The organism is Mycolicibacterium chlorophenolicum (genome assembly GCF_001044235.1).
GTDB lineage: Bacteria > Actinomycetota > Actinomycetes > Mycobacteriales > Mycobacteriaceae > Mycobacterium > Mycobacterium chlorophenolicum.
The window spans coordinates 1-225147 of record NZ_JYNL01000030.1; the positions used below are offsets into that span (position 1 = coordinate 1).

Below are 225147 nucleotides of genomic sequence, written 5' to 3' on the forward strand. Positions count from 1 at the left end.
GGCGGTTTCATCGTCGTGGATTTCGGCGTACGCAACCCGTGAGTGATCGTCGATCACGGTGTGCACGAAAGCGTGCCCGATCAGCTCATGGTGGTACTTATTGCGGGCCTTGCCGGGGGTGAGGCGTCGATTCGCCCCGCCTTGTGCCCGGCCGACGAAGCGCCACCCGCCGCCGGCGGGGATGTTGCCCAGTTTCTTGACATCGACGTGGATCATTGCACCGGGCTGGCCATACTCGTAGCGGCGGATCGGCTCTCCGGTACGAATGTCGATGTGTGACAAACGGTTCAGTCGGCAACGCACAAGCACCGCGTGCACGGTGGAGGCGGGCATCGACAGTCGGGAGGCGATCGCCAGCGGTGAGAGCANCGATGTGTGACAAACGGTTCAGTCGGCAACGCACAAGCACCGCGTGCACGGTGGAGGCGGGCATCGACAGTCGGGAGGCGATCGCCAGCGGTGAGAGCCGATGCCTCCACCGCAGCTCCACGATTTTGCGGACCAGCGGCAACGGTGTGCGATGCGGGCAGCGGTGGGGCCGGCTGGACCGATCCGCCATGCCCGCCGGACCCATCTCCACATACCGGGTTGCCCAACGTTTGGCCGTCGGCCAGGACACGTGGAAATGCTCAGCANGGGCCGGCTGGACCGATCCGCCATGCCCGCCGGACCCATCTCCACATACCGGGTTGCCCAACGTTTGGCCGTCGGCCAGGACACGTGGAAATGCTCAGCAGCCCGAACGATCGGCCAGCCCTCTTCCACGATCAGACGCGCAAGCAACAATCGTCCGCGGGCAGTCAAAACAGCATTAGCGTGGACCACGAAGGTCTCCTGTTCGTTGAAGTGAAGTGGTAGCAGCTCCACTCCACGACAGGGGACCTTCTCCCATCAACGACCGCTACAGCGCGTCGTCACACTTTCTCGACCAACCTCTCTGGGCAGTACAGCTAGTGACGTTCTGCTAGATCGGAAGAGCGTCGTNAGTGAAGTGGTAGCAGCTCCACTCCACGACAGGGGACCTTCTCCCATCAACGACCGCTACAGCGCGTCGTCACACTTTCTCGACCAACCTCTCTGGGCAGTACAGCTAGTAGCGTGCGGGCTCGTGGACATCGACGGGCCGACCATCATGGCGGTGCACGCGCACCCCGACACCTCCGGCATCTGGGACGGCGTGGCCGCGCAGCTCGACGGCTCCGCCCGCGTCGAGCGCTGCAGCGCGGACGGATTGGCGGCCGCGCTGACCGGGCGCGCGCCGGTGCACGTCGTCGCGGCGGGCCCTGCGGCTGCTGCGGTGTGGGAGTACGTGATGCGCCCCGACGCCGCCGATCACGTCGCCTCGGTGACGGTGTCGGTGCCCGCCCGGCGGCGCGGACTGCCCGGCCGTCGGCACCGCGCCGCGCTGCTTCCGGACCGGGTCGCGGTGCCGGTGCAGCTGATCGTCGGCACCGGCAAGGTCGACGACGACCTCGCCGCACGGGTGCCCCGGCTGTGGCGGCGCGTGGTCACCACCGGCAGGCCCACGCCGGCCACCCACCCGCAGGTGTACGCCCGCTCGGTGCGTCAACTCGTCGAGCATCTCGAGGGCGCGCCCGCGGCGCGGGAACTGCGGCGCGCCGAGGTCGGACGGTCGCGGGGGAGGTTCGGCGACACCCTCGTGTCGGTCACCGGGGCGGGGAGCGGCATCGGGCGCGAGACTGCCCTGGCGTTCGCGAAGGAAGGCGCGGAGTTGATCATCAGCGATGTCGACGCCGACGGTCTGGCCGAGACGGCCCGCCGGCTCGCCGAGGACGGTGCGATCGCGCACAGCTACCTCGTCGACGTGGCCGACACCGCGGCGGTGGAGGCGTTCGCCGAGGAGGTGTGCACGGCGCACGGTGTGCCCGATGTGGTGGTCAACAATGCCGGCGTCGGGCACGCCGGCTTCTTTCTCGACACCCCGGCCGAGGAGTTCGACCGCGTGTTCGACATCAACTTCGGCGGCGTGGTCAACGGGTGCCGTGCGTTCGGACGGCGGCTGGTCGAGCGGGGTACCGGCGGTCACATCGTCAACGTCGCGTCGATGGCGTCGTACACGCCGGTGAATCTGATGAACGCGTACTGCACCTCCAAGGCAGCGGTGTTCATGTTCTCGGATTGTCTACGCGCAGAACTGGATTCGGCCGGTATCGGGTTGACCACGATCTGTCCTGGCGTGATCGGCACCAACATCGTGAACACCACCCGGTTTTCGCTGCCCGACACGAAGGGCAGAGATGTGGAGACGCTGCGGGCGCGCGCCAAGCGTGGCTTCGCGGTCCGCCGTTACGGACCGGAGAAGGTGGCCCGCGCGATCGTCGCCGCGGTGACGAAGAACAAGGCGGTCCGCCCGGTGACCCCGGAGGCCTACCTCGTGTACGGGATCGCGCACGCCGCGCCGCAGGCCATGCGCAGTGCTGCGCGCGGCGGAAACATCGTGTGAGCCGGCTGCACGGTTGAGCCTCAGCCGTTGGCCGCGATGTCCTCCAGGACCGCGAACATCGTCCGCGTCGGCACACCGGTGCCGCCCTTGGGCGTGTAACCCCACGGCCCGCCGGAGTTGTACGCCGGCGCCGCCACGTCGATGTGCACCCACGCCACCCCGTCGGCCACGAACTCCCGCAGATACGTCCCGGCGACCAACATGCCCGCGAACCGCGAACCGCTGACGTTGGCCAGATCGGCCACCGTCGACTTCAGGTCGTCCTTGAGCTCCTCGGGCAGCGGCATCGCCCAACCGTTCTCGCCGACGGACTGCGAGATGTCGGCGACCCGGTCGCGGAACTCGTCGCTGCCCATCACCCCCGGCGTGCGCGAGCCGAGCGCGACGATCTGCGCGCCGGTCAGCGTCGACGTCTCGATCAGATACTGCGGCTTGTCCTCGCAGGCGCGCACGATCGCGTCGGCCAGGATCAACCGGCCCTCGGCGTCGGTGTTGAGCACCTCCACGGTGGTGCCGCCGTACTGGGTCAGCACGTCGCCGGGACGCTGCGCGGTGCCCGACGGCATGTTCTCGGCCATCGGCACCGTCGCGATCACGTCGATCGGCAGCTTCTGGCGCGCCGCGAGCACCACCGTGGCGATCACCGCGGCGGCGCCCCCCATGTCGGAGGTCATGTGATGCATGTTGGCAGCCGGCTTGATCGAGATGCCGCCGGTGTCGAACGTGATGCCCTTGCCCACCAGCGCGACCGTGGTCGGCTTGCGACCCTTGCCACCGCGGTGAACGAGCCGCACCAGACGGGGCGGACGCGACGAGCCCTTACCGACGCCGACTATGCCGCCGTAGCCGTCCTTGGTCAGTACCTTGTCGTCGAGCACCTCCACCTCGAGGCCCGCGGCGTCACCCAAAGCCTTTGCGCGCTTGGCGAATTCGGCCGGGAACAGATGGCTGGGCGGGGTGTTGACGAAGTCCCGGGCGGTCGCCACCGCCGTCGCGATCGCCTCCGCGCGGGCGGCCGCGTCCTTGGTGGCCGACTTCGTGTCCGGGGTGAGCGCGGTGATCCGGCGCAGCCCCGCGTCCTTGGGCGCGGTCTTGGTGCTGCGGAACTCGGAGAACCGGTAGGAGCCGAGGATCAGGCCTTCGATCGCGGCCTCCAGGTCCAGGGCCGAGAGTGTGGTGAGCACCGACTCCACGCCCGACAGGGAGCGCGCCGCCGCCCCGGCCGCGCGCCGGATCGTCTCGGCCGGCCACTCGTCGCGGCTCTTGCCGAGCCCGACGGCCAGCACGCTGCCCACCGGCAGCGACGGCACGACCAGCCGGGTCAGCTGCTCGCTGCCCCCCTTGGCGCCGAGCGCCTTCAGCGCGGCCTCGATCTCGCGCACCGCTGCATCGGGCAGGAAGGAGCCGGCAACCACGGTGGCCGTCGGATCGTCGTCGCCCACGCTGACGACCGGCACGATCAGCACCGACGAGGCGACGGAGCGCTTGGGCAGTGCGGCGGCGACGCTGACAGTGGGGGACTGATAGCCAGGTGGGGTGCTCACGGGGATTCACCCTAGCCACTGCCTACTAGTGTGGTTGGGCGTGAGTGACAACCCGTTGACCGGCCCGCTCGAGGATCGGCACCGCGAGCTCGGAGCGACCTTCGCCGAATTCGGTGGCTGGCTGATGCCGGTGTCCTACGCCGGCACCGTCGCCGAGCACACCGCCACCCGCACCACCGTCGGCCTGTTCGACGTCAGCCACCTGGGCAAGGCGCTGGTCACGGGCCCGGGTGCCGCCGAGTACGTCAACTCCGCGTTCACCAACGACCTGGGCCGCATCGGCCCCGGCAAAGCCCAGTACACGCTGTGCTGCACCGACGACGGCGGCGTCATCGACGACCTGATCGCCTACTACGTCTCCGACGACGAGATCTTCCTGGTGCCCAACGCGGCCAACACCGCCGACGTCGTCGCGGCCCTGAAGGAGCGGGCGCCCGCCGGGCTGACGATCACCGACGAGCACCGGTCCCGCGCGGTCCTCGCCGTGCAGGGGCCCAAGTCCGCCGAGGTGGTCGGCGGGCTGGGGCTGCCGACCGACATGGACTACATGGGCTACGCCGACGCCGATTTCCGCGGCGTGGACGTCCGGGTGTGCCGGACCGGCTACACCGGCGAACACGGCTACGAGTTGCTGCCGACCTGGGATCAGGCCGCGGTGGTGTTCGACGCGCTGGTCGAGGGCGTGCGCGGCGCGGGCGGCGAACTGGCCGGGCTCGGCGCCCGCGACACGCTGCGCACCGAGATGGGTTATCCGCTGCACGGCCACGAACTGTCCCGGGACATCTCGCCGCTGCAGGCCCGCTGCGGGTGGGCGGTCGGCTGGAAGAAAGACGCGTTCTGGGGTCGCGACGCCCTGCTCGCCGAGAAGGAGGCCGGCCCGCGGCGCACCCTGCGGGGTCTGCGCGCCGTCGGCCGCGGCGTGCTGCGCGGCGAGCTGACCGTGCTCGACGGCACCACCCCGATCGGGGTCACCACGTCCGGAACGTTCTCGCCCACACTGAAAGTCGGGATCGCGCTGGCGCTGATCGACACCGCCGCCGACATCGCCGACGGCGCCCGTGTGAGTGTCGACGTGCGCGGCCGCGCCGTCGAATGCGAGGTCGTCAAACCGCCGTTCGTGGACACCCGCACGCGGTAAATCGCTCGCCAGGCGGTTATACAATCGCCTGCATGACTGAAGGCCTCTCGTTCACCGTCGATCGCTCCGCGAGCCCGGCGAGCGACGAGGTACGTGCCGAGATCCTCGGAAACCCCGGCTTCGGCAAGTTCTTCACCGACCACATGGTGTCGATCGACTACACCACCGGGGAGGGCTGGCACGACGCACGCGTGCTGCCCTACGGGCCCATCGAACTCGACCCCTCGGCGATCGTTCTGCACTACGCGCAGGAGGTGTTCGAGGGGCTCAAGGCCTACCGGTGGGGCGACGGGTCCATCGTGTCGTTCCGGCCGGAGGCCAATGCCGCGAGGCTGCAGTCCTCGGCGCGTCGGCTGGCGATCCCCGAGTTGCCGCAGGACGTGTTCCTCGAGTCGCTGCGCCAGCTGATCGCCGTCGACGGGCAGTGGGTTCCGCCGGCGGGCGGCGAGGAATCGCTGTACCTGCGGCCGTTCATCATCGCGACCGAACCGGGTCTGGGGGTGCGGCCCGCCAACCACTACCGGTACCTCGTGATCGGCTCCCCGGCCGGGGCGTACTTCCCGCGCGGCATCAAGCCCGTCAGTGTGTGGCTGTCCCACGAGTACGTGCGCGCCTCACCGGGTGGGACGGGCGCCGCCAAGTTCGGCGGCAACTACGCGGCCTCGCTGTTGGCCCAGGCCGAAGCCGCCGACCACGGATGCGATCAGGTGGTCTGGCTCGACGCGATCGAACGCCGCTACGTCGAGGAGATGGGCGGCATGAACCTGTTCTTCGTCTTCGGCAGCGGCGGCACCGCGCGACTGGTCACCCCGGAGCTCTCGGGTTCGCTGCTGCCGGGCATCACGCGAGATTCGTTGCTGCAGTTGGCCACTGACGCCGGCTTCGCGGTCGAGGAGCGCAAGATCGACGTCGACGAGTGGCAGAAGAAGGCCGCCGCGGGGGAGATCACCGAGGTGTTCGCCTGCGGCACCGCCGCCGTCATCACACCGGTCTCCCACGTCAAGCACACCGACGGCGAATTCACCATCGCCGACGGCGAGCCCGGCGAGATCACGATGGCGCTGCGCGACACGTTGACCGGCATCCAGCGGGGCACCTTCGCCGACACCCACGGGTGGATGGCCCGGCTCGACTAGCCGATCGCCAGCCCGAGCGCGGCGACCGTCGTCGTCACCTCGACCGCGGCGCCGAGCACATCACCGGTGACACCGCCGAACCGGCGCACGCAGTGCGCCACCAGGAGGACCGCGGCGGCCACCGCGACCAGCACCGCGACGGCGCCCTGCCACGCGCGGGCGCAGACGGGGACGGCCGCGACCGCGAGGGCGGCCACCCACGCCCCCACCACCCAGGCGGGCTGGGTGCCCGCCACCCGGCCGCCCAGCGTGCTGCCCGTCGCCGCGGGAACGCCCCGCCGGCACGCGGCTACGGCGGCCACCCGGCCCGCGGTCACGGCGACGATCACCGCGGCCCAGCCGGCATGCGCGAACGCCAGCGCCTGCATCAGGATCGTGGCGGCGACCGCGGCCACGCCGAACGGGCCCGCGGTGCCTTCGCGCATCACGGCCAGCGCCCGCTCGGGTGGTCCGTAACAGCCCAGCCCGTCNGACGCGTGCCACGCAGCTGCGTGAGTGGGCGGCGGGGCATCTGCGCCTCGGCGGGATGACGAGCTTTCCGCGGGGCAGTTGGCGACCGCGCAGAAGGCCACCCGGCCACGGGAAGCGCGGTCATGACGCCGCGACCGATGCCCGCGCTGCGCGATGCCGGCACCGGGAGCACCGTCGCGAAAGCCAGAGCGCCTGCCACTGAACCGAACACGATCAGCCCTCGCTGATCCCGGCCTCTTCGAACGTGGCCATCGTGGCCAGGGTCGCCACCGCGGCGCGCAGCACCGGGAGGGCGACCAGCGCGCCCGAGCCCTCACCGAGACGCATGCCCAGCTCGACGATCGGCTCCAGCCCGAGCTCCCGCAGCGCCAGCGAGTGGGCGGGCTCGGTGGAGCGGTGCCCCGCCTGCCACCACTGCCGCGCGCCGGGCGCCAGCCGTTCGGCGGCCAGTGCCGCGGCCGTCACCACCACGCCGTCGAGCAGCACCGGGGTGCGTCGCACCGCGGCCTGCGCGCAGAACCCCGTCATCGCCGCCAGGTCGGCGCCGCCGCAGATCCGCAGCAGCGCAACGGGATCCGCGGAGAGTCGGCGGGTGCGGTAGAGCGCGTCACGGATCGCGGCGGTCTTGCGTGCCCAGCCGGCGTCGTCGACCCCGGTGCCCCGGCCGACCACCGCGACCGGCTCGGTGTTCGTCAGCGCGGCCACCAGGGTGGTCGCGGGGGTGGTGTTGCCGATCCCCATGTCGCCGGCGATCAGCAGATCGGCTCCGGCGTCGACCTCCTCGTCAGCGATCGCACGGCCCGCCTCGATCGCGGCCACGACCTCGTCGGGTGTCAGCGCGTCCTCGACGGCGATGTTGCCGCTCGACCGGCGGATCTTGTGCGCGCCCACCGTCGGCGTCAGCGGTTCGTCGGTGTCGACCGCGATGTCGGCGATCCGCACCGTCGCATCGGCGATGCCGGCGAGCACGTTGACCGCCGCGCCGCCCGCGGCGAAGTTCGCCATCATCGCGGCCGTCACCTCGGGCGGATAGGCGGACACGCCCGCCGTGGCAACGCCGTGGTCGCCGGCGAACACCACCACCCGGGCACGCTCGAATTGCCGTGGTGGACAAGAGCCCTGGCATGAGGCCACCCACACCGACAGCTCTTCGAGGCGACCCAGCGCACCGGCGGGCTTGGTCAGCCGCGCCTGACGGTCGCGCGCCGCGGCGGCGGCGTCGGGATCGGGCGGGGCGATATCGGGGAAGTAGGACACCTATGACACCCAGGTCACCGCGGCCATCAAGCCACGGTGGCGCCGCGCTCGACCGCGGGACGCGGCGCACGCATCCGGCGCAGCTGCGAGGCCCGGCTGGCCGCGTAGAAGCCGAGCTTCCAGCCCGATTCGGTGTTGCCCGGGAACTTCTCGTCGACCAACCGGTTCACCCGGCGGCCCAGGAAGAAGCCGTCGACGACCATGATCAGGACGAGCACGAGCATCGCGGGGGACAGCAGCTGCTGCACCTGCACCGACGGCACCGCCAGCATCACCAGGATCAGGCCCAGCGCCGACGGCATGAACAGCCCCAGCACGTTGCGCCGGGAGTCGACCACGTCGCGCACGTACTTGCGCACCGGGCCCTTGTCGCGGGGCAACAGGTAGGCGTCGTCGCCGGCCATCATCCGCTCGCGCCGCTGCGCCATGTCGGACCGGCGTTCGGCCTTCTCGGCCTTGCGCTCCTCGCGGGACAACTTCGGGCCGCGCAGCTCCTTGCGCCGGCGCCGCGCCTCCGCGCTGGTCATGGGGGCGGGCGCGACCGGTCCGCGGCGACGGCTCGCCTCGCTGCGCTTGGGTGTCGGCTTGCCCTTGGGCGCGGTGGCCGCCCGGGCGGCGGAGGCGGGACCGGAGGTCGCGGCGCGGTCGTCGGCGGACGCCGAACCCGCCGGATCGTCCCCGGAGTCGTCGTTCTTGCGGCCCAGCAGCTTCACGCCTGCCAGGTTACTTCGCGTGGATCGCCGGGGAGGCGGCGAGGGCGCGTCGCGGCGACATGCAGCGGGTGAGACCACGTCCTAGTCTGCCGAGATGACCCGGACCGTTCTGATCGCGCCGGATTCGTTCGGCGACAGCCTGACCGCGGTGCAGGCCGCGCAGTGCATCGCGACGGGCTGGCACGCCGCCCGCGCCGAGGACCGGCTGATCCTGGCTCCCCAGTCCGACGGCGGCCCGGGATTCGCCGACGTGCTGGCGGGCCGGCTCGGCGAGGTGCGCACCGAGCGGGTCAGCGGACCGCTCGACGTCGAGGTCGATGCCCGTTGGGTGTTCGACCCGGAATCGCCGGCGACCGCCTACCTCGAGTGCGCGCAGGCGTGCGGACTGGCGCTGCTCGGCGGTCCGCCGACGGTCCGCACCGCGCTCGACGCGCACACCCGCGGCGTCGGCCAGCTCATCGACGCCGCCCTGGCCGCGGGGGCGCGCCGCATCGTCGTCGGCCTCGGCGGCAGCGGCAGCACCGACGGGGGTCGCGGGATGATCGACGCCCTGGGCGGGCTCGACGCGGCCCGGGAGCGACTCGCCGGGATCGAGCTCATCGCCGCCAGCGACGTCGAACACCCGCTGCTCGGGCCGCGCGGCGCCGCGGCGGTGTTCGGGCCGCAGAAGGGCGCCGACCCGGCGACCGTCGCCGCCCTGGAGGACCGGCTGACCGAATGGGCGCAGCATCTCGATGCCGCCGCGGGACGCCCGATCCGTGACGACCCGGGCGCCGGGGCGGCCGGCGGACTCGGTGCGGCGCTGCTGGCGCTGGGCGCCCGCCGGGAATCCGGCGCGGCGATCATCGCCGAACACACCGGCCTGGACGCCGACCTGGACGCCGCCGACCTGGTCATCACCGGTGAGGGCCGGTTCGACGACCAGTCCCTGCACGGCAAGGTGGTCAGCGCCCTGGCTGCGGGAGCCCGGCGGCGCGGCGTCCCGGTCCTCGTCCTCGCCGGCCAGGTGACACTGCCCGACGCCGAGCTGAAGGCCGCAGGCATCGCCGCTGCCCACTCGGTCGCCGACCACGCCGGATCGGTGCAGCGGGCGATCGACGACGCGGCCGACCAGCTCACCGGGCTCGCCAGCGCGGTGGCGGCAACCTGGGCGTAGATGGGGAATAGCGCCCCGACAAGGTACCGTTGAACACGTGGGGTCACGGCGCTCGGGGCCTCCACCCACGAACATCCACACAGGAGATTTCATGACTGTTCAGGACGAGTCGGCAGTGCAGGCAGGACAGGCCACCGACACCCAACACGGCGTGATCCTGACGGACGCTGCGGCCGCCAAGGCGAAGGCACTGCTGGACCAGGAGGGTCGCGACGACCTGGCGCTGCGGATCGCCGTGCAGCCGGGCGGTTGCGCGGGGCTGCGGTACAACCTGTTCTTCGACGACCGCACCCTCGACGGCGACCTGACGGTGCAGTTCGGCGGCGTCAACCTGACGGTGGACCGGATGAGCGCCCCCTACGTGCAGGGCGCCAGCATCGACTTCGTCGACACGATCGAGAAGCAGGGTTTCACCATCGACAACCCCAACGCCACCGGCTCGTGCGCCTGCGGCGACTCGTTCAACTGAGCTAGTACTGCCCGGCCGTGCGCGGCAGGTAGGAACACACCAGCACCTCGTTGTCGACCGACAACAACTGGGCCACGGCCTGCTCGTCGGCTTCCGGCTGGCTGCGTGACGATCGGCTCTCCGGTGTCACCCGCATCGTGAAGAGCACCTGCGCCTGCGTCGGCGAGGCCAGCACCATCTTGTCGATCGACGTCACCTGCGCGCTGCTGTACTGCTTGCGGAAGGCGTCACTGGACAGGCTCGCCAGCGCGAGGTCCGAGCGCCGCTCCTTCACCGCATCGAACAGCCCGCACAGCGTGTGCCGGGCAACGGTCTCGGCGTCGCCGTTGGACAGCGCGTCGACGTAGTTCTGGATCGCGGTGCGCGCCGACGCCTCGGTGAGTGCGCCGCTCTGAGAGGTCTGGTTGCTGCCGCGGGTCAGCACGATCGCGGTGATCACGCCCGCGACGACGAGCACGGCGAGCGCGGCCACCGCAGCGACGACCCAGCGGCGGCGCCGGCGCGGCGGATAGGGGACCGGCGGTGGCAGCGTGCCCGGATAAGCAGCGCCGAATCCGGCCTCGGGATAGGGCTGCGGGGCGCCAGGCTGCTGGCCGAAACCGTCCGGGTACATCGGGGGTCCTGCTGGTCCAGCGCCGTAAGGGGGCGGGTAGGGACCAGTCATACATGAGCTCCCGGGCAGGTCGGTGGATGGTGTGTGCCTCTACAGTGGCCCGTACGGGCACTCATAGGCAGGTTAGCGCACGGGCGCACGCTGCTCCGGTGAGCGAAGACGCCGCCGTTAAGGTATGGGTGAATTCATGAAGGGTGGAACTGCGTGACCATTGCTGTGACCGGATCGATCGCGACCGATCATCTGATGCGTTTCCCGGGCCGATTCTCCGAGCAGCTGCTCGCCGACCACCTGCAGAAGGTGTCGCTGAGCTTCCTCGTCGACGATCTGGTGATGCACCGGGGCGGCGTCGCGGGCAACATGGCCTACGCGATGGGCGTGCTGGGTGGCCGTCCGACGCTGGTCGGTGCGGTGGGCAGCGATTTCGACGACTACCGCGAGTGGCTCACCGCGGCCGGGGTGAACTGCGACGCGGTGCTGGTGTCGGATTCGGCCTACACGGCGCGCTTCGTCTGCACCACCGACGAGGACATGGCCCAGATCGCGTCGTTCTATCCCGGTGCGATGTCGGAGGCCCGCAACATCAAGCTGGCCGACGTCGTCGACCGCACGGGCGCACCGGATCTGGTGATCATCGGCGCCAACGACCCCGAGGCGATGTTCCTCTACACCGAGGAGTGCCGCTCGCTGGGGCTGGCGTTCGCCGCCGACCCGAGCCAGCAGCTGGCCCGGTTGTCCGGCGACGAGATCCGCCGGCTGATCGACGGCGCCACCTATCTGTTCACCAACGACTACGAGTGGGATCTGCTGCTGCAGAAGTCCGGCTGGTCGGAGGCCGAGGTGATGGGCCAGATCCAGTTGCGCGTCACCACTCTCGGCGAGAAGGGCGTGGACCTGGTCGGCCGGGACGGGACCTTCGTCCACGTCGACGTGGTTCCCGAGACCCGCAAGGAAGACCCGACCGGTATCGGCGATGCGTTCCGCGCCGGGTTCCTCACCGGCCGCGATGCGGGCCTGCCGCTGGAGCGGGCGGCGCAGCTGGCGTCCCTGGTGGCCACGCTGGTGCTGGAAGCGCCCGGCCCGCAGGAGTGGGCGTGGGACCGCGACAGCGCCGTGACGCGGCTCTCCGACGCCTACGGCGACGAGGCCGGCCGGGAGATCGCCGCGGCGCTGGCCTAGAGCTGGACCGGGTAGGTCGGCTCGCTGATCTGCGGCACGACGCTGTGTTCCACGAAGATCGCGTGCCACAGCATGAAGATCAGCACCGTCCACAGCCGGCGGCTGTGATCGCTTGTGCCCGTGCGGTGTTCGTCGAGCATGGCGCGCACCGCGGGCACGTCGACCAGCTCGCCGGCACCCGACGAGGCGATCATCTCGTACGCCCAGTCCTGCAGTTCGCCGGCCCGCAGCCAGTGCCGGATCGGCACGGGGAAGCCCAGTTTGGGCCGGTGCAGCACGTGCGGCGGGATGATCGGCTCGAGCGCCCGGCGCAGCGCGTACTTCGTCGTCGCCCGGGTGATCTTCTGGTCGTAGGGCAGCCGGGAGGCCACCGCGAACACCTCGGGATCGAGGAACGGCACCCGCAGTTCCAGCGAGTTCGCCATCGTCATCTTGTCGGCCTTGACCAGGATGTCGCCGCGCAACCAGGTGAACAGGTCGATGTGCTGCATCCGGGCCACCGGATCCCAGCCCGCCGATTGCGCGTACACCGGTGCGGTGACGTCGGTGTGCGTCCAGTCGGACCGGAACCCGGGCAGCACGGCGCGCAACTGCGCGTCGGAGAAGCTGCGCGCGTTGCCGTAGTAGCGCTTTTCGAGGCTCAGCGATCCGCGGTGCAGCAGGCTCTTGCCGCGCATCCCCTCGGGCAGCGGCTGGGCCATCCGGCCCACCGACTTGCGCAGCCCGCGCGGCAGATAGTCGAACGGCTTGAGCGACAACGGCTCCCGATAGATCGTGTAGCCGCCGAACAGCTCGTCGGCGCCTTCGCCGGACAGCACCACCTTGACGTGCTTGCGGGCCTCGCGGGCGATGAAGTACAGCGGCACCAGCGCCGGGTCGGCCACCGGCTCGTCGAGGTACCAGACGATCTCGGGCAGCGCCGCCACGAACTCGGCCTGGCTGACCACCTTCGTGACGTGCCGGGCGCCGATGGCCTCGGCCGAGGCGACCGCGACGTCGACCTCCGAGAACCCTTCGCGCTCGAAGCCGGTGGTGAACGTGATGAGCCGGGGGTTGTGGCGCATCGCCAGCGCCGCGATCGCCGTCGAGTCGATGCCACCGGACAGGAACGCACCCACGGTGACGTCGGCGCGCATGTGCTTGGCCACCGAGTCCTCGAGCACCGCGGTGATCTCGTCATAGCGGGCCTGCTCGCCGCCGGCGGTGAAGGGCTTGGCGGCGAACCGCGGCGTGAAGTACCGCGTCACCTCCGGCGTGCCGCCGGGCCGCACCCGGGCGTAGCTGCCGGACTCGAGCCGGCGGATGCCCCTCTGCAGCGTCTCAGGCTCCGGCACATATTGCAGCACCGTGTAGTGCTGCACCGCGCGCGCGTCGATCGTCAGGTCGATGCCGAGCTCCGCTGACAGGTCGAGCAGACACTTCTTCTCGCTGCCGACGACGGTGCCGCCGGGACCGGTGGCGAGGTAGAGCGGCTTGATGCCGAACGGGTCGCGCGCGCAGAACAGTTCCTGCTCGACGGTGTCCCACAGCGCGAAGGCGAACATGCCGCGCAGCCGGGTCAGGGCCTCGGTGCCCCAGTGGTGGTAGGCCGCGATGATGGCCTCGCCGTCACCGTCGGTGTTGAACACCGCGCCGTGCTCGGCGCGCAACGCCTCGCGCAGTTCCAGGTAGTTGTAGATCTCGCCGTTGAACACCAGCACGTAGCGGTCGGGCGACTCGGCCGGCCCCCAGCGCAGCGGCTGGTGGCTGTGGGCGATGTCGATGATCGAGAGCCGGTTGAACCCGAGCACCACACGATCGTCGTTCCAGGTCCCGGGCTCGTCGGGACCGCGGTGACGCATCAGGTGGCTGGCGCCGGAGACCGCCTCGACGAGGCTGGGAGAGACCTCATGGGCAGGGTCGGTCACCATCGCCAGCAGTCCGCACACCGCGCCAGTATGCCGAATCGGCGGCGCGGGTTCCGACCGGCCCGCGGGGCGCGATGGTGACATCTCCCCGGTCGCTTCGCTCCTGCCCAACCGGGTGGTCTACGCTGCGTAGTATTCAGTGCAGCCGTCTGACCGTCCGGCGGTCGATCGACTTGGTAGGAGGCGCCAACGTGCCCGCTCGCGGCCTGAAGTTGGTGGCGTTGTCCCTGCTCCTGGGTGGGACAACGGTCCTGCTCAGTGGGTGCAGCTGGTCTGAGGTGCTCGGCCTCGGCTGGCCCAAGGGCATCACCCCGGAAGCCCATCTCAACCGGGAACTGTGGATCGGTTCGGTGATCGCCGCGCTCGTCGTCGGTGCCATCGTCTACGTCCTGCTGTTCTGGACCGTGGCGTTCCACCGCAAGAAGAAGGGCGATCAGGATCTGCCCCGCCAGTTCGGCTACAACATGCCGCTGGAACTCGCCCTGACGGTGACGCCGTTCCTCATCATCTCGGTGCTCTTCTACTTCACCGTCGTCGTGCAGGAGAAGATGCTGCACAAGGAGCCCAACCCCGACGTCGTGATCGACGTCACCGCGTTCCAGTGGAACTGGAAGTTCGGCTACCAGAAGATCAACTTCGCCGACGGCACCTTCACCTACGACGGCGCCGACGACGCCCGCAAGCAGGCGATGACGTCCAAGCCCGAGGGCACCTACGAGAACGGCGAGGAGCGCGTCGGCGCGATCCGCGGCCTGAACCCCGAGGACCGCACCTACCTCAACTTCGACAAGGTCGAGACGCTGGGCTCGTCCACCGAGATCCCGGTCCTGGTGGTGCCGTCCGGCAAGCGCATCGAATTCCAGATCGCCTCCGCGGACGTGATCCACGGGTTCTGGGTGCCGGAGTTCCTGTTCAAGCGGGACGTGCTGCCGGATCCGAAGGCGAACAACTCCGACAACATCTTCCAGGTCAGCGAGATCAACCAGACCGGCGCGTTCGTCGGGCGCTGCACCGAGATGTGCGGCACCTATCACTCGATGATGAACTTCGAGCTGCGGGTCGTGGAGCCCAACGACTTCAAGGCCTACATGGACCAGCGGATCGCCGGCAAGACCAACGCCGAGGCGCTGCAGGCGATCAACCAGTCACCGGTGGCCACCACCACCAGGCCGTTCGACACGCGGCGCGGTGAGCAGGCCGGCGTTCCCCAGGCGAGCAGGTAGGACAGCACATGCATATCGAAGCCCGGTTGTTCGAGTTCCTGACGGCGTTCTTCGCGCTGGCATCGGTGGTCTACGCCGTGCTGACGGCGCTGTTCGCCACCGGCGGCGTGGAATGGGCCGGCACCACCGCGCTGGTGCTGACGACCGGCCTGACGCTGATCACCGGCACGTTCTTCCGCTTCGTGGCGCGTCGCCTCGACACCCGCCCCGAGGACTACGAGGACGCCGAGATCGCCGACGGCGCCGGCGAGCTGGGCTTCTACAGCCCGCACAGCTGGTGGCCGGTGATGATCGCGCTGTCGGCGTCGGTCACCGCGGTCGGCATGGCGCTGTGGCTGCCGTGGCTGATCGTCGCGGGCGTGTGCTTCGTGCTGACCACGGTGTCCGGGCTGGTCTTCGAGTACCACACCGGGCCCGAGAAGCACTGAGGCCCCACGACTTCGACGCAGGGGTCGGGTGCAAGGTCACAATCCGGACATGAGTTGGTGCGCCACCGGCGCACGACCGCTCGCCACAGACCCCGCGTTGGGTAGTGTTGCCGACGCGCCGTGAGCCGCCGAAGGTGGCCGTCGGCGCCGGAGAAGCCGGCGAGAAGGATAGACGCACATGAGCGGGCCGAAAGGCGAGGACCCGGGGGACCGGCCCTCCCCGGATGAACGGACGCAGGAAGTCCCCGGCGTCGGCGACAGCGCCAATGACCCGGGCACCGGCGCGACCGACTTCTACTCCCGGGCCTACTCCGCACCGGAGTCCGAGCAGTTCGTCAGCGCGCCGTATGTCGCCGGCGGCGACTCCTCCCTGTACGACTACGACAACTACGATGCCCCCGCAGAACCGGTCGAGGCGCAGGAGCCGCCGCGCTGGCCGTGGGTCGTCGGCGTGGTGGCGATCGTCGCGGCCGTGGCGCTCGTGGTGTCCGTGTCGGTGCTGGTGACCCGCACCGAGACCGACACGCTCGCGACGCCGGAGACCACCACCAGCGCGCCGCCGCCGGTGCAGGACGAGATCACCACCACGACGCCGCCCCCTCCGCCGCCGCCGCCTCCGCCCACGACCGAGGAGCCCCCGCCTCCGCCGCCGGAGACGGTGACGGTGACCGAGCCGCCGCCTCCGCCGCCGGCCACCGAGGAGCCCCCGCCGCCCCCGCCGCCGACCACCAGTGAAGCGCCGCCTCCGCCGCCGACCACGACGCGGGCGGCCCCGCGCCAGGTCACCTACTCGGTCACCGGCACCAAGGCGCCCGGCGACATCATCACGGTGACCTACATCGACGCGTCGGGGCGCAGCCGCACCCAGCGCAACGTCTACATCCCGTGGTCGCTGACGGTCACCCCGATCTCGCAGTCCGAGGTCGGCTCGGTGCAGGCCTCCAGCCTGTTCCTGGTCAGCCGGCTGAACTGCTCGATCACCACCAGCGACGGCACGGTGCTGTCCTCCAACACCAACAACACCGCCCAGACCAGCTGCTAGGCCGAGACCCACCACTGATGACGACTCCTGCCGCGCAATACACCCCCGACCGCACCGATCGCATCCTGCTCGGCAGCTGCGCGGCCGTCTGGCTCGCCGCCCTCGGGGCGGGCGTGGCCGCGACGGTGGCCCTGGTCGACCTCGCTCACGGGCGCACCGACGGCGGTGGGGAGTCCGGCACCCCGTGGTTCCTGTACGTCGTCATCGGGGTGTCGGCCGCCATCATCATCGCGGCGGTGCCGCTGCTGCTGCGGGCACGCCGTGATGCGCGGCGGGACGCCGAGCCGGTCTCCCGGGCCCCTGAGCGCACTGCAGAGCCGTCCGCACCCGCCCGGGGGACCGAGGCGCCCACCGAGAAGATCCGGGCGGTCACGCCCGCTGCGACGGCGCTGCGCGCGCCCGCGCCGACGTCGTCACCGGAGGTCGACCGGCTGTGGCTGCGCGGCGCCGCGTCGCTGGGCTGCGCGATGGGCGTCGCCACGCTGCTGATCGGCGTCGCGACCTACCTGATGGCCGCCGAGAACGACGTCGCGTCCTGGGTGTGTTACGGGGCGGCCGGCGTCGTCACGCTCGGCATGATCGCGATCCCCGTGTACTTCCTGCGCGAACTGCGCACCCACACCGAGGCCTGATCCTCCCCGCAAAAAATCCGCCCCGGCCGGAGCCGGGGCGGATCTTCTCAGGTGGTGTGGCGGTCAGTGATGACCGTTTCCGGACGAGCCGTTGCCGTTGCCGTGCCCGTTGGACGACCCGTTGGAGTGGCCGTTCGACGAGCCGTTCGTGCTCAGGCGTTCGCGCAGCGCGGTGATCGCCCTGCGTTCGGACGCATGGGCCGCCTCGGTGAGCGCCTCGTGCTCGGAGACGGGGTCGGCACTGAGGAAGCTGCCCGTACCGGGAGCGCCCGCCGAGCCCAGCTTGTTCATCCGCTTGGGCAGTGCTGCGCCCTGGTACTCCAGCGGGATGGCGTGGCCGTGCTCGTCGACCGGACCCAACGGCTGGTGCAGCTCGATGTAGGCACCGTGCGGCAGCCGCTTGATGATGCCGGTCTCGATGCCGTGCTCGAGCACCTCGCGGTCACTGCGCTGCAGGGACACCGCCCAGCGGTAGGCCAGGTAGTAGACGATCGCGGGCAGCACCACCATGCCGATGCGGCCGATCCACGTCGTCGCGTTCAGCGAGATGTGGAACTTCAGCGCGATGATGTCGTTCATGCACGCGAAGGTCAGCACGATGTACAGCGCGATCGCCGCCGCGCCGATCGCGGTGCGCGTCGGTGCGTCACGCGGACGCTGCAGCAGGTTGTGGTGGGCGTCGTCGCCGGAGAACTTCTTCTCCAGGAACGGGTAGGCGATCAGCAGCATGAACACCAGGCCCATACCGACCGCCACCCACACGCCCTGCGGAATGGTGTGACCGAAGGGGTAGAACTCCCACGCCGGCCACAGACGGATCAGGCCGTCGGTCCACATCATGTAGAAGTCGGGCTGGCTGCCCGCCGACACCTGTGAGGGCTTGTACGGCCCCAGCACCCAGATCGGGTTGATCTGCAGCAGACCACCCATCAGACCCAGGATGCCGACGGTCACGGCGAAGAACGCGCCGGACTTGACGGCGAACACCGGCATGACGCGCACGCCGACGACGTTGGTCTCGGTGCGGCCTGGGCCGGGGAACTGGGTGTGCTTCTGGAACCAGACCAGCGCCAGGTGGACACCGATGAGCGCCAGGATGATCCCGGGGATCAGCAGGATGTGCAGCGCGTACAGGCGGGGGATCAGGATCTCGCCGGGGAAGTCGCCGCCGAACAGCGCCCAGTGCATCCAGGTGCCGACGATCGGGATGCCCATCGTGATGCCCGACAGCGCCGCGCGGATACCAGTGCCGGAGAGCAGGTCGTCGGGCAGCGAGTAGCCGAAGAAGCCCTCGAACATCGCGAGGATCAGCAGCAGCGAGCCGATCACCCAGTTGGCCTCGCGGGGACGGCGGAACGCGCCGGTGAAGAAGATGCGCGCCAGGTGCACCATGATCGACGCGGCGAACAGCAGCGCCGCCCAGTGGTGGACCTGCCGGACGAACAGGCCGCCGCGGATCTCGAAACTGATGTCCAGCGCGGTCTCGTATGCCCGCGACATGCCCACACCGCGCAGCGGCTGATAGACGCCGTCGTACACGACGTGGGACATCGACGGGTCGAAGAACAGGGTCAGCCACACCCCGGTGAGCAGCAGCACGATGAAGCTGTACATCGCGATCTCACCGAGCAGGAACGACCAGTGGGTCGGGAACACCTTGTTCAGCTGGCGGCGGACCGCAGCCGAGGGGTGGTACCGCGAGTCGATCGCGTCGCCCTGTTTGGCGGCGATCTCGGCCATATCGAGTCGTGGGCTCATGACGTGCGCTCCCAGAATGCCGGTCCGACGGGTTCGATGTAATCCCCGTTAGCTACAAGGTAGCCGTCTTTGTCGATCGTGATCGGAAGCTGCGCAAGGGCGCGGGCCGCCGGTCCGAAAATGGGTCGTGCGAAGTGCAGCGCGTCGAACTGCGACTGGTGGCACGGGCACAGGATGCGGTAGGTCTGCTGCTCGTACAGCGACGAGGGGCAGCCCAGGTGCGAGCAGACCTTCGTGTAGGCGAACAGCTCGCCGAAGTTGAAGCTCTCCTGGCCCTTGCGCTTGACCACGCGGGACATGTCGCCCGGCCGGATGCGGATCAGCATGACCGGGTTGCGCACCCCCATGGCGATTTCGGTGAGCTTGTGTTCGGACTCCACGGTGGTGCCGTCGCCATCGGACTCGCGCCACGGGAACACCGTCTCCATGCCGCCCGCGTCGAGGTCCTCGGGGCGCATCTTGACGAAGGGCGACTCACCGGGGCGACCGGTGGCCCGCGCCAGGTAGATCGTCTCGCCGGTGAACCGCGGCGTCCAGCCCGACGTCCACAGCACGGCCTTCATGCCCTCGGCGGTCGGCACGACCGGCTTCCACGGGTTCTTGATCAGACCACCCATGAAGGCGACCAGCGTGCCCAGGCCGAACGCGCCGAACCCGATGCCCAGCGACAGCCCGATCAGCTTGCGGCGCTTGAGCGTCGAGCCCTCCAGCGCGTCGCCGAGGTTGGCCGCGACGGTCCGGCGGTGCAGCTCGGGGGAGGCGCCGTCGTGGCGCTCCTGGATCGAGATCTCCTCGGGGATGAACTTCTTCTGGAACAGCACCGCGCCGATGCCGATGGCGAGCACCGACAGGCCGAACGTCAGACCGTAGAGCGGGGTCGCCAGCGAGTACAGGAACTCACCCTCGGACCCGAAAGGCTTGTACTCCCACGGCCAGAACAGGAAGACCAGCAGCAGCGCCAGGCCCGAGACACCGGCCAGCAGAAGCCAATACGCGACGGTCCGCTCGGCGCGCTTCTCGGCCTTGGTGCCGGGGATGGGCCAGCGCGGCTCCTTGTAGACGATCTCGACACCGTCGAGCTTGCCGCCGAGTTCGAGCAGTTCCTGCTGCGACATCTCGGCGAGTTGGGAGTCGGTCGGCTGGCCGGGATCACCCTTCTGTCCCGGCGAGTCCGTGCCCTTCACGGTGCCCTCCTCATGACCCCGTTCGGTACCGGTGGCGTCGCTCATGCCCGTGCTCCGATCCAGAGGGCGGCCGCGATGATGGCCACCATGCCGACGATCCACGCGACCATGCCCTCAGAGGTGGGGCCGAAGCCGCCCAGCCCGAGACCGCCGGGCGACGGGGTCTCCGCTGCCTCGCGGACGTAGGCGACGATGTCGCGCTTCTCGTCGGGCGAGAGCTGACGGTCGCCGAACTTCGGCATGTTCTGCGGGCCGGTCAGCATCGCGGTGTAGACCTGCGCGGGCACCTTGGCCGCGTCGCCCAGGTCGGGGGCGTACTTGCCCGACGACAGTGCGCCGCCCTTGCCGGTGAAGTTGTGGCACGACGCGCAGTTCAGCCGGAACAGGTCACCGCCGCGGGCGACGTCGTTGCCGATCAGCGACTGCGAGGCGATCTGGCCGTTCTCGTCGCGGGGGACGACCGGTCCGCCGCCATTGGCCTGGATGTAGGCGCCGAGCGCGTCGATCTGGGACTCGTCGAACGCCGGGTCCTTGCGCTGGGCCTGCGCCTCGCCGCGCATCGCCGGCATCCGGCCCGTTGCCACCTGGAAGTACACCGCGGCCTCGCCGACACCGATCAGGCTCGGACCGCGCTGCTCGACACCCTGCAGGTTCAGACCGTGGCAGGACACGCACGAGGTCTCGTAGAGCTGTTGGCCCGTGCGCAGCATCGCCGACGCCGATTCGTCGGCGACCGCCACCTGCGGCGTCGGTGTGAAGGTGGCCGCCAGGCCACCGGCCACTGCCAGTCCGATCAGCAGCAACAGTGCCGCCGAGACGCGCCGGCGCAGCCGACGCCGGGACTTGCTTGTCATCGAACCCCTTCTCATCTGCGGGTTGTGAGACTTCGGTGTCGTCATCGGACGAAGTAGATGACGGCGAACAGGGCGATCCAGACGATGTCGACGAAGTGCCAGTAGTACGACACGACGATCGCCGCGGTGGCCTGGGCGGGGGTGAACTTGCTCATCCGGGTGCGCATCAGCAGCAGGATGAACGCGATCAGGCCGCCGATGACGTGCAGGCCGTGGAAGCCGGTGGCGAGGTAGAAGACGGTGCCGTACGCGCTGCCCGGGATCGTGGTGCCCTCGTGGACCAGGTGGTAGTACTCGTAGCCCTGACCGGCGACGAAGAACGCACCCATCGCGAACGTCAGCAGGTACCACCGGCGCAGACCGAACACGTCGCCGCGCTCGGCGGCGAAGACACCCATCTGGCAGGTGAACGACGAGCCGATCAGCACCAGTGTCACCGGCACCGCGAGGGCCAGGTTCAGCTTGGTCGGTTCCGGCGGCCAATCGCCTCCGGCCTGAGCGCGGGCCGTGAAGTACATCGCGAACAGTCCAGCAAAGAACATCAACTCACTGGAAAGCCACACGATCGTGCCGACACTGACCATGTTCGGACGGTTCAGCGAATGCACTCGCGACGTGATGGCGGTTCCCGAGGTCCCTACAGCGCTCGTCACAACAGCAAGTATGACGCTTTGTAGTTGTCGAACTCCACCCGGGTCGAGCAATTCGTCATAATCGCGTCGTGACTTCCGCTCCCGCACAGCACGAGCCGTCCGCGGCCGCCACGACGTGGCCGATGATCCTCGGCAGGCTGACCACCAACCAGTCGCTGCTGCCCGGGCAGGCGGGCTGGGCGATGGACCAGATCATGACGGGTGAAGCGACCCCCGCCCAGATCGCCGGATTCGGCGTGTCGATGAAGATGAAGCGCCCCACGTCGGCCGAGGTCGCCGAGCTCGCCGACATCATGCTCAAGCACGCCCGGCGAGTGCCGACCGACACGATCGGCACCGACACCGTGGATGTGGTGGGCACCGGCGGCGACGGTGCGAACACCGTGAATCTGTCCACGATGGCGTCGATCGTGGTGGCCGCCGCCGGGGTGAAGGTGGTCAAGCACGGCAACCGCGCGGCGTCGTCGCTGTCGGGCGGGGCCGACACCCTCGAGGCACTCGGAGTTCGCATCGACCTCGGGCCCGAGGAGGTGGCGCGCTGCGTGGCCGAGGTGGGCATCGGCTTCGCGTTCGCCCCGCAGTTCCACCCGTCGTATCGGCACGCCGGGGCGGCGCGCCGCGAGATCGGGGTGCCGACGGTGTTCAACCTGCTCGGTCCGCTGACCAATCCGGCGGGTCCGCGGGCGGGGCTGATCGGGTGCGCGTGGGCCGAACTGGCCGAGGTGATGGCCGAGGTGTTCGCCACCCGCGGGTCCAGCGTGCTGGTGGTGCACGGCGACGACGGCCTCGACGAGCTGACCACGACGACGACGAGCACGATCTGGCGGGTGCAAGCCGGCACCGTGGAGCGGCTGCGGTTCGATCCGGCCGCGTTCGGCTTCGCGCGGGCCCACATCTCCGAACTCGTCGGCGGGGACGCGGAGACCAACGCGGCCGAGGCCCGGTCGGTGCTCGGCGGCGCGCAGGGGCCGGTTCGCGACGCGGTGGTGCTCAACGCCGCGGGCGCGCTCGTCGCCCACGCCGGCCTATCCAGCGACGCCAAGTGGGTCCCGGCCTGGGAGTCCGGGCTCGCGCGCGCCAAGGAGGCGATCGACTCCGGGGCGGCCGAAGAGCTGCTCGCGCGTTGGGCGCGGCTCACCCAGGAGTTCTGACCCGTCGAACTGTTCGGCCAGCTGCTCGGCCGCCACCCGCGCCGAGCGGGCCGATGCCGCCCAGCCCGCCCACCGACCCGCCGCGCCGATCGGTGAGCAGTAGCCGGTGTCGGTCCGCACGATCCGCACCCCCGGGTGGGTCAGCCACCGCGCGATCAGCGCGATCTCCTCGACCAGTGCGCCGCCGTGCGGCCCGTCGGTGGGCAGCACGGTCTGCGCGGCCGCGCACAGCGCGTCGACGACCGGCATCGGCGGTACCCCACGGGGCGCCGCCCCGGCGGCGGCGAGTTGTCCGTGGCGGATCACCGCGAGGTGCCAGCCGCGCGCGCCGTCGGGGCGGGCGGCGATCAGTTCGCCGATGCCCGACAGGGCCCGGAGCCGCTGGCCGCGCCAGAGCACGTCGATGGTCGCTGCCGCGCGGTCGCGCATCCGCGCCGCGGTCTCGTAGCGGTGGCGTTCGGCGAGGTCGTCGATGTGGGCGAGCATCGCGGTCAGTGCCTGCCCGCTCCGGCCGTCGATGAGCGCCTGAGCGTCACGCACGGCGGCGGCGTAGTCGTCCGGATCCGCGCCCCGCACCGCCGGGCAGGGGGACACCTCGAGTTCCGGGCAGGCGGGCCCGTGCACGGCCGACCGGGGCAGCCGCCGGGTGCAGGTGCGCACCCCGGTGAACCGGGCGATCAGGTCGGCGGCGTCGGCGGCGTCGGCGCGGGCGCGGAACGGTCCGATCGCGGTGCCGGTGCGCGGTGCCCGCACCACGGTGAACCGGGGGAACGCCTCGTCGGTGAGCGTCACCCACCACCAGCGGTGCGGGAACTTCGAGCGGCGGTTGTACGGCGGCGCGTGGGCGGCCAGCAGCCGCAGCTCCCGCACCCCGGCCTCGAGGTCGTGGGCGCACTCGACGTGGTCGACCGCGGTGGCCAGTGAGGCCATCTCCTTCATCCGCGTGCGGGGATCGGCGCCGTTGAAGTACTGGCCGACGCGGCGCCGCAGGTCCACCGCGGTGCCGACGTAGAGCACCTCGGCCGACGGGCCGCGGAACAGGTACACGCCGGGGGCGCGAGGCAGCGACCGGGCCAGGTGGCGGTTGCGGCGCTGGGCCGGGCTCACGTCGGGCAGGTAGGACCGCAGCTCGGTGTAGGTCTGCACGCCCTGGTTGCCGACCCGCTCGATCAGCCCGTGCAGCACGTCCACCGTGGCCCGGGCATCGGCGAGGGCGCGGTGGTTGGGCGTGGTGGCCGCGCCGAACAGCTGCGCCAGCGCGGACAGCCGCACGCTGGGCGCCTCGTCACGGGTCAGCACGCGGCGCGCCAGCCGCACGGTGCACAGCACGGGCGGCTTGGGCCACGGAATGTGGTTGCGTTCGGCCGCTGCGCGCAGGAAACCGATGTCGAAACCGGCGTTGTGCGCGACGAGCACTGCGCCACGGGCGAATTCGAGGAACGCCGGCAGCACCGCGTCGATGCGGGGCGCGTCGTACACCATCGCCGTCGTGATGCCGGTGAGCGCGACGATCTGCGGCGGGATGGCGCGGCCCGGGTCGACGAGCGTCGCGAACTCGCCGAGCACCTCGCCGGCCCGCACCTTCACCGCGCCGATCTCGGTGATCTCGTCGTGCCGGTCGCCGCTGGAGCGTCCGCCCGTCGTCTCGAGATCGACGACGACGAAGGTGGTTTCGCGCAGCGTCAGGTCGGCGCCGGGGTCAACGTCGGCGAAGCTGAGCTGACCCATGCGCCGACCGTAGGCGGCGGCGCCGACAAGTCCGGGGAGAAACGCGGCCGCCCGGACTTGTCGGTCCGTGTCGATACCGTGCGCTCGACTGCGATGAGAGGCGGGTGCGATGGCACACGAACAACCACCGGGCGAGGGCCCCGGTCCGGTCGACACGGAGACCGTGACGATCGACTGCGACGACTGCGCGGTGCGGGGACCCGGCTGTCAGGACTGCGTCGTCAGCGTTCTGCTCGGCGTGCCCGAAACTTTGCTGGTCGATGAGCGTCGCGCCCTGGAAGTCCTGGCCGAAGTGGGCCTGGCGCCGCGATTGCGGTTGGTTCCGATCCACCGGCACGGCAGCTCGGGGGTTGCCTGAAGACACGCGGCGTCACCCGTGTCCCACGCACCACAGGAGCAACTGTTAAATTTGCGTCTCCTGTTGGACAAGGCCGATGCCGTTTCGTAACCTGTCTGAGACCTAAGAGAGTTCGAGACGGCTTGTTACGGCAGTTGAAGGACGCATAAACCTTGACGCTCGACCGCGCGCACCGGAGTTCCAGCCGTTCCCGGCGACCCGTCATCAGTGCACTGGCCTTCTTGGTCATGCTCGGCGCCGTCTTCGCCGGACCGGGTCATGCCGATCCGGCCGACGATGCGCTGACCAAGCTGAACGAGCTGTCCCGTCAGGCAGAACAGACGACGGAGGCGATGCATTCCGCGCAGCTCGACCTCAACAAGAAGCTGGAGATCCAGCAGGCCGCGGAGGTCAAGCACACCAACGACGTCGCGGCCGTCGATGCGGCCAAGGCGCAGCTGGCCGACTTCCAGCGCAAAGTCGACACCCTCGCCGCCGCCCAGTACATGGGGGGCCGGCCCTCGGGCTTCCAGGCGATGCTCACCGCGTCCTCGCCGCAGGGCCTGATCGACCAGCTCTCGATCCAGCGGACGATGGCCCACGAGATGTCGGCGCAGATGAGCCGTTTCCTCGAGGTCGGCAAGCAGACCCAGGCCGCCGAGCAGGCCTCGGCCGCGTCGGCGTCGGAGGCCAAGACCGCCGCCGAGCAGGCCGCCGCGGTGCGCGCCGATCTGCAGTCCAAGCAGAGCCAGCTGCAGGTGCAGATCGCGATCGTGAAGTCCCGCTACGACGCGTTGACCCCGCCGCAGCGCGAGGCGCTCGCCGCGATGCCGCCCGCCCCGCCGGCGCCCGTCGCCGCGCCCGCCCCGCCGCCGCCCGGCCAGGATCCGGCCGTGCTGGCCGCCCCGCCCGCACCTCCTGCGCCCGGCGCGATCCCGCCCGGTGACATCGCCCCGCCCGGGTCCCCGGAAGCCACCACCGTCATCCAGGCTGCACTGAGCCGGATCGGATCCCCGTACTCGTGGGGCGCCGCGGGCCCCGGCGCCTTCGACTGCTCGGGTCTGGTGATGTGGTCCTTCCAACAGGCCGGCATCTCGCTGCCGCACTCCAGCCAGGCGCTCGCCGCCGGTGGCCAGCCGGTCTCGCGCGACCAGATGCAGCCCGGCGACCTCGTCACCTACTACTCCGACGCCTCGCACGTGGGCATCTACATCGGTGACGGAATGATGGTGCATGCGTCCACCTACGGCACGCCCGTGCGAGTCGCCCCTGTGGACAATGCGCCCATCTACAACATTCGCCGGTACTGACCGGGCCCGGACCCGGCGCCGCCTCGGTGCCGTGCTGGGCACCGAACTGGTCTGCGCTGCTCTGCTGATCAGTGGTCCGCTGCCGGGAACCCCGGTCGGGCCTGCGGTCGCGGCACCGTCACCCACCACCGGCACGGCTGCACCGAGCGGCGCGCCGCTGCGTACGGTGACCACCCCCGGCGGCCGGACCGCGAAGCTGATCGATCTCGGCGGCGGCGCCGGCGCACTGCTCGACCGGCTGACCGCCGAACTCCCCGGGGCCGAGTCGGCCGTCAGCGGCTTCTGGGGGCCGCAGTGGCCGCGGGAGATCCCGATCGTGGTGGCAGGTTCGGCGGAGCAGTTCGCCGTGCTGGCCGGTGCGGGCGCCGACACCGCCGCGACCACCACCTCCGAGCGCATCACGTTCTCGCCGGAAGCAGCCGCGATGAATCCCGCCGATCTGCGAATCGTGTTGCGCCACGAGCTTTTTCATTACGCCGCGCGCGCCGGCACCGCGGCCGACGCCCCGGTCTGGCTGACCGAGGGCGTCGCCGACTTCGTCGGCCGCCCCGCCCCGGGCGCGCCGGTCGCGGAGCCGGAGCGCCTGCCCACCGACGCCGAGCTGGCCACCCCCGGCCCGCAGCGCTCGGCCGCATACGACCGGGCATGGGAGTTCGCGACGTTCGTCGCGCAGACCCGCGGCGTCGACCGGCTGCGCGCGCTGTACGTCGCCGCGTGCGGGCCCGGACATCCCGATGCCGCCACCGCGGTGCGCGACGTGCTCGGAATCGACCTGCCCGCATGAGCCGTGTCCTGCTGGTCACCAACGACTACCCGCCGCGCCGCGGCGGCATCCAGTCCTACCTGGAGGCACTCGTCGACCACCTCCTCGGATCCGCCGATTCGGGGGTCGACGCGCTGACGGTGTACGCCCCGACCTGGAAGGGCGCCGAGGACTACGACGCCGTGGCGGCCACGTCCGGCTACGACGTGGTCCGGCATCCGACGACGCTGATGCTGCCCGAGCCCGCGGTCGCGATGCGGATGCGGCGGCTGATCCGCGAGCGCGACATCGACACCGTCTGGTTCGGCGCCGCCGCGCCGCTCGCGTTGATGGCGCCGCTGGCGCGGGCGGCCGGGGCGCGCCGCGTCATCGCGAGCACCCACGGTCACGAGGTGGGCTGGTCGATGGTGCCGCTGGCACGAACGGCGTTGCGCCGCATCGGCAATGACACCGACGTCGTGACCTACATCAGTTCCTACACCCGGCGCCGGTTCGCGTCGGCGTTCGGTGCCCGCGCGGCCCTCGAACACGTTCCGCCGGGCGTCGACGTCGAGCGCTTCACGCCCAACGAGGTGGCGCGCGCCGAGCTGCGCGCCCGCTACCGGCTCGGTGAGCGGCCGGTGGTGGTCTGCGTGTCGCGACTGGTGCCGCGCAAAGGCCAGGACATGCTGATCCGCGCGCTGCCCGCGATCCGCGAGCGGGTGCCCGGGACGGCGCTGGTGATCGTCGGCGGGGGCCCCTACCGCACCTCACTGCAGCGGCTGGCCTACACCTTCGGGGTGTCCGAGCACGTGCTGTTCACCGGCGGTGTGCCCGGCGAGGAACTGCCCGACCACCACGCGATGGCCGACGTGTTCGCGATGCCGTGCCGCACCCGCGGCGCCGGTCTGGACGTCGAGGGCCTCGGCATCGTCTACCTGGAGGCCTCGGCGTCCGGCGTGCCCGTGGTGGCCGGCCGCTCCGGAGGCGCGCCGGAGACCGTCCTCGACGGAGAGACCGGCCTCGTCGTCGACGGCTGGGACGTCGGGGCGGTCGCCGCGGCGGTCGGCGATCTGCTCGCCGACCCGCAGCGTGCGGCGGCGATGGGCGCCGCCGGCCGGCAGTGGGCCGTCGACCACTGGCAGTGGAGCATGCAGGCCCAACGGCTGGCCCGGCTGCTCTAGCGGTCAGTCCTTCTCGTAAAGGGCTTCGATCTCGGCGGCGAACTTGTCGGCGACCACCTTGCGCTTGACCTTCAGCGTCGGTGTCAGCTCACCGGTCAGCACGGTGAAATCGCACGGCAGGATGCGGAACTTGCGGATCGCCTCGGCCTTCGAGACCGCCTGATTGGCGTTCTTGACCGCCAGGTCGATCTCGGCGAGAAGATCCGGATCCTCCGCGAGGTCGCCCACCGAGGCGCCCGCGGCCTTGCCGTGGTGCTGTTTCCACACCTCGAACGACTCGGGGTCGATCGCGATCAGCGCCGCGATGAACGGTTTGGCGTCGCCGACCGCCATCGCCTGGCTGATCAGCGGGTGCGCCCGCAGCTGGTCCTCGAGCACGGCGGGGGCGACGTTCTTACCGCCCGCGGTCACGATGATCTCCTTCTTGCGGCCGACGATCGACAGGAAGCCGTCCGCGTCGACGCTGCCGAGGTCACCGGTGTGGAACCAGCCGTCGACGATCGCCTCCGCGGTGGCGGTCTCGTTGTGCCAGTAGCCGTTGAACACCACCCCGCCGCGCACCAGCAGCTCTCCGTCGGACGCGATCGCCATGTTGTTGCCCGGGAGCAGCTTCCCGACGGTGCCCACCTTGAGCTCGCCGATCCGGTTGGCCGTGATCGCCGCGCTGGTCTCGGTCAGGCCGTAGCCCTCGTAGATGGTCAGGCCGATGCCGCGGTAGAAGTGGCCGAGGCGCGCGCCCAGCGGGGCGCCGCCCGAGATCGACGCCCGGCAGTTGCCGCCGGTGGCGGCCCGCAGCTTCGTGTAGACCAGCCGGTCGAACACCGCGTGCGTGACGCGCTGCAGCAGGCTGGGGCCGCCGCTGTCCTGGGCCTTGCTCCAGTCGATCGCCGCCTGGGCGGCCATCGCGAAGATCTTGCCCTTGCCGCTGTCCTGGGCGTTGAGTTCGGCGGTGTTGTAGACCTTTTCGAACACGCGGGGCACCGACACGATGACCGTCGGCTTGAACAGCCCGAACATCGGCACCAGGTTCTTGATGTCGCTGGTGTAGCCAATCGTCACCCCGTTGGCGAACGCCGTCATCGACAGCGCCCGCGCCAGCACGTGGGCCAGCGGCAGGAACACCAGCAGCCGCTCACCCTTGCGCAGCAGGCTGGGGAAGCAGTGGGTGGCCCCGCGGGTCTCGTGGAGCAGGTTGGAGTGGGTGAGCTGGCAGCCCTTGGGCCGGCCGGTGGTGCCGGAGGTGTAGATCAGCGTGGCGGGATCGCCGGACCGGATACCGGCCAGCCGCCGGTCCACCTCGGCCGGGTCGGTCGAAGCGCCGGCCTCGGTCAGCGCGTCTAGCGCCGACGGCGCCGCAGACTCGATGACCGCCACCTTGCGCAGCGCCGGCAGTTCGTCCTGCAGCTCCTTGACCATCAGTGCGTGCGCCTCGATCTCGACGAACGCGAGCACCGCCCCGGAGTCCTCCAGCACCCAGCGCACCTGCTCGGGGGAGGACGTCTCGTAGATCGGCACGGTGACCGCGCCGATGGACAGGATCGCGTAGTCCAAGATCACCCACTCGTAGCGGGTCGCCGACAGCAGCGCCACCCGGTCGCCGGGCTGCACGCCCTCGGCGATCAGACCCCGGGCGGCCGACCGGATCTGCTCGGCGGCCTGCCGGCAGGTCACGTCGACCCAGACGCCGTCGACCAGCCGCTGGAAGATCACGTGGTCGGGGTTCTCCCGCTCGTGGGAGTAGACGACGGAGGCGACGTTGTCCTGATCCCCGACGGTGAAGGTTGCCGGAACGGTGTACTCACGCACGATGATGGCCCTCTCGCTGTACCGGCCGCATTGGCCCTGTACAGCGTAGTCGCCCCGGCTCGGCGCACGTCGGAGCATGTGTGAAGCTAGTCAGTCATGTACAGCATCCAGATCGCCGACGAGACGTTCGTCGCGGCGGACCCCGCAGCGGTGGGCGCCGCGGTCGCCGATCCCGCCAGTTGGGCGCGCTGGTGGCCGGATCTGCGGCTGACCGTGGTCGAGGACCGCAAGGAGCTCGGCCAGCGCTGGACGGTGACGGGCGCGCTGACGGGCACCATGGAGATCTGGCTGGAGAAGGTGCTCGACGGGGTGGTACTGCACTATTTCGTGCACGCCGAGCCGTCCGGAGCGGCCGCGTGGCAGCTGGCGAAGATGAACCTGGCCGCGATGAATCACCGCCGCCGCGTCGCCGGCAAGGACATGGCCTTCGAGATCAAGCAGAAGCTCGAGGCGGGCCGTCCGGTCGGCGTGTCGCGGTTGGCCTAGACGATCCCGGCCATACCCGTCGACGGGAGGGTAGATTCGCCGCCATCGGCGGGGCACTCGAGGGTCGGGGACGGCACAAAGTCGGCACCGAGATGGCACGTAAAGGACTGGGGAAGGCTTCAGTGGCGGACAAGACGGCACAGACCATATACATCGACGCCGACCCTGCGACGGTGATGGACGTCATCGCCGACATCGGCTCCTACCCGGATTGGGTCAAGGAGTACAAGGAGGCCGAGGTCCTCGAGGCCGACGACCAGGGTTACCCGAAGGTGGCGCGGCTCGTACTCGACGCCGCGGTGCTCAAGGACGCCATGGTGCTGGCCTACCAGTGGCCCACCGACCACGAGTCGGTGACCTGGTCGCTGGTGTCCAGCACGCTGCTCAAGTCACTTGACGGCGCATATCGGTTGGCGCCCAAGGGATCCGGCACCGATGTGACCTACGAGCTGTCGGTGGATCTGTTGATCCCGATGATCGGGCTGCTCAAACGCAAGGCCGAGCGGCGACTGACGGACACGGCGTTGAAGGATCTCAAGAAACGAGTCGAGGCTGACTGAGCGCGCAGCCGCCGCCGACGCGTCCGGGGTGACCCGGATCAGTCTGTTCGTCGGCAAGGGCGGCGTGGGGAAGTCGACGCTGGCGACCGCGACGGCCGTGCGCGCAGCGCGTAGCGGGCTGCGTGTGTTGATCGTGTCCACCGATCAGGCGCACTCGACCGGCGATGTGCTCGGCGTGACGATCACGCCGACGGGGGAGCGCGCGCCGACCCGCGTGCTGGCCGACCTCGACACCGCCGACGCCGGCGGCGGCGTCCTCGACGCGCTGGCCCTGGACACCCTGGCTCTACTGGCCGCGCACTGGCGCGACACCGCCGGCCTGCTCGCCGACAGGTTTCCCGAATCGGACATGAGTGATCTTGCGCCCGAAGAACTCTCGGCGTTTCCCGGGGTGCAGGAGGTGCTCGGTCTGCACGAGGTCGCCGAGCTCGCCGGCTCGGGGCGCTGGGATCTGCTCGTCGTCGACTGCGCGTCGACCGCCGACGCGATGCGCATGCTCACCCTGCCCGCCACGTTCGGGCTGTACCTGGAGCGGGCCTGGCCGCGCCATCGGCGGCTGTCCACGTTCGACGATCCGAAGTCTGCGGCGGTGGTCACCCTCCTCGAGCGGATCGGCGCGGGCACCGAACGGCTCGGCACGCTGCTGACCGACGGGACGCGCGTCGCCGCGCACCTGGTGATGACGCCGGAGCGGGTGGTCGCCGCCGAAGCCGTCCGCACCCTGGGGTCGCTGGCCCTGATGGGCGTGCGCGTCGCGGAGTTGATCGTGAATCAGGTCCTGGTGCAGGACGATTCGTTCGAGTACCGCAACCTGCCCGAGCACCCGGCGTTCGACTGGTACGCCGAGCGGATCGGCGAACAGCGATCGGTGCTCGACGAGCTGGACCGGGTGATCGGCGACGTGGCGCTGGTCATGGTGCCGCATCTGGCCGGTGAGCCGATCGGCCCCAAGGCGCTCGGGGAGTTGCTCGACAGCGCCCGTCGACGCGACGGCTCGCCACCGCCGGGTCCGCTGCGGCCGGTGGTGGACCGCGAATCGGGCACCGGGCTGGAAGCGGTGTACCGGCTGCGGGTGGATCTGCCTCAGGTGGATTCCACGGCGCTGTCGTTGGGTAGGGTCGACGATGACCTGATCATCGGCGTCGGCGGTATGCGGCGCCGGGTGCGTCTGGCGTCGGTGCTGAGGAGATGCACCGTCGTGGACGCTCAACTCCGCGGCACCGCGCTGACGGTGCGTTTCCGACCGAATCCGGAGGTGTGGCCGGCATGAGTGGCTCCCACCCTGATCCCGGCCCGGAATTGCGCGCCCTGGCGCAGACCCTGCTGGACCGCCTCGAGCCTGCGATCAGGTTCGCGGCCGCGCGGGCGCAGAGCGCGGCCGACAACCCGGGTAAGTGCCAGCAGGTGTGGTGCCCGGTGTGCGCGCTCGCGGCGATGGTCTCCGGCGAACAGCACCCGCTGCTGTCCGTGGTGGCTGAGCACAGCGTGGCGCTGCTGGCCGTGGTCAAGGCAATCGTCAACGATGTCGACGGCGGCGGGAGCGCGACACCGCCGCCGGAGCCCGGCGGTCCGCCTCCCGAGGGCCCGCCGCCGCCCGGGCGCTACCAGCACATTCCCGTGACGGTCGAGGAGTAGGGCTGCGCTGTGGTCGTTCCCACAATGCGTGGGTAAGGTTGGCGCAGAGCATCGCGGTGGGATGAACCGGAGGGTCCATGTGGTATTGGCTGTTCAAGTTCGTCTTCATGGGACCCTTGCTGACCCTGTTGGGCCGGCCGAAAGTCGAAGGCTTGGAGAACGTTCCGGCTTCCGGTGCGGTGATCCTGGCCAGTAACCACCTGGCCGTCGCGGACAGTTTCTACCTGCCGCTGGTCGTGAGCAGGCGCATCACGTTCCTGGCCAAAGCCGAGTACTTCACCGGCACCGGCCTCAAGGGCTGGTTCACCCGGTGGTTCTACACGGTCGCCGGGCAGGTCCCCATCGACCGCACCGACGCCGACAGCGCCCAGAGCGCACTGACCACCGCCCAGCGCATCCTCGGTCAGGGCAAGCTGCTGGGCATGTACCCCGAGGGCACCCGCTCGCCCGACGGCCGTCTGTACAAGGGCAAGACCGGTCTGGCCCGCCTCGCCCTCGAGACCCAGGTGCCGGTCATTCCCGTCGCGATGATCGGAACCGACGTCGTGAACCCGCCCGGCAGCAAGATGTGGAAGTTCGGCCGGGTGACGGTCAAGTTCGGCGCGCCGATGGACTTCAGCCGGTTCGAAGGCCTCGCCGGGAACCGCTTCATCGAGCGCGCGGTCATCGACGAGGTGATGTACGAGCTGATGAGCCTGTCGGGCCAGGAGTATGTCGACCTCTACGCGGCCGACATCAAAGAGGGAAAAGGTGAGGCGGCCGTGAAGCCGCCGACCCGGCTCCCCGAGGCTGCGGCCGGCTAGCCCTCGCGCTTCGAACCGGCATCGGGACGAATCCGACTGCTGCACGCGTCGAGTGAGAAGCAGCGGTTGTGAACTCGCCTCGATCGCAGCCGGGAATGCGCTTCCGCGGCTGATTCAGGGCTGGGCCGCCTAGGCCTGGACGGCGTCGACGGCCGGGACGGCCGGGGACACCCGGCGCCGTGGCGTGCCGGCGCTGACCGTTCCGGCGACAACGATCGCCGCCAGCGCCCACCACAGATACGACGCCCCCGCGAGCTGCCGCCACAGCGAGGCCGTCGTCTCGCGGTGCTCGGGCAGCAGCGTGATCGGCGTCCACACCATGAGCGGCAATCCGACCGCGAACACCGCGGCCAGGCCGGCATGCCGCAACCGCACCGCCAGCACGGCCGTCGTCACCATGGCCGGCAGCGTCCACACCCAGTGGTGCGACCACGACACGGGCGACACGACCAGGCCGAACATCGCCACACAGACCAGCGCCAGCACCGGCTGGTCGGCGCGCAGCGCCCGGCGCACCGCCCACACCGTCAGGGCCAGCACCGCGAAGCACGCCACCGTCCACAGCACGAACCGCACGTCGTCGCCCAGGCCCAGCCGGGCCAGCGCCCCGGCGATGTTCTGATTGGTGTTCAGCGTGGCGGTGCCGATGCGGTCGGTGTTGCGCACCGTCTCGGTCCAGTACTCCCACGAGTCACGCCACGCGAACGCGAAGCCCACCAGCGTGGCCACCGCCGCCGAGGCCACCGTCACCAGCAGTGCGCGGGTGTCGCGACGCAGCAGGAAGTACAGCAGGAACACCGCGGGGGTCAGCTTGAGCGCGATCGCCAGGCCCAGCAGCATGCCCCGCGGCCACGGGGTCCGCCGCGGCACGCAGTCGGCGATCACCAGCGTCATCAGCACGACGTTGATCTGGCCGAAGTCGAAGTTCGCGCGGATCGGCTCGAGATAGACCACCGCCGGTGCCACGATCGCCGCGGCCAGCCAGGCCCGACGGACCCAGGCCGGCTCGCCGGTGACGTGCGTGGTCGGCCAGACGTCGAGCCGGGTCAGCAGGATCGTCGTCGACACGACCAGCAGCACGAGCGTGGTCGCCGTGATGGCCACGCTCGCCGCTTCCAGCGACAGCAGCGCGAACGGTGAGAACACGACCGCCGCCAGCGGGGGATAGGTGAATGGCAGGTCCAGTCCGCCGCGCGTGTGGAACATCGCGCCGTCGGCGTAGAGCGGACGGCCGTCGAGCCACGCCCGCCCGCCCATCCGGTAGACGTCGATGTCGATGCGGTAGGGAACGTGCCCCAGCAACCGCCACGCCACCGTGGCCAGCGCCGCCACCGTCAGCAGCTGGAACAGCCGCCAGGCGAGCGCTGGCCACCATCCGGCCCTGCCGGGCGACCGCAACGTCCTCATGTCGCCGACCAGACTATCGGGGCGCACCGGCGCGCCTGCGCGTAACCACGCCTCGACACGCGCAGGTCGGCGCGAGTTTTGACGTAAGTTCTCCTGGTGCACCCGACCCTGGACTTCGACCTGGGGTTGCCCGACGGCATCCCGTACTCCCGGCTACCGCTGGTGTGTTGCCTGGTCGCGTTCATCCTGACGTTCTCCGTCACTCGCACGATCGTCCGTTACATCCGCAGCCACGCCGACAGCGACGCGCCCCGCAAGTGGTGGCAGCCCCGCAACATCTCCGCGGGCGGGGGACTGCACATCCACCACGTCGTGATCGGCGTGATCTTGGTCATGGTCTCCGGGGTGACGATGGTGACGCTGGCGGTCGACGGAGGGGTACCCGAGTTCACGGCCGCGTCCATCGTGTTCGGCATCGGGGCGGCGCTGGTTCTCGACGAGTTCGCACTGATCCTGCACCTGTCCGACGTGTACTGGTCCGAGGACGGCCGGGCTTCGGTGGACGCGGTGTTCGTCGCCGTCGCGGTGGCGGGGCTGCTGATCCTGGGGTTCAATCCGCTGTCGTTCTTCGACGTCAGCATCTGGCGCAGCGACCAATCGCTGGCCGCGCGGGCCACCGTGGTGGGCTTCGCGGTCCTGACGCTGGCGCTGGCGGTCGTCGTGCTGCTCAAGGGAAAGGTCTGGACCGGGTTGGTCGGCATGTTCATCACCCCGCTGCTGTTCGTGGGCGCCATCCGGTTGTCCCGCCCCCATGCGCCCTGGGCGCGGTGGCGGTACACGAACCGGCCCCGCAAGATGCATCGGGCGCTGGAACGGGAACGCTGGCTGCGCCGGCCGGTGGTGCAGGCCAAGCTGTGGCTGCAGGACGCCATCTCCGGGATGCCGAAATTCCCCGACGACGCGCTGGTCGACCAGGAACTCGACCGCGAGATCCACGCCGCGCCGGCGCCCCAGCCGCGCGATGAGGCCAGCCAGGAAGTCGCCTAGCTTGCGGTACTTCTACGACACCGAGTTCATCGACAACGGGCGCACCATCGAGCTGATCTCCATCGGCGTGGCCGCCGAGGACGGTCGGGAGTACTACGCGATCTCCACCGAGTTCGACCCGGAGCGGGCGGGCCGGTGGGTGCGCAAGAACGTGCTGCCCAAACTGCCCTCACCGGCGTCGAAGCTGTGGCGTTCGCGCCGGCAGATCCGCTCGGAGCTGGAGGATTTCTTCGGCGTCGACGGCGACGAGCCGATCGAGCTGTGGGCCTGGGTGGGCGCCTATGACCACGTGGTGCTGTGCCAGCTGTGGGGTCCGATGACCGATCTGCCGCCCGCGATGCCGCGGTTCACCCGTGAGTTGCGCCAGTTCTGGGAGGACCACGGGTGTCCGCGGATGCCCCCGCGGCCGCGGGACGCGCACGACGCGCTCGTCGACGCCAAGCACAACCTGGTGCGCTACCAGCTCATCACCGGCGAAAAGTGGTTTTGACCCGCCGTTACCATGGGTGGGTGAACTGGACCGTCGACGTACCCATCGACCAGCTGCCTGCGCTCCCGCCGCTGCCGGAGGATCTGCGTGCGCGCCTCGACGCGGCACTGGCCAAACCGGCGCTGCAGCAGCCGAGCTGGGATGCCGGGCAGGCGGCCGCGATGCGCACCGTGCTCGAGAGCGTGCCGCCGGTCACCGTGCCCTCGGAGATCGAGAAGCTGAAGGTGCAGCTGGCCGACGTGGCGCTGGGCAAGGCGTTTCTGCTGCAGGGCGGTGACTGTGCGGAGACGTTCGTCGACAACACCGAGCCGCACATCCGGGCCAACATCCGCACGCTGCTGCAGATGGCGGTGGTGCTGACCTACGGCGCCAGCATGCCGGTGGTCAAGGTGGCCCGCATCGCCGGCCAGTACGCCAAGCCGCGCTCCTCGGACACCGATGCGCTGGGTCTCAAGTCCTACCGCGGCGACATGGTCAACGGGTTCGCCCCTGATGCCGCGGTCCGCCAGCACGATCCGTCGCGCCTGGTGCGCGCCTACGCCAACGCGAGCGCCGCGATGAACCTGGTGCGCGCGCTGACCTCTTCGGGGATGGCGTCGCTGCACCATGTGCACGAGTGGAACCGCGAGTTCGTCCGGACCTCGCCCGCGGGCGCGCGCTACGAGGCGCTGGCCGGCGAGATCGACCGCGGGATGCGGTTCATGAGCGCCTGCCGGGTGGACGACCGCAACCTCGACACCGCCGAGATCTACGCCAGCCACGAGGCGCTGGTGCTGGATTACGAGCGCGCGATGCTGCGGATGGACACCGAGTCGCCCACCGGCCCCAAGCTGTACGACCTGTCCGCCCACTACGTGTGGATCGGCGAGCGGACCCGTCAGCTCGACGGTGCGCACGTCGCATTCGCCGAGGTGATCGCGAACCCCATCGGCATCAAGATCGGCCCGACGACGTCGCCCGAGCTGGCGGTGGAGTACGTGGAGCGGCTCGACCCGAACAACGAACCGGGCCGGCTCACGCTGGTCAGCCGGATGGGCAACCACAAGGTGCGCGATGCGCTGCCGCCGATCATCGAGAAGGTGCAGGCGTCGGGGCACCAGGTGATCTGGCAGTGCGACCCGATGCACGGCAACACCCACGAGTCGTCGACCGGGTACAAGACCCGCCACTTCGACCGGATCGTCGACGAGGTGCAGGGTTTCTTCGAAGTGCACCATGCGCTGGGCACCCACCCGGGCGGCATCCACGTGGAGATCACCGGGGAGAACGTCACCGAGTGTCTCGGTGGGGCGCAGGATATCTCGGACACCGATCTGGCCGGCCGGTACGAGACGGCGTGCGACCCGCGGCTGAACACCCAGCAGTCGCTCGAGTTGGCGTTCCTTGTCGCGGAGATGCTGCGCGACTAGAGGCGGGACCGACCTACAGCAGGTTGGGCAGGTTGGTGCCGAGCGCCCAGGCGCCGGCACCGGCGAGTGCCGCCAGCGTGAGCACGGCGACGACCCAGAAGAACAGCACCCGTTTGGCGCGCTGCCGGGCCCAGTAGAACTCGCCCAGCTCGATTCCGGCGAATTGCCCTGTGAGGGGGCGATATTCGTCGTCGTCCTCGGCGGCGGGCCGGGGTGGGAGCTCATCGCGGGTGAACGCCCGGGTGTGCCGGGGGCCGTCCACGCCGGCCGTCGGTGCCGAGGACGTGTCGACGAGCGACAGCGACTGGTGCATCGCCGAGTTGCGGGGTGCCGGCACCCTGAACCTGGGCAGGCCCAGTTCGGTCGCGATCACCTCGAGTTCGTCGGCCATCTCCGCGGCGTCGGCGAATCGCTCGGCGGGGTCGCGCGCGGTCGCGTAGGCCACCAGCTCGTCGAATTGCCTTGGCACGCCGGTGATTCGGGTGCTCGGCGGCGGAACGTCGTGATCCATCCGCTGGTAGGCCACCGCCAGCGGGCTGTCCCCGGCGAACGGTGTGTTCCCGGTGAGCAATTCGTAGACGAGCACGCCGACGGCGTACACGTCGCCGCGGGCATCGGTGTCGCCGGTGGCCACCTGCTCGGGGGCGAGGTACGCGGCGGTGCCCAGGATGACGTCGGTCGAGGTGATCTTGGCGTCGGCCAGGGCGCGCACCAGGCCGAAGTCGGCGATCTTGACGTCGCCGTCATCGCTGATCAGCACGTTCTCCGGTTTGATGTCGCGATGCACCAGCCCGGCGCGGTGCGCGGCGGCCAGGCCCGACAGCACGGGCCGCAGCACGGCGGCCACCGCGTGCGGGGGCATCGGTCCCCGTTCGCGCAGCAGCTCGCGCAGCGTGCCGCCCTCGACGAGTTCCATCACCAGATAGGGCGGTTGGCCGCCGGGTGCGCCTGCGCCCTGGTCGTAGACCGCGACCAGGCCGGGATCCTTCAGCCGCGCCACGGCGCGGGCCTCGCGCTGGAAGCGGGTCAGGAAGTGTTCGTCGGAGGCGTAGCGCGCGTCCATGATCTTCACGGCGACGGGACGGTCCAGGCGCAGATCCACTCCGCGGTACACCCCGGACATACCGCCGGTGGCGATCAGCGCGTCGACGCGGTAGCGACCGTCCAGCACGGCGCCGGCCAGCGCGCCCGTCGGCTGGTAGGTCTCCATCGGACTCATGGTACGAGCCACGCGGCCCAGGACTCGTCAAGCGGGCGTCGAAAGCGCCGCCGTGGACTTAGACTTGACGCGATGAGCAGCATCCCGACTGCCGATGACGTATTGGATCCCGACGAGGCCGTCCACGACCTGCCCACGGTCGCGAGACTGTTGCGCATACCGGTGAGCAAGGTGCACCAGCACCTCCGCGAAGGCCATCTGGTCGCGGTGCGCCGCGGGCGCGAGGTGGTGGTGCCGAGGATCTTCTTCGACGACACCGGCCACGTGGTCAAGAGCCTGTCCGGCCTCCTGGTGGTCCTGCGTGACGGCGGCTATCACGAAACCGAGATCATGCGTTGGTTGTTCACCCCCGACCCGTCGCTGACCATCAGTCGTGACGGTTCCACGGAGCGACAGGTCAACGCCCGCCCGGTGGACGCGTTGCACTCGCATCAGGCTCGAGAGGTGGTTCGCCGGGCGCAGGCGATGGCGTACTGAGCGCCGCGGGCGTGCGGCGCAGCCAGTACCAGGCGCCGGCGGCGCAGGCGGTGGCGAGCAGCACGTGGAACCACGAGTACATGCCGTGCGCCCCGTCGGGTCGCCAGATCACCGAGATCCAGGTGGAGAACGCGGCGATCAGTGCGATGGCCCGCGGTGACTGCGCCAGTGCCGACATCACCGCCAGCGGCCAGGTGTAGTACCAGGGCAGCGCGGCCGGCACGAACAGCACCACGATCACCATCAGCGTGGCGATGCCCATCAGCGCCTCGCGGTCGGTGTGCCGGAATCGCCACCACAGCAGCGGCGCCGAGACCGCGATGATCCCGATGCCGATGATCCGCAGGATGTCCAGCACCGCATAGAAGTTCACCGGGATCACCAGGCCGATCACCGCGTTCACCAGGTTCGCGGTCGCGGTCGGCACGGTCAGCCAGTTGATGATCTTCACCGATCCGGCCAGCGCGGTCAGCCACCCGAGCCCGACCCCGGCGGCCAGGGACAGCACCGCGAACACGGCGGCGAACACCACCGCGCACGCCGCGGTCGCGACCAGGAACGCCTTGGGCGCCGAGAAGCCCCGCCGGTCCCGCAGTCCGCGGGCCCACACCCAGACCATGAACGGAAGTGCCAGTCCCGCGGTGGCTTTCACCGCGACGGCGACGGCGATCAGGGTCACACCGGCGACGCATCGGCCGCGGAAGCACAGCGCGATGCCCGCCATCATCAGGCCGACCATGAGCATCTCGTTGTGGACGCCGCCCATCAGTTGGATGATCACCAGCGGGTTGAGCACGCAGATCCACAGTGCCGCGGCACTGTTCGCGCCGACGTGGCGGGCGATCCGGGGGACCGCCCAGATCAGCAGCGCGAGCCCGGGCAGCATGCACAGCCGCAGCAGCATGGTCCCGGCGACGACGTCGTTGCCGACGAGCATCGTGACGAACTTGGCGACCAGGATGAACGCGGGCCCGTACGGCGCGGTCGTCGTCGTCCAGATCGGACTGACGTTGTCGAGCAACGAATTCGGGTTCTCGATCGGGCCGACCAGATAGGGGTCGAAGCCGTCGCGCAGCAGCGCGCCCTGCGCCAGGTAGGAGTAGGTGTCGCGGCTGAACACCGGCACGCTGAGCAGCAGCGGGGTCAGCCAGAAGCCGGTGGTCGCCACCATCGTGTACTGGGTGGCGGTGCGGTCGATCACGTGCCGTCCCAGCCACAGCCAGGCCGAGAGCATCAGCACGACCCCGAGCCACAGCAGCACCGAGGACAGCACCAGGCCGTGCCCGAACCGCAACCAGGACAGGTGCATCGACTCCAGCAGCGGGTCATGCAGCCGGGTGCTGCCCGCGCCGAGGCCGCCGGCGGTGACGAGCAGCGCACCGAGTGCGCCGACCCAGGCCGGGCGGGCCTGCGGGGACAGCGCGAACTCGCGGAACCGCTGCAGCGGTGGCGCGGGGTGCCGGGACGGCGCGGGTGTCGTCATCGGCCTAGGCGGATCTGTTCGCGGCCAATCTGGCGAGCTCGATCAGACCCGCCCTGGCCTTCTCGTCGATCGGCGCGGAGTCCAGGATCCCGATCGCCGTGCGGGTCAGCGTGTCGATGCGGGTCTCCACCGCGGCCAGCGCCCCGACCGACTCGATCAGCCCGCGCAGTTCGGTGACCGCGGCGTCGGACAGGTCGGTGCCGATGGAGGTGCGCAGCAGCTTCGCTCCGACCGGGTCGCGCTGCTCGGCCAGTTCGACCGCCTCGGCCAGCAGCACGGTGCGCTTGCCCGAGCGCAGGTCGTCGCCGGACGGTTTGCCGGTGACCGCCGGGTCGCCGAACACGCCGAGCACGTCGTCGCGCAGCTGGAAGGCCACCCCGAGGCTGGTGCCCAGCTCGTGGAACGCCTCCTGGATGTCGGGGCGGTCGGCGGCCGCTGCGGCGCCGAGCTGTAGGGGGCGCGAGATGGTATAGGACGCGGTCTTGTAGATGTTGACCGTCAGGGCGGAGGCGACGGATTCGGCGCCGCTCGCCTCGTTGACGATGTCGAGGTACTGGCCGCCGAGCACCTCGGTGCGGATCGCCGACCAGACCCGCTGGACCCGCCGGTGCGCGTCGGCGTCGATCGGGGCGGTGGCGACGATGTCGTCGGCCCAGACCAGCGACAGGTCGCCCAGCAGGATCGCCGCGGACAGGCCGAACTGTTCGGGGGAGCCGTGCCAGTGGTTCTCGCGATGCCGTTCGGTGAAGATGCGGTGCACCGTGGGCAGGCCGCGGCGCGTGGCCGATGCGTCGATGACGTCGTCGTGCACCAGCGCGCAGGCGTGCAGCATCTCCAGCGCCGAGAACAACCGCAGCACGGCGGCGTCGGGTTCGGTGCCCGCGACGGCGCGCCAGCCCCAGTAGGCGAAGGCGGGCCGTAGCCGCTTGCCGCCGCGCAGCACGAATTCTTCGAGCGCCTCGGTGAGCACCGCGTAGTCCGCGCCGATGTAGGCGGCGTCGCGCCGCCGGTCGAGCAGGTACTCGCGAAGCTGTTCGGTGACGGCCGCGGCCAGCTCGACGGCTGACGGTGCCCCTGTGGCATTAGCGTCCACGCTCAGCGGGCGCCCCTTTCTTCCGTTCGTCCGGTGCTCAGCGTAGAGCCTGCGACAGCGCGATGGCCGCCGCAGCGCCTACTGCGGCTGATCCTGCGGCTGGCCGGGTCGCGGAGAGCGGTCCCGGTTGTTGTACGCGAGCGCGCCGATGATGCCGGCGACGACGAACGACGCCACGCCCAGCCAGATCGCTGCGCCGGTGAACGACCGGGCGGAGGGATCGGTGTAGCGGGCCTGGGCGTTCATGGTGCTGACCACTCCGGGACGCAGTTTCCATTCGACGACCTCCGAGGACACCTGGTCGCCGTTCGTGGAGGTCACCTCGCCGGGGAACGACACCGACAGTGACACGTCGGCCTCCGGATCGCTCAGCGAGGTCAGGTCGGCGCGGCCCTCGAGGATCACCAGGTCCCCGGCGCGGCGCAGGGAGAGGTCCACTCCCGCGGCGTCGCGGTTCATCCCGGCCAGCTGGGGCAGCTCGGCGAAGGTCAGATCCGAGAAGACGGCCTGGGAGCCGACGTAGTCGTCGCGGTTGTAGTCCGACACGGCGACCTTCTGCGCGAACGGCAGGTTGTTGAGCAGCTGCGGACCCTTGTCGCCGGCGTCGCGGGGTTTGGCCGCGGCCACGATCTGGCCGGACACCCGGTCGTCGGGGGAGACCGTCAGCGAGGCGCGCACCCGGACGCATCCGATCAGCGACGGCGCCAGCACCAGCAGCAGCAACACCATCGCGAGGAGACGCCTGGAGGTCCGGTGACGGTTCGGCACCAGGTCATCGTGCCAGACGGCGCCCGTGACGACGGTGCGGAGAGGCTCTACAGCGGCAGGGACCGGCCGAGGATGGCGAATGCCCGGGGATCTCCGGCGAAGTGGTAGCCACGGATCACGTCGGTGAAGCCGAGCCTGCGGTAGAGCCGCCAGGCCCGGTTGCCCTCGCCGGTGATCTCGGGGGTGGACAGCAGCACGTGGGCTTCGCCACGGTCGCCGAGCAAACGCCGGATCAGCGCCTCACCGAGGCCACGGCCCTGGGCCGACGGCACGATGTGCAGTTCGGTCAGCTCGAAATAGCTGCTCATCAGCGTGGCGATGCGCTCGGTGTCGGCGCCGCTGCGGCGCAGGCCGGCGACCACCTGTTGCTGCCACCACTGATCGGGCGCCCCGCAGTAGCCGTAGGCGATACCCAGCATCGGCGCGGCGGCGAGGTCGGCCTCCGGGCTCGCCCCGTCGCCGGTCTGGACGGCGGCGACCGCCTTCCAGCCGTGCCTGCGGGTGTGCTCGAGCCACATCGAGGCGCGCTGCTCCTCGGTGCCGCGCGGGTAGCGCATGGCGTCGACGTAGATCGACAGCGCATCGCCGAGGCGGCGCTGCATGTCGACGGGCGACAGCTCGATCAGATGCGTCGCCAACTGTTGTCCCTCCCGGCGGTGATTCGGTGACCGCCATCATTATCTCCGTCGATCCGGATGATCCACGGTGCGGCCGGATCGGCGGACAGGGCTTCGTCATAGAATCAGGCAGCGAACAAGGTGGTACGGCTCAGATTCTGCTCGTATCATTGCGGTTAAGTGCCCGTAGACGCGGGCACGCCTGACGTTGAACGACTGCGACGCCCCCACGGCAAGAGGGAGGGACGAATGCCACTCTCCGATCATGAGCAGCGCATGCTCGACCAGATCGAGAGCGCGCTCTATGCCGAGGACCCGAAATTCGCGTCGAGCGTTCGAGGCGGAACTCTGCGGGCGCCCTCGACCAGGCGCCGCCTGCAGGGTGCGGCGTTGTTCGTGCTGGGGCTGGCGATGCTGGTGTCGGGCGTTGCTTTCAAGGCCACGATGATCGGCAGCTTCCCGATCCTGTCGGTGTTCGGCTTCATCATCATGTTCGGTGGCGTCGTGTTCGCCATCACCGGGCCGCGCGTCGGTGTGCCGGGTGAGCGCCTGCCCCACGACGCCGGGCCCAACCGGCAGAAGCGTGGCAAGGGTGGGGGCGGTTCCTTCACCAGCCGGATGGAGGATCGTTTCCGCCGGCGCTTCGACGAGTAACGCGTCCACCGCGTGAGGGGCAGTCCGTGAGGACTGCCCCTTCTTTTTTGCCCCACCGTCCCCCACGGGCCGCCCCAGCGGCCTCTTCTTGTAGTTGAGCTGCGCGTTCGTTCTGCTCCGCCCGATGTCCTGAGGGGCGGTGCAGGCCGCCTGGAATCCGTCGACCTCGCGAAAGTGGGGAGGGCTGCGAAATGCTGACCGCGGTTCGGCGCAAAGTGGGGCATTGTGGGGTAAAGTGGCGGACAACGGAGCGACCGGGGTTCCGTACAGGGCAAGGTCTAGCGAGGTGGCGAGATGTTCTTCGGCACCTACACGCCCAAGCTCGACGACAAGGGGCGACTGACGTTGCCCGCCAAGTTCCGCGACGCACTGGCAGGAGGGTTGATGGTCACCAAGAGCCAAGATCACAGCCTGGCTGTCTATCCGCGGGCGGAGTTCGAGGCGATGGTCGCCGAGATCTCCGGCCGCGCGAAGCGGGGCAATCCGCAGGCCCGCGCCTATCTGCGCAACCTGGCCGCCAGCACCGACGAGCAGTATCCGGACGCCCAGGGCCGGATCACGCTGTCGGCCGAACACCGTCGCTACGCGAACCTGACCAAGGAGTGCGTGGTGACCGGCTCGATCGACTTCCTCGAGATCTGGGACGCCCAGGCATGGCAGGACTACCAGGAGCTTCACGAAGAGAACTTCTCCGCGGCCAGCGATGAAGCACTCGGCGACATTATTTGACCTGGCCCCGCAGGCCCGTGCGGCGCGGCCTCTGCCCGAACCGGCCCTGACGTACTTCCCCGACGTCAGGTCCGTGCTCTCGGACAGGGACCTCGCCGCAGGGGCCGCCCCGATCCCTCACGGTGCTGCGATGGTGGATGAGCCCCATGTTCCGGTCCTGCTGGACCGGTGCGTCGAACTGCTCGCTCCGGCGCTGACCCGCCGCGACGCCGATGGTGGGGGCGCGACCCTGGTCGACGCCACCCTGGGTGCCGGGGGACATGCGGAGCGCTTCCTCACCCAGTTCCCCGGTCTGCACGTCATCGGCCTGGACCGGGATCCCGACGCCCTGACGATCGCCGGCGACCGGCTCGCGCCGTTCGGTGACCGTTTCACCGCGGTGCGCACCCGCTACGACGGATTCGATCTCACCGACGTCGATGCCTTCCTGTTCGACCTGGGCGTCTCCTCGATGCAGTTGGACCGTCCCGAACGCGGCTTCTCCTACGCCACCGACGCCCCGCTGGACATGCGCATGGACAGCGACGCCGAGCTGACCGCCGCCGACATCCTCAACACCTACGAGGAGAAGCAGATCGCGCGGGTGCTGCGCGAGTACGGCGAGGAGCGCTTCGCCGGCCGCATCGCCGCGCACATCGTCCGGCGCCGGGCGACCACCCCGTTCACCACCACCGGCGAACTCGTCGAGCTGCTCTACCAGGCGATCCCGGCGCCGGCCCGGCGCACCGGAGGCCACCCGGCCAAGCGGACCTTCCAGGCGCTGCGCATCGCGGTCAACGCCGAACTCGACGCGTTGCGGCTGGCGATCCCGAAGGCGCTGCGGGCCCTGCGTCCCGGTGGCCGCATCGCCGTGATGGCCTACCAGTCGCTGGAGGACCGCATCGTCAAAACGGAGTTCGCGGCGGCCACCGCGTCACGCTCACCCGCCGGTCTTCCCGTCGAGTTGCCCGGTTATGAACCTGAATTCGTCGCACTGACCCGCGGAGCCGAGCGCGCGAGTGCCGAAGAGATCGACCGCAATCCCAGAAGCGCTCCGGTCCGGTTGCGCGCGTTGGAGAAAGTTGGGGGACAGTAGCGATGAAGACGCAGAAGGCACAGAAGGCGGCCAAGCCCGCGCGCGGCGCCGCGACGGCGTCGGGACGTTCCCGCAGGAAGGCCACCGACCAGAAGGTGCGGGCCCGCAGGCCGGTGCGCGACCCCAAGCGCGCGCCCGTCGACGCGCCGCCGCGGGGGCGTACCTCCACCCGCGACGCGCGGCCGGGGCGGCGCACCACGCCCAACCCGCGGCTGACCGACACCCCGGCGCGGCCCAAGAGTGCCAGCCAGGCCAAGGCCCGCGCGAAGGCGCGGAAGGCCAAGGCGCCCAAGGTCGTTCGTCCCCCGCTGCGGGAGCGCCTGCTGACCCGGCTGGCGTCCATCGAGCTGAATCCGCGCCGGCTCGTCGCCCGCGTTCCGTTCGTCGTGCTGGTGATCGGCTGCCTCGGGCTCGGGTTGGGGGTCACGCTGTGGCTGTCCACCGACGCCGCGGAGCGTTCCTATCAGCTCGGTCACGCGCGGCAGGTCAACCAGGCGCTGATGCAGCAGAAGGAGGCGCTGGAGCGTGACGTGCTGCAGGCGCAGGCGGCGCCGGCGCTCGCCGAGGCGGCCCGCAACCTGGGCATGATCCCGTCGCGCGACACCGCCCACCTGGTGCAGGACGCGTCGGGCAACTGGGTGGTGGTCGGTACCCCCAAGCCCGCCGAGGGCGTGCCGCCGCCGCCGCTGAACGCCCCGCTGCCGGAACCGGCGCCACCCGCTCCGCCCGCGCCGCGCGTCGTGACGCCGTCGGAGGTCCCCGTCCGGTTACCGTCACAGACTGTGCCCCTGAACGCGACCGGTCCGGTCCCGACGGCCCCCGGCCTCGAGGTGCCGCACGCGGTGTCGGGTCAACTGCCCACGCCGGGCCCGGCGCCCGCCCTGCCTCCGGTGGCCGCGCCGCTCGCCGCCCCCGCACCGCTCGCCGCGCCCGCACCGCTCGATGCGGGCCTGCCCCACCTGGTGCCGGGAGACCCGGCCGTGCCCGGCGCCCCGTCGGGTACCGAGCAGGTCGTCCCTGCGGCACCGGTGCCGGGTCCGCCCGCATGAGTCGCGAGGCCGGGCGTCGGGACCGCACCGCGCGCGCGGCCGGTGCCGAACGCTCGGCGCGGTCGCGTCGGGTGCGCCAGGCGGCTCCGCGCAGCGGGCTGCGCAGCGCGTCGTTCGTGTTCCGGCACCGCGCGGGCAACGCGGTGATCTTCCTGCTGATCGTCGTGGCGGCCGCGCAGCTGTTCACGCTGCAGGTGCCGCGTGCCGAGGGGCTGCGCGCCGAGGCCGCCGGCCAGCTCAAGGTCACCGACGTCGACGCGGCGGTGCGCGGATCCATCGTCGACCGCAACAGCGACAAGCTGGCCTTCACCATCGAGGCGCGGGCGCTGACCTTCCAGCCCGTCAAGGTACGCAAGCAGCTGCAGGAGGCATTCGACAAGGCCAAGGCCGAAGCCATGGCCGACGCCGAGAATGCCGAGGCCGCACCGGATCCCGACAAGCGGCTGCGGGAGATCGCCGACGGCGTGGCCTCGCGGCTGGGCAACAAACCCGACAGCGCCACCGTCCTCAAGAAGCTGCGCAGCAACGAGACGTTCGTCTACCTCGCCCGCGCGGTCGATCCCGCGATCGCCGACGCGATCACCACCGCCTACCCGGAGGTCGGCGCGGAGCGCCAGGATCTGCGGCAGTATCCCGGCGGCGCACTGGCGGCCAATGTCGTCGGCGGCATCGACTGGGACGGCCACGGTCTGCTCGGCCTCGAGGATTCGATGGACTCGGTGCTGGCCGGCACCGACGGATCGGTGACCTACGACCGCGGCTCCGACGGCGTCGTGATCCCGGGCAGCTACCGCAACCGTCACGACGCGGTGAACGGTTCGACTGTGATGCTCACCCTCGACGACGACATCCAGTTCTACGTCCAGCAGCAGGTCCAGCTGGCCAGGGACGCCTCCGGGGCCAAGAACGTCTCGGCCGTGGTGCTCGACGCCAAAACCGGTGAGGTGCTGGCGATGTCGAACGACAACACCTTCAACCCCGCCCAGGACATCAGCAAGCAGTCCGTCCGCGAGCTGGGCAACTTGTCGGTCTCTTCGCCGTTCGAGCCGGGTTCGGTGAACAAGATCGTCACCGCCGCCTCGGTCATCGAGTACAACCTGTCGAATCCCGATGAGGTGCTTCAGGTTCCGGGGTCCATCGACATGGGCGGGGTGAACGTCCGCGATGCGTGGAGCCACGGCGTGATGCCGTACACCACCACGGGCGTGTTCGGGAAGTCGTCGAACGTCGGCACCCTGATGCTCGCCCAGCGGGTCGGCCCGCAGCACTACGCCGAGATGCTGCGCAAGTTCGGACTGGGGCAGCGCACCGGTGTCGGACTGCCCGGCGAGAGCGCCGGCCTGGTCCCGCCGATCGACCAGTGGTCCGGCAGCACCTTCTCCAATCTCCCCATCGGACAGGGCCTTTCGATGACCCTGCTGCAGATGGCCGGCATGTACCAGGCCATCGCCAACGACGGGGTGCGGATGCCGCCGCGCATTCTCAAGGCGACGATCGCCCCGGACGGCACCCGCACCGACGAACCGCGGCCCGAGGGCGTTCGGGTGGTGTCCCCGCAGACGGCGCGCACCGTGCGCGACATGTTCCGTTCGGTGGTGCAGCGTGACCCGATGGGCTACCAGCAGGGCACCGGTCCCGCGGCGGCGGTCGAGGGCTACCAGATCGCCGGCAAGACCGGCACCGCACAGCAGATCAACCCGGCCTGCGGGTGCTACTTCGACGACGTCTACTGGATCACCTTCGCGGGGATGGCGCCCGCGGACGACCCGCGCTACGTGGTCGGCATCATGATGGACAACCCGCAGCGCAACGCCGACGGCTCGGCAGGCCACTCGGCCGCGCCGCTGTTCCACAACATCGCCTCGTGGCTGCTGCAGCGCGAGAACGTGCCGCTGTCGAAGGATCCCGGTGCGCCGCTGACCCTTCAGGCGGGTTGACGCACGCGGGGGGCGCCAGCGGGCTGGGTACTGTGGCATGGCCATGAATCTGCGCCCCAGCCATCCCGTCGGTGTTCCGCTCGGTGACGTGGCCCGCCTCATCTCCGCCCTGCGCGCGGACGGAGCCACGCCGCCCGACGTCGCCCTGACCGGCGTGACCCTGCGCGGGCAGGACGCCCGGCCGGGCGACCTGTTCGCGGCCCTGCCCGGTGCGCGGGCGCACGGCGCCCGCTACGCCGCCGACGCAGTGGCGCGCGGCGCGATCGCGGTGTTGACCGATCAGGACGGGTTGACCGAGCTCGGCGCGGGACTCGGCGTGCCGGTGCTGCTGCACGCCGCGCCGCGGACCGTGTTGGGCGCGGCGGCCGCCGCGGTGTACGGGCATCCGTCCGAGCATCTGCGCGTCATCGGCGTGACCGGCACCTCCGGCAAGACCACCACCACCTATCTGGTGGAGGCCGGCCTGCGGGCGGCGGGGCGGGTGGCCGGTCTGATCGGCACCGTCGGGGTGCGCATCGACGGCCGCGACGAGGCCGGCGGTCTCACCACGCCCGAAGCCCCCGACCTCCAGGCGTTGCTCGCCGTGATGCTCGAGCGTGGCGTCGACACCGTGGTGATGGAGGTGTCCAGCCACGCGCTGACCCTCGGGCGCGTCGAAGGGACCGCGTTCGCCGTCGGCGGGTTCACCAATCTGTCCCGGGACCACCTGGATTTCCACCCCACCATGGACGACTACTTCGACGCGAAGGCCCGGCTGTTCGACCCCGCCTCGCCGACACGCGCCGCCGCGTCGGTGATCTGCGTCGACGACGAGTGGGGCCGCGCCATGGCGCGGCGCGCCGACACCGCGGTCACCGTCGCGGTCGGCGGCACCGCCGACTGGACGGCAGAGCAGATCCGCCCGGTCGGCGACGGCGTGCAGGACTTCGTGGCGGTCGATCCGGCCGGCGTGCACCACGGTGTGGAGATCGGGCTGCCGGGCCGCTACAACATCGCCAACTGTCTGCTCGCGCTGGCGCTGCTGGACGCCGTGGGGGTGTCGCCCGAGCAGGCGGTGCCGGGGCTGCGCGCGGCGACGGTGCCCGGGCGGCTCGAGAAGATCGACCGTGGCCAGCCGTTCCTGGCCGTCGTCGACTACGCGCACAAGCCAGGAGCGCTGCGTGCGGTGCTGGAGACGCTGCGTGGCCAGTGCGGCGGACGGCTCGCCGTGGTGTTCGGCGCCGGCGGCAACCGGGACGCGGGCAAACGCGAACCGATGGGGCAGGTGGCCGCCGAGGTGGCCGACCTGGTGGTGGTCACCGACGACAACCCCCGCGACGAGGACCCCGCGGCCATCCGGGCCGCCGTCCTGGCGGGCGCGGCGGGCGGGGCAGCCGAGGTCGTCGAGATCGGGGACCGGCGGGCCGCGATCGACCACGCGGTGACGTGGGCCCGGCCCGGGGACACCGTGCTGATCGCCGGCAAGGGCCACGAGACCGGCCAGACCAGCCGGGGGACCACCCGGCCGTTCGACGACCGCGCCGAGCTCGCCGCGGCCCTGGACGCCCTGACCGCGGGAAAGGCGAGCCGATGATCGCGCTGTCACTGGCCCGGATCGCCGACATCGTCGGCGGCCGCCTCACCGACGTCACCGCCGAGGAGGCGGCCGAGATCCGGGTGACGGGCACGGTCGAGTTCGACTCGCGCGCGGTGGGTCCGGGATGTCTGTTCCTGGCGCTGCCGGGTGCCCGTGCCGACGGGCACGACTTCGCCGCCGCGGCCGTAGGCGCCGGAGCGGTCGCGGTGCTGGCCGCGCGCCCGGTCGGCGTGCCCGCGATCGTGGTGGATCCGGTGGCCGCCGAGGACGGCGCGGCCGGCGTCCTCGAGCACGACACCGACGGCTCGGGTGCGGCGGTGCTCGCCGCGCTGGCCCGGCTGGCCGCCGCGGTGGCCGCCGAGTTGGTGGCCGGCGGGCTGAGGATCGTCGGCATCACCGGGTCGTCGGGCAAGACCTCGACCAAGGACCTGATCGCGGCGGTGCTCGCACCGCTGGGCGAGGTGATCGCCCCGCCCGGCTCGTTCAACAACGAGCTCGGCCATCCGTGGACGGTGCTGCGCGCCACCGCTGACACCGACTTCCTGGTCCTGGAGATGTCGGCCCGCCACCCGGGCAACATCGCCGCGCTGGCGCGCATCGCGCCGCCGTCGATCGCGGTCGTGCTCAACGTCGGCACCGCCCACCTCGGCGAATTCGGCTCCCGGGAAGCCATTGCCGCCACGAAATCGGAACTGCCGCAAGCAGTTCCGGCATCAGGAGTGGTGGTTCTCAACGCGGACGACCCGGTGGTGGCGGCGATGGCCGACGTGACCGCCGGCCGCGTTGTGCGGGTCGGCCGGTCGCCGGAGGCCGACGTGTGGGCCGGCGACGTCACGCTGGATCCGCTGGCGCGCGCCCACTTCACCCTGCACGCCGCCCACGACGAGACGCCGGTGTCGCTCGCCGTGCACGGCGACCACCAGGTGTCCAACGCGCTGTGTGCGGCCGCGGTGGCGCTGGAGTGCGGCGCCTCGCTCGAGCAGGTCGCGGCGGCGCTGGCGACCGCGGGCCCGGTGTCGCGCCAGCGGATGGCCGTCACCACTCGCGGCGACGGGGTGACGATCATCAACGACGCCTACAACGCCAATCCGGACTCGATGAGCGCCGGGCTCAAGGCGCTGGCGTGGATGGGACGCGAGGGCCGCACCTGGGCGGTGCTCGGCGAGATGGCCGAGCTCGGCGACGACGCGATATCCGAACACGACCGCATCGGCAGGCTGGCGGTGCGCTTAGATGTCTCGAGACTCATCGTCGTCGGAACCGGGAGGCCTATGAGCGCCATGCTGCACGGGGCGGTCATGGAGGGCTCCTGGGGCTCCGAGGCCACTCCGGTGCCCGACGCCGACGCGGCCCTGGCCCTGCTGCGCGCCGAGCTGCAGCCCGGCGACGTGGTGCTGGTCAAGGCCTCCAACTCCGCCGGGCTGGGTGCGCTGGCCGACGCCCTGCTCACCGAGGACGCCCGATGAGGCAGATCCTCATCGCCGTCGGGATCGCGCTGGCGGTGTCGATCCTGCTCACCCCGGTGCTGATCCGGCTGTTCACCCGCCAGGGCTTCGGTCACGAGATCCGCGAGGACGGCCCGCCCAGCCACGCCAAGAAGCGCGGCACGCCCTCGATGGGCGGGGTGGCGATCGTCGCGGGCATCTGGGCCAGCTACTTCGGCACCCATCTGGTGGGCGTGCTGATCGACGGCAAGGGCCCGTCGGCGTCGGGCCTGCTGGTGCTGGGTCTGGCGACGTCGCTGGGCGTGGTGGGTTTCGTTGACGACCTGATCAAGCTGCGCCGCGCCCGCAACCTGGGGCTGAACAAGACCGCGAAGACCGTCGGCATCCTGGTCGCCGCGGTGCTGTTCGGCGTGCTGGCGCTGCAGTTCCGCAATGCGGACGGCCTCACCCCGGGCAGCCCCGAGCTGTCCTACGTGCGCGAGATCGCCACGGTCACGTTGGCGCCCGCCATCTTCGTGCTGTTCTGCGTGGTCATCGTCAGCGCCTGGTCGAACGCGGTGAACTTCACCGACGGCCTCGACGGCCTGGCCGCCGGGGCGATGGCGATGGTGTGCGCGGCCTACGTGCTGATCACGTTCTGGCAGTTCCGCAACGCGTGCGCCACCAGCCCGGGGCTGGGCTGCTACAACGTGCGCGACCCGCTCGACCTGGCGATCATCGCCGCCGCGACCGCCGGGGCGTGCATCGGCTTCCTGTGGTGGAACGCCGCACCGGCCAAGATCTTCATGGGTGACACCGGCTCGCTCGCGTTGGGCGGCATCATCGCCGGCCTGTCGGTGACCAGCCGCACCGAGATGCTCGCCGTCGTCCTGGGCGCGCTGTTCGTCGCCGAGGTCACCTCGGTCGTCGTCCAGATCCTGGCGTTCCGTACCACCGGCCGCCGCGTGTTCCGGATGGCGCCGTTCCATCACCACTTCGAGCTTGTCGGCTGGGCCGAGACGACGGTGATCATCCGGTTCTGGCTGTTGACCGCGATCGCGTGCGGGCTGGGCGTGGCCCTGTTCTACAGCGAGTGGCTGACCACCGTCGGGGCCTGAGATGGACGAGCCCCTGCGGTCCGGCGCCGCGGTCCTGGTCGTCGGGGCGGGCATCACCGGCCGGGCGGTGCTGGCCGCGCTGACGCCGCTGGGGGTGCGCGCCACCCTCACCGACGACAGCCCGTCTGCGCTGACGGCGTTCGCCCAGCAGGGGGTCGCCGTGATCGATCCGGCCGGAGCGGTCGCGACGATCGCCGACGTCGACCTCGTGGTGGTCAGCCCCGGCATTCCCCCCACCGCGCCGATCCCGGTCGCCGCCGCGGCCGCGGGCGTGCCGGTGTGGGGTGACGTCGAGCTCGCGTGGCGGCTGGACCGGGCCGGTCACCACGGCCCGCCGAAAACCTGGCTCGTGGTGACGGGCACCAACGGTAAGACCACCACGACGTCGATGCTGTTCGCGATGCTGTGCGCCGCGGGCCGGCGTGCGGCGCTGTGCGGCAACATCGGCGAGCCGGTGCTGACCGTGCTCGATCGGCCGGTGGACGTGCTGGCCGTCGAGCTGTCGAGCTTCCAGCTGCACTGGGCGCCGTCGGTGCGCCCCGACGCGGGCGCGGTGCTCAACGTGGCCGAGGACCACCTGGACTGGCACGGGTCGCTGCAGGCCTACGCACACGACAAGGCGCGTGCGCTGACGGGCCGGGTGGCCGTCGGCGGTCTGGACGACGCGATCGCCACCCGGTTGCTGGGCGAGTCCGACGCGCCGACCAAGGCCGGCTTCCGGCTGGGGGAGCCCGGTCCGGGTGAGCTCGGCGTCGTCGACGGCCGGTTGGTCGACAATGCGTTCGCGCCGGCGCAGGTGCTCGCCGACACGGCGGTGATCCCGGTGGCCGGTCCGGTCGGGGTGCTCGATGCGCTCGGCGCGGCGGCGCTGGCGCGGGCGGTCGACGTCCCGGCAGGGGCGATCGCCGAGGCGCTGTCGACGTTCGCGGTGGGCCGGCACCGCGCCGAGGTCGTCGCTGTCGCCGACGGCGTGCGCTACGTCGACGACTCGAAGGCGACCAACCCGCACGCCGCGCAGGCGTCGATCAGCGCCTACCCGCGGGTGGTCTGGGTGGCCGGCGGTCTGCTCAAGGGTGCCTCGGTGGACGAGATGGTCGCCGCGGTGGCGAATCGCCTGGTCGGCGCCGTGGTGATCGGTCGGGACCGGGTCGTCGTGGGGGAGGCGTTATCACGACACGCACCGGATGTCCCCGTCGTCGAGGTGGTGACGGGGGAGGATTCTGGGGTGGTTGAGAATGCTGAGACACCTGTGACTGGTGGGACTCGAGTGGTCGACACCGGCGGCAGGCCGCTGGCCGAGGCGGTCATGGCGACCGTGGTCGACGCCGCCCGTGGCCTCGCCCGGCCGGGCGACACGGTGCTCCTGGCACCTGCGGGGGCATCCTTCGACCAGTTCAGCGGCTACGGACAGCGGGGTGACGCGTTCGCCGCGGCCGTGCGCGCAGCGATCGGCTAGCGGGCCGCCGTGAGCACGATCCTCACCCGTCTGCGCCACCGGCGCGCCAACCCCGCCGCCGACGACGCCGGGACCTCACTGACGTCGTCGACCGCGTCGCACAACGCCTCCGGCACCGGTCCGCCTGCCCCACGCACCCGGGTCGGGGCGTGGCTGGACCGGCCGATGACGTCGTTCCACCTGATCATCGCCATCACCGCGCTGCTGCTCACGATGGGCCTGACCATGGTGCTGTCGGCGTCCGGCGTCTACTCCTACGACATGGACGGCTCGCCGTGGGCGGTCTTCGGCAAGCAGCTGCTGTGGACGGCCATCGGCCTGTTCGCGTTCTACGTGGCGCTGCGCATCCCGGTCGCGATCATGCGCCGGTTCGCGTTCTCGGGCTTCGCGTTCACCGTCGTGTTGCTGGTCCTGGTGCTGGTCCCGGGCATCGGCAAGGTGTCCAACGGCTCGCGCGGCTGGTTCGTCATCGCCGGGTTCTCGATGCAGCCCTCGGAGCTCGCCAAGATCGCGCTGGCGATCTGGGGGGCGCACCTGCTCGCCGCGCGGCGCATGGAGCAGGCCTCCCTGCGCGAGATGCTCGTCCCGCTGGTGCCCGCCGCGGTCATCGCGCTGGCGCTCATCGTCGCGCAGCCCGACCTCGGGCAGACGCTGTCGATGGGCGTGATCCTGCTGGGCCTGCTCTGGTACGCCGGCCTGCCACTGCGCGTGTTCCTGACGTCGTTGAGCGCGGTCGCGGTCTCCGGTGCCGTGCTGGCCATGACCGCCGGCTACCGCTCGGCGCGTGTGCAGTCGTGGCTCGACCCCGGCGCCGACGCGCAGGGCTCCGGCTACCAGGCTCGGCAGGCGCGGTTCGCGCTCGCCAACGGCGGGGTGTTCGGCGACGGACTGGGCCAGGGCACCGCGAAGTGGAACTACCTGCCCAACGCCCACAACGACTTCATCTTCGCGATCATCGGCGAGGAACTGGGGTTCATCGGCGCCGCCGGGCTGCTGTGCCTGTTCGGCCTGTTCGCCTACACCGGCATGCGGATCGCCCGGCGCTCGGCCGATCCGTTCCTGCGGTTGCTCACCGCCACGGCCACGCTGTGGATCCTCTCGCAGGTGTTCATCAACGTCGGCTATGTCGTCGGCCTGCTCCCGGTCACCGGGCTGCAGCTGCCGCTGATCTCGGCCGGCGGAACGTCGACCGCCACCACCCTGCTGATGATCGGGATCATGGCCAACGCGGCCCGGCACGAGCCGCAGGCGGTGGCCGCGCTGCGCGCCGGCCGCGACGACCGCGTGAACCGGCTGCTGCGGTTGCCGTTGCCCGCGCCCTACGTCCCCACCCGCACCGAGGCGCTGCGGGAGCGGTTGCGGTCCCGCAGCACGCGCGCGCCGAAACCTGCCGCCAAACCCACCGTCAAACCCGCCACGAAGTCCGCCGCCAAGAAGCCGGCGGCTGCCCAGCGGGCCCGGTCGGCGGACCGCCCGGTGCGCTCGGGTCGGGCGTCGGTCGGTTATGGTGCTGGCCGTCGTAGTCAGGGCCGGCCGGCCCGCGCACTGGAAGGTGAGCGTTACGGGTGACGGGGATCTCGGTCCCGCCGGGGCGAGGCGCAGGGGACGGCCGGAGGCTCTCGGTGGTTCTCGCCGGCGGAGGCACGGCGGGCCACGTCGAACCCGCGATGGCCGTCGCTGACGCGCTGCGCGCGCTCGACGCGGGCGTCCGGATCACCGCGCTGGGCACCGCCCGCGGCCTGGAGACCCGGCTGGTCCCCGAGCGCGGTTACGACCTCGAGCTGATCACCCCGGTGCCCCTGCCCCGCAAGCTGTCCGCCGACCTCGCCCGCCTGCCCCTGCGGCTGCGCCGGGCCGTCCGGCAGACCCGGGCGGTCCTCGACGACGTGCAGGCCGACGTCGTCATCGGCTTCGGCGGCTACGTCGCGGTGCCCGCCTACCTCGCAGCGCGCAGCGTGCGCCGCGGCAAGCGGGTGCCCGTCGTGGTCCACGAGGCGAATGCCAGCGCCGGCTGGGCGAACCGGGTCGGGGCCCGCTCGGCGGCCCGGGTGCTCTCGGCGGTGCCCGATCCCGGTCTGGGACCCGTCGAGGTGGTCGGGGTACCGGTGCGCGAGAGCATCACGTCGCTGGACCGGCCGGCGTTGCGCGCCGAGGCGCGCGCGTTCTTCGGCTTCGCCGACGATGCCCGGGTGCTCCTGGTCTTCGGTGGCTCGCAGGGTGCGCAATCGCTCAACCGCGCGGTCTCGGCGGCCGCCGAAGAGCTTGCCCGGCAAGGGGTTTCGGTGCTGCACGCGCACGGTCCGAAGAACACGCTGGACCTTCGCGCCTCGGCACCCGGTGATCCGCCCTACGTCGCGGTGCCGTACCTGGACCGCATGGACCTGGCCTACGCCGCGGCCGACCTCGCGATCTGCCGCTCCGGCGCGATGACCGTGGCCGAGGTCAGTGCCGTCGGCCTGCCCGCGGTGTACGTGCCGCTGCCGATCGGCAACGGCGAGCAGCGCCTCAACGCCCTGCCGGTCGTCGAGGCCGGTGGCGGCCTGATCGTCGACGACCGCGACCTGACCCCCGAGTTCGTCTCCGGCACGGTCGCCGGTCTGCTCACCGATCAGGCCCGGCTGACCGCGATGACGGCGGCGGCGACGCTGGCGGGGCATCCCGATGCCGCCCAGCGGGTCGCGCAGGCCGCGCTCGACGTGGCGGCGGCAGCGCGCAGCGGGCGGATCCGCCGGTGAGTGGGCAGACGCTGCCCGCGGAGCTGCAGCGGGTGCACATGGTGGGCATCGGCGGCGCCGGCATGTCGGGCATCGCGCGCATCCTGCTCGACCGCGGCGGCCAGGTGTCCGGGTCGGACGCCAAGGAGTCGCGCGCGGTGCTGGCGTTGCAGGCCCGCGGCGCGCAGGTCCGGATCGGGCACGACGCGTCCGCGCTGGACATCCTGCCCGGCGGCCCCACGGCGGTGGTCACCACGCACGCCGCGATCCCGAAGACCAACCCCGAACTGGTCGAGGCCCGCAGGCGCGGCATCCCGGTGATCCTGCGGCCCGCCGTGCTCGCCCAGCTGATGGTCGGGCAGACCACGTTGATGGTCACCGGGACGGCCGGGAAGACGACGACGACATCGATGCTCATCGTGGCGCTGCAGCACAGCGGTTTCGATCCGTCGTTCGCGGTCGGCGGTGATCTCGGTGAGCCCGGCACCAACGCCCATCACGGCAGCGGTGCCTACTTCGTCGCCGAGGCCGACGAGAGCGACGGATCACTGGTGCAGTACCGGCCCGACGTCGCGGTCGTGACCAACATCGAGGCCGACCACCTCGACTTCTTCGGCACCGAGCAGGCCTACGTCGCCGTGTTCGACGCCTTCATGGAGCGTCTGGCGCCCGGCGGGTCGGTCGTGGTGTGCGTCGACGATCCGGGTGCGGCCGCGTTCGCCGATCGCACTGCGGCACTGGGGATCCGGGTGCTCCGCTACGGCAGCGGGGCTCAGCCCGGGCTGGCCGCCGCGCTGTTGGACTGGCAGCAGAAGGGGACGACGGCCGTGGCGACGGTGCAGTTGGCGGGGGAGGCCTCGCCGCGCACCATGCGGCTGGCGGTGCCCGGGCGGCACATGGCGCTCAACGCGCTGGCCGCGCTGCTGGCGGCGATGCAGGTCGGCGCCTCACCGGACGACGTGCTCGACGCGCTGGCCGACTTCGAGGGGGTGCGGCGCCGGTTCGAGCTGGTGGGCACCGCGGCGGGGGTGCGGGTCTTCGACGACTACGCCCACCATCCGACCAAGGTCACCGCGGCGTTGACCACAGTGACGGCGCTCGCCCGGGAATCGGGTGGCCGTGCGATCGTCGTGTTCCAGCCCCACTTGTATTCGCGCACACAGGCTTTCGCAGCGGAGTTCGGCACGGCGCTCAGCCTCGCCGACGAGGTCTTCGTGCTCGACGTGTACGCCGCGCGCGAGCAACCGCTGGCCGGGGTCAGTGGCGCCACCATCGCCGAGGCGGTGACGGCGCCGGTGAGCTACGTTCCGGATTTCTCGGCGGTGGCGGCGACCGTGGCGGCCGCCGCTCGGGCGGGCGACGTGGTGGTGACCATGGGCGCCGGTGATGTGACGTTGCTGGGCAAGGAGATCCTGACCGAGCTGCGGCGCACCGCCGATCGGCGGTCCGGGGGAGCGCAGGCGCCATGACGGGGCCCACCGACGGCGAATCCGCCGCGCCCACCGAGGACGACGCCGCCGCCGCGCAGACCGAGCCCGCCGGGGACGCAGCCGACACCGCCGACACCGAGGGCCCGCGCCGGCGGGCCCGCCGCGAACGCGAGGAGCGCCGGGCGGCGCAGGCGCGGGCCGTCGCGATCGAGGAGGCGCGCCGTGAAGCCAAGCGGAAGACCCTCGGCCGTCCGCTGCCGGAGACCGCGTCACTGGGGCGTGGTGCGGTCCGCGGGCTGAAGGCGCTGTTGTGGACCGCGGTGATCGCGGTGCTGGTCGTCGGCATCGGGCTGCTGCTGTACTTCACGCCGATCATGTCGGCCCGCAACATCGTCGTCACGGGGCTGGGCGCGGTCACCCAGGACGAGGTGGAGTCGGTGGCCGCCGTGCCCCCGGGCACTCCGCTGCTGCAGGTCAACACCGACGCGGTGGCCGAGAAGGTCGCCGGCATCCGGCGCGTGGCCAGTGCCCGGGTGCAGCGCGAGTACCCCTCGACGCTGCGGATCACCGTCGTCGAACGGGTCCCCGTCGTGGTCCGCGACTATCCGGACGGGGTGCACGTCTTCGACAAGGACGGTGTGGACTTCGCGACAGGTCCTCCGCCGCCGGGCATCCCGTATCTGGACACCGAGAATCCGGGGCCGGACGATCCGGCCACCAAGGCCGCGCTGGAGGTCATGACGTCGCTGCGTCCGGAGGTGGCCGGTCAGGTGGGCCGGGTGTCGGCGCCGTCGGTCGCCGCGATCACGCTGACGCTGATCGACGGGCGCACCGTGGTGTGGGGCACCACCGATCGCACGGAGGAGAAGGCGCTCAAGCTCGGGGCGCTGCTGACCCAGCCCGGCAAGGTCTACGACGTGTCGAGTCCGGATCTGCCGACGGTCAAGTAGCTATCAGACCGCGGTGCACCAGCGGCCGTCCTGGCGCCGCAGCGTGGCCCGGGTGATCTGGGTCTGGGGCGGATTGGACCCGCTCTCGGTGGTCACGGTGATGTCGGCGGTGGCCGTGTCCCCGGTGACGACGACGTGGTCGATGCCGTCGAGTCGCACCACCGTCGAGCCGGCCAGCGCCTGCCGCAGGTCGGCGATGGGCCCGGAGATCTGATCGGCCAGGTTCGTCGCGGAGGCGTCGTTGCGCAGGGTCGCGCCGATGTCGGTGCCGAAGGTGGGCAGCCACGTGGGCGCTGCGGGTGTACACGACAGTTGGGCCGCCGTGGCGAGGTCGAGCTCGGCGCTTGCCTGGGCCTGCCGGGTGAGCACGTCGCGGATCTGGTCCTCGTCGCTGGGCACCGGGTCGGGGGTGGGGGGCTGGGCGTGCGCCACGGGTGCGGCGAGCAGGAGCGATCCGGCGGTGACGAGTGCGCCGACGATGCGGTTGGCCATGGTTCCCCCGGAGGTGGTGCCGACCTCGATGACGCTAGGCCGGATCGGTGGCCGGTGGCGCCGATTCGCCGCAGAAAAGGTCCTGCAGAACCCCGGGCAACTCGGTCAACATTTGTCGTGTCGTTTCGGCGCGCCTGCCGGGCATCGGCGCGCGGTCACCCTACCGTTCTGGTTGCGCGGAACAACTTGACATAACTCTAAGCCTCTAGTTGAGATTGAGGGTTTGGGCCAGTGGTTATCCGTGACACGACAGGCAACTCAGGGCAGGAAGGGCGATGCGATGACCCCCCCGCATAACTACCTCGCAGTGATCAAGGTGGTCGGCATCGGCGGCGGCGGCGTCAACGCCGTCAACCGGATGATCGAGCAGGGTCTCAAGGGCGTCGAGTTCATTGCGATCAACACCGACGCACAGGCGCTGTTGATGAGCGATGCCGACGTCAAACTGGACGTCGGGCGCGACTCGACACGTGGACTCGGCGCGGGCGCGGACCCCGAGGTCGGCCGCAAGGCCGCCGAAGACGCCAAGGACGACATCGAGGAGCTGCTGCGCGGCGCCGACATGGTGTTCGTCACCGCGGGCGAGGGCGGCGGCACCGGCACCGGCGGCGCGCCGGTGGTGGCCTCGATCGCCCGCAAGCTGGGCGCGCTGACCGTGGGCGTGGTGACGCGGCCGTTCTCCTTCGAGGGCAAGCGGCGCAGCAACCAGGCCGAGAACGGCATCCAGGCGCTGCGCGAGAGCTGCGACACGCTCATCGTCATCCCCAACGACCGGCTGCTGCAGATGGGCGACGCGGCGGTGTCGCTGATGGACGCGTTCCGCAGCGCCGACGAGGTGCTGCTCAACGGTGTGCAGGGCATCACCGACCTGATCACCACCCCCGGCCTGATCAACGTCGACTTCGCCGACGTCAAGGGCGTGATGAGTTCCGCGGGCACCGCGCTGATGGGCATCGGCTCGGCCCGCGGCGACGGCCGCGCGCTCAAGGCCGCCGAGATCGCGATCAACTCGCCGCTGCTGGAGGCGTCGATGGAGGGCGCCCAGGGCGTGCTGCTGTCGGTCGCCGGCGGCAGCGATCTGGGTCTGTTCGAGATCAACGAGGCCGCCTCGCTGGTCCAGGACGCCGCGCATCCCGACGCGAACATCATCTTCGGCACCGTGATCGACGACTCGCTGGGCGACGAGGTCCGGGTCACCGTGATCGCGGCCGGCTTCGACGCCGCCGGTCCGGGACGCAAGCCGGTCACCGGGGAGACCGCGGCCGCGGCCGCGGCGCAGCCGATCGCGCCGGGCAAGGCGGGCCGGGTGGGCTCGCTGTTCGAGTCCGCCGATCCGGCGAGCGTGCCGGCCGCGCACACCAATGGCGCGACCGTGCGCATCGGGGGCGGTGACGACGGCATCTCCGATGACGACGTCGACGTGCCGCCCTTCATGCGCCACTGACACGACGTACGGTCGCACCTGATGTTCCGTGTGCGCCGCGTGACCACCACCCGGGCGGGTGGGATGTCCCGACCGCCGTTCGCGACGTTCAACCTCGGTGACCACGTCGGCGACGACCCGGCCGCGGTGGCCGCCAACCGGCGCCGTCTGGCCACCGCCACCGGGCTGGGCGCCGGCGGCATCGTCTGGATGAACCAGACCCACAGCACCCGCGTCGAACTCGTCGACCATGGCGGCCAGACCGTCGACGCCACCGACGGGGTGGTGACCACCACGCCGTCGCTCGGGCTGGCCGTGGTGACGGCCGACTGCGTACCGGTGCTGATGGCCGATGCCCGCCACGGGGTCATCGCCGCCGTGCATGCGGGCCGGGTGGGCGCCGCGGGCGGCATCGTCGCCCGCGCGGTGCAGGTCATGGTCGACGCCGGCGCGCGCGCCGAGGACATCTCGGTGCTGCTGGGTCCGGCGGTCAGCGGGCGCAACTACGAGGTGCCCGCCGAGATGGCCGACGAGGTCGAGCGCGCGCTCCCGGGCAGCCGGACCACGACGGCCCGGGGCACGCCGGGGCTGGATCTGCGCGCGGGGATCGCCGCGCAGCTGCGCACCCTCGGTATCACCGCGATCGACGTCGATCCGCGCTGCACGGTCGATGACCCGGCGTTGTTCAGCCACCGCCGGGACGCGCCGACCGGCCGGCTCGCGTCGGTGATCTGGCTGGAGCCGGCATCGTGACGGCCCCGCGTGAGGACGAGTTGCGCGACGCGCTCGAGCAGATCCGCGCCCGCCTGGCCCGGGCGGCCGAGGCGGCGGGACGTGACGTCGAGACGATCGAGCTGCTGCCGGTCACCAAGTTCTTTCCCGCCTCCGACGTCGCCGCCCTCTACCGGCTGGGCTGCCGGTCGTTCGGCGAATCCCGGGACCAGGAGGCGACGCGCAAGATCGAGGAACTGCGCGACATCACCGACTGCCCGGGCATCCGCTGGCACATGATCGGGCGCATCCAGCGCAACAAGGCGCGCTCGATCGGCGAATGGGCTGATACCGCGCACTCCGTCGACAACGCGAAGGTCGTCGGCGCGCTGGACCGGTCGGCCTCCGACGCGCTGGAGCGTGGTGCGCGCCCCGATCCGCTCCGGGTGTTCCTGCAGGTGAGCCTCGACGGCGACGAGAGCCGCGGCGGCGTCGACGTGACCGCGACGGGGCGCATCGACGACCTGTGCGCCGCGATCGACGACGCTGCCGGGCTGAGCTTCGTCGGCCTGATGGCCATCCCGCCGCTGGGCGCCGACCCCGACGCGGCGTTCGCCCGGTTGGCCGAGGAGCACCACCGGGTGCAGGAGCGGTATCCGCAGCGGCTGGACCTGTCGGCGGGCATGTCGGGCGACCTCGAAGCCGCGGTGCGACACGGATCCACATGTGTGCGTGTCGGTACCGCGCTCTTGGGCGCACGACCGCTAACGTCACCTCCAGAAGTCACACGAGTCACACCTTCATCACAGACAACAGAGTCTTCCGACTCACCGGAAACCGGTCACAGGTCATCACCGCACGAGGGGTCCTCACGATGAGCACACTGCACAAGGTCAAGGCCTACTTCGGTATGGCCCCGATGGACGATTACGAGGACGACTACTACGAGGACGACGAGCGCGGTTCGGCCCGCGGTTACCGTCGCCCCCGCGAGGACCGGTTCGAGGAGGACGGGTACACCCGCGGTTACGACGACCTGCCCGAGGCCCGCCGCCGCGACTACGACGAGCCGGCCGCCTACCGGGGCGGCATGGGCGGCGGCTTCGACGACGGACGGTTCGAGGCCCGGATGCGCTCGCCGCGTGAATTCGACCGCACCCCACCGCGTTTCGGTGCGATGCGGGGTTCGACGCGCGGGGCGCTGGCGATGGATCCGCGCGGTATGGCCGAGCTGTTCGAAGCCGGCAGCCCGCTGGCGAAGATCACCACGCTGCGGCCCAAGGACTACAGCGAGGCCCGCACCATCGGTGAGCGGTTCCGCGACGGCACGCCCGTCATCATGGATCTGGTCTCGATGGACAACGCCGATGCCAAGCGGCTCGTCGACTTCGCGGCCGGGCTGGCGTTCGCGTTGCGCGGCTCATTCGACAAGGTCGCGACTAAGGTCTTCCTGCTCTCGCCCGCCGATGTCGACGTCACCGCCGAGCAGCGGCGCCGGATCGCCGAGGCCGGTTTCTACGCCTACCAGTAGCAGCGCCCGGTAACGCCAGCGGAGTCGCAGGTCCCCCGGCACGGGTAGGCTGGCGGCGCCGACCGACATCGCGGCCGGCATCCCCGTCACATCGCCTGAGTGAGGTCACCTTCCGTTGGGGCTGTTCTTCGAAATCCTCGGTTTCGCGCTGTTCGTGTTCTGGCTCCTGCTGATCGCCCGGGTCGTGGTCGAGTTCATCCGGTCGTTCAGCCGGGACTGGCATCCGCGGGGCGCGACCGTGGTGGTGCTCGAGGTCATCATGACGTTGACGGACCCGCCCGTGAAACTGTTGCGGCGCATCATCCCGCAACTGACGATCGGCGCCGTGCGGTTCGATCTGTCGATCATGGTGCTGCTGCTCGTCGCCTTCATCGGCATGCAGTTGGCCTTCGGCGCCGCGACCTGAGGCAGGGCCGCGAACTGCGCTTTTCCCCGGTCTGACCGGTGCGGAAGGGTTGGCGGTCGGCGGTGCCGTCCGGCGGGCGAATGTTGAGTTTCGATCTTATTTATCGCCCTCGACTGCAACCGTAGGGTCTGGTGTGACAGGATGGACGCCAGTTACCTTCAAGCCAGGCTTTACACTGTGAGATCGTTCGCCGATCCAGACTCAAGGGGGCAGACAATGCCGCTCACTCCCGCCGACGTGCACAACGTTGCGTTCAGCAAGCCACCCATCGGCAAACGCGGCTACAACGAGGACGAGGTCGACGCCTTCCTCGACCTCGTCGAGAACGAGCTGACCCGTCTGATCGAGGAGAACACCGATCTCCGCCAGCGTGTCGCGGAGCTGGATTCCGAACTCGCCTCGGCGCGCTCCGGTGGCGGAGCCGCCCAGCCGACGCAGACCCTGCCCGCCTACGAGCCCGAGCCCGAGCCGACCCCGGCTCCGACGCCGGCTCCGCAGCCCGTGTACGAGGCGCCCGCCGCGCAGCAGGCCGCGCCCGCCCCCGAGGACCAGCACCTGCGCGCCGCCAAGGTGCTCAGCCTGGCTCAGGACACCGCCGACCGCCTGACCAACGGCGCGAAGGCCGAGTCCGAGAAGATGCTCGCCGACGCGCGGGCCCAGGCCGACGCCATGGTCAGCGAAGCTCGGCAGACCGCCGAGACCACGGTCACCGAAGCCCGCCAGCGGGCCGACGCCATGCTCGCCGACGCGCAGAGCCGGTCGGAGGCGCAGCTGCGGCAGGCCCAGGAGAAGGCCGACGCCCTGCAGGCCGACGCCGAGCGCAAGCACTCCGAGATCATGGGCACGATCAACCAGCAGCGGACCGTTCTCGAAGGCCGGCTCGAGCAGCTGCGCACGTTCGAGCGCGAATACCGCACCCGCCTGAAGACCTACCTGGAGTCTCAGCTGGAAGAACTGGGTCAGCGCGGTTCCGCCGCGCCCGTCGACTCCGGCGCCAACAACGACGGCGGGTTCAACCAGTTCAACCGGGGCAACAACTAGTCTCGTGATCCCATGCTGATCGTCGCGCTCGTCCTTGCCGTCATCGGCCTCGCCGCGTTGGTGATGGCCGTGGTCACGAGCAATGAGTTGATCGCCTGGGTGTGCATCGCCGCGAGCGTGATCGGGGTCGTGCTGCTGATCGTCGACGCGCTGCGCGACCGGTCCAAGAGCGACGCCGGCGAGGCCGCCGAGGAGGACGCCGTCCCCGACGAGACCGACGACGTCGAGGACTACCCGGACGAAGCCCCGGTGGCCGCCGACTACGACGACGAGGCCCCGGTGGCTGCCGAGCGCACCGACGAGGATCCGCCCCGGAGCTGAAAAGCTCTGTGCCTCATCCTGATTCGTCGCTGACGGTCGGACTGTCGAGAATGCCGCGTACCTCGTCGTCATCGACCTGGTGGAAGTCGTCGTAGACCTGCCCGACCGCGTGGAAGTCGGCGGGGGTGGTCGCACACACCACGTCGTCGGCCTCGGCGCGCAGCGTCCGGCACACCTTGGCCGGACCGACCGGCACCGCGACGACGACGCGCGCGGCGCCCGCCTGACGCACCGAATGCACCGCGGCGACCATGCTCGCGCCGGTCGCGATGCCGTCGTCGACGAGGACCACGGTGCGTCCGGTGAGCTCCAGTGGAACCCGGCCGGCCCGGTAGGCCCGTTCGCGGCGGTGCAACTCGACCGTCTCGCGCTCCAGCACCTCGCGCACCTGATCGTCGCTCAGATCCAGGCCGCGCAGCAGATCGTCGTTGAGCACCACGCCGCCGCCGGTGGCGACCGCCCCCATCGCCAGTTCGGGCCACTGCGGCACGCCGAGCTTACGGACCAGACACACATCCAGTGGCGCGTGCAGGAACGCCGCCACCTCGCGCGCGACCGGCAGCCCGCCGCGGGCCAGCCCGAGCACCAGCACCTCGGCGCGGTCGCGGTAGTCCGTCAGCTCACGCGCCAGGACACGGCCGGCGTCGCGACGGTCGCGGAACGTTCGCGCGGTTCTGGTCATGGCGGTGGTGTCCCGATGATGTCCTGGGGGGTGTCCGCAGTATCACTCTCCGGCACCGTCAGCCGCAGCCGAGTAGGCCAATCCGGGGAGTCCGCGGCGACGAATGACTGTTCGACCGACGAGAGCACGGAGGACCATGGGCATCGACTACGACAGTGTCATCGACCACCCGCTGCGTGAGGTGTGGGACTGGCACACCCGCCCGGGCGCCATGCGCCGTCTGGTCCCGCCGTTCCAGCCGATGACGGTGCTCGCCGAAGCCGAATCCCTCGCCGACGGCGTGGCGGTGCTCGGCCTGCCGGGCGGGCTGCGCTGGGTGGCGCGCCACGTCCCCTCCGAATACGTGGACGGTCACCGGTTCGTCGACGAGCTGTCCTCGCAGGGGCCGACGTCGTGGCCGCCGCGCATCGTCGGCGGCTGGCGGCACACCCACACGTTCACCGAGCAGGGCACCGGCACCCTCATCAACGACCGCGTCGAGGCCGTGGTGCCCGGTGCGTTGCTGCGTCCCATGTTCGCCTACCGACACCGCCAACTGATCGACGACCTCGCCGCGCACCGCCGCGCCGCCGAGGCCGGGGCGGGCCCACTGGTCATCGCGATGACAGGTGCGTCGGGGCTGGTCGGCTCCGCGCTGAGCGCGTTCCTCACCACCGGCGGCCACCGGGTGATCCGGCTGGTGCGCCACGATCCCACCCACGAGGACGAGCGGCGCTGGGATCCGCAGGCCCCCGCCGCGGACCTGCTGGCCGGGGTCGACGCCGTCGTGCATCTGGCGGGCGAGTCCATCGCCGGTCGGTTCACCGACAGCCACCGAAAAGCCATCCGCGACAGCCGAATCGAGCCGACCAGGCTGCTGGCCACCGCCGCGGCGAACACACCCGACGGGCCGAAGACCTTCGTCAGTGCCTCGGCGATCGGGTACTACGGGTTCGACCGGGGCGACGTCCAGCTCACCGAGGACGGTTCGCGCGGCGAGGGTTTCCTCGCCGACGTGGTCACCGACTGGGAAGCCGCCACCACGCCGGCATCGGATGCGGGTCTGCGGGTCGTGTTGGTGCGCACCGGGATCGTGCAGGCCGCCGCGGGGGGCACCTTGCGCCTGCTGCGGCCGCTGTTCGCCGCCGGATTGGGCGGCCGCGTCGGCGACGGACGGCAGTGGCTGTCCTGGATCGCGCTGGACGATCTGCTCGACATCTACCACCGGGCCCTCTACGACGACCGGCTCAGCGGACCGGTCAACGCCGTCGGACCGGAACCGGTGCGCAACGCCGAGTACACCAAAGAGCTTGCGCGCGTGCTGCATCGGCCCGCGTTGCTGCCGGTGCCGTCACTGGGGCCGCGGGTGCTGCTCGGGGAACAGGGCGCACGCGAACTCGCCGAAGCCAGCCAGCGGGTGGTGCCGGCCAAACTGCTCGCCGTCGGGCACCCGTTCCGCTCTGAGGACGTGGCCGACGCCCTGGCCCATCAGCTCGGCAAGGAATGACCGGCCACGTGGGTGAGGAACCCGGCGACCAGTGCCCGGATCCGGGTGCCGACGTCGTCGGCGAGTTCCGTTGTCCGCGTGAGTAACTGGTCATGATCCAGGCCGGCGGCCGCGACATCGCCGTCGCGGTCGTCGGCCAGCCAGCCCTTGAGCAGATCGGTGTCGATCTCGGGATGGAACTGCAGCCCCATCGCGCGGCCGAGCACGAACGCCTGCGACGAGTTCGGTGTCCTGGCCAGTTCGGTGGCGCCCGGCGGGAGCGTCCAGCGGTCGAAATGCCACTGGAACCAGGGCCCGGCCGGCACGATGTCGGGCCGCTCGCTGACCACGTCGTACCAGCCGATCTCGGGCCGCGGCGAGCGGGCGACGCTGCCGCCGAACGTCTGCGCGAGCAACTGGCCGCCGAAGCACACGCCCAGCAGCGCGACCCCGGCGTCGGCGGCGTCGCGCAGCAGCGCCATCTCGCTGCCCACCCAGGTGTCGCGCAGCGCGGGGTCGTACACCGGCCAGCGGGCGCCCAGGGGGACGATGACGTCGTAGCCGGCGGGGTCGGGAAACGTCACGTCGACGGCGGGGGAGTCCACCCGGGCGGGCGGTACCACCTCGAAGGCGTCGACCTCGAAGCCGTGATCGGTGAAGGCCTCACCGAGCAGTGCCTCGGTGGCCATGTGTTCGTTGCGCAGGAAGAGGACCGTGGGTGCCACGGCCGCCATTATCTCCTGCGGTCAGCCGCGGCGCGTTCCGGTGTCCCGGTCGCCAGACGGAACACCGGCCAGCCGATCTCGGTGCGCCACTCGGCCGCGTCCGGGGTGTCGCGGGGACCCACCAGATACGTTTCGTGGATCGGGCCGTCGACGGCCAGCGCGTGCGTGACCACCCAGGTGCCGAGGCGGCCGTAGGTGACGTCGATGTCGTCGTGACGGCCGGCGTGCACCGTGACCGCCAGGTCCACCCCCGGCAGATCGAGGACCTCGACCCGGCCGGTCGCCCGCGGTCTGCGCACCGGGCGGAAGACGGTGAACATGCCCGCACCGTGGGTGAACAGTTCGTTGTCATAGCGGCCGCCCGGAGCGCCGGTGCGCTCGTCGGCGGGGAACGCGGCGTCCAGCTCGGCCATGGCGGCGTCGTACCAGGACAGCGAATCATCCTGCTTGACAACACCTTTGACCGCCGCGACAGTGCGTGTCGGCACCGATCGGAGTTCGACCGCGAGGTCGGCCGGATCGGGATGGAGCAGGCGCTGCAGGGAGACCACGGCGGCGCGGGTCCGGTCGAGCTCGGCCTCCAGCCGGCGCAGGTGACCGGAGATGACCTCCTCGCGCCGGCGCGGGTCGTCGGCCGACAGGACGGTCTCGACCTCGGCCAGCGGCACGTCGAGCTGGCGCAGCCGGTGGATCACCTGCGCGGTCGGGATCTGCTCGGCGGTGTAGTAGCGGTAGCCGGTGAAGTCGTCGGTCCAGGCGGGTTCCAGCAGTCCGGACTCGTGGTAGCGGCGCAGTGTGCGCACGCTCAGATGCGTCACCGTGGCGAACTCGCCGATCGTCAGTCCCGGGCGCACGGCTGTCCACGATAGCGACCCGCGGGAGGTCCGGTATCCCGGAGGAGTCAGTAGCCGGACTCGAAGGCGACCGGCAGGGTCGCGGGCCCGCTGATCCCGGTGATGCTCTTCCAGACCGTCGGGCCGTCGCGGCGCATCGACGGCATCCGCCGAGCCATCGTCGTCAGCGCCTCGGCCAGTTCGATGCGCGCGAGGTGGGCGCCGAGGCAGTAGTGCACACCGCCGCCGAAGGTCAGCATCGGAGCCGCTCCGGTACGGGTGATGTCGAAGCGGTCCGGCTCGGGGTAGACGGCCGGATCGCGGTTGGCGGCCGCGGTATTGGCGATCAGCATCGTGCCGGCCGGCACCACGTGGCCCGCCAGCTCGACGTCCACCTGCGCGATGCGGAAGGTCGAGAAGATGACCGGCGAGAACCGCATGACCTCCTCGACGGCCTGCGGACCCAGCTCGGGGCGCTCGCCGAGCAACGCCCACTGATCGGGGTGGTCGCAGAACACCTCGATGGCGGCGGCCAGCTGGTTGCGCGTCGTGTCGGTGCCCGCCATCAGCAGCGTCGCGGCCAGCGTCAGCAGCTCGTCGTGGCGCAGCCGGTCCCCGTCGTCCTCGGCCCGCATCATGTCCGACAGCAGATCGTCGGTCAGGTGGTCGCGCCGCTGCGCCACCATGGCGTCGAGATAGGCCTCCAGTGCGCGCCAGGCGCGCACGATGTCGGGCTCGTCCTCGGCGAGGTTCCAGTCGAAGAGCTTGAAGATGTCGTCGGCCCACGCGGACAGCCGATCCCAGTCGGCCCGCCGGGTGCCCAGCAGTTCGCAGATGACGGGGACCGGGTACTTGCGGGCGATCTCGGCCACCACATCGCAGCGGCCGACCGCGCAGACGGTGTAGACGAGCTCGGCGACGATGTCGGCGCAGGTGTTGCGCAGGCGTCCGGCGGCCCGCGGGGTGAAGGCCTTCGACACCAGCTTGCGCTGCCGGTGGTGGTCGGGGCCGTCGAGGCTGAGCAGACCGCTGAGCACGATGTCCCACAGCTCGCCGGACGTGATGCCCTGCGCCTCGAGGGTGACGCCCTTGGGCATGGCGAACCGGTCGTCGCGCAGCACGGTACGGACCAGGTCGTAGGTCAGCACCTCGGGTCCGTGCGGTCCGAGGGCGACAGGCCCCTGTCGCCGCGCCTCGCCGATGAGGCGGTGCGCCTCGGCAGGGCCCTCGGCCTGCTCGTAGGCGATCGTCGGGAGCTCGATGTCGAGTGCGTTGGTCATGCTGCATTCCCCGCCGTCGGTGGTGGTTCGACGCACTCCACCGTCGACCACAGGGCGGGGCCGCACATCAGTGGTGCGGTACTGCATTCGGTCGGGCGCCGCTACTGCCGCTACTGAACCATCCGGTACCGGCGTTCGGGGCGGCCCACCCCGTACTGCAGCCGCAGTTCGACAGTGCCGGCGCTCAGATAGTGCTCGAGGTAACGCCGCGCACTGACCCGCGAGATGCCGACCCGATCGGCGCATTCCGCGGCCGACACCTCGCCGGCCTCGCGCACCGCGGCCAGTACCAGCTCGCCGGTCTCCGCGCCCAGGCCTTTGGGTAGCACCTTCGGCGCCGCTGCCGTCGGGCTGCCGAACAGGGAGTCGATCAGCGACTGGTCCACCCCGGCTGCGGATTCCAGCGCATCGGCCCGCGCCGCGAACGCGGCCAGCTTGCCCTGCAACTGCTCGAACTCGAACGGCTTGATCAGGTAGTCGGCCGCACCGCCGTCGAGTGCGCCGCTGACGGTGTCGAGTTCGCGGGCCGCGGTGATCATGATGACCCCGACGCCGTCACCCTCGGACCTCAGGCGCTGCAGCACCTCCAGACCGGTCATGTCCGGCAGGTACACGTCGAGCAGGATCAGGTCGGGCCGCAGCTCCTGCGCCGCCCGCAGCGCGTCGGCGCCGGTGCGCGCCACCCCCACGGTGCGGAACCCGTCCACCCGGTCGACGAAGCGGCGGTGGATCTCGGCGACCATGAAGTCGTCGTCGACGACGAGCACATCACGCATGGGTTCTCGCCCCCTGCAGTCGCACCGTGAAATGCGCTCCGCCGCCCGGCATGTCGGCGACGTCCACGCTCCCACCGTGCTGCGCGGTCACCAGGCGCACCAGCGCCAGACCGATGCCCCGGCCGCCGGGCACATCGGGTTTCGACGTGACGCCGCGCGCGAAGATCGCCTCGCGCAGATTCTCCGGCACGCCGGGCCCGGAGTCGCGCACCTCGATCCGCAGGCCGTCGCCGTCGTCGATCGCCACCTCGACGCGCCGGCGGGCAGACCCGACCGACACGTCCACCGCGTTGTCGATGAGATTGCCCAGCAGGGTGATGACGTCGGTGGCCAACGCCGGGTCGAGCGGGGCGAGATGCGACTCGGGCGCCAACTCCAGCGCCACCCCGCTCTCGGCGGCCAGCGAGGTCTTGGCGATCAGCAGCGCTGCCACCGCGGGGTCGGAAATTCGTTGTGTCACTGCGTCGCTGATCTCGGCGCGGCGGCGCGTCAACGTACCCACCAGATCGCGCACCGCATCGTATTCACCCAGCTGGACCAGCCCGGAGATGGTGTGCAACTGGTTGGCGAACTCGTGCGTCTGCGCGCGCAGCGTGTCGGTCACGCTTTTGTGCGATGACAACTGGCCCTGCAGAGCCGCCAATTCGGTGCTGTCACGCATCGTGGTCACCGTACCGATCCGCTCCCCGCCGCTGGTGGCCGCGCGCCGGCTCAGCGCCAGTACCCGCGTGGTCGTCGCGATCACGGTATCGGTGTCGGATCGGCCGGTCTCGCCGGGCAGCAGCAGCTCCACCACCGACGGGTCGATGCCCACCGTGTCCACCCGTCTGCCGACCGCGTCGGCGCCCACCCCGAGCAACTCCTGGGCGCTGTCGTTGAGCACGGTGATCTCACCGTCGTTGTTCACCGCGATGACGCCCTCACGAATGCTGTGCAGCAACGCTTCCCGATGATCGGCCAGGCTGGCGATCTCGGCCACCTCCAGTCCGCGGGTGTGGCGCTTGATCCGGCGCGACAGCAGATAGGACGCGATCAGCCCGAGGGCGGCGCCGAGCCCCAGATAGAACAGCAGCCGCTCGCCGGCTCCGGACAGCAGCGCCCACACCGACGGGTAACCCTCGCTGACCGACGCGACGGCCAGCACGTCGCCGTCGGTGGACAGGATCGGCACCTGGCCGACCAGGCTGTGGGTGCCGTCGATCTCGGCGTCACCGAACCAGGCCCGGCCCTCGTCGGCCCGGCTCGGCCCCAGGTCGACGTGCGCGCCGAGGCGGGACGGGTCCGACGACACCCGCACCGTGCCGTCCGGGGCGAGGATCTCGGCCAGGCTCGCACCCGAGAGCGCGACCGCGCGGTCGACCTCCGGGGCCAGGGTGCGGCCGACGAACGGATCGGCAGGCACCTGTTCGATCCGGTCCCGCACGATCGGGGTGGACGCCGTGTTCTCCGCGACGGCGATCATCCGCGCACCTCGCGCCTCGCGAAACTCGCTGGTGGACTGTGCCACCGACACGGCGGCGACCGCGACGAGCACCACCGCGACGACCATCAGCTGGAACGCCAGGAACTGCGCGGCCAGGCTGCGGAGCAGCGGGATGTTCTTAATGACCAATACTTCCTTTGCGTACTTATGGGTGACCTGAGTCACTGCCGGGGTCCAGTATTGCTGAGCATCACAAGTGATTGGGGACGACATGTTCACATCCGGCAGCCGTAGACCGAGTATCGGTCTGGTCATCGCCGTGGTCGCCGCGCTGCTGCTCTCGGCGTGCGGCGTCACCCGCGGCGAGGACACCGGATTGCACCGTCTGCGCATGATGGTGCCCAACAGCCCGGGCGGAGGCTACGACCTCACGGCGCGCACCGCGGTCAAGATCATGGAAGACGACAAGATCACCGGCCGTGTCGAGGTCTTCAACGTCATCGGCGCCGGCGGCACGGTCGCCATGGCTCGCCTGATGAACGAGAAGGGCAACGGCGACCTGATGATGATGATGGGCCTGGGCGTGGTGGGCGCGACGTTCACCAACGGCTCGAAGGCCCGCGCCTCCGACGCCACGGCGCTGGCCAAGATGGTGGAGGAGCAGGAAGGCATCCTGGTGCCGGCCGATTCGCCGTTCAAGACGGTCGCGGACTTCGTCGCCGCCTGGAAGGCGAACCCGGCCAAGGTCACCCTCGGCGGCGGCTCGAGCCCGGGCGGACCCGACCACCTGTTCCCGATGGAGACCGCCAAGGCGGTCGGCGTCGATCCGACGAAGGTCAACTTCGTGTCCTACGACGGCGGCGGCGACCTGCTGACCGCGCTGCTGGGCAACAAGATCGCCGCGGGCACCTCCGGGCTCGGCGAATACGTCGACCAGATCGAGTCGGGTCAGGTGCGGGTGCTCGCCGTCTCGGGCGACAAGCGTGTCGAAGGGGTCGACGCCCCGACGCTGAAGGAGGCCGGCATCGACCTGACCTTCACCAACTGGCGCGGAGTGCTTGCGCCGCCGGGAATTTCGGAGGAGGACCGGGCCGCGATGGTCAAGGTGCTCGAGGAACTGCACGCCACCGATGCGTGGAAGGAGGCGCTGGTGAAGAACGGCTGGAGTGACGCCTTCATGACCGGTCAACCGTTCGAGGAGTTCCTCGAGGAACAGGACAAGCGCGTGGAGACGACGCTGACGGATCTGGGGCTGGTATGAGCGACACACAGGAGACCCGGGAGCCGCGCGCCGCGGTCCGTCCGGACTACGCGCAGTACGTCGTCTGCGCGGTGATGGTCATCGTCGGCGCGTTCCTGATCTACGACGGCGTGTCGATGCCCGGTGGCTACGCCGAGGTCGATCCGGTGGGCCCGCGACTGTTTCCGATCGCGATCGGCGTCGGGCTGCTGGTGATGGCCGCCGTGCTGGCGATCGCGATCCCGCGCGGTCTGCGCGGTGAGGCGGACGCGGGGGAGGACATCGACCCCGACATGCCCAGCGACTGGCGCACCGTCGGCCTGCTGGTCGGGTTGTTCGTACTGCTGATCGTGCTCGTCCAGCCGCTCGGCTGGGCCATCGCCGGCGCGCTGTTCTTCGCCGGCTGCGCCACGGTGCTGGGCAGCCGGCACTACGTCCGCAACATCGCCATCGGCGCCGTACTCGCGCTCGGGTCGTTCTACGCGTTCTACTCCGGGCTCGGGATCCCCTTGCCCGCAGGCATTCTGGATGGGATTCTGTAAATGGAGAACTTCGACTGGTTGATGCAGGGGTTCGCCGAGGCCGCCACCCCGATGAACCTGCTGTACGCCGTGATCGGTGTGCTGCTGGGCACCGCGGTCGGCGTCCTGCCGGGCATCGGGCCCGCGATGACGGTGGCGCTGCTGCTGCCGATCACCTACAACGTCAGCCCTAGTGCGGCGTTCATCATGTTCGCCGGCATCTTCTACGGCGGCATGTACGGCGGTTCCACCACGTCGATCCTGCTGAACACGCCGGGTGAATCCTCGTCGGTGATCACCGCGATCGAGGGCAACAAGATGGCCAAGGCCGGCCGCGCCGCCCAGGCGCTCGCCACGGCGGCCATCGGATCCTTCGTCGCCGGGGCGATCGGCACCGCGCTGCTGGCCGCCTTCGCGCCGGCGATCTCGCGGTTCGCGGTGACGCTCGGCGCCCCGTCGTACCTCGCGATCATGTTGTTCGCACTCGTCGCCGTCACCGCGGTGCTCGGCTCGTCGAAAATGCGCGGCCTCATCTCGCTGCTGCTGGGCCTGGCGATCGGCATCGTCGGTATCGACTCGCTGACCGGGCAGCCGCGCGCCACATTCGGCATCCCGCTGCTCAGCGACGGCATCGACATCGTGGTGATCGCGGTCGCGGTGTTCGCCGTCGGCGAGGCGCTGTGGGTGGCCGCCCATCTGCGCCGCCGCCCGGCCGACGTGATCCCCGTGGGCCGGCCGTGGATGAGCAAGCAGGACTTCAAGCGGTCGTGGAAGCCGTGGCTGCGCGGCACCGCGTTCGGATTCCCGTTCGGCGCGTTGCCCGCCGGCGGTGCCGAGCTGCCGACGTTCCTCAGCTACATCACCGAGAAGAAGCTGTCCAAGCATCCCGAGGAGTTCGGCAAGGGCGCCATCGAAGGCGTCGCCGGCCCCGAGGCCGCCAACAACGCTTCTGCGGCAGGCACATTGGTGCCCATGCTGTCGCTGGGCCTGCCGACCAACGCCACCGCCGCGGTGATCCTGACGGCGTTCGTGTCCTACGGCATCCAGCCCGGGCCCACGCTGTTCGAGAAGGAACCGCTGCTGATCTGGACGCTGATCGCGAGCCTGTTCATCGGCAACTTCCTGCTGCTGGTGCTGAACCTGCCGCTGGCGCCGCTGTGGGCCAAGCTGCTGCGCACGCCGCGGCCCTACCTGTACGCCGGCATCCTGTTCTTCGCCACGCTCGGTGCGTTCGCGGTGAACCTGCAACCGCTGGACCTGGTGCTGCTGCTGGTGTTCGGCCTGATGGGTCTGATGATGCGGCGCTTCGGATTACCGGTGCTGCCGTTGATCATCGGGGTGATCCTCGGACCGCGCATCGAACGGCAGCTCCGGCAGAGCCTGCAGCTCGGCGGGGGTGACTGGGGCAGCCTGTTCACCGAGCCCGTCGCGATCGTCACCTACGTGCTGATGGCGCTGCTGCTGCTGGCACCGCTGGTGCTGCGACTGATGCACCGCAGCGAGGAGACGCTGCTGGTGGTCGAGGACGACAAGGACCAGAGGGAGAAGGCGGCGCACTCATGATCGTTGTCGGATACACGGCGGATCGGTTCGGCCACGCCGCCCTCGAGCACGGCATCGNGGCTGTTCTCTCGACCTACCGCCTGCAGATGCGCGGCACCGATCTGTTCGTCATCAACGCGACATCGGGCGAGGCGTACGTCGACTCCCGATTCGCCGGGCAGGACGAGGTGCACGACGTCGAGGCCCGCCTCGCCGAATGCGGGGTCGCCTACGAGCTGGCCCAGCCGGTGGGGGTCGACGCCGTCGACGAACTGCTGACCGCGATGAACCGAGACGAGGCACAGCTGCTGGTGGTCGGCATCCGGCACCGCAGCCCGGTCGGCAAGCTGCTGCTCGGCAGCGTCGCGCAGAAGCTGATCCTCGAGTGCCCGAAGCCGGTGCTGGCGGTCAAGCCGCCGGAGCAGTGACGGTCAGAACGTGACGCGGACGGCGCCGTCGACCACCTCGACCGGATAGCTGCGTACCGAGAGGTCGGCGCCGGATGTCTCACTGCCGGTGGACATGTCGAAGGTGTGGCCGTGCAGCGGGCACACCACCACGCAGTCGTCGGTCAGTCCGTCGGCGAGCGGACCGCCGCGGTGCGGGCAGATCGCGTCGATCGCACGCAGCGACCCGTCGCGCAGCCGGAAGACCGCGACCTGGGTGCCGTCCACGGCGAACGTCCGGCCCTCGCCGATCGGGATCTCCTCGACCCGGCCCACGTCGATGCTCACCCCGACGCTCACCGCACCGGCACCTGGGGCAGCGGCAGCAGCGGCAACGAGGACCGGAACTGGCCCGGGGTCCGGGGTTCCGCGCCGTCGCGCCACGGATCCCGGTACGCATCCACCGATTTCTGCATCCGGGCGTCCAGACCGGCGAGGAAGGCGTCGTCGGCGTCGTCGATCAGCACCGACCGCAGGTGCTCGATCCCGACCCGCGGCACCCACTTGTAGGTCCGCTCCAGCCAATTCGCGCTCTCGCGGTAGTACTGCAGGAAGCGGCCGGTCAGCGTGATCACCTCGTCGGCGGAGTCCACGGTGGCCAGCAGATCGCCCTTGCGAATGTGTGCGCCCGCGGCGCCGCCGACGTAGATCTCCCAGCGACCGCCGTCCACCGCCACCACACCGAGGTCCTTGCAGAGCGCCTCGGCGCAGTTGCGCGGACATCCGGTGACGGCCAGCTTCATCTTCGCCGGGCTGGCCAACCCCTGGTAGCGCTCCTCGATCGCGATGCCCAGTGCGGTCGAGTCGCCCACGCCGTAGCGGCAGAAGTCGCTGCCCACACAGGTTTTCACCGTCCGGAAACTCTTGCCGTACGCGTAGCCCGACGGCATGTCGAGATCCGCCCACACGGCCGGCAGATCCTCCTTGCGCACACCGAGCAGGTCGATCCGCTGCCCGCCGGTCAGCTTGATCATCGGGATCGCGTACTTCTCGGCCACGTCGGCGATCGCGCGCAGCTGGGCAGCATCGGTGACGCCGCCCTTCATCTGCGGCACCACCGAGAACGTGCCGTCACGCTGAATGTTGGCGTGCACCCGGTCGTTGATGAAGCGGGCGTCGCGCTCGTCGACGAACTCGTCGGCCCACATCATCTCCAGCAGCGACGCCAACGCCATCTTCGACCCGGCGTCCTCTCTGCCGTCGGGTGCCAGCGCGGCGAACACCGAGGACACCGAATGCAATTCGAGTTCCCGGATGTGGTGCATCAGCGTCGGCTTGTCGTACGGGATGCCGGGCACATACCAGGACGCCGACGGATCCTCGGTGACCGCGCCGCCGGCCGCCCATTCGACCACCTGGCACACCAGCTCCTTGCAGGAGCCACAGCCCTTGCCCGCCTTGGTTTTCGCCATCACGCCGGCCACCGACGTCTCGCCGTCTCGCACGCAGGACACCAGTGCGCCCTTGGACACGCCGTTGCAGTTGCACACCTGCGCGTCGTCGGCCAGTTCGGCGACGCCGACGCCGACCTCGGGGGTGCCGATGTCGAACATCAGCGCCACCCGTTCATCGGGCAGCGGCAGGCCGCTGTCGAACGCCTGGGTCAGGAACGACACCTTCGAGACGTCGCCGACGAGGGTGGCGCCCACGAGCTTGCCGTCGCGGATCACCACGGTCTTGTAGACGCCGTGCTTGGGCTCGCTGTACTGCACGAACTCGTCGTCGGGATGTTCGGGTGCCTTGACGCCCATCGATGCGACGTCGACACCGGCCACCTTCAGCTTCGTCGCGACCCGCGAACCGTGGTAGGACGACGTCACATCCGCGCCGGTGAGGTGGTCGGCCAGCACCTTGGCCTGCTCCCACAGCGGCGCCACCAGTCCGTAGACCTGGCCGCGGTGCTGGGCGCACTCGCCGACGACGTAGACGTCGTCTTCGTCCACCGAGCGCATGTGGTCGTCGGTGACGATGGCACGCTCGACGGTCAGACCGGCCCGCTGAGCCAGACCGACATTGGGGCGGATACCGGCGGCGATCACCAGCATGTCGCAGTCCAGCTCGGAGCCGTCGGAGAACCGGATCCGGCTCAGGCGGCCGTCGGTGACGACCACCTCGGTGGTGCGTGTGTCGGTGTGCACGCCGATCCCCAACGACTCCACGGATTTCCGCAGGATCGATCCCGCCGGGTCGTCGAGTTGCGCGTTCATCAGCGTGGGTCCGGCGTGGACGACGTCGACCGTCAGCCCCCGGTTCTGCAGGCCGCGGGCGGCCTCCAGCCCCAGCAGTCCGCCGCCGATGACGACGGCCTTGCTGCGGGTGCCCGCCTCGGCGATCATCGCCGCGGTGTCGTCGAGGGTGCGGAAACCGAACACGCCGTCGGCCAGCGTCTTGTCGTCGGCCCACAGCCCCGTCATCGGCGGGAAGAAAGACCGGCTGCCGGTGGCGAGGATGAGTTTGTCGTAGTGCAGCGTGGTGCCGTCGTCGGCGTGCACCAGATGCGCGTACGTGTCCAGACGGACCACGCGCACCCCGGCCCGCAGGTCGATGTCGTTGTCGGCGTACCAGTCCAGCGTGTTGAGGTAGATCTGGGTCGGATCATCGGATCCGGCAAGCACATTGGACAGCAGGATGCGGTTGTAGTTGCCGTAGGGCTCGTCGCCGAACACGGTGATCTGAAACTGCTCACCGCCGCCGCGGGCCAGGATCTCCTCGAGTGCGCGGACGCCGGCCATCCCGTTGCCGACGACCACCAGGCGCTGCGCCACGGTCAGACCTCCACCAGGCCGAGGTCGACGATCACCGTTCCGCTCAGCCCGTCGGGCGCGACCACGTACAGCTCGAGCACGGTGTCGGCCAGCAGGTCCTCCACCACGCGCAGCGCGACATGGGTGGCGCCCCTGGCGGCGATCGGGAAGTACCGCATCGGCACACCGTCGCGGTACAGAACCACGCTGATCATCTGCTTCGTCGAGTTGCCGCCGCGGAAGTAGACCGGCTGCGCCGTGGCGCCGGCGGGCACCACGTACCGCAGCGCGTCGTCGAGGGGCACCGGTTTGTCGTAGCCGCTGCCGTCGAACGCGAAAGCGCCTTGCAGGAAACGGGGACTGCTTCCGTCGGTCATGACTGCAAGCTAGGAGCCGCGTGTTTCCGGGTCGTTTCGCCGGGAAGTCACACGTGGATCTCCCTGATCACAGTGGGCACCGCCTCACGGTGAGCCGTCCGGCGGTGTGAGGGCGAGTTTTCCCCCGTGTCATCGACGTGCAACGGGCAGGGAATGACCTGCGCTTTCACTGGGGCCATGGCAACAGACACATCGCGGACAGCCCGTCAGCGCGATATCGAGCACTGGGACCCCGAGGATGTCGAGGCGTGGGAGTCCGGCGGTAGACAGATCGCCAAACGCAACCTGATCTGGTCGGTCGTCGCCGAACACGTCGGGTTCTCGGTCTGGTCGATCTGGTCGGTGATGGTGCTGTTCATGCCGCAGAACGTCTACGGCATCGACGCGGCGGGCAAGTTCTATCTGGTCGCCATGCCGACGCTGATCGGCGCTTTCATGCGTATCCCGTACACGATCGCGCCCGCCCGGTTCGGTGGCCGCAACTGGACGATCGTCAGCGCGCTGCTGCTGCTCATCCCGACCCTGTTGGCGCTGTACTTCATGAAGAACCCGGCGTCCTACACCACCTACATGGTGATCGCCGCGTTCGCGGGACTCGGCGGCGGCAACTTCGCCTCGTCGATGACGAACATCAACGCGTTCTATCCGCAGCGCCTCAAGGGATGGGCGCTGGGCCTCAACGCCGGCGGCGGCAACATCGGTGTGCCCGTCATCCAGCTGATCGGGCTGCTGGTGATCGCGACGCTGGGCAACACCCGGCCCGAAATCGTCTGTGCCGTCTACCTCGTCGCGATCAGCGTGGCGGCGCTGGGCGCCGCGATGAACATGGACAACCTGCGCAACCAGAAGTCCAACCTCGGCGCGCTGGTGGAGGCGTTGCGGTTCAAGCACTCCTGGGTGATGAGCTTCCTCTACATCGGCACCTTCGGCTCGTTCATCGGCTTCTCGTTCGCGTTCGGTCAAGTCCTGCAGATCAACTACCTCGCGTCCGGGGACAACGCCGCACAGGCGTCCCTGCACGCCGCCCAGATCGCGTTTCTCGGGCCGCTGCTCGGCTCGATCGCCCGCCCGTTCGGCGGCAAGCTCGCCGATCGCATCGGCGGCGGGAGGATCACGCTCTACACGTTTGTGGCGATGATGTTCGCGGCGGGCATCCTCGTCGCCGCCGGCACGCTGGACGACGCTCAGCAGGGCGCACCCAGCGGCGGCCAGATGGTGGGCTACGTCGCGGGTTTCATGCTGCTGTTCGTGCTGTCGGGCATCGGCAACGGCTCCACCTACAAGATGATCCCGTCGATCTTCGAGGCGAAGGCGCAGGGTCGTGACGATCTCGACCGCGAGGGGAAGGCCGCGTGGTCGCGGGCGATGTCGGGGGCACTCATCGGTTTCGCCGGCGCGGTCGGCGCGCTGGGCGGGGTGTTCATCAACATCGTGCTGCGTGCGTCCTACGTCAGCGACGCCAAGTCGGCGACCACCGCGTTCTGGGTGTTCCTGGTCTTCTACGTGGTGTGCGCCGTCGTCACCTGGTTCGTGTTCCTGCGCCTGCGAGAGCAGCGGGCACACAGCGGAGAGCACGTCGGGCGCGCATCCACGCCGGTGCCCGCCGGATAGCCATGATCCGGACCGCCTGCTCGTATTGCGGGGTCGGGTGCGGGATCTCCGTGGAGACCCGCATCGACCCCGCGACGGGTGCGCCGGTGATCGCCAGGGTCGCCGGGGACAAGTTGCACCCCACCAATGCGGGACGGCTGTGCACCAAGGGTGCGACGCACGCGGAGATGATGGCCGCCACCGACGGCCGGTTGACGACGGCGCTGCTGCGACCGTCCCGCGACGCCGACCCGGTGGCCGCCGACGTCGACGACGCACTCGCCGAGGCGGGCCGGCGGCTGCGTGCCATCGTCGACGAACACGGACCCGACGCGGTGGCCCTGTATGTGTCGGGGCAGATGTCGATCGAATCGCAATACCTGGCAACCAAACTCGCCAAGGGGTTTCTGCGCACCCTGCACCTGGAATCCAACTCGCGGCTGTGCATGGCCAGTGCCGGCACCGGCTACAAGCAGTCCCTCGGCGCCGACGGACCACCGGGCTCCTACACCGACTTCGACTGCACCGACCTGTTCTTCGTCATCGGCTCCAACACGGCCGACTGTCATCCGATCCTGTTCCTGCGGATGGCCGACCGACTCAAGGCCGGGGCCAGGCTGATCGTCGTCGACCCCCGCCGCACCACCACCGCCGAGAAGGCCGACCTCTACCTGCAGATCCGGCCCGGCACCGATCTTGCGCTGCTCAACGGCATCCTGCATCTGCTCGTCGAGAACGGCGCCGTCGACGAACAGTTCATCGCCGAACACACCGAGGGCTGGGAGGCGATGCCGCCGTTCCTCGCCGACTATCCACCCGACCGGGTCGCCGCGATCACCGGACTCGCCGAAGCCGACATCCGCACCGCCGCCGCGATGATCGCCGATGCAGGGGAGTGGATGACCCTGTGGACGATGGGGCTCAACCAGAGCACCCACGGCACCTGGAACACCAACGCGATCTGCAACCTGCACCTGGCCACCGGCGCGATCTGCCGGCCGGGCAGTGGACCGATGTCGCTGACCGGGCAGCCGAACGCGATGGGCGGACGGGAGATGGGCTACATGGGGCCCGGCCTCCCGGGGCAGCGGGTGGTGTTCTCGGCCGAGGACCGGGCGTTCGTCGAAGCGCGGTGGGAGGTCGAACCCGGCACGGTTCGGGCTGCCGCCGGACCCGGCACCGTCGAGATGTTCCGGCGGCTCGCCGCGGGGGAGATCAAGGCGGTGTGGATCATCTGCACCAATCCGGTTGCCAGCGTCGCGAATCGGGACACCGTGATGGCGGGGCTGCGCGCCGCCGAGTTGGTGATCGCCCAGGACGCCTACGCCGACACGGCCACCACCCGCTACGCCGACATCGTGCTACCCGCCACGCTGTGGGCCGAGGCCGACGCGGTGATGGTGAACTCCGACCGCACGCTGACACTGCTTGCGCAGTCCATCCCGCCGGCCGGGGACGCGCGACCGGACTGGGAGCTGATCTGCGGCGTGGCACGCCACCTCGGTTTCGGCGATGCCTTCGACTACAAGTCGAGCGAGGAGATCTTCGACGAGATCCGCCGGTTCGCCAACCCGCGCACCGGGTACGACCTGCGCGGCGTCAGCTATGAGCGACTGCGTGGCGCGCCGGTGCAGTGGCCGTGCCCGCCGCAGGACAGTCCGGGCGGGTCACCCGATCGCAACCCGATCCGCTACCTCAACGACGGTGTCTCGCAGACGCTGTTCACCGATGCCGACGGGCGCCGGCCGCGGCTGGCGTTCGCCACCGCGTCCCGGCGCGCGGTGTTCCTGCCCCGGCCGCACATGGACGCGGCCGAACTGCCCGACGACGACTACCCGATGGTCCTCAACACCGGTCGGCTGCAACACCAGTGGCACACCATGACCAAGACCGGAAAGGTGGACAAGCTCAACAAGCTCAACCCCGGCCCGTTCATCGAGATCCACCCCGACGACGCCGCGGCACTCGACATCACCGACGGGCGCGACGTGGAGGTGGTGTCGCGGCGGGGGCGGGCCGTTCTGCCCGCTGTGGTGACCGACCGGGTGCGGCCGGGTGACACGTGGGTGCCGTTCCACTGGAACGACGAACACGGCGAGCACCTGACCGTCAACGCGCTGACCAACGACGCCGTCGACCCCGATTCGCTGCAACCCGAGTTCAAGGTCTGCGCCGTGTCGCTACGGCCGGTGCCGGTCACCGCCCCGGACCTCACCGAGCACGAGAACCTCTATCTGCAGGGCTTCTTCGCCGGTATCGAGCAGGGGCGTCCGGGCGTGCCCGTGCTGCCCGCGGACGCGCCGGTGAGCGCGCGCACCCGGATGTACATGGACGGCGTGCTGGCAGGCCGGTACGCGCGCGCGCCCGAGGCGCCGGCGACCGCGGGCCCACTGGTGCTGTGGGCCTCGCAGACCGGCACGGCCGAGGAGTTCGCGGCCACACTGGGCCGACGCCTCGCGGCCGGGCGATTGTCGGCGATGGACGACGTCGACCCCGCCGAGCTGGCCGGCGCCGGTGACGTCGTGATCGTCACCAGCACGTTCGGCGACGGTGGGCCCCCGGACAACGGTGCCTCGTTCTGGGAGCGGCTGGCGTCGCCGGATGCGCCCGCACTGGACGGCGTGCGCTACACGGTGCTCGGCCTCGGCGACCGCTCGTACGACAACTTCTGCGGGCACGCCAAATCGCTGGACGCTCGGCTCGCCGACCTGGGAGCGACCCGGGTGCTCGACCGGGCCGAGTGCGAGGCCTACGACGACGAACCGATGGCGCGGTGGGCGGACTCGGTCGCCGAGGTGATGTCCACGGCGCCCGCCGATCCGGTACCGGCGGCCCCGGCTGCGCCGGCGATCTTCACCCGGGCGCACCCGGTGTCGGCCCCGCTGTGCCGCAACGGTCGGCTGACTCCGGCCGACGCGGCCAAGGAGGTGCGGCAGTTCGGATTCGACCTCAGTGCCCACGATGTCACGTATGCGGCCGGCGACTCGCTCGGCGTGTTCGTCGCCAACTCGGCCTTTGCCGTCGAGAAGTGGCTGTCGGCAACAGGTTTCACCGGCAGTGAGGATGTGTTCGTCGACGGCGCCCGGATGTCGTTGCGGGAGGCGCTGATCGGGCACTACGACATCTGCAAGGTGACGTCGAATCTGGTCAGCTTCGTCGCCGAGCAGTGTCCGGACCCCGCGGTCGGGCGTCTGCGCCGGGATCGTGCCGCGCTGGACAGATGGTCGGTGAACCGGAACGGCCTCGACCTGGTGGCGGAGTTCGGTGTGCGCGCGGACGTGGAACTGTGGCAGGAGGTGCTGGTGCGGCTGACGCCGCGGCAGTACTCGATCTCGTCGAGCCCGCTGGTCAGCCCGCACGAGGTGCAGCTGACCGTGTCGGTGGTGCGGTACCGCGGGCCGGACGGCAGCCCACGAGGCGGGGTCGGCTCGACGTATCTGGCCGATCTTCCCGACGGGACGCCGGTGTCGGTGTTCCTGCAGCGCTCGCCGCACTTCCGTCCGCCGCGGGATGCGGGGACGCCGATGATCATGGTGGGGCCGGGGACCGGCATCGCGCCGTTCCGCGCGTTCCTGCAGGAGCGCCGGGCGCTGGGGCACAGCGGCCCCAACTGGCTGTTCTTCGGCGACCGGCACCGCGCGCAGAACTTCTACTACCGCGACGATCTGCTCGACATGGTCGACGACGGGTTCCTCAACCGGTTGGATCTGGCGTTCTCCCGCGACCAGGAGCAGCGGGTGTACGTGCAGCACAAGATGCTCGACTACGGCGCCGACGTCTGGCGCTGGCTCGAGGACGGGGCGCACCTTTACGTCTGCGGGGACGCCACCCGGATGGCCAAGGACGTCGACGACGCGCTGACGGCCATCATCCGGACCCACGGCGGAATGAACGAGGAGGCCGCCCGGGCGTACAAGCGAGAACTGGTGGGGGACAAGCGCTACGTGCGCGACGTTTACTGATCTCGTCTTCCGGTTTTGTCGGTGGTCGAATGTATGTTCGAGTCATGTCGACGGGGGATCTGCGGGCCGCGGTGGCCGCGGTGGTGGCCGCCGTCGACGAACTGGCCGCCGCGGACTGTGATTTGGCGACCCGTGCTGAGCTCGTGGATGTCTTGGACGAGCTGGAAACCGTGGGGTGTCGGCTGCCCGCCCTGCGGCATCGGCTGTTGGCGCGGCTGCAGGTGGAGACCACCCCGCAGCATATGGGTGCCAAGAACTGGAAGGACGTGCTAGCGATCCGGTGGCGCATCTCCACGTCCGAGGCGCACCGCCGGTTGACCGAGGCGGCGCTGTTGGCGCCGCGTCAACCGGTGACCGGGCCGCCGCTGCCGCCGGTGTTGCATGCCACCGCGGTCGCCCAGGAAAAGGGGTTGATCAACGCCGAGCATGTCGAGGTGATCCGCAAAGCCGTCGATAAACTGCCCGGGTTCGTCGACACCACCACCCGCGACCAGTTCGAGGTCGACCTGGTCCGTACCGCGGTCGGGGTGGGTCCCAAAGAGTTGCGCGACGCCGCGGACCTGACGTTGTTCAAGCTCGATCAGGACGGCCCTCCACCTGATGAGCACGAACGGGCCCGTACCCGCGGGGTGACCAAACACCAGCAGCGCCGCGACGCGATGACCGACCTGGCCGCCCGGCTCACCCCCGAGGCGTGGGCGGTCTGGGAGGTGCTGTTCGCCAAATACGCCGCCCCGGGCATGTGCAACCCCGACGACGCCGAACCGTGCACCTCCGGGACACCGACCCAAGCCCAGATCGACAACGATCACCGCAGCCTGGCTCAACGCCAACACGACGCCCTACTCGCCGTCGGACGGATCGCGCTGATGAGCGGCGATCTGGGTCAGTTGAATGGGTTACCGGTGTCGGTGATCATCCGCACCACCCTCCAAGACCTGGAATCCCGGGCCGGGATCGGCGTCACCGGCGGCGGCACCCGCCTCCCCATCCGCGACGTCATCAAGATGGCCGGCCACGCCAACCACTACCTCGCCGTGTTCGANCCCGGGCCGGGATCGGCGTCACCGGCGGCGGCACCCGCCTCCCCATCCGCGACGTCATCAAGATGGCCGGCCACGCCAACCACTACCTCGCCGTGTTCGACCGCGCCACCGGCTCCGCGCTGGACCTGTTCCGCACCCGACGGGTCGCCTCGCCGGCGCAGCGGATCATGCTCATCGCCCGCGACGGCGGCTGCACGAAACCGTGCTGCACCGTGGGCGCCTACGGGTCTCAGGCCCATCACGCGACCACCGACTGGGCCGCCGGCGGGCTCACCAACGTCAACGACCTCGGTTTGGCCTGCCCGCCGGACAACCGCGCGGTGAAAGAAGGCGGCTGGAGCACCGCGATGAACGGCCGCCACGAGGTCGAATGGACCCCACCCCCGCACCTGGACACCGGCCAAACCCGCATCAACACCTACCACCGCCCCGAACTGCTGCTACGCCCACCCGACGACGACCAACCCGCCGGCGACAACGCCGCACCCGCCGCACGGGCCGAGCCGGTCGCACCGACCGACGCCGAACCACCCACCTCAGCCGACGACCCCGCCCAACCCGGCGGACCCGCACCACCCGGCGACCAGGCGGCCTGACCGCCGCAGGGGGACGGCACTGGTATGGATTCCGGATTAAGCGTCGATTCGTGTTGCGCGCCAACAGGTTAACGATGATCAGCGTCGCACTCGAGGAACGTCGCATTCTTTGAGTAAGTGTTCCGATCGCTTCCTCTCGTGTTCGGCGATCCGCCGCCCGTCAGGCGTTGCTGTGGCAGCTGCGACCCCTTTGTCGGTGAGGTTCAACCACAGGCGGCCGAACCATGCGATCGGTTCGTCATAGTGCGCGACATAGCTGCGCTGCAGTTCTTCGAGCGATTCATTGAGCGACTCGCAGACGAACTCGCCGTTGTCCGGATAGCCCGTTTCGGCCAGGCCGTCCTCAACGAGCGTGCGGATGACAGCAATCGTGACAGCCTGCAACTCGGTCACATCTGCGTCCGGAAGCTCCTGCTCGACGAGCCAATGGATCCGGGGCAGGTCTTTACAGTCGACAAGGCCGTCCAGCAGTACCTGGTGCCGTAAACCTTCGAGTGCCGTGCTCATCTTTGGAATCTCGGTGTTCGATATCGTCGCCGGGTCATGCGCCGGCTCCGATCGTCAGGAATGGCGAAGATCCCGCATAGATCAGCCTTGATCACGTTCAGAACGAATTGCATCCGGCCGCTCCCGCTCGTGCTCAGCTACCCGTAGCCCCTCGGGTGTCGACGTTGCGATTTGAACGCCCTTCTCGGTTAATTTGATCCAGCAGCTCCAGATCCATTCGGATGGCTCGTCGTAACGATCAAAGAACGTGCGTTTGACCTCCCGAAGAGTTTCCGCGAAGGGCTCTACAACGAAGGTGTCGTCGTCCTGGCCGGGATAACCGGTGACGACTAGGCCATCGTCTACCAACGATTGCAGTACGTCGACTATTGCGCGCTGCCGCTCCGACAGCGATGCGCTGGGGAGGCGTTCCAAGGCTTGAGAGTTGATATGCCCCGTGTTGATGGGCATCACAAGGGCATCTAGAAGCAAGTCAGAACGCAACACGTCAAAGTTCGCTTTCACAGACGCCCCCTCTACCTCGATGCTCGACGTCCCCGTTCTATATCTCAGACAGAGTCGGCGTCACAAAACACCGCTCACCACCAGAGGCCCTCGAGTCGGTCGCTGAAAGCTGTGTCCCGATCGGTATAGCCCGCATTCATTCCGGTGACCGCTGCGGTGGACTGACAGCGCTACAGGATCGACAGACAGAATCCCCACGACGGAAAGCGTAATCGGCTCAACCGGAGGGCTTCGACACCAAGTTCCGACGGTCGCGAACAGCGCCAGTCCAGCGGGCGCCACACGCAGGAAGAAGAAAAGTGTCCGAGGGGGGACTTGAACCCCCACGCCCGTTAATAGGGCACTAGCACCTCAAGCTAGCGCGTCTGCCATTCCGCCACTCGGACCAGTTCGAAGGCAGCTTAGGTTAACGGATCGGCGGCCTCGGACCCAAACCGGGACCGGGTGGTAGGAAAGGGAGCGTGAGCGGTCCCCAGACTCCCAGCGACGAGGTCGTCGACATCGTCAGTGCCCTCATCCGCTTCGACACCTCCAACACCGGCGAACTCTCCACCACCAAAGGTGAGGCCGAGTGCGCCCGATGGGTCGCCGAGCAGCTGGAGGAGGTCGGGTTCACCTGCGAATACATCGAGGCGGGCGCGCCAGGCCGGGGCAACGTGTTCGCCCGCCTCAAGGGCGCCGACCCGTCCCGCGGTGCGCTGATGCTGCACGGCCACCTCGACGTGGTGCCCGCCGAAGCGTCCGACTGGAGCGTGCACCCGTTCTCCGGCGCCGTCGAGGACGGCTACGTATGGGGCCGCGGCGCGGTCGACATGAAGGACATGGTCGGGATGATCATCGCGGTCGCCCGGCACTTCAAGCGGGCCGGCATCGTCCCGCCCCGTGACCTGGTGTTCGCCTTCGTCTCCGACGAGGAGGCCGGCGGCAACTACGGCTGCAAATGGCTCGTCGAGAACCGCCCCGACCTGTTCGACGGCGTCACCGAGGCGGTCGGCGAGGTCGGCGGCTTCTCGCTCACCGTGCCCCGCCGCGACGGCGGCGACCGCCGGCTCTACCTCATCGAGACCGCCGAGAAGGCGATGATGTGGATGCGCCTGACCGCCCGCGGCCACGCCGGCCACGGATCCATGGTGCACAACGACAACGCCGTCACCGCCGTCGCCGAGGCCGTTGCCAAACTGGGCCGCCACCGCTTCCCGATCGTGCTGACCGAATCGGTCGAGCAGTTCCTCGCCGCGGTCAGCGAGGAGACCGGCTACAGCTTCGACCCCACCTCGCCCGACATCGACGGCGCCGTCGCCAAGCTCGGCTCGATCGCCAAGATCGTCGGCGCCACCCTGCGCGACACCGCGAACCCGACGATGCTCAAGGCCGGCTACAAGGCCAACGTCATCCCCGGCACCGCCGAGGCGGTCGTGGACTGCCGGGTGCTGCCCGGCCGGCTCGCCGAGTTCGAGCGGGAAGTCGACGAACTCATCGGCCCCGACGTCACGCGCGAGTGGATCACCGAATTGCCCTCGTACGAAACACCATTCGACGGCGAGCTGCTCGAAGCGATGAACGCCGCCATCCTGGCCGCCGACCCCGACGCCCGCACCGTGCCCTACATGCTCTCCGGCGGCACCGACGCCAAGCACTTCGCCCGGCTGGGCATCCGCTGCTTCGGGTTCGCGCCGCTGCGACTGCCGCCCGACCTGGACTTCGCCGCGTTGTTCCACGGCGTCGACGAACGGGTACCCGTGGACGCGCTGACCTTCGGTGCGCAGGTACTCGAGCACTTCCTCCTGCACAGCTGACAAACCACCACCGCGAAAGGACTGTGTCACATGGCTTTTGACTACGATCCCTACTCCTTCCTGCCGGAGCTGCCCAGCTTCACGCTGACCTCGCAGTCCTTCACCGACGGCGCGGTCTGGGGCAACGACCAGGTCAGCGGCATCATGGGCGCCGGTGGCAACGACGTGTCCCCGCAGCTAAGCTGGTCGGGCTTCCCCGAGGAGACCCGCAGCTTCGCCGTCACCGTGTACGACCCCGACGCGCCCACCGGCTCCGGCTTCTGGCACTGGGCGGTGTTCAACCTGCCCGCCACGGTCACCGATCTGCCTGCCGGCGTCGGCGACGGCAGCAGCCAGGGATTCCCCGGTGACGCCGTCACGCTGTCCAACGACGCCGGTCTCAAGCGGTTCATCGGCGCCGCGCCGCCGCCCGGGCACGGGCCGCACCGCTACATCGTCGCCGTGCACGCGGTCGACGTCGAGAAGCTCGACGTGCCGGCCGAGGCCACGCCGGCCTATCTGGGCTTCAACCTGTTCAGCCACGCGATCGCCCGCGCGCTGATCACCGGCACGTACGAGAACAAGGGCTGAGTCAGCCGGCCGCCGATCCGACGGCCTCGGCGAGGCTGCGAAAACCGTTGGCGTGCAGCCGGTAAGCGATCCCGTCGTTGACCGACCTCGCCCACAGGCCACCGCCGTAGACGAAGCCGGTGTAGCCCTGCAGCAGTGACGCCCCCGAGGTGATGCGCTCCCATGCGTCGTCGGCGGTCTCGATGCCGCCGACGCTGATCAGCACCAGGGAGCTGCCGACGCGCCGGTGCAGCCGGCGCAGCACCTCCAGCGAGCGGTGCGCCACCGGCGGGCCGGAGATGCCGCCGGCGCCCATCTCGTCGACGCCGGGGGTCCGCAGGCCGACGCGCGAGATCGTCGTGTTCGTCGCGACGATGCCGGCCAGCCCCAATTCGACGGCCAGATCGGCGATCTCGTCGATGTCGTCGTCGGCGAGGTCCGGCGCGATCTTCACCAGCACCGGGGTGGACGTCGCGGCGACCACCGCCGCCAGGATCGGGCGCAGCGACTCCACCGACTGCAGGTCGCGCAGCCCCGGCGTGTTCGGCGAGCTGACGTTGACCACCAGATAGGCGCACAGCGGACCGAGAAGCCGTGCGCCCTCGGCGTAGTCGTCGACCGCCCGCTCGGGCGGGGTCACCTTGTTCTTGCCGATGTTCACGCCGATCGGCACATCGGGATGCGCGCGGGCCAGTGTCCGGACCATCGCCGCCGCGCCGTGGTTGTTGAAGCCCATCCGGTTCAGCAGCGCCCGGTCGTCGGGCAGCCGGAACAGTCGCGGCGCCGGATTGCCCGGCTGCGGACGCGGGGTGACCGTGCCGACCTCGGCGTGGCCGAAGCCCAGCGCGCCCCACGTGTGCACGCCCAGACCGTCCTTGTCGAAGCCGGCCGCCAACCCGAGCGGGGCGGGGAACCGGACCCCGAAGACCGTGCTCGCCAGCGCCGGGTCGTAGCGCAACAGTCTGCGCGCCAAGGCTTTTCGCGCGACGGGCGGCGCCGTCGCGGCTCGCAGGCCGGCGAAGACCACCGTGTGGATGCGTTCTGGGGGAACCAGGAACATCGCGCGCCGCAGCGCGGCGTACATCACAGCGCCGGCTGGTCGGGGCCCTGCAGGGCGTCCCCGCGCTTCTTGCGGCGCAGCAGCACCCGCCGGCTGCCGTCGGTGTAGAGCCGCACGCGGGTCAACTCCCAGCCGCGGTACTCGGCCTCGATGGACAGCCGCACCGATGCGCTGACGCGGGTGACATCGGGCGGCAGCCGCAGCGGGATCCATTCGTACTCGCCCGGATCGTCGGCGACGGCCTGGCTCCAGGCTGCGGGCATCCGCCCGCGCGAACCCGCACTCACTGTGCTCTGCTCTTCGCGCAAGCGCTCATCACTGTGCCGCCCCCGGGATCATCTGGACACCGCCGCCTGTGCCCGACACCACGTACAGGGTGCCGGACGTGTCGTCGAAAGCCAGCGTATTGGGTTGCTGCACGGTTCGATATCGCACCTTCTCGACGGGAATCCCGGTCGCCAGATCGTAACCAACGACGGTGTTCGTCGCCGTCTGGGCAACCCAGGCGAGTCCGGATTTCTTCCCGCCCGACGCCGTCAGACCGTAGGGCGCATCGGGCACGGGGTAGCGCTGCCGCAGCATCAGCGGGTCCACGCCGTAGACCAGCAGTTCGCCGCCGCGGGTGTCGGCGACCAGCACCCGGCCGTTCGGGTCGGCGGCCATCGTGGTGGCGCCCTCGCCCGCGCGCAGCGCGTGCTCGGCGCTGGTGCCGTCGGTGTTGAGGCTGGTCACCGAGGTCTGCCCGCGGTCGAGCACCACGGCGGTGTCGCCCTGGGTGACGAGGCCGTCGACGCGGGCGAAGATCTTCAGCGACGCACCGACCGCGGTGTCCGACGACAGCGTGTACACCGTGCCGTCGGCGCTGCCGAGCACCAGCCGGCCGTCGCCGCGGCGGGCGATCGCGGTGAAGTCGACATCGTCGTGGTCGGCCACCGCCACCCGGGTGGCCCGGCGCGCCGCGACGTCGATCATGAAGTAGCCGCCGCGGGTGGCCACCGCCACCCGGCCGGGGCCGTCTGCGGTCATCGCGGTCGCGCCGCCGGTCAGTCCGATCGGGGTGGCCGCGCCGCCGGGGGCGATCGTCGTCACCGTGGCGCGGTCCGGGGCGGCGGCGCCGAGCGTGACCAGCGAGCGGGTCGAGGTGTCGAACACCGCCGCCCGGGCGCCCGCGGGCAGCGGGAACACCGTGCCGGGCAGGCCCGCGGTGGCCGGGGGAGAGTCGGCCGCACGCGCCGGCGCGATGGTCGGCGGCGGCGCGTCGGCCGGATTCGACGAACACCCGGCGACCAGCACGATTGCCGAGAACGCGAGGCCGAGGCGAACCGGCTGGGAAAGAGGGTTTGAACGGCGCTGCAATGGGTAGCTTCCGGTCGTGCGTTCAGATCTTGATCGAACAGCCAGTGTAAGCACCCCGGTCGGACACGGCCGGTGGCATCTGCGGGGCGCGGTGGCCCGCGCGGCGGTATGGTACATACCATGACCCTCGCGACGGACCGCGTAGTGACCCCGGAGGGCTTCGCGGTCGAGGACATCACCACTGGCGTCCACGCCAGCGGCTTCGGCCAGGTGGGTGACGGCCGTAGTTTCTCCTTCCACATCGAGCGTCACGAGCTGGTCGTCGAGGTCTACCGCCCGCGGCTGCGCGGGCTGGTGCCCCAGAGTGAGGACGTCGTCGCGGTCGCGACACGCAAGCTCACCGACATCGATCTGACCGACGAGCGGAGCATGACCGCCGTCGTGCGCGACGCGGTCGCCGCGGCGCATCCGGTGCCGCGGACCGGTCGCTGACCCTGCCCTCACGGTACGGTCGTCGTCGTGACGGACGTCCCTGCCATGTCGTGGCTTCAGGTCGTGGTCCTGTCGGTACTGCAGGGGCTCACCGAATTCCTGCCGGTGTCCTCCTCGGGGCATCTGGCGATCGCCTCCCGGATCTTCTTCGACGACGACGCCGGCGCGTCCTTCACCGCGGTGAGCCAGCTGGGCACTGAAGCGGCCGTGCTGCTGTACTTCGCCCGCGACATCGGACGGATCATCAAGGCCTGGTTCAACGGCCTGTTCGTCGCCGCCCACCGCAGCAGCGACTACTGGCTGGGCTGGTGGGTCATCATCGGCACCCTCCCCATCGGGGCGGTCGGCCTGCTGTTCAAAGACCAGATCCGCACGGGCGCACGCAATCTCTGGCTGGTCGCGACGGCATTGATCGTCTTCTCCGCGGTGATCGCCGCGGCCGAGTACTACGGCAGGCAGACCCGTCGCGTCGAGCAACTGACGTGGCGCGACAGCGTGACAGTCGGCCTGGCGCAGTGTCTGGCGCTGGTGCCGGGGGTGTCGCGGTCCGGCGCCACCATCAGCGCCGGGTTGTTCCTCGGCATGGACCGCGAGCTGGCGGCACGGTTCGGCTTCCTGCTCGCCATCCCCGCGGTGTTCGCCTCGGGACTGTTCTCGCTGCCCGACGCCTTCGCACCCGTCGGGGAGGGGATGAGCGCGACCGGACCGCAGCTGCTCGTCTCGACCGTGATCGCGTTCGTCGTCGGATTCGCCGCGGTGGCGTGGTTTCTGCGGTTCCTGGTGCGCCACAGCATGTACTGGTTCGTCGGCTACCGCGTGCTGCTCGGCACCGTGGTGCTGATCCTGCTCGGCACCGGGGTGGTGGCGGCGACATGACCGTTCTGCTGCTGCGCCACGGCCGTTCGACGTCGAACACCGCGCACACGCTGGCCGGCCGGTCCGAAGGCGTCGACCTCGACGACCGCGGCCGCGAACAGGCCGAGTCGCTCGTCGAACGCCTCGGCTCACTGCCCATCCGCGCGATCGTGCGGTCGCCGCTGCTGCGGTGCGGCCGCACCGTGGAACCGCTGGCCGCCGCGCTGGGCGTGGAGCCGGTGATCGACGACCGGATCGCCGAGGTCGACTACGGCTCGTGGACGGGACGCAAGATCGGCGAGCTGGTCAAGGAACCGCTGTGGGCGGTGGTGCAGCAGCAGCCCAGCGCCGCGGTGTTCCCCGACGGCGAGGGTCTGGCCGCCGTCCAGGCGCGAGCGGTGTCCGCTGTGCGCGAACACGACCGCCGGCTGGCCGAGGAGCACGGCGGCGACGCGCTGTGGGTCGCCTGCACCCACGGCGACGTGATCAAGGCGGTGCTGGCCGACGCGCTCGGCAGCCATCTGGACAGCTTCCAGCGCATCAACGCCGATCCCGCATCGGTCAGCGTGGTCCGCTACACGGCGGTGCGCCCGTTCGTGATCCACGTCAATCACACCGGCTCGGCGCTGAACTCCGCGTTGATCGCCCCGCCGCCGCCCGAGAAGACCGACGACGTGCCCGCCGGAGACGCCGTGGTCGGCGGTTCTGCCGGGTGAGCCGCGCACGGTATTTTGGAACCTGCCATGCCCCGTGAAATCCACGTCTTCCGCACTCCCGACCGCTTCGTGGCCGGGACGGTCGGTCAACCGGGGAATCGGACGTTCTACCTGCAGGCCGTGCACGACACCCGGGTGGTGTCGGTGGTGCTGGAAAAGCAGCAGGTGGCCGTGCTCGCCGAGCGTATCGCCGCGCTGCTGCTGGAGATCAACCGCCGCTTCGGCACACCGATCCCGCCCGACACGGGTGAGGTCGAGGATCTGAGCCCGCTGGTGACGCCCGTCGACGCGGAGTTCCGGGTCGGCACCATGGGACTGGGCTGGGACTCCGAGGCCCAGACCGTCGTGGTGGAACTGCTCGCCGTGTCCGACACCGAGTTCGACGCGTCGGTGGTGCTCGACGACGCGGAGGAGGGCCCCGACGCAGTGCGGGTGTTCCTCACCCCCGAATCGGCGCGCGAGTTCGCGACGCGCTCGAACCGGGTCATCTCGGCGGGACGCCCGCCGTGCCCCCTGTGTGACGAGCCGCTCGATCCCGAGGGCCACATCTGCGTCCGCACCAACGGTTACCGGCGCGGCGCGCTGGGCGGGTCCGACGATGTCGACGACGTCTGAGGTCCTCGACCGCGGTGACCTGACCGTCCTGGGCCGGATCCGCTCCGCGAGCAACGCGACGTTCCTGTGCGAGTCGACCCTGGACGAGCAGGTCGTGCACTGCGTCTACAAGCCCGTGCGGGGCGAGGCCCCGCTGTGGGACTTTCCCGACGGCACCTTGGCCGGACGGGAGCGGGGCTCCTATCTGGTCTCGGCCGCGCTGGGCTGGAACCTGGTGCCCTACACCATCATTCGTGACGGGCCGGCCGGGCCGGGGATGGTGCAGCGCTGGGTGGACCAACCCGCCGACGACGAGGACGACGAGACCGCCTCATCTGGGCCCGATCTGATCGACCTGCTGCCCGCCGGGGCGATCCCGCCGGGCTTTCTGCCCGTGCTGCAGGCCTACGACTACGCCGGCGACGAGGTCACCCTGGTGCACGCCGACGACGAGCGGCTGCGCCGCCTCGCCGTGTTCGACGTCCTGATCAACAACGCCGACCGCAAGGGCGGCCACGTGCTCTCCGGCGTCGACGGCCAGGTCTACGGCGTCGACCACGGGGTGACCCTGCACGTCGAGGACAAGCTGCGCACCGTGCTGTGGGGCTGGGCCGGCAAGCCTGTCGATGACGACACCCTGACCGACGTCGCGGCGCTCGGCGAGGCGCTGCGCGGCGAGCTCGGCGCCGAGCTGTGCTGCCACGTCACCCCCCGCGAGGTGGCCGCGCTTCGCGCCAGAGTCGTTGCGCTCCTGCGTAATCCGGTGATGCCCACGCCCGACCGGCGCCGCCCGATCCCGTGGCCGGCGTTCTGACGTGATCTACTGACCCGGTGACCCTCACCGATGCAGCGCTGGCCGCCACCGTGGCCGCCGAGGCCGGTGACCTGCTGCTGGCGATGCGGGAGCAGATCGGGTTCTACGACCCCTACGACCTGGGCGACGCCGGCGACATGCGGGCCAACACGCTGATCCTGGACCGCCTGCACCAGCATCGGCCGCACGACGCCATCCTGTCCGAGGAGGCCGCCGACGACGTCTCGCGCGTCCACGCCGACCGGGTCTGGATCGTCGACCCCGTCGACGGCACCTACGAGTACTCGATGCCCGGGCGCGCCGACTGGGCGGTGCACATCGCGCTGTGGCAACGCGACGGCTCGACGGAGGGAGCGATCACCGACGCCGCCGTCGCGCTGCCCGCCCGCGGCGAGGTGTACCGCACCGACACCGTGAGCGCTCCGCCGCCACGTACCGACGGGCCCATCCGGATCACCGCCAGCGCCAGCAGGCCGCCCGCGGTGCTGTGGCGGATGCGGGAGGAACTCGACATCCAGCTGGTCCGCATCGGCTCTGCCGGTGCCAAGGCGATGGCCGTGGTGCGCGGCGACGTGGACGCCTACGTGCACGCCGGCGGTCAGTGGGAATGGGATTCGGCCGCCCCGGCCGGGGTGCTGTGGGCCGCCGGCCTGCACGCCACGCGCCTGGACGGCAGCCCGCTGATCTACAACCGTCGCGACCCATATCTGCCCGACCTGCTGATGTGCCGGCCCGAGGTGGCCGACACGCTGCTCGAGGTGATCTGGTCGACATACCGGCGCTAGAGGACATGAACGGGAATGAAATGGCCCTCGGCGTTGTCGCAGAGGCTGATGTCTAAAGTCGAAGCCATGCAATCGTGGTCGGCGCCGAGCGTTCCGGTGCTCGCTGGTCGGGGTCCGCAACTGCGGCTCTACGACAGCGCCGACCGCCAGGTCCGGCCGGTGAGTGCCGGCTCCACCGCGACCATGTACGTCTGCGGGATCACCCCGTACGACGCCACCCACCTGGGTCATGCCGCGACCTACCTGACCTTCGACCTGGTGGCCCGGGTGTGGCTGGACGCCGGTCACGACGTGCATTACGTGCAGAACATCACCGACGTCGACGATCCGCTGTTCGAACGCGCCGAGCGGGACGGCATCGGGTGGCGCGAGCTCGCCGACCGGGAGACCGACCTGTTCCGCGAGGACATGGCGGCGCTGCGGGTGGTGCCGCCGCGCGATTACGTGGCGGCCACCGAGGCCATCGCCGAGGTCGTCGAGGTGGTGGAGAAGCTGCTGGCCTCCGGCGCGGCCTACGTCGTCGACGATCAGGAGTATCCCGACGTCTACTTCCGTGCCGACGCGACCCTGCAGTTCGGGTACGAGTCAGGGTACGACCGCGACACGATGCTCGCGCTGTTCGCCGAGCGCGGCGGTGATCCGGACCGGCAGGGCAAGGCCGACCCGCTCGACGCGCTGTTGTGGCGCGCCCAGCGGCCCGGCGAGCCGAGCTGGCCGTCGCCGTTCGGTCCCGGCCGGCCCGGCTGGCACGTCGAGTGTGCGGCGATCGCGTTGAGCCGCATCGGCACCGGCCTGGACATCCAGGGCGGTGGCAGCGACCTGATCTTCCCGCACCACGAGTTCTCCGCCGCCCACGCCGAATGCGTCTCGGGGGAGCGGCGTTTCGCGCGCCACTACGTGCACGCCGGCATGATCGGCTGGGACGGGCACAAGATGAGCAAGAGCCGCGGCAACCTGGTGCTGGTGTCGCAGCTGCGCCGCGACGGCGTGGATCCGGCGGCGATCCGGCTGGGGCTGTTCGCGGGTCACTACCGCGAGGACCGGTTCTGGAGCCCGGCGGTGCTCGAGGAGGCCCAGCAGCGTCTGCACCGGTGGCGCAGCGCCACCTCGCTCGACGGCGCGCCGGATCCCGGCGACGTCGTCGCCCGAGTGCGCCGATACCTCGCCGACGATCTCGACACCCCCAAAGCGCTTGCCGCCCTTGATGGTTGGGCCACCGACGCGCTGTCCTACGGTGGACACGACGGGACGGCGGGGCAGACCGTCGCCACGGCGATCGACGCGCTGCTGGGAGTTCAGCTGTAACACCCCGGCGGTGGAGTAGGTTGCCGCCATGGGATCGGTGGCCGGCAGGACAGTACTCATCACGGGCGGTGCGCGCGGCGTCGGCGCCGAGGTGGCCCGCCGCCTGCACGCCAAGGGCGCCAATCTCGCGCTGACCGACCGCGACGGGGCCGCGCTCGCCACGATGGTCGACGAGCTGGGCGCGGAGCGGGTGCACGCCGAGACGGCCGACGTGCGCAGCCTGGCCGCGATGGAGACGGCCGCCGCGAACGCGATCGAGAAGTTCGGCGGCATCGACGTCGTGATGGCCAACGCCGGCATCGCCTCCTATGGTTCGGTGCTGCAGGTCGACCCTGAGGCGTTCCAGGCCCTGATGGACGTCAACGTGATGGGGGTGTTCCACACCGTGCGGGCCACCCTGCCCTCGGTGCTGGAGCGCCGCGGCTACGTGCTGATCGTGTCGTCGCTGGCCGCCTACGCCGCCGCGCCCGGGCTGGCGCCCTACAACGCGTCCAAGGCCGCTGTCGAGCACTTCGCGAACGCGCTGCGCCTGGAGGTGTCCCACCGCGGCGTCGACGTCGGGTCGGCGCACATGTCCTGGATCGACACGCCGATGGTGCAGGACACCAAGGCCGACCTGTCGACGTTCCAGGAGATGTTGAGCAAGTTGCCGTTCCCGCTGAACAGGACGACGTCGGTGCAGGCGTGCGGACGGGCGTTCGTCGCCGGGATCGAGAACCGCAGACGTCAGATCAACTGCCCCGGCTGGGTCGGCGCCCTGCGCGTGCTCAAACCGCTGCTGTCCACACCGCTCGGCGAGCAACCGGTCCGCGCCTTCGTGCCCGACCTGCTCCCGCGCATGGACGCCGAAGTCGCGGCGCTCGGCCGTTCGATGAGTTCCCGCACCACGGATCTGGAGACCCGGTGAAAATCAGAGCACTGCTCATGACGGCCGCGATGCTCGTCGTCGCCGGCTGCAGCGGACAGGCGAGCGACCAGGCGCAGAGTTCGTCGTCGTCGCCGTCAGCGTCGACGACCCCGGCGCCCGTCACCCCCGAGGAGGCCCGGGCCATCGCCAAAGAGGCCTACATCTACGGGTTTCCGATCGTCGACAACTACCGGGTGCAGTACACCTACTTCGTCGACAAGCAGGACCCGCAGTACAAGGGCGGCTGGAACGAGGTGCACAACACGGCGCGGGTGTTCACCCCCGAGGACACCACGATCCAGACGCCCAACTCGGACACGCCGTACTCGGCGGTCGGCGCCGACCTGCGCACCGAACCGCTCGTGCTGACGGTCCCGCCGATCCAGCAGGACCGGTACTACTCGCTGCAGTTCGTCGACGGCTACACCTACAACTTCGCCTACGTCGGCAGCCGCACCACCGGCAACGGCGGCGGCAAGTACCTGCTGGCCGGCCCGGACTGGAAGGGCGAGAAGCCCGCCGGCATCGACGAGGTGATCCGCTCGGACACCGAGCTCGCGATGGTGCTGTATCGCACGCAGCTGTTCGGACCGTCAGACATCGACGAGGTCAAGAAGATCCAGGCCGGATACCAGGTGGCGCCACTGTCGGTGTTCCTCAACCAGCCCTCGCCGGCGCCGGCCCCGCCGATCGACTTCGTGCCGCCGCTGACCCCCGACCAGCAGCGCACGTCGCCGCAGTTCTTCGAGATCCTGAACTTCGCGCTGCGGTTCGCGCCGACGCTGCCCGAGGAGAAAGACCTGCGCGAACGGTTCGCGAAGATCGGTATCGGACCCGACGGCAACTTCGACGCCGAGAAGCTCACACCCGAGATGCGCACCGCGATCGAGGGCGGCATGGCCGACGCATGGGCCGAGCTCGACGCGCTGAAGAAGAACGACATCGACACCGGCAAGGTCGGATCGGCCCAGTTCTTCGGCACCCGCCAGGACCTCAAGGGCAACTACCTGTATCGGATGGCCGGAGCGGTGTTCGGCATCTACGGCAACACCGCCGCCGAAGCGCTCTACCCGAGCTTCACCAACGACTCCACCGGCGCCCCGCTGACCGGAGCCAACAACTACACGTTCCGGTTCGCCAAGGGGCAGCTGCCACCGGTCAACGCGTTCTGGTCGCTGACCGTCTACGAGCTGCCGCAGAGCATGCTGGTGGCCAACCCGATCAACCGCTACCTGATCAACTCGCCGATGCTGCCGAGCCTGGTGCCCGACTCCGACGGCGGCTACACCTTCTACGTGCAGAACAGCTCGCCCGGCCTGGACCGGGAAGCCAACTGGCTGCCCACACCGAAGGGGCCGTTCTCGCTGGTGCTGCGCCTGTACTGGCCGAAGCCCGACGCCCTGAACGGCACGTGGAAGCCGCCGCAGCCGGAAAAGGTCTAACCTGGCGCCGGTGAAGCAGGCCGACCTGGTGCTCTCCGGCGGCGGCGTCAAGGGCATCGCCCTGGTCGGCGCCGTTGCGGCGCTCGTCGACGCCGAGTACGTGCCGCAGCGCATCTCCGGCACGTCGGCCGGTGCCCTGGTCGGGGCGGTGCTCGCCGCGGCCGCGCAGCACGGCGACCTCACTTCGGGGCAGCTCGAGGACCTCGCGCTGTCCATCGACTACCGCGCCTTCCTCGACCCCGGGCCGATCGAACGGGTGCCGGTGCTCGGACCGGCGTGGGGAGTGCTCAGCGGCGGCGGCATCTACCGGGGTGAGGCGTTGCGGCGCTGGGTGGCCGACCAACTCGCCGGCTTCGGGGTGACGACGTTCGCCGACCTGGCCATCGACGATCCGCAGCTGCCGCCCGAGCAGCGCTACCGCCTGGTCGTGACCGTTGCCGACGTCACCCGCGGCGAGCTGGTCCGGCTGCCGTGGGACTACCGCCGCGTCTACGGCCTCGACCCCGACGAACAGAAGGTCGCCGACGCGGTCCGCGCGTCGACCGCGATCCCGTTCTTCTTCCATCCCGAGACGCTGACCAGCGCCGACGGCATCACCTCGACGCTGGTCGACGGCGGGCTGCTGTCCAACTTCCCGATCGACTCGCTGGACCGCACCGACGGGGGGAAGCCGCGCTGGCCGACGTTCGGCGTGACGCTGCTGCCGACCCTGCCGGCCGAGTCCGACCAGGTGATCCCGGCGCTGCGGCCGCTGCATCTGCTCGGTTCGCCGACCCTGCTCGAGAAGGTGCTGACGACGATCCTGGTGGGGCGGGACCAGGCCTACCTGAACCAGCCGTGGGTCAGCGTCCGCACGATCCGGATCGACACCCGCGAGGTCGGGGTCCTCGACTTCGACCTCACCACCGCCGAGAAACGCACCCTCTATCTGAAGGGCCTGCGGGCAGGCGAGGACTTCCTGACGACGTGGGACTGGACGGACTACGTCAACCGGTTCCGCTGAGGGCGCTACCGCCCCCGCCTGCGCAGGTAGCGCTCGAACTCCGCCGCCAGCGCGTCGCCGTCGATCTTGCCCAGCGCCTCGTTCATGTCGACCTCCGCGTCGCCGCGCTCTTCGAGCGACTGCACGTACTCGGCGATCTCGTCGTCCTCCGAGGTCATCTCGGTGACCGCCTGCTCCCACTCCTCGGCCTGGGCGGGCAGGTCGGCCAGCGGCACCTCGATGTCGAGGACGTCCTCGACGCGGCGCAGCAGCGCGACGGTGGCCTTCGGGTTCGGCGGCTGCGACACGTAGTGCGGCACCGCGGCCCAGAAGGTGACCGCGGGGATGCCCGCCTGCACGCACGCGTCCTGGAACACGCCCGCGATGCCCGTGGGCCCCTCGTAGCGGGTCTCTTCCAGGCCGAACGTCTTGGCCGAGTCGGGGGAGTAGGCCGCGCCCGACACCGGCACGGGGCGCGTGTGCGGCGTGTCGGCCAACAGCGCGCCCAGGATCACCACGGTCTGCACGTTCAACTTGTCGGCGATGGCCAGCAGTTCGGCGCAGAAGGTGCGCCACCGCATGTTGGGTTCCACGCCGTGCATCAGCACGATGTCGCGGTCGGCGCCCGGCGGGCGGCAGTGCGAGATCCGCATCGACGGCCACACCAGCTCCCGGGTCACCCCGTCCACCTGGCGGATCACCGGACGATTGACCTGGTAGTCGTAGTAGGCCTCGTCGTCGATCTCGACGATCGTCTCCGCCTCCCAGATGGCATCGAGATGCTCCAGGGCATCGCTGGCCGCGTCTCCGGCGTCGTTCCACCCCTCGAACGCGGCGACGACGATCGTGTCGCGCAGGTCAGGGAGGTCAGGTCGCTTCGGACCGCCGAAATCCGAGGGGGTCACCAATCCAGCGTAAGCCCTGCGTGGGTCAGATGACGGGCATCGACCCGCCCCCGGCGTACGGTCGGCGAAATAGCCTCCGCGGCCTTCTGGTTAACCTGGGAGACGACGACTCGACCGGCACCGTCGCGTGGCCGGCGCGCACGATGGCGTGCACGCCGAGCGGGTTGCGGGTCGATCGCAGCGACGAGGTGGGCGTCCAGACGTCGATCGGGAGACGACGTTAGACTTTTCTCCGTCGAGAGGCGTTGCAACGGGTTCCGGTGATGAGCCGGTGTCCGCCACGCTCGGCAGAGTCAAGGACGCCTTCCGCCATGGAAGGAACGCTTGTGGACACTCCGGAATCGGACGCCTTCGCGCCGAACATCCGTCCCGACTGCACCGACGCGCTGACCGCCGCGCTGCGTCAGCGGATCATGGTGATCGACGGCGCGATGGGCACCGCGATCCAGCGGGACCGGCCCGACGAGGCCGGCTACCGCGGCGAGCGCTTCAAGGACTGGCCGAGCGACCTCGTCGGCAACAACGATCTGCTCACGCTGACGCAGCCGCACATCATCGCCGACATCCACCGCGAGTATCTCGAGGCGGGCGCCGACATCCTCGAGACCAACACGTTCAACGCGAACGCGGTCTCGTTGTCCGACTACGGCATGGAGGAGTTCGCCTACGAGCTGAACTACGCCGGCGCGGCCCTGGCCCGGGCGGCCTGCGACGAGTTCAGCACCGAGGACAAGCCCCGCTACGTCGCCGGTGCGCTGGGGCCCACGACGCGCACCGCGTCGATCTCGCCGGACGTCAACGATCCCGGCGCGCGCAACGTCTCCTACGACCAGTTGGTCGCCGCCTACCTCGATGCCGCCCGCGGCCTCGTCGACGGTGGGGCGGACCTGCTGATCGTGGAGACCATCTTCGACACGCTGAACGCCAAGGCCGCGATCTTCGCGATCGAGACGCTGTTCGAGGACCGCGGACGCCGCTGGCCGGTGATCGTCTCGGGCACCATCACCGACGCGTCCGGGCGGACGCTGTCGGGGCAGGTCACCGAGGCGTTCTGGAATTCGATCCGGCACGCCAAGCCGCTGGCGGTCGGCCTCAACTGCGCCCTGGGTGCGCCGGAGATGCGGCCCTACCTGGCCGAGATGTCCCGGATCGCGGACACCTTCGTGTCCTGCTACCCGAACGCCGGCCTGCCCAACGCCTTCGGCGAGTACGACGAATCCCCGAAGCGTCAGGCCGGTTACGTCGCCGACTTCGCCGAGGCGGGCCTGGTCAACATGGTCGGGGGATGCTGCGGCACGACGCCGGCGCACATCGCCGAGATCGCCAAGGTCGTCGAGGGCAAGGCGCCGCGTGACGTGCCGGAGATCCCGCTGGCCACCCGGCTGTCGGGCCTGGAGCCGCTCAACATCACCGGTGACTCGCTGTTCGTCAACATCGGTGAGCGCACCAACATCACCGGGTCGGCCCGGTTCCGCAACCTCATCAAGGCCGAGGACTACGACACCGCGCTGTCGGTGGCGCTGCAGCAGGTCGAGGTCGGGGCGCAGGTCATCGACATCAACATGGACGAGGGGATGATCGACGGCGTCGCCGCGATGGACCGCTTCACCAAGCTGATCGCGGCCGAACCCGACATCAGCCGCGTCCCGGTGATGATCGACTCCTCCAAGTGGGAGGTCATCGAGGCCGGCCTGAAGAACGTGCAGGGCAAGCCGATCGTCAACTCGGTCTCCATGAAAGAGGGCGAGGAGAAGTTCGTCCGCGAGGCCCGGCTGTGCCGCAAGTACGGCGCCGCCGTCGTCGTGATGGCGTTCGACGAGCAGGGGCAGGCCGACAACCTGGAGCGCCGCAAGGAGATCTGCGGCCGCGCCTACCGGATCCTCACCGAGGAGGTCGGCTTCCCGGCCGAGGACATCATCTTCGACCCGAATTGCTTCGCGCTGGCGACGGGCATCGAGGAACACGCCACGTACGGCATCGACTTCATCGACGCGTGCGCGTGGATCAAGGAGAACCTGCCCGCGGTGCACATCTCGGGCGGCATCTCGAACGTGTCGTTCTCGTTCCGGGGCAACAATCCGGTCCGCGAGGCGATCCACGCCGTGTTCCTGTTCCACGCCATCAAGGCCGGCCTGGACATGGGCATCGTCAACGCCGGCGCGCTGGTGCCGTACGACTCGATCGACCCCGAGCTTCGCGAGCGCATCGAGGACGTGGTGCTGAACCGCCGCGAGGACGCCGCCGAACGCCTGCTGGAGATCGCCGAGCGGTTCAACAGCAAGGAGAAGGGCGAGGACCCCGCGGCGGCGGAGTGGCGGTCTCTGCCGGTCCGAGAGCGGATCACCCACGCTCTGGTCAAGGGCATCGACGCCCACGTCGACGACGACACCGAGGAACTGCGCGCCGAGATCGCCGCCGCCGGCGGCCGGCCGATTGAGGTGATCGAGGGACCGCTGATGGACGGGATGAACGTCGTCGGCGACCTCTTCGGATCGGGAAAGATGTTCCTGCCCCAGGTGGTGAAGTCCGCCCGCGTGATGAAGAAGGCCGTGGCGTACCTGCTGCCCTACATCGAGGCGGAGAAGGCGGAGAACGGCACCACCGCCGCGAAGGACACCAACGGCACCATCATCATGGCGACCGTCAAGGGCGACGTCCACGACATCGGCAAGAACATCGTCGGAGTCGTGTTGCAGTGCAACAACTTCGAGGTGATCGACCTCGGCGTGATGGTGCCCGCCCGCAAGATCCTGGACGCGGCCAAGGAGCACGACGCCGACATCATCGGCCTGTCCGGGCTGATCACCCCGTCGCTTGACGAGATGGTCAACTTCGCCGTCGAGATGGAACGCGAGGGGCTGGAGATCCCGCTGCTGATCGGCGGCGCGACCACGTCGCGGGCGCACACCGCCGTCAAGGTGGCGCCGCGCCGTTCGGGCCCGGTGGTGTGGGTCAAGGACGCATCGCGCTCGGTGCCCGTCGCGGCCGCGCTGCTCGACGACCGGCAGCGCCCCGCGCTGCTCGAGGCCACCGAGAAGGACTACGCGTCGCTGCGCGAACGGCACGCGCAGAAGAACGAGCGGCCGATGCTGACGCTGGAGAAGGCGCGCGCGAACCGCACGCCCATCGACTGGGACGGCTACACGCCGCCGGTGCCCGCGCAGGGTCTCGGGGTGCGCGAATTCCTCGACTACGACGTGGCCGAGCTGCGCGAGTACATCGACTGGCAGCCGTTCTTCAACGCCTGGGAGATGAAGGGCCGATTCCCCGACATCCTCAACAACCCGGCGTCGGGCGAGACCGCCCGCAAGCTGTACGACGACGCCCAGGAGATGCTCGACACCCTGATCAAGGAGAAGTGGCTGACCGCCAACGGCGTGATCGGCTTCTTCCCGGCGAACGCGGTCGGTGACGACATCGAGGTCTACACCGACGACACCCGCACCGAGGTGCTGACCAGGCTGCACAACCTGCGCCAGCAGGGCCAGCACCGCGACGGCATCCCGAACCGGAGCCTCGGCGACTTCGTCGCCCCCAAGGACACGGGTCTGGCGGATTACGTCGGCGCCTTCGCGGTCACCGCCGGCCTGGGCGGCGCGGACAAGATCACCGAGTTCAAGGCGGCCCACGACGACTACAACGCGATCCTGCTGGAGTCGCTCGCCGACCGGCTGGCCGAGGCGTTCGCCGAGCGCATGCATCAGCGGGTCCGCACGGAATTCTGGGGATATCAGCCCGACGAACACCTCGACAACGAGGCCCTCATCGGGGAGAGGTACCGCGGCATCCGTCCCGCGCCCGGTTACCCGGCCTGCCCGGAGCACACCGAGAAGGCCACGCTGTGGGAGCTGATGGACGTCAAGACCCGCACCGGCATCGAGCTGACCGAGTCGATGGCGATGTGGCCCGGCGCCGCGGTCAGCGGCTGGTACTTCTCGCATCCGCAGTCGCAGTACTTCGTGGTCGGGCGGCTGGCGCAGGACCAGGTCGCCGACTACGCGAAGCGCAAGGGCTGGACGCTGCAGGAGGCCGAGCGGTGGCTGGCCCCGAACCTCGGCTACAACCCGGAGGACTGAGCGCGAACGTCAGTCGTCGTAGACGACGACGTTGTCGGTGACCGCGTTGCGCGGGATGTCGATGAAGTTCGCCGGGAAGGTGGGGTCGGCGTAGCCGATGCAGATGCCGCACAGCACGGTCAGTTCGGCGGGGATGCCGAGCTGTTCGCGGGCCACCTCGGGATAGAGCGCGGTGGAGACCTGCATGCAGGTGTCCAGCCCGCGGTCGGTGAGCGCGAGCAGCAGTGTCTGCAGGAACATGCCGACCCCGATCGCGTCGGCGAACCCGAGGTCCTGGTGCATGCACACGATGCCGGCGACCGGTGCGTGGAAGAAGTCCCAGTTGCGCAGCTGCGCGTTCCACCGGCCCGCGGTGTCCTCGCGGGCGACGCCCATCGCGCCGTACACCAGTGCCCCCAGCTGACGGCGCAGGTGGCTGTGCGACTCCGGGATGCCCATCGCGGGCGGCGGGTCGGCGCGCACCGCGGCGGCGAGCGCGCCGGCGAGGCGTTCGCGCCGGGCGCCGGTGGCCAGGAACAGCCGCCACGGTTGCACGTTGGAGTTCGAGGGCGCCCGCATCGCCAGCGTCAACGCCTCGTCGAGCAGTTCCGGCGGTACCGGCTTGTCGGGCAGGAACATTCGCGTGGAGTGTCGCCGCCGGACGACGGTGTCGAGATCGGACACGCTGCCTCCTACCGGGCCGCGGGCACGCGGCGATCCCTGCGTGCCTCCAGTTCGGCGTCGTCGACCAGGACGAACATGTCGACGCCCGGTCGGCAGAGCATGGTGACCAGGAATCGCAGTGGTACGTCGTCGCGGTTGTTGCCGTCGGAGTAGTGAATGACGTCGCCGCCGGGCTCCCAGAACGCCTCGCCGGCGGTGATGACGCGGGGTGGCTCGCCTTCGAGTTCGAAGAGCATCTCGCCCTCGAGGACGTAGCCGAAGCACGGTCCGCCGGGGTGCCGGTGCGGGGGCGCGCCAGCGTCACCGGGACCCCACTCGATGACCGCGGTCATCGCCTCGGCGCCGGCGGGAATGTGGGGCGGCGTGACGGACTGCAGCAGGGTCATCGCCTTCATGAGTCGTTGCATCTGGTCGGACATGGCTGGCCTTCCGGTCGTCGGCGGATCTTCTCCTTCGACCCTGGCACCGCGGCGGTCCCGGGGGACCCTTGACAATCCGTAGTCCGGCCGCGGCCCCGGGGTGCGCGGTTCGCGCCGCGGGGCCGTTTCGTGACACAATCGGCGGGTGCGAGCGGTGTTGTGGGACATGGACGGCACGCTCGTCGACTCCGAAAAGCTGTGGGACATATCACTGTCCGCGCTCTACGAGTCGCTGGGCGGCTCGATGAGCCGCGAGACCAGGACGGCACTGGTCGGCGCGTCGGCCGACGAGACGATGGCCACGGTCTACACGGAGTTGGGCCTCGACCTCGACCCGCAGGCGATGGCCGAGTCGATCCGCTGGCTGCACGAGCACACGGCCGGGTTGTTCGACGGCGGACTGCCGTGGTGTGACGGAGCCCGGGAGATGCTGGAAGCTCTTGCGGCCGACGGCACCCCGATGGCGCTGGTGACCAACACCCAGCGCGCGCTCACCGAGCGGGCACTCAACAGCATTGGGCGGCACTACTTTTCGGTGACCGTGTGTGCCGACGAGGTGCCCAGCGGCAAACCCGCACCCGATCCGTATCTGCGCGCCGCCGATCTGCTCGGGCTCTCCGCGTCGGAGTGCCTGGCCGTCGAGGACTCCGTCACCGGTACCGCGGCGGCGGAGAAAGCCGGCTGCGCGGTGCTGGTGGTACCCAACGACGTGCCTGTCCCCGGGGGTATCCGGCGCCGGCACGCCGATTCGCTGGCGGGCCTGGACGCCGACGCATTGCGCCGCATCTACCGCGAGATCGATCGGGAACTGCGCAGCGCGTAAAGACGCGCACTTCTGGGAATGCTCCCGACCGCTCCATGCGAGTGATTGAATGTGATGCGTATCACGCAACGGCGCGGGAAGGGTGTGTGATGGCCGGTCAAGGTGGTCCAGCTGCAGATGGTCCGGAGATCTTCTCCGGGGACGAGAAGTTCGCGTCGGGGAAGACGGCGATCCGGATCGCGTCGGTGGCCGCGCTCGGCGGCCTGCTGTTCGGTTACGACAGCGCGGTGATCAACGGCGCGGTCGACTCCATCCAGGAGGACTTCGGCATCGGTAACGCCGAACTGGGCTTCGCGGTCGCGTCGGCGCTGCTGGGCGCCGCCGCGGGTGCGATGACCGCGGGCCGCATCGCCGACAAGATCGGTCGCATCGCGGTGATGAAGATCGCCGCGGTGCTGTTCCTCATCAGCGCCTTCGGCACCGGCTTCGCCCACGAGGTGTGGACCGTGGTGCTGTTCCGGATCGTCGGCGGCATCGGTGTCGGTGTCGCGTCGGTGATTGCGCCGGCCTACATCGCCGAGACCTCGCCGCCCGGCATCCGCGGCCGGCTCGGGTCGCTGCAGCAGCTGGCCATCGTGTCGGGCATCTTCCTGTCCTTCGCGATCAACTATCTCCTGCAGTACCTGGCCGGCGGCCCCAACGAGCCGCTGTGGTTCGGTCTGGACGCCTGGCGGTGGATGTTCCTGGCGATGGCGCTGCCCGCGGTCCTCTACGGGGCCCTGGCCTTCACGATCCCCGAATCGCCGCGCTATCTCGTTGCCAGCCACAAGATCCCGGAGGCCCGCCGCGTCCTGACGATGTTGCTGGGTCAGAAGAACCTGGAGATCACCATCACCCGCATCCAGGAGACGCTGGAACGCGAGGACAAGCCGTCCTGGCGGGACATGAAGAAGCCGACCGGCGGGCTCTACGGCATCGTGTGGGTGGGCCTGGGGCTGTCGGTCTTCCAGCAGTTCGTCGGCATCAACGTGATCTTCTACTACAGCAACGTGCTGTGGCAGGCGGTCGGCTTCAGCGCCGACGACTCCGCCATCTTCACCGTGATCACCTCGGTCATCAACGTGCTGACCACACTGATCGCGATCGCTCTCATCGACAAGATCGGACGCAAGCCGCTGCTGCTGATCGGCTCGACGGGGATGGCCATCACGCTGATCACGATGGCGGTGATCTTCGGCAACGCGACGCTCAACCCCGACGGGACACCGAGCCTGCCCGGCGCGTCCGGGACGATCGCACTGATCGCCGCGAACCTGTTCGTCGTCGCGTTCGGCATGTCCTGGGGCCCGGTGGTGTGGGTGCTGCTCGGCGAGATGTTCCCCAACCGGATCCGCGCCGCGGCGCTGGGCCTGGCCGCTGCCGGCCAGTGGGCGGCCAACTGGCTGATCACCGTCACGTTCCCCGGCCTTCGCGAGCACCTCGGCCTGGCCTACGGCTTCTACGGGCTGTGCGCGGTGCTGTCGGGACTGTTCGTCTGGCGCTGGGTGATGGAGACCAAGGGCGTGTCGCTGGAGGACATGCACGGCTCGATCATGAAGAGCGAGCCGAAACCGGTCGGCTAGGGCGCGCGGCCCGGATCGTCTCCGGGTCCGCGGCGGGCCTCGCCACCGCGACGTGACACAATCGGCCAACGTGAAGACCTTCGACGCCCTGTTCGCCGAGTTGAGTGAACGGGCCCGCACCCGGCCCGCTGGCAGCGGCACCGTCGCGGCGCTGGACGCGGGCGTGCACGGCATCGGCAAGAAGATCCTCGAGGAGGCCGGCGAGGTGTGGCTGGCCGCCGAGCACGAGAGCGACGAGGCGCTGGCCGAAGAGGTCAGCCAGCTGCTCTACTGGACCCAGGTGCTGCTGCTCGCACGCGGCCTCACCCTCGACGACGTGTATCGGACGTTGTGACGTGTCCCAGAACCTGCGTGTCGCCGTCCCCAACAAGGGCACCCTCAGCGAACCGGCCGCCGCGATCCTGTCGGAGGCCGGCTACCGGCGCCGCACCGACGCCAAGGACCTGACGGTCGTCGACCCGGTCAACCAGGTCGAGTTCTTCTTCCTGCGGCCCAAGGACATTGCGATCTACGTGGGGTCGGGCCAGCTCGACCTGGGCATCACCGGCCGTGATCTGGCACTGGAGTCCGACGCGCCGGTGCGGGAGCGCCTCGCGCTGGGCTTCGGATCATCGACGTTCCGCTACGCCGCCCCGGCCGGGCGGTCCTGGCAGGTGGAAGACCTCGCCGGCAGGCGCATCGCCACCTCGTTCCCGAACCTGGTGCGAAAAGACCTGGCGGCCCGGAACATCGAGGCCACGGTGATCCGCCTCGACGGTGCGGTGGAGATCTCGGTGCAACTCGGCGTTGCCGACGCGATCGCCGATGTGGTCGGCTCGGGGCGCACGCTGGGCCTGCACGACCTCACCGCGTTCGGCGACTCGCTGTGCGACTCCGAGGCGGTGCTCATCGAGCGCGCCGACGACAGTGGCGACGCCGAGAAGGACGCCGCACGCGATCAGCTGGTGGCCCGGGTCCAGGGCGTGGTCTTCGGCCAGCAGTACCTGATGCTCGATTACGACTGCCCCCGTTCGGTTCTCGAGCGCGCCACCGAGGTGACGCCCGGCCTCGAGTCACCGACGATCGCGCCGCTGGCCGATCCCGACTGGGTCGCCGTGCGCGCGCTGGTGCCGCGCCGCGACGTCAACGCGATCATGGACGAACTCGCCGCGATCGGGGCCAAGGCGATCCTGGCCTCGGACATCAGGTTCTGCCGCTTCTAGGAACTTCGACACCGCTCACGCGCGGGATGGCCGTGTTAGCGTCGCCGTGTCCAACCACGGGGAGGTCCGATGACGCAGGTCCTTGTTCTTGTGTTCGCACTCCTGATCGGGGTGATCGCCGGCCTGCGCGCCATGACCGCCCCGGCCGCCGTGGCGTGGGGCGCGTTCCTCGGCTGGATCGACGTCGACGGCAAGTGGTCGGAGTGGGTGGCGCACCCCATCACGGTGACGGTGCTGACCATCCTTCTCGTCGGTGAGCTGGTCACCGATCAACTGCCCAAGACCCCGAGCCGCAAGGTGCCGCCGCAGTTCCTCGCCCGGCTCGTCACGGGTGGTTTCGCGGGCGCAGTGATCGGCAGCGCCTCCTTCCACACCTTCATCGGGACCGGTGCAGGCATGATCGGCGCCGTGCTCGGCACTCTGGCCGGCGCCGAACTGCGCACCAGGATCGCCGCGGCCCGGGGCGGCAACGACCGTCCGGGAGCGTTCATCGAGGACGCGCTCGCGGTCGTCGGCGGCTTCCTGGTCGCCTTCCTCGTCAGCGTGGTGTAGCCGATGGCTCAGCGATTCGACGCGATCATCGTCGGCGCCGGGCAGGCCGGCCCGCCGCTGGCCGGCCGGCTCACCGAGGCGGGCCAGACCGTGGCGGTGATCGAACGCAAACTCGTCGGCGGCACGTGCGTCAACTCCGGCTGCATCCCCACCAAGACGCTCGTCGCCAGCGCGCATGCCGCGCACATCGCGCGCCGGGGCGCCGATTTCGGGATCGGCACCGGGACCGTGACCGTCGACATGGCCGCCGTCAAAGCCCGCAAGGACCGCATCAGCACCGGCGACCGCGAAGGCGTCGAGTCCTGGGTCGAGGGCATGCCCGGCTGCACGCTGATCCGCGGCCACGCCCGATTCGAGGGGCCGCACACCCTGCGGGTCGACGACCAGGTCCTCGAGGCCGACCGCATCTTCCTCAACGTCGGCGGCCGCGCGGTGGCGCCCGATCTGCCCGGGCTGGCCGACATCGACTACCTGACCAACGTGGGCATCCTCGACCTCGACGTGGTGCCCGAGCACCTGGTGATCATCGGCGGCAGCTACATCGCACTCGAGTTCGCCCAGATGTACCGCCGGTTCGGGGCCGAGGTCACGGTCATCGAGAAGGGCCCGCGGCTGACCTCCCGCGAGGACGAGGACGTCTCGGCGGCGATCAAGGAGATCCTCGAAGCCGAGGGCATCCACGTCGTCGTCGGCGCCGACGCGATGTCGTTCGCCAAGCAGGACAACGGATTCACCGTCACACCGCGCGACGGGGCCGAGCCGATCAGCGGCTCGCACCTGCTCGTCGCGGTGGGCCGGCAGCCCAACACCGACGATCTCGGACTCGAGGCCGCAGGGGTGGAGACCGACAAGCGCGGCTACATCGTCGTCGACGACCAGCTGCGCACCAATGTCGGGCACATCTGGGCGATGGGGGACTGCAACGGCCGCGGCGCCTTCACCCACACGTCCTACAACGACTTCGAGATCGTGGCGGCCAACCTGCTCGACGACGATCCCCGCCGGGTCAGCGACCGGGTCACCACCTACGCGCTCTACATCGACCCGCCGCTGGGTCGCGCCGGCATGAGTGTCGACGAGGTGCGCCGGTCCGGGCGAAAAGCGTTGGTGGGCAAGCGTCCGATGACCCGGGTGGGACGCGCGGTGGAGAAGGGGGAGACCCAGGGCTTCATGAAGGTCGTCGTCGACGCCGAGAACGAGCAGATCCTCGGCGCGGCGATCCTCGGCGTGGGCGGCGACGAGGTGATCCAGGACATCCTCGACGTGATGACCGCCAAGCTGCCCTACACAGCGATCTCGCGGACCATGCACATCCACCCCACGGTCAGCGAGTTGGTGCCCACGATGCTGCAGGAGCTCGAACCGCTGGACTGATCGGCGCCCCTTGACTGTGGCATGAGTCACAGTAATATGACCACTGGTCATATCAAGCCTGGGAGGCGCGATGCCCACGGTCACCTGGTCCCGTCTCGGCGGTGAACGCCGGGCCGCCGTGGTGGCCGCCGCAGAGGCGGAGTTCGCCGAACACGGCTTCTCGCGCGGCAGCTTGAACGTGATCGCGCGGCGCGCGGGCGTGGCCAAGGGCAGCCTGTTCCAGTACTTCGCCGACAAGCGCGACCTCTATGCCCACATCACCGACGTCGGCAGCCAGCGGGTGCGGTCCCACATGGAGGCCCAGATCCGCGTGCTCGATCCGAGCCGGCCCTTCTTCGAGTTCCTCACCGACCTGCTCGACGTGTGGGTCGCGTACTTCGCCGAGCATCCCCGGGAGCGGGCGCTGCACGCCGCGTCGAGCTTCGAGGTCGACACCGACGCACGGGTCAGTGTGCGGGCCGTGGTGCACCGGCACTATCTCGAGGTTCTTCGGCCGTTGGTCCACGACGCGCGGGCGCGGGGCGACCTGCGCGCCGATGCCGACGTCGACGCGCTGCTGTCCCTGCTGTTGATGCTGCTGCCGCACCTGGCGCTGGCCCCGTACGTGCGCGGCATGGACCCGGTGCTCGGTCTCGACGAGATGTCGGCCGAACAGCCCGCGCTGGTCGTGCGGCGCTACGTCGCTGTGCTGGCCGCCGCGTTCGGTACCGGTGCTCCCCAGACCCTGTCAACCGTCCACTTCAGAGGAGAACACGTAGATGACTAGGACACGTTCGGATTCGCTGGCCGCAGGCGGTCTCAACTGGGACAGCCTGCCGCTCAAGCTCTTTGCCGGCGGCAATGCGAAATTCTGGAATCCCGCCGACATCGACTTCTCCCGAGACCGCGCCGACTGGGAGGCGCTGACGGACCTCGAACGCGAATGGGCCACCCGGCTGTGCGCCCAGTTCATCGCCGGGGAGGAAGCGGTCACCCAGGACATCCAGCCGTTCATGGCGGCGATGCGGGCCGAGGGCCGCCTCGGCGACGAGATGTATCTGACCCAGTTCGCCTTCGAGGAGGCGAAGCACACCCAGGTGTTCCGGCTGTGGCTGGACGCGGTCGGGGTCACCGATGACCTGCAGGTCTTCCTCGACGACCTCCCGACGTACCGGACGATCTTCTACGAGGAGCTGCCGGCATCCCTGGACGCGCTGGCCTCCGATCCGTCGCCGGCGGCGCAGGTGCGGGCGTCGGCGACCTACAACCACGTCATCGAAGGCATGATGGCGTTGACGGGATACTATGCGTGGCACCGGATCTGCGTGGACAACAACATCCTGCCCGGTATGCAGGAACTGGTGCGCCGGATCGGTGACGACGAACGGCGGCACATGGCGTGGGGCACGTTCACGTGCCGGCGGCACGTCGCGGCCGACGACGGCAACTGGGCGGTGTTCGAGAACCGGATGAACGAGCTCATCCCGCTGGCGCTGCAGAACACCGACGACGCCTACGACCTCTACGACGAGGTGCCGTTCGGCCTGCAGAAGGACGAGTTCCAGCAGTACGCCGCGGACAAGGGGATGCGCCGGTTCGGCACGATCAGCAGTGCCCGCGGTCGTCCGCTGGCCGAGATCGACATCGATTACACGCCACTGCAACTCGAGGACACCTTCGCCGACGAGGACCGCAAGGCGCTGGCCGCCTCCGCGTGAGGTTCACGCCGCTGTCGTGACCGCCCGGCCGGCGATGAGCTGGGCGGTCACCTCGGCGACCCGCGCGCCGAGGTGACGACACGTCGCCACGTCGGCGGGATGGACGGCCCCGGCGTCGGCGTCGACGTCGGTGGCCGCACCCGCACCCAGCCAGAAGCCCAGCCGGTTCGCATCGTGCTCGCTGCCCGCCGAACTGTTCCAGCCCGGGCCGAGACCCAGGTTCACCCAGTGCATGTGGTGCTGTGCGGCGAAGACGGCCAGCGAGATCAGGGTGTGCATCTTGTCGCCGCTCTTGGCGCCGGAGTTGGTGAATCCCGCCCCGACCTTGTCGCGCCACGCCCCGGTGATGCATCGCCTGCCGGTCTTCTCGGCGAAGGCCTGGAAGCCCGACGACACGTTGCCCATGTAGGTGGCGCTGCCGAAGACGATCGCATCGGCGGTGTCGAGCGTGTGCCAGTCGGCGTCGGTCATGTCGGTCACCACGACCGGGGTCACGGTGGCGCCGGCCGAAACAGCGCCTGCGACAACGGAATCGGCCAGTGTCGCGGTGTGTCCGAAGCCGGACTGGTAGGCGACGGCGACGAGCGGAGCCCGCATCATGGTCTCCCTTCGGAGTTCAGCACCTCGAGGCGGCGGGCCGTCCAGTCGGGCAGTGCCTCGCCGGCGAGGTGAGCTTCGAGACGATCGAGGAAGGCGTGGGTGCCCCCGCGGAAGCCGCCGGCGTTGCGCACGCCCAGACCTCGATGGCTGAACCGCAGCAGCGTCGCCTGTCCGTCCGGCCCGTCGGGGACGAGTTCGTAACGGACGGTGCCGTCTTCGACGATCGGCTGCTTCCATTCGTGCTCGAACACGTGCGGCGGATCCCACACCAGGATGCGGCCGGTCATCCGCTTGCGTTCCGGCGGTAGCGGCGGCCCGTCGGCGACCATGTCGATCAGTCCGCCCTCGGCGGGCTCGATCGTGGTGTGCCCGAACCATTCCCGTCGCTGCGCGGGATCGGTGATGGCCGCCCAGACGACGTCGACGGGGTAGGGGAGCCGCCGTTCGAACCGCAGGACCGCGCGGTCACCGTCGACGGTGACGCGGCCTTCCCGCTCACTCATCGGGGGTCCCGTGGGTGCGGTGCAGATGACGTTCCAACGCGTCGAGGTGGCCGGTCCAGTAGTGCCGGTACTGCTCGATCCATGCGTCGATGGCCACCAGGCCGTCGGGGCGCAGCGCATAGATCCGTCGCTGCGCGTCGGGCCGGACCTCGACCAGTCCGACCTCACGCAGCACGCGCAGATGGCGCGAGACGGTGGGCTGCGTCAGGCCGGGGAGTGCTGCCACGAGCTCGCCCGCCGTGCGTTCACCGTCGGCCAGGGAATCCAGCAGTATCCGCCGACTCGGCTCGGCGACCGCTTCGAACACGTCCATGCCGCCAGTATTGCATTTGATCTATATAGATGCAAGCGAATATAAAGCCACCGTCACTGATGGAAGTTCCACTGACCGCAGTCGCGGGCCATCACGTCGTTGACGTCGACCCGCATCCCGCCGACGAGCGGGCCCGGATTCGAGGCGGTGTCCACCACCCGCTGATAGAGCACGGCGGCGGGGTGGATCCGGTTGCCCGACCAGGCGCGCGTCTGCCACGCCCACCGGTATCCGGGGATGCCCGACTGCCCGATCACCCCGTCGGCGATCGCCCACTGGCAGACGTCGATGCCGCCGTAGACGCCGGTGCGCTGAACGCCCAGGACCGAGTTGATGCCGCGAAACCACGGCAGCGCCATCGTGTTCCAGGTGTTGCGGTCGATGTCCTCGTCGATGGTGAAGAAGACGGGTGCGCTCCGGCCGCCTCCGGCCGCGGTGTGCAACTGCCACGCGGTGCGCGCATCGGCGATGCCGCCGGGGTAGCCGCGGGTGAAGTCCGACGGCGCCGTGCCGCCGGGCTTGCCGTACTGGTAGTTGCTGACGATCACCAGTCCCGCGGCGGTGAGCGCGCGGGCGTAGGGCAGCGTGATCGGCTTGGCGCCGAACGACGATCCGGGACGCGAGAGCGAGACGTAGTTGACCACGCCGGCGTGACCGGCCGCCCGGATGTCCTGCGCCGGGATCTGGCGTGCGGCGAAGTCGATCAGCGTCGGGGCCGCGGCCGCCGCGCGGGGCGCCCCCGAGCTCAGTGCGGCCGCACCCAGCCCGGCCAGCGCCGACGCCGCGGTGGCGTAGCGCAGGGCGTCCCGCCGCGACAGGCGCCGGGGGCCGGGATCGGCCGGGTGGTCAGACACGGCGTGATGTTAACCATGTGACAGTTGTTAACGATGGAGCCCACGCCGACCCGATACCTGTCAGTGACCTGGCCGTGAACTCAGCTCATGCTCGCCGCTGCACGAACAGCGTCTGCGCGCAGGTGCCGATGAACCCGGCCCGGTCGAAGATCTCCGCCGTGGTCACCCCGATGCCGTCGGGGCCGATCGATCCGCGGGCGCGCAGCCCGAAGTCCTCGCCGTCGGGCAGGCGGTGCAGATGCACGACGGTGTCGGTGTTCATGAACACGAACTGCTGGGGATCCAGGGCCGCCCCGATGCCGTTGGCGGAATCGACTACCATCGCCAGGCGCTGCAGGGCGGTCGTCGGCTCCGAATCCACCAGCGGCACAAGCGGACTGATCCACGCTTCAGCGGCCGCGCCGGGTGCGGTCTGCTGCCGGCGCCAGCTCACGGTCTCCAGGTAACCCGGTGCGCCCTCCCAGGCGTGGGCGGCGCCCGCACCCGTGCCCTCGACCATCGGGGGATAGCGGTCCACGGCGGCGTCGTGGGTGTCGCTGGTCGCCAGCAGCCACGCGGTGACCCGGGCGACGGTCCGCCGGCCGCCGTCGGGACGGTCGACCGCCATCTCGGCGACCATCATCGAGATCCGGGCCCCGGGCCGATCCACGCGCGCGTTCACCCGCACCGGTGCGACCGGGATCGCGCCCAGGATGTCCAGGCTCAGCCGCCCGACCCGCAGACCCGTGCCCGCCGCCAGCTCCTCGATCGCCCGGGTCAGCAGCGCCAGCGGCGGCGAGCCGTGCTGGATCTGCGGATCCCAGTTGCTCCGGGTGCCGTCGGTGGAGTCGAACAGCGAGAACTCCCCGTCGACGCCTCGCCGGCGGAACAGGCAGTCGATCACGCGGCGACGTCCGGCGCGCGCAGGACCGCATCGGGGTCGCCCTCGTCGGGCGCCTGCGGCCAGCCCGGGTAGGGCGGGGGAGTGCCGCCGAAGACGGGGCAGTGCGCGCGGTGGGCGCACCAGTCGCACAGGCGAGACGGATTCGGCCGGAAATCGCCGGTGGCACCGGCTGCCCGGATCGCCGACCAGATCGCCATCAGCGTCTTCTCGAACCGCAGCAGCTCGTCGAGGTCGGGGGTGTAGTCGAGCACCTGGCTGTCGGCGAGGTAGATGAGGCGCAACCGCGCCGGCAGGACGCCGCGCGAGCGCAGCAGCGCGACCGCGTAGAACTTCATCTGGAACATCGCCTTGAACTCGGCGAGCGCGCGGGCCTCCGGAGGCGCCTTCCCGGTCTTGTAGTCGACGACGCGGAGCTCGCCGGTGGGCGCCACGTCGATGCGATCGACGAAGCCCCGCAGCAGCGTGCCGTCGGTCAGTTCCACCTCGACCCGCTGCTCGCAGGCCTGCGGATCGAACCCTGTCGGATCCTCCAGCCGGTAGTACCCGGACAGCAGCACCCGGGCCTCGTCGAGGAGCGTCGCGCGCAGGTCGGGGGTGATCTCGTCGGCCAGGGACGGCTCCTCGGCGACGACGCGCTCCCATGCCGGGGCGGCCAGCGACAGCGCCGTCTCGGGGATCCGCTCGGGCGCCGGCAGCAGGTAGAGCTGCTCGAGGGCGGCGTGCACCACCGATCCGCGGACCTGGGCGGTCGACGACGGCTCCGGCAACCGGTCGATGGCCCGGAAGCGGTAGAGCAGGGGGCACTGCTTGAAGTCGCTGGCGCGAGACGGGGACAGCGCGGGGCGCCGCACCGGCCGGTCGTCCTGCTCGCTCATGCGTTTCACCCTAGGACCGTGGGCCGACAGATCCGGGCAACCCGGGCGCGAACCGTGCCGCGTCTGCTGGCAGGCTGGTCAGCTGTGCGCAGAACCGGTCCGTTCGACGTGGGTGACCGCGTGCAACTCACCGATGCCAAGGGCAGGCGCTACACGATGCTGCTCAAGCCGGGCGGGGAATTCCACACCCACCGCGGCATCATCTCCCTCGACGACGTGGTCGGGCTGCCGGAGGGCAGCGTGGTCCGGTCGACCAACGGCGACCAGTTCCTGGTGCTGCGCCCGCTGCTCGTCGACTACGTGATGTCGATGCCGCGCGGCGCGCAGGTGGTCTACCCCAAGGACGCCGCGCAGATCGTGCACGAGGGCGACATCTTCCCCGGGGCGCGGGTGCTCGAAGCCGGCGCCGGCTCGGGCGCCCTGACGTGCTCGCTGCTGCGTGCGGTCGGGCCGGAGGGCCGGGTGACGTCCTACGAGGTGCGCGAAGACCACGCCGAACACGCGGTCCGCAACGTCGAGACCTTCTTCGGCGAGCGGCCTGCCAACTGGGACCTGGTGCTCGCCGACGTCGGCGACTACACCGGGCCCGAGGTGGACCGCGCCGTGCTCGACATGCTCGCGCCCTGGGACGTGCTGAAGGCGGTCGGCGACGCGCTGGTCCCGGGCGGCGTCCTGATGATCTACGTCGCGACCGTCACCCAGTTGTCGAAGACCGTCGAGGCACTGCGTGAACAGCAGTGCTGGACCGAGCCGCGGGCGTGGGAGAGCATGCAGCGCGGCTGGCACGTCGTCGGTCTCGCGGTGCGTCCGGAGCATTCCATGCGCGGTCACACGGCCTTTCTGATCAGCGCGCGCAAACTGGCTCCCGGTGCGGTGGCGCCGATCCCGCTGCGCAAGAAGCGCCCGACGGTCTAGTTCACTCGTCGTCGCTGCGCCGCAGCCCGCGCCGCACCGACAGCAGTTCGAATTCGGGTCGGGCCGCGACCAGTCGTTCGGCGGCGTCGAGCACGCTCACCGCATGCGCCCGGTCCGCGGTGACCACGCCGACCCCGACGCCGGCGCGCCGGTGGAGATCCTGGGACCCGGTCTCGGCCGCCGACACCGAGAAGCGGCGCGCCAACTCGGCGACGAGGGGCCGCACGGCGGACCGCTTCTGCTTGAGCGAGCGCACGTCGCCGAGCAGCAGGTCGAACTCCAGCCAGCCGATCCACATGGGCTACGGCGTCGGTGTGGGCGCGGCCGGCGGCGGGGGTGGTGCCGGCGGGGGTGGTGCGTCGAGGGCGAGGAGTTGGTCGGCGGTCTGGCGGGTCAGCTGCCACGATCCGTCGGCCGGGGCGAACTCCATCGGGAACGTGAAACGTCCGCTCTGCGGGTTGGCCGTCGTGACGATCACGGTCGCGACGACGTTGCCGGAGCCGTTCTGCGACCACGCCAGATCGCGGGCCTCGAAGCTCAGCGGGAGCGCTCCGTTGTCGCGCAGCGCACTGGCGAACCGGTCCAGCCCCGCGGCCTCGCCGGCGGTGCCGTTCTCGATCAGCGTGACCTTTTCTGTTCCCGGCACGGCCGGATCGGCCAGCCGCGCCATCACGTCGGTCAACGCGGACGGCTGCGGCAGTGGCGGACCGCCCGGTGCCGGAGGGGCCGGGGCCGGGATTCCCACCGACGGCGGCGGCGACGTCTCGACCGACGGGGAGGACGTGGGAGGGGTCGCCGGACCGCACCCGCCCAACGCGAACGCCGCCACGATCGTGGCGGCGCCGCGGAGGAGAACGGGGTGACGCACCGGCGTCATCGTTCGGTAAGGATCGGGCGAATCAGCCCAGCATCCCCGCCAACGTGAACAGCGACTGCTGCGAGAGCTGCCAGCCGGTGGGGCTCGGACCCTGGACGAAGCTCAGCGGCATCGTGCGGGTGACGCCATTGGGCAGCGTCGCCGTGACGTTGGCCGTCGCGACGTTGCCGTTCTGGTCGACGTCGGCGACCGTCGCGGTCAGCGGGAAGTATCCCTTCTGCACCGCGCTGTTGTACTTGGTCGACACGCCGATGGATCCCAGCCGGCCCAGATCCTGCACGTAGGCCTGCTTGCCGGAGAACGAACCGCCGGAACCGAGCACGTTGACCGTCTGCGTCAGAGGGCCGGCGAGCTCAGGCGCCGGGGCCAGCGGCGCGTTGACGACGACCGGCTCCGCGGACGCCACGCCTGCACCCAGTGCAATCGAGGTCACACCCACGGCCGCGGCACCCGCGACGGCGGCTGCTGCGGTCCCAGCGGTGAGGCTGGTAAAGAGGGATTTGAGGGTCACGACTGTCCTTCCGATCGGACGAACTGATGTACAGAGGCTAACAGTGTTGCTGGTGTGTCGAATTCCTACACCGCACACAATGACTGAATCGCCGGTAGCTTTGAAGTTGTTACCGCACCAACATCCGGTGTGGGAAAGGAGCTCAGCATGAGTGAGTCCGAACGTCCCGAAGCCTCTGACGCCTTCGGGGCATCCCCCCAGAGCCGACTGTCCGCCGAGGACGCTGCCGAGCTTGAGCAGCTGCGCCGCGAAGCGGCCGTCCTGCGCGAGCAGCTCGAAAGTGCGGTGGGCCCGCAGAGTGGACTGCGCAGCGCCCGCGATGTCCATCAACTCGAGGCCCGCATCGATTCCCTGGCGGCCCGCAACGCCAAGCTGATGGACACCCTCAAGGAGGCACGTCAGCAGTTGCTGGCGCTCCGCGAGGAGGTCGACCGGCTCGGCCAGCCGCCGAGCGGCTACGGCGTGCTGCTGTCGGTCCAGGAGGACGACACCGTCGACGTGTTCACCTCGGGCCGCAAGATGCGCCTGACGTGCTCACCGAACATCGACACCCAAGAGCTCAAGAAGGGTCAGACGGTCCGCCTCAACGAGGCGCTCACGGTCGTCGAGGCCGGTCACTACGAGTCGGTCGGCGAGATCAGCACCCTGCGCGAGATCCTGTCCGACGGCCACCGGGCCCTCGTCGTCGGCCATGCCGACGAGGAGCGCATCGTCTGGCTGGCCGAGCCGCTGGTCGCGTCCGAGGACCTGCCCGACGGCTACGACGACGACGTGCTGGGCGACGACCGTCCGCGCAAGCTGCGTCCGGGCGACTCGCTGCTGGTCGACACCAAGGCCGGGTATGCGTTCGAACGCATCCCCAAGGCCGAGGTCGAGGACCTGGTCCTCGAGGAGGTGCCCGACGTCAGCTACCACGACATCGGTGGCCTCACCCGCCAGATCGAGCAGATCCGCGATGCCGTCGAGCTGCCGTTCCTGCACAAGGAGCTCTACCGCGAGTACTCGCTGCGCCCGCCCAAAGGCGTGCTGCTCTACGGTCCGCCCGGCTGCGGCAAGACGCTCATCGCCAAGGCGGTGGCCAACTCGCTGGCCAAGAAGATGGCCGAGGTCCGCGGCGACGACGCCCGTGAGGCGAAGTCCTACTTCCTCAACATCAAGGGCCCCGAGCTGCTGAACAAGTTCGTCGGCGAGACCGAGCGGCACATCCGGCTGATCTTCCAGCGCGCGCGGGAGAAGGCCTCCGAGGGCACGCCCGTCATCGTGTTCTTCGACGAGATGGACTCGATCTTCCGCACCCGCGGCACCGGTGTCAGCTCCGACGTGGAGACCACGGTGGTGCCGCAGCTGCTCAGCGAGATCGACGGTGTGGAGGGGCTGGAGAACGTCATCGTGATCGGCGCCTCCAACCGCGAGGACATGATCGATCCGGCGATCCTGCGGCCCGGCCGCCTGGACGTCAAGATCAAGATCGAGCGGCCGGACGCCGAGGCGGCGCAGGACATCTTCAGCAAGTACCTCACCGAGCAACTGCCGATCCACGCCGACGACCTGTCCGAGTTCAACGGCGACCGCCGCCTGACGATCAAGGCGATGATCGAGAAGGTCGTCGAGCGGATGTACGCCGAGATCGACGACAACCGGTTCCTGGAGGTCACCTACGCCAACGGTGACAAGGAAGTCATGTACTTCAAGGACTTCAACTCCGGGGCGATGATCCAGAACGTCGTCGACCGGGCGAAGAAGAACGCGATCAAGTCCGTGCTGGAGACCGGCCAGCCCGGTCTGCGCATCCAGCACCTGCTGGACTCGATCGTCGACGAGTTCGCCGAGAACGAGGATCTGCCCAACACCACCAATCCCGATGACTGGGCCCGCATCTCGGGCAAGAAGGGCGAGCGGATCGTCTACATCCGCACGCTGGTCACCGGGAAGAGTTCGTCGGCCAGCCGGGCGATCGACACCGAGTCGAACCTGGGGCAGTACCTGTAGCGGGTCAGCGCGCCAGCGAGTAGCTGTTGGTCAGGCCGTCCTGGAGCACCTGGGCGGCCTGACTGCTGGTGTCGATGCGCAGCGGCTCGGCGAGAGTGCGCGTGCGGTAGGACCATCCCTCGGGCAGCGCCAGCCGGCCGGCCAGGTGCGGCAGGTCGTCGTAGCCCAGGGCGGGGTCGACGATCTGGCTCCACGTCTGCATCACCCAGTGCGCGCCGTCCGGGTCGACGAGCTCGAAGATCGGCTCGCCCGCGTCGAACACGAACACCGCGTTGCGCGCCACCGTGTTCGGCACGTACGGGGCGGGATTCATCGACGACAGGGTGACGACGGCCTGCCGGTACATGTCCAGACCGCCGAAGGTGGCGACCTCCCGGTCGTCGCCCATGTCCTTCTCGATGGCGTCCATCAGCCAGTAGCGCGGCCCGTTGAGCAGAGCGGCCAGCGCGCCGTGCTCCTTGGCGAGGGCTTCGGCGTCGAGCCGGCTCCACAGTTCGGGCGGACAGTCGTTGAGCGGATAGGTGTTGTAGACGGTCGCCTGCGGCCCGTCCGGTCCGGCGCTGACCAGCAGCACCTCGCCGTATCGCTTGCCCCTTAACGTCGTCATCGGCTCGCACTCCTCACTTCGGTGGCCAGGTACGCGTCGCGGCCGGCGAGGCTGACCGCGACATCGGCGATCAATGGCTCGAAGAACCGCTGACGGTAGAGGGGGTCGACGCTGGTGCTGACCGTGAAGTACAGCCCGGAGAGCACCGCGACGAACAGCGAGGTGTGCACCACGGTCTGAGGGACCGGCACGTGCACGCCGAACCACGTTCCCGCACACGGTGGTTCGCCGACGGCGCAGGTGGTTTCGCCGGACCACACCACCGTCACCTCGTCGGGCACCGCGATGATGCCCAACGCCAGGAAGAACGCGAACAGGCCCGTGGTGAACAACACCACCTGGATCGCCTGGGCGACCACCATCACGGCGACCACGTTGACCTGTTCGGGCAGCGACAGCGGTGTCGTCGCGCCCGGGCGGGCGCCCGCCAGCGGCGTGCCTGCCAGGAGTGCCGCCGGATCGGACTGCCGGGACCGGTCCTGGCGCAGCGCGCGGACCTCGTCGCGGATCGTCGCCACCATGAACACCAGCGCCACCAGGGCCAGGAATCCGATGGTCTGCCAAAGTCTTTGGCGGGTCATGCGGGCCGACAGCTGCCAGAGCTCGCCGGTGAAGTACACGACCACGGTGAGCATCAGCAGCGGCAGCGCCCGGCTCATCAACGTCCCCAGCGCCCCGAGCTGCACCCACGCGAAGCGGAACGCCCACAGTGCGATCGACCCCAGCCCCAGGTAGGTCAGCCAGATCGTCAGCAGCGACACCAACAGGAACGCCGGAGCTTCGGCCAGGGCCGCCGCCGACCAGCCTGACACCACGACGGGCATCACCAGCACGAAGATCGCCATCACGGCCAGCGCCGTCGTGCGCCGGCCCACCCGGGAGGCGGCGGTGGATCGCTGATGCAGGACCTCGAGCGCGACCGGCGCCGCGGCGAGGACCGCCGCGATGACCGCCAGCCGCAGGACGGCCCCGTAATCCGGGTCGTCGCCGGTCCATTCGGCCAGCAGCAGCGTGGCCGCGGTCAGTGCCCCGACCCCGGCCACCGCCGGCGCCGAGCGCGCGACCAGCGCCCGGGAGCGCACCCGCCGGGTCAGCACCAGGGGCAGCCCGCGGTGCAGGAACCATTCGTGGATCGCCCGGGACGTCACCGCCTGCCCGCTCACGTCGCCGCCGTCGCGGTCCGGTAGCGATCCCGCGCCACCAGGGTCAGCAGCAGATCCTCGATCGACGGGTCGACGAACTGGGCGCGGTACTCCTTGTCGGTGACGGCGCGCGCCGCGAGGTACATGAACGTCAGCGCGGTCAGGAACATCGTGATCTGGATGAGCGCCTGCGGGATCGGCAGCGTCATGCCCAGGAACTGGCCGTCACCCGAGCCGCCCCGCGTCAGCGCGGCCAGCAGCTCGGGGCTGATCAGGATCAGCCCGAACACGCCGAACAGCAACCCGGTCACCACGGCCACCGTCATCACCTGGGTGATCTGCGAGAGTGCCAGCACACCAATCACATTGGCGCGTTCCGGGCGCGACAGCGGCACCCGGCGGGGCCGGTCGGGCATCGACTCGAACGGGGTGCCGACGAGCATCTGGGCGTGCTCGGGCCGCTTGGCCTCCGGAGCCAGGATGGGCCGCACCAGGCCGAGGGTGCTGGACACCAGGAACACGGCCGCGATACCGAGCATGAACAGCAGCGCCAGCCACAACCGGCCCCGGCTCACGGTCGACGCCATGGTCCACACCGGTCCGTTGAAGAACACCAGGACGGTCAGCAGCATCACCGGCAGCGCGCGCAGCAGGAGGCTGCCCACCGAGGCCAGATTCGCCAGCGTCATCCGCGCCGCCCACCCGAGCACCGAGCCGACTCCCGTTGCGGTGCACAGCAGTATCACGGCGATCACCACGCCTTCGACCACCACGTCGACGACCACCAGCGGGCTGGGACCGCCGAACACGGTCGCCAGCGCGGCCACCGCCAGCGATCCCGCGGCCACCAGCTCGCGCAGCCGCAGATTCGTCGTCCGGGACACCAGCCAGCCGATCACCGACGCCAGCGGCAGCACCAGAACGACGATCGCGAGCACGAACCACTCGGTGCGGGTGGGGGTTCCGTCGATGTCGATGGTGTGCTTGCCCGTCACCGTGACCACCACGATCGAAAACGCCATCATCACCGCGAACGCGGCGAGTGCGGGCGCCGACCGGGCAAAGACCCGGCGCACCAGCCTGCCCGGCCGCAGCACCGCCGGCAGGCCGCGGCACAGGAACCAGTGTTCGGCCGCCAGGCGTTGCTCGCGATCCGGGTGCTGCGTGCTCATGATCGCCCAATCTCACCACGCTGCCGCAGGTCATCGCCGGGATTCCGCACCGGCGTGGCACGGCCTCCTGTCATGCGGTCGGGGCGCACCTCTAGGCTGGTCGGTATGCAACGGATCATCGGAACGGAGGTCGAGTACGGGATCTCCTCGCCGTCTGATCCGACGGCGAATCCGATCTTGACCTCGACACAGGCCGTGCTGGCCTACGCCGCCGCGGCGGGCCTGCAGCGGGCCAAGCGCACCCGGTGGGACTACGAGGTGGAATCCCCGTTGCGCGACGCCCGCGGCTTCGACCTGAGCCGCGCATCGGGTCCGCCCCCGGTCGTCGACGCCGACGAGGTCGGCGCGGCGAACATGATCCTCACCAACGGCGCCCGCCTCTACGTCGACCACGCCCACCCCGAGTACTCCGCGCCCGAGTGCACCGACCCGATGGACGCGGTGATCTGGGACAAGGCCGGCGAACGGGTGATGGAGGCGGCGGCCCGGCACGTGGCCAGCGTGCCCGGCGCCGCGAAGCTGCAGCTGTACAAGAACAACGTCGACGGCAAGGGCGCGTCCTACGGGTCGCACGAGAACTACCTGATGTCGCGGCAGACGCCGTTCTCGGCCGTCATCGCCGGTCTCACCCCGTTCCTGGTGTCCCGTCAGGTCGTCACGGGGTCGGGCCGGGTCGGCATCGGCCCCTCCGGGGACGAGCCGGGCTTCCAGCTCTCCCAGCGCTCGGACTACATCGAGGTCGAGGTCGGACTGGAGACCACGCTCAAGCGCGGCATCATCAACACCCGCGACGAGCCGCACGCCGACGCCGACAAGTACCGCCGGCTGCACGTGATCATCGGCGACGCCAACCTCGCCGAGACGTCCACCTACCTCAAGTTGGGCACCACCTCGCTGGTGCTGGACCTGATCGAGGAGGGGCCGCAGATCGGCGCCGACCTGAGCGATCTGGCGCTGGCCCGGCCGGTGCACGCGGTGCACGTGCTCTCGCGCGATCCGTCGCTGCGCGCCACCGTCGCTCTGGCCGACGGCCGCGAGCTGACCGGTCTGGCGCTGCAGCGGATCTATCTCGACCGCGTCGCGAAGCTGGTCGACAGCCGGGACCCGGATCCGCGCGCCTCCCACGTCCTCGAAACCTGGGCACACGTGCTGGATCTGCTCGAGCGCGATCCGATGGAGTGCGCGGACCTGCTCGACTGGCCGGCCAAGCTGCGTCTGCTGGAGGGTTTCCGCAACCGGGAGAACCTCAGCTGGAACGCGCCTCGGCTGCACCTGGTGGATCTGCAGTACTCCGATGTGCGGCTGGACAAGGGCCTCTACAACCGGCTGGTGGCGCGCGGCTCGATGAAGCGGCTGGTCACCGAGCAGCAGGTGCTCGACGCCGTGGACAGCCCGCCCACCGACACCCGGGCGTACTTCCGTGGGGAGTGCCTGCGGCGGTTCGGCGCCGACATCGCCGCCGCCAGCTGGGATTCGGTGATCTTCGATCTGGGCGGCGATTCGCTGGTGCGGATCCCGACACTCGAACCGCTGCGGGGCAGCAAGTCCCACGTCGGCGCCCTGCTGGACTCGGTGGACAGCGCCGCGGAGCTCGTCGAGCAACTGACGAACTGATCGAGCTATCCCCGGCAATCCCACGCCTGACCGGTAGGGTGGAGGGACCGGCGGGCAGCTCTAGGCCCGCCGATCACATACGCAGGAGGCAGCGATGGCTCAGGAGCAGACCAAGCGCGGCGGCGGAGGCGGCGACGATGACGACCCCACCGCCAGCACGGCCGCCGGCCAGGAGCGCCGCGAGAAGCTGACCGAGGAGACCGACGATCTGCTCGACGAGATCGATGACGTCCTCGAAGAGAACGCAGAAGACTTCGTGCGTGCGTACGTGCAGAAGGGTGGACAGTGACCTGGCCGCATCGCGATCAGTCCTTTCCCCACCCGTCCTCGGGAGCTTTTGACGCCTTGCCGCGGGGTCTGTCACACGGCGGAGTGAATCTGTCGTCGTTCTCGGACTTCCTGCGCCAGCAGGCGCCGCACCTGCTCCCGGGTTCCGGTGGGCCGGTGCCGATGGGCACGCCGACCGATGCGGTTCCGCACGGCACCACGATCGTGGCGCTGAAGTTCCCCGGCGGGGTGTTGATGGCCGGTGACCGGCGGGCCACCCAGGGCAACATGATCGCCAGCCGCGATGTGCAGAAGGTGTACATCACCGACGACTACACGGTCACCGGCATCGCCGGTACGGCCGCGATCGCGGTGGAGTTCGCGCGCCTCTACGCCGTCGAGCTCGAGCACTACGAGAAGCTCGAGGGGGTGGCGCTGACGTTCCCGGGCAAGGTGAACCGGCTGGCCACCATGGTGCGCGGCAACCTCGGCGCGGCGCTGCAGGGTTTCATCGCGCTGCCGCTGCTGGCGGGTTACGACCTCGATGATCCGAATCCGGAACGGGCCGGCCGCATCGTGTCGTTCGACGCTGCCGGCGGGCACAACCTCGAGGAGGAGGGCTACCAGTCCGTCGGGTCGGGGTCGATCTTCGCGAAGTCGTCGATGAAGAAGCTGTACGCACAGGTCACCGACGCCGAGTCGGCGCTGAGGGTGGCCATCGAGGCGCTCTACGACGCCGCCGACGACGACTCCGCGACGGGCGGTCCGGACCTGGTGCGGGGCATCTTCCCGACGGCGGTGTCCATCGACGCCGACGGCGCCGTCGAGGTGACCGAGCAGCAGATCGCCGCGCTGTGCCGCGAGATCATCGAGAACCGTTCGCGGACAGACACATTCGGGCCCAATGCGGACCCGCTTCGAGGTGACGAGCTGTGAGCTTCCCGTATTTCATCTCGCCCGAGCAGGCGATGCGTGAGCGTTCCGAGCTCGCCCGCAAGGGCATCGCCCGCGGCCGCAGCGTGATCGCGCTGGCCTACGCCGACGGCGTGCTGTTCGTCGCGGAGAATCCGTCGCGGTCGCTGCAGAAGGTCAGCGAGCTCTACGACCGGGTCGGTTTCGCCGCGGTCGGCCGCTTCAACGAGTTCAACAACCTGCGCAGCGGCGGCATCCGGTTCGCCGACACGCAGGGTTACGCCTACTCCCGCCGCGATGTCACCGGCCGGCAGCTGGCCAACGTGTACGCCCAGACCCTGGGCACCATCTTCACCGAGCAGGCCAAGCCCTACGAAGTGGAGCTCTGCGTGGCCGAGGTGGCCCACTACGGCGAGACCAAGGCACCGGAGCTGTATCGCATCACCTACGACGGGTCGATCGCCGACGAGCCGCACTTCGTGGTGATGGGCGGGACCACCGAGCCGATCTCGTCGGCGCTGACCGAGTCCTACACCGAGAACCTCAGCCTGGCCGACGCCGTGGCGATCGCGGTGAAGGCGCTGGGTGCGGGTGGCAACGGCACTGAGCCGCGCACGCTGGCCCCGTCGACGCTCGAGGTCGCGGTGCTCGACGCCAACCGTCCGCGCCGCGCGTTCCGGCGGATCACCGGCGCGGCACTCGAGGCGATGCTGCCCGCCGCCGAAGCGCCGGCCGAGCCTGCCGAGCCGGAATCCAAGGACTAGTCCTCTTCGCGAACGTGCATTCCCGGTAGCCGTCGCCGCCGCGCGACGACAGGGAATGCACGTTCGCGTCGCCGACCCCTCTCCAGGTTTTTGCCAGCGTGTCCGTCTTGCGCGCGGTGCATCCAGGGTGGATGATTCTGTTGCATATCGCGCATCACGTTGCGCAATGCGCAACTACACAACCCCGGATGACCTGAGAGCGATGGAACCATGCCCAAAGTCGTCGTGATCGGCGCCGGCATCGTCGGGACGTCGCTGGCCGACGAACTGACCGCGCGCGGCTGGACCGACGTCACGGTCGTCGACCGCGGCCCGCTGTTCGCCACCGGCGGCTCCACCTCCCATGCACCCGGCCTGGTCTTCCAGACCAATCCGTCGAAGACGATGACCGCCTTCGCCCGCTACACCGTCGAGAAGTTCAACAGCCTGCAGCATCCCGGCGGCTGGGCCTTCAACCCGGTCGGCGGGCTCGAGGTCGCCACCACCGCCGAACGCTGGGCCGACCTGCATCGCAAGGCCGGCTGGGCGCAGTCGTGGGGCATCGAGGGCCGGTTGCTCACCCCCGCCGAATGCGCGGTCCTGCACCCGCTGATCGACCGCGAGCAGATCCTCGGCGGCTTCCACACGCAGGCCGACGGGCTCGCCAAGGCGCTGCGTGCCGCGGAAGCCCAGGCCCGCCGCGCCGAAGCGCGCGGCGCCACGCTGCTCCCGCACACCGAGGTGCTCGGCATCCTCGACAACGGCGAGCGGGTCACCGGCGTGCGCACCGCCGCCGGCGTCCTCGACGCCGACGTCGTGGTGTGCGCCGCGGGCTTCTGGGGTGCGCAGTTCGCCAAGCAGGTCGGCCTCGTGCTGCCGCTCGTTCCGATGGCCCACCAGTACGCCCGCACCGGCCAGATCGCCGAGTTGGTCGGGCGCAACACCGAACTCGCCGAAGCCGGCCTGCCCATCCTGCGCCACCAGGACCAGGATCTGTACTTCCGCGAGCACGTGGACCGGCTGGGTATCGGGTCCTACGCACACAAGCCGATGCCCGTCGACATGAGCACGTTGCTCGCCGACACCGCCGCCGAGGCCATGCCGTCGATGCTGCCGTTCACCGAGGAGGACTTCGCGCCCGCCTGGGAAGCAGCGGCGAAACTCATTCCCGCTCTGGATGACTCGAAGGTCGAAGAGGCGTTCAACGGTATCTTCTCGTTCACCCCCGACGGCTTCTCGATCATGGGTGAACACCGCGAACTGCGCGGCTTCTGGGTCGCCGAGGCGGTGTGGGTCACCCACTCCGCCGGGGTGGCCAGGGCGACCGCGGAGTGGATCATCGACGGCACCCCGTCCGTCGACACCCACGAGTGCGACCTGTACCGCTTCGAAGACGTGGCCCGCAGCCCGAAGTTCTTCCTGCAGACCAGTTCCCAGGCCTTCGTCGAGGTCTACGACGTCATTCACCCGCACCAGTACCGCACCGCGCTGCGCGGGCTGCGCACCAGCCCGTTCCACGCCCGCCACACCGAGCTCGGCGCGTTCTTCTTCGAAGGTGGCGGCTGGGAGCGTCCCGCCTGGTTCGAGTCGAATGCCGCCCTGACGGATCGCCTCGTCGACGACGGACTGGCCGTACCCGCCCGCGACGACTGGGCATCGCGGTTCTGGTCGCCCATCTCGGTCGCCGAAGCGCGCTGGACCCGCGAGCACGTCGCGATGTACGACATGACCCCGCTGACCCGCTACGAGGTGTCCGGACCCGGCGCTGCGGCGTTCCTGCAGCGGATGACCACCAACAACGTCGACAAGCGCGTCGGCTCGGTCACCTACACGCTGCTGCTCGACGACGCGGGCGGCATCCGCAGCGACCTGACCGTCGCGCGGCTCGCCCCCGACACCTTCCAGGTCGGGGCGAACTCGCCGATGGACTTCGACTGGCTGTCCCGGCACAAGCCCGCCGACGTCACGCTGCGCGACATCACCGGCGGCACCTGCTGCCTCGGGGTGTGGGGGCCCGCGGCCCGCGACGTCGTCGCGCCGCTGTGCCCCGACGACCTGTCGCACAAAGGTTTTCCGTACTTCCGGGCGCTGCACACCTACCTCGACGCGATCCCCGTCACGATGATGCGGGTGTCCTACGTCGGTGAGCTGGGCTGGGAGATCTACACCAGCGCCGAGTACGGGTCGGCGCTGTGGGATCTGATCGCCGACGCCGGGGCGGCGCACGGGATCATCCCGGCAGGCCGGATCGCGTTCAACAGCCTGCGCATCGAAAAGGGTTACCGCAGCTGGGGAACCGACATGACCGCCGAGCACCGGCCCGCCGCGGCCGGGCTGGACTTCGCGGTCCGCCTCGACAAGGACTTCGTCGGCAAGAGCGCGCTGGAGGCGGCGCCGGAACCGCAGATGGTGTTGCGCAGCATCGTGTTCGACGATCCCGACGCGGCCGTGCTGGGCAAGGAACCGGTGTTCCTCGACGGTGAATGCGCCGGATACGTGACCAGCGCCGGCTACTCGGCGACCATCGGCGCGACGATCGCCTACGCGTGGCTGCCCGCGCGTGTGAACGTCGGCGACGCGGTGCGCGTCGACTACCGCGGCGCCACGCTCACCGCGGTCGTGCACGCCGAACCGGTGGTCGACCCCGAGATGACCCGGATTCGGAGGTGACGAAATGACCTCGCACACCTTCGATGTCATCGTCATCGGGCTCGGCGGCATGGGCAGCGCCGCGGCCTACCACCTGGCCGCGCGGGGGCAGCGCGTGCTCGGTCTGGAGAAGTTCACCCCCGCCCACGACCGCGGGTCCAGCCACGGCGGGTCGCGCATCATCCGGCAGTCCTATTTCGAGGACCCGGCCTACGTGCCGCTGCTGCTGCGCGCCTACGAACTGTGGGACCAGCTGGCGGCCGACAGTGGGCGCGAGGTGTACCGGATGACCGGCGGGCTGTTCCTGGGTGCGCCCGACAGTCTCACCGTCGCCGGCAGCCTGCGGGCGAGCCGCGAATGGGATCTTCCGCACGAGGTGCTCGACGCGAACGAGATCCGCGCGCGGTACCCGAACTTCACGCCGCGGCCCGGCGACGTCGCGCTGTACGAGGCCAAGGCCGGGTTCGCACGACCCGAGATGACCGTGCAGGCGCATCTCGACCTGGCCGAGAAGGCGGGCGCCACACTGCAGTTCGGCGAAGAGGTGCTCGAGTGGGCGGAGGCCGCCGACGGCGTGACGGTGCGCACCGCCGCCGGGACGTACACGGCGGGCCAGCTGGTCATCTGTCCGGGCGCATGGGCGCCGCAGCTGCTCGCCGAGTTCGGCATCCCGATCACCGTCGAACGCCAGGTGCTGTACTGGCTCGACCCTGTGGGTGGCACCGGCCCGTTCGTCGACCATCCGATCTTCATCGAGGAGGACCCCTCCGGGATGCAGAGCTACGGCTTCCCGGCCATCGACGGACCGCGGGGAGGCGTGAAAGTCGCGTTCTTCCGCAAAGGGGTGGAATGCACGCCCGACACCATCGACCGGACCGTGCACGCCGACGAGATTCGCGAGATGCGGGACCGGGTCGCGCGCCTGCTGCCCGCGCTCGACGGGCCGTGCCTGCACTCGGCGACGTGCATGTACTCCAACACCCCGGATCAGCACTTCGTGATCGCGCGCCACCCCGACAGCGACCACGTGACCGTGGCGTGCGGATTCTCCGGGCACGGCTTCAAATTCGTTCCCGTGGTGGGGGAGATCCTCGCCGACCTGGCCCTCTCCGGTGCGACGGCGCACCCGATCTCGCTGTTCGACCCCCGGAGGTTGGTGACGACATGACCGCCCTTCTCGCCACGCTCGGCGGCCGGTACTACACCGGCGCCGACGTCTTTGCCGCCGAGCAGGAACACATCTTCGAGAACATGTGGTTCTGCGCGGTGCGCTCGTCGGATCTGGCGCTACCGGGAAAGTTCAAGAAGGTCCAGGTCGGCCGCGAGAGCGTGCTGCTGGTGCGCGGACGCGACGGCCTGCTGCGCGCCTTCCTCAACGTCTGCCGGCACCGCGGCGCGCAGCTGTGCACCGAGTCCGAGGGCGAGGTGAAGCGCACGCTGCGCTGCCCCTACCACTCCTGGACCTACGCGCTGGACGGCAAGCTGGTCGCCGCGCCGAACATCGGCACGCTGACCGACGGCGCCGGCGCGCCGATCGACCGGTACGCCTACGGTCTGGTGCCGGTCGCGCTGACCGAATGGCTCGGCTACGCCTGGGTGTGCCTGTCCGACACGCCGCCGCCGTTCGAAGACGTGATCGCCGAGGCGACCCGGACCCTCGGCGACGCCGACGCGATCAACCGGTACGGCATCGGCGGCCTGGACGTGGGGCACCGCGTGGTCTACGACGTCGCCGCCAACTGGAAGCTCATCGTCGAGAACTTCATGGAGTGCTACCACTGCAGCTCCATCCACCCCGAACTGGTCGGCGTGCTGCCCGAGTTCGCGCGGGGAATGGCCGCCCAGGCCAATGTCGGCCTCGGCGCCGAGTTCGGCACCGAGGTGGCGGGTTTCACCGTCGACGGCGCCGCCGGTTTCGACCGGCTGCCCGGCATCACCGACGACCAGGACCGCCGCTACTACGCGATCACCGTGAAACCGACCGTGTTCATCAACCTGGTGCCCGATCACGTGATCTTCCACCGGATGTTCCCGATGTCGGTGGACCGAACGATCGTCGAGTGCGACTGGCTCTACACCGGTGACGTGGTGGCCTCCGAGCGCGACGTGTCGGCGTCGGTCGAACTGTTCCACCGGGTCAACGTGCAGGACTTCGAGGCCTGCGAACGCACCCAGCCGGCGATGTCGTCGCGGGCCTACCGCGACGGCGGGGTCCTCGTTCCCGCGGAACATCACCTCGCGGAGTTCCATCACTGGGTAGTGTCCCGGCTGGCGACGTCGGTGTAGACGACAACGAGGAGGCCGCGGCAGCATGGACGGTGAACCCGACCTCTGTATCGGTGGTACGTGGCGGCACGCCTCCGACGGCGGCACCCGCGACATCGTCAACCCCGCCGACGGCAGCGTCGTCGCCGTGGTGGACGAGGCCACCCCTGACGACGCGCGCGACGCCGTGGCGGCCGCCCGCGCGGCGTTCGACGGCGGAGCCTGGCGCGCCACCACCGCGGCCGAACGCTCCGAGCTGCTGAACAGGATCGCCGACCTGCTGCAGCGCGACAAGGAGGACCTCGCGCACCTCGAAACCCGCGACACCGGAAAGACGCTCGCGGAGAGCCGCATCGACATCGACGACGTCACCTCGGTGTTCCGGTACTACTCCCGCCTGATCGGCGTCGAGGCCGATACGCTGGTCGACGTCGGCGATCCCGCGGTCATCAGCCGGGTGGTGCGCGAACCGATCGGCGTGTGCGTGCTGATCGCACCGTGGAACTACCCGCTGCTGCAGATGTCCTGGAAGGTGGCGCCCGCGCTGGCGGCGGGGTGCACCATGGTGGCCAAACCCAGTGAGGTCACCCCGCTGAGCACCATCGCGTTCGTCCGTCTGCTCGACGAGGCGGGCATACCGCCCGGGGTGGTGAACCTCCTGCAGGGCAGCGGGGCCACCCTCGGGTCCGCGCTCACCGACAACCCGGACGTCGACTTCATCTCGTTCACCGGCGGTCTTGCCACCGGGCGCAACATCGCGGCGACCGCCGCCGCGCACGTCACCAAGGTGGCCCTCGAACTCGGCGGCAAGAACCCGCACATCGTGTTCGCCGACGTCCGCGACAGCGGAGACTGGGACGCCGCGGTCGACCATGTGCTCACCGGCGTCTTCCTGCACTCCGGGCAGGTGTGCTCGGCGGGTACCCGGCTGATCGTCGAGGAGTCCATCGCCGACGACTTCGTCGCCGCGCTGGCCGAACGCGCGGCCGCCATCCGGGTCGGCAACGGCATGGACCCCGCCAGCGAGACGGGGCCGCTGGTCTCCGAACAGCACCGGGCGAAGGTGGAAGACTATGTCGCCCTGGGGATCTCCGAAGGCGCGAAGCTGGTCTGCGGAGGTGCCCGGCCCACCGATGCGGCCCTGGCGGACGGGTACTTCTACCTTCCCACGATCTTCGACCGGTGCGACCGGTCGATGCGCATCGTCGCAGAGGAGACCTTCGGGCCGATCCTGACGGTCGAGCGATTCACCAGCGAGGACGAGGCCATCGCCCTCGGCAACGACACGGAATACGGTCTCGCGGCCGGGGTTCGGACATCGGACGCCGCCCGGGGCGAACGTGTGGTGCGGGCACTGCGGCACGGCACGGTCTGGCTCAACGACTTCGGTTACTACACCGCGTCCGCCGAATGGGGTGGGTTCGGGAAATCGGGCAACGGGCGCGAGCTGGGCCCGTCCGGGTTGGCCGAATACCAGGAGCTCAAACACATCTGGCACAACACCGCTCCCACCGCCGCGGGCTGGTTCAAGAATTGAGATCGGCCTTCAGAAGGGCAACATCATGGTGATCAAACAGCCGCATGCCGACAGTGGCATGGAGGACTTCGGCTACAAGGAATCGCTCGACCGCAGCATCGGCAAGTTCGCCAGCTTCGCCGCGGGCGTCAGCTACATCTCGATCCTGACCGGTACGTTCCAGCTGTTCTACTTCGGGTTCGGCACGGGCGGACCCGCCTACCTGTGGTCCTGGCCGATGGTGTTCGTCGGCCAGATGGCCGTTGCGCTGTGCTTCATGGAGCTCGCCGCGAAGTATCCGGTGGCCGGCTCGGTCTACAACTGGAGCAAGAAACTCGGAAGCCGGCTGGTGGGCTGGACGTCAGGATGGCTCATGCTGACGGCGTCCATCGTGACGATCTCCGCGGTGGTGCTGGCCTATCAGCTGAACCTGCCGCGACTGTGGAGCGGATTCCAGATCGTCGGCGACGGCACCGGCACGTACGATTTCGCCACCAACGCCGTGGTTCTCGGCACCGTGCTGATCGTCTTCACGACGATCATCAACGCGCTCGGCGTCAAGCTGATGTCGATCATCAACAGCGCCGGGGTGTTCATCGAACTGATCGCCGCGGTGCTGATCGTGATCATCCTCGCGATCAACGTCAAGCGCGGGCCGGACGTCTTCTTCTCTACCGAGGGCTACGGCGCCGGAGAGTCGATGGGCTACCTCGGCGCGTTCTTCATCGCGTCGCTGGCCTCGCTCTACGTGATGTACGGCTTCGACACCGCGAGCTCGCTCGGTGAGGAGACGGTGGAGCCGCGAAAGACCGCTCCCAAGGCCATCTTCCGCGCGATCCTCGCGTCGTTCGTGATCGGCGGCGGCATCCTGGTGTTCGCGGTGATGTCCGCGCCGGATCTCAAGGACCCGCAGATCGGGGAGAGCAGCGGCGGCCTGCAGTACATCGTCGAGCAGGTGATGTGGGGCCCGCTGGGCAAGGTGTTCCTCGCCTGCATCGTGGTCGCGGTGACGGTGTGCACGCTGGCCGTGCACACCGCGGCGATCCGGCTGTCTTTCGCGATGGCGCGGGACAACGCCCTGCCGTTCGGGGAGAAGCTCGCCACGGTGAACCCGAAGACGCAGACCCCGATCGTGCCGGCCGTGACCATCGGCGTCATCGCGGCGATCATCCTGGCGATCAACATCGGCCAGCCCAAGATCTTCACCGTGCTGACGTCGATCGCGATCATCATGATCTACCTCGCGTACCTGATGGTCACCGCACCGATGCTTAAGAAGCGGTTCCAGGGGCAGTGGCCGCCCCCGGATCTCAAAGAGGGCGGCTACTTCACCATGGGCAAGTGGGGGCTGCCGGTGAACATCTTCGCGGTGCTCTGGGGCGCGACCATGGCACTCAACCTGGCCTGGCCGCGCGTCGCCGTCTACGGCGACCCCTGGTACAACACCTGGGGCGCGTTCGTCTACATCGGCGTGATCGTCGGCTCGGGCCTGCTGTGGTACGCGCTCAAGGGCCGCCATCACATCGGCACGCTGAAGTCCCACGCGGTGGAGACGGTGCGCGAGGCCGATCCCGATGAGCTCGCGGGGCAGGCCTGATGGCCGAGACGGGAACCTTCGACTACGTCATCGTCGGGGGTGGCAGCGCGGGCTGCGTGCTCGCCGCGCGGCTGTCCGAGGATCCGGACGTGACGGTCTGCCTGATCGAGGCCGGACCGTCCGACGTGGGCGACGGCAAGATCCTGGTGCTGTCGGACTGGATGCATCTGCTCGACTCCGGCTACGACTGGGACTATCCGGTCGAGCCCCAGGAGCGCGGCAACTCGTTCATGCGGCACGCGCGCGGCAAGGTGCTCGGCGGCTGCTCGTCGCACAACTCGTGCATCGCCTTCCACCCGCCCGCCGAGGCGCTCGACGAGTGGGCGGCGATGGGCGCCACCGGCTGGGGAGCGGCCGAGGTGCTGCCGCTGGTGAAGCGTCTCACCGAGACGGTGACGCTGCGGGACGTTCCGCCCGAGGACCCCTGCGGCGCAGCGGTTCTCGAGGCGGCGGCGATGGCCGGGATGCCGACCGTGGCGTTCAACCGCGGGGAGACGGTGCGCAACGGCGCGGGCTGGTTCCAGATCAACGCCACTGAGGACGGCACGCGGAACTCGTCGTCGCACGCGTTCCTGCACCCGATCCTGGGCACCCGCAAGAACCTCGAGGTGCGCACCGACACCTGGGTGGCGGAGGTGCTGTTCGACGACGCCCTGCGCGCCACCGGGGTGCGCTACCAGCGCCCGGACCTCACCGGCTACGACACCGTCGCCGCGCGCCGGGAGGTGATCCTGACCGCCGGCGCCATCGACACCCCGAAACTGTTGATGCTCTCCGGGATCGGGCCCACCGCGCACCTGCGCGAGATCGGCGTCGACGTGCGCGTCGACTCGCCCGGGGTGGGCGCCAACCTCGACGACCACGTCGAGGGCCTGGTGTTCTGGGAGGCGGCCCGGCCGATGGTGACCGAGTCGACCCAGTGGTGGGAGATCGGGCTGTTCACCACGATCGACGAGGGCGTGACCCAGCCGGACCTGATGATGCACTACGGCAGCGTCCCGTTCGACATGAACACGCTGCGCCGCGGCTACCCGACCACCGACAACGGATTCTGCCTGACGCCCAACGTGACTCAGGGTCACTCACGGGGGACGGTCCGGTTGCGCACCCGCGACTTCCGTGACCGCCCCCGCGTCGACCCGCGGTACTTCACCGACCCGGACGGCTACGACGACCGGATCATGCTGGCGGGGGTGAAACTCGCCCGCCGCATCGCCGAACAGTCCCCGCTGACACCGTGGGTGGCGCGCGAACTCGCCCCGGGACCGGACGCCACCACCGACGACGAGCTGCTCGACTACATCCACCAGTGTCACAACACCGTCTACCACCCGGCGGCGACGGCCCGGATGGGCGCGGTGTCCGACCCGATGGCCGTGCTCGACCCGCAGCTGCGGGTCAAGGGGGTCACCGGACTGCGGGTGGTGGATGCCTCCGCGATGCCGAAACTGCCTGCGGTGAACCCGAACATCACCGTGATGACCATGGCGGAGAAGTGTGCCGACCTCATCCGAACAGGCTGAGCGCGCCCGGCTGCCGGACTTCCTGGCCGAGCACACCCCGTTCCAGGCCTCGACCGCCGAGGAACTCGCGGCACTGGCCGACGGGGCCGCGATCGAACGGTTCCCCGCCGGCGTCGTCGTCGCCGACTACGCCGCCCGCGTCCCCGACGAGGTCTGGATGGTGCGCGACGGCATGGTGGCGTTGCGGGCCAGCGGCGACGGCTCGCTGATCGACGTCGTCGGTCCCGGGGGCATCTTCGGTTACATGCCGCTGTTGACCGGCGCCGGAATGGATTTCGAGGCGCGCACCGCGGCGCCGAGCACACTGATCCGGCTGCCGGGCAGCCTGGTCCGGGCACAGTTCGCCAAGCCGGCCGGGCTGGCGTTCCTGGCGTCGTCGGGCTGGAACCGCGCCGCGGCCGAGCGGCCGACCATCGCCCCGGCCACCGACAGCAGGCCGGTCGCCGAACTCGTCCACGGCGACGTGCTGATCGTCGGGCCGGGGGAGACCGTGCGCGACGTCGTGACGAAGATGACCGAGCACCACGTGTCCTACGCGTTGATCCGGTTACCGGACGGCGGCCTGGGCATCTTCACCGACCGCGATCTGCGCACCCGGGTGGTGGCCGCCGGGTTGTCCGTCGACGTCTCCATCGCCTCGGTGATGAGCGCCCCGGCCCGCACCGTGACCGCCGACCTGACCGCCGACAGTGTGCTGATGGAGATGCTGGAGTGCGGGCTGCGGCACATGCCGGTGCTCACCCCGCGCGGCGAGGTGGTGGGGGTGCTCGAGGACGCCGACCTGCTGGCCGCGTCGGCGCGCCAGAGCTTCCTGCTGCGCCGCTCGATCGCGCTCGCCACCGATGCGGCGCAGTTGCGCGCCGTCGGCCACCAGGTCACCGGGACCGCCGTGGATCTGTTCCGCAGCGGCACCAAGGCCGTGGCCACCAGCGCGATCCTGTCGGTGGTGATCGACAGCCTGGTGCGCCGCGCGCTCGAACTGGTCGTCGCGCAGGGTGACGGCGTGCCCGCCGGCGGATTCGCCTGGCTCACGCTCGGCAGCGTCGCACGCCGCGAGGCGATGCCGTCCTCCGATGTCGACAGTGCGCTGTCGTGGCGTGACGACCTGGCGGGCCAGGCGCCGCGGCTGCGGACCCTCGCCGGTGCGGTGCACGATCTGCTCGATGACGCCGGGCTGCCCTCGGACCGCAACGGCGCGATCGCCGCGAAGCCGAAATTCTCGCGCTCACAGTCGGATTGGCGTGCTGCTGCGCGAGGATGGCTCGACGACCCGCTGCGCGACCGCGGGCTGATGTTCTCCTCGCTGCTGATCGACGGGCGCGTGGTGTGGGGCGACCCGGGCCTGCACACGGTGCCGGCGGCCTATCAGCGGATGCGCGAGGAACATCCGAACGCACTGCGCCTGCAACTGCTCGACGCGCTGTCGGGCCGGATGAAGACCCGCTCGCTGCGCGACGTGCTGTCGCGGCGCGGCGGCACCTTCGACCTGAAGAACCACGCCGTCACACCGATCGTCAACCTGGCCCGGTGGGGTGGGCTGGCCGCCGGTGTCACGTCGGCGTCCACGCCGACGCGGCTGGAGGCGGCCGCCCAGGCCGGCGCGCTCAGCGAGCGCGATGCCCGCACGCTGGGCGATGTGTTCGCGATGCTGCAGCGGCTACGGATGGCCCATCAGGTGGATCAGATCACCGCGGGCCGCACACCCGGCGACATCGTCGCGTCCTCTGAGTTGTCGCCGCTCAACCGCAGTCTGCTCGGTGACGGGCTGCGTGAGATCGCCGCCGTGCGGCGACGTGTCGGCAACCTCGGGCTCACGGGCGTATAGGGTCGGTGAGCAATGCCTTCCCCCGAGCCCACCCCCTCCGAGCGCGCACCCCGGGAGCCGGCCGCCGCCGTGCAATCCGTCGACCGGGCGTTGCAGGTGCTGGAGATCATCGCCGGTCTCGGGCAGGCCGGGGTCACCGAGATCGCCGCCGAGCTCGGCGTGCACAAGTCCACCGCGTCGCGGCTGGTCGCCGCGCTCGAGGCCCGCGGCTACGTCGAACAGATCTCCGAACGCGGCAAGTACCGCCTCGGGCTGGCGATCTCCCGATTGTCCTACGCGGCCGGGGGGCACGCCGACCTGGTGAAGACGAGCCAGGACATCTGCGACGCGCTGAGCATCGACGTGGGGGAGACCACCAACGTGGCGGTGCTCGACGGTGACCGCATCGTCAACATCGTCGAGTCGATCGGCCCGGCGGAGATCACGCTGCGCACCTGGGTCGGCCAGAGCTGCCCGGCGTACGCCACCTCCAGTGGCAAGGTGCTGCTCGCAGGCCTGGAGCCGGCCGACGTGCGGGCCCGGCTGCGCCCGCCCTGGGTGCCCTTCACCGACGCCACCGTGACCACCGTCGACGACCTCGCCGAGCAGCTGGCCGCGGTGCGGGAGCGCGGATGGGCCAGTGTCACCGAGGAACTCGAGGTGGGTCTGAACGCGGTGGCCGCGCCGATCTTCGACGTCCACTCGCAAGTGGTTGCGGCACTGAGTGTTTCGGGACCGGCCTACCGGCTGTCGGTGGAGCGGTTCGACGAGGTGGCGAAACGCACGGTGGCCGCCGCCGACGCCGTGAGCCGCCGCCTCGGCTGGAGCGCGCGGGCCGGTCAGGTCCAGTAGAGCGTCCGGGCGGACGGCAGCGTCGCGGCGAGTTCGGCGTCGAACCAGGACCGCAGTTGCGCCATCGTGTCTTTGGGATAGACGTACTTCGCCGCGCCGTACTTGCCGAACTTGCGTGTCCGGGCCGCCTCGTCCATCTCCAGTTTCGTCCGCGGGTACCACGACGTCAGCACGTCCTTGCTGGCCGCGGTGAAGCGGTGGGTGATGCACTCGACGGTCAGATCGAGGTCCGGGATGTCCGCGGTGGCGTCGGCCACGGTGCGCAGCAGATCGCCGTAACCGCTGCGCCAGTCCGGGATCGGCATGATGGGCGCGATCGTGAGGCCCACCGGGTAGCCCGCGGCGGCCAGTGCGGCCAGCGCCGCCACCCGTCGGGGCAGCCGGGCGGTGCCGCCCTCGAAGCGTCCGGCGATCTCCTCGGCGTTGACCGACACCCGCACCCGGGTCCTGCCGTGGTGCGGCAGGTTCAGCAGCGGCGCGACGTCTTCGTACTTGGTGGTGAACCGCAGCCCGACCCGGGCCGCCCAGTCGTGGGTGCCGACGTGGGCGATGGCCGTCGACAGCGATCCGGTCAGATGCTCGAGCGCCAGCGGATCGGTGTAGCAGGACGCCTCGAACGTGGTGCCCTCGCCGGCGCGCACCGAGGCCGACGTGACAGTGCCAAGGCCCACGTGGTCGTCCATGCCGGCGAGGATCTCGGGCAGGTTCGCATACACCCGCGTGATCGGCGGCCCGGACAGCGAGCCCGCGAGATAGCAGTACTGGCAGTGCCCGGGGCATCCCTCGGCGAGGTCCATCCGCCAGTCCGCACTCGGCGGGATCGGCTGCATCCGCCGCTTCGACGGAGGCGCGACGACCACCGCGAGCGTGCGTTTGGCCAGCGCGTAGGTGGACCGATCGTCCTCGCCGCGCAGCGAGGGTAAGCGGTCACCGCGCAGGACGTCGATGTCGCGAACGCCGGCGGCCTCGCACCGGGAGATGATCTTCGCGCCGTGCGGGAGTTCTGCCGCCGAGCGCGTCACCAGCACACGCCGGGGGAGCCACCGCACAGGTCCGGGGGGAGATGTCGTCATCGCTTGGGGAGCAACGGAATTGATCTTGTCGTCATTCCTGCGGATGCGGTGTTCTCCGCTCGAGCAGCAGGCGGGCGAACGCGTCGGGGCACTCCAGCGGGGTGAAGTGACCGGCGTCGGGGGCGGTGTGCAGCGTCACGTCGGTGAAGTAGTGCTCGAGCCGGTCCGACCACGCAGGGGGGAACAGCGGATCGCGGCCCGGCCACAGCACATCGGTGGGGGCGTGGATCCTGATCGCCTGCTCGGGCGGGAGCTCGGTCAGCGACTGCGCGATGGTGCCCGCCCCGGCCCGATACCACGCGATCGAGGCGGTGAAGGCGCCCGGCAGTGCGTAGTCGGCCACCAGCGCGTCGAGGTCGTCCTCGCCGAGGGTGAATCCCGGTCCGGACCAATGACTCCAGAAGTGCGACAGATAGTCGCGCACGGCGTCGTGATTGCCGTCGACCAGCCGCGCCGACAGCGGCAGCTGGTGAAACGCCTGGTACCAGAACTCGGCTTGCGCGGGTGCGGTGAGCACGCGTTCGCCCGCACCGGGCAGCGGCGGGGACAGCACCAGCGCGTGCACCAGGTCGGGGTGCATGCGCGCCACACTCTGGGCGACGCGGCTGCCGACGTCGTACCCGCCGATCACCACCGGCGCCAGACCGAGCTCGGCGATCAGCCCGACGACGCTGGCCGCCTGCGCCGACGCGCTGTAGAAGTGGCTGACGGCCACGTCGTGCTTGTCGGAACCGCCGAAGCCGCGCAGATCGGGCACCACCACGTCGAGGGTCCGGCCGGAGGCGAGCAGCAGCGGCACCAGCCGCCGGTAGTCGTGCCGGTTGCCGGGCCAGCCGTGCAGCAGCAGCACCGACGGGGCGCCGGGAGTGCCGAAGCGGTCGAAGGTCAGCCGGAAACCGTCGACGGGCGCGCTGCGCGATGCCCGTAACCCCATGCGCTCATTGTGGCGCGTCGGCGCCGGCGCGATGCAGCGTTTCGGAATCCCCTGTGATGACCGCGAGCACCGTCCGCCACGAATCCGAGGGCCGGTTCAGCATGCCGCTGTGGGCCTCCCATCCGGCCACCGGCCGGCCGTCGTCGTAATACCCTGCGCGCAAACGGATCACGCCGGGCATCTCGTCGGGGTCGGCACCGTGCGGCCCGCCCGGGATGCCCTGCACGGCCTCGATGAAGTCGCCGGGCGCGGTCATCGAGAAGCGCAGCACGTCGGGATTGCGGTTGTGCCAGTCCGACGGGTCGTCGACGCCGACCCCGGAGCCGGCGGCGGCCAGAAACAGCGTCCTATCCGACGTGAGCCCCAGCGCCTCGGCGGTGCCGACGATCGAGCCGCCGTACGAGTGCCCGATCACCGTCACGGGGACGCCGGGCGCCACCGCGCGGTCGACGTCTTCGCTGAACGCCACCAGGCGCGGCGCCATGTCCAGCGCGCTGCGCGGGTCGGCGGCCTCGAGCAGCACGGCGGCGGGATCGTGCACCTGGGGGAACGGTCCGCCGAGGTAGGTGATGACCGCCGCGTCGCCGTGGCTGCCGGACACGAACCGGCGTGCGGTGGCGGCGGTGGCCGCCGAGCCCTCGACGGTGGTGTTCACCCCCGGCACCAGCACCGCGACGCTGTGCGCGGTCGCGAGGTCGCCGTGCAGTTCGACCAGCGACGAGCGGGCGGGGTCGAACGCCAGGATCTGGCGCTGGATGCGGCCCCCGGCGCGGATCGGGTCGTCGACCTCGGCGAGCAGCCCGCGATACAAGGCGATCCGTCGGCGGGACTCGGTGTCGCGCCCGGACTCGGCCAGGATGGCCGCGGCGATGTTGATCCGGTTCGCGGCGACCCGCATCGGCCACGGAATTCCATCGGTGTTGCCGACCTGCCGCGGGTACTGGGCGACCAGCCGGTCGCGCTGCTCGGGTGTCATCGCGGCGATCTGGCCGGCGATGTCGTCCTGGCCCGTCGTCGGCCAGCCGCCCACGACGTCGACCGGGGGACCGGGCGCGGCGCCGGCGGGCACGGTGGGCGCCGGGGTGGCGCGGGTGTCCCCGCTCAGCGCCGCGGCGAGGTCGGACGCCGCGTCGTCGTCGGCCGCGTCCAGCCGGTCGAGGGCCGCCGTGAGTTGTGAATGTGTCTGTGCCGCAGCGACATCGAGCATCTGTCCGGCCGCGGTCGCGTCGCCCCCGGCCAGCAGGACCAGCACCGGATCCAGGGTCGCCGCGCGGGTGACCGAACCGTCCTCGGCGACGGCGAGTCCGTCCCGGCGGGCCCGTTCGAGGACGTCGAGCACGTCGCTGCGCGCGGCGGCCAGCTGCTCCGCACCGTCGGTCGCGGCCACCGACGCGGCGATCAGTTGACGCGCCAGCGCTGCAGCTGCGGCGGCCACGCTGCCGGCCTGCCGTCGGGCGGCCTCGGCCGCGGCCCCCTCCCAGTGCTCGCGGGTGCCGTCGCTCGACGCCAGCACGGCGTCGGCCTCGCCGCAGATCCGGCGGGCCAGCTCGTCGCAGTCCGACGCCAGATCGCGCAGCGCATCGGGGTGCCACGCCTGCGCCTGCGCCACCGTCGGACGGCTCACCGGCCCAGCCGGTCCCCGCCGTCGCGGTCGGCACGCTCGAAATCCTCGGCGGCGCGGCGCGCCGCCAGCGCCCAGCCCCGCAGCCCGGCGGCGACGTCCTCGAGCCCGGCGACCACCGCCGCGGCGGACACGGCCGCGACCCGCGATCCCGGCAGCGCGGCGGGGTCGAGGGCCGGGCACGGCAGCGCCCCGATCTCGTCCGCGATCGCCCAGACCCGGTCGGCGACACCGCGCAGGCGTTCGACGTCGACCCGCGTGAATTCCCCCATGGCTCATGCTGGCACCCCGCGGGTGCCCTCCCGCCGGGTTATCCACAGCCTTCTTTGGGCGTGGACAACCACGCCCGCGCCGAGCAGCGGCTAGTCTCGATGAGGTGCAGCGACGAATCATGGGCATCGAAACCGAATTCGGTGTCACCTGCACGTTCCACGGCCATCGCCGGCTCAGTCCGGACGAGGTCGCCCGCTATCTCTTCCGGCGGGTGGTGTCGTGGGGACGCAGCAGCAACGTCTTCCTCCGCAACGGTGCGCGCCTGTACCTCGACGTGGGCAGCCACCCCGAGTACGCGACCGCCGAGTGTGACAACCTGACCCAGCTGGTCACCCACGACCGTGCGGGTGAGCGGGTGCTCGAAGACCTGCTCGTCGACGCCGAGCAACGGCTCGCCGACGAGGGCATTGGCGGCGACATCTATCTGTTCAAGAACAACACCGACTCGGCGGGCAACTCCTACGGCTGCCACGAGAACTACCTGATCGTGCGCGCCGGCGAGTTCTCCCGGATCTCCGATGTGCTGCTGCCGTTCCTGGTCACCCGCCAGCTGATCTGCGGCGCCGGCAAGGTGCTGCAGACGCCGAAGGCCGCGACGTTCTGCCTGTCGCAGCGCGCCGAGCACATCTGGGAGGGCGTCTCGAGCGCCACCACCCGGTCGCGCCCGATCATCAACACCCGCGACGAGCCGCACGCCGACGCCGAGAAGTACCGGCGCCTGCACGTCATCGTCGGCGACTCCAACATGTGCGAGTCCACCACCATGCTCAAGGTCGGCTCGGCCTCGCTGGTGCTGGAGATGATCGAGGCCGGCGTCGCGTTCCGCGACTTCTCGCTGGACAACCCGATCCGGGCGATCCGCGAGGTCAGCCATGACCTGACCGGACGGCGCCCCGTCCGTCTCGCCGGCGGGCGGCAGGCCAGCGCACTCGACATCCAGCGCGAGTACTACGCCCGCGCGGTCGAGTACCTGCAGACCCGGGAACCCAACACGCAGATCGAGCAGGTGGTCGACCTGTGGGGCCGCCAACTCGACGCGGTCGAGAGCCAGGACTTCGCCAAGGTCGACACCGAGATCGACTGGGTGATCAAGCGCAAGCTGTTCCAGCGGTATCAGGACCGCTACGACATGGACCTGTCCGACGCCAAGATCAGCCAGCTGGACCTGGCCTACCACGACATCAAGCGCGGCCGCGGTGTGTTCGACCTGCTGCAGCGCAAGGGTCTGGCGGCGCGCATCACCACCGACGAGGAGATCGAGGCCGCGGTCAACACGCCGCCGCAGACCACCCGCGCCAAGCTGCGCGGCGAGTTCATCAGCGCCGCCCAGGAGGCCGGCCGCGACTTCACCGTCGACTGGGTGCACCTCAAGCTCAACGACCAGGCGCAACGCACCGTGCTGTGCAAGGACCCGTTCCGCTCGGTCGACGAGAGGGTCAAGCGGCTCATCGCCTCGATGTGAGCGTGATGTGAGCCTGGGTGGCGGCGCGCCGCGGACGGCCGTCCGAGCCCACCGCCGATTCGCCTTAAGCTCTACGGCGTGGGGATCTCAAAAGTCGAACGGTTGATGAACCTCGTCATCGCGCTGCTGTCGACGCGGACGTTCATCACCGCCGACCGGATCCGCGAGACCGTCTACGGCTACTCCGACGGGGCCAGCGACGAGGCGTTCTCCCGCATGTTCGAGCGCGACAAGAACGAACTGCGCGACCTCGGCATCCCGTTGGAGACGGGCCGGGTGTCCTCGACCGACCCGACGGAGGGCTACCGGATCAACCGGGAGGCGTACGCGCTGCCCGCGGTGGAGCTGACCCCCGACGAGGCCGCCGCCGTCGCGGTCGCGACCCAGCTGTGGGAGTCCCCGGAGCTGATCACCGCGACCCAGAGCGCACTGCTGAAACTGCGGGCCGCCGGCGTGGAGATCGAGGCCGTCGACGACCTCGACGTCGCGATCACCTCGACCGCCGCACTGCCGGGCCTGCGCGGCTCGGAGGACGTGCTGGGAATCCTGTTGTCGGCCATCGACTCCGGCCGCGCCGTGCGCTTCCCGCACCGGCCGTCGCGCAGCGAGCCGTACGTGATGCGCACCGTCGAGCCGTGGGGTGTGGTCACCGACCGCGGCCGCTGGTACCTGGTCGGCCACGACCGCGACCGCGACGCGGTCCGCACGTTCCGGCTGTCCCGCATCGGCGCCGAGGTGACCCCGATCGGCGAACCCGGCGAGGTGGTCCGGCCGCCCGGGGTGAACCTGCGCGAGATCGTCGCGAAGGTGGTGGGCGACTGGCCCGGCGCGGGACAGGCCCGGATCTGGGTGGCCGACGGCAAGGCCACCGCGCTGCGCCGGCGGGCCACCGTCGTCGGCGCGAAGACGCTCGGCGGCCGCGCCGGGCAGGAGATCACCCTCGACATCGGCATGTTCGACCGGCTGGCCCGCGAAGTCGCCAGCTACGGCGCGGACGCCGTCGCGCTGGAGCCGGCCTCGCTGCGCGAGGACGTCATCGCGCGGCTGGCGGCCCAGGCCGGCGTCGAGCAGGTGCGGGCGTGACCGCCGTGAGCACGCGGCTGGTGCGGCTGCTGAACATGGTGCCGTATTTCCAGGCGAATCCGCGGATCACCTACGACGAGGCCGCCGCCGACCTCGGGGTGAGCGTCAAGCAGCTGCGCGACGACCTCAACCAGCTGTGGATGTGCGGGCTGCCCGGCTACGGCCCCGGTGATCTGATCGACTTCGAGTTCTCCGGCGACACCATCGAGGTGACGTTCACCGCGGGCATGGACCACCCGCTGCGGCTGACCTCCCCGGAGGCCACCGGTGTGCTGGTGGCGTTGCGCGCGCTGGTCGACGTGCCCGGCATGGTCGACCCGGAGGCGGCCCGCAGCGCGATCGCCAAGATCGAGTCCGCGGCGGGCAGTGCGGGCCACGGGGTCGAGGGCGCGGCGGTCGACGAGCCGGCACCGGTGGAGAGCGAGGCCGCCGCCGCGGTGCGCACGGCGGTGCGCGGGGACCGGGCGCTGGCGATCGAGTACTACTCGGCCTCGCACGACATGCTGTCGAGCCGGGTGGTGGACCCGATCCGGGTGGTGCTCGTCGCCGACCACAGCTATCTGGAGGCGTGGTGTCGCACCGCCGAGGCGGTCCGGCTGTTCCGCTTCGACCGGATCGTCGACGCCCGAGTGCTCGACGAGCCGTCGGCCCCGCCGCCGCCCGCGGTGCAGGCCGGGCCCGACACGTCGCTGTTCGACCCGGACACCGCCGACCCGTCGCTGCCGACGGCGACGCTGCGGGTGGACCGTTCGGCGGCGTGGATGTTCGACTACTACCCGCTGCGGGTGCTGCAGGAGTACCCCGACGGGTCGTGCGACGCCGCGATGACCTACGCCTCGGACGACTGGATGGCCCGGTTCGTCCTCGGCTTCGGCTCGGCGGTGCGGGTCCTCGAGCCGCAGCCGCTGGCCGAGCGGGTGCAGCGAGCGGCCGTCGCCGCCCTGGACGCCTATCGGGTCGGTGACGAGCGCCCCGGCGGGTAGACTCGGCGCAGACGTCTGGAGGTAACCAAATTGGGTGGTCTACAACCCTGGCACTGGATCATCGTCATCGCCGTGTTCGTGCTGCTCTTCGGCGCCAAGAAGCTCCCCGACGCAGCCCGCTCGCTCGGCAAGTCGATGCGCATCTTCAAGTCCGAGATCAAGGAGATGCAGGCGGAGTCGAAATCCGACACACCGACTCAGATCTCCTCGGAGCGGGTGACCGACGCCGACCGGCCCGCCGGCGGCGCGACGACGCACACCGAACCGTCGTCGGACAAGCGCCCCGCCTGAATCGCCCCCTCGACACGGCGCGGGCCCCGTCCGCGCCGTAGTCCTGCGCCTGTGAACAGGTAGGCCCTCCTCGACGTGCAGATGCCCGGACTCTTCAAGAAGCTCGACCCGCGCCGCCGCCGCTCCCGGGTCAATCCCGACGGCACGATGTCGCTGGTCGAACACCTCACCGAACTGCGGACCCGACTGCTGATCTCGGTGCTGGCCGTTCTGGTCACCACGACCCTCGGATTCTTCTGGTACAGCCACGGGGCTTTCGGGCTGCCCAGCCTGGGCGACTGGCTGCGCGGTCCGTACTGCTCACTGCCGGCGTCGGCGCGGGCGACCATCGCCCCGGACGGCGAGTGCCGCCTCCTCGCCACCGCGCCGTTCGATCAGTTCATGCTGCGTCTCAAGGTCGGTCTGATGGCGGGGATCGTCCTCGCGTGCCCGGTGTGGCTGCACCAGCTGTGGGCGTTCATCACGCCCGGCCTGTACAGCAAGGAGCGCAGGTTCGCCGTCGCGTTCGTGACGCTGGGGGCGGCACTGTTCATCTCCGGCGCGCTGCTGGCCTACATCGTGCTGGCCAAGGCGCTGGGTTTCCTGCTGACCGTGGGCAGCGATGTGCAGATCACGGCGCTGTCGGGCGATCAGTACTTCGGCTTCCTGATCAACCTGCTGCTGGTCTTCGGGATCAGCTTCGAGTTCCCGCTGCTGATCGTCATGTTGAACCTGGTCGGTGTGCTGACCTACGCGCGGCTGAAGGCCTGGCGGCGTGGCTTGATCATGGGTCTCTTCGTCTTCGCCGCGTTCGCCACCCCCGGCTCCGATCCGTTCTCGATGCTGGCGCTGGCGTTGGCGCTGACCGTGCTGCTCGAGGTCGCGATTCAGCTCGCGCGCGTCAACGACCGGCGCAAGGCCCGCCGCGAGCTCGAGTCGGTTCCCGAGGACGAGGCCGCCCCGATCGGCCCGGCCGAACCCCTCGAGGCGCCGTCGGCGGTGCCCGCGCCGTCGCGGCTCGTGATCGACGACGACGCCACCTGACATGCCCTCCGACACCGACTCCGTCGCGGCGTTCACCGAGTTACTTCCCTTCGCGCTGGACGGTTTTCAGCGCCGCGCGTGTGACGCCCTCGCCCAGGGGCACGGTGTGCTGGTGTGCGCGCCGACCGGCGCCGGCAAGACCGTGGTCGGCGAGTTCGCCGTGCACCTCGCGCTGGCCGCCGGGGGCAAGTGCTTCTACACCACGCCGATCAAGGCGCTGAGCAACCAGAAGCACAACGACCTGGTGCGCCGCTACGGGGCCGAGCGCATCGGTCTGCTCACCGGGGATCAGAACATCAACGGCGACGCCGATGTGGTGGTGATGACCACCGAGGTGCTGCGCAACATGCTCTATGCGGATTCGCCTGCGCTGCAGGGACTTTCCTTCGTCGTCATGGACGAGGTGCACTTCCTGGCCGACCGGATGCGCGGCGCGGTCTGGGAGGAGGTGATCCTGCACCTGCCCGAGGGGGTGCGGCTGGTCAGCCTGTCGGCCACGGTGAGCAACGCCGAGGAGTTCGGTGGGTGGATCCAGACCGTGCGCGGGGACACCACCGTCGTCGTCGACGAACACCGGCCGGTGCCGCTGTGGCAGCACGTGCTGGTCGGCAAGCGGCTGCTCGACCTGTTCGACTACCGCGCGTCGGGCCCGGCGCGCGCGGGCCGCGACCTGCTGGTCGACCCGGAGTTGTTGCGCCACATCTCCCATCGGCGCGAGGCCGACCGGCTGGCCGACTGGCAGCCGCGGGGTCGCGGCAGGCCCGGGCGGCCGACGATCTACCGCACCCCGGGCCGCGCCGACGTCATCGGGGTTCTCGAGCAGCGCGACCTGCTGCCGGCGATCACGTTCATCTTCTCCCGGGCCGGGTGCGACGCCGCGGTCAAGCAGTGTCTGCGCTCGTCGCTGCGGCTCACCACCGACGAGGAGCGCATCCGCATCGCCGAGATCGTCGACCGGCGCACGGCCGACCTCGACGACGCGGATCTGGTCGTGCTCGACTTCCACGAGTGGCGCGAAGGGCTGCTGCGCGGGCTGGCCGCCCACCACGCCGGCATGCTGCCCACCTTCCGCCACACCGTGGAGGAGTTGTTCACCGCCGGTCTGGTCAAGGCGGTGTTCGCCACCGAGACGCTGGCGCTGGGCATCAACATGCCGGCCCGCACGGTGGTGCTGGAACGGCTGGTGAAGTTCAACGGTGAGCAGCACCTGCCGCTGACGCCCGGGGAGTACACCCAGCTGACGGGCCGGGCGGGGCGGCGCGGCATCGACGTCGAGGGGCACGCAGTCGTGCTGTGGAACCCCGACGTCGACCCCGCCGAGGTGGCCGGCCTGGCCTCTACGCGCACCTTCCCGCTGCGCAGTTCGTTCGCCCCGACCTACAACATGACGATCAACCTCGTCCACCAGATGGGACCCGAGCAGGCCCATCAGCTGCTCGAGCGGTCGTTCGCGCAGTACCAGGCCGACCGCTCGGTGGTCGGGCTGGTGCGCGCCGTGGAACGTGGCGAGAAGCTGCTCGGTGAGCTGACCGCCGAACTCGGCGGCCGCGACGCCCCGATCCTGGACTACGTGCGGCTGCGCGCCCAGATCTCCGAGCGGGAGCGGGCGCAGTCGCGCTCGTCCCGGCTGCAGCGCCGCCAGGCCGCCAACGACGCGCTGACGGCGCTGCGCCGCGGTGACATCATCACGATCACCCACGGCCGGCGCGGCGGGCTGGCCGTGGTCCTCGAACCGGCCCGCGACGACGACGATCCGCGCCCGCTGGTGCTGACCGAGACCCGGTGGGCGGGCAGGATCTCGTCGGCCGACTACTCCGGTGCCGTCGCACCGATGGGCCGGATGACCTTGCCCAAACGGGTCGAGCACCGCAACCCGCGTGCCCGCCGCGACCTGGCCTCGGCGCTCACGTCGGCCGCGGAGGGCCTCGACGTCCCGTCCGCGCGGCGGCGGCGCAGCGGGCCGCAGGCCGAACCCGACGTGGACCCCGAGCTCGCGTCGCTGCGCGACCGCATGCGCGCGCACCGGGCGCATCAGCTGCCCGACCGGGAGGACCGGTCGCGGGTGGCCGAGCGGTACCTCAAGATCGAGCGCGAGAACGAGCAGCTGCGCCGCAAGATCGCGACCGCGACGAACTCGCTGGCCCACACCTTCGACCGGATCGTCGTGCTGCTCACCGAGCGGGGCTTCATCGACCAGACGGGCGACGCGCCGGCGGTGAGCGACGACGGCCGGCTGCTGGCCCGCATCTACAGCGAGAGCGATCTGCTGGTCGCCGAGTGCCTGCGCGCCGGGGTGTGGGACGACCTCGACCCGGCCGAACTCGCGGCTGCGCTGTCGGCGGTGGTGTACGAGTCGCGCCGCGACGGGCACGGCGCCGGGGACGGCACCGAGATCCCCACCGGCCGGCTCCGCCGCGCGCTCAACCAGACCCGCCGGTTGTGGAGCGAGTTGCGGGCCGACGAACAGCGCCAGCGCATCAGCGCCAGTCGCGAACCCGACGACGGATTCGTCGCCGCGATCCACCGCTGGGCCCGCACCGGCGACCTCGCCTCGGCGCTGGCCGCGAGCGACCCGGGGAACGGGGTGACCATGCCCGCCGGTGATTTCGTCCGCTGGTGCCGCCAGGTCCTCGACTTGGCCGATCAGGTGCGCAACGCCGCACCGTCACCGGCGTTGCGGGCAACCGCGAAACGCGCGATCAACGACGTTCGGCGCGGCGTCGTCGCCGTTGACGCCGGGTAGTGTGTGGCCAGCTACACCAGACAGCCGTGCACGACCGAGGAGAGAAATGAGCGGACCGCAGGGATCTGACCCGACGCAGCAGCCGTGGCCGGGTCATCAGCCTGAGTCTGGCACGGAGCAGCAGACGGGTGAATCGTCGCATCAGGGCTGGCAGCCGCCGTCCGGGTCCGAGCAGCCGCAGGCGCCGGACCAGCAGTCCTGGCAGCCGCCGGCGTACACGCCGCAGCAGTATCCCCAGTACCAGCAGCCCACGCAGCCGCCGACCTACCCGCCGCAGCAGTACCCGTCGACCGAGCAGTACGGCCAGCAGACCGACTACAACCAGCCGGCCTATCCGCCGCCGGGGCAGTACGGGCAGCCGGGCGCCTACGGTCAGCAGCCGCAGTACGGCCAGCCCGGCGCCTACGGTCAGCAGCCCCAGTACGGGCAGCCGGGCCAGCCCGGTCAGTACGGGCAGTACCCGAACTACCAGGCGCCCGGCCAGGAGGAGGGCTCCAAGCGCTCGCTGGCCCTCGTCGGCGGGATCATCGGCCTGCTGGCCGCGATCATCGTCGCCGTGGTGCTGGTGCTCGGCTTCTGGAAGCCGGGCTTCTTCGTTACCACCAAGCTCGACGTCAACGCCGCGCAGACCGGTGTGCAGCAGATCCTCACCGACGAGACCAACGGCTACGGCGCCAAGAACGTCAGCAACGTCAAGTGCAACAACGGTGTCAGCCCCACGGTGAAGAAGGGTGACACCTTCGACTGCGAGGTCAGCATCGACGGCACCAAGCGTCAGGTGACGGTCACGTTCCAGGACGACAAGGGCACCTACGAGGTCGGCCGGCCCAAGTAGCCGTCAGGGGAGCGCGTCGAGCGCCTTCTGCAGCCGCCCGATCGAGGACGACACGCCGTAGCGCTCGGCCAGTTCGACGACTTTGCGGGGGTGCGCGGCGGCCAACGGCAGCGTGTCGTCCGTCGTCGAGAAGGTGACCGCCGCGTCGGTGGCGACCCGCACCACGGGAGCGGCTTTGGCGATGTAGTCGGCCGCCGACCGCAGCTTGGTCCGATGGGCCCGGGTGAGCTTCGAGGTGGCGTCCTCGGCCGCGGCGAGGATCGCCTCCAGCGAGCCGTATTTCGTGAGCAGGCTGGACGCCGTCTTCTCGCCGACCCCCGCGACGCCGGGAAGTCCGTCGGACGGATCACCGCGCAGCAGCGCCAGTTCCGCGTAGGCCGCGCCGGCCCGGTCGACCGGCACCCCGTAGGTGTCGGCGACCTCCACCGGACCGAACGTGGTGGCCTTGGCCAGGCCGCGGCCCAGGTAGAGCACCCGAACCGGCGTGGGCTCGTCGCGCACGACCTGCAGCAGATCGCGGTCACCGCTGACGACGACGACCGGGTCGCGGCGCTCGCGGTCGGCGAGGGTGCCCAGTACGTCGTCGGCTTCGTGGTCGGGCGCGCCGGCGGTGGCGATGCCGAACGCGTCGAGGATCTCCATGATCATGTCGACCTGCGGCGTCAGGTCGTCCGGCACCTCCTCGACGTCGGGTTCGTCGCCGGGGTTCTCCTGCACCACCCGGTGCGCCTTGTAGGACGGCACGAGGTCGACGCGCCACTGCGGCCGCCAGTCGTCGTCGCGGCACACCACCAGCCGGTGGGGCTGCTCGCGGGTGATCACGGTGGCGACCGCGTCGAGGAAACCCCGCAGCGCGTTGACCGGGCGGCCGTCGGGAGCGGTGATCGACGAGGGGACACCGAAGTAGGAGCGGAACCACATGCTCGCGCCGTCGAGGAGTACCAGGGGAGCAGTCACACCCGGTATCTTCGCGCACCGGCCGCGGCGCCGGACACTAGCCTGGGCGGCATGGCTTCCCCGTCCTCGCTGCCGGCCCGTTTTCCCACCGAGGTGTACGCCCACCGCCTGGCCGCCGCGGCGCAGGCCGCCGCAGGGGCCGGGCTCGCGGGCCTGGTCATCACCCCGGGCTACGACCTGCGCTACCTGGTGGGGTCGCGGGCGCAGACGTTCGAGCGGCTGACCGCGCTGGTGCTGCCCGCCGACGGCGCTCCGACGATCGTGGTGCCGCGCCTGGAACTGGCCGCCCTGAAGGAGTCGGCGGTCACCGAACTCGGTGTGGCGGTGCGGGATTGGGTCGACGGTGATGACCCGTACGCGCTGGTGGCCGACGCCCTCGGCGGGGTGGGGCGGGCCGTCGCGGTGACCGACTCGATGCCCGCGCTGCACCTGCTGCCGCTGGCCGAGGTACTCGGTGTGGTGCCGGTGCTGGCCACCGACGTGCTGCGCACGCTGCGCATGGTCAAGGATCCGGCAGAGATCGACGCGCTGCGCAAGGCCGGGGCGGCGATCGACCGGGTGCACGCCCGCGTCCCGGAGTTCCTGGTGCCCGGCCGCACCGAGGCCGACGTCGCCGCCGACATCGCCGAAGCCATTGTCGCCGAGGGGCATTCGGAGGTGGCCTTCATCATCGTCGGTTCCGGTCCGCACGGTGCGGACCCGCACCACGAGTGCTCGGATCGTGAACTGGCCGCCGGCGACGTCGTGGTCGTCGACATCGGGGGACCCTACGAGCCCGGGTACAACTCCGACTCCACCCGCACCTACAGCATCGGGGATCCCGACCCCGAGGTGGCACGGCGGTACGCGGTACTGCAGCGGGCCCAGCAGGCGGCGGTCGCGGCGGTGCGGCCCGGCGTCACCGCCGAACAGGTCGACGCCGCCGCCCGCGATGTGCTGGCCGCCGAGGGGCTGGCCGAGGCGTTCGTGCACCGCACCGGGCACGGCATCGGGTTGTCCGTGCACGAGGAGCCCTACATCGTGGCCGGGAACTCGCTGGCGCTGCAGGAGGGGATGGCGTTCTCCGTCGAGCCGGGCATCTATTTCCCCGGCCAGTGGGGTGCGCGCATCGAGGACATCGTGATCGTCACCGCCGACGGCGCGCTGTCGGTGAACAACCGCCCGCACGACCTCGTCGTGGTGCCGGTCGGCTGACGGGTCAGCTCTCGCCGCGGTCGAGCAGTCCCGACGAGCCCAGCACCCGCTCCACGCGGACCTCGATCACCACGCGCTTGGGGTTGGGCCGCGGGGTCCGGTAGCGCTGCGCGTAGCGCAGTTCGGCGTCACGGACCTTGTCGATGTCGGTGTACACGGTGGATGTGCCCTCCAGCGACAGCCAGCGCGCACCGTCGACCTGGCTGAGCACCGCGACACCGCGCTGGTCGGCGTTGACCGCCTTCTGCGAACCGCCGGTGGTGATCACGCGGGCGATGTGGGTGGCGGGATCGAAGGTGAACCCGACGGCCACCACATGCGGCGACTGGTCCGCCCGCAACGTCGTCAGCATCGCGAGGTGACGCTCGGTCAGGAACGCGATCGCGTCGGTGGTCAGCCGGGTGGTTGCCTTGCCCATCGCGCCCACGCTAGCGCAGGACATAATCGCAGCCATGAAGGACACGGCGGAGGTGAACCCGGTCGTGGTCTTCGGCGGCCGCAGCGAGATCGGCGTGGAGGTGGCGCGCAGGCTGGCCGCCGGTGCGACGGTCGTGCTCGCGGCGCGTCGCCCCGACGATCTCGACGCGGAGACCGCAGCCCTGACCCAGGCCGGTGCGACGGCCGTGCACCGCGTGGCCTTCGACGCCGACGACCTCGCCTCGCACCGCCGGGTGGTCGACGACATCGTGGCCGCGCACGGCCCGATCGGGACCGCGGTGCTGGCGTTCGGCATCCTGGGCGATCAGGCGCTCGCGGAGAAGGACGCGGCGCACGCGGCGGCGATCGCGCACACCGACTACGTCGCGCAGGTGAGTCTGCTCACGGTGCTCGCCGACGTGATGCGCGACGCCGGGCACGGCACGTTGGTGGCGTTCTCGTCGGTGGCCGGTGTGCGGGCGCGCCGGGCGAACTACGTGTACGGATCGGCCAAGGCGGGGCTCGACGCGTTCTGCAGCGGACTCGCCGACGCGCTGCACGGAACCGGGGTGCGGCTGCTGCTGGTGCGGCCCGGGTTCGTGATCGGGCGGATGACCGAGGGGATGGCGCCGGCGCCGTTGTCGAGCACACCGGCCCAGGTCGCCGACGCCACCGTCGCGGCGCTGCGCGCGGGCCGGCAGGTGGTGTGGGTGCCCAGGCCGCTGGCCGCGCTGGCCGCGGCGTTCCGGGTGACGCCGCGGTGGGTGTGGCGAAGGCTGCCGAGGTGATCGTCGTGGTCGGTATCGGGGCCGACGGCATGGCCGGGCTGGCTCCGCCGGCGCGCGCCGAATTGGCCAGGGCGACAGTCGTCTACGGCTCTGCGCGGCAGCTGGATCTGCTCGACGAGACCGTGGGTGCGGTCCGGCGGCCGTGGCCGAGCCCGATGCTGCCCGCGATCGACACCCTGCTCGACGGCGCCGACGGTGACGTGCACGTGGTGGCCAGCGGGGATCCGTTGCTGCACGGTGTGGGCAGCACGCTGATCCGCCGTCACGGCGCCGACCGGGTCGCGGTGCTGCCGCACGTGTCGTCGGTGACGCTGGCCTGCTCACGGGTCGGCTGGTCGGTGCAGGACACCGAGGTGATCAGCCTGGTCACCGCCGAACCGGTCAGCGCGATCCGGCGCGGCGGGCAGGCCGTCGTGCTTTCCCGGGACCGGACGAGCCCGGCCGAACTGGCTCGGCTGCTCACCGCGACGGGCCGCGGCGACTCCGAGGTGACGATCCTCGAGCAACTCGGCGGTCCGCGCGAACTGCGCCGCTCGTCGACGGCCCGGGAGTGGGCGGCCCGTCCGCCCGGCGACGTCGACGATCTGAACGTCATCGCGGTGCGTTACCTGCCCGACGAGCGACTCGCGGCCGTGCTGCCCGACGACGCGTTCTCCCACGACGGGCAGCTCACCAAGCAGGCGATGCGGGCGGTCACCCTGGCGGCGCTGAGCCCGCGACCCGGGGAGCTGCTGTGGGACGTCGGCGCCGGGTCGGGAAGCGTGGCGATCGAGTGGTGCCGCGCCGGAACCGGGTGCCGCGCCGTCGCGTTCGAGCGCGATCCCCAGCGTCGCGCACGCATCGGCGACAACGCGCGCACGTTCGGGGTGGTGCTCGACGTGCGGGCAGGCGCGCCGGAGTCGTTCGCGTCGGCCCCCACCCCGGCGGCGATCTTCGTCGGAGGCGGGGTCACCGGGCCCGATCTGCTCACGGCGTGCTGGGACCGGCTGCCCGCCGGTGGCCGGCTGGTCGCCAACGCGGTGACAGCCGAGTCCGAAGCTGTTGTGCTGCAGTGGTATTCACGCGTGGGCGGGGAACTGCGCCGCTACCAGCACTACCGCGGCGAGCCGGTGGGTTCGTTCACCGGCTGGCGACCGGCGATGCCGGTCACGCAGTGGCTGGTGACGAAGCCTCGTACGACCTGACGAGGTCGATCGCGTCGAGGTCCCGGATCGCCTGGCACCCGCGGCTGAGCATCGTCAGGATCATCTCGTCGCCCCGCTCGGTGGACGCGGCGAACGCGAAGCCGAGCGTGGTCAGGAACGGCGCCTGCAGAACGCCGAGACGGTAATCCTGCCAACATGTTTCGACGTCGTAGTCGGTGACGCCGTGGCGCAGCAGCGCGGCGTGGTAGCGCTGCACGAGGTCGCGCTCGACGGTGGGACGGATCTCGGGGAGCAGGCTGGTGGCGGTGAAGTAGGCCAGGTCGCGCGTCGGCAGGCCCACCCCGATCGTCTGCCAGTCGACCACCGTGACCCGCGTGCGGTCCGGGTCGAACAGCAGGTTGTCCAGCCGGTAGTCGCCGTGCATCAGCGAGAATCGCTGCGGCTCGGCGAGCAGCCAGGGTGTCACCAGGCCCATCGAGGTCAGCAGCGTGTCGCGGTCCTCCTCGGTGACCTCGCCGCCGAGTTTGTCCAGCGTGATGTTCGCCGCCATCAGCGCGATCTCGCCCAGGCCGCCGGCGGCGGCCGCGTCGCCCGGCTTGGGCATGATGATCGACGCCAGGTCGCACCAGCGCCGCTGACACCAGCTGGGACCGTGCAGGCCGGCCAGCGCATCGACGGCCAGCGCCGCCTCGTCCGGGGTGCAGCCGGCGATCTGGTCGCCCTGCTCGGCAGGGGCCATGTCGGCCAGGACCAGCACGAAATCGCTTCCATCGGAGGAGATCTCGCTGTGGAAGCAGCCCGGCACCGGGATGGCGACCTCGTCGGTCACCGTCGAGTAGAACTCGACCTCCGACAGGTAGCCGAGCGCGACGCGCTCGCGCACGGTGTCGTCCTGGGCGGGCAGTTTGACCGCGAACGTCGCAGGCAGCCCCGCGGCGTCGGCATACGTGGCGGCCACCCGGTAGGTGGCGCCGGTCTGGCCGGTGCCGATGGCGGTCACCTCGACGTCGGTGACCTCGGCGCCCAGTACCGAACCGAGCCAGGCCGGGGTGAGGTCGGCGGGGGAGCGGGGAATGCTCACGAGGTCACCTCATCGGTCGGTCGGCGGGTGTGCGCCGGGCTCGCGGTCCGCGGGTAGTGCCGGGGGGTGAACACCCGATCCGCGCTCTCGTCACCCGAATACCACTGCGTCTGCGACGATCCCACGATCAGCAGGCAGCGCATGTCGACGTCGGCGGGGTCGAGGTCGGCCAGCCGCACCACCTTCACCGACTCGTGAGGTCCCGCGACGTCCCGGCCGATGACCACCGGCGTCCCGGCGTCGCGGTGCTCGAGCAGCAGGTCCCGCATCGCACCGACCTGCCAGGTGCGCGTCTTCGACGCCGGGTTGTAGATGGCGAGCACCATGTCGGCCTGCGCCGCCGCGGTGAGGCGGGCCGCGATCACGTCCCACGGCTTGAGCCGGTCCGACAGCGAGATCACCGCGTAGTCGTGGCCCAGCGGGGCGCCCACCCGGCTGGCCACCGCCTGCGCGGCCGTCATCGCCGGGATCACCCGCACGTCCACCCCGGGCCACTCCTTGGCCTCTTCGAGCACCGCGGTGGCCATCGCGAACACACCCGGATCGCCGGAGGAGACCACCGCCACGGTGTGGCCCTGCTGGGCCAGCGAGCACGCCAGCCGGGCGCGGGCCGGTTCGTCGGTGTTGTCGCTGGGATGCCTGCGCTGGCCTTCGCGGACGCCCACGCGGTCGAGGTACGGGCCGTAGCCGATCAGGTCGGTGGCCGCGGCCAGCTCGCGGCGGCTCTGCGGGGTCATCCAGTCGATGTCGCCGGGGCCCAGCCCGACCACGGTGACCGATCCGGTACCCGCCCGCACCCGTGGGCGGCCGGTCAGCATCGCCAGCGAGAAGTAGGGGACCGAGGCGTCGTCGACCTCGCCGGCGGGCAGCACCCGTTGGCGCGCGGTGCTGGCGCGCTCCACGTAGAACGCGTCCTCGAGCCGGCCTGCGGTCGACAGTGCTTCGCGCACTGCGGGATACGACCGGCCCAGTTTGATGATGACCGCGGCGTCGGTGTCGGCCAGCCGGCGTCTCAGCTCGTCGGCGGGCAGCGTGCCCGGCAGGATCGTCAGCACCTCGTCGCCCTGCACGAGCGGGGTGGCGATGGCCGCCGACGCGGCGCTGACCGAGGTCACCCCGGGCACGATCACCGCGTCGAAGCGCCGGGTGAGGCGGGTGTGCATGTGCATGTAGGAGCTGTAGAACAGCGGGTCACCCTCGGCCAGCAGCGCGACGTCGCGGCCGGCGTCGAGGTGCGCGGCGATGCGCTCAGCGGACTCACGGTAGAAGTCCTCCATCGCGCCGGCGTAGCCGCCGGGATGCTCGGAGGTCTCGGTGGTGACCGGGTAGACGAGGTGCTCCTCGATCTGGCCGTCCCGCAGATACGGCTCGGCGATGCCGCGGGCGATGCTGCGGCCGTGCCGCGCACTGTGGTACGCGACCACGTCGGCCGCCCCGATCACCCGGGCCGCCTTGACGGTGACCAGTTCCGGATCGCCGGGTCCCAGCCCGACACCCCACAGCGTTCCCCGGCGCTCGATCATTCGGCCACGGTCCCGATCGCATTGACGGCGGCGGCGGCCATCGCGCTGCCGCCGCGTCGGCCGGTGACCACCAGATAGGACATGCCGCGCGGACGCTCGATGAGCTCGTCCTTGGACTGCGCCGAGCCGACGAAGCCGACCGGACCGCCGAGCACGGCGGCGGGCGGTGCGACGCCGCCGTCGACGATCTCGAGCAACCGGAACAGCGCGGTGGGGGCGTTGCCGATGGCCAGCACCGCGCCCGGCAGCCGGTCGGCCCACAGGTCGACGGCCGCCGCGGACCGGGTGGTGGCCTGCCGCGCGGCCAGGGCGGCCGCCCGGTCGTCGGCGACCAGGGAGATGACCTCGTTGTCGGCGGGCAGCCGCGACCGGGTGATGCCGGCGGCGACCATCGACGAGTCGCACAGGATCGGGGCGCCGGCGGCCAGCGCGGCGTAGGCGCGTTCGACGACGTCGGGGGTGAACGCCACGTGCTCGGTGACGTCGGTCTGACCGCAGGTGTGGATCAACCGGACGACGACGCGGGCGACGTCGTCGGGGAAGCGGGAGAGGTCGGCCTCGGCACGGATCGTCGCGAACGACTGCCGGTAGATCTCCCCGGCATCGCGGATGTAGTCGAGCACCCGATCACCCTACGGGTGGGCCCGCCGCGCCCGGTAGCCGTCTCCCGTCGCGACCAGCACCTCTCCGTCGGGTGGGCTGCCGCAGGCGCGGTCGCAGCCGACGAAGTGCCGGTGCACCGCGGCGGTGGCGTCGTGGCGGGCCGCCGCGGCGTCGGCGCGCACGTCGGCGAGCGCGTGGGCGCAGCCGGGCCGGCCCGTGCAGGCCGACACCGACAGCCACGGCGACGCGTCGTCGAAGATCAGGCCGAGCGGGGCGAGCACCCGCAGCGCCGCGTCGGCGACACCGTCGTCGAGATCGCAGATCAGCACCGACCGCCACGGGGTGACCACCAGCGGCGCCTCCACCGCGGCCAGGTAGCGGGCCACGTCGGCGTCCAGCACTCCCAGCGGGACGGCGGCGCCCAGCGCGATCCGGCCGTCGTGCTGCTCGATCCAACCCACCGGGGGCCGGGTCTGCACCGGCCACGTCCGCCCGGGTGGCGCCGTCGCCAGCAGGGGTTCCAGCAACGGCTCCGGATCGGGCAGTTCCCTTATCCGCCAGGCTTTTCCGCGGATCTCGACGAAACGTCGGGCAATGGACAGCAGGGTCTCGACCGCGTCGGTGACGGCGATTCGCACCCCGGTGTCGGTTCCGGCGAGCAGCAGCGCGGCGGTCTCGTCGTCCAGGACGTGCACCCCGGCGTCGGCGCCCAGACCGGAGATGTCGCCGCTGCCGTCGTCGATGCCGAACAGGAACCGGCCCGGTAGCGCGGCCACGTCCGCATCCTGTTGCAGCGCTGCGTCGAGGGCGAGCACCGTCTCCCGGACGTCGCGCACACCACCGCGTCGGCCGGCCAGGGGAGAGGCGACGATGTTGCGGATCTTCTCGTGCGTCGTCGACGGCAGCAGGCCGGCGTCGGTGAGCCGGTCGGCCAGCGCGGCGGCGTCGCGCACACCCCGGATCTGCACATTTCCCCGCGACGTCAGCTCCAGCGCCGGGGCGGCGAGGTCGAGGGCCGCCGTGGCGATCGCCTCCATCGCCGCGGCGGTCAGCATGCCGCCCGGCAGGCGGACGCGCGCGAGGTCGCCGTCGGCGGCCCGGTGGGTCTGCACCGCACCGGGGCAGGCGTCGGTGTCGCGGGCCCTGGTCACCCGTCCACGGTACGCGGTAGCAGGTAGCCGAAGCGCGGCACGCAGGTGGGAAACGGCCCGCCGCCCCGCGATTCGAGTACGTCGCTACCCGTGATCTTGATGGGTGCCGAACCTACTTTTCGATGACGACGGGCCCGGACCGCGGGCCCGCGGGATTGCAGGAGTGGACGACATGACCGAACTGACCATGGGACTCGACGCACCGGCGCATGCCGCATCGACCGACCCGGTCGTGCCGCAGCGGCGGCGGGCACGGCGGCAGCGCACCCGGCGGCCGGACTTCATCGAACAGGCGATGATGGCCCGGATGATGGAGCGGCTCTGATCCGCTCAGCTGGCCAGCCGCACCGGCACGACGATGTCGGAGTAGCCCGAGGCGTCCCCGGCGATCACCCGGCTGCGCTCGCCGTGGACGTCGACGGGGACGTCACCGGCCAGCGTCACCCGGGTGAGCCGGCGGAACTGGTTGTCGTAGTCGGCGACGGCGTAGTGCTGGGTGGCCCTGTTGTCCCAGACCGCGACGTCGCCGAGCTCCCAGTTCCACCGAATGGTGTGCTCCAGCTTCGTGATCCGCGCCTGGAACAGATCGAACAGCGCCGCCGATTCGGTGCGTCCGAGTCCCACGAACCCCTTGACGAAGTTGCCGAGCAGCAGGACGCGCCGGCCGGTCTCGGGGTGGATCCGCACGACGGGGTGTTCGGTCTCGTAGTAGTCGGACACGAACTCCTCCCGGTACTGACGTTCGGTGTCGGCCAACGCCTCTCGCCGGCCGTCGATGTCACGGGCGTAGTCGTAGGTGTTGGTGTGCACCGCCCAGAGGTTCTCGGCGAGCGCGCGCAGCGGCTCCGGCAGCCGATCGTAGGCGGCCTCCGTCGACGCCCAGGTCGTCGTGCCGCCGTAGGGCGGCAGCGTGACGGCGCGCAGCAGCGAAGCCTTCGGGATGCGGTCGACGAACGTGACGTCGGTGTGCCAGCTGTTGGCCTTGTCGTAGCGCGAATCGATCGGCAAGACCTTGGTTCCGCGGGAGGTCACCGTCGGGTGCGCGGTCGTCGGTGTGCCGAGGGTGCGCGCGAACGCCAACTGACCGTCGTCGTCGAGACCGTGCTGACCGCGGAAGAAGATCACCTTGTGCTCGAGCAGCGCGACGTTGATCTCGGCGGCCGTCGCGGCGTCCACGCCCCCGGCGAGATCGACCCCCTCGATGCGCGCACCGATGACGGCGCCGAGCTTGACGACACGAAGCGCTGACATCGCCCCACCTTTCCCACACACGCAGACCTTTGCCTCCACGTTCGCCCCGCAGCCTTGCGCCGACCACCCTTAGATTCACCGAGAACCGAACCGGCGCCGTTTCGCCACAGTCAAGATCGGGTAACGCTCGACACCAGAACCGGTGATCGCCAGCAAAGGCGGGGAAAGTCGAGGGACCTGTGGGGCTGCAGCGGTGACCTCGAGCAACTCGCTGTGGAGCTACGTCAGCACCCACTACCCTCAGCTGGTTTTCGACTCGTATCAGCACGTCAGCGCGGTGGTGCAGAGTGTCCTGATCGCCACGATGGTCGGCGTGGCGATCGGGGTGCTGACCTACCGGAACTCGGTCGCGGCGAACCTCGCGACCGCGACGTCGAGTGTGATCCTGACCGTCCCGGCGTTCGCTCTGCTGGGCCTGCTCATCCCGTTGTTCGGCCTCGGGGTGATCCCGAGCGTGGCCGCGCTGGTGCTCTACTCGCTGCTGCCGATCATCCGGAACACGATCGTCGGGCTGAACGGCGTCGACCCCGCGCTGACCGACGCCGCCCGCGGCATCGGCATGAGCCGGCTGACCACGCTGACCCGGGTGGAGCTGCGGCTGGTGTGGCCCGCGATCCTGTCGGCGATGCGGCTGTCCACCCAGATGTCGATGGGTGTGCTCGCGATCGCGGCCTACGTGAAGGGTCCCGGACTGGGCAACCTGATCTTCGCCGGCCTGGCCCGGGTCGGCAGCCCCACCGCCCTTCCGATGGCGCTGACCGGCACGCTGCTCATCGTGATCCTGGCGCTGGTCCTCGACGCCGTGCTCGTGCTGATCGGACGGCTCACCACATCGAAAGGCATTCGGTGACAACCCAGATCGACTCCCAGACCGACCCGACCGGGGTCCGCATCGAGCTCGACCACGTGTCGAAGGTCTACCCGGGCGCCCAGCAGCCCGCCGTCGACGACGTCTCGCTCGACATCCCCGCCGGCGAGATCGTGGTGTTCGTCGGCCCGTCGGGGTGCGGGAAGACCACGACGATGCGGATGATCAACCGGCTCAGCGAGCCCACCTCCGGCCGCATCCTGATCGGCGACGAGGACGCGCTGTCGATCAAGCCCACGGAGCTGCGACGCTCCATCGGCTACGCGATCCAGCAGGCGGGACTGTTCCCGCACATGACGATCCGGCAGAACGTGGGTCTGGTGCCGGGGCTGCTGAACTGGAAACGCGCGCGGGTGGACGACCGAGTGGACGAACTCCTCGACCTGGTGGGGCTCGAGCCGGCGCAGTACGCCGACCGCTACCCCCGCCAGCTCTCCGGCGGCCAGCAGCAGCGCGTCGGGGTCGCGCGGGCACTGGCCGCCGACCCGCCGGTGCTGCTGATGGACGAACCGTTCGGCGCCGTCGACCCGATCACCCGCAGCACGCTGCAGGACGAATTGCTGCGACTGCAAGGCGAATTGCGCAAGACCATCGTGTTCGTCACCCACGATTTCGGTGAGGCCGTCAAGCTCGGCGATCGCATCGCCGTACTCGGTCAGCAGTCGAAGGTGCTGCAGTACGACACCCCGCAGAGCATCCTCGCCAGCCCCGCCGACGACACCGTCGCCGGCTTCGTCGGCTCCGGCGCGTCGCTGCGTCAGCTCGGCCTGCTGCGGGTGAAAGATGTTGCGCTGGAATCACGTCCGTCGGTGCATCGCGGCGACAGCGTGGAGCAGGTGCGCGCCACCATCGCCGGCAGTGACTGCGACTGGGCGGTGGTTCTCGACGACCGCGAGCGGCCGGTCAGCTGGGTTCGCGAGAACCGCCTGCGCCACGCCGCCTCCCTCGCCGACGCCGTCGAGCGCCTCGACGTCGTCAGCACCCAGTCCACCCTCGAGGACGCCCTGGAGGCGATCCTCGCCGAGCAGCACGCCTCGGCCGTCGTGACCGGCCCCGCAGGTCGCTACGAAGGGGTGGTCACCCTCGACACGCTCATCGACACCATCACCCGGTTGCGCACCGAGGCCGACGGCGCCGGGGACGGCCCGTCGTGAGCACCGTCACCGACGCCGGCGCCACCACGACCTCGGGCGCGCCGGCCACCACCGCGGCCGAGCGGTTGCGGTTGCTCATCCAGCCGGTACTGGTGCTGATCGTCGGTGCCGCCGTGGTCTTCTGGGCGTTCGACCGCGACCTGACCGCCACTCAGCGGGAGAACATCAACCCGGGCAACGTGGCGACACTGATCTGGCAGCACCTGCTCATCACCGTGGCGGTGACGGCGATCGTGGTGCTGATCGGCGTGCCGCTCGGGGTGGTCGTCACCCGCCCGGGCGCGAAAGCGCTGCGGCCGTTGTTCATCGGTATCGCCAACGTCGGGCAGGCCGCACCCGCGATCGGCCTGCTGGTGCTGCTGTTCCTGTTCACCGGCCGGACCGGGTTCTGGATCGGGGTGCTGCCGATCGCGCTGTACTCACTGCTGCCCGTGCTGTCGAGCACCATCCTCGGCATCAGCCAGGTGGACCGCGCGTTGCTCGACGCCGGTCTGGGACAGGGCATGTCGCGCGCCGCACTGCTGGCGCGTGTCGAACTGCCACTGGCGGTGCCGTTCATCCACGCCGGGCTGCGCACCTCGCTGGTGCTGGCCGTAGGCACGGCGACGTTGTCCTTCCTGGTCAACGCCGGCGGTCTGGGCATCCTGATCGACACCGGATACAAGTTGCAGGACAACGTCACCCTGGTGCTGGGCAGTGTGCTCGCGGTGTGCCTGGCGCTGCTGGTGGACTGGCTGGGCGGGCTCGCCGAGTTCTACGTCGGGCCGAAGGGGCTGCGCTGATGCCCTTGGCGACGGCGCTGCTCTCGGCGGTGATGCTCATCGTGGCCGGCTGCGGGCTCGGCTCGGGCAGCGCGGTGCCGCTGCAGGTCGGCCCCGGATCGATCCGACCCACCCCGGGGTTGGAGGGCGTGAAGATCACCGTCGGCTCCAAGGAGTACACCGAGCAGGTCATCCTCGGCTACATCCTGGAGTACACGCTGGCGGCCGCGGGTGCCGACGTGCGTGACCTCACCGGCATCGTCGGATCCCGCAGCACCCGCGGCGCCCAGCTCTCCGGGCAGGTCGACGTGGCCTACGAGTTCACCGGGAACGCGTGGATCAACTATCTCGGTCACGAGAAGCCGATCCCCGACACCCGCAAGCAGTACGAGGCGGTGCGCGACGAGGACCTCGCGCGCAACGGCATGGTCTGGCTGGAGCCCGGACCGATGGACGACACGTACGCGCTGGCCGCCAGCAAGCGCACCGTCGAGCGGACCGGGGTGCGCACCCTGTCGGACTACGCCGCACTGGTCATGCGGGATCCCGCGGCGGCCCGCACGTGCGTCGACACCGAGTTCCGCGCCCGGCAGGACGGCTTCCCCGGGATGGCGGCGGCCTACGGGTTCGATCCCGCGCGGGCCGACACCCCGATCCTGCAGGTCGGCATCATCTATCAGGCCACCGCCGACGGCACCCAGTGCGACTTCGGTGAGGTGTTCACCACCGACGGCCGGATCGCCGCCCTCGACCTCAGGGTGCTGACCGACGACAAGCAGTTCTTCGCGCACTACAACCCGTCGGTCACGATGAAGCGCGAGTTCTTCGACGCGCACCCCGAGATCGCCGAGGTCACCGCGCCCGTGACCGCGGCGCTGACCAACGACGTGATCATCGAGCTCAACAAGCAGGTCGACGTCGAGGGCCGGGATCCGAGCGTCGTCGCCCGCGACTGGATGGTGTCCCGGGGCTTCGTCACCGCCGGCTGAGTGTGACCGTTGTCACATTCCGGCAGGGTTCGTTCCGTGCCGCACCTTCGCCGCTGTGAACCCGGTACCGGCGGTACCGTCCGCCTAGTGGATCCCGTCGTCAACGGGGTCACGGGAAAGGAACAACGATGTTCGCACTCATCGCTTTCGGAGCAGTCATCATCGGGCTCGCGGTCGTCGCAGGCCCGCCCTACCGGCAGACCTGGTACGGCCGCTGGCACGGCTGATCCGCGTCAGCCCAGGGACGGCCGGTACGTGCCGAAGCTCCAGATGTTGCCGTGTGGATCGCGCGCGGCGAACTCGTGGGAGCCGTAGTCCTGATCGCTGACTGGCTGCACGATCTCGGCGCCCGCGGTGGCCGCCCGATCGTGCAGGGCGTCGACGTCGGCCGCGGTGTCGACGACGACGTACACGAGCACGGGGCCCGGTAGGGCGAAGACGCCGCCGCGCTCGGCGTCGTCGACCATCACCACGCCGGTGCCGATCCGCACCTCGGCGTGGCGCAGCGGTTGATCGGGGTCGGGCGGGACCACCAGCGTCGGGACGGCGCCGAACGCGCTCGCCAGCCACTCGAGGGCCTTGCGCGGCTCGGTGAACGGCACGACCGGCACGACGCCGGCCACAGTCTGCGGTGTTGTCATGGCCTCGACGGTAGGAACCTCAGCCGGCCGGGTCTTGGACGGAATTGACCCGCAGTTCGCCGGGTGTGACACCGGCGAGGTCGCGGACCTCACGGCACAGGTGCGCCTGGTCGAAGTAACCGCAGTCCGCCGCGACGGTGGACAGTTCGGCGCCGCACCGCAGGCGCTCCAGGGCCCGCTCGAAACGCACGATCCGTGCGACCGTCTTGGGCGGCAGGCCGACCGCGTCGCGGTACCGGCCGATCAGCCTGCGATGGCTCCAGCCCAGTTCAGCGGCGAGCGCGCCGATGGACGTGCGGCCCCCGGTTGCCGTGATGCGCGCCAGCGACCAGGCCACGCCCCGGTCGACGTCGGGCGCGTCGCAGAGACGGCGCAGCAGCAGCTGGTCGACCAGGGCGAAGCGGTCCCGCCAGCACGGCGCCTCGCCGATGCGTTGCACCAGCGTCATGCCGGTGCGGCCGAGTACGGCCTCGAACGGCACCGTCTGGTTGGCCAGCTCCGACAGGGGAAGCCCCAGGATGCGTCGGGCGCCCAGGGGAGTCAGGTCGATCTGCAGGCAGCGCGCGGAGCCGGCGTGTCCGACGAGCACCGGGGCGTCGGTGAGGCCTGCGACGAACGACCGCAGCCGCAGCGGAGGGCCGACGTGATCCCGGTGCGCGACCGTCCATCCCGCGTCGAGATCGATGATCACGGGGACGAACGTGCACGCCGTTTCGCGGAAGACGACCGGCCCGGCGCCCTGTGTGGTGAACCCCTCGTAGCGCAGCACCACGCTGCGCAGCGACGGGTCCGGGGTGCCGACGGCGACGCCCGAGGTCATGAACATCACCGTAGTCCGGTACGAATGGGGGGTGACGACCGTTCTGCTGCTGTCCACCTCCGACACCGACCTGATCACCGCCCGTGCCAGCGGGGCAGGGTATCGGTGGGCCAACCCGTCGCGGCTCGTGGCCGGTGAGCTCGAGGAGCTGCTGGCCGGCGCCGACGTCGTCGTGGTCCGCATCCTCGGCGGCTACCGCGCCTGGGAGGACGGCATCGACGCGGTGGTCGCCAGCGGAGTGCCCGTCGTGGTGGTGAGCGGGGAGCAGGCGCCCGACGCCGATCTGATGAACCGGTCGACCACACCCGGCGGTGTCGCGTTGCAGACCCACGTCTACCTCGCCCAGGGCGGCGTGGAGAACCTCGCGAACCTGCACGCGTTCCTGTCGGACACGCTGCTGATGACCGGATTCGGGTTCGCCGAACCGAAGAGCGCGCCGGCGTGGGGAGTCCTCGAACGCCCCGCCGGCCGCACCGACGGGCCTGTCGTCGCGGTGCTGTACTACCGGGCCCAGCACCTGGCGGGCAACACCGCCTACGTCGAGGCGCTGTGCGACGCCATCGAAAAGGCCGGGGGCGTGGCACTTCCGGTGTTCTGCGCGTCGCTGCGCACGCCCGAGGCCGCGCTGATCGAACTGCTCGGCACCGCCGATGCGATGGTCACCACGGTGCTGGCCGCCGGCGGCGCGACACCGGCGGCGGTGGGCGCGGGCGGTACCGACGATGCCTGGAACGTGGCTCACCTTGCGGCCCTTGATGTTCCGATCCTGCAGGGGTTGTGCCTGACGTCATCGCGCAGCCAGTGGGACGCGAACGACGACGGGATGTCGCCGCTCGACGTCGCGACCCAGGTCGCGGTGCCGGAGTTCGACGGCAGGATCATCACGGTCCCGTTCTCCTTCAAGGAGATCGACGACGAAGGCCTGATCACCTACGTCGCCGATCCCGAGCGCTGCGCACGGGTGGCCGGGCTGGCCGTGCGGCACGCGCGGTTGCGCTCTGTCGCGCCTGCCGACAAACGGGTCGGCCTGGTGTTCTCCGCGTATCCGACCAAGCACGCCCGCATCGGCAACGCGGTGGGCCTCGACACCCCGGCCAGCGCGATCGCGCTGCTGGAGGCCATGCGCGACGCCGGCTACGACGTCGGCGACGTCCCGGGCCTGGACGCCCGCGACGGGGACGCGCTGATCCACGCGCTCATCGAACGCGGTGGCCAGGATCCGGACTGGCTGACCGAGACACAACTGGCCGGCAACCCGATCCGGGTGTCCGCCAAGGACTATCGCGCGTGGTTCGCCACCCTGCCCGCCGAGCTCGCCGACGCGGTGGTCGAGCACTGGGGGCCGCCGCCGGGTGAGCTGTTCGTCGACCGCAGCCGCGATCCGGAGGGCGAGATCGTCATCGCCGCTATGCAATCCGGAAACGTCGTGATCGTGGTGCAGCCGCCCCGCGGGTTCGGCGAGAACCCGGTCGCCATCTACCACGACCCCGACCTGCCGCCCAGCCACCACTATCTCGCGGCGTACCGCTGGCTGGACGGCGCCTTCGGCAACAGTTTCCGGGCTGACGTCCTCGTGCACCTCGGTAAGCACGGCAACCTCGAATGGCTGCCGGGCAAGACGCTGGGGATGTCGTCGTCGTGCGGCACCGACGCCGCGCTGGGTGATCTGCCGCTCGTCTACCCGTTCCTGGTCAACGATCCGGGGGAGGGCACCCAGGCCAAGCGCCGCGCGCACGCGACGCTGGTCGACCACCTGATCCCGCCGATGGCCCGCGCCGAGACCTACGGCGACATCGCCCGTCTGGAACAGCTTCTCGACGAGCACGCCAACATCTCGGCGCTGGATCCGGGCAAGCTGCCGGCGATCCGCCAGCAGATCTGGACGCTGATGCGGGCGGCCAAGATGGACCACGACCTCGGTCTGGAGGACCGGCCCGACGAGGATTCGTTCGACGACATGCTGCTGCACGTCGACGGATGGCTGTGCGAGATCAAGGACGTACAGATCCGCGACGGCCTGCACATTCTCGGCCAACGACCCACGGGCGACAGCGAACTCGACCTGGTGCTGGCGATCCTACGGGCGCGCCAGCTCTTCGGTGGTGAACAGACGGTGCCCGGACTGCGGCAGGCGCTCGGCCTCGCCGAGGACGGCCACGACGAGCGGTCGGCCGTCGACGAGGCGGAGGCACGGGCGCGTGAACTCGTTGCCGCACTGCAGGACAGCGGCTGGGACGCGGGCGTGGTCGACTCGCTGACCGACAACGACGACGTCGCGGCGATCCTGCGCTTCGCGGCGACCGAGGTGGTGCCGCGGCTGAGGCAGACCTCCGCGGAGATCGATCAGGTGCTGCGGGCGCTCGACGGTCACTTCATTCCGTCCGGACCGTCGGGGTCGCCGCTGCGCGGGCTGGTGAACGTGTTGCCCACCGGTCGCAATTTCTACTCGGTCGATCCCAAGGCGGTGCCGTCGCGGCTGGCGTGGGAAACCGGTGTGGCGATGGCGGATTCGCTGTTGGAGCGGTACCGGACCGATCACGGGCGATGGCCGGAGTCGGTGGGCCTGTCGGTGTGGGGCACCTCGGCGATGCGCACCGCCGGGGACGACATCGCCGAGGTGCTGGCGCTGCTCGGGGTGCGGCCGATCTGGGACGACGCGTCGCGGCGCGTCGTCGATCTCGAACCGATCCCGCTGGTCGAACTCGGCCGGCCCCGGATCGATGTCACCGTGCGGATCTCGGGCTTCTTCCGCGACGCGTTCCCGCACGTGGTCGCGATGCTCGACGACGCGGTGCAGCTGGTCGCCGGTCTGGACGAGCCCGCCGAGGACAACCTCGTGCGCGCGCACGCCCAGGTGGACCTGGCCGAGCACGGCGATCAGAGACGTTCGACGACAAGGATTTTCGGCTCCAAACCGGGCACCTACGGTGCGGGTCTGCTGCAGCTGATCGACAGCCGCAACTGGCGTGACGACGCCGATCTCGCCGCGGTGTACACGGCGTGGGGCGGGTTCGCCTACGGCCGCGGTCTGGACGGCGCGCCGGCCACCGACGACATGAACCGTGCCTACCGGCGGATCGCGGTGGCCGCCAAGAACACCGACACCCGCGAACACGACATCGCCGACTCCGACGACTACTTCCAGTACCACGGCGGCATGGTGGCCACCGTGCGCGCGCTGACCGGGACGGCGCCGGCGGCCTACATCGGCGACAACACCCGTCCTGACGCGGTGCGCACCCGCACGCTGTCGGAGGAGACCACGAGGGTGTTTCGCGCCCGCGTGGTCAACCCGCGCTGGATGACCGCGATGCGCCGGCACGGCTACAAGGGCGCCTTCGAGATGGCCGCGACGGTCGACTACCTCTTCGGCTACGACGCCACCGCCGGTGTGATGGCCGACTGGATGTACGAGCAGCTCTCGGCGAGCTATGTGCTCGACGACGAGAACCGCAAGTTCATGTCGGAGTCCAATCCGTGGGCGCTGCACGGTATGGCAGAGCGACTGCTCGAGGCAGCGGGACGCGGGATGTGGGCGGCGCCGGAGCAGGCGACGCTCGACGGGCTGCGGCAGGTACTGCTGGAGACTGAGGGCGACCTCGAAGGCTGAGCTTGTTGGTTCCTAGCCGGAGTCAAGCCGTTCGTCTCGGCTTGCCGGGAATGCGTGCGGGCGGACTCTCGGGCTGAGACTGCCCCACTGCCAGTCGCGTTCGACCTGCATGCTCTGCTCGTCGGAGGTCTGCAGACCGACGGCTTTCGCTGCGTATGTTGCGACGTGCCGGGCGTGGTTGGCCGTGTGTGCCACCGCTGCTGCTTGGCCGGTTGCTCGTGCCGCGGCTACGGCTGCGGGTGCTCCGGCTTGTTCGGCATCTCGTGCAGCGGCATGCGCGGCGAACGCTGCGCTGCGACATGCGGTCATGGGAACGTCGTCCTTGATCCAGGCGTGCAGGGTGTCGATGGCCGTGCGCGGCCGAACATCACCTGGGCGAGCGTTCTCGAAGATCGGAAGCGTTCGCTCCGCGCACGCAGCCGCCCAGCGGGCGAGCGCCTTGTGTGTGAGTGGATCGGGGTTCGTGCCCCTTACGGGGTCGGTCACCCCGTGATGCTCTCACGCTGCGAGCGTTTCGGTCGGTGGGTCCGGCCGTCCACCTGTACACCCAAGGCAGTTGTCGGTATGGCGTTGTAGTCTCGAGTCATGTTCGAACACCAGTTCGATATCGATGCGACGGCCTCCGAGGCCGAGCTGCGCGACCTCGTGACGCGCTGTGAACGCCTGAAGGCTGCCGCGGCGGCGGCGCAGGCCCGGGCGACCGCGTTGTGGGCGGCGCAGCGGCGCGCGGCCGAGGAGGAGGCCGGGGTGCCGGCGCGCAAGCGGGGGCGGGGGTTGGCCTCGGAGATCGCGCTGGCCCGGCTCGACGCCCCGGTGTGCGGTAACCAGCATCTGGGTTTTGCGAATGCGCTGGTAGACGAGATGCCGTACACCCTGGCCGCCCTGGAGGCGGGGGTGCTCACCGAGTACCGGGCCACCCTGATCGTCAAACAGTCCGCCTGCCTCACCCTGGAAGACCGGCGGACACTCGATGCTGAACTGTGCGCCGATCAGCAGGCGCTGAATGGGTTGGGGAATGCGCGGATCGAAGGCGCCGCCGCGGCGATCGCCGCCCGCCTGGATGCCGCCGCGGTGGTCGAGCGGAAGAACCGGGCCGCGCAGAGTGCGGGGGTGTGGACCCGGTGCGCCCCCAACGGGATGGTGTATCTGACCGCGCTGATGCCGCTGTCGCAGGGCATCGGGGTCTACGCCACCCTCAAACGGGAAGCCGACACCACCGGCGGCGATGGGCGCCCGCGCGGGCAGGTCATGACCGACACCCTCTACGAGCGGGTCACCGCCCGCCCGGCCGACACCCCATCGCCGGTCGCGTTGAATCTGGTGCTGGCCGACACCACCCTGTTCGGGGAGGACGACAGCCCGGGCTGGGTCGACGGGTATGGCCCGGTCCCGGCGGTCGTCGTGCGCGACCTCGTGTCCGATGCGGTCGCCGATGAGGACGCCAAAGCCACGCTGCGGCGGCTCTACCGGCATCCCTCCAGTGGGCAACTGGTGCAGATGGAATCCAAAGCACGACTGTTCCCGAAGGGGTTGGCGGCGTTCATCGGGCTGCGCGATCAGACCTGTCGCACGCCCTATTGCAACGCCCCGATCCGCCACCACGACCACGCCACCCCCCACCGCCGGGGTGGGAAGACCAGCGGGTGCAACGGGTTGGGCGCCTGCCAGCAGTGCAACCTGGCCAAAGAAGCCCCCGGCTGGACCGTCCGAACTCACGACAGCAACGGCCGGCACACCGCCACCTACCGAACCCCCACCGGCGCCACCTACCACTCCACCGCACCACCACTACCCGGACCCACCCGACGACACAGCGTNGCAACGGCCGGCACACCGCCACCTACCGAACCCCCACCGGCGCCACCTACCACTCCACCGCACCACCACTACCCGGACCCACCCGACGACACAGCGTGATCGAGGCCACGCTCAGCGTCCTCCTCACCCACCACGCCGCGTGACGCGGCGCGGAACCGGCGCGGCTACATTGTTGCCATGCCCGTGACGTTCGCCGAGGTCGCCAAGTCCGAGTACATCCTTCTCACCACGTTCACCAAGGACGGCCGGCCGAAGCCGACCGCGATCTGGGCGGCGCCGGTAGGGGACCGGTTGATCGCCATCACCCAGGAGAAGTCGTGGAAGGTCAAGCGGATTCGCAACACGTCGCGGGTGACGATCGCGCCGTGTGACCGCGCCGGAAAGCCGAAGGGCGAGGCGGTCGAGGCGACCGCCCGCATCCTGGACAAATCCGTCAACGGCGCGACCTACGACGCGCTCGGCAAGCGGTACGGCCTGCTCGGCAAGGCATTCAACTTCTTCTCCAAGCTGCGCGGCGGCATGGACAAGAACGTCACGATCGAGCTGACGGCGGCCGGCTGAGCATGGCCCCCACCTTCCCCGACGTCTACCGCGAGAAGTACCTGCTGCTGACGACGTTCACCAAGGACGGCAAGCCCAAGCCCACCCCGGTGTGGGGTGTCCCCGACGGCGACAAGCTGCTCATCATCACCGACGACGGGTCGTGGAAGACCAAGCGGATCAACAACACCCCGCGAGTCACGATCCAGAAGTGCGGTGTGCTCGGCAAGGTCAAGGGCGAACCCGTCGAGGCGGTGGCCCGGATGCTGCCGAAAACCGAGACGCGGCGGGTGTTCGACCTGATCATCCGGCGCTACTGGAACCACGCCTGGTACTTCATCCCGCAGGCGATCGTGCGCGGCGGCATCGACAAAGTGCACGCCGCGATCGAGGTGACCGCCCCGCCCGCCGACGGCTAGGAACCCGGTGCCCGCCCCGATCGTTGGCACAGCATGGCGATGAGGCTGTTCGCACTCTATGTGGTGGTCGAGCTGGCGGTTGTGGTGGCGTTGGCCTCCACGATCGGCTTCGGCTGGACCATGCTGCTGTTCGCGGCCACGTTCCTGGTCGGGCTCGCGCTGGCCGGCTCACAGGTGCGTCGCCACATCCGGCGTCTGCGCGGCGGGCTGACCGCCACCGACGCGGCCGGCGCCGTGACCGACAGTGCGCTCGTCGCGCTCGGTACGGTGCTCGTCGTGATCCCCGGCCTGGCCACCTCCGTCCTCGGCGCGCTGCTGCTCCTGCCCCCGACCCGCGCCGTCGCGCGTCCTGTCGTCACCGCGATGGCCGCGCGCCGCGCCCCGCTGATCATCGGGGTCAGCACCGTGGGCGGCGCCGCAGGCCGCTACGCCACCCGTCCCGGGCGCACCGACTACATCGACGGTGAGGTCATCGACGTGGTGGATGCCGCGGCCGAGCGGCCGAACGCCGAACCGCGCCGCCTGCCGGAGTGAGCGCCACCCGTCTTCTGCTGGGCGGCCGCATCCACAGCCCCGCCATGCCCGATGCCACCGCGATCGCGGTGCGCGACGGCGTGGTGGCATGGCTGGGCAGCGACGACGTCGGCCGTGCGCAGTTCCCCGACGCCGAGGTCACCGACCTCGACGGCTGCTTCGTCGCACCCGCGTTCGTCGACAGCCACGTCCACGTCACCGCCACCGGCCTGACCCTGACCGGCCTCGATCTGCGCCACGCCACGTCGCGCCGGCACTGCCTCGATCTGCTCGCGGCGTACGCCCGCGCCCACCCCGACGGGGTGCTGTGGGGGCACGGATGGGACGAATCGGGCTGGCCGGAGACCGAGCCGCCGAGCACCGCCGACGTCGACGCGGCGGTCGGTGCAGGGCGGATGGCCTACCTGGCCCGGATCGACGTGCACTCGGCGCTCGCATCGACCGCGCTGCAGCACGCCGCCGGTGTGCACAGCGACGCACCGCTGACCGCCGACGACCATCACCGGGTCCGCCGGATCGCCCGCGAGCACCTCACCGCTGCGCAGCGCACCGATGCACGCCGAGCCGCCCTGGACACCGCCGCGGCGCGCGGCATCGTCGCGGTGCACGAGTGCGCCGGACCCGACATCGGCGGCCTGGACGACTGGCGCGAGCTTCGCGACCTGCAGCACGGCGTCGAGGTCGTCGGCTACTGGGGGCAGCAGGTCAGCACCGCACAGCAGGCCCGCGAGCTGATCGCCGAGACCGGTGCCCGCGGGCTGGCGGGGGACCTGTTCGTCGACGGCGCGCTCGGTTCCCGCACGGCGTGGCTGCGCGAGCCCTACGCCGACGCCCCCTCCGACTGCCCGGCGCCGACCGGCAACACCTACCTCGACGTCGACATGATCACCGCCCACCTGGCGGCCTGCACCGAGGCCGGCGTGACGGCGGGCTTCCACGTCATCGGCGACGCGGCGGCGTCCGCGGTGGTGACCGCACTGGACGCGGTCGTCGATCGCGTCGGCAGTGTCGCGGTCGCGCGCTGCGGACACCGCCTCGAGCATCTCGAGATGGTCACCGCCGAGCAGGCGGCCAAGCTCGGCGGCTGGGGCGTGATCGCGAGCATGCAACCCGCCTTCGACGCCGTCTGGGGCGGCGCGGACGGCATGTACGCCCAGCGTCTCGGTGCGTCGAGAGCGGCCAGGATGAACGATTTCGCGCTGTTAGCATCCCAAGGCGTGCCACTCGCCTTCGGTTCCGACGCACCGGTGACCGACATGGATCCCTGGGCCGCCGTCCGGGCGGCGACCACGCATCACACCTCCGGCAGCGCCGTGTCGGCGCGTGCCGCGTTCGCGGCGGCCACCCGCGGCGCCTGGCGGGCCGGCGGGGTCCGGGACGGGGTGACGGGCACGCTCGTGCCCGGAGCGCCGGCGTCGTACGCGGTCTGGGAGGCCGACGCGTTCGACGTCAGCGCGCCCGCCGACGCGGTGCAGCGCTGGTCGACCGATCCGCGGTCCCGGGTGCCGCTGCTGCCGCGGCTGGACGGCCCACTGCCGCGGTGCCGCCAGACCGTGCACCGGGGCGCGGTCCTCCATGGCTGAGGCCCAGCAGGCCCGCGAGGCGGACGACGCCGTCGCGGAAGGCCGGTCGCGGCTGCGCCGGTTCGGCCAGGCCGTCGTCGACCGGTTGCCCCAGCTCAGCGTTGCCATCGTCGCCGGGTTGGCGTTGTGCGCGAGCTTCCCGCCCTTCGGGTGGTGGTTCACCGCGATCCTGGCGTTCGCGGCGCTGGGCTGGCTGCTCACCCGGCCGTCGACGACCGCGGCCGGCGGGTTCGGGTACGGGCTGCTGTTCGGCGCGGCGTTCTACGTCCCGCTGCTGCCCTGGATCAGCGGCCTGGTCGGCGCGGTGCCGTGGCTCGCGCTCAGCCTGGTCGAGGCGCTGTTCCCGGCGCTGTTCGGGCTCGCCGCGGTCCTCGTCCGCCGCGCGCCGGGCTGGCCGCTGTGGTTCGCCGGGCTGTGGTCGGCGCAGGAATGGCTGAAATCGACGGTGCCTTTCGGCGGCTTCCCGTGGGGCGTCGTCGGCTATTCGCAGACGCGCGGCCCCGCACTGCCGCTGGCCTACTTCGGCGGCGCCCCATTGGTGTCGTTCGCGACCGTCCTGTTCGGGTTCAGCGCGGCGGCGCTGACGCTCGAGGTGATCCGCTGGTGGCGCAGCGATGCCGCGGCCCGCGCCGCGGCGCCGCCGGCCGTCGTGCTGCCCGGGCTCTGCATCAGCCTGGTCCTGCTGACCGCCGCGCTGGCGTGGCCGCACGTGCGGAAGTCCGGCGCCGGCGCCGGCGACGAACCGCCCGTCACGGTCGCGGCCGTGCAGGGCAACGTTCCCCGCCTGGGCCTGGAGTTCAACGCCCAGCGCCGCGCGGTGCTGGACAACCATGTCCGCGAGACGCTGCGGCTGGCCGACGACGTGCGGGCCGGCCGAGCACCCCAACCGATGTTCGTGATCTGGCCGGAGAACTCGTCGGACATCGATCCGCTGGCCAACGCCGACGCCGGCCAGGAGATCTCCACGGCCGCGGCGGCGATCCGCGCGCCGATCCTGGTGGGCGGAGTGCTGGCCGCCCCGGGCTACAGCCGCGAGAACCCCGTGTCGAACAACTCGGTGATCGTCTGGAACCCCGACACAGGCCCGGCCGATCGGCACGACAAGCAGATCATCCAGCCGTTCGGCGAGTACCTGCCGTGGCGCAGCTTCTTCAGCAAGCTCTCGCCCTACGCCGAGCGGGCCGGGTACTTCGTGCCCGGCCAGGGCGACGGCGTCGTGCGGGCGGCCGGGGTGCCCATCGGCGTGACGACGTGCTGGGAGGTGATCTTCGACCGGGCGGCCCGTGAAGCGGTGCGCAGCGGTGCCCAGGTGCTGGCGGTGCCGAGCAACAACGCGACCTTCGACGAGGCGATGAGCGAGCAGCAGCTGGACTTCGCCCGGCTCCGCGCCGTCGAACACGACCGCTACGTCGTCGTCGCGGGCACCGTCGGCATCAGCGCGGTGATCTCCCCGGACGGCCGCGAGCTGGCGCGGACCGCGTTCTTCGAACCGGCCTACCTCGATCAACAGATCCGGCTGCGGACCGCACTGACCCCCGCGACGCGGTTCGGTCCCTACGTCGAGGCGCTGCTGATCGGCATCGGTCTTGCGGGGATCGCTTCGGCCATGCTGCACAATGGTCTCTTCGTGCGAGCAAGAAACAGGGGTCGGCGATCGACGACCGACAACGGCAAAGGAGCCCCATGAGCGTCCCCGGTGGCCCCGGCGGCCAGGAAGCCGGCCGAGAAGCCACGGAAAAGCCCAGCGCACGGACACTGGTGATCATCCCGACGTACAACGAGCGGGACAACCTCCTCAAGATCGTGGGCCGGGTGAACGACGCGGCGCCCGCGGTGCACGTGCTGATCGTCGACGACGGCAGCCCCGACGGCACCGGCCGGCTGGCCGATGAGCTCGCGCTGGCCGATCCCGACCGGGTGCACGTCATGCACCGCAGCTCCAAGGACGGTCTCGGTGCGGCCTACCTGGCCGGGTTCGCGTGGGGCCTGAGCCGCCAGTACACGGTGCTGGTGGAGATGGACGCCGACGGCAGCCACGCCCCCGAGCAGCTGCACCGGCTGCTCGACGCCATCGACGCCGGCGCGGACCTGGTGATCGGCTCGCGCTACGTCGATGGCGGTGAGGTGCGCAACTGGCCGCGCCGGCGCCTCGTGCTGTCCCGGACCGCCAACGGATACTCACGGATCCTGCTGGGCGTCGACATCCACGACATCACCGCGGGCTACCGCGCCTACCGACGCGAGGTGCTCGAGAAGATCGACCTCGCGGCGGTGGATTCCAAGGGTTACGGCTTCCAGGTCGATCTGACCTGGCGCTCGATCAACGCCGGGTTCACCGTCATCGAGGTCCCCATCACGTTCACCGAGCGCGAGCACGGCGTGTCGAAGATGGACGGCTCGACGATCCGAGAGGCGATCCTCAAGGTCGCCCAGTGGGGGTTGCGCGCCCGGCTGGACCGGGCCCGCGGCACCGCCCGCTGACTACCCGCGGCGGCGGGTCTTGATGATCTCGAGACGCTCCTTGAGCAGTTCCTCGAGTTCCTCCACCGAACGCCGCTCCAGCAGCATGTCCCAGTGGGTGCGCGGGGGCTTGACCTTCTTGGGCTCCGGAACGTCACCCTCGATCAGGGTGCCCTCCATGCCGTTGCGGCACAGCCAGGTGCCGGGGATCTCGGCGTCGTCGGCGAACGGGACGTCGAACTCCTCGCCGTTGTCGGTGCGGTAGCGGGCGACCTGCCGCGGCGCCAAGTCGTGATTGCGGTCGGTCTCGTAGCTCACGGCTCCGAGGCGGCTGCCCCTCAAGACACGATCAGCCATCGTCAACTCCTCTGTAAGCGCATGTGGTCCGGGATTAACAACGCAGGTGTGCCACGCAGAGTTCCCGACTCGGCCCCTGATGATACCGGGATCGGAGGATCGGCCGGTTTAGAGTCGGGCCGTGACAGCCTCTCCTGGCCAGATGACCTCCCGCGGCGCCACCCGGAACCGCCCCCAGAGCTGCCGCTGGTGCGGCCGGGAAGTCGCCGATGCGGGGCTGGGCCGGCGGCGCCAGTACTGCCGGCAGTCGTGCCGGCAGCGTGCCTACGAGCAGCGCGCGCTGGTCAAGGGCACCGCGGTCGCCGAGGACGCCGTGGTGCTCAGCGCCGAGGAGGCCTCCGAGCTGTCCGACCGCGTCTACCAGGTCCGGTGCGCGGCCGAGGACATGGCCATCGCGATCGAGGAGGGCGCCGGACCCGGCGAGCTGCGCGAGCTGTGTGACGCGGTGATGCGGGCCGCGCGCGCCGCCGACGGCTGGCGCTGAGCTCCTCCTGCTTTTTCTCACGCAGAATCAAACGCTTCAACGCTGCAGGAGCCGCGCGTAGCGTCGCCTCACCGTGACCAGTCCCGCCGATCTGGCCGTGCCGCTGGCACCCACCGCCCCGCGCCCACGGGCTCAGCGCAGGTGGATGCTCATCCGGCTGGCCTCCCCGTTCGTGCTGCTGGCGCTGTGGCAGATCGGCAGCGCGGTGGGCCTCATCCCGCAGGACGTGCTGCCCGCACCGTCGCTGATCGCGGAGGCCGGGGTCGAGCTGATCAGAACCGGTCAGCTCGCGGATGCCCTTGCGGTGTCGGGTGTCCGGGTCGTCGAGGGCCTGGTGCTCGGCGGCCTGGTCGGCGTCGCGCTCGGCGTCGCGGTCGGCCTGTCGAAGTGGTTCGAGGTCACCATCGATCCGCCCATGCAGATGGTGCGCGCGCTGCCGCACCTCGGCCTGATCCCGCTGTTCATCGTGTGGTTCGGCATCGGGGAACTGCCCAAGGTACTGCTCGTCGCTCTCGGGGTCAGCTTCCCGCTCTACCTCAACACCTTCTCGGCGATCCGCCAGGTCGACCCCAAATTGTTCGAGACCGCGCAGGTGCTCGGCTTCTCGTTCTGGCAGAAGCTACGCACGATCATCGTGCCCAGTGCCGCGCCGCAGGTCCTCGTCGGGCTGCGGCAGTCCCTGGCGATCGCGTGGCTCACGCTGATCGTGGCCGAACAGATCAACGCGGACAAGGGAATCGGCTTCCTCATCATGAACGCCCGCGACTTCCTGCGGATCGACATCATCATCTTCGGTCTGATCATCTACGCGCTGCTGGGCATCGGCACCGACGCCGTGGTCCGCGGGCTCGAGAAGCGGGCATCGAGGTATCGCGCATGACCCTCACCTCCGACGCGTCCACCTCCGTGACCGGTCCCCGCGCCGACAGCGCCGGCGAACTGCGCGGGGTCGACAAGTGGTACGGCGCCCACCATGTGCTGACCGATCTCTCGGTGCGCATCGGGCGCGGCGAGATCGTCGCGCTGATCGGGCGCAGCGGGTCGGGAAAGTCGACCGTGCTGCGGGTGCTCGCCGGGCTGTCGACCGACCACACCGGGGAGCGCGTGTTCGCCGGCGCGCCGGCGGTCGCCTTTCAGGAACCCCGGCTGTTCCCGTGGCGCGACGTGCGCACCAACGTCGCCCACGGGTTGACCCGCACCCGGCTGGGGAAGGCCGACGCACTGTCCCGGGCCGAGAAGGCCCTCGCCGACGTGGGCCTGGCCGATCGCGCCGACGCGTGGCCGGCGACGCTGTCCGGTGGTCAGGCGCAACGTGTTTCGCTCGCCCGCGCCCTGGTGGCCGAACCCGAACTGCTGCTCCTCGACGAACCGTTCGGTGCGCTGGACGCGCTGACCCGGCTCTCGATGCGGTCCCTGCTGCTCGACCTCTGGCGCGAACACGGCTTCGGTGTGCTGTTGGTGACCCACGACGTCGACGAGGCGGTCGCCCTCGCCGACCGGGTGCTCGTGCTCGACGACGGGCAGATCGTGCACACCCTCGAGATCCCCGACCCCCGGCTCCCGCCGGGCGAGGGGCACACCGACCGCTACCGCGCCGAGCTGCTCGACACGCTCGGCGTGCAGTCCTGACCATCGTCGACGAGGGGACCAACATGTCCAGGGTTGTTGCCGTGCTCGCCGTGGTGAGCCTGCTGCTCGCCGGATGCGTGTCACGACAGGACGTCTCGGGTGCCCAGCAGGCACCCGAGACGGTGCCGCTGTCCGACCTGGCCGGCCTGACGCTGCAGGTCGGCGATCAGAAGGGAGGCACCGAATCCCTGCTGCGCGCCGCGGGCGCGCTCGACGGCCTGCCGTATCAGATCGCGTTCTCGACCTTCACCTCCGGGCCGCCGCAGATCGAGGCGGCGACGGCGGGCAAGATCGACTTCGCGATCACCGGCAACACCCCGCCGATCTTCGGGGCCGCCTCGGGTGCCAAGGTCAAGGTGGTCGCCGCCTACGACGGTGGCGGCAACGGCGATCAGGTTCTGGTGCACCAGGATTCACCGATCACCTCGATCGCCGACCTACGGGGCAAACGCATCGCGGTGGGCAAGGGGAGCTCCGCGCACGGGCACATCCTCGCCCAGCTGAAGAACGCCGGGCTGACCCCCGACGACGTCACGCTGATCTTCCTGCAGCCGGCCGACGCCCTGCCGGCGTTCACGCAGCGTCAGGCCGACGCGTGGGCGATCTGGGATCCCTACACCGCCCAGACCGCTGCGCAGGTGCCGGTGCGCTCCATCGGGCAGGCCCGCGACGTCACCAACGGCTACTGGTTCGGCGTGGCCTCGGATCAGGCGCTGGCCGACCCGAAGCGCAACACCGCGCTGGCAGACCTGCTGGTCCGCTTCGAGAAGGCGGCACGGTGGGCCCAGGAGCACCCCGACCAGTGGGCCACCAGTTACGCCCAGGCCGTCGGGCTGAGCCCCGAGGTGGCCCGGGTGTCCCAGGGGCGCAGCCTGCGGTTGCCGACCGAACTCGACGATCAGGTGGTGGCCTCGGAGCAGAAGATCGCCGACCTGTTCGCCGAATCAGGCCAGATCGCCTCTCCTGCACCTGATTTCAACAAGTGGGTGGATCGCAGGTACAACGACGCGCTGCGGCCGCTCTTGATCGCGACGAATTAGGAATTCATGTCTTCAGCGAAATTCTTCTGGTTCCTGCCCACCAACGGCGACAGCCGCTCCATCGTCGGGGCCTCGCATGCCTCGGCACACCACATCGTGCCGGCCGGCTACCGGCCACCCAGCCGGCGTTACCTCGCCGAGGTGGCGCGGGCCGCCGACCGGCTCGGCTACGAAGGTGTGCTGACCCCGACCGGCACCTGGTGCGAAGACGCCTGGCTCACCGCGTCGGCACTGCTCGCCGAGACCGAGCGCCTGAAGTTCCTCGTCGCGTTCCGCCCCGGCCTGGTGCCGCCCACGCTCGCCGCCCAGCAGACGGCCACGTTGCAGCGCTTCTCCGAGGGCCGGGTGCTGCTCAACATCGTCAGCGGCGGAGACGATCTGGAGCAGCGCCGCTTCGGGGACTGGCTCGACCACGACCAGCGTTATGCGCGCACCGGGGAATTCCTGCACATCGTGAACTCGATCTGGCGGCAGGAGTCGCTGGACTACAAGGGCTCCTACTACGAGGTGGCCGACGCGCGGGTGTCCGCACCGCCGGATCCGTTGCCGCAGATCTATTTCGGCGGCTCGTCGCCCGCGGCGCTGCCCATCGCCGCCGAGTACGTCGACGTCTACCTCACCTGGGGTGAGCCGCCGCAGGCCGCGGCGGCCAAGATCGCGCAGGTGCGTGAGCTGGCCGAGCAGCGGGGCCGCCGCGTGCGTTTCGGCATCCGGCTGCACACCATCAGCCGCGACACCTCCGAGGCGGCGTGGGCGGTGGCCGACGAACTGCTCGCCCAGCTGAGCCCCGATCAGATCGCGAAGGCCACGGCGCTGCACGCGAAATCCGAATCCGAGGGACAGCGCCGGATGACCGCGCTGCACGGCGGCCGAGTCGATCAGCTCGAGATCTATCCGAACCTGTGGGCGGGTGTCGGTCTGGTGCGTGGCGGCGCGGGCACGGCGCTGGTGGGCTCCCACGAGGAGGTGGCCGACCTGATCCTCGAGTACCACTCGCTGGGCTTCGACGAGTTCATCCTGTCGGGCTATCCGCACCTGGAGGAGGCGTACTGGTTCGCCGAGGGCGTGCTGCCGATCCTCAAGCGCAAAGGGGTCGCCTGACCCCCGGATCCGGTGAGCGTCTGGTATCTCTTCAGGCGTGGACGAATGGTTCGAGCGCAGTCCGTTCGTCGGGTTCGTGCCCTGGATCATCTACTGGGTGGTGGCCGACGGCCCGAGCACCTGGATGTTCGGGGCGATCTGCGCGGTCATCGCGACGCTGATCCTCGGCGTCTCGGCCGGTTTCGCCGGGGCGCGGCTGCTCGACATCGTGACCGTGGTGTTCTTCACCGGCGTGACGATCGCGGGCCTGATCGTGGGCGCCGAGGACCGCGACTGGATGGACAGCTACGCCACCACACTGTCGAGCGGGGTGCTGGCCGCGATGGCACTGGGCTCGCTGGCGTTCGAACCGTTCACCGCGCAGTACGCGCCGGCGTCGGCGCCGCGCCAGGAGTGGGAGGAGTTCGCGTTCCGCCGTACCAACCAGGTGCTGACGCTGATGTGGGCGCTGGTGTTCGCCCTCATCGCCGTGCTGGGCTACGTCGCGGCCATCTCGCCGTCGACGGTGCACTGGACCAAAGCCGTGATCCCCGTGGTGGTGATCGTCGGCGCGTTCGGCATGACGCAGGCCTATCCGAAGCGGGCCCGGGAGAAGGCGCGTCGGAAGGCCTCCTAGCGGCGCTCAGCAGCGGAACGCGGCACCCACACCGGCGGGCGGTTGCGCCGGTTGCAGGCAGCCGAACGGCACCACACCGTCTGCGCTGATCCGCACCGCCGCCCGGTGTGCGTAGTTCACGCAGTACAGACCCGCGTCGTCGCTGCGGCACCGGTCGTCGCCGAAGGACAGCGATTGTCCCGCAGGCAGTTCGGTGCCCGATCCGGTGACGAACGGGCCGGGATCTCCGCGCAGCGCGCCGACCCGCAGCTCGGTGCCGGGAAATTCGACCCAGCCCGCCTTCCACACCCCTTCGGCGTCGGTGGGGCGCGGCGGCGGGGAGGTGAGGTCCAGCAGACAGGTCAGGCCGCCGGCGGCGGTGAGGCATTGCGTGGTGCCCAGCGGCGCCCCGGACGGGGCTGTGAACGCGATGTCCTCACCCAGCCGGGTGGTGACCCCGTCGCGGAACGCGACGTGGAAAGTGCCGGGATCGGCGGCGGCGCCGCCCTCGATGAACCGGATGACGTCGTCGATCGACGCGCCGCTGCCCGGTGCCGCAGCGCTCGGTGGGCTCGACGGAGCCGCTGCGGTGCTGGTGGTGGCCTCGGGCGGCACCGGAGCGGGGGACGACGACTCGGCCTGCCCGCCCACCGACTGCGAGCAGCCGGCCACCAGGGTCGCCACTGCGATCAGGCCGGCAACGCGCACCCGCCCAGGCTAGCCGCCCGACACGGGGCCGGTCGCGAGGCGGGGCGGGCGCGGGTTCGCTACCGTCGGGAGGATGCATGAGCACACCGTGCGGGTGAAGACCGCATCCGGCGTCGTCGAGGGCTTCACCCGTGACGGTGTCCACCGCTGGCGGTCCATCCCGTACGCCAAGCCGCCGGTCGGCGCGCTGCGCTACCGGGCGCCGCAACCGGTGCGGCCCTGGTCCGGGGTGCGGCACTGCCACGGGTTCGGGTACTGCGCGCCGCAGCAGCGGATGTACACGATCCTGCGGCCCGGCAAGTACCAGCCGATGAGCGAGGACTGTCTGACGCTCAACGTCGTCGCGCCGGCCCGGCCGCAGGCCGAGCGGCTGCCGGTGATGGTGTTCATCCACGGCGGCGGCTACATGCTGGGCAGTTCGGCCACCCCGATCTACGACGGCGCGTCACTGGCCCGCAAGGGATGCGTCTACGTCTCGGTGAACTACCGGCTCGGGCCGCTGGGGTGTCTGGAGCTGTCGTCGCTGTCGACCCCCGGCACCCCGATCGACGACAACCTCTTCCTGCGTGACCTGGTGATGGCGCTGCGCTGGGTGCGCGACAACGCCGAGGCGTTCGGCGGCGACCCGGACAACGTGACGATCTTCGGCGAGAGTGCGGGCGCGCACGCCGTGGGCACCCTGCTGGCCACCCCGGACGCCGACGGCCTGTTCGCCCGTGCGATCGCGCAGAGCCCCAGCAGTGGGATGACGCGCGGCGCCGACATCGCCGAGCAGTACGCGCAGCGGTTCGCCCGCCAACTCGGGGCCGAGGGACGCGACGCGGCCGAGGTGCTGATGCGCACCCGCCCCGCCGATCTGGTGAACGCTCTCGAGCATCTGATCCTCGAAGGTCAGCGGGACATGCTGGGCGCCTTCGCCATCGGACCGACCTACGGCACCGAGTACCTGCCGCTGGACCCGGTCGAGGCGATGCGCACCGGCCGCGCGCACCGCGTGCCGCTCATCGTGGGCACCAACGCCGACGAGGGCCGGCTGTTCACCCGCTTCCTCAAACTGCTGCCCACCACCGAGACCGCCATCGAGCGGCTGTTCTCCCAGGCCGAGCCGGGCGAGCGGGAGCGCATCCTGGCCGCCTATCCGGGCTATCCGAATTCCGCGGCGTGCGTGCGGCTCGGCGGCGATTTCATCTTCGGGTCCGCGATGTGGCAGATCGCGCAGGCGCACAGCCGGCATGCGCCCACCCACGTGTACCGCTACGACTACGCGACCCGGGCACTGCACCTGACCGGTCTGGGCGCGACGCATGCGATGGAGCTGCTCGCGGTGTTCGACGTCTACCGCTCGCGGTTCGGCAGGCTGCTCGCCGCCGGCGTCGACGCCCGCACCGCCGGCAAGGTCAGCGACGACATCCAGGCGCGGTGGCTGGCGTTCGCCGCGCAGGGCGTGCCCGGCGAGGACTGGCCGCGCTACGACCACGACGAGCGGCCGGTGATGGTGCTCGACCGGCGCCGCCGGGTCGAGTACGACCCGCACGCCGAGCGACGCCAGGCGTGGGAGACGTTCTCCCTCGCCTCGCGCTGACGGTCACCGACTTGGGGTAATCCACTGCTTGGCGGCGCGGGATGTGGTTGCGTAAGCGCGTGTCCGAGGCCCACCCCCACCCGCTCGATCCGCTCGGTGAAGAGGAGTTCCGCGCCGTCGCGGCGATCCTGCGCCGAGAGCACGGTGTGCAGCCGGCCGGTTCGGGTACGCAGCGCGGGTGGCGCTTCGCGTCGATCGAGTCGCTCGAGCCGTCGAAGGCCGAGTTGACGGCCTTCGAGGCGGGCGGGCCGCGGCCGGCGCGTCGCGCCACGGTGGTGTGTTTCGACCGCAGCGCCAACGCCACCTACAAGAGCGTGGTGTCGCTGACCGACGACCGGGTGGAGTCGTTCGAGCACATCCCCGGCGTGCAGGCCAACTTCACCGTCGACGAGTTCGCCGAGTGCGACCGCCTGCTGCGCTCGCATCCCGACGTGCTCGCCGCGTTGCATGCCCGCGGCGTCACCGACGTCGACCTGGTGTTCTTCGACACCTGGACCTACGGTGACGCGGTCGCGCCGCCGGAGTTCCGCGACCGGCGGATCGGGTGGTCGGACAGCTGGGTCAAAGCCGCGCCCGGCGCCAACCCGTATGCGCGGCTGCTGAGCGGACTGCACTGCGTCATCGACCTCAACGCGATGGAACTGCTGCGTGTCGAGGACGTCGGACCGTTCGCCGCCGACGGGGACGCGACGCCCCCGGAGGTGATGGGCGAGTACGTGCCGCGCCACATCCCCGAGCGGGTGCTCGGCCGCGGGCGCCGCGAGCCGCTCAAGCCGTTGCACATCACCCAGCCGGAGGGCCGTCGTTCCAGGTCGACGGCAACCTCGTGACATGGCAGAACTGGTCGCTGAGGGTCGGTTTCAACCATCGCGAGGGAATGACGCTGCACACCGTGCGCTACCGGGACGGCGACCGGGACCGGTCGATCGCGCACCGGATGTCGTTCGCCGAGATGGTGGTGCCGTACCGGGATTCCTCGCCGGACCACTACCGCCGCACCGCGTTCGACATCGGCGAGTGGGGCCTGGGTTTCATGACGACGTCGCTGGAGCTCGGTTGCGACTGCCTCGGCGAGATCCGTTATCTCGACGCCGTTCTGCACGACAGCGCGGGGGAGCCCTACACCATCACCAACGCGATCTGCCTGCACGAGGAGGACAACGCCGTGCTGTGGAAGCACGTCGACCACGACATCGGCGCCGAGGTGCGCCGGATGCGGCGGCTGACATTGTCCTTCCACGTCACCGTCGCGAATTACGAGTACCTGGTCTACTGGCGGCTGTACCAGGACGGCAACATCGAATGCGAGGTCCGCGCCACCGGCATCATGGTGACCACGCCGCTGCCGCCCGGGGCGCCCAGTCCGAACGGCACGATCGTCGACGAACGCACGTACGCCCCGTTCCACCAGCACTTCCTGGTCGCCCGCCTCGACATGGACATCGACGGGCCCGACAACACGGTGGTCATGTCGGAGTCCTACGCCGAGCCGATCGGGCCGGACAACCCGCACGGCCTGTCGCTGGTGACACGCAACACCGCGCTGCGCAGCGAGGCCGAAGCCCGCCAGGACGTGAACTTCGGGACTCAGCGCGCCTGGAAGGTGGTCAACCCCAACGTGGTGACGGGTATCGGGGCCCATCCGGCCTACAAGCTGGTGCCCACGGGTGCCATCCCGCCGATGTTCGACCCCGGCTCACCGGTGTTGCAGCGCGCCGGCGTGATCGCCCACACCCTGTGGGTCACGCCGAACAGGCCCGACGAGCGTTGGCCCGCAGGCGAATTCGTCAATCAGTCCGTGCGTGACACCGGGCTCACCCAGTGGACGGCGGCCGACCGCCCGATAGAGAACACCGACGTGGTGCTGTGGTACGTCTTCGGCATCCACCACATCACCCGGCCCGAGGACTGGCCGGTGATGCCCGCCGACGTGGTGTCGTTCTGGCTCAAGCCCTTCGGATTCTTCGACCGCAACCCGGCCCTGGACGTGGTGGGCACCCCGCCGGACGCGTGCCACACCTCGGCCACCAGCGCGCACCACTGATGGCAGGCTGGACGGGTGGTCGTCAAATCCGTCCTGCTGTTCGTTGTGGCCGCAGTCCTCGAGATCGGGGGAGCCTGGCTGGTGTGGCAGGGCATCCGCGAACACCGCGGATGGCTGTGGATGGGCGCCGGTGTGATCGCGCTGGGCGCATACGGTTTCGTCGCCGCGTTCCAACCTGACGCGCACTTCGGCAGGGTGCTGGCGGCCTACGGCGGCGTGTTCATCGCCGGTTCGCTGCTGTGGGGCATGGCCGCCGACGGCTTCCGGCCCGACCGGTGGGACGTCGCGGGCGCGCTGGTCGCTCTGGTGGGGGTGGCGCTGATCATGTACGGGCCCCGCTGAGCGTTCACCCCAGATGCGCGCTGTCGTCGTCGAGGTCGTCGCGGCGCAGACCCATCGGCGTCCCGGCGGGTACGTCGCCCGCGGCGATCACGGTGCGCGTGATCGGGGTCAGCGCCCGGAACAGGGCCTCGACCTCGTCGTCGTCGAGGGCGTTGAGCGCGGGCAGGGCCAGGGCGTCGGTGGTGTCCTCGATCCGCTGCTTGAGGGCGCGGCCGGCGTCGGTGAGTGCGCCGTCGGCCCCGAGCAGTCCCCGCCGGCGCAGCGCGTCGGTGTGCAACGCCCATTGCGCGTCGTCGTAGTCGCGGCTGCGTTTGATCATCTCCTCGGGCACCCGGCCCGCCGCGGCGTGCAGCACGTTGCATTCGCGGCCCGAGAGTCCCTCGGCGGCGAGCACGGCGACGTGTCCGTCGCCGCGATGCTCGCGCAGCAGTGTCGTGGCGTGCCACAGCCGTGCCACCGGCTCCGACGGCCAGGACAGCGATCGGTTGGCGGCATACAGTGCCCGCCCGCCGACGTCGGCCCCGCCCGCCGCGCGCGCCGCGAGGTCGGCGGCCACGGCCGCGGCCTCGTCGGTGACGCCGCAGCGGCGCAGCGCCGCCACGGCCGAGTCCTCTCGGGCGCGCAGCGCGTCGGCCGGTGACGCGATGTCCCACGCCGCGGGCAGGGCCTTGGCCACCCGTTCGGGGGCGAAGTTGTAGAACAGCGCGGTCACCACCTCGGCGGGCACCGGGCCCAGCGGTGCCGACCGGGCGGCGAAATAACCCATCCAGAAGCCTCGGTATCCGAGGCCGTCGAGGGCGGTCCTGGACTCCGGGGCGAAGTAGGTGACGGCGTGCACGGGTTCGATCCGGTCGAAGAGCCGACGGGCCAGCGTCGCGGGCCGGCGCGGTTGTCTGTCCACACCGGCAGTCAATCACCCCGTCCTGGCGGGTCTGCTAACGTCCCCAGCACCTGGGGTCGGGGGTGACGGGGAAGCGGATGGCGAAGCTGATCAGTGCGGTCGCCGGACTGGCCGCCCTCTGTGCCGTGCTGACGTCCTGCAGCTCTCCGGTCAGTTCCGATGCGGTGCCCGCGGTGGCCCCCGACGATCTGCAGGCCGACATCGCCCAGCGGCTGGCCGCCGCGGGGGAGAAGCCGCAATCGGTCACCTGCAAGGATCCCCTGGTCGGCGAGGTCGGCCAGTCGGCGCGCTGCGATGTGGTGCTCAGCACGACCAACAGCTTCGAACCGATCGTGACCGTCACCGGCATCGACGGCGGGTCGATCGTGTACGAGATGATCCCGGCGTTGTCGCGCCAACAGCTCGAACAGGCGGTGACGCGGCTCGCGGCCGACGCCGGCTCGGCCCCGGACGCCGTCGCGTGCCCATCGGGTCTGCTGGGCCGGCCCCAGGCGACGGCGCAGTGCGACGTCACCGCCGGCGGCGCCACGCTGCGGCGCACCGCGGAGGTGACCGGTGTGGACGGGCTGACCATGAACTTCGACCTCGTGCCGCTGCTGACCAAGGCCGAGGTCGAGAACTCTCTGCTCGACGAACTCGCCACCCATCTGGGCAAGCGGCCGGACTCCGCAGTGTGTGGGGGCAACCTCGAAGGACGGGTGGGCAACACCGTGGACTGCACGGTGGCGGCCGGCTCGGAACGTGCCGAGCTGACGCTGACGGTGACCACCGTCGACGGGGCGAAGGTCGACTACACCTACGCACCGCGGCGGTGAGCCGGTCAATCGCCCTCTGCCACAGCCGAAGCCGCCTCGTCGATGATCGCCCGCATTGCGCGCTCGGCCGCGTCCTCGTCGCCCAACCGGATGGCGCGGGCCACCTCGTCGTGCAGGGCGATGGCCTCCGGGTTTGGTTTGTCCGGCATCATGCCGTGGTGCGTGCGGCCTGAGAGCACCTCGGCCACCACGTCGTTGAGCGCCCGGAACATCTCGTTGCCGCTGGCCTCCAGCAGGGTTCGATGAAAGATCTTGTCCGCCAACAGGTATGACTCGAGGTCGCCGGTGCGGCCGTGCACGACCATGTCCGAGACGGCGGCCGCCAGGATCCGGCACTGGTGCGGGTCCGCGCGGCGCGCCGCGAGCGCTGCGGCGGCCGGTTCGAAGCCGCGGCGCAACTCGGACAGTGACGCCAGTTGCGCCGCGCGGTCCTCGGAGTCCAGTCGCCAGCGAATCAGCCTGGGGTCGAACACATTCCATTTGTGCGATGGCTGGATGGTGATGCCGACGCGGCGGCGCGAGGCCGCCATGCCCATCGACTCGAGAACACGGATCGCCTCCCGCGCCACGCTGCGCGACACCTGGTGTCGCGCACTGACGCCGTCCAGCGTGATGACCTGCCCCTCGGAGTACTCGCCGGACACGATCGCGGTGCCCAGTGCGGTGAGCACACTGTCGTGCAGTGCTCCGCTGGGCGTCTCCGCATTCACGCAAACATCTTGTCATACGCTATGCCTGAACCGATTGAGTAGAGGAATATCGATATCTACTTGCAATAGTCTGATCTTTGAGGCAGTCTGTGTGACGGCAAGCACAACAGGGTAGGAGGACGTGGTGGCGTCACCCATCGTGGTCATGGGCGTTTCCGGCTCGGGGAAGTCGACCGTGGGCGCCGCACTCGCGCAGCGGCTCCGTGTGCCGTTCGCCGATGCGGACGATTTCCATCCGGCCGCCAACATCGCGAAGATGACGGCCGGCCACCCGCTGGACGACGACGATCGACACCCCTGGCTGGAGGCGATCGGCGACTGGCTGGCGCAGCGGTGTGCCACCGGCGGCGTGATGAGCTGCTCGGCGCTCAAACGCAGCTACCGCGAGCAGTTGCGCCGGCACTGTCCCGACGTGCAGTTCCTGCACCTCGCCGGCACCCCCGAGGTCATCGGCCGGCGCCAGGCCAGCCGGCCCGGCCACTTCATGCCGGCATCGCTGCTGGCGTCGCAGTTCGCCACCCTCGAACCGCTCGACGCCGACGAGCGCGGCACCACCATCGACGTCGACCAGAGCATCGACACGATCATCGACACCTACTGCGCCAACAACGGGATCACCACCGAACAGGAGAAGAGATGAGTCCCACCGCACTCACATTGCTGGCGGCCGACACCGAGTTACCCGAACCCGTCGCGTCGGGCTGGCAATTGGTGATCGCCGCGCTCGCGGGCATCGCACTCATCGTCGTGCTGATCACCGTCGCGAAACTGCACCCGTTTCTGGCCCTGATCTTCGGCGCGCTCACGGTCGGGATCGTCGCGGGCATGAACATCGGCGACGTGCTCGAGTCCTTCTCCGACGGGTTCGGCACCACCGCCGCGGGCGTCGGCATCCTGATCGCGCTCGGCGCGATGTTCGCCAAACTGCTCGCGGACTCGGGCGGCGCCGACGAGATCGTCGACACGATCGTCGGCCGGTCCTCACCGCGCACGCTGCCCTGGGCGATGGCCCTGGTCGGCGCGATCATCGGCCTGCCGATGTTCTTCGAGATCGGCGTCGTGCTGCTGATGCCTGTCATCTATCTGGTTGCCAAGCGCTCCGGTCAGTCTCTGATCACCATCGGAATCCCCGCGCTGGCAGGGCTTTCCGCGATGCACGGTCTCGTCCCTCCGCACCCGGGACCGCTGACCGCGATCGACCTGCTCGGCGCCGATCTGGGGATCACGCTGGCGCTGGGCGTGGCGGTCGCGATCCCGACGGTCATCGTCGCGGGCCCGCTGTTCGGCAAGCTGGCCGGCCGCTGGGTCGTCATCGACATCCCGGACCGGTTCACCGCCGACGATCTCCGGGCCGACACCGATGGCGGCGGCGCGGCCACGGGCGGCCCGGGCGGCGGCGCAGGCAGCGTGCAGACCGTCGCGCAGCGCACCCGCCCCAGCTTCGGCATCACGCTCTTCTCGGTGCTGCTGCCGGTGGCCCTGATGATGGGCAAGGCGCTGGTCGACATCTTCATCGATGACGAGAACAGCGTGGTGCGGCAGACATTCGACATCCTCGGCCGGCCCCTGATGGCCCTGCTGATCGCGGTCATCGTCGGCATCTTCACCCTCGGCCGCGGTGCGGCGATGACCCGCGATCAGATCGTCAGGTGCATCGAGTCCTCCCTGCCGCCGGTCGCCGGCATCATCCTGATCGTCGCCGCGGGCGGTGGGTTCAAGCAGCTGCTGGTCGACACCGGCATCGGCACGCTGCTCGCCGACTGGGCCAAGGGCGCCAACGTGTCGGTGATCCTGCTGGCGTGGGTGATCGCCGTGCTGATCCGGCTCGCGACGGGTTCGGCCACCGTCGCCACCATCACCGCATCGTCACTGATGCTGGGTCTGGTGGACGGCTTGAGCACCGGCGAGGTGTCCCTGGTGGTGCTCGCGGTCGGCGCGGGCTCGCTGTTCTTCTCCCACGTCAACGACGCCGGCTTCTGGCTGATCAAGGAGTTCTTCGGGATGAGCGTCGGCCAGACCATCAAGAGCTGGTCGGTGATGGAGACCGTGCTGTCGGTGACCGGCCTGGTGCTGGTGCTGCTGCTCGGGATCTTCATCTGATCCCGGGCGCGCTCAGGCCTTGACGACCTGGGTGCCGCCGGCGAGCTCGTCGTGCTTGCCCTGCTTGGTGGGGCTGCTGTTGATGGTCACCGCGATCACCACGATCGCGACGACGCCGAGCAGCCCGCCGATGAACGGGATGATCGGCAGCAGTGTCCACGAGTTGCGGATCGCGGACTGTGCGGCGGTGGGTTTCGCCGCCCCGCCCGGTCCGTGCACGCTCAGCCCGAGGATCTTCTTGCCCGGTGTCCAGCCCTGGGTCACCTCGAAGGCGACGTAGTAGGCGAAGGTCAGTGCCCCGGTGAACAGTCCGGTGATCCAGACGTTCGACGCGGCCCCGATGACGTAGACGATGATGCCGCCGACGATGCCGACGATCAGACCGTCGATGATCCGGGCGCCGAACCGCAGGCCCAGACTGCCGGGCTGACCGCCGGGACCGGGCGGCGGGTAGCCGCCCGAGTACCCGTACTGGCCCGGCTGAGGGGGGTAATCGCTGGTCATGGGTGGTCTCTTTCTCGCGGCGGCTGCGATGCGAGCTCACCGTACCCATGCGGGGACCCGGGCGAGCAGAGTTTCACCCGGGATGAGAGGAAATGGCCGCGCTCAGCTCCAGCGCTTGCGGCGCTTCTTGGCCTCCGAGCTCGCGGTGTCGGCCAGGTCGGCGGCCCGGGCGCGGGCCAGCTCGGCCGAGCGCAGTGCGCGGTCGCGGGCTGCGTCGGCCAGTTCGGGTGCGCGATCGCGGGCCACGTCGGCGAATTCCTCGCCACGGGCACGCGCGACATCGGCGAACTCCTCGCCGCGCTGACGCGCGACGTGCGCCAGCTCGCCGCCCCGTTCGCGGGCGATCTCGGCGAGTTCGCCACCGCGTTCGCGGGCGATCTCGGCCAGCTTCCCGCCGCGCTCGCTCGCCACCTCGGCGAACTCGCCGCCGCGTTCGCGCGCGATGTGGGCCAGTTCGCGGCCGCGCTCGGCACCGACCTGCAGGCCGTGGCCGACCTTCTCGGCGAGTTCACTGTCGGCCAGTGACCCGCCCGCGGCGGCGCCGACCGGAAGGGCCGCGGTGACGGCTTCGGAGACCTTGCGCGCCGCGCGCCGGCCACGCCAGCCCAGCGACGGCTTCCCCTCGGTGTCCACGGCGGCGATGATCAGGCCACCGATCAGGCTGATGTCGGTCACGAACGCGCGCCGCTCGTCGGCCTTGCGCTGCGGGTCGGCCTCGTTCCAGAAGTTGTGCCCGCCCAGCGAGCCCGGCACCACCGTCAGGGCCAGGGCGGCCGAGGCCACCCGGGGGAGCTTGCCGGTCGCGAGCAGCAGGCCGCCGCCGATCTGGACCGCCGCGTTGACCCGGGCCACCGTCTCGGCGTTCGAGGGCACGTTGGGGCCGACCGGGTCGGGCAGCTTGCTCAGGCCCTCGAGGGTGTTCCGGGTGGCATCCGCCGCGGGCTTCGGGCTACGCAGAGCCTCGATCCCGCGGGAGATGAACACGGCGGACAGCATGGGGCGCGCGACACGACGGATCAACATGCCGGGTATGTTCCCACGCTCCAGAGCGGCCAAACCAGATACCGACGCCACCGTCACTGGGCGGTCATCGGCCCGCGAGGAGCAGCTCCGCCAGGTGCGTCGTGGTCGCCACCCCGTCGTCGTACCCGCCTGCGGAACCGAGGTCGTTCATCACCGCGAGCGTGTAGCGCTGCTGGGCGCCCGCGAATCCCACGCTGTTGGTGACCCAGCCGCTGTCCTCCCGCGACCATCCGTCCTTGTTGCCCGGCGCGAGCTGCGGTCCCGCGCCCCACACACCCCACTGCTGATCGGGTGCGACGTGTTGCAGTTCGCCGACGACGGCCGCGGTGTCGGCCGGGTCGAGAGCGGTCAGCGTGAACGTCATCAACCGGTCCAGGTCGTCGGCCGCGGCCTTCTGGAATCCCCAGTAGGGATACACGGAGCTGTAACCGGGCTGGGGGCGGAAGCCGGTCAGTCCCAGCGCGGCGAAATCGTCGTTGAAGGCCCGGTGGTCGGTGCCCCCGTAGCGGGCCCACAGCGTGTCGGCGGCGTCGTCGTCGGAGGAGTGCAGCATCGCGGCCATCAACTGCCGGTCGGACGCGCTGAGCGTGATCGCACCGATGCGGTTCTTCACCAGCAGGTCGTCGACCATGGCCAGCTTGATCGTCGACGCCGTCCACACCGGCTCGGCCGCTTCGGCGTTGCGGTGGACGAATCCGGTCTGCCTGTCGCGCAGCACATAGCCGACCGTGCCGGGCCGCTCGGCGAGGTAGGCATCGGCGGCGGCGACCCGCCGCAGCAGGTCGCAGTCGCTGTCGGCGGCGCACGCCGCTGCCGCCGGCGCCGCCCCGATCAGCGGCGCCACCGCGATCAACACCGAAGCCAGTGCGGTCCGCCATCTCATCGGGGTCATCGAGGGTAGCTTCGCAGGCGTGCCACTCGTTGCGGGAATCGACTCCTCCACCCAGTCGTGCAAGATCGTGATCTGCGATGCCGACACCGGGGAACCGGTGCGGTCGGCGTCCAGTCCCCATCCGGGCGGCACGGAGGTCGCGCCGGCCCACTGGTGGGATGCGTTGACCGCGACGATCGAGCAGGCCGGCGGCATCTCCGACGTGGCCGCGATCTCCGTGGGCGCCCAGCAGCACGGCATGGTGTGCCTGGACTCGTCGGGCCAGGTGGTCCGCGATGCGTTGCTGTGGAACGACACCCGGTCTGCCCGGGCGGCCGAGGACCTGATCGACGAGCTCGGCGGACCGGCCGCGTGGGCCGACCGGACCGGAGTGGTCCCCGTCGCCGCGATCACCGCGACGAAACTGCGGTGGCTCGCCGATCACGAGCCGGAGCACGCCGACGCCACCGCGGCCGTCTGCCTGCCCCACGACTGGCTGACGTGGCGACTGTCCGGCTCCACCGACATCTCCGAGCTGACCACCGATCGCAGCGACGCCAGCGGCACCGGGTACTACTCCGCCGCGTCGGACAGCTACGACCCCGAGTTGCTCGAGCTGGCGCTGCGCGGTCGGCGCCCGGTGCTCCCGACGGTCGTCGCGCCGGCCGGATCGCAGGCGCAGACCGCGCACGGTGCGCTGCTGGGAGCCGGTGCGGGGGACAACGCGGCGGCCGCTCTCGGCCTGGGCGCCGGTCCCGGTGACTGCGTCGTGTCGCTGGGTACCTCCGGGGTGGTCAGCGCCGTCGGAGCCGCGGCACCGCGGGACCCCGACGGCATCGTCGCCGGGTTCGCCGACGCGACCGGGCGTCAGCTCCCGCTGGTGTGCACGCTCAACGGGGCGCCGGTGCTCGCGGCCGTCGCGACGATGCTCGGCGTCGACTTCGAGGAGTTCGACCGCCTCGCCCTGAAGGCGTCGGCCGGCGCGGACGGGTTGGTCCTCGTCCCGTACTTCGACGGTGAGCGGTCACCCAATCTTCCCGACGCCGCCGGCGCCCTGCACGGCGTCACGACGCGAAACCTCAACTCCGCCAACATCGCCCGGGCCGCAGTGGAGGGTCTGCTGGCATCGATGGCCTACTGCATCGACAAGATCCGCGCGCACGGGGTCGAGGTGGACCGGATCATCCTCGTGGGCGGCGGCGCCCGCTCGGAGGCTGTCCGTCAGGTGGCCCCGGCCGTCCTCGGAGCGCCCGTGCACGTTCCGGCCCCCGCCGAGTACGTCGCACTCGGCGCCGCCCGGCAGGCGGCGTGGGCCCTGTCGGGGGGCGACGGTCCGCCGGACTGGTCGCTCGCCAGCACCACGGTCTACGAGGGTGCGCCGACTCCGGAGGTGCTGGAGCGGTACCGGACCGCACAGGAGCTCACCCTGCGGTGAACGTGGTCAGGCCGGCGGCGGCGGGAACCCGGCGTCCGGTCGCGGCCAGTGCGGCCGGGGCAGTGGCTCGCCGGGGGCCGGCCGCAGGCGCTCCAGCACGGCCCGCAGCGGCGGCCAGTCGGCGCGGCCGATCCGGGTGACGGCGTAGGCGGTCAGCACCACCTCGGGGTCGGTCAGCGGCAGCACCGTCACCCCCGGCGCGGTCGGCCGCGCGATCGGCAGCAGACCCACCCCGAACCCGGCGACGATCAGGTCCTCCACCAGGTCGAGGCTGTCGATCTGGTGCGCGATGCGCGGGGTGAATCCCGAGAGCGAGGCCAGCGTCCGCACCGCGTCCTCGTCGGCGGTGTTGCGGGAGTTGACGATCCACGTCTGGTCGGCGAAGTCCGCGATCCCCGAGGTGCCCCGGGCGGCGGGCGACGGGACTCCCAGCCCCCAGCGGATCGACCACAGCGGCACGGAGTCGAGCAGCGCCCCGGGGGAGGCCGGGGCGAGGTTGTAGTCGTAGGTCAGCGCGAGGTCCAGGTCGTCGGCGGTGAGCAGCCCGAACGCCTCGATCGGTTCGTACTCGCTGATCACGAAGTCCACGTTCGGGAACCGGGTGCGCAGGTCGGCGACGATCGGCAGCAGCGACACCCGGATGCCCGTGGCGAAGCCGCCCACCCGGACGGTTCCCGCAGGGTCGGCGTCGGCGTCGAGGTCGACCCGGGCGCGTTCCACCGCGGCCAGGATCGCGACGGCGTGGTCGGCCAGCCGTCGGCCGGCCGGGGTGAGCCGCACGCGCCGGCCTTCGGGTTCGATCAGCTGCGCCCCGGTCTCGCGGGCCAGTGCGGCGATCTGCGCGGACACCGTCGACGTGGTGAGGTGGTGTTCCTCGGCGACCGCGCGCATCGACCCCAGGCGGGACAGGGCCAGCAGCAGCTGCAGCCGACGGATGTCCATCTCAGCGATTCTGCCCGCCGTCGTAGGGTTGGGTGGTGGACATGCTGCTCGGTATCGACATGGGAACGGGGAGCACCAAGGGCGTTCTCGTGGATACGGCGGGCGCGGTGGTCGCCTCGGAGACGATCAGCCACGGGATGGACCTGCCCCGGCCGGGGTGGGCCGAGGTCGACGCCGACGCGGTGTGGTGGCGTGAGGTCTGCGCGATCAGCGCGGCACTGACCGCGAAGCTGCCCGCCAACGCGACGCTGGCCGGGATGTGCGTCAGCGGCGTGGGGCCGTGCCTGGTGCTCTGCGACGCGGACCTGCGTCCGCTGCGGCCGGCCATCCTGTACGGCATCGATACCCGCGCGCACGCCGAGATCGCCTCATTGACAGAGGAATTGGGCGAGAAGGCGATTCTCGACCGGGCCGGGACCCTGCTGTCGAGTCAGGCCGTCGGCCCCAAGATCGAGTGGGTGCGCAACCACGAGCCGGAGACGTTCGCCGCGGCGGCGGGGTGGTACGGCTCCAACTCCTACATCGCCGCCAAGCTCACCGGCGAGTACGTGATGGACCACCACACCGCGAGTCAGTGCGATCCCTTGTACGCCACCCGGGAGTTCGCGTGGAACCGGGAGTGGGCCGAGCGGATCTGCGGCCCGCTGCCGCTGCCCGACCTGGTGTGGCCCAGCGACATCGTCGGCCGGGTGACACCCGCAGCGGCCCGCGAGACCGGCCTGCCGGTGGGACTGCCGGTCGCCGCGGGCACGGTCGACGCGTACTCGGAGGCCTTCTCGGTGGGGGTGCGCCGCCCCGGCGACCAGATGCTGATGTACGGCTCGACCATGTTCCTGGTCCAGGTGATCGACGAGTATCACAGCGATCCCGCGCTGTGGACCACCGCGGGGGTGGATCCTCAGACGCTCTCGCTCGCCGCCGGAACCTCGACGGCCGGAACGATGATCAACTGGCTGCAATCGGTCACCGGGCGACCGTCTTTCGACGACCTGACCGCCGAGGCGCTCGAGGTGCCCGCGGGCAGCGAGGGTCTGCTGATGTTGCCGTACCTGGCCGGGGAACGCACCCCGGTGTTCGACCCGAAGGCGCGCGGCGTGCTCGCCGGGCTGACGTTGCGCCACGGCAGGGGGCACCTGTTCCGCGCGGCCTACGAGGGCATCGCGTTCGGGATCCGGCAGATTCTGGACAGATTCGACGATGCGCACGAAGCCACCCGCACCGTCGCGGTCGGAGGGGGACTGAAGAGCCCGGTGTGGGCGCAGGCGATCAGCGATGTGACGGGCCGTTCGCAACTGGTGCCCGAGCAGGCGATCGGCGCCAGCTACGGCGACGCGCTGTTGGCCGGCATCGGGGTCGGGCTGGTGCCGCCCGATACCGACTGGGCCACCATCGCCAGGGAGATCACCCCGAACCCGCGCAACCGGGAGCTCTACGACGACCTGTTCACCACGTGGGCGCAGATGTACCCCGCCACGCGAGACCAGGTGCACCGGCTGGCCGCCGCCGACCCCGACTGAGCAGGATCAGCCCATCGTGTAGCCGCCGTCGATGGCGATGTCGGCGCCGTTGACCATGCTCGCCGCGTCGGAACACAACCACACCACCGCGTCGGACACCTCGTGCGGAACGGCGAAGCGGCCCAACGGGATCCGGGCCAGCATCGGGGCCGCCTTGGCCTCCTCGCCCCACACCCGCTGTCCCATCTGGGTGAGCACCACCGTCGGGCAGACGGAGTTGGCCCGGATGCCGTGCGGCCCGAGTTCGCGCGCCAGCACCTTGGTCGCCATCACCAGGCCCGCCTTCGAGGCGCAGTACGCGTAGTGCTCGGGCAGCGGGGCCAGCGCCGCCGCGGAGGCGACCGTGACGATGGACCCGCCGGTACCCTGCTCGACCATCAGCGCTCCGATCTGCGCGGCGAGCAGCGCCGGCGCGCGCAGGTTCACCGCGATGGTGGCGTCGAAGTTCTCCGGGGTCGTGTCGACCACCGACTCGGGCAGGGAGATGCCGGCGTTGTTGACCAGGATGTCGAGTCCGCCGAACGCCTCGGACGCCATCCGGGTCAGCGCGGCCGGTCCGTCGTGGTCGGCGAGATCGACGGCGGCCGAGCGGACGTCGACACCGAACTCGTCGCTCAGGGCGCGCCCCGAGCGGGTCAGCTCGGCGTCGTCGCGCCCGCTGAGCACCAGGTCGGCGCCCGCGGCGGCGAACGCGCGGGCGATGTCGGCGCCGATACCCTTGCCGGCGCCGGTGATCAGCGCCCGCTTACCGTCGAGTCGCAGTACCCCGGCATACCTCTGCTCGGCCACTGTGGTCACGAAACCTCCTGTGTCGCATCGCTGTTGCTGGCCGCCAGCAGTGCTTCGGCGGTGCCGGGGTCGGTGACCAGCCGGTTGAAGTAGCCGCCGCGGGCGCCGGCGGTGATGGAGTCGATCTTGTCCCGGCCGACCGCGACGGCGATGGTGACCGGGATGTGGCGGAGGTTCTCCAATTCCAGTGCGATCAACCGTTCCGCGCCGTCGAACTGCACCGGGTTGCCGTCGCGGTCGTAGAAGCGTGAGCACACGTCGCCGACCGCGGCGCGCAGCGATGTCGAACCGGTCGGCACGAACTGGGGGATGTCGGAGCGGGTCAGCGGCGGGGCGCCGACCCCCATCAGCGCGCACCGGGCGTGCGGCCACTGATGCACCACGCGCTGGATGCTCGGGTCCTCGAGCAGCGACTGATACAGCGCGGGGCCCGGAAGCGCGGGTGCGAAAAGGTAATTGGCACGACCGCCGACGCGGTTGGCGACCAGGCGGGTGATCTCGTTGGTCTGGTACCACTCGTAGGGCTGGTCGTTGCCGCCCACGGTGGGGGTCACCACCACTCCGGGCAGTGGGGTCAGTTCGTGCTGAGCGAGTTCGTACACGGTGCGCCCCGACGACACCAGCAGCACGTCGCCCGGTAGCAGACCCGCTTCGCCGAGGGCCCGGGCAGCGGCGGGCGCGAGCACCCGACCCATGATGTCGACGACGCTGCGCCCCGGGCCGGGGTTGGGCAGCGGGGGAGACAGGTACACGGTGTTGAGGTTCAGCGCCCGGGCCAGGCGGTCGGCCAGTTCGGTGGGTCCGGCGTCGGCCGGGGGGACCACTTCGATGCGCACGATGCCCTGCCGTTTGGCCTCCGCCAGCAGCCGGCTCACCGTTGCCCGGCTGGTGCCGAGCTGTTCGGCGATCTCGGCCTGCGTCGCGTCCTCTTCGTAGTACAGCCGTGCGGCGGTGTAGAGCAGCGTGGGCGAGAAATGGCTGCTCTCGGCCTCGGGCGCGGCACCGTCCGGCTTCGTGGCGGAGGGGGTGGGCGCGGCCGGCCTGGGCATGGGCAAAGTATGACACCGAACGCCTGCTCTGGAAAGAAGTTCACTGAACATCCGTTCTGGACAGATGTGCACCGGCTTCGCTAGTGTGACTGCGAACACAGAGGGAGGAACACGCGATGGCCGCTCAGATCCCCGAGAAGATGCAGGCAGTCGTCTGCCACGGGCCCCACGACTACCGACTCGAGGAGGTCGCGGTTCCGCAACGCGGTCCCGGCGAGGCGCTGATCAAAGTGGAGGCGGTCGGCATCTGCGCCAGCGACCTCAAGTGCTACCACGGCGCGGCCAAGTTCTGGGGTGACGAGAACCGCCCGGCGTGGGCCGAGACCATGGTGATCCCCGGCCACGAATTCGCCGGCCGCGTGGTCGATCTCGACGATGCGGCGGCCCAGCGCTGGGGGATCGCGGTCGGGGACCGGGTGGTGTCCGAGCAGATCGTGCCGTGCTGGGAATGCCGCTTCTGCAAGCGCGGCCAGTACCACATGTGTCAGCCGCACGACCTCTACGGCTTCAAGCGGCGCACGCCCGGCGCGATGGCCAGCTACATGGTGTATCCGGCGGAGGCACTGGTGCACAAGGTGTCTGCCGATGTGGCCCCCCAGCACGCCGCGTTCGCCGAGCCGCTGTCGTGCTCGCTGCACGCCGTGGAGCGCGCGCAGATCATGTTCGAAGACGTCGTGGTGGTGGCCGGGTGTGGACCCATCGGTCTGGGCATGGTGGCCGGTGCCCGCGCCAAGAACCCGATGCACGTGATCGCGCTCGACATGGCGCCCGAGAAGCTCGAACTGGCGAAACTGTGCGGCGCCGACATCACGATCAATATTGCCGAGCAGGACGCCGTCGCGATCGTCAAGGATCTGACCGGCGGCTACGGCGCCGACGTGTACCTGGAGGGAACCGGGCACCCGTCCGCGGTCCCGCAGGGGCTCAACCTGTTACGCAAGCTGGGCCGGTACGTCGAGTACGGCGTGTTCGGCAGCGACGTGACCGTCGACTGGAGCATCATCAGCGACGACAAGGAACTCGACGTCCTCGGCGCCCATCTGGGCCCGTACTGCTGGCCGGCGGCGATCAGGATGATCGAGTCCGGTGTGCTGCCGATGGATCGGATCTGCACGCACCAGCTGCCGCTGACCGAGTTCCAGCAGGGGCTCGATCTGGTGGCCAGCGGCAAGGAATCGGTCAAGGTCTCCCTGATCCCCGCCTGAACGAAGGACACCCCATGAGTCTTTTCTCCCCTGGTACCGGCGGGCCGCAGTTCTCGCGCAGGCAGATGCTGACCGCGCTGGGCGTGGCCGGTGCCGCCGCGGCCAGCGTGCCGGTGCTGAGTTCGTGCGGCGTCGGCGGCAAGGCCAGCGCCCCCAACGGCGCCGACGCCGTCACCGGCGGGTTCGATTGGCGCAAGGCCGCGGGCTCGACGATCAACATCCTGCAGACCCCGCACCCCTATCAGCAGTCCTATCAGCCACTGCTCAAAGAGTTCACGGACCTGACGGGCATCAACGTCAACGTCGACCTGGTTCCCGAGGCCGACTACTTCACCAAACTCAACACCGAGCTCGCCGGCGGTTCGGGCAAGCACGACGCGTTCATGCTGGGTGCCTATTTCATCTGGCAGTACGGGCCGCCCGGCTGGATCGAGGACCTCGGGCCGTGGCTGCAGAACAGCTCGGCGACCAACGCGGAGTACGACTTCGAGGACATCTTCGACGGACTGCGCACCTCCACCCGCTGGGACTTCACGCTGGGCAATCCGCTCGGCACCGGCGGACAGTGGGCCATCCCGTGGGGGTTCGAGAACAACGTCGTGGCCTACAACAAGCGGGTGTTCGACGAGAAGGGCATCACCAAGCTGCCCGACAACCTCGACGACTTCATCCAGCTCGCCGTCGATCTCACCGACCGCTCGCAGAACCGCTACGGCATCTCCACCCGCGGCTCGAAGTCCTGGGCCACCATCCATCCCGGCTTCATGACCCAGTACACCCGCCAGGGCGCGGTGGACTACAAGTGGAACGGGTCTGAGCTGATCGCCGAGATGGACAGCGACGCCGCGATCGACTTCACGAAGAAGTGGATCGAGATGCAGCACGAGGCCGGCCCGACGTCGTGGACCACCTACGACTACCCCAACGCCACCGGCGATCTCGGCGACGGCAAGGCGATGATGGTGTTCGACGCCGACAGCGCCACCTACCCGAAGAACAAGCCGGGGGCGAGCAAGGAGGCCGGCAACATCGCCTGGTACGCCGGTCCCGCCGGGCCGGACGGCAACTACAAGACCAACCTGTGGACGTGGAGCTGGGCGATGAGCGCCAACTCCCGTAACAAGCTGCCCGCGTGGTTGTTCATCCAATGGGCGACCGGCAAGGACTCGATGAACAAGGCCGTCGAGGGCGGGAAGTACGCCGACCCGGTGCGAAAGTCGGTGTTCGACACCACGTTCAAGCGCGTCGCGGCCGACCAGTTCGGCTACCTGGAGGCGTTCGAGACCGTCATCGGTCAGTCGCGGATCCAGTTCACACCGCAGAAGAAGTTCTTCGACACCACGCAGAACTGGGCGGTCGCGCTGCAGGACATCTACGGCGGTGAGGATGCCGCCTCGCGGCTGCGCAGCCTCGCCAAGACCAACACGTCCAAGGTCAATCTCTAGGAGCTCTGGCATCGATGACCACTCAGACATCCAAGGCGCCCGCCTCGTCGCAGCGCCCCGATGCCTCGGCCGGCGGACGCAAACTCCCCGAGGTGCCCGCGTGGCGGCGTAAGCTGCGGCCCTATCTGCTGTCGATCCCGGCTCTGGTGATCGTCATCGGGATCCTGTATCCGTTCGTCGTCGGGGCGTACTACGCGTTCCTCAACTACGCGGCGGTGAACCCGGATCCGCACTTCGTCTGGTTCCAGAACTTCGCCTCGGTACTGGGCGACAAGGTGTTCTGGAAGAGCGTGCAGGTGACCGTGATCTTCGCGGTCGCCGCCACCGCGATCGAGACGGTGCTCGGCGTCGGGCTCGCGCTGCTGCTCAACCGGTCGAGCATCATCGGCAAGATCTTCGAGAAGGTGCTCATCCTGCCGCTGATGATCGCGCCGGTGATCGCCGGCGTGATCTGGAAGCTGATGTTCAACCCGCAGTTCGGCATCCTCAATCACGTTCTGGGCCTGGGCAACACCTTCGATTGGCTGTCGGCGGGCAACGCGCTGTTCTCGGTGATCCTGGTCGACATCTGGATCTTCACCCCGTTCGTCGCGATCCTGGTGCTGGCCGGTATCCGGTCACTGCCCAAGGAGCCCTTCGAGGCGTCCGACGTCGACGGTGCGAACTGGTTCTACATGTTCCGCAAGCTGATGCTGCCGATGCTCTGGCCCTACATCCTCGTCGCGGTCATCTTCCGGTTCATGGACAACCTCAAGGTGTTCGACCACATCTTCGTGCTCACCGCCGGCGGACCCGGCGTCGCCACCCGCACCCTGCAGATCGGCGCCTTCGAGGACTCGATCATCAACCTCGACTACTCCCGCGGCAGCACCTACATGCTGCTGCTGTGGATCATCGTGTTCATCACGGCGCGCTACCTGGTGAGCGTGCTCGGAAAAGCGCAGCGCCGCGCTGCCGGAGCGGAGTCGTAATCTCATGGCACTCAACCTGTCCCGCGCAGAACTGCAACCCGGCCAGCGGCGCTGGTCCATCGGCGCCGTCGCCGCCGACGTCGGCCTGGTCCTGTGGTTCGTGTTCTCGCTGTTCCCGATCTTCTGGATGCTGATGCTGGCGCTGAAGAACGCCGAGCAGCAGACCACCACCTATTTCTCGTTCAGCCCGACGTGGTCGAACTTCGCCACGGTGGTGTCCGACAAGGGCACTCAGATGACCAGCGTCGACTTCAAGGCCTCGCTGCTGACCAGCCTGCTCAACTGTGGCGGGGCAGTGATCGTGTCGCTGGTGATCGGTATCCCCGCCGCCTACGCCGCCGGCCGTTGGCAGTACAGGGGCAGCAACGATCTGATGTTCCAGATGCTGTCGTTCCGGTTCGCGCCGGAGCTGATGGTGATCGTGCCGCTGTTCGTGATCTACAACCAGATCGGTCTGTTCGACACCAAGGTCGGGATGATCTGGGTGCTGCAGTTGGTCACCATGCCGCTGGTGGTGTGGATCCTGCGGTCGTACTTCCAGGATCTGCCCGAGGATCTCGAACAGGCGGCGCTGCTGGACGGCTACACGCGCCGGCGCGCCTTCCTGATGGTGGCGCTGCCGATCGTGCGTCCCGGCATCGCGGCGGCCGCGCTGCTGGCGTTCATCTTCGCCTGGAACAACTACGTCTTCCCGCTCATCCTGGCCGACAGCAATGCCGGCACGGTGACCGTCGCCATCACGAAGTTCCTCGGCGGTGGCGGGCAGGCGTACTACAACCTCACGGCCGCCGCGGCCCTCATCGCCGCGCTGCCACCACTCGTCCTCGCACTGACCATTCAGCGATACCTGGTGCGGGGCCTGTCATTCGGGGCGGTGAAAGCCTGATGGCCACGGTAACGGTCACCAACATCCGCAAGACCTACGGCAAGAACGTCACGGCGGTCGACGATGTCTCGCTCGACATCGCCGACGGCGAGTTCTTCGTCATCCTCGGCCCCAGCGGGGCCGGCAAGACCACGACGCTCAAGTCGATCGCCGGTCTGGTCGACGTCGACTCCGGTGCGGTGTCGATCGGCGGGGTCGACATGACCGCGGTCGAGCCGTATCACCGCAACGTCGCGATGGCCTTCGAGAGCTACGCGCTGTATCCGCAGAAGACGGTGGCCGAGAACCTGGCCTCACCGCTGAAATCCGGCCGGACCGGCAAGTACTCGGATGCCGAGCAGGCCAAGCGGATCGATCAGGTCACCACGACGCTGGGGATCGACCAACTCAAGAACCGGCTGCCCAAGGAGCTCTCGAACGGTCAGCGCCAGCGGGTGGCGCTCGGTCGCGTCCTGGTCCGCCCCGCGGATGTCTACCTGCTCGACGAGCCGCTGAGCCACCTCGACGCCAAGCTGCGCGCGGCGATGCGCGCCGAGCTCAAGCAACTCGGCGCGATGTCGAACACGACGACGATCTACGTCACGCACGACTACCAGGAAGCGCTGGCGCTCGGCGACCGCATCGCGGTGATGCGGGAAGGGCGGCTGATGCAGATCGGCACGCCCGAGGAGATCTGGCGCCGGCCCGCCGACACGTTCGTCGCGCGAGCCCTCGGACAGCCGGAGATCAACCTGCTCGACGGCGTGGTCGACGACGGCCGCATCCGCCTCGGCGACGGCTCGCTCGACGTCCCGGTTCCGGCCGACGTGCCGTGCCGGCGCGGCGACCGTGTGCGGGTGGGGTTGCGCCCCTCCGATATTCACGTCACGTCCCGCGAAGGATCGCTGCGGGGCCGGGTGCTCCTCGCCGAGCGGCTCGGCCGCAACATCGAGCTCACCGTGGACGTCGGCGGCGCGCAACTGATCGCGCTGACCTCCGGCCGGCACGGCGTCGGCGAGGGCGACACGGTCACGATGCGCATCGCCGAATCCGATGTCCACGTGTTCACGCCGGGCGAGGGTGACACCAGCCGGCTCAGTGACCAGACCCTGGAGGCAGTGCAGTGAGCGTCGCGACCGAGAAGACGGCACAGCAGACCGCGCAGAGCCTGACGCTGCGGGATCTGGTCAAGACGTACGCGTCCCGCGGCCGGGATGCGGTGACCGCGGTCAAGGGCATCGACCTCGACATCGAACCGGGGGAGTTGGTGGCGCTGCTCGGCCCGTCGGGCTGCGGCAAGACCACGACGCTGCGGATGATCGCCGGATTGGAGACGGTCACCAGCGGCTCCATCAAGATCGGCGACCGGGAGATCTCTCAGTTGCCCGCGGCCAAGCGTGAAGTCGGGGTCGGGTTCGAGAGCTACGCGCTGTACCCGCCGCTGTCGGTGCGGGACAACCTGCTCTACGGGCTGAAGGCGCGCAAGGTCAAGGGCGCCGAGCAGATGGTCGCCTCCATCAGCGACCGGTTGGAGATGAACGACCTGCTCGACCTGCGGCCCGCAGGGTTGTCCAGCGGCCAGAAGCAGCGCGTCGCACTGGCCCGCGCGCTGGTGCGCAACCCACCGGTGCTGCTGCTCGACGAGCCGCTGAGCCATCTCGACGCGTCGGCGCGCAACCGGGTGCGCCGCGAATTGAAGGTGCTGCAGCGCGAATTCGGCTACACCACGATCGTCGTCACCCACGATCAGGTCGAGGCGCTGTCGCTGGCCGACCGGCTCGCCGTCATGGACGGCGGGGTGGTGCAGCAGTTCGGCACGCCCGACGAGGTGTTCGACGACCCGGCCAACCTGTTCGTCGCCGGGTTCGTCGGCGAACCGCAGATCAATGTCCTGCCCGGGGTGGTCCGGGTCGACAGTGGCCGGGCCCGGGTCGAGATCGGCTCCGGTGCAGGCTCTCTCGAGACCGCGGTGACGGGGGTGGCCGACGGCACGCACGTCACGGTCGGGATCCGGCCACAGGACTGCGCGCTGAGCGCCCGCGGCGGTGACGGGATCGAGGCCACCGTCGCGTACTTCGAGCATCTGCTCGAATTCGGCCTGGCGACGAGTACGGTGGCCGGGATCGAGGAGGGCATCGTGGTCCAGACGCCGGCCGAGCAGACCTACGAGCCGGAGCAGCAGGTGACGGTGACCGCCGCGCCAGAGCGGGTATACCTGTTCGACAAAGACTCCGGGGAGCGCCTTCGATGACCAAGCTGTACAACGATCCGGCCCGTTTCACCGAGGACATGCTCACCGGCTTCCTCGACGCGAATGCGCGGTATGTCGCCGGGGTGCCCGGCGGCGTCGTCCGCGCCCACCGCACCCGGCCGGGCAAGGTGGCCGTCGTCATCGGCGGCGGCTCGGGTCACTATCCGGCGTTCTGCGGAACGGTCGGACCCGGGTTCGCCGACGGCGCCGTCGTCGGGAACATCTTCACCTCGCCGTCGGCCGAGGAGGCGGCATCGGTGGCCCGGGCCGCGCACGGGGACGCCGGTGTGCTGCTCACCACCGGTAACTACGCCGGCGACGTGATGAACTTCGGTTTGGCGGTGACGCAGCTGCGCGGCGAGGGGATCGACGCCCACTACTTCGCCGTCACCGACGACATCGCGAGCGCACCGCGCGGGGAAGAAGACAAAAGACGCGGCATCGCAGGCGATTTCACGGTGTTCAAGTGCGCCAGCGCCGCCGCCGAAGAAGGTCTCGATCTCGCCGGGGTGGTCCGGGTCGCCGAAGCCTCCAACGCGGCGACCCGCACGCTGGGGGTCGCGTTCGACGGGTGCACGATGCCCGGCGCCGACCATCCGCTGTTCACCGTGCCGGAGGGGCAGATGGGCGTGGGCTTGGGCATCCACGGGGAGCCCGGTGTCGCCGACGAGCCCATGCCCACCGCCGAGGCGCTTGCGCACACACTCGTCGACGGCGTGCTCGCCGATCGGCCCGACGCTGAGTCCACCCGTCTCGCGGTCATCCTGAACGGGCTGGGCCGCACCAAGTACGAGGAACTGTTCGTGGTCTGGGGCACCGTGGCGCGGCTGCTCCGCGAGCGGGGCTACGAGATCATCGAGCCCGAGGTGGGTGAGCTCGTCACGAGCCTGGACATGGCCGGCTGCTCGCTGACGGTGATGTGGCTCGACGAGGAGCTGGAGCGCTACTGGACGGCGCCGGCGGACACGCCCGCGTACCGCAAGGGCGCCGCCGCGGACACGGGCGCCACCGGCGAACGCCGTAGCGCCGAGGAGCTGGAGGCCGGGGCGTCGTCCCCGGCGTTGGACGAACTCTCCGACGAGCAGGGGCGCCGCGGCGCCCGGCTGGTCGCCCGGGCGCTGGACGCGATGGCCGGCATGCTCGCCGACGCCGAGGACGAGCTGGGTCGCATCGACGCGGTCGCCGGCGACGGTGATCACGGCCGGGGCATGGTGAAGGGGTCGTCGGCGGCGCGCGTGGCCGCCGAGCGGGCGGTGGCCGCCGGTGGCGGACAGGGCTCGGTGCTCGCCGAGGCGGGCAAGGACTGGGCGGCCAAGGCGGGCGGCACCTCCGGCGTGCTGTGGGGCGCGCTGCTGGCGGCGCTCGGTGCGCGCGTCGGTGACACCGGCCGCCCCGACGACCAGACCGTGGCGGCTGGAATGCGGGACGGCTACGACGCGTTGGTGTCTCTCGGCGGTGCAGCCCCGGGTGACAAGACCATGCTCGACGCCCTGTTGCCCTTCGTCGACGATTTCGAGCGCCGGGTGGCCGACGGCGCGTCGTGGCAGGACGCGTGGCGGGCGGCGGCCGAGGTCGCCGCCGAGGCCGCGGCGGCCACCGCCGACATGCGGCCCAAGGTGGGCCGGGCGCGTCCGCTCGCCGAGCGCAGCGTCGGGACCCCCGACGCCGGGGCCACCTCGCTGGCGATGTGCCTGCGCACGGTCGCCGACACGTTCACGTCCACCCCGACAACCACGAAAGGGGAGTGACCCGCCATGGCAGGTCTGCGCATCGTCGTCGGCTCCGACGACGCCGGGTTCGAGTACAAGGAAGCGCTCAAGAATGATCTCCTCGGCGACGATCGGGTGGCCGAGGTCACCGACGTCGGCGTGACCGCCGACGAGAACACCGCCTATCCGCACGTCGCTGTCGCGGCGGCGCGCATGATCGCCGAGGGCAAGGCCGACCGCGCACTGCTCGTCTGCGGTACCGGGCTCGGAGTGGCCATCAGCGCCAACAAGGTTCCCGGTATCCGCGCGGTCACCGCCCACGACAGCTTCTCCGTGGAGCGGTCGGTGCTCTCGAACAATGCTCAGGTGCTGTGCTTCGGACAGCGTGTCGTCGGGCTCGAATTGGCCCGCCGGCTCGCCAGCGAGTGGCTCGGCTACGAATTCGACCCGCAGAGCGCGTCCGCAGGCAAGGTCGATGCCATCTGCTCCTACGAGTCCGCGCCGGCGAACAGCTGAGCTCCGAGGAACGCCGGCGGTAGATTCGCCGGCATGACCGACGTCGTCGTCTCCGTCAGCGACGGGGTCGCACTGGTGACGCTGAACCGTCCACACCGGCGCAACGCCTACACCGCGCCGATGGGTGCGCTGCTCAACGAGGCCTACCGGCGTTGCGACGACGACGACGCGGTGCGCGCGATCGTGCTGACCGGCGCGGGCGACGCGTTCTGTGCCGGTGCCGACATCTCCGACGGTGAGCCGTTCGGCGCGCCCGGCGACACGTTCACCGCGTCGCCGATCGACCCGGCGGCCTTCGAGTTGCGCACCCCGGTGATCGCCGCCGTCAACGGTCACGCGATCGGGATCGGATTGACGATCGCGCTGCAGACCGACATCCGAATCGTCGCGGCCGACGCGAAATACGCGGTGGTACAGGTCCGTCGCGGCGTGCTGCCGGACTGCATGGCGCACTGGACCCTGCCCCGGCTGGTGGGCGGCGCGGTCGCCGCCGACCTCTTGCTGACCGGCCGGACGTTCGACGGCCGGGAGGCGGTGACGATGGGCGTCGCGACGCGTGCGCTGCCCGCGGGTGAGGTGCTCGACGCCGCAATGGCGACCGCGCGCGACATCGCCGTCAACGTCGCCCCGATGTCGGCGGCGTTGAGCAAGCGACTGCTGTGGGACGCGATGACCGAGGGGTACAGCGCGCGCCGGGTGGCGTGGTTGGAGACCGAACTGCACAGGCGGGTGATGGGCGGCGCCGACGCCCGCGAAGGTGTGGCCGCGTTCCTCGAAAGGCGTGCGCCGCGCTGGAGCGCCTCGGTGTCGCGGGATTGGAAACCGTTGTCGGACAACGTTTTCTGATGAGCCCGGAAATGGCCTCGCCGAGCGCGGCCACGCTCGCTATGGTGGACGCCGTGAACATCCGAGTCGAGGAGGTCGTCGGCGCTCGCGCCGACATCAGATGACCGCGCCCCGTCGCCGACCCCCCGGGCCGGCGGCGCCGTCATACCCTCACTCACCCGGACGCACTGCGGTGCGTCCCTGTTCAGGATGGTTTCACCCCATGGACTCCCACACCCGTACGCAGATTCTCGGCGCCTTCCACGGCGCCACCCGCAGCGAGGTCAAGAAGGTCACCTTCGCCGCGGACTTCGACACCGTCGACTTCAGCAGATTGGAGTACTACGGCTGGGCCGACCCGAAGATCCCGCGCCGGGCCTATCTCGTGGTCGACCGGCCTGACGGACCGGTGGCGCTGCTGCTGAACCGCGCCGCGCGCACGCCGCGGGGACGAGCCATGTGCACGTGGTGCAACGACGTGAACCTCGCTGACGAGGCGGTGCTCTACGCGGCGCGCCGCGGCGGTGCGGCAGGCCGGAAGGGCGACACCGTCGGCACGTTGATCTGCGCGAATTTCGGATGCTCCCGCAATGTCCGGCAGCTGCCGCCCGCCTATCACCGCGGCACCGATCTGGAAGCCATCCGTGCACAGCGGGTCGAGGAGTTGCGGCGCACCGTGCACGCCTTCGTGGACAAGGTGCTCGGCGCGGAGAGCTGAGAAAGTCGCCTGCCCGCGCGTTACGAGACGGAAAGCTCTGCGGGGATGGCGTTTTCCGCGAACCGAGCGGACGTGGTGGCCGCAGATTCGCGTGCCAGGAAGGCGGCTACCTCGTTGATCGCGGTCATCAGCGGGGCGGGGAAGATCACCGTGGTGTTCTTCTCCACGCCGAGTTCGAGGAGCGTCTGCAGGTTGCGCAGCTGCAGCGCCAGGGGGTGGGCCATCATCGTGTCGGAGGCATCGCCGAGGGCGGCGGCTGCCCGTGCTTCGCCCTCTGCGGCAATGATCTTGGCTCGCTTCTCGCGTTCAGCCTCGGCTTCGCGGGCCATCGCGCGCTTCATGGTGTCCGGTAGCCGGATGTCCTTGAGTTCCACCAGGGTGACTTCGACACCCCACTCCAGGGTGGTGGTGTCGAGGATCCGGCGGATGCTGGCGTTGATGACCGAGGTCTCCGAGAGCGTCTCGTCGAGAGAATGTTGGCCCACGACGTTGCGCAGTGTCGTCTGAGCGATCTGATCGATCGCGGCGGCGACGTTCTCGATGACGACGACCGATTTTCGCGCGTCGACCACCCGGAAGTAGGCCACTGCCGCGATGTCGACGCTGACGTTGTCGCGCGTGATGATCCCTTGGGACTGAACCGGCAGGGTCACGATGCGCAGGGAGACCCGCAGAAGTCGGTCGATCACGGGGATGATCAGTCGGAGTCCGGGTTCGCGGACGCCGATGACCCTGCCCAGCCGAAAGTGCACACCCCGCTCGTACTGCTTCACCACCCGGACGGCCGAGGCCAGCAGCAACAGTGCCGCGGCGAGGACCACGACGACGATCACGGTCACGTTGGCGGCCATGTCCGGCGCGCTCAGTCTGTCCGCGCGTCGTGCGGGACCGGGGTGCGGGCGAATTTCGACCGCGCTTTCTCGTCGGCGGCTTCCTGCTCGGCGGCCGTGACGACGACCGCGTCGGGACCGGGGATCACCGTGGCGACGTGGTCGGTGGCGAGCCACCGCACCACGTAGGGCGGCGCACCGTCGGCGCCGTGCACCTCGGTGATCAGCCCACGCTGATCAGCCTGATCGACATGGGTCCCTTTGAGCACCAACCAGTCACCTGTGTGAGCCTTCATCGCCCGGCTCCTTTCGGTCCCGCAGGCTGTGATCGTGCGCGCCCCGGGCGCCCCGGCGTCAGAGTCGAAAGTCACTTCATCGACCGTTCGCGATCTACGAACGGTATATCCGCCGAAATCACGTGGACCGCAACGGTCGCTGTCCCGTTGAATGCAGGAGTGACATCAGATCGGGCACGTACCGGCGCCTTGATGGCGGTCGGATCCATGGTGTGCGTGCAACTGGGGCTGGCGATCGCGGTCACGCTGATCGACGACATCGGCGTCGAGGGGGTGGCGTGGCTGCGCCTCGCGTGGGCCGGGGTGCTGCTGCTCCTGCTGGTCCGGCCGCGACGAACGGCGTTCACCCGACGATCTTTTCTGATGTGCGTGCTGCTCGGTGTCGTCACCGCGGCGATCACCCTGCTGTTCATGGCCGCGCTGAGCCGCATCCCGCTCGGCACGGCCAGCGCGCTGGAGTTCCTCGGACCGCTGTCGGTCGCCGTCGCCCGCGGCCACGGTCGCGGCCGGTGGCTCTGGCCCGGCCTGGCGGGCGTCGGTGTGCTGTTGCTGACCCAGCCGTGGAGCGGCACCGTGGATCTCGTCGGCGTCGGCTATGCGCTCGGCGCGGCGGTGTGCTGGGGCGGCTACATCCTGCTCACCCAGAAGGTGGGGGACCAGGTGTCCGGCATCGCCGGCCTCGCGGTCTCCATGCCGGTGGCCGGTCTCGTCGCCACCGCGGTCGTCGGCCCGGTCGTCATCGACCGGATGACCCCGCAGATCCTGCTCATCGGCGTCGGCTTGGCGATCCTGCTGCCCGTGGTGCCGTTCGCGCTGGAACTCCTGGCACTGCGCCGGCTCACCGCCGCCGCCTTCGGCACCCTGATGAGTCTCGAGCCGGCGCTGGCGATGCTCCTCGGGCTGCTGATCCTGCACCAGGTGCCCGGGCCGCTCGGCGTGTTCGGCATCGCGTTCGTGGTCGCGGCCGGGGTCGGAGCGGCCCGCACCGGCGCCCGCGCCAAACCCATCCCACTGGAGGTGGGCTGAGCCGACCGGCGGCACTAACCTGACACCCATGGGCAGAGGAATCTTCGGCTCGCCGGTGGTGGGCTTCGTCAACTCCGGTGCGGCGCGTCTCATCCACGCCCCGGTGGTCGGTCCGTTGGTGCGGCGCAGCATGGTGGTGATCCGCTACACGGGCAGACGCTCGCATCAGACGTTCCAGACGCCGGTGAACTACCAGCGTTCCGGTGACGACGTCGTCATCCGGGTGATGGCGCCGGATCAGAAGACGTGGTGGCGCAATTTCACCGGCGACGGCGGACCGCTGACGCTGACCGACTTCGGCGGTGCGGACCGCACCGGCCACGCGGTGGCCGAGCGCGACGACCGCGGCCGCGTGACGGTGCGGGTGCGTGTCGACGCCGGTTCCGGCGCCGACTGAGGCTCAGACCTCGATCCGCTTGCGGCGGTACAGGGTTCCGACCGCGAGCAGGGCCAGGCTGATCAGCAGGATCGCGGTCGCCAACACGTTGATCTGAGGCGGCACCGCGGCCTTGACCGCCGCGTTCACGTACAGCGGGTAGGTGACGGTCGATCCGCTGACGAAGTAGGTGATGATGAAGTCGTCGAGCGACAGCGCGAACGACAGCATCGCCGCGGCGACGATTCCCGGCACGATCAGCGGCAGCGTCACCTTGAAGAAGGTGCGCGCGGGGCCGGCGCCCAGATCCAGCGAGGCGTCCTCCAACGTCCAGTCGAACCCGCGCACCCGGGCGCGCACCGTCATCGCGATGAAGCTGACCTCGAAAGCGATGTGCGACAGCAGGATCGTGGTGTAGCCCGCCGCCCAGCCGAGGTCGAGGAAGAGGGTCAGCAGCGCGGCGCCCATCACCACCTCGGGTGCGGTCAGCGGCAGCACCAGGAAGGTGTCCACCGCCCCCTGACCCCGCCAGCGCTGACGCACGAGGGCGATGGCGACCAGGGTGCCGAGCACAAGGGCGACCGCCGTCGACACGGCGGCGACGTTGAGGCTGAGCTTGAGCGCCTCGGTCAGCGCCGGGTATTTGAAGGGGTGCGCCCAGTTGTTCAGGGTGAAGCCCTGCCAGCTGTAATTGAACTTGCCCGCGGGCTTGTTGAACGAGAACAGGATGATCACGAAGATCGGCAGGAACAGGTAGAGCAGCACCAGCCCGGCCACGATGCGCAACAGGACATCGCCCCAATTACGGCGCGCCTTCACGGTTTTCGGCTTCGGTGTCTGCTGCGCGGCGGTGGCGACCGCGGCGCCGGCCTGGGTCGTCATACCAGGTCCTCCGTCCCCAGCGCTCTGGTGTAGAGCAGCACCCCGATGAGGATGATGACCATCAGTCCCAGGCTCAGGGCAGCCGCCGCGGGGTAGTCCTTGACGACGAGGAACTGTTTCTGGATCACGTTGCCGATCATGGTGGTCTGCGTGCTGCCCAGGTAGTCGGCGTTGATGAAATCGCCGACGGCAGGGATGAACACGAGCATGCTGCCGGCGAGCACGCCCGGCATCGACAGTGGCAGGATCACCTTGCGGAAGCTGCGACCGGCGGTCGAGTACAGATCTTTGGACGCCTCGAGCAGCCGTGGATCGATCTTCTCGAGACTGACGTAGAGCGGCAGGATCATGAAGATGATCCAGTTGTAGGTCAGGCCGCCGATCACCGCCCAGCTCGTCGACAGCAAGCGTCCCTCGCTGGGAAGCAGACCGACGGAGTTCAGCGCACCGACCACCCACCCCTCGTCGGCGAGGATCGTCTTCCACGCGATGGTGCGGATCAGGAACGTCACGAAGAACGGCAGGATCACCAGGCCGAGGATCAGGTTCTTGTATCTGCCCGCCTTGAAGGCGATCACGTAGGCCAGTGGGAACGCCAGCAGCAGGCACAGGATCGTGGCCACGAACGCGTACCCGAACGACCGGAAGATCTGGTCTTTGTACAGCACGAAGGCGTCGCCGAAATTGCCGAAGTTCCAGCCGAACTGCAGGGTCGGCATGAACACCGACCCGCCCATCTCCGACAGGGACGTGCGCGCCAGCGAATAGAACGGCACGACGAAGAAGATCACCAGATACAGCAGCGCCGGCAACACCATGAGGTACGGAGCGATCTTGCTCCGTTGCCGACTGCTGGACGCGACACCGGCCATGTGATCAGCCGCCGGTGACGGCGGCGTACGCGGTGTTGTACTCCTGCGTCTGCTCGTCGGTGAGGGCCGCCCAGCCCTTGGAGTTGGCCAGCGTTTCCTTGGACGGGTTGATCAACGGGTTCTTGGCCGCGGCCGGGTCCACCTTCTCCAATTCCTCGGTCATGTCCGAGAGCACCGGCACGTACTGCACGAACGCCACCAGCTTCGCGTAGTTCGCGCGGTCGTAGACGTAGTTGATCCACGCCTCGGCGGCCTTCTGGTTCTGCGTGGTGTAGGGGATCACCATGGTGTCGACGAACGTCGTCGCGCCCGAATCCGGGACGACGAACTGCAGATCGGGGTTGTCGGCCTGCAACTGCACCACGTCACCCGAATACGCCTGTGCCACAGCGATGTTGCCGGCGGCGAGGTCGTCGGCGTAGTCGTTGCCGGTGAAGCGGCGGATCTGGCCCTTGTCGTTCTGCTCGCGAACCAGGTCGACGGCCTTCTGCACGCTCTCGGTGGTCGGGTTCTCCGGCGAGTTGCCCTGCGACAGCATGATCATGCCCAGGCCGTCCTGCGCGTCGGAGAACAGGCTGACCCGGCCCTTGAACGCGGGATCCCACAGGTCGTTGATGCTCTTGATGTCGCGGCCGGTGGCCGCCCGGTTGTAGGCCAGGCCGACGAGACCGGACATGTACGGGGCGGTGAACTTGCGGCCCGGATCGACGCTGGCCTCGAGCAGGTCGGGACGGATGTTCTTCTTGTTCGGCACACCCTCGTCGCTGATGTCGTTGAGCCAGCCCAGCTGATGCAGCCGCACCGCCATGAACGACGTCGGCACCGCCAGATCGGCACCGATGTCCTGCTTACGCGACAGCGGCTCCTTGACCTTGGCGAACCACTGCTCGTTGTCGTTGAGGTCTTCCTTGTAGTCGACGGTGATACCCGAGGCCGTCTGGAAGGCGGCGACGAAACCGTCGGCCATGTAGAGCGGCCAGTTCGAGATCCGCAGCGTGCCGCTCGCGGGACCGCTGTCCTGGCTGCTCGAGCTCGCGGTGTTGCTGTCGGAGCCACCGCAGGCGGCCAGGAACGACGAGCCCAGGCCGAGCGCGGCGGCGGCCGCGGCGCTGCCTCCGATGAAGCGGCGCCGCGAGGTGCGGTTGGCGGTCAGTCGGGCCAGCAGGTGGGGATCGATCTCACGGGACATGGCGAGGCGTGCCTTTCGTCGGCTCCAAAGAGGGGGAATGGGGTCGCGCGGGCGTCGTCGGCCCGAAGGGGACGATCTACGAATCGTCGAGCATCTCCTCGAGATCCTCGGTGGTGGGAATGTCGTCGCCGGGCAGCACCAGCGACGCATCGGGCGCCCATCCGACGTAGACCTGATCGCCGGGCCGCAGCATCGGAAGGTCCTGCTCCGGTCCGACGTGCGCGATCACGGTGGACTCGTCGGGAGCGGCCAGCGAGACCCGCAGCACCGGACCCTGGAAGGTCAGGTCCTTCACGGTGGCGCGCACCGCGGCGACATCGCCGGCGGGGGCGTCCATCGACACCCGCACCCGCTCGGGCCGGACCATCAGCGTCGCGTGCCCACCGGATTCGATCGTGGTCTCACCGGGGCGTGCCTTGAGGGTGGAGCCCAGCACGTCGATCTCGACGTAGTCGCGGTTGACCCGACCGGTCTGCCGCCCCGCCCACAGGTTGGCCTGCCCGATGAAGCTGGCCACGAACACCGTCGCCGGGCGGTCGTAGATCTCGGTCGGGCTGCCGATCTGGTCGACGTTGCCGGCGTTCATGACCGCGATGCGGTCACTCATCGTCAGCGCTTCCTCCTGGTCGTGGGTCACGTAGATGAACGTGATCCCCACCTCGCGCTGGATGCGCTTGAGCTCGAACTGCATCGCGTGGCGCAGCTTGAGGTCCAGCGCACCGAGCGGCTCGTCGAGAAGCAGCGCGCTGGGGTAGTTCACCAGCGCCCGGGCCAGCGCGACGCGCTGCTGCTGTCCGCCGGACAGCTGGGCGGGCTTGCGCTCGGCGAAGTCGGTCAGCCGCACGATCTCGAGCAGCTCGTCGACGCGCTTGCGCACCTCGGCCTTGTCCTTCTTGGCGCTGCGCGGTCCGTACGCGACGTTGTCCCACACGGTCATGTGCGGGAACAGCGCGTAGTGCTGGAACACCGTGTTGACGTTGCGCTTGTTGGGCGGGGTCTTGGACACGTCGCGGCCTTCGAGGCGGATCGCGCCTTCGGTCGGGGTCTCGAAACCCGCGATCATCCGCAGCGTGGTCGTCTTGCCGCACCCCGAGGGGCCCAGCATGGAGAAGAACTCTCCCTGGGCGATGGTGAAGTCGGCGTCGGCGACGGCGACGTAGTCCCCGAAGCGTTTCGTGACGTGGTCGATCTCGATGACGGGGCCGCCCTTGGCTTTGGCGGTCTCGTGTCCCTGCGACCCAGAAGTCTGGTCTGCAGCGGTGGTGTGTGTGCCGGTCAGGGCGGATCCTCCTCGAACATCAGCCGTCGTGGCCGTGGGTAAACCTTCGCGGATTGCGCGGCCCTGCGCAAGCGATTCCGCAACGAATTTACATTTCGACAATGGAATCCTTTGCCGAACGGGTCATCGATGGCGTGAATCCGCGAGAATCCGGCCTGTTGGACGCGGGTCACCCCGGCCTGGCCGGAGCCCGGTCGGCTGGTGGATTTCGCATTCTGTACAAGTCTGCAGCCGATCTGTGGGCTTCGTCGTCGTTTACCGATCCGAGTCGGTGGGGTAGTGGAAGGCCATGGCGGCAGTCGACGTGTCAGTGACCTCGAAGTTGACCCCCGAGCGCGCATGGTCGCTGGCTTCGGATCTGGGCCGGTTCGACGAATGGCTGACGATCTTCGGGGGCTGGAAGAGCCCGGTGCCCGACGAGATCGACGTCGACACCCAGGTGTCGTCGTTGATCAAGGTCAAGGGGTTCCGCAACGTCATCCACTGGCGCGTCACCCGCTACGACGAACCCAAAGAGATCGAACTGCTGGGCAACGGGCGCGGCGGGGTGTGCATCTCGCTGACACTGCAGGTCGAACCCGAGGGTCACGAGGGCGGCTCGTCGTTCCGTGTCGTCGCGGACCTGTCCGGTGGCCTGCTGAGCACGCCGGTGGGCAGCGTGGTGGCCCGGGTCATCAAGGGCGACGTGCGCCGGTCGGTGTGCAACCTCGCCGAACTGCAGTGAGGACCTAGCCGCGGATCAGCCCCACTCGTGGTTCATCGCGCGCGATTCGTAGCGCGCCTCGGCGGATTCCGCGCTGTCCCGGCGCGGCCGGGACAGCGCGATCAGCACCATCGCGAGCAGCGCGGTCACCGCACCGGCGAGGAAGATCGTGACGAAGCTGCTCTCGATCGGCACGCCGGCCGCTGTGGTGCGGCCGAGCAGCACCGCGACCACGGCCGCCGCGGTCGAGCTGCCCACGGTGCGCGCGATGGCGTTCATGCCGGTGGCCACCCCGGTCTCGCCGGCGTCACTGTCGCCGACGACCAGCGCGGGCAGCGCGCCGTAACCGAGGCTGATGTACGCGTTGGCCAGCACGCTGGCGGTGATCACCTGCCACGGCGCGGAGTGGATGAACGCCGCCATCGTGAAGCCGACGATCCCGGCCATGGCCGCGACCACCAGGACGGGTCGGGCGCCGAACCGGTCGATGAAGCGGCCGCTGACGAGCGCGATGACGAAGCCGGTGAGGGCGCCGGGCAGCAGGTAGACCACCGAGGCCTGCAGCACGGTCGCGCCGAAGCCGTACCCGTCGGGATCGGCGGGGTCGCGCGGCATCTGCACGAACTGGGTCAGACCGAGGAACGCGAAGTACAGGCCCATACCGACGAAGATCGTCGCGATGTTGGTGAGCAGCATCGATCGCCGCGCGAGCATCGCGGTCGACACCAGCGGCTGGGCGGCGCGGCGCTCCCACCTCCACCAGCCGGCCAGGATCAGGACGCCGCCGACGAGGCAGGCCAGCGTCCGGGGCGAGGCCCAGCCCCACGAGTGTCCCTGCGTGATCGACAGCAGAAGGGCGGACAGTCCTGCGGCCAGGCCCAGCGCGCCCAACCAGTCGATCGATCCCTCGGCCGAGCGGGGCCGGTCCGGGACCACGGCCATCACGATCGCGATGACCAGCACGGTGAAGCCGGTGGTCAGCCAGAACACCCGGTGGTATCCGGCGTCGCCACTCATCAGCAGCCCGACCACGACCAGACCGGTGCCGCCCCCGAAGCCCAACGTCCCGGAGAGCACCGCCATCGCCGAGCTCATCCGGTTCTCGGGCAGTTCCTCGCGCAGGATCGCGATGCTGATGGGGTACAGCGCGAACGACGCGGCCTGCAGCACCCGCGCGACGATCAACAGGGGCAGTGACGCCGTCGTCGCCGCCAGCAGCGACCCGGCCAGGACCACGGCGAGAACCGTCAGCAGCACCCGCTTCTTGCGGTGCAGGTCGGCGAGCCGGCCGATCAGCGGGGTGGCGGCCGCGGCGGCCAGCAGGTTCGCGGTGACCGCCCAGCTGACCGCGACCGTCGAGGCGCCGAGTTGGTCGGCGATCACGCCGAGCACCGGGACCACCGCGGTCTGCAGGACCGCGACGGTCAGCACCACCACGCTGAGGCCGACGACCAGCAGGCGGGGCTGCTTCACTGCCACGCCCGCTCCGATCGTTAGCCCGTCTTGATGATTCCGGTCGATTATGGCGTCTCGCCCAGCAGCGCCGACAACCGGTCGAGGGGAAGCCGCGGCGACCGGTGACCGTCGCGGCCGGTCATCTCGTCGTTGACGATCAGCGCGTTCAGGACGGCCTCCTCCACGCTCTGCACGACCGCGGCGTACAGCGGATCCATCCGCCCCCACGGCACGAAACTGATGGAGCCGAGTTCGTCGTCGCCGACGGGGCCCAGCGGGAACGCGCTCGCCAGCGCCGGTACGTCGGCGGTGGAGAACGCGAGGAAGATGTCGCCGGAGAAGTGGCTGCCGGTGGTGCCGGTGCGGGCCAGACCGAGCGGGACGCGGCGGGCCAGCGCCGTGCACTGCCCGGGCAACAGAGGCGCGTCGGTGGCGACGACGGCGATCACCGAGCCCGCTCCCGGCGGTGCGCCGGCGAGGTCACGGGCGAACCAGTCGCCGTCGAGCGGGTTGTCGTCCAGCAGTCGGGCGCCCACGCGGTGGCCGGCGACGGTCAGTTCGGCCCGCGATCCGAAGTTGGCCTGGACGAACGCGGCGACGGTGAAGGTGCGCGAGCCGTACGGGACCCGGCGCGATGCGGTGCCGTTGCCGCCCTTGAAGTCGTAACAGTTCATCCCGGTGCCGCCGCCGACGGAACCCTCGGCGACGGGCCCGCCGGTCGCCGCGTCGAGCGCCGCCTCGACGTGCTCGGGGCGGACGTGATCGCCGTTGATGTCGTTGAGGTAGCCGTCCCAGGTCTCGGCGCACACCGGCAGCAGCCATTGCCGGGCCAGCCGGGGCGCCACGGTGTTCACCCACCGGACCACGCCGGTGTGGCAGGCCCCGACGGCGTGCGTGTTGGACAGCACCACAGGGGTGTTGAAGGACCCGACCTCGTCGATCCAGGTGGTGCCGGTCATCTCGCCGTTTCCGTTCAGCGAGTACCAGCCCGCGGCGCACGGCGCGCCGACACCGGACCTGCCGCGCGGCAGGATCGCGGTCACCCCGGTGCGCACCGGTCCCTGCCCGACGACGAGGGGACCGTCGCCCTCGATCAGCGTCGTCACCCCGACTTCGACCCCGGCGACGTCGGTCAGCGCGTTGAGCGGCCCGGGCGTGCCCGTGAACTCGATGCCGAGTCCCCGCGCTCGGGGCCTGCCGTCGGGGGTGTGTGTCGCGTAGTCGATGTCGGTCACCCCAGGATCATCGCGAACCGAGATGGTCCGGTCGAGTCGGCCGCCGCCCAACCGGTACCCGCCCGCGCCTCGGCGTAGCAGACTGAACAGGTCCGGCGGCCCTGACCCGTCGGCGGAAGGGATCACTGATGCGCCTGCTGACTCTCGCCAAGACCGCCGGGGCCGCGTTCACCGCTGCCGCGCTCGGCGGGCTGGCGACCGCGCCCGCTGTCCAGTCGGCCTGGTACCGACGGCTGAACAAGCCGGGCTTCCAACCGCCGAAGCAGGCCTTCCCGATCGCATGGAACATCCTCTACACCGACATCGCCGTCGTGTCGGCGTCGACGATCGACACCCTCAACGACCGCGGCGAGACCGCTGCGGCGCAGGCCTACACCCGGGCGCTGGCCGCGAACCTGGCGCTCAACGCCGGCTGGAGCTGGATCTTCTTCAACCGCCGTCAGTTGGGCCCCGCGTCGGTGGTGGCCGGGGCGCTGGCGATCAGCAGCGCCGATCTGGCGCGACGTGCCGCAGCGGTGAATCCCGTTGCCGGAGCGGCACTGTCGGCCTATCCGCTGTGGTGCACCTTCGCGACGGCGCTGTCGACCCGCATCTGGCAGCTCAACCGCTGACGGGCGGCGGCATGGCATCTCAGACCGACGGCGAGGGGCAGGAAGAACGCCAGCGCCTCGCCGACCGCATCCTCAGTGTGCTCGAGGACATCATCTACTGGGCCATCGCGGTGATGCTCGTCGTCGGGTCCGCGGCGCTGCTGGTCAGTCAGTTCAACACGATGCTGCGGCTACGCAACACGCCCACGAACACGATCATGCTCGAGATCCTCGACGGCCTGTTGCTGATCTTCATCTTCGTCGAGTTGCTCTACGCGGTGCGGACGTCGCTGCGGTCGCACGAGATCGTGGTCGAACCGTTCCTCATCGTCGGCATGCTCGCCGGCATCAAGGAGATCGTGGTGCTGTCCGTGGAGGCGGCGACGTTGCTCCCCAAGGGCCCGGAGTTCTCCCGTGCCGTCGTGGAGATCGGCGTGCTGGGCGGGGTGGTGCTCGTGCTCGCGGTGGCGGCGTTCATCCTGCGCGACCGCAGTAGCCGGCGCGAGGATCCCGGCGAGCGGGTCATCGAAGAGGAAGCGGCGCAAGCCGACTGATGTCGTAGAAGGGACAACCGGTGGCACACGCCGCGCACTTCACCGTCGACGACGGCGGTTTCAACCCGACGCGATTCGCGCGGAGCCACTGGGGTCAGGACCACCTCAACGGCCCCGCGATCGTCGGGCTCGTCGCGCGGCAGCTTCAGATCAGCTGCGGCTCCGCGGACTTCCATCCGGCCCGGCTGACCGTTGACCTGTTCCGCGCGGCGCGCAAGCTGCACACCACGCTCGTGGTCAGGGTGATCCGTGACGGCCGGCGGGTGCACAGCGCGGAATGCGACGTGGTGCAGGAGGGCCGGGCGGTGGCGCGGGCGAGCTTGGTGCAGTATCGCCGCTCCGCACCGCCCCCGGGCCGATTGTGGCGGTCGGACACCGTCTTTGCCGAGCCGCCAGCGCCCGACGACTCGGTGCTGCCGTTCGTCGGAAGCGATGCCGTCGGCTGGACCCGATCGCCCGCCGAGCATCAGAACGACTCCCGGAAGCGGTTCTTCAACGACGGGATCCGCGTCGTCGCCGACGAACCCAACT

At 70.1% G+C, this 225147-nt stretch carries 218 protein-coding genes, 1 tRNA gene and 9 pseudogenes (1 of these 228 only partly in view); 144 read left to right on the forward strand and 84 right to left on the reverse strand.

Annotated features, from left to right (window positions below; all coding sequences use genetic code 11):
• The 3 pseudogenes from MCHLDSM_RS37755 to MCHLDSM_RS39330 all read right to left on the reverse strand — a co-directional run.
• Nucleotides 1–368 (reverse strand): annotated as a pseudogene (locus MCHLDSM_RS37755) (IS481 family transposase); the annotation flags it as partial.
• A 1-nt stretch (nt 369) separates the two neighbouring features.
• Nucleotides 370–615 (reverse strand): annotated as a pseudogene (locus MCHLDSM_RS39325) (helix-turn-helix domain-containing protein); the annotation flags it as partial.
• Nucleotides 616–636: 21 nt separating this feature from the next.
• Nucleotides 637–825 (reverse strand): annotated as a pseudogene (locus tag MCHLDSM_RS39330) (helix-turn-helix domain-containing protein); the annotation flags it as partial.
• Between the two features lie 307 nt (nt 826–1132).
• Between MCHLDSM_RS39330 and MCHLDSM_RS14770 the strand changes: the two are divergent.
• Nucleotides 1133–2464 carry an SDR family oxidoreductase gene (locus MCHLDSM_RS14770; RefSeq protein ID WP_082168917.1) on the forward strand — a complete coding sequence of 444 codons (1332 nt, stop codon included), beginning with the start codon at nt 1133–1135 and terminating at the stop codon, nt 2462–2464.
• Between the two features lie 20 nt (nt 2465–2484).
• Here MCHLDSM_RS14770 and MCHLDSM_RS14775 read toward each other — a convergent pair whose 3' ends face one another.
• On the reverse strand, nt 2485–4008 hold the full coding sequence (locus MCHLDSM_RS14775; protein ID WP_048470786.1) for a leucyl aminopeptidase: 1524 nt from the start codon (nt 4006–4008) through the stop codon (nt 2485–2487).
• Nucleotides 4009–4036: 28 nt separating this feature from the next.
• Between MCHLDSM_RS14775 and gcvT the strand changes: the two genes are divergently transcribed.
• Nucleotides 4037–5146: a glycine cleavage system aminomethyltransferase GcvT gene (gcvT, locus tag MCHLDSM_RS14780; RefSeq protein WP_048470787.1), complete on the forward strand. Its 1110-nt coding sequence runs from the start codon at nt 4037–4039 to the stop codon at nt 5144–5146.
• 32 nt (nt 5147–5178) lie between these two features.
• Nucleotides 5179–6282, forward strand: a complete 1104-nt coding sequence (locus tag MCHLDSM_RS14785) for a branched-chain amino acid aminotransferase (RefSeq protein WP_048470788.1) — start codon at nt 5179–5181, stop codon at nt 6280–6282.
• On the opposite strand, the gene MCHLDSM_RS14790 is transcribed toward MCHLDSM_RS14785, so the two are convergent.
• From MCHLDSM_RS14790 to MCHLDSM_RS14800, 4 genes and pseudogenes are all read right to left on the reverse strand, one after another.
• Nucleotides 6279–6752, reverse strand: a 474-nt coding sequence (locus MCHLDSM_RS14790) for an adenosylcobinamide-GDP ribazoletransferase (protein WP_048471121.1), incomplete at its 5' end; no start/stop codon positions are given. The two genes, MCHLDSM_RS14785 and MCHLDSM_RS14790, sit on opposite strands and share 4 nt — an antisense overlap.
• Nucleotide 6753: 1 nt before the next feature.
• A pseudogene (locus MCHLDSM_RS40415) lies at nt 6754–6964 on the reverse strand (hypothetical protein); the annotation flags it as partial.
• Nucleotides 6965–6966: 2 nt separating this feature from the next.
• The gene (cobT, locus tag MCHLDSM_RS14795; RefSeq protein WP_048470789.1) at nt 6967–8010 is read right to left on the reverse strand and encodes a nicotinate-nucleotide--dimethylbenzimidazole phosphoribosyltransferase; all 1044 of its coding nucleotides are present in this window, start codon (nt 8008–8010) and stop codon (nt 6967–6969) included.
• Between the two features lie 26 nt (nt 8011–8036).
• Complete coding sequence (locus MCHLDSM_RS14800; RefSeq protein ID WP_048419129.1) at nt 8037–8723, reverse strand: DUF3043 domain-containing protein; 687 nt, start codon at nt 8721–8723, stop codon at nt 8037–8039.
• Nucleotides 8724–8817: 94 nt separating this feature from the next.
• Here MCHLDSM_RS14800 and MCHLDSM_RS14805 point away from each other — a divergent pair, with 94 nt between their 5' ends.
• On the forward strand, nt 8818–9879 hold the full coding sequence (locus tag MCHLDSM_RS14805; RefSeq protein ID WP_048470790.1) for a glycerate kinase family protein: 1062 nt from the start codon (nt 8818–8820) through the stop codon (nt 9877–9879).
• A 91-nt stretch (nt 9880–9970) separates the two neighbouring features.
• Entirely contained in the window at nt 9971–10348 is a 378-nt protein-coding gene (locus MCHLDSM_RS14810) for a HesB/IscA family protein (RefSeq protein ID WP_048421124.1), read from the forward strand.
• A gap of 1 nt (nt 10349) precedes the next feature.
• On the opposite strand, the gene MCHLDSM_RS14815 is transcribed toward MCHLDSM_RS14810, so the two are convergent.
• Complete coding sequence (locus MCHLDSM_RS14815; RefSeq protein WP_048470791.1) at nt 10350–11012, reverse strand: Rv0361 family membrane protein; 663 nt, start codon at nt 11010–11012, stop codon at nt 10350–10352.
• A gap of 153 nt (nt 11013–11165) precedes the next feature.
• Between MCHLDSM_RS14815 and MCHLDSM_RS14820 the strand changes: the two genes are divergently transcribed.
• Complete coding sequence (locus MCHLDSM_RS14820; protein ID WP_048470792.1) at nt 11166–12140, forward strand: carbohydrate kinase family protein; 975 nt, start codon at nt 11166–11168, stop codon at nt 12138–12140.
• Here the strand turns inward: MCHLDSM_RS14820 and asnB are convergent.
• Nucleotides 12137–14068 carry an asparagine synthase (glutamine-hydrolyzing) gene (gene asnB / locus MCHLDSM_RS14825; RefSeq protein WP_048470793.1) on the reverse strand — a complete coding sequence of 644 codons (1932 nt, stop codon included), beginning with the start codon at nt 14066–14068 and terminating at the stop codon, nt 12137–12139. The genes MCHLDSM_RS14820 and asnB overlap by 4 nt on opposite strands.
• 113 nt (nt 14069–14181) lie before the next feature.
• On the opposite strand from asnB, the gene ctaC reads away from it, so the two are divergent.
• The 4 genes from ctaC (at nt 14182) to MCHLDSM_RS14845 (ending at nt 17372) form a co-directional block, all read left to right on the forward strand.
• Nucleotides 14182–15270 carry an aa3-type cytochrome oxidase subunit II gene (gene ctaC / locus MCHLDSM_RS14830; protein WP_231508358.1) on the forward strand — a complete coding sequence of 363 codons (1089 nt, stop codon included), beginning with the start codon at nt 14182–14184 and terminating at the stop codon, nt 15268–15270.
• A gap of 8 nt (nt 15271–15278) precedes the next feature.
• On the forward strand, nt 15279–15698 hold the full coding sequence (locus MCHLDSM_RS14835; RefSeq protein ID WP_048421120.1) for a cytochrome c oxidase subunit 4: 420 nt from the start codon (nt 15279–15281) through the stop codon (nt 15696–15698).
• A gap of 178 nt (nt 15699–15876) precedes the next feature.
• Nucleotides 15877–16740 carry an MmpS family transport accessory protein gene (locus tag MCHLDSM_RS14840; RefSeq protein WP_048470795.1) on the forward strand — a complete coding sequence of 288 codons (864 nt, stop codon included), beginning with the start codon at nt 15877–15879 and terminating at the stop codon, nt 16738–16740.
• A 17-nt stretch (nt 16741–16757) separates the two neighbouring features.
• Nucleotides 16758–17372, forward strand: coding sequence for a DUF2561 family protein (locus MCHLDSM_RS14845; protein WP_048470796.1), 615 nt, complete (start codon nt 16758–16760; stop codon nt 17370–17372).
• Between the two features lie 63 nt (nt 17373–17435).
• Here the strand turns inward: MCHLDSM_RS14845 and qcrB are convergent, their stop codons facing one another.
• The 4 genes from qcrB to ctaE are packed head-to-tail and all read right to left on the reverse strand — an operon-like array spanning nt 17436 to nt 21821.
• Nucleotides 17436–19130 carry a cytochrome bc1 complex cytochrome b subunit gene (gene qcrB, locus MCHLDSM_RS14850; RefSeq protein ID WP_048470797.1) on the reverse strand — a complete coding sequence of 565 codons (1695 nt, stop codon included), beginning with the start codon at nt 19128–19130 and terminating at the stop codon, nt 17436–17438.
• Nucleotides 19127–20359 carry a cytochrome bc1 complex Rieske iron-sulfur subunit gene (gene qcrA / locus MCHLDSM_RS14855; protein ID WP_048470798.1) on the reverse strand — a complete coding sequence of 411 codons (1233 nt, stop codon included), beginning with the start codon at nt 20357–20359 and terminating at the stop codon, nt 19127–19129. Before qcrA ends, qcrB begins: the two co-directional genes overlap by 4 nt.
• Nucleotides 20356–21168, reverse strand: a complete 813-nt coding sequence (qcrC, locus tag MCHLDSM_RS14860; RefSeq protein WP_048421115.1) for a cytochrome bc1 complex diheme cytochrome c subunit — start codon at nt 21166–21168, stop codon at nt 20356–20358. The genes qcrA and qcrC overlap by 4 nt, the downstream gene beginning before the upstream one ends.
• 41 nt (nt 21169–21209) lie before the next feature.
• Entirely contained in the window at nt 21210–21821 is a 612-nt protein-coding gene (ctaE, locus tag MCHLDSM_RS14865; RefSeq protein ID WP_082168895.1) for an aa3-type cytochrome oxidase subunit III, read from the reverse strand.
• Between the two features lie 122 nt (nt 21822–21943).
• Here ctaE and trpD point away from each other — a divergent pair, with 122 nt between their 5' ends.
• On the forward strand, nt 21944–22972 hold the full coding sequence (gene trpD / locus MCHLDSM_RS36095; protein WP_234714027.1) for an anthranilate phosphoribosyltransferase: 1029 nt from the start codon (nt 21944–21946) through the stop codon (nt 22970–22972).
• On the opposite strand, the pseudogene MCHLDSM_RS14870 reads toward trpD, so the two are convergent.
• Nucleotides 22910–24700: pseudogene (locus tag MCHLDSM_RS14870) on the reverse strand (DEDD exonuclease domain-containing protein); the annotation flags it as partial. The gene trpD and the pseudogene MCHLDSM_RS14870 sit on opposite strands and share 63 nt — an antisense overlap.
• A 109-nt stretch (nt 24701–24809) precedes the next feature.
• On the opposite strand from MCHLDSM_RS14870, the gene MCHLDSM_RS14875 reads away from it, so the two are divergent.
• From MCHLDSM_RS14875 to MCHLDSM_RS14890, 4 genes are all read left to right on the forward strand, one after another.
• Nucleotides 24810–25058: a hypothetical protein gene (locus MCHLDSM_RS14875; protein ID WP_048470801.1), complete on the forward strand. Its 249-nt coding sequence runs from the start codon at nt 24810–24812 to the stop codon at nt 25056–25058.
• Between the two features lie 152 nt (nt 25059–25210).
• A complete protein-coding gene (ripC, locus tag MCHLDSM_RS14880; protein WP_048470802.1) occupies nt 25211–26347 on the forward strand; it encodes a peptidoglycan hydrolase RipC in 1137 nt (378 codons plus the stop codon).
• Entirely contained in the window at nt 26316–27131 is an 816-nt protein-coding gene (locus MCHLDSM_RS14885; protein ID WP_048470803.1) for a peptidase, read from the forward strand. Before ripC ends, MCHLDSM_RS14885 begins: the two co-directional genes overlap by 32 nt.
• Entirely contained in the window at nt 27128–28273 is a 1146-nt protein-coding gene (locus MCHLDSM_RS14890; RefSeq protein WP_048470804.1) for a glycosyltransferase family 4 protein, read from the forward strand. The genes MCHLDSM_RS14885 and MCHLDSM_RS14890 overlap by 4 nt, the downstream gene beginning before the upstream one ends.
• A gap of 3 nt (nt 28274–28276) precedes the next feature.
• Here the strand turns inward: MCHLDSM_RS14890 and MCHLDSM_RS14895 are convergent, their stop codons facing one another.
• Nucleotides 28277–30079: an AMP-dependent synthetase/ligase gene (locus MCHLDSM_RS14895; protein WP_048471122.1), complete on the reverse strand. Its 1803-nt coding sequence runs from the start codon at nt 30077–30079 to the stop codon at nt 28277–28279.
• Nucleotides 30080–30175: 96 nt separating this feature from the next.
• Between MCHLDSM_RS14895 and MCHLDSM_RS14900 the strand changes: the two genes are divergently transcribed.
• From MCHLDSM_RS14900 to MCHLDSM_RS14920, 5 genes are all read left to right on the forward strand, one after another.
• Nucleotides 30176–30565, forward strand: a complete 390-nt coding sequence (locus MCHLDSM_RS14900; protein ID WP_048416220.1) for a polyketide cyclase / dehydrase and lipid transport — start codon at nt 30176–30178, stop codon at nt 30563–30565.
• Nucleotides 30566–30687: 122 nt separating this feature from the next.
• Nucleotides 30688–31125, forward strand: coding sequence for an SRPBCC family protein (locus MCHLDSM_RS14905; RefSeq protein WP_048470805.1), 438 nt, complete (start codon nt 30688–30690; stop codon nt 31123–31125).
• Nucleotides 31126–31153: 28 nt separating this feature from the next.
• Nucleotides 31154–32395, forward strand: a complete 1242-nt coding sequence (locus MCHLDSM_RS14910; RefSeq protein WP_082168896.1) for an ArsA family ATPase — start codon at nt 31154–31156, stop codon at nt 32393–32395.
• Nucleotides 32392–32760 (forward strand): hypothetical protein, encoded by a 369-nt coding sequence (locus MCHLDSM_RS14915; RefSeq protein ID WP_048471124.1) that lies wholly within the window; start codon nt 32392–32394, stop codon nt 32758–32760. Before MCHLDSM_RS14910 ends, MCHLDSM_RS14915 begins: the two co-directional genes overlap by 4 nt.
• Before the next feature lie 77 nt (nt 32761–32837).
• The gene (locus MCHLDSM_RS14920) at nt 32838–33563 is read left to right on the forward strand and encodes a lysophospholipid acyltransferase family protein (RefSeq protein ID WP_048416222.1); all 726 of its coding nucleotides are present in this window, start codon (nt 32838–32840) and stop codon (nt 33561–33563) included.
• 129 nt (nt 33564–33692) lie between these two features.
• Here MCHLDSM_RS14920 and MCHLDSM_RS14925 read toward each other — a convergent pair whose 3' ends face one another.
• A complete protein-coding gene (locus MCHLDSM_RS14925; protein WP_048470806.1) occupies nt 33693–34970 on the reverse strand; it encodes a glycosyltransferase 87 family protein in 1278 nt (425 codons plus the stop codon).
• Nucleotides 34971–35066: 96 nt separating this feature from the next.
• Between MCHLDSM_RS14925 and MCHLDSM_RS14930 the strand changes: the two genes are divergently transcribed.
• Genes MCHLDSM_RS14930 through MCHLDSM_RS14940 form a run of 3 tightly spaced genes read left to right on the forward strand, consistent with a single transcriptional unit; the run spans nt 35067 to nt 37856 of the window.
• Nucleotides 35067–35957 carry a hypothetical protein gene (locus tag MCHLDSM_RS14930; protein WP_048416223.1) on the forward strand — a complete coding sequence of 297 codons (891 nt, stop codon included), beginning with the start codon at nt 35067–35069 and terminating at the stop codon, nt 35955–35957.
• Nucleotide 35958: 1 nt separating this feature from the next.
• Nucleotides 35959–36447 (forward strand): polyadenylate-specific 3'-exoribonuclease AS, encoded by a 489-nt coding sequence (locus MCHLDSM_RS14935; protein WP_048470807.1) that lies wholly within the window; start codon nt 35959–35961, stop codon nt 36445–36447.
• 20 nt (nt 36448–36467) lie between these two features.
• Nucleotides 36468–37856 (forward strand): class II 3-deoxy-7-phosphoheptulonate synthase, encoded by a 1389-nt coding sequence (locus MCHLDSM_RS14940; protein ID WP_048416225.1) that lies wholly within the window; start codon nt 36468–36470, stop codon nt 37854–37856.
• A gap of 13 nt (nt 37857–37869) precedes the next feature.
• Here the strand turns inward: MCHLDSM_RS14940 and MCHLDSM_RS14945 are convergent, their stop codons facing one another.
• Nucleotides 37870–39075 carry a protein kinase domain-containing protein gene (locus tag MCHLDSM_RS14945; protein WP_048470808.1) on the reverse strand — a complete coding sequence of 402 codons (1206 nt, stop codon included), beginning with the start codon at nt 39073–39075 and terminating at the stop codon, nt 37870–37872.
• Between the two features lie 72 nt (nt 39076–39147).
• Between MCHLDSM_RS14945 and MCHLDSM_RS14950 the strand changes: the two genes are divergently transcribed.
• The gene (locus MCHLDSM_RS14950) at nt 39148–39552 is read left to right on the forward strand and encodes an Rv2175c family DNA-binding protein (RefSeq protein WP_048470809.1); all 405 of its coding nucleotides are present in this window, start codon (nt 39148–39150) and stop codon (nt 39550–39552) included.
• On the opposite strand, the gene MCHLDSM_RS14955 is transcribed toward MCHLDSM_RS14950, so the two are convergent.
• The 4 genes from MCHLDSM_RS14955 to MCHLDSM_RS14970 all read right to left on the reverse strand — a co-directional run bounded on the left by MCHLDSM_RS14955 (nt 39473) and on the right by MCHLDSM_RS14970 (nt 43534).
• Nucleotides 39473–41035, reverse strand: a complete 1563-nt coding sequence (locus tag MCHLDSM_RS14955) for an alpha-(1->6)-mannopyranosyltransferase A (RefSeq protein WP_048470810.1) — start codon at nt 41033–41035, stop codon at nt 39473–39475. The two genes, MCHLDSM_RS14950 and MCHLDSM_RS14955, sit on opposite strands and share 80 nt — an antisense overlap.
• 4 nt (nt 41036–41039) lie before the next feature.
• On the reverse strand, nt 41040–42128 hold the full coding sequence (gene idsA2, locus MCHLDSM_RS14960) for a bifunctional (2E,6E)-farnesyl/geranyl diphosphate synthase (RefSeq protein WP_048470811.1): 1089 nt from the start codon (nt 42126–42128) through the stop codon (nt 41040–41042).
• Nucleotides 42129–42206: 78 nt separating this feature from the next.
• Complete coding sequence (locus MCHLDSM_RS14965; protein ID WP_280513795.1) at nt 42207–42896, reverse strand: LppM family (lipo)protein; 690 nt, start codon at nt 42894–42896, stop codon at nt 42207–42209.
• A gap of 47 nt (nt 42897–42943) precedes the next feature.
• On the reverse strand, nt 42944–43534 hold the full coding sequence (locus MCHLDSM_RS14970; protein ID WP_048470813.1) for a GNAT family N-acetyltransferase: 591 nt from the start codon (nt 43532–43534) through the stop codon (nt 42944–42946).
• Between the two features lie 228 nt (nt 43535–43762).
• On the opposite strand from MCHLDSM_RS14970, the gene MCHLDSM_RS14975 reads away from it, so the two are divergent.
• The 22 genes from MCHLDSM_RS14975 to MCHLDSM_RS15075 all read left to right on the forward strand — a co-directional run bounded on the left by MCHLDSM_RS14975 (nt 43763) and on the right by MCHLDSM_RS15075 (nt 65550).
• Nucleotides 43763–44167 carry an SCO2097 family morphological protein gene (locus MCHLDSM_RS14975; RefSeq protein ID WP_048470814.1) on the forward strand — a complete coding sequence of 135 codons (405 nt, stop codon included), beginning with the start codon at nt 43763–43765 and terminating at the stop codon, nt 44165–44167.
• 294 nt (nt 44168–44461) lie between these two features.
• Entirely contained in the window at nt 44462–44896 is a 435-nt protein-coding gene (locus MCHLDSM_RS14980) for a division/cell wall cluster transcriptional repressor MraZ (RefSeq protein ID WP_048416233.1), read from the forward strand.
• Nucleotides 44871–45971 (forward strand): 16S rRNA (cytosine(1402)-N(4))-methyltransferase RsmH, encoded by a 1101-nt coding sequence (rsmH, locus tag MCHLDSM_RS14985; protein WP_082168897.1) that lies wholly within the window; start codon nt 44871–44873, stop codon nt 45969–45971. The genes MCHLDSM_RS14980 and rsmH overlap by 26 nt, the downstream gene beginning before the upstream one ends.
• 2 nt (nt 45972–45973) lie before the next feature.
• Nucleotides 45974–47020, forward strand: coding sequence for a cell division protein FtsL (locus tag MCHLDSM_RS14990; protein ID WP_048470816.1), 1047 nt, complete (start codon nt 45974–45976; stop codon nt 47018–47020).
• Nucleotides 47017–48957, forward strand: coding sequence for a peptidoglycan D,D-transpeptidase FtsI family protein (locus MCHLDSM_RS14995; RefSeq protein WP_048470817.1), 1941 nt, complete (start codon nt 47017–47019; stop codon nt 48955–48957). Before MCHLDSM_RS14990 ends, MCHLDSM_RS14995 begins: the two co-directional genes overlap by 4 nt.
• A 43-nt stretch (nt 48958–49000) precedes the next feature.
• On the forward strand, nt 49001–50530 hold the full coding sequence (locus MCHLDSM_RS15000) for a UDP-N-acetylmuramoyl-L-alanyl-D-glutamate--2,6-diaminopimelate ligase (RefSeq protein WP_048471125.1): 1530 nt from the start codon (nt 49001–49003) through the stop codon (nt 50528–50530).
• A complete protein-coding gene (locus MCHLDSM_RS15005) occupies nt 50527–51999 on the forward strand; it encodes a UDP-N-acetylmuramoyl-tripeptide--D-alanyl-D-alanine ligase (protein ID WP_048470818.1) in 1473 nt (490 codons plus the stop codon). Before MCHLDSM_RS15000 ends, MCHLDSM_RS15005 begins: the two co-directional genes overlap by 4 nt.
• Nucleotides 51996–53075, forward strand: coding sequence for a phospho-N-acetylmuramoyl-pentapeptide-transferase (gene mraY / locus MCHLDSM_RS15010; RefSeq protein ID WP_048421003.1), 1080 nt, complete (start codon nt 51996–51998; stop codon nt 53073–53075). Before MCHLDSM_RS15005 ends, mraY begins: the two co-directional genes overlap by 4 nt.
• 1 nt (nt 53076) lies before the next feature.
• A complete protein-coding gene (murD, locus tag MCHLDSM_RS15015; protein ID WP_048470819.1) occupies nt 53077–54531 on the forward strand; it encodes a UDP-N-acetylmuramoyl-L-alanine--D-glutamate ligase in 1455 nt (484 codons plus the stop codon).
• Nucleotides 54532–54540: 9 nt separating this feature from the next.
• Complete coding sequence (ftsW, locus tag MCHLDSM_RS15020) at nt 54541–56100, forward strand: putative lipid II flippase FtsW (protein ID WP_048470820.1); 1560 nt, start codon at nt 54541–54543, stop codon at nt 56098–56100.
• A complete protein-coding gene (murG, locus tag MCHLDSM_RS15025) occupies nt 56097–57266 on the forward strand; it encodes an undecaprenyldiphospho-muramoylpentapeptide beta-N-acetylglucosaminyltransferase (protein WP_048470821.1) in 1170 nt (389 codons plus the stop codon). The genes ftsW and murG overlap by 4 nt, the downstream gene beginning before the upstream one ends.
• Nucleotides 57263–58714: a UDP-N-acetylmuramate--L-alanine ligase gene (gene murC, locus MCHLDSM_RS15030; RefSeq protein ID WP_048470822.1), complete on the forward strand. Its 1452-nt coding sequence runs from the start codon at nt 57263–57265 to the stop codon at nt 58712–58714. Before murG ends, murC begins: the two co-directional genes overlap by 4 nt.
• Entirely contained in the window at nt 58711–59625 is a 915-nt protein-coding gene (locus MCHLDSM_RS15035) for a cell division protein FtsQ/DivIB (protein WP_048470823.1), read from the forward strand. Before murC ends, MCHLDSM_RS15035 begins: the two co-directional genes overlap by 4 nt.
• A 52-nt stretch (nt 59626–59677) precedes the next feature.
• Nucleotides 59678–59839, forward strand: a complete 162-nt coding sequence (locus MCHLDSM_RS40420; RefSeq protein WP_407661912.1) for a hypothetical protein — start codon at nt 59678–59680, stop codon at nt 59837–59839.
• A 45-nt stretch (nt 59840–59884) separates the two neighbouring features.
• A complete protein-coding gene (locus tag MCHLDSM_RS40425) occupies nt 59885–60307 on the forward strand; it encodes a hypothetical protein (RefSeq protein WP_158023728.1) in 423 nt (140 codons plus the stop codon).
• 90 nt (nt 60308–60397) lie between these two features.
• Nucleotides 60398–61561: a cell division protein FtsZ gene (gene ftsZ / locus MCHLDSM_RS15045; RefSeq protein ID WP_048421267.1), complete on the forward strand. Its 1164-nt coding sequence runs from the start codon at nt 60398–60400 to the stop codon at nt 61559–61561.
• 18 nt (nt 61562–61579) lie between these two features.
• Nucleotides 61580–62293, forward strand: a complete 714-nt coding sequence (pgeF, locus tag MCHLDSM_RS15050; RefSeq protein WP_082168898.1) for a peptidoglycan editing factor PgeF — start codon at nt 61580–61582, stop codon at nt 62291–62293.
• Nucleotides 62290–63129 carry a YggS family pyridoxal phosphate-dependent enzyme gene (locus tag MCHLDSM_RS15055; RefSeq protein ID WP_048470826.1) on the forward strand — a complete coding sequence of 280 codons (840 nt, stop codon included), beginning with the start codon at nt 62290–62292 and terminating at the stop codon, nt 63127–63129. Before pgeF ends, MCHLDSM_RS15055 begins: the two co-directional genes overlap by 4 nt.
• On the forward strand, nt 63126–63782 hold the full coding sequence (locus tag MCHLDSM_RS15060) for a cell division protein SepF (protein WP_048470827.1): 657 nt from the start codon (nt 63126–63128) through the stop codon (nt 63780–63782). The genes MCHLDSM_RS15055 and MCHLDSM_RS15060 overlap by 4 nt, the downstream gene beginning before the upstream one ends.
• A 115-nt stretch (nt 63783–63897) precedes the next feature.
• Nucleotides 63898–64188, forward strand: a complete 291-nt coding sequence (locus MCHLDSM_RS15065; RefSeq protein ID WP_048470828.1) for a YggT family protein — start codon at nt 63898–63900, stop codon at nt 64186–64188.
• A 216-nt stretch (nt 64189–64404) separates the two neighbouring features.
• Entirely contained in the window at nt 64405–65229 is an 825-nt protein-coding gene (gene wag31 / locus MCHLDSM_RS15070; RefSeq protein ID WP_048421272.1) for a DivIVA-like cell division protein Wag31, read from the forward strand.
• Nucleotides 65230–65241: 12 nt separating this feature from the next.
• A complete protein-coding gene (locus tag MCHLDSM_RS15075; RefSeq protein WP_048470829.1) occupies nt 65242–65550 on the forward strand; it encodes a hypothetical protein in 309 nt (102 codons plus the stop codon).
• Nucleotides 65551–65563: 13 nt separating this feature from the next.
• On the opposite strand, the gene MCHLDSM_RS15080 is transcribed toward MCHLDSM_RS15075, so the two are convergent.
• Nucleotides 65564–66232: a phosphoribosyltransferase gene (locus MCHLDSM_RS15080; RefSeq protein WP_048470830.1), complete on the reverse strand. Its 669-nt coding sequence runs from the start codon at nt 66230–66232 to the stop codon at nt 65564–65566.
• Nucleotides 66233–66368: 136 nt separating this feature from the next.
• Between MCHLDSM_RS15080 and MCHLDSM_RS15085 the strand changes: the two genes are divergently transcribed.
• The gene (locus MCHLDSM_RS15085; RefSeq protein WP_048470831.1) at nt 66369–67718 is read left to right on the forward strand and encodes a TIGR01777 family oxidoreductase; all 1350 of its coding nucleotides are present in this window, start codon (nt 66369–66371) and stop codon (nt 67716–67718) included.
• Here the strand turns inward: MCHLDSM_RS15085 and MCHLDSM_RS15090 are convergent.
• The 5 genes from MCHLDSM_RS15090 to MCHLDSM_RS15110 form a co-directional block, all read right to left on the reverse strand.
• The gene (locus tag MCHLDSM_RS15090; RefSeq protein ID WP_048470832.1) at nt 67700–68431 is read right to left on the reverse strand and encodes a type 1 glutamine amidotransferase; all 732 of its coding nucleotides are present in this window, start codon (nt 68429–68431) and stop codon (nt 67700–67702) included. The two genes, MCHLDSM_RS15085 and MCHLDSM_RS15090, sit on opposite strands and share 19 nt — an antisense overlap.
• A complete protein-coding gene (locus MCHLDSM_RS15095) occupies nt 68431–69276 on the reverse strand; it encodes a MerR family transcriptional regulator (RefSeq protein WP_048470833.1) in 846 nt (281 codons plus the stop codon). The genes MCHLDSM_RS15090 and MCHLDSM_RS15095 overlap by 1 nt, the downstream gene beginning before the upstream one ends.
• A 47-nt stretch (nt 69277–69323) precedes the next feature.
• On the reverse strand, nt 69324–70535 hold the full coding sequence (locus MCHLDSM_RS15100; protein ID WP_048471126.1) for a cytochrome P450: 1212 nt from the start codon (nt 70533–70535) through the stop codon (nt 69324–69326).
• Between the two features lie 110 nt (nt 70536–70645).
• Complete coding sequence (locus MCHLDSM_RS15105) at nt 70646–71311, reverse strand: response regulator (protein WP_048470834.1); 666 nt, start codon at nt 71309–71311, stop codon at nt 70646–70648.
• A complete protein-coding gene (locus tag MCHLDSM_RS15110; protein ID WP_234714030.1) occupies nt 71304–72860 on the reverse strand; it encodes a sensor histidine kinase in 1557 nt (518 codons plus the stop codon). Before MCHLDSM_RS15110 ends, MCHLDSM_RS15105 begins: the two co-directional genes overlap by 8 nt.
• A gap of 145 nt (nt 72861–73005) precedes the next feature.
• Between MCHLDSM_RS15110 and MCHLDSM_RS15115 the strand changes: the two genes are divergently transcribed.
• The 5 genes and pseudogenes from MCHLDSM_RS15115 to MCHLDSM_RS15130 all read left to right on the forward strand — a co-directional run.
• Nucleotides 73006–73995 (forward strand): Bug family tripartite tricarboxylate transporter substrate binding protein, encoded by a 990-nt coding sequence (locus MCHLDSM_RS15115; protein WP_048470835.1) that lies wholly within the window; start codon nt 73006–73008, stop codon nt 73993–73995.
• Nucleotides 73992–74516, forward strand: coding sequence for a tripartite tricarboxylate transporter TctB family protein (locus MCHLDSM_RS15120; protein ID WP_048470836.1), 525 nt, complete (start codon nt 73992–73994; stop codon nt 74514–74516). Before MCHLDSM_RS15115 ends, MCHLDSM_RS15120 begins: the two co-directional genes overlap by 4 nt.
• Nucleotides 74517–76058: a tripartite tricarboxylate transporter permease gene (locus MCHLDSM_RS15125; protein ID WP_048470837.1), complete on the forward strand. Its 1542-nt coding sequence runs from the start codon at nt 74517–74519 to the stop codon at nt 76056–76058. It begins immediately after the preceding gene.
• A pseudogene (locus MCHLDSM_RS39345) lies at nt 76055–76115 on the forward strand (universal stress protein); the annotation flags it as partial. The gene MCHLDSM_RS15125 and the pseudogene MCHLDSM_RS39345, both read left to right, overlap by 4 nt.
• A gap of 1 nt (nt 76116) precedes the next feature.
• A pseudogene (locus MCHLDSM_RS15130) lies at nt 76117–76465 on the forward strand (universal stress protein); the annotation flags it as partial.
• Nucleotides 76466–76468: 3 nt separating this feature from the next.
• Here the strand turns inward: MCHLDSM_RS15130 and nirD are convergent.
• From nirD to MCHLDSM_RS15145, 3 genes are read right to left on the reverse strand one after another with little or no spacing between them, the layout of a single operon-like run.
• On the reverse strand, nt 76469–76771 hold the full coding sequence (gene nirD / locus MCHLDSM_RS15135) for a nitrite reductase small subunit NirD (protein ID WP_048471128.1): 303 nt from the start codon (nt 76769–76771) through the stop codon (nt 76469–76471).
• 8 nt (nt 76772–76779) lie between these two features.
• Complete coding sequence (gene nirB / locus MCHLDSM_RS15140) at nt 76780–79248, reverse strand: nitrite reductase large subunit NirB (RefSeq protein WP_048470839.1); 2469 nt, start codon at nt 79246–79248, stop codon at nt 76780–76782.
• A gap of 2 nt (nt 79249–79250) precedes the next feature.
• Nucleotides 79251–79604, reverse strand: coding sequence for a hypothetical protein (locus tag MCHLDSM_RS15145; RefSeq protein ID WP_048470840.1), 354 nt, complete (start codon nt 79602–79604; stop codon nt 79251–79253).
• 177 nt (nt 79605–79781) lie between these two features.
• On the opposite strand from MCHLDSM_RS15145, the gene MCHLDSM_RS15150 reads away from it, so the two are divergent.
• The 4 genes and pseudogenes from MCHLDSM_RS15150 to MCHLDSM_RS39355 all read left to right on the forward strand — a co-directional run.
• Entirely contained in the window at nt 79782–81215 is a 1434-nt protein-coding gene (locus MCHLDSM_RS15150) for a nitrate/nitrite transporter (protein ID WP_048470841.1), read from the forward strand.
• A 2-nt stretch (nt 81216–81217) separates the two neighbouring features.
• A complete protein-coding gene (locus MCHLDSM_RS15155) occupies nt 81218–85156 on the forward strand; it encodes a bifunctional nitrate reductase/sulfite reductase flavoprotein subunit alpha (protein WP_048470842.1) in 3939 nt (1312 codons plus the stop codon).
• Nucleotides 85157–85185: 29 nt separating this feature from the next.
• Nucleotides 85186–86201: DUF222 domain-containing protein (locus MCHLDSM_RS39350; protein ID WP_234713987.1), on the forward strand; the 1016-nt coding region annotated here is incomplete at its 3' end.
• A gap of 1 nt (nt 86202) precedes the next feature.
• Nucleotides 86203–86798 (forward strand): annotated as a pseudogene (locus tag MCHLDSM_RS39355) (DUF222 domain-containing protein); the annotation flags it as partial.
• Nucleotides 86799–86876: 78 nt separating this feature from the next.
• On the opposite strand, the gene MCHLDSM_RS15165 reads toward MCHLDSM_RS39355, so the two are convergent.
• The 3 genes from MCHLDSM_RS15165 to MCHLDSM_RS15175 all read right to left on the reverse strand — a co-directional run bounded on the left by MCHLDSM_RS15165 (nt 86877) and on the right by MCHLDSM_RS15175 (nt 88195).
• Nucleotides 86877–87305, reverse strand: a complete 429-nt coding sequence (locus MCHLDSM_RS15165; RefSeq protein ID WP_053082999.1) for a hypothetical protein — start codon at nt 87303–87305, stop codon at nt 86877–86879.
• A gap of 81 nt (nt 87306–87386) precedes the next feature.
• The gene (locus MCHLDSM_RS15170) at nt 87387–87809 is read right to left on the reverse strand and encodes a hypothetical protein (RefSeq protein WP_060937614.1); all 423 of its coding nucleotides are present in this window, start codon (nt 87807–87809) and stop codon (nt 87387–87389) included.
• Between the two features lie 300 nt (nt 87810–88109).
• Nucleotides 88110–88195 (reverse strand) — tRNA-Leu (locus tag MCHLDSM_RS15175).
• 75 nt (nt 88196–88270) lie between these two features.
• On the opposite strand from MCHLDSM_RS15175, the gene MCHLDSM_RS15180 reads away from it, so the two are divergent.
• Nucleotides 88271–89605, forward strand: coding sequence for a M20/M25/M40 family metallo-hydrolase (locus tag MCHLDSM_RS15180; protein ID WP_048470844.1), 1335 nt, complete (start codon nt 88271–88273; stop codon nt 89603–89605).
• Nucleotides 89606–89635: 30 nt separating this feature from the next.
• Entirely contained in the window at nt 89636–90175 is a 540-nt protein-coding gene (locus tag MCHLDSM_RS15185; protein WP_048421292.1) for a YbhB/YbcL family Raf kinase inhibitor-like protein, read from the forward strand.
• A 1-nt stretch (nt 90176) separates the two neighbouring features.
• Here the strand turns inward: MCHLDSM_RS15185 and MCHLDSM_RS15190 are convergent, their stop codons facing one another.
• Genes MCHLDSM_RS15190 through MCHLDSM_RS15200 form a run of 3 tightly spaced genes read right to left on the reverse strand, consistent with a single transcriptional unit; the run spans nt 90177 to nt 92570 of the window.
• Nucleotides 90177–91238, reverse strand: a complete 1062-nt coding sequence (locus MCHLDSM_RS15190) for a quinone-dependent dihydroorotate dehydrogenase (protein WP_048470845.1) — start codon at nt 91236–91238, stop codon at nt 90177–90179.
• Nucleotides 91238–91501 carry a DUF5703 family protein gene (locus MCHLDSM_RS15195; protein ID WP_048470846.1) on the reverse strand — a complete coding sequence of 88 codons (264 nt, stop codon included), beginning with the start codon at nt 91499–91501 and terminating at the stop codon, nt 91238–91240. The genes MCHLDSM_RS15190 and MCHLDSM_RS15195 overlap by 1 nt, the downstream gene beginning before the upstream one ends.
• A gap of 28 nt (nt 91502–91529) precedes the next feature.
• Entirely contained in the window at nt 91530–92570 is a 1041-nt protein-coding gene (locus MCHLDSM_RS15200) for a YncE family protein (RefSeq protein ID WP_048470847.1), read from the reverse strand.
• A 120-nt stretch (nt 92571–92690) separates the two neighbouring features.
• Between MCHLDSM_RS15200 and MCHLDSM_RS15205 the strand changes: the two genes are divergently transcribed.
• From MCHLDSM_RS15205 to MCHLDSM_RS15250, 10 genes are all read left to right on the forward strand, one after another.
• On the forward strand, nt 92691–93002 hold the full coding sequence (locus MCHLDSM_RS15205; protein WP_197044815.1) for a hypothetical protein: 312 nt from the start codon (nt 92691–92693) through the stop codon (nt 93000–93002).
• A 45-nt stretch (nt 93003–93047) separates the two neighbouring features.
• A complete protein-coding gene (locus MCHLDSM_RS15210; RefSeq protein ID WP_048470848.1) occupies nt 93048–93878 on the forward strand; it encodes an undecaprenyl-diphosphate phosphatase in 831 nt (276 codons plus the stop codon).
• Nucleotides 93875–94573, forward strand: a complete 699-nt coding sequence (locus MCHLDSM_RS15215; protein WP_048470849.1) for a histidine phosphatase family protein — start codon at nt 93875–93877, stop codon at nt 94571–94573. The genes MCHLDSM_RS15210 and MCHLDSM_RS15215 overlap by 4 nt, the downstream gene beginning before the upstream one ends.
• 27 nt (nt 94574–94600) lie before the next feature.
• The gene (locus MCHLDSM_RS15220; protein WP_048417687.1) at nt 94601–95188 is read left to right on the forward strand and encodes an Rv2134c family protein; all 588 of its coding nucleotides are present in this window, start codon (nt 94601–94603) and stop codon (nt 95186–95188) included.
• Nucleotides 95172–95981 carry an Rv2133c family protein gene (locus MCHLDSM_RS15225; protein ID WP_048470850.1) on the forward strand — a complete coding sequence of 270 codons (810 nt, stop codon included), beginning with the start codon at nt 95172–95174 and terminating at the stop codon, nt 95979–95981. Before MCHLDSM_RS15220 ends, MCHLDSM_RS15225 begins: the two co-directional genes overlap by 17 nt.
• 17 nt (nt 95982–95998) lie before the next feature.
• Nucleotides 95999–96766: a 3'(2'),5'-bisphosphate nucleotidase CysQ gene (locus MCHLDSM_RS15230; protein WP_048470851.1), complete on the forward strand. Its 768-nt coding sequence runs from the start codon at nt 95999–96001 to the stop codon at nt 96764–96766.
• Between the two features lie 66 nt (nt 96767–96832).
• Nucleotides 96833–98071: a cysteine--1-D-myo-inosityl 2-amino-2-deoxy-alpha-D-glucopyranoside ligase gene (gene mshC, locus MCHLDSM_RS15235; protein ID WP_048470852.1), complete on the forward strand. Its 1239-nt coding sequence runs from the start codon at nt 96833–96835 to the stop codon at nt 98069–98071.
• Between the two features lie 28 nt (nt 98072–98099).
• The gene (locus MCHLDSM_RS15240; RefSeq protein ID WP_048470853.1) at nt 98100–98978 is read left to right on the forward strand and encodes an SDR family oxidoreductase; all 879 of its coding nucleotides are present in this window, start codon (nt 98100–98102) and stop codon (nt 98976–98978) included.
• Nucleotides 98979–98995: 17 nt separating this feature from the next.
• The gene (locus MCHLDSM_RS15245; protein WP_048471130.1) at nt 98996–100420 is read left to right on the forward strand and encodes a DUF1254 domain-containing protein; all 1425 of its coding nucleotides are present in this window, start codon (nt 98996–98998) and stop codon (nt 100418–100420) included.
• 10 nt (nt 100421–100430) lie between these two features.
• Nucleotides 100431–101423, forward strand: a complete 993-nt coding sequence (locus tag MCHLDSM_RS15250; protein ID WP_082168901.1) for a patatin-like phospholipase family protein — start codon at nt 100431–100433, stop codon at nt 101421–101423.
• 5 nt (nt 101424–101428) lie between these two features.
• On the opposite strand, the gene MCHLDSM_RS15255 is transcribed toward MCHLDSM_RS15250, so the two are convergent.
• Nucleotides 101429–102307 (reverse strand): PAC2 family protein, encoded by an 879-nt coding sequence (locus MCHLDSM_RS15255; RefSeq protein ID WP_048417698.1) that lies wholly within the window; start codon nt 102305–102307, stop codon nt 101429–101431.
• Nucleotides 102308–102618: 311 nt separating this feature from the next.
• On the opposite strand from MCHLDSM_RS15255, the gene metH reads away from it, so the two are divergent.
• A complete protein-coding gene (gene metH, locus MCHLDSM_RS15260; protein ID WP_109788840.1) occupies nt 102619–106383 on the forward strand; it encodes a methionine synthase in 3765 nt (1254 codons plus the stop codon).
• Nucleotides 106384–106392: 9 nt separating this feature from the next.
• Here the strand turns inward: metH and MCHLDSM_RS15265 are convergent, their stop codons facing one another.
• Nucleotides 106393–107046 (reverse strand): nitroreductase, encoded by a 654-nt coding sequence (locus MCHLDSM_RS15265; protein ID WP_082168902.1) that lies wholly within the window; start codon nt 107044–107046, stop codon nt 106393–106395.
• An 8-nt stretch (nt 107047–107054) separates the two neighbouring features.
• Nucleotides 107055–107465: a cupin domain-containing protein gene (locus MCHLDSM_RS15270; protein WP_048470857.1), complete on the reverse strand. Its 411-nt coding sequence runs from the start codon at nt 107463–107465 to the stop codon at nt 107055–107057.
• A gap of 145 nt (nt 107466–107610) precedes the next feature.
• Between MCHLDSM_RS15270 and MCHLDSM_RS15275 the strand changes: the two genes are divergently transcribed.
• From MCHLDSM_RS15275 to MCHLDSM_RS15310, 8 genes are all read left to right on the forward strand, one after another.
• A complete protein-coding gene (locus MCHLDSM_RS15275) occupies nt 107611–108288 on the forward strand; it encodes an HAD family hydrolase (RefSeq protein ID WP_048470858.1) in 678 nt (225 codons plus the stop codon).
• Between the two features lie 89 nt (nt 108289–108377).
• Nucleotides 108378–109850 (forward strand): sugar porter family MFS transporter, encoded by a 1473-nt coding sequence (locus MCHLDSM_RS15280; RefSeq protein ID WP_048470859.1) that lies wholly within the window; start codon nt 108378–108380, stop codon nt 109848–109850.
• A gap of 52 nt (nt 109851–109902) precedes the next feature.
• Nucleotides 109903–110184: a phosphoribosyl-ATP diphosphatase gene (locus MCHLDSM_RS15285; RefSeq protein WP_043410021.1), complete on the forward strand. Its 282-nt coding sequence runs from the start codon at nt 109903–109905 to the stop codon at nt 110182–110184.
• Nucleotides 110185–110197: 13 nt separating this feature from the next.
• Entirely contained in the window at nt 110198–111052 is an 855-nt protein-coding gene (hisG, locus tag MCHLDSM_RS15290; protein ID WP_048471131.1) for an ATP phosphoribosyltransferase, read from the forward strand.
• Between the two features lie 69 nt (nt 111053–111121).
• Nucleotides 111122–111604: a DUF4126 family protein gene (locus MCHLDSM_RS15295; protein WP_048470860.1), complete on the forward strand. Its 483-nt coding sequence runs from the start codon at nt 111122–111124 to the stop codon at nt 111602–111604.
• Between the two features lie 3 nt (nt 111605–111607).
• Nucleotides 111608–112978 carry an FAD-containing oxidoreductase gene (locus MCHLDSM_RS15300; protein WP_048470861.1) on the forward strand — a complete coding sequence of 457 codons (1371 nt, stop codon included), beginning with the start codon at nt 111608–111610 and terminating at the stop codon, nt 112976–112978.
• 70 nt (nt 112979–113048) lie between these two features.
• Entirely contained in the window at nt 113049–113744 is a 696-nt protein-coding gene (locus MCHLDSM_RS15305) for a TetR/AcrR family transcriptional regulator (RefSeq protein WP_048470862.1), read from the forward strand.
• Complete coding sequence (locus MCHLDSM_RS15310; RefSeq protein WP_048470863.1) at nt 113737–114675, forward strand: R2-like ligand-binding oxidase; 939 nt, start codon at nt 113737–113739, stop codon at nt 114673–114675. The genes MCHLDSM_RS15305 and MCHLDSM_RS15310 overlap by 8 nt, the downstream gene beginning before the upstream one ends.
• 3 nt (nt 114676–114678) lie before the next feature.
• On the opposite strand, the gene MCHLDSM_RS15315 is transcribed toward MCHLDSM_RS15310, so the two are convergent.
• The 6 genes from MCHLDSM_RS15315 to MCHLDSM_RS15340 all read right to left on the reverse strand — a co-directional run bounded on the left by MCHLDSM_RS15315 (nt 114679) and on the right by MCHLDSM_RS15340 (nt 118703).
• Nucleotides 114679–115272 carry a flavodoxin family protein gene (locus MCHLDSM_RS15315; RefSeq protein ID WP_231508328.1) on the reverse strand — a complete coding sequence of 198 codons (594 nt, stop codon included), beginning with the start codon at nt 115270–115272 and terminating at the stop codon, nt 114679–114681.
• Nucleotides 115272–115778 carry an SRPBCC family protein gene (locus MCHLDSM_RS15320; protein ID WP_048470865.1) on the reverse strand — a complete coding sequence of 169 codons (507 nt, stop codon included), beginning with the start codon at nt 115776–115778 and terminating at the stop codon, nt 115272–115274. Before MCHLDSM_RS15320 ends, MCHLDSM_RS15315 begins: the two co-directional genes overlap by 1 nt.
• Complete coding sequence (locus MCHLDSM_RS15325; protein ID WP_048470866.1) at nt 115771–116091, reverse strand: ArsR/SmtB family transcription factor; 321 nt, start codon at nt 116089–116091, stop codon at nt 115771–115773. The genes MCHLDSM_RS15320 and MCHLDSM_RS15325 overlap by 8 nt, the downstream gene beginning before the upstream one ends.
• 53 nt (nt 116092–116144) lie before the next feature.
• Nucleotides 116145–116945 (reverse strand): DUF1906 domain-containing protein, encoded by an 801-nt coding sequence (locus MCHLDSM_RS15330; protein ID WP_048470867.1) that lies wholly within the window; start codon nt 116943–116945, stop codon nt 116145–116147.
• An 85-nt stretch (nt 116946–117030) separates the two neighbouring features.
• The gene (locus MCHLDSM_RS15335; protein ID WP_048470868.1) at nt 117031–117828 is read right to left on the reverse strand and encodes a thioesterase family protein; all 798 of its coding nucleotides are present in this window, start codon (nt 117826–117828) and stop codon (nt 117031–117033) included.
• On the reverse strand, nt 117825–118703 hold the full coding sequence (locus MCHLDSM_RS15340; protein ID WP_048470869.1) for a RecB family exonuclease: 879 nt from the start codon (nt 118701–118703) through the stop codon (nt 117825–117827). Before MCHLDSM_RS15340 ends, MCHLDSM_RS15335 begins: the two co-directional genes overlap by 4 nt.
• 84 nt (nt 118704–118787) lie before the next feature.
• Between MCHLDSM_RS15340 and MCHLDSM_RS15345 the strand changes: the two genes are divergently transcribed.
• On the forward strand, nt 118788–119618 hold the full coding sequence (locus MCHLDSM_RS15345) for a tRNA (adenine-N1)-methyltransferase (protein WP_048417665.1): 831 nt from the start codon (nt 118788–118790) through the stop codon (nt 119616–119618).
• A gap of 1 nt (nt 119619) precedes the next feature.
• Here MCHLDSM_RS15345 and MCHLDSM_RS15350 read toward each other — a convergent pair whose 3' ends face one another.
• Genes MCHLDSM_RS15350 through MCHLDSM_RS15360 form a run of 3 tightly spaced genes read right to left on the reverse strand, consistent with a single transcriptional unit; the run spans nt 119620 to nt 121006 of the window.
• Nucleotides 119620–119916 carry a DUF503 domain-containing protein gene (locus MCHLDSM_RS15350; protein ID WP_048470870.1) on the reverse strand — a complete coding sequence of 99 codons (297 nt, stop codon included), beginning with the start codon at nt 119914–119916 and terminating at the stop codon, nt 119620–119622.
• A gap of 3 nt (nt 119917–119919) precedes the next feature.
• Complete coding sequence (locus tag MCHLDSM_RS15355; RefSeq protein WP_234713988.1) at nt 119920–120486, reverse strand: lipoprotein LppK; 567 nt, start codon at nt 120484–120486, stop codon at nt 119920–119922.
• Nucleotides 120487–120517: 31 nt separating this feature from the next.
• Nucleotides 120518–121006, reverse strand: coding sequence for an MTB12 family secreted protein (locus tag MCHLDSM_RS15360; protein ID WP_048470871.1), 489 nt, complete (start codon nt 121004–121006; stop codon nt 120518–120520).
• Between the two features lie 147 nt (nt 121007–121153).
• Here MCHLDSM_RS15360 and arc point away from each other — a divergent pair, with 147 nt between their 5' ends.
• Nucleotides 121154–122995, forward strand: coding sequence for a proteasome ATPase (arc, locus tag MCHLDSM_RS15365; RefSeq protein ID WP_048471133.1), 1842 nt, complete (start codon nt 121154–121156; stop codon nt 122993–122995).
• 4 nt (nt 122996–122999) lie between these two features.
• Here arc and MCHLDSM_RS15370 read toward each other — a convergent pair whose 3' ends face one another.
• The 3 genes from MCHLDSM_RS15370 to MCHLDSM_RS15380 are packed head-to-tail and all read right to left on the reverse strand — an operon-like array spanning nt 123000 to nt 125916.
• Entirely contained in the window at nt 123000–123602 is a 603-nt protein-coding gene (locus tag MCHLDSM_RS15370) for a hypothetical protein (protein WP_048470872.1), read from the reverse strand.
• Complete coding sequence (locus MCHLDSM_RS15375; RefSeq protein WP_234713989.1) at nt 123599–124765, reverse strand: hypothetical protein; 1167 nt, start codon at nt 124763–124765, stop codon at nt 123599–123601. Before MCHLDSM_RS15375 ends, MCHLDSM_RS15370 begins: the two co-directional genes overlap by 4 nt.
• Nucleotides 124762–125916: a hypothetical protein gene (locus tag MCHLDSM_RS15380; RefSeq protein ID WP_048470873.1), complete on the reverse strand. Its 1155-nt coding sequence runs from the start codon at nt 125914–125916 to the stop codon at nt 124762–124764. The genes MCHLDSM_RS15375 and MCHLDSM_RS15380 overlap by 4 nt, the downstream gene beginning before the upstream one ends.
• 105 nt (nt 125917–126021) lie before the next feature.
• Between MCHLDSM_RS15380 and dop the strand changes: the two genes are divergently transcribed.
• From dop to MCHLDSM_RS15440, 12 genes are all read left to right on the forward strand, one after another.
• Entirely contained in the window at nt 126022–127530 is a 1509-nt protein-coding gene (gene dop, locus MCHLDSM_RS15385) for a depupylase/deamidase Dop (protein WP_048470874.1), read from the forward strand.
• A gap of 94 nt (nt 127531–127624) precedes the next feature.
• Nucleotides 127625–127819 carry a ubiquitin-like protein Pup gene (locus tag MCHLDSM_RS15390; protein WP_043409984.1) on the forward strand — a complete coding sequence of 65 codons (195 nt, stop codon included), beginning with the start codon at nt 127625–127627 and terminating at the stop codon, nt 127817–127819.
• Entirely contained in the window at nt 127816–128733 is a 918-nt protein-coding gene (gene prcB, locus MCHLDSM_RS15395) for a proteasome subunit beta (protein ID WP_048470875.1), read from the forward strand. Before MCHLDSM_RS15390 ends, prcB begins: the two co-directional genes overlap by 4 nt.
• Nucleotides 128730–129473, forward strand: a complete 744-nt coding sequence (gene prcA / locus MCHLDSM_RS15400) for a proteasome subunit alpha (protein WP_048470876.1) — start codon at nt 128730–128732, stop codon at nt 129471–129473. Before prcB ends, prcA begins: the two co-directional genes overlap by 4 nt.
• 210 nt (nt 129474–129683) lie before the next feature.
• Nucleotides 129684–132122: a GcvT family protein gene (locus MCHLDSM_RS15405; RefSeq protein ID WP_048470877.1), complete on the forward strand. Its 2439-nt coding sequence runs from the start codon at nt 129684–129686 to the stop codon at nt 132120–132122.
• Nucleotides 132123–132126: 4 nt separating this feature from the next.
• The gene (gene solA, locus MCHLDSM_RS15410) at nt 132127–133269 is read left to right on the forward strand and encodes an N-methyl-L-tryptophan oxidase (protein ID WP_048470878.1); all 1143 of its coding nucleotides are present in this window, start codon (nt 132127–132129) and stop codon (nt 133267–133269) included.
• Complete coding sequence (locus MCHLDSM_RS15415) at nt 133266–134387, forward strand: aromatic ring-hydroxylating oxygenase subunit alpha (RefSeq protein ID WP_048470879.1); 1122 nt, start codon at nt 133266–133268, stop codon at nt 134385–134387. The genes solA and MCHLDSM_RS15415 overlap by 4 nt, the downstream gene beginning before the upstream one ends.
• A gap of 25 nt (nt 134388–134412) precedes the next feature.
• Nucleotides 134413–135903, forward strand: coding sequence for an aldehyde dehydrogenase family protein (locus MCHLDSM_RS15420; protein ID WP_048470880.1), 1491 nt, complete (start codon nt 134413–134415; stop codon nt 135901–135903).
• 25 nt (nt 135904–135928) lie between these two features.
• A complete protein-coding gene (locus MCHLDSM_RS15425) occupies nt 135929–137479 on the forward strand; it encodes an APC family permease (RefSeq protein WP_048470881.1) in 1551 nt (516 codons plus the stop codon).
• On the forward strand, nt 137479–139002 hold the full coding sequence (locus tag MCHLDSM_RS15430) for a GMC family oxidoreductase (protein ID WP_048470882.1): 1524 nt from the start codon (nt 137479–137481) through the stop codon (nt 139000–139002). Before MCHLDSM_RS15425 ends, MCHLDSM_RS15430 begins: the two co-directional genes overlap by 1 nt.
• Nucleotides 138977–140827, forward strand: coding sequence for a putative nucleotidyltransferase substrate binding domain-containing protein (locus MCHLDSM_RS15435; RefSeq protein WP_048470883.1), 1851 nt, complete (start codon nt 138977–138979; stop codon nt 140825–140827). The genes MCHLDSM_RS15430 and MCHLDSM_RS15435 overlap by 26 nt, the downstream gene beginning before the upstream one ends.
• A gap of 12 nt (nt 140828–140839) precedes the next feature.
• Nucleotides 140840–141658, forward strand: coding sequence for an IclR family transcriptional regulator (locus tag MCHLDSM_RS15440; RefSeq protein WP_048470884.1), 819 nt, complete (start codon nt 140840–140842; stop codon nt 141656–141658).
• Here the strand turns inward: MCHLDSM_RS15440 and MCHLDSM_RS15445 are convergent.
• The 4 genes from MCHLDSM_RS15445 to MCHLDSM_RS15460 form a co-directional block, all read right to left on the reverse strand.
• Nucleotides 141646–142680 carry a spore photoproduct lyase family protein gene (locus MCHLDSM_RS15445; protein WP_201780380.1) on the reverse strand — a complete coding sequence of 345 codons (1035 nt, stop codon included), beginning with the start codon at nt 142678–142680 and terminating at the stop codon, nt 141646–141648. The genes MCHLDSM_RS15440 and MCHLDSM_RS15445 overlap by 13 nt on opposite strands.
• A gap of 82 nt (nt 142681–142762) precedes the next feature.
• Complete coding sequence (locus MCHLDSM_RS15450) at nt 142763–143665, reverse strand: alpha/beta fold hydrolase (protein WP_048470886.1); 903 nt, start codon at nt 143663–143665, stop codon at nt 142763–142765.
• Between the two features lie 4 nt (nt 143666–143669).
• Nucleotides 143670–145289, reverse strand: a complete 1620-nt coding sequence (locus tag MCHLDSM_RS15455) for an alpha/beta hydrolase (protein ID WP_048470887.1) — start codon at nt 145287–145289, stop codon at nt 143670–143672.
• Complete coding sequence (locus MCHLDSM_RS15460; protein WP_048470888.1) at nt 145286–145558, reverse strand: DUF7162 family protein; 273 nt, start codon at nt 145556–145558, stop codon at nt 145286–145288. Before MCHLDSM_RS15460 ends, MCHLDSM_RS15455 begins: the two co-directional genes overlap by 4 nt.
• 104 nt (nt 145559–145662) lie before the next feature.
• Between MCHLDSM_RS15460 and pafA the strand changes: the two genes are divergently transcribed.
• The 7 genes from pafA to MCHLDSM_RS15495 all read left to right on the forward strand — a co-directional run bounded on the left by pafA (nt 145663) and on the right by MCHLDSM_RS15495 (nt 153979).
• Nucleotides 145663–147021 carry a Pup--protein ligase gene (pafA, locus tag MCHLDSM_RS15465; protein ID WP_109788842.1) on the forward strand — a complete coding sequence of 453 codons (1359 nt, stop codon included), beginning with the start codon at nt 145663–145665 and terminating at the stop codon, nt 147019–147021.
• Between the two features lie 78 nt (nt 147022–147099).
• Nucleotides 147100–148104, forward strand: coding sequence for a helix-turn-helix transcriptional regulator (locus MCHLDSM_RS15470; protein WP_197044810.1), 1005 nt, complete (start codon nt 147100–147102; stop codon nt 148102–148104).
• Nucleotides 148101–149087 (forward strand): helix-turn-helix transcriptional regulator, encoded by a 987-nt coding sequence (locus MCHLDSM_RS15475; RefSeq protein ID WP_048470891.1) that lies wholly within the window; start codon nt 148101–148103, stop codon nt 149085–149087. Before MCHLDSM_RS15470 ends, MCHLDSM_RS15475 begins: the two co-directional genes overlap by 4 nt.
• A gap of 30 nt (nt 149088–149117) precedes the next feature.
• Nucleotides 149118–149378 carry a Sec-independent protein translocase subunit TatA gene (gene tatA, locus MCHLDSM_RS15480; RefSeq protein WP_048416348.1) on the forward strand — a complete coding sequence of 87 codons (261 nt, stop codon included), beginning with the start codon at nt 149118–149120 and terminating at the stop codon, nt 149376–149378.
• A gap of 75 nt (nt 149379–149453) precedes the next feature.
• Nucleotides 149454–150401, forward strand: a complete 948-nt coding sequence (gene tatC / locus MCHLDSM_RS15485) for a twin-arginine translocase subunit TatC (protein ID WP_048470892.1) — start codon at nt 149454–149456, stop codon at nt 150399–150401.
• A gap of 1 nt (nt 150402) precedes the next feature.
• Nucleotides 150403–153144, forward strand: a complete 2742-nt coding sequence (locus tag MCHLDSM_RS15490; RefSeq protein ID WP_048470893.1) for a DEAD/DEAH box helicase — start codon at nt 150403–150405, stop codon at nt 153142–153144.
• 46 nt (nt 153145–153190) lie between these two features.
• Nucleotides 153191–153979, forward strand: coding sequence for a DUF4333 domain-containing protein (locus MCHLDSM_RS15495; RefSeq protein WP_048470894.1), 789 nt, complete (start codon nt 153191–153193; stop codon nt 153977–153979).
• Nucleotides 153980–153982: 3 nt separating this feature from the next.
• Here the strand turns inward: MCHLDSM_RS15495 and MCHLDSM_RS15500 are convergent, their stop codons facing one another.
• Nucleotides 153983–154936 carry a 5'-3' exonuclease gene (locus tag MCHLDSM_RS15500; protein WP_048470895.1) on the reverse strand — a complete coding sequence of 318 codons (954 nt, stop codon included), beginning with the start codon at nt 154934–154936 and terminating at the stop codon, nt 153983–153985.
• 51 nt (nt 154937–154987) lie between these two features.
• On the opposite strand from MCHLDSM_RS15500, the gene MCHLDSM_RS15505 reads away from it, so the two are divergent.
• On the forward strand, nt 154988–156130 hold the full coding sequence (locus MCHLDSM_RS15505; protein ID WP_048470896.1) for a M24 family metallopeptidase: 1143 nt from the start codon (nt 154988–154990) through the stop codon (nt 156128–156130).
• Nucleotides 156131–156134: 4 nt separating this feature from the next.
• On the opposite strand, the gene MCHLDSM_RS15510 is transcribed toward MCHLDSM_RS15505, so the two are convergent.
• The gene (locus tag MCHLDSM_RS15510; RefSeq protein WP_109788843.1) at nt 156135–156548 is read right to left on the reverse strand and encodes a F420-dependent biliverdin reductase; all 414 of its coding nucleotides are present in this window, start codon (nt 156546–156548) and stop codon (nt 156135–156137) included.
• Nucleotides 156549–156582: 34 nt separating this feature from the next.
• Here MCHLDSM_RS15510 and MCHLDSM_RS15515 point away from each other — a divergent pair, with 34 nt between their 5' ends.
• Together MCHLDSM_RS15515 and MCHLDSM_RS15520 are read left to right on the forward strand one after the other, a co-directional pair.
• Nucleotides 156583–157335 carry a decaprenylphospho-beta-D-erythro-pentofuranosid-2-ulose 2-reductase gene (locus tag MCHLDSM_RS15515; protein ID WP_048470898.1) on the forward strand — a complete coding sequence of 251 codons (753 nt, stop codon included), beginning with the start codon at nt 156583–156585 and terminating at the stop codon, nt 157333–157335.
• Nucleotides 157332–158519 (forward strand): bifunctional cobalt-precorrin-7 (C(5))-methyltransferase/cobalt-precorrin-6B (C(15))-methyltransferase, encoded by a 1188-nt coding sequence (locus MCHLDSM_RS15520; protein WP_048471135.1) that lies wholly within the window; start codon nt 157332–157334, stop codon nt 158517–158519. Before MCHLDSM_RS15515 ends, MCHLDSM_RS15520 begins: the two co-directional genes overlap by 4 nt.
• On the opposite strand, the gene MCHLDSM_RS15525 is transcribed toward MCHLDSM_RS15520, so the two are convergent.
• The 4 genes from MCHLDSM_RS15525 to cobG are packed head-to-tail and all read right to left on the reverse strand — an operon-like array spanning nt 158482 to nt 162838.
• Nucleotides 158482–159561 carry a phosphotransferase family protein gene (locus MCHLDSM_RS15525; protein WP_048470899.1) on the reverse strand — a complete coding sequence of 360 codons (1080 nt, stop codon included), beginning with the start codon at nt 159559–159561 and terminating at the stop codon, nt 158482–158484. The two genes, MCHLDSM_RS15520 and MCHLDSM_RS15525, sit on opposite strands and share 38 nt — an antisense overlap.
• A complete protein-coding gene (locus MCHLDSM_RS15530) occupies nt 159558–161084 on the reverse strand; it encodes a precorrin-2 C(20)-methyltransferase (RefSeq protein ID WP_048470900.1) in 1527 nt (508 codons plus the stop codon). Before MCHLDSM_RS15530 ends, MCHLDSM_RS15525 begins: the two co-directional genes overlap by 4 nt.
• The gene (locus tag MCHLDSM_RS15535; protein WP_048470901.1) at nt 161081–161707 is read right to left on the reverse strand and encodes a precorrin-8X methylmutase; all 627 of its coding nucleotides are present in this window, start codon (nt 161705–161707) and stop codon (nt 161081–161083) included. Before MCHLDSM_RS15535 ends, MCHLDSM_RS15530 begins: the two co-directional genes overlap by 4 nt.
• 9 nt (nt 161708–161716) lie before the next feature.
• Nucleotides 161717–162838 carry a precorrin-3B synthase gene (gene cobG, locus MCHLDSM_RS15540; RefSeq protein WP_048470902.1) on the reverse strand — a complete coding sequence of 374 codons (1122 nt, stop codon included), beginning with the start codon at nt 162836–162838 and terminating at the stop codon, nt 161717–161719.
• Nucleotides 162839–163010: 172 nt separating this feature from the next.
• Between cobG and MCHLDSM_RS38140 the strand changes: the two genes are divergently transcribed.
• On the forward strand, nt 163011–163163 hold the full coding sequence (locus MCHLDSM_RS38140) for a hypothetical protein (protein WP_156455028.1): 153 nt from the start codon (nt 163011–163013) through the stop codon (nt 163161–163163).
• 5 nt (nt 163164–163168) lie between these two features.
• On the opposite strand, the gene MCHLDSM_RS15545 is transcribed toward MCHLDSM_RS38140, so the two are convergent.
• On the reverse strand, nt 163169–164089 hold the full coding sequence (locus MCHLDSM_RS15545) for a TauD/TfdA dioxygenase family protein (RefSeq protein WP_048470903.1): 921 nt from the start codon (nt 164087–164089) through the stop codon (nt 163169–163171).
• 193 nt (nt 164090–164282) lie between these two features.
• Here MCHLDSM_RS15545 and MCHLDSM_RS15550 point away from each other — a divergent pair, with 193 nt between their 5' ends.
• Genes MCHLDSM_RS15550 through MCHLDSM_RS15565 form a run of 4 tightly spaced genes read left to right on the forward strand, consistent with a single transcriptional unit; the run spans nt 164283 to nt 167861 of the window.
• Nucleotides 164283–164939 carry an ABC transporter permease gene (locus MCHLDSM_RS15550; RefSeq protein ID WP_048470904.1) on the forward strand — a complete coding sequence of 219 codons (657 nt, stop codon included), beginning with the start codon at nt 164283–164285 and terminating at the stop codon, nt 164937–164939.
• Nucleotides 164936–166111: an ABC transporter ATP-binding protein gene (locus MCHLDSM_RS15555; RefSeq protein WP_048470905.1), complete on the forward strand. Its 1176-nt coding sequence runs from the start codon at nt 164936–164938 to the stop codon at nt 166109–166111. The genes MCHLDSM_RS15550 and MCHLDSM_RS15555 overlap by 4 nt, the downstream gene beginning before the upstream one ends.
• On the forward strand, nt 166108–166893 hold the full coding sequence (locus tag MCHLDSM_RS15560; protein ID WP_048470906.1) for an ABC transporter permease: 786 nt from the start codon (nt 166108–166110) through the stop codon (nt 166891–166893). The genes MCHLDSM_RS15555 and MCHLDSM_RS15560 overlap by 4 nt, the downstream gene beginning before the upstream one ends.
• A complete protein-coding gene (locus MCHLDSM_RS15565; RefSeq protein ID WP_048470907.1) occupies nt 166893–167861 on the forward strand; it encodes a glycine betaine ABC transporter substrate-binding protein in 969 nt (322 codons plus the stop codon). The genes MCHLDSM_RS15560 and MCHLDSM_RS15565 overlap by 1 nt, the downstream gene beginning before the upstream one ends.
• A 233-nt stretch (nt 167862–168094) precedes the next feature.
• Here the strand turns inward: MCHLDSM_RS15565 and MCHLDSM_RS15570 are convergent, their stop codons facing one another.
• Both MCHLDSM_RS15570 and MCHLDSM_RS15575 read right to left on the reverse strand, forming a co-directional pair.
• Nucleotides 168095–168502 carry a VOC family protein gene (locus tag MCHLDSM_RS15570; protein ID WP_048470908.1) on the reverse strand — a complete coding sequence of 136 codons (408 nt, stop codon included), beginning with the start codon at nt 168500–168502 and terminating at the stop codon, nt 168095–168097.
• A 19-nt stretch (nt 168503–168521) separates the two neighbouring features.
• Entirely contained in the window at nt 168522–169322 is an 801-nt protein-coding gene (locus MCHLDSM_RS15575) for a helix-turn-helix domain-containing protein (protein ID WP_053083000.1), read from the reverse strand.
• Between MCHLDSM_RS15575 and cobN the strand changes: the two genes are divergently transcribed.
• Nucleotides 169321–172932, forward strand: coding sequence for a cobaltochelatase subunit CobN (gene cobN, locus MCHLDSM_RS15580; protein WP_048471137.1), 3612 nt, complete (start codon nt 169321–169323; stop codon nt 172930–172932). The genes MCHLDSM_RS15575 and cobN overlap by 2 nt on opposite strands.
• 12 nt (nt 172933–172944) lie before the next feature.
• On the opposite strand, the gene MCHLDSM_RS40430 is transcribed toward cobN, so the two are convergent.
• Nucleotides 172945–173418: a putative immunity protein gene (locus tag MCHLDSM_RS40430; RefSeq protein ID WP_407661911.1), complete on the reverse strand. Its 474-nt coding sequence runs from the start codon at nt 173416–173418 to the stop codon at nt 172945–172947.
• Nucleotides 173419–173517: 99 nt separating this feature from the next.
• Here MCHLDSM_RS40430 and MCHLDSM_RS15585 point away from each other — a divergent pair.
• The 7 genes from MCHLDSM_RS15585 to MCHLDSM_RS15615 form a co-directional block, all read left to right on the forward strand.
• Nucleotides 173518–174749, forward strand: a 1232-nt coding sequence (locus MCHLDSM_RS15585; protein WP_131722646.1) for an HNH endonuclease, incomplete at its 3' end; no start/stop codon positions are given.
• A 178-nt stretch (nt 174750–174927) separates the two neighbouring features.
• Complete coding sequence (locus MCHLDSM_RS15590; RefSeq protein ID WP_048470909.1) at nt 174928–175311, forward strand: PPOX class F420-dependent oxidoreductase; 384 nt, start codon at nt 174928–174930, stop codon at nt 175309–175311.
• A gap of 2 nt (nt 175312–175313) precedes the next feature.
• Nucleotides 175314–175709, forward strand: a complete 396-nt coding sequence (locus MCHLDSM_RS15595) for a PPOX class F420-dependent oxidoreductase (protein WP_048470910.1) — start codon at nt 175314–175316, stop codon at nt 175707–175709.
• 33 nt (nt 175710–175742) lie between these two features.
• A complete protein-coding gene (locus MCHLDSM_RS15600; protein WP_048470911.1) occupies nt 175743–176243 on the forward strand; it encodes an FxsA family protein in 501 nt (166 codons plus the stop codon).
• Nucleotides 176244–176287: 44 nt separating this feature from the next.
• Complete coding sequence (locus MCHLDSM_RS15605) at nt 176288–177826, forward strand: amidohydrolase (RefSeq protein WP_048471139.1); 1539 nt, start codon at nt 176288–176290, stop codon at nt 177824–177826.
• Entirely contained in the window at nt 177819–179513 is a 1695-nt protein-coding gene (lnt, locus tag MCHLDSM_RS15610; RefSeq protein ID WP_048470912.1) for an apolipoprotein N-acyltransferase, read from the forward strand. The genes MCHLDSM_RS15605 and lnt overlap by 8 nt, the downstream gene beginning before the upstream one ends.
• Nucleotides 179510–180307 (forward strand): polyprenol monophosphomannose synthase, encoded by a 798-nt coding sequence (locus MCHLDSM_RS15615; protein ID WP_048470913.1) that lies wholly within the window; start codon nt 179510–179512, stop codon nt 180305–180307. The genes lnt and MCHLDSM_RS15615 overlap by 4 nt, the downstream gene beginning before the upstream one ends.
• On the opposite strand, the gene rbpA is transcribed toward MCHLDSM_RS15615, so the two are convergent.
• A complete protein-coding gene (rbpA, locus tag MCHLDSM_RS15620; RefSeq protein ID WP_043409883.1) occupies nt 180308–180643 on the reverse strand; it encodes an RNA polymerase-binding protein RbpA in 336 nt (111 codons plus the stop codon).
• A 142-nt stretch (nt 180644–180785) separates the two neighbouring features.
• Between rbpA and MCHLDSM_RS15625 the strand changes: the two genes are divergently transcribed.
• The 6 genes from MCHLDSM_RS15625 (at nt 180786) to MCHLDSM_RS15650 (ending at nt 185513) form a co-directional block, all read left to right on the forward strand.
• Nucleotides 180786–181127, forward strand: coding sequence for a hypothetical protein (locus tag MCHLDSM_RS15625; protein WP_048470914.1), 342 nt, complete (start codon nt 180786–180788; stop codon nt 181125–181127).
• 145 nt (nt 181128–181272) lie between these two features.
• Nucleotides 181273–182007 carry an ABC transporter permease gene (locus MCHLDSM_RS15630; RefSeq protein ID WP_082168920.1) on the forward strand — a complete coding sequence of 245 codons (735 nt, stop codon included), beginning with the start codon at nt 181273–181275 and terminating at the stop codon, nt 182005–182007.
• On the forward strand, nt 182004–182756 hold the full coding sequence (locus tag MCHLDSM_RS15635) for an ABC transporter ATP-binding protein (protein ID WP_048470916.1): 753 nt from the start codon (nt 182004–182006) through the stop codon (nt 182754–182756). The genes MCHLDSM_RS15630 and MCHLDSM_RS15635 overlap by 4 nt, the downstream gene beginning before the upstream one ends.
• 23 nt (nt 182757–182779) lie before the next feature.
• Nucleotides 182780–183796 (forward strand): ABC transporter substrate-binding protein, encoded by a 1017-nt coding sequence (locus MCHLDSM_RS15640; RefSeq protein WP_048470917.1) that lies wholly within the window; start codon nt 182780–182782, stop codon nt 183794–183796.
• A 6-nt stretch (nt 183797–183802) separates the two neighbouring features.
• The gene (locus tag MCHLDSM_RS15645) at nt 183803–184897 is read left to right on the forward strand and encodes an LLM class flavin-dependent oxidoreductase (protein ID WP_048470918.1); all 1095 of its coding nucleotides are present in this window, start codon (nt 183803–183805) and stop codon (nt 184895–184897) included.
• A 37-nt stretch (nt 184898–184934) separates the two neighbouring features.
• Nucleotides 184935–185513, forward strand: coding sequence for a DUF3159 domain-containing protein (locus tag MCHLDSM_RS15650; RefSeq protein WP_053083001.1), 579 nt, complete (start codon nt 184935–184937; stop codon nt 185511–185513).
• Nucleotides 185514–185519: 6 nt separating this feature from the next.
• On the opposite strand, the gene MCHLDSM_RS15655 is transcribed toward MCHLDSM_RS15650, so the two are convergent.
• A complete protein-coding gene (locus MCHLDSM_RS15655) occupies nt 185520–186200 on the reverse strand; it encodes a hypothetical protein (RefSeq protein ID WP_048470920.1) in 681 nt (226 codons plus the stop codon).
• Nucleotides 186201–186273: 73 nt separating this feature from the next.
• On the opposite strand from MCHLDSM_RS15655, the gene MCHLDSM_RS15660 reads away from it, so the two are divergent.
• From MCHLDSM_RS15660 to MCHLDSM_RS15670, 3 genes and pseudogenes are all read left to right on the forward strand, one after another.
• The gene (locus tag MCHLDSM_RS15660; protein WP_048470921.1) at nt 186274–187782 is read left to right on the forward strand and encodes a carboxylesterase/lipase family protein; all 1509 of its coding nucleotides are present in this window, start codon (nt 186274–186276) and stop codon (nt 187780–187782) included.
• A gap of 41 nt (nt 187783–187823) precedes the next feature.
• Nucleotides 187824–189826: pseudogene (locus MCHLDSM_RS15665) on the forward strand (primary-amine oxidase).
• A gap of 15 nt (nt 189827–189841) precedes the next feature.
• A complete protein-coding gene (locus MCHLDSM_RS15670; protein WP_048470922.1) occupies nt 189842–190168 on the forward strand; it encodes a YnfA family protein in 327 nt (108 codons plus the stop codon).
• 4 nt (nt 190169–190172) lie between these two features.
• On the opposite strand, the gene MCHLDSM_RS15675 is transcribed toward MCHLDSM_RS15670, so the two are convergent.
• Nucleotides 190173–191069, reverse strand: coding sequence for an SCO6745 family protein (locus tag MCHLDSM_RS15675; protein ID WP_048470923.1), 897 nt, complete (start codon nt 191067–191069; stop codon nt 190173–190175).
• Between the two features lie 77 nt (nt 191070–191146).
• Between MCHLDSM_RS15675 and MCHLDSM_RS15680 the strand changes: the two genes are divergently transcribed.
• Complete coding sequence (locus tag MCHLDSM_RS15680) at nt 191147–191884, forward strand: DUF4333 domain-containing protein (protein ID WP_048470924.1); 738 nt, start codon at nt 191147–191149, stop codon at nt 191882–191884.
• A gap of 5 nt (nt 191885–191889) precedes the next feature.
• Here MCHLDSM_RS15680 and MCHLDSM_RS15685 read toward each other — a convergent pair whose 3' ends face one another.
• Complete coding sequence (locus MCHLDSM_RS15685) at nt 191890–192594, reverse strand: FadR/GntR family transcriptional regulator (RefSeq protein WP_048470925.1); 705 nt, start codon at nt 192592–192594, stop codon at nt 191890–191892.
• A 124-nt stretch (nt 192595–192718) separates the two neighbouring features.
• Here MCHLDSM_RS15685 and MCHLDSM_RS15690 point away from each other — a divergent pair, with 124 nt between their 5' ends.
• Together MCHLDSM_RS15690 and MCHLDSM_RS15695 are read left to right on the forward strand one after the other, a co-directional pair.
• A complete protein-coding gene (locus tag MCHLDSM_RS15690) occupies nt 192719–193234 on the forward strand; it encodes a gluconokinase (RefSeq protein WP_048471140.1) in 516 nt (171 codons plus the stop codon).
• Complete coding sequence (locus MCHLDSM_RS15695; RefSeq protein ID WP_048470926.1) at nt 193231–194694, forward strand: GntP family permease; 1464 nt, start codon at nt 193231–193233, stop codon at nt 194692–194694. The genes MCHLDSM_RS15690 and MCHLDSM_RS15695 overlap by 4 nt, the downstream gene beginning before the upstream one ends.
• Nucleotides 194695–194706: 12 nt before the next feature.
• Here the strand turns inward: MCHLDSM_RS15695 and MCHLDSM_RS15700 are convergent, their stop codons facing one another.
• The 3 genes from MCHLDSM_RS15700 to MCHLDSM_RS15710 all read right to left on the reverse strand — a co-directional run bounded on the left by MCHLDSM_RS15700 (nt 194707) and on the right by MCHLDSM_RS15710 (nt 197104).
• A complete protein-coding gene (locus MCHLDSM_RS15700) occupies nt 194707–195198 on the reverse strand; it encodes an RDD family protein (RefSeq protein ID WP_048470927.1) in 492 nt (163 codons plus the stop codon).
• Between the two features lie 102 nt (nt 195199–195300).
• Nucleotides 195301–196221: a DoxX family protein gene (locus MCHLDSM_RS15705; RefSeq protein ID WP_048470928.1), complete on the reverse strand. Its 921-nt coding sequence runs from the start codon at nt 196219–196221 to the stop codon at nt 195301–195303.
• Between the two features lie 64 nt (nt 196222–196285).
• Nucleotides 196286–197104 carry a serine hydrolase gene (locus MCHLDSM_RS15710; protein WP_234714034.1) on the reverse strand — a complete coding sequence of 273 codons (819 nt, stop codon included), beginning with the start codon at nt 197102–197104 and terminating at the stop codon, nt 196286–196288.
• 28 nt (nt 197105–197132) lie between these two features.
• Between MCHLDSM_RS15710 and xylB the strand changes: the two genes are divergently transcribed.
• Complete coding sequence (gene xylB / locus MCHLDSM_RS15715; RefSeq protein WP_048470929.1) at nt 197133–198527, forward strand: xylulokinase; 1395 nt, start codon at nt 197133–197135, stop codon at nt 198525–198527.
• A 6-nt stretch (nt 198528–198533) separates the two neighbouring features.
• On the opposite strand, the gene MCHLDSM_RS15720 is transcribed toward xylB, so the two are convergent.
• Nucleotides 198534–199469, reverse strand: coding sequence for a LysR family transcriptional regulator (locus MCHLDSM_RS15720; RefSeq protein ID WP_048470930.1), 936 nt, complete (start codon nt 199467–199469; stop codon nt 198534–198536).
• 35 nt (nt 199470–199504) lie between these two features.
• Between MCHLDSM_RS15720 and MCHLDSM_RS15725 the strand changes: the two genes are divergently transcribed.
• Nucleotides 199505–200986, forward strand: a complete 1482-nt coding sequence (locus MCHLDSM_RS15725; protein ID WP_048470931.1) for an FGGY-family carbohydrate kinase — start codon at nt 199505–199507, stop codon at nt 200984–200986.
• A gap of 6 nt (nt 200987–200992) precedes the next feature.
• Here MCHLDSM_RS15725 and MCHLDSM_RS15730 read toward each other — a convergent pair whose 3' ends face one another.
• Together MCHLDSM_RS15730 and MCHLDSM_RS15735 are read right to left on the reverse strand one after the other, a co-directional pair.
• Nucleotides 200993–201784, reverse strand: coding sequence for an SDR family NAD(P)-dependent oxidoreductase (locus MCHLDSM_RS15730; protein ID WP_048470932.1), 792 nt, complete (start codon nt 201782–201784; stop codon nt 200993–200995).
• The gene (locus MCHLDSM_RS15735; protein WP_048470933.1) at nt 201781–202824 is read right to left on the reverse strand and encodes a sugar-binding transcriptional regulator; all 1044 of its coding nucleotides are present in this window, start codon (nt 202822–202824) and stop codon (nt 201781–201783) included. Before MCHLDSM_RS15735 ends, MCHLDSM_RS15730 begins: the two co-directional genes overlap by 4 nt.
• 116 nt (nt 202825–202940) lie before the next feature.
• Here MCHLDSM_RS15735 and eltD point away from each other — a divergent pair, with 116 nt between their 5' ends.
• The 10 genes from eltD (at nt 202941) to MCHLDSM_RS15785 (ending at nt 213329) form a co-directional block, all read left to right on the forward strand.
• Nucleotides 202941–204029: an erythritol/L-threitol dehyrogenase gene (gene eltD, locus MCHLDSM_RS15740; protein ID WP_048470934.1), complete on the forward strand. Its 1089-nt coding sequence runs from the start codon at nt 202941–202943 to the stop codon at nt 204027–204029.
• A 65-nt stretch (nt 204030–204094) separates the two neighbouring features.
• Complete coding sequence (locus MCHLDSM_RS15745) at nt 204095–205474, forward strand: extracellular solute-binding protein (protein WP_048416395.1); 1380 nt, start codon at nt 204095–204097, stop codon at nt 205472–205474.
• A 14-nt stretch (nt 205475–205488) separates the two neighbouring features.
• Complete coding sequence (locus MCHLDSM_RS15750; RefSeq protein ID WP_048470935.1) at nt 205489–206445, forward strand: carbohydrate ABC transporter permease; 957 nt, start codon at nt 205489–205491, stop codon at nt 206443–206445.
• Nucleotides 206446–206449: 4 nt separating this feature from the next.
• The gene (locus MCHLDSM_RS15755; RefSeq protein ID WP_048470936.1) at nt 206450–207331 is read left to right on the forward strand and encodes a carbohydrate ABC transporter permease; all 882 of its coding nucleotides are present in this window, start codon (nt 206450–206452) and stop codon (nt 207329–207331) included.
• The gene (locus MCHLDSM_RS15760; protein WP_048470937.1) at nt 207331–208437 is read left to right on the forward strand and encodes an ABC transporter ATP-binding protein; all 1107 of its coding nucleotides are present in this window, start codon (nt 207331–207333) and stop codon (nt 208435–208437) included. Before MCHLDSM_RS15755 ends, MCHLDSM_RS15760 begins: the two co-directional genes overlap by 1 nt.
• A complete protein-coding gene (locus MCHLDSM_RS15765) occupies nt 208434–209561 on the forward strand; it encodes an ABC transporter ATP-binding protein (protein ID WP_048470938.1) in 1128 nt (375 codons plus the stop codon). Before MCHLDSM_RS15760 ends, MCHLDSM_RS15765 begins: the two co-directional genes overlap by 4 nt.
• Nucleotides 209558–211309: a D-erythrulose 4-kinase gene (derK, locus tag MCHLDSM_RS15770; RefSeq protein ID WP_048470939.1), complete on the forward strand. Its 1752-nt coding sequence runs from the start codon at nt 209558–209560 to the stop codon at nt 211307–211309. The genes MCHLDSM_RS15765 and derK overlap by 4 nt, the downstream gene beginning before the upstream one ends.
• 6 nt (nt 211310–211315) lie before the next feature.
• Complete coding sequence (locus MCHLDSM_RS15775; RefSeq protein ID WP_048470940.1) at nt 211316–211786, forward strand: ribose-5-phosphate isomerase; 471 nt, start codon at nt 211316–211318, stop codon at nt 211784–211786.
• Between the two features lie 33 nt (nt 211787–211819).
• Nucleotides 211820–212632 carry an enoyl-CoA hydratase/isomerase family protein gene (locus MCHLDSM_RS15780; RefSeq protein WP_048470941.1) on the forward strand — a complete coding sequence of 271 codons (813 nt, stop codon included), beginning with the start codon at nt 211820–211822 and terminating at the stop codon, nt 212630–212632.
• A gap of 202 nt (nt 212633–212834) precedes the next feature.
• Nucleotides 212835–213329 (forward strand): FBP domain-containing protein, encoded by a 495-nt coding sequence (locus MCHLDSM_RS15785; protein ID WP_048470942.1) that lies wholly within the window; start codon nt 212835–212837, stop codon nt 213327–213329.
• A gap of 20 nt (nt 213330–213349) precedes the next feature.
• Here the strand turns inward: MCHLDSM_RS15785 and MCHLDSM_RS15790 are convergent, their stop codons facing one another.
• Complete coding sequence (locus tag MCHLDSM_RS15790; RefSeq protein ID WP_174545813.1) at nt 213350–214180, reverse strand: slipin family protein; 831 nt, start codon at nt 214178–214180, stop codon at nt 213350–213352.
• 11 nt (nt 214181–214191) lie between these two features.
• Nucleotides 214192–214455, reverse strand: coding sequence for a DUF1918 domain-containing protein (locus tag MCHLDSM_RS15795; protein WP_048470943.1), 264 nt, complete (start codon nt 214453–214455; stop codon nt 214192–214194).
• A gap of 192 nt (nt 214456–214647) precedes the next feature.
• Here MCHLDSM_RS15795 and MCHLDSM_RS15800 point away from each other — a divergent pair, with 192 nt between their 5' ends.
• On the forward strand, nt 214648–215481 hold the full coding sequence (locus tag MCHLDSM_RS15800; protein ID WP_048470944.1) for an EamA family transporter: 834 nt from the start codon (nt 214648–214650) through the stop codon (nt 215479–215481).
• 28 nt (nt 215482–215509) lie between these two features.
• Nucleotides 215510–215878: a hypothetical protein gene (locus tag MCHLDSM_RS15805; RefSeq protein ID WP_048470945.1), complete on the forward strand. Its 369-nt coding sequence runs from the start codon at nt 215510–215512 to the stop codon at nt 215876–215878.
• A 3-nt stretch (nt 215879–215881) separates the two neighbouring features.
• Here the strand turns inward: MCHLDSM_RS15805 and MCHLDSM_RS15810 are convergent, their stop codons facing one another.
• From MCHLDSM_RS15810 to MCHLDSM_RS15825, 4 genes are all read right to left on the reverse strand, one after another.
• On the reverse strand, nt 215882–216739 hold the full coding sequence (locus MCHLDSM_RS15810) for an ABC transporter permease (RefSeq protein ID WP_048470946.1): 858 nt from the start codon (nt 216737–216739) through the stop codon (nt 215882–215884).
• Nucleotides 216736–217611 carry an ABC transporter permease gene (locus MCHLDSM_RS15815; RefSeq protein ID WP_048470947.1) on the reverse strand — a complete coding sequence of 292 codons (876 nt, stop codon included), beginning with the start codon at nt 217609–217611 and terminating at the stop codon, nt 216736–216738. Before MCHLDSM_RS15815 ends, MCHLDSM_RS15810 begins: the two co-directional genes overlap by 4 nt.
• A 4-nt stretch (nt 217612–217615) precedes the next feature.
• Complete coding sequence (locus tag MCHLDSM_RS15820) at nt 217616–218800, reverse strand: polyamine ABC transporter substrate-binding protein (protein WP_048470948.1); 1185 nt, start codon at nt 218798–218800, stop codon at nt 217616–217618.
• 76 nt (nt 218801–218876) lie between these two features.
• Complete coding sequence (locus MCHLDSM_RS15825) at nt 218877–219995, reverse strand: ABC transporter ATP-binding protein (protein WP_048419101.1); 1119 nt, start codon at nt 219993–219995, stop codon at nt 218877–218879.
• Between the two features lie 373 nt (nt 219996–220368).
• Between MCHLDSM_RS15825 and MCHLDSM_RS15830 the strand changes: the two genes are divergently transcribed.
• Nucleotides 220369–220803, forward strand: a complete 435-nt coding sequence (locus MCHLDSM_RS15830; RefSeq protein WP_048470949.1) for a type II toxin-antitoxin system Rv0910 family toxin — start codon at nt 220369–220371, stop codon at nt 220801–220803.
• 15 nt (nt 220804–220818) lie between these two features.
• Here the strand turns inward: MCHLDSM_RS15830 and MCHLDSM_RS15835 are convergent, their stop codons facing one another.
• Together MCHLDSM_RS15835 and MCHLDSM_RS15840 are read right to left on the reverse strand one after the other, a co-directional pair.
• On the reverse strand, nt 220819–222261 hold the full coding sequence (locus tag MCHLDSM_RS15835; protein ID WP_082168904.1) for an MFS transporter: 1443 nt from the start codon (nt 222259–222261) through the stop codon (nt 220819–220821).
• Between the two features lie 41 nt (nt 222262–222302).
• Nucleotides 222303–223472 (reverse strand): DmpA family aminopeptidase, encoded by a 1170-nt coding sequence (locus tag MCHLDSM_RS15840; protein WP_048470950.1) that lies wholly within the window; start codon nt 223470–223472, stop codon nt 222303–222305.
• 128 nt (nt 223473–223600) lie between these two features.
• Between MCHLDSM_RS15840 and MCHLDSM_RS15845 the strand changes: the two genes are divergently transcribed.
• The 3 genes in view from MCHLDSM_RS15845 to MCHLDSM_RS15855 are tightly spaced (at most 20 nt apart) and all read left to right on the forward strand, a layout consistent with a single transcriptional unit that may run on beyond the window.
• Complete coding sequence (locus MCHLDSM_RS15845; protein ID WP_048470951.1) at nt 223601–224083, forward strand: TspO/MBR family protein; 483 nt, start codon at nt 223601–223603, stop codon at nt 224081–224083.
• A gap of 11 nt (nt 224084–224094) precedes the next feature.
• Nucleotides 224095–224616: a phosphate-starvation-inducible PsiE family protein gene (locus MCHLDSM_RS15850; RefSeq protein WP_048470952.1), complete on the forward strand. Its 522-nt coding sequence runs from the start codon at nt 224095–224097 to the stop codon at nt 224614–224616.
• A 20-nt stretch (nt 224617–224636) separates the two neighbouring features.
• Nucleotides 224637–225147 carry the 5' portion of an acyl-CoA thioesterase domain-containing protein gene (locus tag MCHLDSM_RS15855; RefSeq protein ID WP_048470953.1) on the forward strand. Its footprint extends 305 nt past the window's final position, so the window shows 511 of its 816 coding nt (coding positions 1–511); its start codon is at nt 224637–224639; the stop codon falls past the right edge of the window.

What these genes read in the sequence shown, in the direction of transcription:
- MCHLDSM_RS15415 (WP_048470879.1), top strand. Translation starts at nt 133,266, where the DNA reads ATGACCGCCCTTCTCGCCACGCTCGGCGGCCGGTACTACACCGGCGCC.
- MCHLDSM_RS15090 (WP_048470832.1), bottom strand. Translation starts at nt 68,431, where the DNA reads ATGGCGGCCGTGGCACCCACGGTCCTCTTCCTGCGCAACGAACACATG.
- MCHLDSM_RS15570 (WP_048470908.1), bottom strand. Translation starts at nt 168,502, where the DNA reads ATGACAACACCGCAGACTGTGGCCGGCGTCGTGCCGGTCGTGCCGTTC.
- wag31 (WP_048421272.1), top strand. Translation starts at nt 64,405, where the DNA reads ATGCCGCTCACTCCCGCCGACGTGCACAACGTTGCGTTCAGCAAGCCA.
- MCHLDSM_RS15635 (WP_048470916.1), top strand. Translation starts at nt 182,004, where the DNA reads ATGACCCTCACCTCCGACGCGTCCACCTCCGTGACCGGTCCCCGCGCC.
- MCHLDSM_RS15190 (WP_048470845.1), bottom strand. Translation starts at nt 91,238, where the DNA reads ATGTACGCCGCGCTGCGGCGCGCGATGTTCCTGGTTCCCCCAGAACGC.
- MCHLDSM_RS15565 (WP_048470907.1), top strand. Translation starts at nt 166,893, where the DNA reads ATGCCCTTGGCGACGGCGCTGCTCTCGGCGGTGATGCTCATCGTGGCC.
- MCHLDSM_RS15315 (WP_231508328.1), bottom strand. Translation starts at nt 115,272, where the DNA reads ATGCGGGCTCCGCTCGTCGCCGTCGCCTACCAGTCCGGCTTCGGACAC.
- MCHLDSM_RS14995 (WP_048470817.1), top strand. Translation starts at nt 47,017, where the DNA reads ATGAGTCGCGAGGCCGGGCGTCGGGACCGCACCGCGCGCGCGGCCGGT.
- MCHLDSM_RS15710 (WP_234714034.1), bottom strand. Translation starts at nt 197,104, where the DNA reads ATGAGATGGCGGACCGCACTGGCTTCGGTGTTGATCGCGGTGGCGCCG.
- qcrB (WP_048470797.1), bottom strand. Translation starts at nt 19,130, where the DNA reads ATGAGCCCACGACTCGATATGGCCGAGATCGCCGCCAAACAGGGCGAC.
- MCHLDSM_RS15820 (WP_048470948.1), bottom strand. Translation starts at nt 218,800, where the DNA reads ATGTCCCGTGAGATCGATCCCCACCTGCTGGCCCGACTGACCGCCAAC.
- murD (WP_048470819.1), top strand. Translation starts at nt 53,077, where the DNA reads ATGGACGAGCCCCTGCGGTCCGGCGCCGCGGTCCTGGTCGTCGGGGCG.
- MCHLDSM_RS15340 (WP_048470869.1), bottom strand. Translation starts at nt 118,703, where the DNA reads ATGAGCGAGCAGGACGACCGGCCGGTGCGGCGCCCCGCGCTGTCCCCG.
- MCHLDSM_RS14840 (WP_048470795.1), top strand. Translation starts at nt 15,877, where the DNA reads ATGAGCGGGCCGAAAGGCGAGGACCCGGGGGACCGGCCCTCCCCGGAT.
- MCHLDSM_RS15440 (WP_048470884.1), top strand. Translation starts at nt 140,840, where the DNA reads ATGCCTTCCCCCGAGCCCACCCCCTCCGAGCGCGCACCCCGGGAGCCG.
- MCHLDSM_RS15785 (WP_048470942.1), top strand. Translation starts at nt 212,835, where the DNA reads ATGGACTCCCACACCCGTACGCAGATTCTCGGCGCCTTCCACGGCGCC.
- mraY (WP_048421003.1), top strand. Translation starts at nt 51,996, where the DNA reads ATGAGGCAGATCCTCATCGCCGTCGGGATCGCGCTGGCGGTGTCGATC.
- MCHLDSM_RS15105 (WP_048470834.1), bottom strand. Translation starts at nt 71,311, where the DNA reads ATGCGTGATGTGCTCGTCGTCGACGACGACTTCATGGTCGCCGAGATC.
- MCHLDSM_RS14890 (WP_048470804.1), top strand. Translation starts at nt 27,128, where the DNA reads ATGAGCCGTGTCCTGCTGGTCACCAACGACTACCCGCCGCGCCGCGGC.
- MCHLDSM_RS15370 (WP_048470872.1), bottom strand. Translation starts at nt 123,602, where the DNA reads ATGACGACGTTAAGGGGCAAGCGATACGGCGAGGTGCTGCTGGTCAGC.
- ftsZ (WP_048421267.1), top strand. Translation starts at nt 60,398, where the DNA reads ATGACCCCCCCGCATAACTACCTCGCAGTGATCAAGGTGGTCGGCATC.
- MCHLDSM_RS15075 (WP_048470829.1), top strand. Translation starts at nt 65,242, where the DNA reads ATGCTGATCGTCGCGCTCGTCCTTGCCGTCATCGGCCTCGCCGCGTTG.
- MCHLDSM_RS15390 (WP_043409984.1), top strand. Translation starts at nt 127,625, where the DNA reads ATGGCTCAGGAGCAGACCAAGCGCGGCGGCGGAGGCGGCGACGATGAC.
- MCHLDSM_RS15700 (WP_048470927.1), bottom strand. Translation starts at nt 195,198, where the DNA reads ATGACCAGCGATTACCCCCCTCAGCCGGGCCAGTACGGGTACTCGGGC.
- MCHLDSM_RS15495 (WP_048470894.1), top strand. Translation starts at nt 153,191, where the DNA reads ATGAGCGGACCGCAGGGATCTGACCCGACGCAGCAGCCGTGGCCGGGT.
- MCHLDSM_RS15110 (WP_234714030.1), bottom strand. Translation starts at nt 72,860, where the DNA reads ATGGTCGTCGCGGTGGTGCTCGTCGCGGTCGCCGCCGTGTCGGTGGCA.
- MCHLDSM_RS15125 (WP_048470837.1), top strand. Translation starts at nt 74,517, where the DNA reads ATGGAGAACTTCGACTGGTTGATGCAGGGGTTCGCCGAGGCCGCCACC.
- MCHLDSM_RS14980 (WP_048416233.1), top strand. Translation starts at nt 44,462, where the DNA reads ATGTTCTTCGGCACCTACACGCCCAAGCTCGACGACAAGGGGCGACTG.
- MCHLDSM_RS15085 (WP_048470831.1), top strand. Translation starts at nt 66,369, where the DNA reads ATGGGCATCGACTACGACAGTGTCATCGACCACCCGCTGCGTGAGGTG.
- MCHLDSM_RS15660 (WP_048470921.1), top strand. Translation starts at nt 186,274, where the DNA reads ATGCATGAGCACACCGTGCGGGTGAAGACCGCATCCGGCGTCGTCGAG.
- MCHLDSM_RS15845 (WP_048470951.1), top strand. Translation starts at nt 223,601, where the DNA reads ATGCGCCTGCTGACTCTCGCCAAGACCGCCGGGGCCGCGTTCACCGCT.
- qcrC (WP_048421115.1), bottom strand. Translation starts at nt 21,168, where the DNA reads ATGACAAGCAAGTCCCGGCGTCGGCTGCGCCGGCGCGTCTCGGCGGCA.
- MCHLDSM_RS14845 (WP_048470796.1), top strand. Translation starts at nt 16,758, where the DNA reads ATGACGACTCCTGCCGCGCAATACACCCCCGACCGCACCGATCGCATC.
- MCHLDSM_RS15510 (WP_109788843.1), bottom strand. Translation starts at nt 156,548, where the DNA reads ATGGGCAAGGCAACCACCCGGCTGACCACCGACGCGATCGCGTTCCTG.
- MCHLDSM_RS15815 (WP_048470947.1), bottom strand. Translation starts at nt 217,611, where the DNA reads ATGGCCGGTGTCGCGTCCAGCAGTCGGCAACGGAGCAAGATCGCTCCG.
- MCHLDSM_RS15590 (WP_048470909.1), top strand. Translation starts at nt 174,928, where the DNA reads ATGCCCGTGACGTTCGCCGAGGTCGCCAAGTCCGAGTACATCCTTCTC.
- MCHLDSM_RS14925 (WP_048470806.1), bottom strand. Translation starts at nt 34,970, where the DNA reads ATGAGGACGTTGCGGTCGCCCGGCAGGGCCGGATGGTGGCCAGCGCTC.
- MCHLDSM_RS15640 (WP_048470917.1), top strand. Translation starts at nt 182,780, where the DNA reads ATGTCCAGGGTTGTTGCCGTGCTCGCCGTGGTGAGCCTGCTGCTCGCC.
- MCHLDSM_RS15245 (WP_048471130.1), top strand. Translation starts at nt 98,996, where the DNA reads ATGACGGCCGCGATGCTCGTCGTCGCCGGCTGCAGCGGACAGGCGAGC.
- MCHLDSM_RS15405 (WP_048470877.1), top strand. Translation starts at nt 129,684, where the DNA reads ATGCCCAAAGTCGTCGTGATCGGCGCCGGCATCGTCGGGACGTCGCTG.
- MCHLDSM_RS15800 (WP_048470944.1), top strand. Translation starts at nt 214,648, where the DNA reads ATGGCGGTCGGATCCATGGTGTGCGTGCAACTGGGGCTGGCGATCGCG.
- MCHLDSM_RS15615 (WP_048470913.1), top strand. Translation starts at nt 179,510, where the DNA reads ATGAGCGTCCCCGGTGGCCCCGGCGGCCAGGAAGCCGGCCGAGAAGCC.
- MCHLDSM_RS15680 (WP_048470924.1), top strand. Translation starts at nt 191,147, where the DNA reads ATGGCGAAGCTGATCAGTGCGGTCGCCGGACTGGCCGCCCTCTGTGCC.
- MCHLDSM_RS15300 (WP_048470861.1), top strand. Translation starts at nt 111,608, where the DNA reads ATGGCTCAGCGATTCGACGCGATCATCGTCGGCGCCGGGCAGGCCGGC.
- MCHLDSM_RS15280 (WP_048470859.1), top strand. Translation starts at nt 108,378, where the DNA reads ATGGCCGGTCAAGGTGGTCCAGCTGCAGATGGTCCGGAGATCTTCTCC.
- MCHLDSM_RS15165 (WP_053082999.1), bottom strand. Translation starts at nt 87,305, where the DNA reads ATGAGCACGGCACTCGAAGGTTTACGGCACCAGGTACTGCTGGACGGC.
- MCHLDSM_RS15645 (WP_048470918.1), top strand. Translation starts at nt 183,803, where the DNA reads ATGTCTTCAGCGAAATTCTTCTGGTTCCTGCCCACCAACGGCGACAGC.
- MCHLDSM_RS15755 (WP_048470936.1), top strand. Translation starts at nt 206,450, where the DNA reads ATGGCACTCAACCTGTCCCGCGCAGAACTGCAACCCGGCCAGCGGCGC.
- MCHLDSM_RS15575 (WP_053083000.1), bottom strand. Translation starts at nt 169,322, where the DNA reads ATGACCTCGGGCGTCGCCGTCGGCACCCCGGACCCGTCGCTGCGCAGC.
- eltD (WP_048470934.1), top strand. Translation starts at nt 202,941, where the DNA reads ATGGCCGCTCAGATCCCCGAGAAGATGCAGGCAGTCGTCTGCCACGGG.
- MCHLDSM_RS15810 (WP_048470946.1), bottom strand. Translation starts at nt 216,739, where the DNA reads ATGACGACCCAGGCCGGCGCCGCGGTCGCCACCGCCGCGCAGCAGACA.
- MCHLDSM_RS15780 (WP_048470941.1), top strand. Translation starts at nt 211,820, where the DNA reads ATGACCGACGTCGTCGTCTCCGTCAGCGACGGGGTCGCACTGGTGACG.
- MCHLDSM_RS15805 (WP_048470945.1), top strand. Translation starts at nt 215,510, where the DNA reads ATGGGCAGAGGAATCTTCGGCTCGCCGGTGGTGGGCTTCGTCAACTCC.
- rsmH (WP_082168897.1), top strand. Translation starts at nt 44,871, where the DNA reads ATGAAGCACTCGGCGACATTATTTGACCTGGCCCCGCAGGCCCGTGCG.
- MCHLDSM_RS14805 (WP_048470790.1), top strand. Translation starts at nt 8,818, where the DNA reads ATGACCCGGACCGTTCTGATCGCGCCGGATTCGTTCGGCGACAGCCTG.
- trpD (WP_234714027.1), top strand. Translation starts at nt 21,944, where the DNA reads ATGATCCTCGGCAGGCTGACCACCAACCAGTCGCTGCTGCCCGGGCAG.
- MCHLDSM_RS15220 (WP_048417687.1), top strand. Translation starts at nt 94,601, where the DNA reads ATGCCCCGTGAAATCCACGTCTTCCGCACTCCCGACCGCTTCGTGGCC.
- MCHLDSM_RS15080 (WP_048470830.1), bottom strand. Translation starts at nt 66,232, where the DNA reads ATGACCAGAACCGCGCGAACGTTCCGCGACCGTCGCGACGCCGGCCGT.
- cobN (WP_048471137.1), top strand. Translation starts at nt 169,321, where the DNA reads ATGAACATCACCGTAGTCCGGTACGAATGGGGGGTGACGACCGTTCTG.
- mshC (WP_048470852.1), top strand. Translation starts at nt 96,833, where the DNA reads ATGCAATCGTGGTCGGCGCCGAGCGTTCCGGTGCTCGCTGGTCGGGGT.
- MCHLDSM_RS15350 (WP_048470870.1), bottom strand. Translation starts at nt 119,916, where the DNA reads ATGTGGATCGGCTGGCTGGAGTTCGACCTGCTGCTCGGCGACGTGCGC.
- MCHLDSM_RS15320 (WP_048470865.1), bottom strand. Translation starts at nt 115,778, where the DNA reads ATGAGTGAGCGGGAAGGCCGCGTCACCGTCGACGGTGACCGCGCGGTC.
- MCHLDSM_RS15515 (WP_048470898.1), top strand. Translation starts at nt 156,583, where the DNA reads ATGAAGGACACGGCGGAGGTGAACCCGGTCGTGGTCTTCGGCGGCCGC.
- MCHLDSM_RS15150 (WP_048470841.1), top strand. Translation starts at nt 79,782, where the DNA reads ATGGCAACAGACACATCGCGGACAGCCCGTCAGCGCGATATCGAGCAC.
- MCHLDSM_RS15145 (WP_048470840.1), bottom strand. Translation starts at nt 79,604, where the DNA reads ATGACCGACGGAAGCAGTCCCCGTTTCCTGCAAGGCGCTTTCGCGTTC.
- MCHLDSM_RS15795 (WP_048470943.1), bottom strand. Translation starts at nt 214,455, where the DNA reads ATGAAGGCTCACACAGGTGACTGGTTGGTGCTCAAAGGGACCCATGTC.
- metH (WP_109788840.1), top strand. Translation starts at nt 102,619, where the DNA reads ATGGAAGGAACGCTTGTGGACACTCCGGAATCGGACGCCTTCGCGCCG.
- MCHLDSM_RS15270 (WP_048470857.1), bottom strand. Translation starts at nt 107,465, where the DNA reads ATGTCCGACCAGATGCAACGACTCATGAAGGCGATGACCCTGCTGCAG.
- MCHLDSM_RS14885 (WP_048470803.1), top strand. Translation starts at nt 26,316, where the DNA reads ATGCGCCCATCTACAACATTCGCCGGTACTGACCGGGCCCGGACCCGG.
- MCHLDSM_RS14950 (WP_048470809.1), top strand. Translation starts at nt 39,148, where the DNA reads ATGAGCAGCATCCCGACTGCCGATGACGTATTGGATCCCGACGAGGCC.
- MCHLDSM_RS15545 (WP_048470903.1), bottom strand. Translation starts at nt 164,089, where the DNA reads ATGTCAGCGCTTCGTGTCGTCAAGCTCGGCGCCGTCATCGGTGCGCGC.
- MCHLDSM_RS14815 (WP_048470791.1), bottom strand. Translation starts at nt 11,012, where the DNA reads ATGACTGGTCCCTACCCGCCCCCTTACGGCGCTGGACCAGCAGGACCC.
- MCHLDSM_RS15100 (WP_048471126.1), bottom strand. Translation starts at nt 70,535, where the DNA reads ATGACCAACGCACTCGACATCGAGCTCCCGACGATCGCCTACGAGCAG.
- MCHLDSM_RS15310 (WP_048470863.1), top strand. Translation starts at nt 113,737, where the DNA reads ATGACTAGGACACGTTCGGATTCGCTGGCCGCAGGCGGTCTCAACTGG.
- MCHLDSM_RS15225 (WP_048470850.1), top strand. Translation starts at nt 95,172, where the DNA reads ATGTCGACGACGTCTGAGGTCCTCGACCGCGGTGACCTGACCGTCCTG.
- MCHLDSM_RS15735 (WP_048470933.1), bottom strand. Translation starts at nt 202,824, where the DNA reads ATGCCCAGGCCGGCCGCGCCCACCCCCTCCGCCACGAAGCCGGACGGT.
- MCHLDSM_RS14975 (WP_048470814.1), top strand. Translation starts at nt 43,763, where the DNA reads ATGCCACTCTCCGATCATGAGCAGCGCATGCTCGACCAGATCGAGAGC.
- lnt (WP_048470912.1), top strand. Translation starts at nt 177,819, where the DNA reads ATGGCTGAGGCCCAGCAGGCCCGCGAGGCGGACGACGCCGTCGCGGAA.
- MCHLDSM_RS15380 (WP_048470873.1), bottom strand. Translation starts at nt 125,916, where the DNA reads ATGAGCACGCAGCACCCGGATCGCGAGCAACGCCTGGCGGCCGAACAC.
- MCHLDSM_RS15060 (WP_048470827.1), top strand. Translation starts at nt 63,126, where the DNA reads ATGAGCACACTGCACAAGGTCAAGGCCTACTTCGGTATGGCCCCGATG.
- MCHLDSM_RS14810 (WP_048421124.1), top strand. Translation starts at nt 9,971, where the DNA reads ATGACTGTTCAGGACGAGTCGGCAGTGCAGGCAGGACAGGCCACCGAC.
- MCHLDSM_RS15720 (WP_048470930.1), bottom strand. Translation starts at nt 199,469, where the DNA reads ATGGACATCCGTCGGCTGCAGCTGCTGCTGGCCCTGTCCCGCCTGGGG.
- MCHLDSM_RS15420 (WP_048470880.1), top strand. Translation starts at nt 134,413, where the DNA reads ATGGACGGTGAACCCGACCTCTGTATCGGTGGTACGTGGCGGCACGCC.
- MCHLDSM_RS15745 (WP_048416395.1), top strand. Translation starts at nt 204,095, where the DNA reads ATGCTGACCGCGCTGGGCGTGGCCGGTGCCGCCGCGGCCAGCGTGCCG.
- MCHLDSM_RS15775 (WP_048470940.1), top strand. Translation starts at nt 211,316, where the DNA reads ATGGCAGGTCTGCGCATCGTCGTCGGCTCCGACGACGCCGGGTTCGAG.
- MCHLDSM_RS15530 (WP_048470900.1), bottom strand. Translation starts at nt 161,084, where the DNA reads ATGATCGAGCGCCGGGGAACGCTGTGGGGTGTCGGGCTGGGACCCGGC.
- MCHLDSM_RS15295 (WP_048470860.1), top strand. Translation starts at nt 111,122, where the DNA reads ATGACGCAGGTCCTTGTTCTTGTGTTCGCACTCCTGATCGGGGTGATC.
- MCHLDSM_RS15115 (WP_048470835.1), top strand. Translation starts at nt 73,006, where the DNA reads ATGTTCACATCCGGCAGCCGTAGACCGAGTATCGGTCTGGTCATCGCC.
- MCHLDSM_RS15430 (WP_048470882.1), top strand. Translation starts at nt 137,479, where the DNA reads ATGGCCGAGACGGGAACCTTCGACTACGTCATCGTCGGGGGTGGCAGC.
- MCHLDSM_RS15490 (WP_048470893.1), top strand. Translation starts at nt 150,403, where the DNA reads ATGCCCTCCGACACCGACTCCGTCGCGGCGTTCACCGAGTTACTTCCC.
- MCHLDSM_RS15625 (WP_048470914.1), top strand. Translation starts at nt 180,786, where the DNA reads ATGACCTCCCGCGGCGCCACCCGGAACCGCCCCCAGAGCTGCCGCTGG.
- MCHLDSM_RS14955 (WP_048470810.1), bottom strand. Translation starts at nt 41,035, where the DNA reads ATGACGACACCCGCGCCGTCCCGGCACCCCGCGCCACCGCTGCAGCGG.
- MCHLDSM_RS40425 (WP_158023728.1), top strand. Translation starts at nt 59,885, where the DNA reads ATGTCGGTGCCGAAGGTGGGCAGCCACGTGGGCGCTGCGGGTGTACAC.
- MCHLDSM_RS15705 (WP_048470928.1), bottom strand. Translation starts at nt 196,221, where the DNA reads ATGTTGATCCGTCGTGTCGCGCGCCCCATGCTGTCCGCCGTGTTCATC.
- MCHLDSM_RS15185 (WP_048421292.1), top strand. Translation starts at nt 89,636, where the DNA reads ATGGCTTTTGACTACGATCCCTACTCCTTCCTGCCGGAGCTGCCCAGC.
- rbpA (WP_043409883.1), bottom strand. Translation starts at nt 180,643, where the DNA reads ATGGCTGATCGTGTCTTGAGGGGCAGCCGCCTCGGAGCCGTGAGCTAC.
- MCHLDSM_RS14875 (WP_048470801.1), top strand. Translation starts at nt 24,810, where the DNA reads ATGGCACACGAACAACCACCGGGCGAGGGCCCCGGTCCGGTCGACACG.
- MCHLDSM_RS15695 (WP_048470926.1), top strand. Translation starts at nt 193,231, where the DNA reads ATGAGTCCCACCGCACTCACATTGCTGGCGGCCGACACCGAGTTACCC.
- MCHLDSM_RS15425 (WP_048470881.1), top strand. Translation starts at nt 135,929, where the DNA reads ATGGTGATCAAACAGCCGCATGCCGACAGTGGCATGGAGGACTTCGGC.
- qcrA (WP_048470798.1), bottom strand. Translation starts at nt 20,359, where the DNA reads ATGAGCGACGCCACCGGTACCGAACGGGGTCATGAGGAGGGCACCGTG.
- solA (WP_048470878.1), top strand. Translation starts at nt 132,127, where the DNA reads ATGACCTCGCACACCTTCGATGTCATCGTCATCGGGCTCGGCGGCATG.
- MCHLDSM_RS14770 (WP_082168917.1), top strand. Translation starts at nt 1,133, where the DNA reads ATGGCGGTGCACGCGCACCCCGACACCTCCGGCATCTGGGACGGCGTG.
- MCHLDSM_RS15325 (WP_048470866.1), bottom strand. Translation starts at nt 116,091, where the DNA reads ATGGACGTGTTCGAAGCGGTCGCCGAGCCGAGTCGGCGGATACTGCTG.
- MCHLDSM_RS15760 (WP_048470937.1), top strand. Translation starts at nt 207,331, where the DNA reads ATGGCCACGGTAACGGTCACCAACATCCGCAAGACCTACGGCAAGAAC.
- MCHLDSM_RS14945 (WP_048470808.1), bottom strand. Translation starts at nt 39,075, where the DNA reads ATGAGTCCGATGGAGACCTACCAGCCGACGGGCGCGCTGGCCGGCGCC.
- dop (WP_048470874.1), top strand. Translation starts at nt 126,022, where the DNA reads ATGCAACGGATCATCGGAACGGAGGTCGAGTACGGGATCTCCTCGCCG.
- MCHLDSM_RS15460 (WP_048470888.1), bottom strand. Translation starts at nt 145,558, where the DNA reads ATGGGGGAATTCACGCGGGTCGACGTCGAACGCCTGCGCGGTGTCGCC.
- MCHLDSM_RS15850 (WP_048470952.1), top strand. Translation starts at nt 224,095, where the DNA reads ATGGCATCTCAGACCGACGGCGAGGGGCAGGAAGAACGCCAGCGCCTC.
- MCHLDSM_RS15215 (WP_048470849.1), top strand. Translation starts at nt 93,875, where the DNA reads ATGACCGTTCTGCTGCTGCGCCACGGCCGTTCGACGTCGAACACCGCG.
- MCHLDSM_RS15595 (WP_048470910.1), top strand. Translation starts at nt 175,314, where the DNA reads ATGGCCCCCACCTTCCCCGACGTCTACCGCGAGAAGTACCTGCTGCTG.
- MCHLDSM_RS15600 (WP_048470911.1), top strand. Translation starts at nt 175,743, where the DNA reads ATGGCGATGAGGCTGTTCGCACTCTATGTGGTGGTCGAGCTGGCGGTT.
- MCHLDSM_RS14915 (WP_048471124.1), top strand. Translation starts at nt 32,392, where the DNA reads ATGAGTGGCTCCCACCCTGATCCCGGCCCGGAATTGCGCGCCCTGGCG.
- MCHLDSM_RS14785 (WP_048470788.1), top strand. Translation starts at nt 5,179, where the DNA reads ATGACTGAAGGCCTCTCGTTCACCGTCGATCGCTCCGCGAGCCCGGCG.
- MCHLDSM_RS14920 (WP_048416222.1), top strand. Translation starts at nt 32,838, where the DNA reads ATGTGGTATTGGCTGTTCAAGTTCGTCTTCATGGGACCCTTGCTGACC.
- MCHLDSM_RS15605 (WP_048471139.1), top strand. Translation starts at nt 176,288, where the DNA reads ATGCCCGATGCCACCGCGATCGCGGTGCGCGACGGCGTGGTGGCATGG.
- MCHLDSM_RS15630 (WP_082168920.1), top strand. Translation starts at nt 181,273, where the DNA reads ATGCTCATCCGGCTGGCCTCCCCGTTCGTGCTGCTGGCGCTGTGGCAG.
- MCHLDSM_RS15450 (WP_048470886.1), bottom strand. Translation starts at nt 143,665, where the DNA reads ATGGGGTTACGGGCATCGCGCAGCGCGCCCGTCGACGGTTTCCGGCTG.
- MCHLDSM_RS15750 (WP_048470935.1), top strand. Translation starts at nt 205,489, where the DNA reads ATGACCACTCAGACATCCAAGGCGCCCGCCTCGTCGCAGCGCCCCGAT.
- MCHLDSM_RS15035 (WP_048470823.1), top strand. Translation starts at nt 58,711, where the DNA reads ATGACGGGGCCCACCGACGGCGAATCCGCCGCGCCCACCGAGGACGAC.
- MCHLDSM_RS15205 (WP_197044815.1), top strand. Translation starts at nt 92,691, where the DNA reads ATGACCCTCGCGACGGACCGCGTAGTGACCCCGGAGGGCTTCGCGGTC.
- arc (WP_048471133.1), top strand. Translation starts at nt 121,154, where the DNA reads ATGAGTGAGTCCGAACGTCCCGAAGCCTCTGACGCCTTCGGGGCATCC.
- MCHLDSM_RS15305 (WP_048470862.1), top strand. Translation starts at nt 113,049, where the DNA reads ATGCCCACGGTCACCTGGTCCCGTCTCGGCGGTGAACGCCGGGCCGCC.
- MCHLDSM_RS15240 (WP_048470853.1), top strand. Translation starts at nt 98,100, where the DNA reads ATGGGATCGGTGGCCGGCAGGACAGTACTCATCACGGGCGGTGCGCGC.
- MCHLDSM_RS14835 (WP_048421120.1), top strand. Translation starts at nt 15,279, where the DNA reads ATGCATATCGAAGCCCGGTTGTTCGAGTTCCTGACGGCGTTCTTCGCG.
- MCHLDSM_RS15210 (WP_048470848.1), top strand. Translation starts at nt 93,048, where the DNA reads ATGTCGTGGCTTCAGGTCGTGGTCCTGTCGGTACTGCAGGGGCTCACC.
- derK (WP_048470939.1), top strand. Translation starts at nt 209,558, where the DNA reads ATGACCAAGCTGTACAACGATCCGGCCCGTTTCACCGAGGACATGCTC.
- MCHLDSM_RS15505 (WP_048470896.1), top strand. Translation starts at nt 154,988, where the DNA reads ATGGCTTCCCCGTCCTCGCTGCCGGCCCGTTTTCCCACCGAGGTGTAC.
- MCHLDSM_RS15000 (WP_048471125.1), top strand. Translation starts at nt 49,001, where the DNA reads ATGAATCTGCGCCCCAGCCATCCCGTCGGTGTTCCGCTCGGTGACGTG.
- MCHLDSM_RS38140 (WP_156455028.1), top strand. Translation starts at nt 163,011, where the DNA reads ATGACCGAACTGACCATGGGACTCGACGCACCGGCGCATGCCGCATCG.
- MCHLDSM_RS15120 (WP_048470836.1), top strand. Translation starts at nt 73,992, where the DNA reads ATGAGCGACACACAGGAGACCCGGGAGCCGCGCGCCGCGGTCCGTCCG.
- MCHLDSM_RS15790 (WP_174545813.1), bottom strand. Translation starts at nt 214,180, where the DNA reads ATGGCCGCCAACGTGACCGTGATCGTCGTCGTGGTCCTCGCCGCGGCA.
- MCHLDSM_RS14990 (WP_048470816.1), top strand. Translation starts at nt 45,974, where the DNA reads ATGAAGACGCAGAAGGCACAGAAGGCGGCCAAGCCCGCGCGCGGCGCC.
- MCHLDSM_RS15005 (WP_048470818.1), top strand. Translation starts at nt 50,527, where the DNA reads ATGATCGCGCTGTCACTGGCCCGGATCGCCGACATCGTCGGCGGCCGC.
- MCHLDSM_RS15155 (WP_048470842.1), top strand. Translation starts at nt 81,218, where the DNA reads ATGATCCGGACCGCCTGCTCGTATTGCGGGGTCGGGTGCGGGATCTCC.
- MCHLDSM_RS14900 (WP_048416220.1), top strand. Translation starts at nt 30,176, where the DNA reads ATGTACAGCATCCAGATCGCCGACGAGACGTTCGTCGCGGCGGACCCC.
- MCHLDSM_RS15830 (WP_048470949.1), top strand. Translation starts at nt 220,369, where the DNA reads ATGGCGGCAGTCGACGTGTCAGTGACCTCGAAGTTGACCCCCGAGCGC.